At 62.4% G+C, this 226,957-nt stretch carries 203 protein-coding genes, 10 tRNA genes and 1 pseudogene (2 of these 214 running past the window's edge); 117 read left to right on the forward strand and 97 right to left on the reverse strand.

The genetic code is table 11. The annotated features are described in order from the left end of the window. From V3H56_RS09015 to V3H56_RS09040, 6 genes are all read left to right on the forward strand, one after another. Positions 1-2,714, forward strand: partial view of a transporter substrate-binding domain-containing protein gene (locus tag V3H56_RS09015; RefSeq protein ID WP_338474505.1) — the 3' portion only. 520 nt of this gene lie to the left of the window's left edge; only the last 2,714 of its 3,234 coding nucleotides appear in the window; the start codon falls outside the window, past its left edge; the stop codon is at positions 2,712-2,714. A gap of 158 nt (positions 2,715-2,872) precedes the next feature. Further along, a complete protein-coding gene (locus tag V3H56_RS09020) occupies positions 2,873-3,307 on the forward strand; it encodes a response regulator (RefSeq protein WP_212803577.1) in 435 nt (144 codons plus the stop codon). Between the two features lie 114 nt (positions 3,308-3,421). Beyond that, the gene (locus V3H56_RS09025; RefSeq protein WP_042732779.1) at positions 3,422-4,036 is read left to right on the forward strand and encodes a response regulator transcription factor; all 615 of its coding nucleotides are present in this window, start codon (positions 3,422-3,424) and stop codon (positions 4,034-4,036) included. A gap of 160 nt (positions 4,037-4,196) precedes the next feature. Beyond that, positions 4,197-5,063: a pirin family protein gene (locus tag V3H56_RS09030; RefSeq protein WP_338474506.1), complete on the forward strand. Its 867-nt coding sequence runs from the start codon at positions 4,197-4,199 to the stop codon at positions 5,061-5,063. Positions 5,064-5,277: 214 nt separating this feature from the next. Further along, the gene (locus V3H56_RS09035; RefSeq protein ID WP_042732781.1) at positions 5,278-6,720 is read left to right on the forward strand and encodes a mechanosensitive ion channel family protein; all 1,443 of its coding nucleotides are present in this window, start codon (positions 5,278-5,280) and stop codon (positions 6,718-6,720) included. Positions 6,721-7,000: 280 nt separating this feature from the next. After that, entirely contained in the window at positions 7,001-7,441 is a 441-nt protein-coding gene (locus tag V3H56_RS09040; RefSeq protein WP_042732211.1) for a carboxymuconolactone decarboxylase family protein, read from the forward strand. 59 nt (positions 7,442-7,500) lie between these two features. Here the strand turns inward: V3H56_RS09040 and V3H56_RS09045 are convergent, their stop codons facing one another. Beyond that, the gene (locus tag V3H56_RS09045; RefSeq protein WP_338474507.1) at positions 7,501-8,652 is read right to left on the reverse strand and encodes an MFS transporter; all 1,152 of its coding nucleotides are present in this window, start codon (positions 8,650-8,652) and stop codon (positions 7,501-7,503) included. 205 nt (positions 8,653-8,857) lie between these two features. On the opposite strand from V3H56_RS09045, the gene V3H56_RS09050 reads away from it, so the two are divergent. Further along, positions 8,858-9,850 carry a DeoR family transcriptional regulator gene (locus V3H56_RS09050; protein ID WP_047737359.1) on the forward strand — a complete coding sequence of 331 codons (993 nt, stop codon included), beginning with the start codon at positions 8,858-8,860 and terminating at the stop codon, positions 9,848-9,850. Between the two features lie 197 nt (positions 9,851-10,047). Here V3H56_RS09050 and codA read toward each other — a convergent pair whose 3' ends face one another. The 4 genes from codA to V3H56_RS09070 form a co-directional block, all read right to left on the reverse strand. Next, complete coding sequence (gene codA / locus V3H56_RS09055) at positions 10,048-11,295, reverse strand: cytosine deaminase (RefSeq protein WP_123578632.1); 1,248 nt, start codon at positions 11,293-11,295, stop codon at positions 10,048-10,050. A 128-nt stretch (positions 11,296-11,423) separates the two neighbouring features. Continuing rightward, positions 11,424-12,275 (reverse strand): alpha/beta hydrolase, encoded by an 852-nt coding sequence (locus V3H56_RS09060; protein ID WP_042732206.1) that lies wholly within the window; start codon positions 12,273-12,275, stop codon positions 11,424-11,426. A 214-nt stretch (positions 12,276-12,489) separates the two neighbouring features. Next, positions 12,490-12,846, reverse strand: a complete 357-nt coding sequence (gene queD / locus V3H56_RS09065; RefSeq protein ID WP_003203918.1) for a 6-carboxytetrahydropterin synthase QueD — start codon at positions 12,844-12,846, stop codon at positions 12,490-12,492. Positions 12,847-12,929: 83 nt separating this feature from the next. Then, on the reverse strand, positions 12,930-14,009 hold the full coding sequence (locus V3H56_RS09070) for a hypothetical protein (protein ID WP_042728341.1): 1,080 nt from the start codon (positions 14,007-14,009) through the stop codon (positions 12,930-12,932). A 241-nt stretch (positions 14,010-14,250) separates the two neighbouring features. Here V3H56_RS09070 and V3H56_RS09075 point away from each other — a divergent pair, with 241 nt between their 5' ends. The 6 genes from V3H56_RS09075 to V3H56_RS09100 all read left to right on the forward strand — a co-directional run bounded on the left by V3H56_RS09075 (position 14,251) and on the right by V3H56_RS09100 (position 20,478). Beyond that, the gene (locus tag V3H56_RS09075; RefSeq protein WP_042728342.1) at positions 14,251-14,559 is read left to right on the forward strand and encodes a PepSY domain-containing protein; all 309 of its coding nucleotides are present in this window, start codon (positions 14,251-14,253) and stop codon (positions 14,557-14,559) included. Continuing rightward, positions 14,559-14,870 (forward strand): PepSY domain-containing protein, encoded by a 312-nt coding sequence (locus tag V3H56_RS09080; protein ID WP_042728343.1) that lies wholly within the window; start codon positions 14,559-14,561, stop codon positions 14,868-14,870. The genes V3H56_RS09075 and V3H56_RS09080 overlap by 1 nt, the downstream gene beginning before the upstream one ends. Beyond that, positions 14,870-15,538 carry a response regulator transcription factor gene (locus tag V3H56_RS09085; protein WP_042728344.1) on the forward strand — a complete coding sequence of 223 codons (669 nt, stop codon included), beginning with the start codon at positions 14,870-14,872 and terminating at the stop codon, positions 15,536-15,538. The genes V3H56_RS09080 and V3H56_RS09085 overlap by 1 nt, the downstream gene beginning before the upstream one ends. A 10-nt stretch (positions 15,539-15,548) precedes the next feature. Beyond that, positions 15,549-16,862, forward strand: a complete 1,314-nt coding sequence (locus tag V3H56_RS09090; protein WP_042728345.1) for a sensor histidine kinase — start codon at positions 15,549-15,551, stop codon at positions 16,860-16,862. Positions 16,863-17,223: 361 nt separating this feature from the next. Further along, complete coding sequence (locus tag V3H56_RS09095) at positions 17,224-18,540, forward strand: Na+/H+ antiporter NhaC family protein (protein WP_161796091.1); 1,317 nt, start codon at positions 17,224-17,226, stop codon at positions 18,538-18,540. A gap of 258 nt (positions 18,541-18,798) precedes the next feature. Next, positions 18,799-20,478 (forward strand): methyl-accepting chemotaxis protein, encoded by a 1,680-nt coding sequence (locus V3H56_RS09100; RefSeq protein WP_042728347.1) that lies wholly within the window; start codon positions 18,799-18,801, stop codon positions 20,476-20,478. Positions 20,479-20,720: 242 nt separating this feature from the next. Here the strand turns inward: V3H56_RS09100 and yegQ are convergent, their stop codons facing one another. After that, positions 20,721-22,046 carry a tRNA 5-hydroxyuridine modification protein YegQ gene (gene yegQ, locus V3H56_RS09105; protein WP_338474508.1) on the reverse strand — a complete coding sequence of 442 codons (1,326 nt, stop codon included), beginning with the start codon at positions 22,044-22,046 and terminating at the stop codon, positions 20,721-20,723. A gap of 147 nt (positions 22,047-22,193) precedes the next feature. Between yegQ and V3H56_RS09110 the strand changes: the two genes are divergently transcribed. Next, the gene (locus V3H56_RS09110; protein ID WP_042728349.1) at positions 22,194-23,255 is read left to right on the forward strand and encodes an AI-2E family transporter; all 1,062 of its coding nucleotides are present in this window, start codon (positions 22,194-22,196) and stop codon (positions 23,253-23,255) included. Here the strand turns inward: V3H56_RS09110 and V3H56_RS09115 are convergent. From V3H56_RS09115 to V3H56_RS09130, 4 genes are all read right to left on the reverse strand, one after another. Next, positions 23,252-23,434 (reverse strand): hypothetical protein, encoded by a 183-nt coding sequence (locus V3H56_RS09115; protein ID WP_042728350.1) that lies wholly within the window; start codon positions 23,432-23,434, stop codon positions 23,252-23,254. The two genes, V3H56_RS09110 and V3H56_RS09115, sit on opposite strands and share 4 nt — an antisense overlap. An 88-nt stretch (positions 23,435-23,522) precedes the next feature. Continuing rightward, positions 23,523-23,717, reverse strand: coding sequence for a hypothetical protein (locus tag V3H56_RS09120; protein ID WP_042728351.1), 195 nt, complete (start codon positions 23,715-23,717; stop codon positions 23,523-23,525). Between the two features lie 245 nt (positions 23,718-23,962). Beyond that, a tRNA-Asn gene (locus tag V3H56_RS09125) sits at positions 23,963-24,038 on the reverse strand. A gap of 259 nt (positions 24,039-24,297) precedes the next feature. Continuing rightward, the gene (locus V3H56_RS09130; RefSeq protein ID WP_042728352.1) at positions 24,298-25,494 is read right to left on the reverse strand and encodes an amino acid aminotransferase; all 1,197 of its coding nucleotides are present in this window, start codon (positions 25,492-25,494) and stop codon (positions 24,298-24,300) included. Between the two features lie 332 nt (positions 25,495-25,826). On the opposite strand from V3H56_RS09130, the gene uvrB reads away from it, so the two are divergent. From uvrB to V3H56_RS09185, 11 genes are all read left to right on the forward strand, one after another. Beyond that, positions 25,827-27,842 (forward strand): excinuclease ABC subunit UvrB, encoded by a 2,016-nt coding sequence (gene uvrB, locus V3H56_RS09135; protein ID WP_042728353.1) that lies wholly within the window; start codon positions 25,827-25,829, stop codon positions 27,840-27,842. Positions 27,843-28,074: 232 nt separating this feature from the next. Continuing rightward, positions 28,075-29,556 (forward strand): glutamate--tRNA ligase, encoded by a 1,482-nt coding sequence (gltX, locus tag V3H56_RS09140; protein ID WP_042728354.1) that lies wholly within the window; start codon positions 28,075-28,077, stop codon positions 29,554-29,556. Between the two features lie 146 nt (positions 29,557-29,702). After that, positions 29,703-29,778 (forward strand) — tRNA-Ala (locus tag V3H56_RS09145). Between the two features lie 79 nt (positions 29,779-29,857). Continuing rightward, a tRNA-Glu gene (locus tag V3H56_RS09150) sits at positions 29,858-29,933 on the forward strand. 53 nt (positions 29,934-29,986) lie between these two features. Then, positions 29,987-30,062, forward strand: a tRNA-Ala gene (locus tag V3H56_RS09155). A gap of 76 nt (positions 30,063-30,138) precedes the next feature. Beyond that, positions 30,139-30,214 (forward strand) — tRNA-Glu (locus V3H56_RS09160). A gap of 182 nt (positions 30,215-30,396) precedes the next feature. Continuing rightward, positions 30,397-30,936 (forward strand): TetR/AcrR family transcriptional regulator, encoded by a 540-nt coding sequence (locus V3H56_RS09165; RefSeq protein WP_042728355.1) that lies wholly within the window; start codon positions 30,397-30,399, stop codon positions 30,934-30,936. A gap of 28 nt (positions 30,937-30,964) precedes the next feature. After that, a complete protein-coding gene (locus V3H56_RS09170) occupies positions 30,965-31,798 on the forward strand; it encodes an alpha/beta fold hydrolase (protein WP_042728356.1) in 834 nt (277 codons plus the stop codon). 45 nt (positions 31,799-31,843) lie between these two features. Beyond that, a complete protein-coding gene (locus V3H56_RS09175; protein WP_047737343.1) occupies positions 31,844-32,302 on the forward strand; it encodes a thioesterase family protein in 459 nt (152 codons plus the stop codon). 248 nt (positions 32,303-32,550) lie between these two features. Beyond that, positions 32,551-33,510 carry a tRNA-dihydrouridine synthase gene (locus V3H56_RS09180; RefSeq protein WP_042728358.1) on the forward strand — a complete coding sequence of 320 codons (960 nt, stop codon included), beginning with the start codon at positions 32,551-32,553 and terminating at the stop codon, positions 33,508-33,510. A 120-nt stretch (positions 33,511-33,630) separates the two neighbouring features. After that, on the forward strand, positions 33,631-34,083 hold the full coding sequence (locus V3H56_RS09185) for an Hsp20 family protein (protein ID WP_042728359.1): 453 nt from the start codon (positions 33,631-33,633) through the stop codon (positions 34,081-34,083). Positions 34,084-34,143: 60 nt separating this feature from the next. On the opposite strand, the gene V3H56_RS09190 is transcribed toward V3H56_RS09185, so the two are convergent. Next, positions 34,144-37,422, reverse strand: a complete 3,279-nt coding sequence (locus V3H56_RS09190; RefSeq protein ID WP_042728360.1) for a bifunctional diguanylate cyclase/phosphodiesterase — start codon at positions 37,420-37,422, stop codon at positions 34,144-34,146. 69 nt (positions 37,423-37,491) lie between these two features. Further along, positions 37,492-38,382, reverse strand: coding sequence for a LysR family transcriptional regulator (locus tag V3H56_RS09195; protein WP_042728361.1), 891 nt, complete (start codon positions 38,380-38,382; stop codon positions 37,492-37,494). A gap of 155 nt (positions 38,383-38,537) precedes the next feature. Here V3H56_RS09195 and leuC point away from each other — a divergent pair, with 155 nt between their 5' ends. From leuC to V3H56_RS09290, 19 genes are all read left to right on the forward strand, one after another. Then, a complete protein-coding gene (leuC, locus tag V3H56_RS09200) occupies positions 38,538-39,956 on the forward strand; it encodes a 3-isopropylmalate dehydratase large subunit (protein WP_042728362.1) in 1,419 nt (472 codons plus the stop codon). An 11-nt stretch (positions 39,957-39,967) separates the two neighbouring features. Next, complete coding sequence (gene leuD / locus V3H56_RS09205; RefSeq protein ID WP_042728363.1) at positions 39,968-40,612, forward strand: 3-isopropylmalate dehydratase small subunit; 645 nt, start codon at positions 39,968-39,970, stop codon at positions 40,610-40,612. A gap of 149 nt (positions 40,613-40,761) precedes the next feature. Beyond that, positions 40,762-41,526: a class I SAM-dependent methyltransferase gene (locus V3H56_RS09210; RefSeq protein WP_047737337.1), complete on the forward strand. Its 765-nt coding sequence runs from the start codon at positions 40,762-40,764 to the stop codon at positions 41,524-41,526. Between the two features lie 64 nt (positions 41,527-41,590). Further along, positions 41,591-42,673 carry a 3-isopropylmalate dehydrogenase gene (gene leuB / locus V3H56_RS09215; RefSeq protein ID WP_042728365.1) on the forward strand — a complete coding sequence of 361 codons (1,083 nt, stop codon included), beginning with the start codon at positions 41,591-41,593 and terminating at the stop codon, positions 42,671-42,673. Positions 42,674-42,727: 54 nt separating this feature from the next. Next, positions 42,728-43,840, forward strand: a complete 1,113-nt coding sequence (gene asd / locus V3H56_RS09220; RefSeq protein ID WP_042728366.1) for an aspartate-semialdehyde dehydrogenase — start codon at positions 42,728-42,730, stop codon at positions 43,838-43,840. A gap of 311 nt (positions 43,841-44,151) precedes the next feature. Continuing rightward, a complete protein-coding gene (locus V3H56_RS09225; protein ID WP_042728367.1) occupies positions 44,152-45,162 on the forward strand; it encodes an aspartate-semialdehyde dehydrogenase in 1,011 nt (336 codons plus the stop codon). Between the two features lie 208 nt (positions 45,163-45,370). Further along, complete coding sequence (locus tag V3H56_RS09230) at positions 45,371-47,986, forward strand: FimV/HubP family polar landmark protein (RefSeq protein ID WP_047737335.1); 2,616 nt, start codon at positions 45,371-45,373, stop codon at positions 47,984-47,986. 368 nt (positions 47,987-48,354) lie between these two features. Then, the gene (truA, locus tag V3H56_RS09235; RefSeq protein ID WP_003203852.1) at positions 48,355-49,179 is read left to right on the forward strand and encodes a tRNA pseudouridine(38-40) synthase TruA; all 825 of its coding nucleotides are present in this window, start codon (positions 48,355-48,357) and stop codon (positions 49,177-49,179) included. A 63-nt stretch (positions 49,180-49,242) separates the two neighbouring features. Beyond that, positions 49,243-49,875, forward strand: a complete 633-nt coding sequence (locus V3H56_RS09240; RefSeq protein ID WP_042732642.1) for a phosphoribosylanthranilate isomerase — start codon at positions 49,243-49,245, stop codon at positions 49,873-49,875. Between the two features lie 257 nt (positions 49,876-50,132). Continuing rightward, positions 50,133-51,053 carry an acetyl-CoA carboxylase, carboxyltransferase subunit beta gene (accD, locus tag V3H56_RS09245; protein WP_042732641.1) on the forward strand — a complete coding sequence of 307 codons (921 nt, stop codon included), beginning with the start codon at positions 50,133-50,135 and terminating at the stop codon, positions 51,051-51,053. Next, positions 51,050-52,357: a bifunctional tetrahydrofolate synthase/dihydrofolate synthase gene (gene folC / locus V3H56_RS09250; RefSeq protein ID WP_042732640.1), complete on the forward strand. Its 1,308-nt coding sequence runs from the start codon at positions 51,050-51,052 to the stop codon at positions 52,355-52,357. Before accD ends, folC begins: the two co-directional genes overlap by 4 nt. Beyond that, positions 52,341-53,003: an SPOR domain-containing protein gene (locus V3H56_RS09255; RefSeq protein ID WP_047737333.1), complete on the forward strand. Its 663-nt coding sequence runs from the start codon at positions 52,341-52,343 to the stop codon at positions 53,001-53,003. The genes folC and V3H56_RS09255 overlap by 17 nt, the downstream gene beginning before the upstream one ends. A gap of 90 nt (positions 53,004-53,093) precedes the next feature. Beyond that, on the forward strand, positions 53,094-53,654 hold the full coding sequence (locus V3H56_RS09260) for a CvpA family protein (protein ID WP_039593931.1): 561 nt from the start codon (positions 53,094-53,096) through the stop codon (positions 53,652-53,654). 41 nt (positions 53,655-53,695) lie between these two features. Then, the gene (gene purF / locus V3H56_RS09265) at positions 53,696-55,201 is read left to right on the forward strand and encodes an amidophosphoribosyltransferase (protein WP_042728273.1); all 1,506 of its coding nucleotides are present in this window, start codon (positions 53,696-53,698) and stop codon (positions 55,199-55,201) included. 50 nt (positions 55,202-55,251) lie between these two features. Continuing rightward, on the forward strand, positions 55,252-56,463 hold the full coding sequence (locus V3H56_RS09270; protein WP_042728274.1) for an O-succinylhomoserine sulfhydrylase: 1,212 nt from the start codon (positions 55,252-55,254) through the stop codon (positions 56,461-56,463). Continuing rightward, complete coding sequence (locus V3H56_RS09275) at positions 56,460-57,233, forward strand: SDR family oxidoreductase (RefSeq protein WP_042728275.1); 774 nt, start codon at positions 56,460-56,462, stop codon at positions 57,231-57,233. The genes V3H56_RS09270 and V3H56_RS09275 overlap by 4 nt, the downstream gene beginning before the upstream one ends. Positions 57,234-57,336: 103 nt before the next feature. Further along, positions 57,337-57,412: transfer RNA gene (locus V3H56_RS09280), tRNA-Val, on the forward strand. A gap of 58 nt (positions 57,413-57,470) precedes the next feature. Further along, positions 57,471-57,547, forward strand: a tRNA-Asp gene (locus V3H56_RS09285). An 87-nt stretch (positions 57,548-57,634) separates the two neighbouring features. After that, positions 57,635-57,711 (forward strand) — tRNA-Asp (locus tag V3H56_RS09290). Between the two features lie 188 nt (positions 57,712-57,899). On the opposite strand, the gene V3H56_RS09295 is transcribed toward V3H56_RS09290, so the two are convergent. Beyond that, complete coding sequence (locus tag V3H56_RS09295; protein WP_042728276.1) at positions 57,900-59,183, reverse strand: FAD-binding oxidoreductase; 1,284 nt, start codon at positions 59,181-59,183, stop codon at positions 57,900-57,902. 183 nt (positions 59,184-59,366) lie between these two features. On the opposite strand from V3H56_RS09295, the gene V3H56_RS09300 reads away from it, so the two are divergent. From V3H56_RS09300 to V3H56_RS09310, 3 genes are all read left to right on the forward strand, one after another. Next, positions 59,367-59,443: transfer RNA gene (locus V3H56_RS09300), tRNA-Val, on the forward strand. A gap of 291 nt (positions 59,444-59,734) precedes the next feature. Then, the gene (locus V3H56_RS09305) at positions 59,735-59,977 is read left to right on the forward strand and encodes a hypothetical protein (RefSeq protein ID WP_047737331.1); all 243 of its coding nucleotides are present in this window, start codon (positions 59,735-59,737) and stop codon (positions 59,975-59,977) included. 99 nt (positions 59,978-60,076) lie between these two features. Beyond that, the gene (locus tag V3H56_RS09310; protein ID WP_042728278.1) at positions 60,077-60,697 is read left to right on the forward strand and encodes a hypothetical protein; all 621 of its coding nucleotides are present in this window, start codon (positions 60,077-60,079) and stop codon (positions 60,695-60,697) included. Between the two features lie 610 nt (positions 60,698-61,307). On the opposite strand, the gene V3H56_RS09315 is transcribed toward V3H56_RS09310, so the two are convergent. Beyond that, on the reverse strand, positions 61,308-63,206 hold the full coding sequence (locus V3H56_RS09315) for an acyltransferase family protein (protein ID WP_338474509.1): 1,899 nt from the start codon (positions 63,204-63,206) through the stop codon (positions 61,308-61,310). A gap of 489 nt (positions 63,207-63,695) precedes the next feature. Here V3H56_RS09315 and V3H56_RS09320 point away from each other — a divergent pair, with 489 nt between their 5' ends. Further along, complete coding sequence (locus tag V3H56_RS09320) at positions 63,696-65,072, forward strand: D-glucuronyl C5-epimerase family protein (RefSeq protein WP_047737329.1); 1,377 nt, start codon at positions 63,696-63,698, stop codon at positions 65,070-65,072. A 95-nt stretch (positions 65,073-65,167) separates the two neighbouring features. Here the strand turns inward: V3H56_RS09320 and V3H56_RS09325 are convergent, their stop codons facing one another. Further along, positions 65,168-65,593: an HD domain-containing protein gene (locus V3H56_RS09325; protein ID WP_042728281.1), complete on the reverse strand. Its 426-nt coding sequence runs from the start codon at positions 65,591-65,593 to the stop codon at positions 65,168-65,170. 162 nt (positions 65,594-65,755) lie between these two features. Here V3H56_RS09325 and V3H56_RS09330 point away from each other — a divergent pair, with 162 nt between their 5' ends. Further along, positions 65,756-65,956 (forward strand): hypothetical protein, encoded by a 201-nt coding sequence (locus V3H56_RS09330; protein WP_042728282.1) that lies wholly within the window; start codon positions 65,756-65,758, stop codon positions 65,954-65,956. Between the two features lie 25 nt (positions 65,957-65,981). Here the strand turns inward: V3H56_RS09330 and V3H56_RS09335 are convergent, their stop codons facing one another. Then, on the reverse strand, positions 65,982-66,881 hold the full coding sequence (locus tag V3H56_RS09335) for a LysR substrate-binding domain-containing protein (protein ID WP_338474510.1): 900 nt from the start codon (positions 66,879-66,881) through the stop codon (positions 65,982-65,984). 106 nt (positions 66,882-66,987) lie between these two features. Between V3H56_RS09335 and V3H56_RS09340 the strand changes: the two genes are divergently transcribed. Beyond that, a complete protein-coding gene (locus V3H56_RS09340) occupies positions 66,988-67,431 on the forward strand; it encodes a PACE efflux transporter (protein ID WP_053150784.1) in 444 nt (147 codons plus the stop codon). A gap of 299 nt (positions 67,432-67,730) precedes the next feature. Beyond that, the gene (locus V3H56_RS09345) at positions 67,731-67,931 is read left to right on the forward strand and encodes a hypothetical protein (protein ID WP_042728285.1); all 201 of its coding nucleotides are present in this window, start codon (positions 67,731-67,733) and stop codon (positions 67,929-67,931) included. Between the two features lie 268 nt (positions 67,932-68,199). Here the strand turns inward: V3H56_RS09345 and V3H56_RS09350 are convergent, their stop codons facing one another. The 3 genes from V3H56_RS09350 to V3H56_RS09360 all read right to left on the reverse strand — a co-directional run bounded on the left by V3H56_RS09350 (position 68,200) and on the right by V3H56_RS09360 (position 69,545). Next, positions 68,200-68,631 carry a DUF2628 domain-containing protein gene (locus tag V3H56_RS09350; protein WP_042728304.1) on the reverse strand — a complete coding sequence of 144 codons (432 nt, stop codon included), beginning with the start codon at positions 68,629-68,631 and terminating at the stop codon, positions 68,200-68,202. A gap of 214 nt (positions 68,632-68,845) precedes the next feature. Continuing rightward, the gene (locus V3H56_RS09355) at positions 68,846-69,052 is read right to left on the reverse strand and encodes a hypothetical protein (RefSeq protein WP_042728286.1); all 207 of its coding nucleotides are present in this window, start codon (positions 69,050-69,052) and stop codon (positions 68,846-68,848) included. A gap of 277 nt (positions 69,053-69,329) precedes the next feature. Beyond that, complete coding sequence (locus V3H56_RS09360) at positions 69,330-69,545, reverse strand: hypothetical protein (RefSeq protein WP_042728287.1); 216 nt, start codon at positions 69,543-69,545, stop codon at positions 69,330-69,332. A gap of 24 nt (positions 69,546-69,569) precedes the next feature. Between V3H56_RS09360 and V3H56_RS09365 the strand changes: the two genes are divergently transcribed. After that, positions 69,570-70,064, forward strand: coding sequence for an anti-virulence regulator CigR family protein (locus tag V3H56_RS09365; RefSeq protein WP_338474511.1), 495 nt, complete (start codon positions 69,570-69,572; stop codon positions 70,062-70,064). A 128-nt stretch (positions 70,065-70,192) separates the two neighbouring features. Here V3H56_RS09365 and V3H56_RS09370 read toward each other — a convergent pair whose 3' ends face one another. Next, complete coding sequence (locus V3H56_RS09370; protein WP_338474512.1) at positions 70,193-72,043, reverse strand: sigma-54-dependent Fis family transcriptional regulator; 1,851 nt, start codon at positions 72,041-72,043, stop codon at positions 70,193-70,195. A gap of 421 nt (positions 72,044-72,464) precedes the next feature. Here V3H56_RS09370 and V3H56_RS09375 point away from each other — a divergent pair, with 421 nt between their 5' ends. Genes V3H56_RS09375 through V3H56_RS09400 form a run of 6 tightly spaced genes read left to right on the forward strand, consistent with a single transcriptional unit; the run spans position 72,465 to position 78,416 of the window. Then, positions 72,465-73,559: an ABC transporter ATP-binding protein gene (locus V3H56_RS09375; protein WP_042728290.1), complete on the forward strand. Its 1,095-nt coding sequence runs from the start codon at positions 72,465-72,467 to the stop codon at positions 73,557-73,559. Further along, entirely contained in the window at positions 73,559-74,668 is a 1,110-nt protein-coding gene (locus tag V3H56_RS09380) for an ABC transporter ATP-binding protein (protein ID WP_338474513.1), read from the forward strand. Before V3H56_RS09375 ends, V3H56_RS09380 begins: the two co-directional genes overlap by 1 nt. Continuing rightward, positions 74,665-75,531: a sugar ABC transporter permease gene (locus tag V3H56_RS09385; protein ID WP_042728292.1), complete on the forward strand. Its 867-nt coding sequence runs from the start codon at positions 74,665-74,667 to the stop codon at positions 75,529-75,531. Before V3H56_RS09380 ends, V3H56_RS09385 begins: the two co-directional genes overlap by 4 nt. Positions 75,532-75,541: 10 nt before the next feature. Beyond that, a complete protein-coding gene (locus tag V3H56_RS09390) occupies positions 75,542-76,342 on the forward strand; it encodes a carbohydrate ABC transporter permease (RefSeq protein ID WP_042728293.1) in 801 nt (266 codons plus the stop codon). A 10-nt stretch (positions 76,343-76,352) separates the two neighbouring features. After that, complete coding sequence (locus V3H56_RS09395) at positions 76,353-76,625, forward strand: DUF2160 domain-containing protein (RefSeq protein ID WP_042728294.1); 273 nt, start codon at positions 76,353-76,355, stop codon at positions 76,623-76,625. 48 nt (positions 76,626-76,673) lie between these two features. Continuing rightward, positions 76,674-78,416: an ABC transporter substrate-binding protein gene (locus V3H56_RS09400; RefSeq protein WP_042728295.1), complete on the forward strand. Its 1,743-nt coding sequence runs from the start codon at positions 76,674-76,676 to the stop codon at positions 78,414-78,416. A gap of 302 nt (positions 78,417-78,718) precedes the next feature. Here the strand turns inward: V3H56_RS09400 and V3H56_RS09405 are convergent, their stop codons facing one another. The 18 genes and pseudogenes from V3H56_RS09405 to V3H56_RS09490 all read right to left on the reverse strand — a co-directional run bounded on the left by V3H56_RS09405 (position 78,719) and on the right by V3H56_RS09490 (position 98,044). Continuing rightward, a complete protein-coding gene (locus V3H56_RS09405; RefSeq protein WP_338474514.1) occupies positions 78,719-79,660 on the reverse strand; it encodes an alpha/beta hydrolase in 942 nt (313 codons plus the stop codon). An 89-nt stretch (positions 79,661-79,749) separates the two neighbouring features. Further along, positions 79,750-79,902, reverse strand: a pseudogene (locus V3H56_RS09410) (transcriptional regulator); the annotation flags it as partial. Between the two features lie 163 nt (positions 79,903-80,065). Next, positions 80,066-80,860, reverse strand: coding sequence for a ChbG/HpnK family deacetylase (locus V3H56_RS09415; RefSeq protein WP_042728297.1), 795 nt, complete (start codon positions 80,858-80,860; stop codon positions 80,066-80,068). Further along, positions 80,832-82,001, reverse strand: a complete 1,170-nt coding sequence (locus tag V3H56_RS09420) for a GNAT family N-acetyltransferase (RefSeq protein ID WP_212803593.1) — start codon at positions 81,999-82,001, stop codon at positions 80,832-80,834. Before V3H56_RS09420 ends, V3H56_RS09415 begins: the two co-directional genes overlap by 29 nt. Continuing rightward, positions 82,001-82,690, reverse strand: coding sequence for a hypothetical protein (locus V3H56_RS09425; RefSeq protein WP_047737317.1), 690 nt, complete (start codon positions 82,688-82,690; stop codon positions 82,001-82,003). Before V3H56_RS09425 ends, V3H56_RS09420 begins: the two co-directional genes overlap by 1 nt. Then, positions 82,687-84,582: a hypothetical protein gene (locus V3H56_RS09430; protein ID WP_338474779.1), complete on the reverse strand. Its 1,896-nt coding sequence runs from the start codon at positions 84,580-84,582 to the stop codon at positions 82,687-82,689. Before V3H56_RS09430 ends, V3H56_RS09425 begins: the two co-directional genes overlap by 4 nt. Positions 84,583-84,698: 116 nt before the next feature. Further along, positions 84,699-86,003, reverse strand: a complete 1,305-nt coding sequence (locus V3H56_RS09435) for an oligosaccharide flippase family protein (RefSeq protein ID WP_338474515.1) — start codon at positions 86,001-86,003, stop codon at positions 84,699-84,701. Continuing rightward, on the reverse strand, positions 86,000-87,004 hold the full coding sequence (locus tag V3H56_RS09440) for a polysaccharide deacetylase family protein (RefSeq protein WP_042728301.1): 1,005 nt from the start codon (positions 87,002-87,004) through the stop codon (positions 86,000-86,002). Before V3H56_RS09440 ends, V3H56_RS09435 begins: the two co-directional genes overlap by 4 nt. A 15-nt stretch (positions 87,005-87,019) precedes the next feature. Continuing rightward, complete coding sequence (locus V3H56_RS09445; RefSeq protein ID WP_338474516.1) at positions 87,020-88,156, reverse strand: glycosyltransferase family 2 protein; 1,137 nt, start codon at positions 88,154-88,156, stop codon at positions 87,020-87,022. Then, a complete protein-coding gene (locus V3H56_RS09450; RefSeq protein ID WP_338474517.1) occupies positions 88,149-89,108 on the reverse strand; it encodes a glycosyltransferase in 960 nt (319 codons plus the stop codon). The genes V3H56_RS09445 and V3H56_RS09450 overlap by 8 nt, the downstream gene beginning before the upstream one ends. Beyond that, on the reverse strand, positions 89,105-90,475 hold the full coding sequence (locus V3H56_RS09455) for an O-antigen ligase family protein (RefSeq protein WP_338474518.1): 1,371 nt from the start codon (positions 90,473-90,475) through the stop codon (positions 89,105-89,107). The genes V3H56_RS09450 and V3H56_RS09455 overlap by 4 nt, the downstream gene beginning before the upstream one ends. Further along, on the reverse strand, positions 90,472-91,575 hold the full coding sequence (locus V3H56_RS09460; RefSeq protein WP_123578663.1) for a glycosyltransferase family 4 protein: 1,104 nt from the start codon (positions 91,573-91,575) through the stop codon (positions 90,472-90,474). The genes V3H56_RS09455 and V3H56_RS09460 overlap by 4 nt, the downstream gene beginning before the upstream one ends. After that, complete coding sequence (locus tag V3H56_RS09465) at positions 91,572-93,164, reverse strand: Wzz/FepE/Etk N-terminal domain-containing protein (protein ID WP_212803595.1); 1,593 nt, start codon at positions 93,162-93,164, stop codon at positions 91,572-91,574. The genes V3H56_RS09460 and V3H56_RS09465 overlap by 4 nt, the downstream gene beginning before the upstream one ends. A gap of 14 nt (positions 93,165-93,178) precedes the next feature. Then, on the reverse strand, positions 93,179-94,204 hold the full coding sequence (locus V3H56_RS09470; RefSeq protein ID WP_047737305.1) for a polysaccharide biosynthesis/export family protein: 1,026 nt from the start codon (positions 94,202-94,204) through the stop codon (positions 93,179-93,181). Positions 94,205-94,224: 20 nt separating this feature from the next. Next, complete coding sequence (locus V3H56_RS09475; RefSeq protein ID WP_042729729.1) at positions 94,225-94,869, reverse strand: CpsD/CapB family tyrosine-protein kinase; 645 nt, start codon at positions 94,867-94,869, stop codon at positions 94,225-94,227. After that, entirely contained in the window at positions 94,870-95,616 is a 747-nt protein-coding gene (locus V3H56_RS09480; protein WP_042729730.1) for a sugar transferase, read from the reverse strand. It abuts the gene before it with no gap. Further along, positions 95,613-96,683 carry an NAD-dependent epimerase gene (locus tag V3H56_RS09485; RefSeq protein ID WP_047737301.1) on the reverse strand — a complete coding sequence of 357 codons (1,071 nt, stop codon included), beginning with the start codon at positions 96,681-96,683 and terminating at the stop codon, positions 95,613-95,615. The genes V3H56_RS09480 and V3H56_RS09485 overlap by 4 nt, the downstream gene beginning before the upstream one ends. Further along, positions 96,680-98,044, reverse strand: a complete 1,365-nt coding sequence (locus tag V3H56_RS09490; RefSeq protein ID WP_047737300.1) for a UDP-glucose/GDP-mannose dehydrogenase family protein — start codon at positions 98,042-98,044, stop codon at positions 96,680-96,682. The genes V3H56_RS09485 and V3H56_RS09490 overlap by 4 nt, the downstream gene beginning before the upstream one ends. A gap of 429 nt (positions 98,045-98,473) precedes the next feature. Here V3H56_RS09490 and V3H56_RS09495 point away from each other — a divergent pair, with 429 nt between their 5' ends. The 6 genes from V3H56_RS09495 to V3H56_RS09520 all read left to right on the forward strand — a co-directional run bounded on the left by V3H56_RS09495 (position 98,474) and on the right by V3H56_RS09520 (position 105,134). Continuing rightward, positions 98,474-100,171 carry a sulfatase-like hydrolase/transferase gene (locus V3H56_RS09495; protein ID WP_338474780.1) on the forward strand — a complete coding sequence of 566 codons (1,698 nt, stop codon included), beginning with the start codon at positions 98,474-98,476 and terminating at the stop codon, positions 100,169-100,171. Positions 100,172-100,361: 190 nt separating this feature from the next. After that, entirely contained in the window at positions 100,362-101,030 is a 669-nt protein-coding gene (locus V3H56_RS09500; RefSeq protein WP_047737297.1) for an ABC transporter ATP-binding protein, read from the forward strand. Beyond that, positions 101,030-103,501 (forward strand): FtsX-like permease family protein, encoded by a 2,472-nt coding sequence (locus V3H56_RS09505; protein WP_212803866.1) that lies wholly within the window; start codon positions 101,030-101,032, stop codon positions 103,499-103,501. Before V3H56_RS09500 ends, V3H56_RS09505 begins: the two co-directional genes overlap by 1 nt. Then, positions 103,498-104,571, forward strand: a complete 1,074-nt coding sequence (locus V3H56_RS09510; protein WP_338474519.1) for a lipocalin-like domain-containing protein — start codon at positions 103,498-103,500, stop codon at positions 104,569-104,571. Before V3H56_RS09505 ends, V3H56_RS09510 begins: the two co-directional genes overlap by 4 nt. Before the next feature lie 65 nt (positions 104,572-104,636). Continuing rightward, a complete protein-coding gene (locus V3H56_RS09515; protein WP_047737292.1) occupies positions 104,637-104,879 on the forward strand; it encodes a hypothetical protein in 243 nt (80 codons plus the stop codon). Positions 104,880-104,912: 33 nt separating this feature from the next. Then, the gene (locus tag V3H56_RS09520) at positions 104,913-105,134 is read left to right on the forward strand and encodes a hypothetical protein (RefSeq protein ID WP_338474520.1); all 222 of its coding nucleotides are present in this window, start codon (positions 104,913-104,915) and stop codon (positions 105,132-105,134) included. Between the two features lie 359 nt (positions 105,135-105,493). On the opposite strand, the gene V3H56_RS09525 is transcribed toward V3H56_RS09520, so the two are convergent. The 4 genes from V3H56_RS09525 to V3H56_RS09540 form a co-directional block, all read right to left on the reverse strand. Then, the gene (locus V3H56_RS09525) at positions 105,494-106,012 is read right to left on the reverse strand and encodes an Hcp family type VI secretion system effector (RefSeq protein ID WP_338474521.1); all 519 of its coding nucleotides are present in this window, start codon (positions 106,010-106,012) and stop codon (positions 105,494-105,496) included. A gap of 209 nt (positions 106,013-106,221) precedes the next feature. Then, positions 106,222-107,598: a VOC family protein gene (locus V3H56_RS09530; RefSeq protein ID WP_338474522.1), complete on the reverse strand. Its 1,377-nt coding sequence runs from the start codon at positions 107,596-107,598 to the stop codon at positions 106,222-106,224. A 130-nt stretch (positions 107,599-107,728) separates the two neighbouring features. After that, positions 107,729-108,658, reverse strand: coding sequence for an alpha/beta fold hydrolase (locus V3H56_RS09535; protein WP_042729740.1), 930 nt, complete (start codon positions 108,656-108,658; stop codon positions 107,729-107,731). 17 nt (positions 108,659-108,675) lie between these two features. After that, positions 108,676-110,127, reverse strand: coding sequence for an NAD(P)/FAD-dependent oxidoreductase (locus V3H56_RS09540; protein ID WP_338474523.1), 1,452 nt, complete (start codon positions 110,125-110,127; stop codon positions 108,676-108,678). A gap of 184 nt (positions 110,128-110,311) precedes the next feature. Here V3H56_RS09540 and V3H56_RS09545 point away from each other — a divergent pair, with 184 nt between their 5' ends. Then, positions 110,312-111,550 (forward strand): M20/M25/M40 family metallo-hydrolase, encoded by a 1,239-nt coding sequence (locus V3H56_RS09545; RefSeq protein ID WP_047737282.1) that lies wholly within the window; start codon positions 110,312-110,314, stop codon positions 111,548-111,550. Positions 111,551-111,688: 138 nt separating this feature from the next. Here V3H56_RS09545 and V3H56_RS09550 read toward each other — a convergent pair whose 3' ends face one another. The 3 genes from V3H56_RS09550 to xthA form a co-directional block, all read right to left on the reverse strand. Further along, positions 111,689-112,021 carry a DUF6124 family protein gene (locus V3H56_RS09550; RefSeq protein WP_042729743.1) on the reverse strand — a complete coding sequence of 111 codons (333 nt, stop codon included), beginning with the start codon at positions 112,019-112,021 and terminating at the stop codon, positions 111,689-111,691. Between the two features lie 534 nt (positions 112,022-112,555). Further along, positions 112,556-113,890, reverse strand: a complete 1,335-nt coding sequence (locus tag V3H56_RS09555; protein ID WP_047737281.1) for a phosphate ABC transporter substrate-binding/OmpA family protein — start codon at positions 113,888-113,890, stop codon at positions 112,556-112,558. Between the two features lie 283 nt (positions 113,891-114,173). Further along, on the reverse strand, positions 114,174-114,986 hold the full coding sequence (xthA, locus tag V3H56_RS09560) for an exodeoxyribonuclease III (RefSeq protein ID WP_047737278.1): 813 nt from the start codon (positions 114,984-114,986) through the stop codon (positions 114,174-114,176). Positions 114,987-115,161: 175 nt separating this feature from the next. On the opposite strand from xthA, the gene V3H56_RS09565 reads away from it, so the two are divergent. The 7 genes from V3H56_RS09565 (at position 115,162) to V3H56_RS09595 (ending at position 126,412) form a co-directional block, all read left to right on the forward strand. After that, positions 115,162-115,812, forward strand: coding sequence for a GNAT family N-acetyltransferase (locus V3H56_RS09565; RefSeq protein ID WP_042732807.1), 651 nt, complete (start codon positions 115,162-115,164; stop codon positions 115,810-115,812). 65 nt (positions 115,813-115,877) lie between these two features. Continuing rightward, a complete protein-coding gene (locus tag V3H56_RS09570) occupies positions 115,878-117,605 on the forward strand; it encodes an autotransporter assembly complex family protein (RefSeq protein WP_047737277.1) in 1,728 nt (575 codons plus the stop codon). Next, entirely contained in the window at positions 117,602-121,288 is a 3,687-nt protein-coding gene (locus tag V3H56_RS09575; protein WP_338474524.1) for a translocation/assembly module TamB domain-containing protein, read from the forward strand. Before V3H56_RS09570 ends, V3H56_RS09575 begins: the two co-directional genes overlap by 4 nt. A gap of 225 nt (positions 121,289-121,513) precedes the next feature. After that, the gene (locus tag V3H56_RS09580) at positions 121,514-121,987 is read left to right on the forward strand and encodes a MarR family transcriptional regulator (protein ID WP_047737273.1); all 474 of its coding nucleotides are present in this window, start codon (positions 121,514-121,516) and stop codon (positions 121,985-121,987) included. Continuing rightward, the gene (locus tag V3H56_RS09585) at positions 121,984-123,450 is read left to right on the forward strand and encodes an efflux transporter outer membrane subunit (RefSeq protein ID WP_042731775.1); all 1,467 of its coding nucleotides are present in this window, start codon (positions 121,984-121,986) and stop codon (positions 123,448-123,450) included. The genes V3H56_RS09580 and V3H56_RS09585 overlap by 4 nt, the downstream gene beginning before the upstream one ends. Before the next feature lie 15 nt (positions 123,451-123,465). Next, complete coding sequence (locus V3H56_RS09590; RefSeq protein ID WP_042731774.1) at positions 123,466-124,668, forward strand: HlyD family efflux transporter periplasmic adaptor subunit; 1,203 nt, start codon at positions 123,466-123,468, stop codon at positions 124,666-124,668. Between the two features lie 214 nt (positions 124,669-124,882). Continuing rightward, positions 124,883-126,412, forward strand: coding sequence for a DHA2 family efflux MFS transporter permease subunit (locus V3H56_RS09595; protein ID WP_042731773.1), 1,530 nt, complete (start codon positions 124,883-124,885; stop codon positions 126,410-126,412). 149 nt (positions 126,413-126,561) lie between these two features. On the opposite strand, the gene lpxH is transcribed toward V3H56_RS09595, so the two are convergent. Both lpxH and V3H56_RS09605 read right to left on the reverse strand, forming a co-directional pair. Continuing rightward, positions 126,562-127,317, reverse strand: a complete 756-nt coding sequence (gene lpxH / locus V3H56_RS09600) for a UDP-2,3-diacylglucosamine diphosphatase (protein WP_338474525.1) — start codon at positions 127,315-127,317, stop codon at positions 126,562-126,564. Continuing rightward, entirely contained in the window at positions 127,314-127,817 is a 504-nt protein-coding gene (locus tag V3H56_RS09605; protein ID WP_042732373.1) for a peptidylprolyl isomerase, read from the reverse strand. Before V3H56_RS09605 ends, lpxH begins: the two co-directional genes overlap by 4 nt. 249 nt (positions 127,818-128,066) lie before the next feature. Between V3H56_RS09605 and V3H56_RS09610 the strand changes: the two genes are divergently transcribed. The 3 genes from V3H56_RS09610 (at position 128,067) to V3H56_RS09620 (ending at position 131,826) form a co-directional block, all read left to right on the forward strand. Beyond that, entirely contained in the window at positions 128,067-129,764 is a 1,698-nt protein-coding gene (locus V3H56_RS09610; protein ID WP_042732374.1) for a glutamine--tRNA ligase/YqeY domain fusion protein, read from the forward strand. Between the two features lie 21 nt (positions 129,765-129,785). Beyond that, positions 129,786-131,168, forward strand: coding sequence for a cysteine--tRNA ligase (cysS, locus tag V3H56_RS09615; protein ID WP_042732375.1), 1,383 nt, complete (start codon positions 129,786-129,788; stop codon positions 131,166-131,168). A gap of 202 nt (positions 131,169-131,370) precedes the next feature. After that, positions 131,371-131,826, forward strand: a complete 456-nt coding sequence (locus V3H56_RS09620; RefSeq protein WP_338474526.1) for a DUF2214 family protein — start codon at positions 131,371-131,373, stop codon at positions 131,824-131,826. Positions 131,827-132,022: 196 nt separating this feature from the next. Here V3H56_RS09620 and csrA read toward each other — a convergent pair whose 3' ends face one another. Then, entirely contained in the window at positions 132,023-132,217 is a 195-nt protein-coding gene (csrA, locus tag V3H56_RS09625; protein WP_003179932.1) for a carbon storage regulator CsrA, read from the reverse strand. A 260-nt stretch (positions 132,218-132,477) separates the two neighbouring features. On the opposite strand from csrA, the gene V3H56_RS09630 reads away from it, so the two are divergent. Then, positions 132,478-132,843: a hypothetical protein gene (locus V3H56_RS09630; protein ID WP_047737264.1), complete on the forward strand. Its 366-nt coding sequence runs from the start codon at positions 132,478-132,480 to the stop codon at positions 132,841-132,843. Between the two features lie 136 nt (positions 132,844-132,979). Here the strand turns inward: V3H56_RS09630 and V3H56_RS09635 are convergent, their stop codons facing one another. Further along, positions 132,980-133,669, reverse strand: a complete 690-nt coding sequence (locus V3H56_RS09635; protein ID WP_042730059.1) for an endonuclease I family protein — start codon at positions 133,667-133,669, stop codon at positions 132,980-132,982. Between the two features lie 5 nt (positions 133,670-133,674). Next, positions 133,675-133,953 carry a DUF1654 domain-containing protein gene (locus V3H56_RS09640; RefSeq protein ID WP_042730074.1) on the reverse strand — a complete coding sequence of 93 codons (279 nt, stop codon included), beginning with the start codon at positions 133,951-133,953 and terminating at the stop codon, positions 133,675-133,677. 283 nt (positions 133,954-134,236) lie between these two features. On the opposite strand from V3H56_RS09640, the gene V3H56_RS09645 reads away from it, so the two are divergent. The 7 genes from V3H56_RS09645 to V3H56_RS09675 are packed head-to-tail and all read left to right on the forward strand — an operon-like array spanning position 134,237 to position 141,212. Further along, positions 134,237-135,193, forward strand: coding sequence for a sugar ABC transporter substrate-binding protein (locus tag V3H56_RS09645; protein ID WP_042730060.1), 957 nt, complete (start codon positions 134,237-134,239; stop codon positions 135,191-135,193). Positions 135,194-135,249: 56 nt separating this feature from the next. After that, positions 135,250-136,803 (forward strand): sugar ABC transporter ATP-binding protein, encoded by a 1,554-nt coding sequence (locus tag V3H56_RS09650; protein WP_123578675.1) that lies wholly within the window; start codon positions 135,250-135,252, stop codon positions 136,801-136,803. Further along, on the forward strand, positions 136,800-137,777 hold the full coding sequence (locus tag V3H56_RS09655) for an ABC transporter permease (protein ID WP_047737261.1): 978 nt from the start codon (positions 136,800-136,802) through the stop codon (positions 137,775-137,777). Before V3H56_RS09650 ends, V3H56_RS09655 begins: the two co-directional genes overlap by 4 nt. 3 nt (positions 137,778-137,780) lie before the next feature. Beyond that, entirely contained in the window at positions 137,781-138,800 is a 1,020-nt protein-coding gene (locus tag V3H56_RS09660) for a LacI family DNA-binding transcriptional regulator (RefSeq protein ID WP_042730063.1), read from the forward strand. A 23-nt stretch (positions 138,801-138,823) separates the two neighbouring features. Further along, on the forward strand, positions 138,824-139,738 hold the full coding sequence (rbsK, locus tag V3H56_RS09665; RefSeq protein ID WP_047737257.1) for a ribokinase: 915 nt from the start codon (positions 138,824-138,826) through the stop codon (positions 139,736-139,738). Then, positions 139,735-140,139, forward strand: coding sequence for a D-ribose pyranase (gene rbsD / locus V3H56_RS09670; RefSeq protein ID WP_042730065.1), 405 nt, complete (start codon positions 139,735-139,737; stop codon positions 140,137-140,139). Before rbsK ends, rbsD begins: the two co-directional genes overlap by 4 nt. Before the next feature lie 44 nt (positions 140,140-140,183). Beyond that, positions 140,184-141,212 (forward strand): nucleoside hydrolase, encoded by a 1,029-nt coding sequence (locus V3H56_RS09675; RefSeq protein WP_047737254.1) that lies wholly within the window; start codon positions 140,184-140,186, stop codon positions 141,210-141,212. Positions 141,213-141,272: 60 nt separating this feature from the next. Here the strand turns inward: V3H56_RS09675 and V3H56_RS09680 are convergent, their stop codons facing one another. After that, entirely contained in the window at positions 141,273-141,470 is a 198-nt protein-coding gene (locus tag V3H56_RS09680; RefSeq protein ID WP_042730067.1) for a hypothetical protein, read from the reverse strand. Positions 141,471-141,599: 129 nt separating this feature from the next. Here V3H56_RS09680 and V3H56_RS09685 point away from each other — a divergent pair, with 129 nt between their 5' ends. After that, positions 141,600-141,905 (forward strand): hypothetical protein, encoded by a 306-nt coding sequence (locus V3H56_RS09685; RefSeq protein ID WP_047737251.1) that lies wholly within the window; start codon positions 141,600-141,602, stop codon positions 141,903-141,905. A 161-nt stretch (positions 141,906-142,066) separates the two neighbouring features. After that, positions 142,067-142,381, forward strand: a complete 315-nt coding sequence (locus tag V3H56_RS09690; protein ID WP_053151197.1) for an I78 family peptidase inhibitor — start codon at positions 142,067-142,069, stop codon at positions 142,379-142,381. 68 nt (positions 142,382-142,449) lie between these two features. Here the strand turns inward: V3H56_RS09690 and V3H56_RS09695 are convergent, their stop codons facing one another. Then, positions 142,450-142,662, reverse strand: coding sequence for a cold-shock protein (locus V3H56_RS09695; protein ID WP_003192493.1), 213 nt, complete (start codon positions 142,660-142,662; stop codon positions 142,450-142,452). Positions 142,663-142,951: 289 nt separating this feature from the next. Beyond that, entirely contained in the window at positions 142,952-143,254 is a 303-nt protein-coding gene (locus tag V3H56_RS09700) for a hypothetical protein (RefSeq protein WP_042730070.1), read from the reverse strand. Positions 143,255-143,629: 375 nt separating this feature from the next. Between V3H56_RS09700 and thrS the strand changes: the two genes are divergently transcribed. The 9 genes from thrS to V3H56_RS09745 all read left to right on the forward strand — a co-directional run bounded on the left by thrS (position 143,630) and on the right by V3H56_RS09745 (position 151,097). Further along, positions 143,630-145,552: a threonine--tRNA ligase gene (gene thrS / locus V3H56_RS09705; protein ID WP_042730071.1), complete on the forward strand. Its 1,923-nt coding sequence runs from the start codon at positions 143,630-143,632 to the stop codon at positions 145,550-145,552. Then, complete coding sequence (gene infC / locus V3H56_RS09710; protein ID WP_172679675.1) at positions 145,552-146,103, forward strand: translation initiation factor IF-3; 552 nt, start codon at positions 145,552-145,554, stop codon at positions 146,101-146,103. The genes thrS and infC overlap by 1 nt, the downstream gene beginning before the upstream one ends. Positions 146,104-146,163: 60 nt before the next feature. Next, complete coding sequence (rpmI, locus tag V3H56_RS09715) at positions 146,164-146,358, forward strand: 50S ribosomal protein L35 (protein WP_002553160.1); 195 nt, start codon at positions 146,164-146,166, stop codon at positions 146,356-146,358. 30 nt (positions 146,359-146,388) lie between these two features. After that, complete coding sequence (gene rplT, locus V3H56_RS09720) at positions 146,389-146,745, forward strand: 50S ribosomal protein L20 (protein ID WP_024779372.1); 357 nt, start codon at positions 146,389-146,391, stop codon at positions 146,743-146,745. Between the two features lie 109 nt (positions 146,746-146,854). Next, entirely contained in the window at positions 146,855-147,871 is a 1,017-nt protein-coding gene (gene pheS / locus V3H56_RS09725; RefSeq protein ID WP_042730072.1) for a phenylalanine--tRNA ligase subunit alpha, read from the forward strand. 36 nt (positions 147,872-147,907) lie between these two features. Beyond that, positions 147,908-150,286: a phenylalanine--tRNA ligase subunit beta gene (pheT, locus tag V3H56_RS09730; protein ID WP_047737243.1), complete on the forward strand. Its 2,379-nt coding sequence runs from the start codon at positions 147,908-147,910 to the stop codon at positions 150,284-150,286. Between the two features lie 3 nt (positions 150,287-150,289). Next, positions 150,290-150,592, forward strand: coding sequence for an integration host factor subunit alpha (gene ihfA, locus V3H56_RS09735; RefSeq protein WP_002553164.1), 303 nt, complete (start codon positions 150,290-150,292; stop codon positions 150,590-150,592). Further along, entirely contained in the window at positions 150,573-150,929 is a 357-nt protein-coding gene (locus V3H56_RS09740) for a MerR family transcriptional regulator (RefSeq protein WP_003179985.1), read from the forward strand. The genes ihfA and V3H56_RS09740 overlap by 20 nt, the downstream gene beginning before the upstream one ends. A gap of 91 nt (positions 150,930-151,020) precedes the next feature. Further along, positions 151,021-151,097, forward strand: a tRNA-Pro gene (locus V3H56_RS09745). 313 nt (positions 151,098-151,410) lie between these two features. On the opposite strand, the gene V3H56_RS09750 is transcribed toward V3H56_RS09745, so the two are convergent. The 3 genes from V3H56_RS09750 to V3H56_RS09760 form a co-directional block, all read right to left on the reverse strand. Then, positions 151,411-152,547, reverse strand: coding sequence for a hybrid-cluster NAD(P)-dependent oxidoreductase (locus V3H56_RS09750; RefSeq protein WP_047739498.1), 1,137 nt, complete (start codon positions 152,545-152,547; stop codon positions 151,411-151,413). Positions 152,548-152,556: 9 nt separating this feature from the next. Continuing rightward, positions 152,557-153,813 carry an aromatic ring-hydroxylating dioxygenase subunit alpha gene (locus tag V3H56_RS09755; RefSeq protein ID WP_338474527.1) on the reverse strand — a complete coding sequence of 419 codons (1,257 nt, stop codon included), beginning with the start codon at positions 153,811-153,813 and terminating at the stop codon, positions 152,557-152,559. Positions 153,814-153,951: 138 nt separating this feature from the next. Then, positions 153,952-154,890, reverse strand: coding sequence for a LysR substrate-binding domain-containing protein (locus tag V3H56_RS09760; protein WP_338474528.1), 939 nt, complete (start codon positions 154,888-154,890; stop codon positions 153,952-153,954). Between the two features lie 176 nt (positions 154,891-155,066). Here V3H56_RS09760 and V3H56_RS09765 point away from each other — a divergent pair, with 176 nt between their 5' ends. Continuing rightward, positions 155,067-155,774 (forward strand): TetR/AcrR family transcriptional regulator, encoded by a 708-nt coding sequence (locus V3H56_RS09765; RefSeq protein ID WP_042729775.1) that lies wholly within the window; start codon positions 155,067-155,069, stop codon positions 155,772-155,774. Further along, entirely contained in the window at positions 155,764-156,549 is a 786-nt protein-coding gene (locus tag V3H56_RS09770) for a pyrroline-5-carboxylate reductase dimerization domain-containing protein (RefSeq protein WP_338474529.1), read from the forward strand. Before V3H56_RS09765 ends, V3H56_RS09770 begins: the two co-directional genes overlap by 11 nt. Before the next feature lie 48 nt (positions 156,550-156,597). Here the strand turns inward: V3H56_RS09770 and V3H56_RS09775 are convergent, their stop codons facing one another. After that, positions 156,598-158,634 (reverse strand): NADH:flavin oxidoreductase, encoded by a 2,037-nt coding sequence (locus tag V3H56_RS09775; protein ID WP_123578761.1) that lies wholly within the window; start codon positions 158,632-158,634, stop codon positions 156,598-156,600. Between the two features lie 191 nt (positions 158,635-158,825). Between V3H56_RS09775 and V3H56_RS09780 the strand changes: the two genes are divergently transcribed. After that, positions 158,826-159,728 carry a glycine betaine ABC transporter substrate-binding protein gene (locus V3H56_RS09780; protein ID WP_042729772.1) on the forward strand — a complete coding sequence of 301 codons (903 nt, stop codon included), beginning with the start codon at positions 158,826-158,828 and terminating at the stop codon, positions 159,726-159,728. Between the two features lie 170 nt (positions 159,729-159,898). Here the strand turns inward: V3H56_RS09780 and V3H56_RS09785 are convergent, their stop codons facing one another. Next, positions 159,899-161,842, reverse strand: coding sequence for a methyl-accepting chemotaxis protein (locus V3H56_RS09785; protein ID WP_042729771.1), 1,944 nt, complete (start codon positions 161,840-161,842; stop codon positions 159,899-159,901). Continuing rightward, positions 161,839-162,120, reverse strand: coding sequence for a hypothetical protein (locus V3H56_RS09790; protein ID WP_144419419.1), 282 nt, complete (start codon positions 162,118-162,120; stop codon positions 161,839-161,841). Before V3H56_RS09790 ends, V3H56_RS09785 begins: the two co-directional genes overlap by 4 nt. A gap of 8 nt (positions 162,121-162,128) precedes the next feature. On the opposite strand from V3H56_RS09790, the gene V3H56_RS09795 reads away from it, so the two are divergent. Then, positions 162,129-163,157, forward strand: coding sequence for a GlxA family transcriptional regulator (locus tag V3H56_RS09795; RefSeq protein ID WP_042729770.1), 1,029 nt, complete (start codon positions 162,129-162,131; stop codon positions 163,155-163,157). 115 nt (positions 163,158-163,272) lie between these two features. Here the strand turns inward: V3H56_RS09795 and V3H56_RS09800 are convergent, their stop codons facing one another. Beyond that, entirely contained in the window at positions 163,273-163,995 is a 723-nt protein-coding gene (locus V3H56_RS09800; RefSeq protein ID WP_047737234.1) for a pirin family protein, read from the reverse strand. 230 nt (positions 163,996-164,225) lie between these two features. Here V3H56_RS09800 and V3H56_RS09805 point away from each other — a divergent pair, with 230 nt between their 5' ends. Further along, positions 164,226-165,176 (forward strand): GlxA family transcriptional regulator, encoded by a 951-nt coding sequence (locus V3H56_RS09805; protein ID WP_042729768.1) that lies wholly within the window; start codon positions 164,226-164,228, stop codon positions 165,174-165,176. A 183-nt stretch (positions 165,177-165,359) separates the two neighbouring features. Then, a complete protein-coding gene (locus tag V3H56_RS09810) occupies positions 165,360-166,826 on the forward strand; it encodes a winged helix-turn-helix domain-containing protein (RefSeq protein WP_338474530.1) in 1,467 nt (488 codons plus the stop codon). Here V3H56_RS09810 and V3H56_RS09815 read toward each other — a convergent pair. Further along, entirely contained in the window at positions 166,773-169,580 is a 2,808-nt protein-coding gene (locus V3H56_RS09815) for a winged helix-turn-helix domain-containing protein (protein ID WP_053150976.1), read from the reverse strand. The genes V3H56_RS09810 and V3H56_RS09815 overlap by 54 nt on opposite strands. Before the next feature lie 257 nt (positions 169,581-169,837). On the opposite strand from V3H56_RS09815, the gene V3H56_RS09820 reads away from it, so the two are divergent. The 7 genes from V3H56_RS09820 to V3H56_RS09850 all read left to right on the forward strand — a co-directional run bounded on the left by V3H56_RS09820 (position 169,838) and on the right by V3H56_RS09850 (position 176,708). Further along, complete coding sequence (locus V3H56_RS09820) at positions 169,838-170,659, forward strand: alpha/beta hydrolase (RefSeq protein WP_338474531.1); 822 nt, start codon at positions 169,838-169,840, stop codon at positions 170,657-170,659. Positions 170,660-170,835: 176 nt separating this feature from the next. Continuing rightward, the gene (locus tag V3H56_RS09825; protein ID WP_047737226.1) at positions 170,836-171,783 is read left to right on the forward strand and encodes a LysR family transcriptional regulator; all 948 of its coding nucleotides are present in this window, start codon (positions 170,836-170,838) and stop codon (positions 171,781-171,783) included. Then, entirely contained in the window at positions 171,780-172,193 is a 414-nt protein-coding gene (locus V3H56_RS09830) for a DoxX family protein (protein WP_042729763.1), read from the forward strand. The genes V3H56_RS09825 and V3H56_RS09830 overlap by 4 nt, the downstream gene beginning before the upstream one ends. Then, a complete protein-coding gene (locus V3H56_RS09835; RefSeq protein ID WP_042729762.1) occupies positions 172,186-172,803 on the forward strand; it encodes an antibiotic biosynthesis monooxygenase in 618 nt (205 codons plus the stop codon). The genes V3H56_RS09830 and V3H56_RS09835 overlap by 8 nt, the downstream gene beginning before the upstream one ends. Positions 172,804-172,959: 156 nt before the next feature. Beyond that, positions 172,960-174,798 carry an amidohydrolase gene (locus V3H56_RS09840; protein ID WP_053150969.1) on the forward strand — a complete coding sequence of 613 codons (1,839 nt, stop codon included), beginning with the start codon at positions 172,960-172,962 and terminating at the stop codon, positions 174,796-174,798. A gap of 141 nt (positions 174,799-174,939) precedes the next feature. Then, complete coding sequence (ycaC, locus tag V3H56_RS09845; RefSeq protein WP_047737223.1) at positions 174,940-175,569, forward strand: isochorismate family cysteine hydrolase YcaC; 630 nt, start codon at positions 174,940-174,942, stop codon at positions 175,567-175,569. Between the two features lie 257 nt (positions 175,570-175,826). Beyond that, on the forward strand, positions 175,827-176,708 hold the full coding sequence (locus tag V3H56_RS09850) for a LysR family transcriptional regulator (protein ID WP_123578764.1): 882 nt from the start codon (positions 175,827-175,829) through the stop codon (positions 176,706-176,708). 82 nt (positions 176,709-176,790) lie between these two features. On the opposite strand, the gene V3H56_RS09855 is transcribed toward V3H56_RS09850, so the two are convergent. The 24 genes from V3H56_RS09855 to V3H56_RS09970 form a co-directional block, all read right to left on the reverse strand. Further along, complete coding sequence (locus V3H56_RS09855; RefSeq protein WP_042732423.1) at positions 176,791-177,267, reverse strand: hemerythrin domain-containing protein; 477 nt, start codon at positions 177,265-177,267, stop codon at positions 176,791-176,793. A gap of 340 nt (positions 177,268-177,607) precedes the next feature. Further along, entirely contained in the window at positions 177,608-179,071 is a 1,464-nt protein-coding gene (nuoN, locus tag V3H56_RS09860; RefSeq protein ID WP_042732422.1) for an NADH-quinone oxidoreductase subunit NuoN, read from the reverse strand. 7 nt (positions 179,072-179,078) lie between these two features. Continuing rightward, on the reverse strand, positions 179,079-180,611 hold the full coding sequence (nuoM, locus tag V3H56_RS09865; protein ID WP_042732421.1) for an NADH-quinone oxidoreductase subunit M: 1,533 nt from the start codon (positions 180,609-180,611) through the stop codon (positions 179,079-179,081). Positions 180,612-180,650: 39 nt separating this feature from the next. Beyond that, positions 180,651-182,504 carry an NADH-quinone oxidoreductase subunit L gene (nuoL, locus tag V3H56_RS09870; RefSeq protein WP_047737220.1) on the reverse strand — a complete coding sequence of 618 codons (1,854 nt, stop codon included), beginning with the start codon at positions 182,502-182,504 and terminating at the stop codon, positions 180,651-180,653. Beyond that, complete coding sequence (nuoK, locus tag V3H56_RS09875; protein WP_003180046.1) at positions 182,501-182,809, reverse strand: NADH-quinone oxidoreductase subunit NuoK; 309 nt, start codon at positions 182,807-182,809, stop codon at positions 182,501-182,503. The genes nuoL and nuoK overlap by 4 nt, the downstream gene beginning before the upstream one ends. 4 nt (positions 182,810-182,813) lie before the next feature. After that, positions 182,814-183,314: an NADH-quinone oxidoreductase subunit J gene (gene nuoJ / locus V3H56_RS09880; protein ID WP_042729789.1), complete on the reverse strand. Its 501-nt coding sequence runs from the start codon at positions 183,312-183,314 to the stop codon at positions 182,814-182,816. A 9-nt stretch (positions 183,315-183,323) separates the two neighbouring features. After that, positions 183,324-183,872 carry an NADH-quinone oxidoreductase subunit NuoI gene (gene nuoI / locus V3H56_RS09885; RefSeq protein WP_003180051.1) on the reverse strand — a complete coding sequence of 183 codons (549 nt, stop codon included), beginning with the start codon at positions 183,870-183,872 and terminating at the stop codon, positions 183,324-183,326. A gap of 11 nt (positions 183,873-183,883) precedes the next feature. Then, positions 183,884-184,891: an NADH-quinone oxidoreductase subunit NuoH gene (gene nuoH, locus V3H56_RS09890; protein WP_042729788.1), complete on the reverse strand. Its 1,008-nt coding sequence runs from the start codon at positions 184,889-184,891 to the stop codon at positions 183,884-183,886. Further along, a complete protein-coding gene (gene nuoG, locus V3H56_RS09895) occupies positions 184,888-187,602 on the reverse strand; it encodes an NADH-quinone oxidoreductase subunit NuoG (protein ID WP_338474532.1) in 2,715 nt (904 codons plus the stop codon). Before nuoG ends, nuoH begins: the two co-directional genes overlap by 4 nt. 142 nt (positions 187,603-187,744) lie before the next feature. Then, positions 187,745-189,103, reverse strand: coding sequence for an NADH-quinone oxidoreductase subunit NuoF (gene nuoF, locus V3H56_RS09900; RefSeq protein WP_042729786.1), 1,359 nt, complete (start codon positions 189,101-189,103; stop codon positions 187,745-187,747). Further along, a complete protein-coding gene (gene nuoE, locus V3H56_RS09905; RefSeq protein ID WP_042729785.1) occupies positions 189,100-189,597 on the reverse strand; it encodes an NADH-quinone oxidoreductase subunit NuoE in 498 nt (165 codons plus the stop codon). The genes nuoF and nuoE overlap by 4 nt, the downstream gene beginning before the upstream one ends. A gap of 2 nt (positions 189,598-189,599) precedes the next feature. Beyond that, complete coding sequence (nuoC, locus tag V3H56_RS09910; protein WP_042729784.1) at positions 189,600-191,384, reverse strand: NADH-quinone oxidoreductase subunit C/D; 1,785 nt, start codon at positions 191,382-191,384, stop codon at positions 189,600-189,602. Between the two features lie 74 nt (positions 191,385-191,458). After that, a complete protein-coding gene (locus tag V3H56_RS09915) occupies positions 191,459-192,133 on the reverse strand; it encodes an NADH-quinone oxidoreductase subunit B (RefSeq protein WP_030141322.1) in 675 nt (224 codons plus the stop codon). A gap of 10 nt (positions 192,134-192,143) precedes the next feature. Beyond that, positions 192,144-192,557, reverse strand: a complete 414-nt coding sequence (locus V3H56_RS09920; protein WP_030141323.1) for an NADH-quinone oxidoreductase subunit A — start codon at positions 192,555-192,557, stop codon at positions 192,144-192,146. Positions 192,558-193,181: 624 nt separating this feature from the next. Next, on the reverse strand, positions 193,182-194,507 hold the full coding sequence (gene aceA / locus V3H56_RS09925) for an isocitrate lyase (RefSeq protein WP_041021072.1): 1,326 nt from the start codon (positions 194,505-194,507) through the stop codon (positions 193,182-193,184). A gap of 504 nt (positions 194,508-195,011) precedes the next feature. Further along, positions 195,012-195,773, reverse strand: coding sequence for a secretin N-terminal domain-containing protein (locus tag V3H56_RS09930; protein WP_042729783.1), 762 nt, complete (start codon positions 195,771-195,773; stop codon positions 195,012-195,014). A gap of 190 nt (positions 195,774-195,963) precedes the next feature. Then, positions 195,964-198,162 (reverse strand): hypothetical protein, encoded by a 2,199-nt coding sequence (locus tag V3H56_RS09935; RefSeq protein ID WP_212803624.1) that lies wholly within the window; start codon positions 198,160-198,162, stop codon positions 195,964-195,966. A 360-nt stretch (positions 198,163-198,522) separates the two neighbouring features. Further along, a complete protein-coding gene (locus V3H56_RS09940; RefSeq protein WP_042729781.1) occupies positions 198,523-198,948 on the reverse strand; it encodes a GNAT family N-acetyltransferase in 426 nt (141 codons plus the stop codon). Then, positions 198,941-200,107, reverse strand: coding sequence for a cupin domain-containing protein (locus V3H56_RS09945; protein ID WP_338474533.1), 1,167 nt, complete (start codon positions 200,105-200,107; stop codon positions 198,941-198,943). Before V3H56_RS09945 ends, V3H56_RS09940 begins: the two co-directional genes overlap by 8 nt. A gap of 84 nt (positions 200,108-200,191) precedes the next feature. After that, positions 200,192-201,562, reverse strand: a complete 1,371-nt coding sequence (gene purB, locus V3H56_RS09950) for an adenylosuccinate lyase (RefSeq protein WP_042729779.1) — start codon at positions 201,560-201,562, stop codon at positions 200,192-200,194. 271 nt (positions 201,563-201,833) lie between these two features. Beyond that, positions 201,834-202,457, reverse strand: coding sequence for a high frequency lysogenization protein HflD (gene hflD, locus V3H56_RS09955; protein WP_042732087.1), 624 nt, complete (start codon positions 202,455-202,457; stop codon positions 201,834-201,836). Further along, positions 202,454-203,578 carry a tRNA 2-thiouridine(34) synthase MnmA gene (gene mnmA / locus V3H56_RS09960; RefSeq protein WP_042732086.1) on the reverse strand — a complete coding sequence of 375 codons (1,125 nt, stop codon included), beginning with the start codon at positions 203,576-203,578 and terminating at the stop codon, positions 202,454-202,456. Before mnmA ends, hflD begins: the two co-directional genes overlap by 4 nt. Positions 203,579-203,637: 59 nt before the next feature. Then, positions 203,638-204,084 (reverse strand): NUDIX hydrolase, encoded by a 447-nt coding sequence (locus tag V3H56_RS09965; protein ID WP_042732085.1) that lies wholly within the window; start codon positions 204,082-204,084, stop codon positions 203,638-203,640. A gap of 196 nt (positions 204,085-204,280) precedes the next feature. Then, a complete protein-coding gene (locus V3H56_RS09970; protein ID WP_047737209.1) occupies positions 204,281-206,506 on the reverse strand; it encodes an NADP-dependent isocitrate dehydrogenase in 2,226 nt (741 codons plus the stop codon). 496 nt (positions 206,507-207,002) lie between these two features. On the opposite strand from V3H56_RS09970, the gene icd reads away from it, so the two are divergent. Beyond that, on the forward strand, positions 207,003-208,259 hold the full coding sequence (icd, locus tag V3H56_RS09975; protein WP_042732083.1) for an NADP-dependent isocitrate dehydrogenase: 1,257 nt from the start codon (positions 207,003-207,005) through the stop codon (positions 208,257-208,259). A gap of 79 nt (positions 208,260-208,338) precedes the next feature. Here icd and cspD read toward each other — a convergent pair whose 3' ends face one another. Continuing rightward, entirely contained in the window at positions 208,339-208,590 is a 252-nt protein-coding gene (cspD, locus tag V3H56_RS09980) for a cold shock domain-containing protein CspD (RefSeq protein WP_144419493.1), read from the reverse strand. A 241-nt stretch (positions 208,591-208,831) separates the two neighbouring features. On the opposite strand from cspD, the gene clpS reads away from it, so the two are divergent. Beyond that, complete coding sequence (gene clpS, locus V3H56_RS09985; RefSeq protein WP_003180089.1) at positions 208,832-209,194, forward strand: ATP-dependent Clp protease adapter ClpS; 363 nt, start codon at positions 208,832-208,834, stop codon at positions 209,192-209,194. 29 nt (positions 209,195-209,223) lie between these two features. After that, a complete protein-coding gene (clpA, locus tag V3H56_RS09990) occupies positions 209,224-211,494 on the forward strand; it encodes an ATP-dependent Clp protease ATP-binding subunit ClpA (protein ID WP_042731108.1) in 2,271 nt (756 codons plus the stop codon). A gap of 235 nt (positions 211,495-211,729) precedes the next feature. Here clpA and infA read toward each other — a convergent pair whose 3' ends face one another. The 4 genes from infA to trxB form a co-directional block, all read right to left on the reverse strand. Beyond that, positions 211,730-211,948 carry a translation initiation factor IF-1 gene (gene infA, locus V3H56_RS09995; protein WP_002553999.1) on the reverse strand — a complete coding sequence of 73 codons (219 nt, stop codon included), beginning with the start codon at positions 211,946-211,948 and terminating at the stop codon, positions 211,730-211,732. Between the two features lie 100 nt (positions 211,949-212,048). Continuing rightward, complete coding sequence (locus V3H56_RS10000; protein WP_042731107.1) at positions 212,049-212,756, reverse strand: arginyltransferase; 708 nt, start codon at positions 212,754-212,756, stop codon at positions 212,049-212,051. A gap of 57 nt (positions 212,757-212,813) precedes the next feature. Then, complete coding sequence (gene aat / locus V3H56_RS10005; protein ID WP_042731106.1) at positions 212,814-213,494, reverse strand: leucyl/phenylalanyl-tRNA--protein transferase; 681 nt, start codon at positions 213,492-213,494, stop codon at positions 212,814-212,816. Positions 213,495-213,579: 85 nt separating this feature from the next. After that, complete coding sequence (trxB, locus tag V3H56_RS10010; RefSeq protein WP_042731105.1) at positions 213,580-214,539, reverse strand: thioredoxin-disulfide reductase; 960 nt, start codon at positions 214,537-214,539, stop codon at positions 213,580-213,582. 318 nt (positions 214,540-214,857) lie between these two features. On the opposite strand from trxB, the gene V3H56_RS10015 reads away from it, so the two are divergent. The 6 genes from V3H56_RS10015 to cysG all read left to right on the forward strand — a co-directional run bounded on the left by V3H56_RS10015 (position 214,858) and on the right by cysG (position 222,477). Next, positions 214,858-217,263 carry a DNA translocase FtsK gene (locus V3H56_RS10015; protein ID WP_042731104.1) on the forward strand — a complete coding sequence of 802 codons (2,406 nt, stop codon included), beginning with the start codon at positions 214,858-214,860 and terminating at the stop codon, positions 217,261-217,263. 57 nt (positions 217,264-217,320) lie between these two features. Beyond that, positions 217,321-217,944, forward strand: coding sequence for an outer membrane lipoprotein chaperone LolA (gene lolA / locus V3H56_RS10020; protein WP_042731103.1), 624 nt, complete (start codon positions 217,321-217,323; stop codon positions 217,942-217,944). Positions 217,945-218,089: 145 nt separating this feature from the next. Continuing rightward, positions 218,090-219,415 carry a replication-associated recombination protein A gene (locus V3H56_RS10025; RefSeq protein ID WP_042731102.1) on the forward strand — a complete coding sequence of 442 codons (1,326 nt, stop codon included), beginning with the start codon at positions 218,090-218,092 and terminating at the stop codon, positions 219,413-219,415. After that, entirely contained in the window at positions 219,412-219,786 is a 375-nt protein-coding gene (crcB, locus tag V3H56_RS10030; protein ID WP_042731101.1) for a fluoride efflux transporter CrcB, read from the forward strand. Before V3H56_RS10025 ends, crcB begins: the two co-directional genes overlap by 4 nt. A gap of 15 nt (positions 219,787-219,801) precedes the next feature. After that, on the forward strand, positions 219,802-221,082 hold the full coding sequence (gene serS / locus V3H56_RS10035) for a serine--tRNA ligase (RefSeq protein WP_042731100.1): 1,281 nt from the start codon (positions 219,802-219,804) through the stop codon (positions 221,080-221,082). Beyond that, positions 221,083-222,477, forward strand: a complete 1,395-nt coding sequence (gene cysG / locus V3H56_RS10040; protein ID WP_047737197.1) for a siroheme synthase CysG — start codon at positions 221,083-221,085, stop codon at positions 222,475-222,477. A 138-nt stretch (positions 222,478-222,615) separates the two neighbouring features. Here cysG and V3H56_RS10045 read toward each other — a convergent pair whose 3' ends face one another. The 7 genes from V3H56_RS10045 to V3H56_RS10075 all read right to left on the reverse strand — a co-directional run bounded on the left by V3H56_RS10045 (position 222,616) and on the right by V3H56_RS10075 (position 226,551). Continuing rightward, positions 222,616-223,620: a glutathione S-transferase family protein gene (locus tag V3H56_RS10045; protein ID WP_042732608.1), complete on the reverse strand. Its 1,005-nt coding sequence runs from the start codon at positions 223,618-223,620 to the stop codon at positions 222,616-222,618. Positions 223,621-223,708: 88 nt separating this feature from the next. Further along, complete coding sequence (locus V3H56_RS10050; protein WP_123578774.1) at positions 223,709-224,710, reverse strand: glycosyl transferase family protein; 1,002 nt, start codon at positions 224,708-224,710, stop codon at positions 223,709-223,711. Then, positions 224,707-225,042, reverse strand: a complete 336-nt coding sequence (locus tag V3H56_RS10055; protein ID WP_042732606.1) for a TusE/DsrC/DsvC family sulfur relay protein — start codon at positions 225,040-225,042, stop codon at positions 224,707-224,709. The genes V3H56_RS10050 and V3H56_RS10055 overlap by 4 nt, the downstream gene beginning before the upstream one ends. After that, the gene (tusB, locus tag V3H56_RS10060; protein WP_047737190.1) at positions 225,039-225,332 is read right to left on the reverse strand and encodes a sulfurtransferase complex subunit TusB; all 294 of its coding nucleotides are present in this window, start codon (positions 225,330-225,332) and stop codon (positions 225,039-225,041) included. The genes V3H56_RS10055 and tusB overlap by 4 nt, the downstream gene beginning before the upstream one ends. Continuing rightward, entirely contained in the window at positions 225,332-225,694 is a 363-nt protein-coding gene (gene tusC, locus V3H56_RS10065; RefSeq protein ID WP_047737188.1) for a sulfurtransferase complex subunit TusC, read from the reverse strand. Before tusC ends, tusB begins: the two co-directional genes overlap by 1 nt. Beyond that, positions 225,694-226,086, reverse strand: coding sequence for a sulfurtransferase complex subunit TusD (gene tusD, locus V3H56_RS10070; protein WP_042732610.1), 393 nt, complete (start codon positions 226,084-226,086; stop codon positions 225,694-225,696). Before tusD ends, tusC begins: the two co-directional genes overlap by 1 nt. Positions 226,087-226,215: 129 nt before the next feature. Continuing rightward, positions 226,216-226,551, reverse strand: coding sequence for a DUF6388 family protein (locus tag V3H56_RS10075; protein WP_047737186.1), 336 nt, complete (start codon positions 226,549-226,551; stop codon positions 226,216-226,218). Positions 226,552-226,681: 130 nt separating this feature from the next. On the opposite strand from V3H56_RS10075, the gene V3H56_RS10080 reads away from it, so the two are divergent. Beyond that, positions 226,682-226,957 carry the 5' portion of a hypothetical protein gene (locus V3H56_RS10080; protein ID WP_123578776.1) on the forward strand. It continues 75 nt past the right edge of the window, so 276 of the gene's 351 nt are visible here — the first part of the coding sequence; the start codon lies at positions 226,682-226,684; the stop codon falls past the right edge of the window.

The following is a 226,957-nucleotide window of genomic DNA, read 5'->3' on the forward strand; positions in this document are numbered from 1 at the left end:
TGCCGCCGGACACCGTCAAGGCGTTTTATCCCGAGGCGTCCTTGCAGTTGTACCCCTCGACCCTCAGCGCCATCGGCGCCGTGGCGTTCGGACAGGCCGACGTTTACCTGGGGGATTCGATCAGCGCCCATTACCTGATCAGCAAGAACTACCTGAACAATGTCCAACTGGCGGATTTCTCTCGCCTGGAGGTGCAGCCGTTCGCCTTCGCGGTCAGCCGCGACAACGCGCGCCTGCTGCGTATTCTCAACGCCGCGTTGCAAGCCATTCCGGCCGGCGAGCGGATGAGCATCCTGCGCCGCTGGAGTGCCGGCGGCGCCAGCGTGCCGGGGCAGCAGGCGCTGCATTTCAGCGTCAAGGAGCAGCGCTGGCTGGACACCCATCCGCGGATCAGGGTGGCGGTCAACGAGCATTTCCCACCGCTGACGTTCATCGATGACCAGGGCCAGTTGCGCGGTATCAGCGCCGACGTGCTGGCCAGAATCAGCCTGCGCACCGGCCTGAAGTTCGATCTGCTGCGCGGCGGTTCGCTCAACGAGCTCATCGAGCAGGTGCGCAGTGGCCAGGCCGATGTGCTGGCGGCCGCGCCCGTCAGCCCCGAACTGGAAGACCAGTTGCGCTTCACCCGACCGTACCTGACCAACCCGTTCGTGCTGGTGACGCCGCGCAAGGTCGCGCTGACCCTGGACCAGATGGACGGCAAGCGGCTGGCGCTGATCCGTGGCAACGTGCTGCGTGACTACCTCTCGGAAACCTTTCCCGGCGTACACCTTGTGCCGGCTGAAAACACCGCCGACGCCATGGCGATGGTGGCCGCCGGCACGGTGGAGGGCGCGGTCAATTCGTTGATCAGCGCCCGCTACCTGATTTCCCGCCAGTACCGCGACCGGTTGCAGGTCACCAGCACCGTCGGCACCTTGCCGGCTCGCGTGGCCCTGGTGACCCGGCGAGACTCGACGCAACTGCATTCGATCCTGAACAAGGCGCTGCTGAGCATTTCCCCCGAGGAAATGGACGAACTGACCAACCGTTGGCGCAGTGAAGTGGTGATCGATGACAGCTACTGGCTGCGTAACCGCACGACCATCCTGCGTGGCTTCGCCATCGCGGCGCTGTTGTTGCTGGTGACCCTGGGCTGGGTCGTCTACCTGCGGCGCCTGCTGGAGCAGTTGCGCGTGGCCAAGCAAAGCGCAGACGACGCCAACCGCGCCAAGACCACCTTCGTCGCGACCATGAGCCATGAAATCCGCACGCCGATGAATGCGGTGATCGGCATGCTGGAGCTGGCGCAGAAAAAAGCCGACCAGGGCGTCGTCGACCGGTCCGCCATCGAAGTTGCGTCAACGGCGGCCCGCGGCATGTTGGACTTGATCGGCGACATCCTCGACATCGCCCGCATCGAGTCCGGCAAACTCACGTTGATGCCCGAACGCGCCGCTCTGCATGAGCTGATCGAGTCGATGGCGCGGATGTTCGACGGGCTGGCCCGACAGAAACACTTGCGTCTGCTGCTGGACGTGGAGGCCACGCTCCAGCGCGATGTGTTGATCGATCCGCTGCGCTTCAAGCAGATCGTCTCGAACCTGTTGAGCAATGCCATCAAGTTCACCGACCAGGGCGAGGTCCGCCTGAAGGTGTGCGGCGAGCCGGGCCTGGAGGGGGAACGCCTGGACGTGTGCCTGCGGGTCGAGGACACCGGCTGCGGGATTTCGCTTGAAGATCAGCGGCGGCTGTTCAGCCCGTTCAGCCAGGCCGGTCAGCATGCCTCGTCGGCCCGCGGCGGTTCCGGGCTGGGTCTGGTGATCAGTCGAACCCTGTGCGAAATGATGGGCGGTACCTTGAGGTTGAGCAGCGTGCCGGGGCAGGGCACGCAGGTCGAGGTGCTGCTCAGCCTGCCGGTGCTCGACGCCCGGCCCGGCGTGCCGCGCGCCGAGACTGAGACTGAGACTGCGGTGGCGGCTCGGGCGCTGAAGATCCTGGTGGTCGACGACTACCCGGCCAACCGCTTGCTGCTGAGCCAGCAACTGAGCTACCTGGGGCACCAGGTCCAGGTTGCTGCGGATGGTGAGCAGGGCCTGCGGGCCTGGCGCAGCGAACCCTTCGACGTGGTCATCACCGACTGCAACATGCCGTTGTTGAGCGGTTACGACCTGGCCCGCGCCATCCGGGCCGAGGAGCGCGCCCGTGACGTGCCGGCAACGCTGCTCCTGGGCTTTACGGCCAATGCCCTGCCGGAAGAGAAGCAACGCTGCGCCGAAGCGGGGATGGACGACTGCCTGTTCAAGCCCATCGGCCTGAGGGAGCTCGCCGCGCGTCTGGCCCAGGTCCTGCCGGAGGCGGCGCCATCGTCGCCCAGCGCCGGTTTCGACCTGTCCACCCTCGAACAACTGACCGGCAGCGACACCGACTCTCTCAGGCAGCTGCTGCGCGAACTGCTCAGCAGCCATGTCGAAGATCAAGCCCGGCTGCTGCGCCTGTCCGATCAGCGCGACTTGCCGGGCCTGGCGGACCTGGCGCATCGGATCAAGGGCGGCGCGCGGATGATCAACGCCCAGCCGCTGATCGACGCCTGTGAAGCCTTGGAAAGCGCCTGCCGCGCCGCCGACCGGAGCACACTGGCGCCCGCCGTGGAAGACCTGCGCGTGGTCATGGAGCAACTGGCGCAGCGACTGGCGCGACACATGGCCGCGATGCCCGGTCCGGGGGGCGCATGAAAGGGTTTGCTGGGACGAATCCCAACGTCATGAGGAATGCGTCCTTCTTCAATTTGGGAATAGTCCTACAGCGCCTCTCAAAAGCTTCCTCTAGCCTGACGCCCCTTACTGTTTACGAGCCGGTTCCCGCCGGGCGCGTTGCTATTGGAATGCCTGCCATGCCGAATAAAGCACTACGTATCCTGATTGCCGACACTCAACATACCCATCGAATCGTGCTGGAACGCCTGTTCAATCAACAGGGCTACTTCCGGATTGTCCCGGTGAGCGACGTGCAAGCGCTGCTGACGCTGGTGGAGTACGGCAGCGAGCCCTTCGACCTGGTGGTGGTCAACGCCGGGCTGGCGGAGGGGGCGCTGGACCTGCACGATTTCATCCTCTACAACCCGCAGGTGCGTCACGCCATGCTCTACAACGTGCAGCAGATCGGCCTGTCGCCGGTGCCCGCCGTGCGCCGTTCCAGCCTGCACCTGAGTCACGCCCCGTTGCCTGACCTGGCCGCGTTGCGGCGGGTGACGGAGCGGGTCGATCCCCCGGCCAGCGAGCCGATGCAACCCTGGGGACGGTCCTTGAGGCAAGGCCGTGGTGGTTGAGGTGGGCCGTTGGTCCGCACTGTCGGCCCTGACAGGTGGCAGGGCCAGTCACCTGTGGAACAGTCCGCTGCAAACATGGCACAGGCGCCTTTTACATTGACCGGGGGAACAGCCTTGAAAGACGTATTGATCGTGGATGACCACCCTGTGATCCGAGGGGCGCTGCGGCTCATTTGCCAGAACGAAGGCTTCCACCGTGTCAGGGATGCCAGTGGCGTGGCCGATGCCAGGGACCTCATCAAGGAGGGCGCGCCAGACCTGGTGATCCTCGACCTGGTGATGAATGGTTTCGACGGTCTGGACCTGCTGGTCTGGATCATGGGCCAGTTTCCCGCGTGCAGCGTGCTGGTGTTCACCGCCCAGGATGCCCAGCATTTCTGCAACCGTTGCATCTCGGCCGGAGCGCGGGGCTTCGTGACCAAGAAAAGCGACTTGAAGGAACTGATCAAGGCCATCCATGCGTTGAAGTCCGGCTATGCCTACTTTCCACAATTGTCCGTGCGCCTCGACTTCCAGCAGCGCACCGAACAGCAGGCCCTGGAAAGCCTCTCCACGCGGGAACTGTCCATCTTGCGCATGCTGGCGATGGGGATGCGCGGCAAGGACATTGCCGAAAGCCTGTTCCTGAGCCCCAAGACCGTCAGCACCTACAAGACCCGCCTGTTGGAAAAGCTCGGGCTGAAATCGCTGGTGGGACTCTCGGATTTCGCCAAGCGCAATCATCTCTAAGCACTTTTTGCCAGGCAGCGGCGGACGTGAACGGGCTCGCTCCCACAGGGGGATCGTTCTTTTAATGGAACGCTAAAGCTGGTTTTTGCGGTCTAGTGCGTCAAAGGGTTGGGTTTTAAGCTGTGTCATCGAATCGCTACCCCTGATTGGGAGACACGGCATGAAAAACATCATTGGCCTCTACACCAGCCCCCGACCGCATTGGGTCGGCGATGGCTTCCCGGTCCGCACGCTGTTTTCCTACGACCACCTGGGCAAGCACATCAGCCCGTTCCTGCTGCTGGACCATGCGGCCCCCACCGAATTCGCCCCCACCACTGAGCGGCGTGGTGTCGGCCAGCACCCCCATCGCGGCTTTGAAACCGTGACCATTGTTTACCAGGGCGAGCTGGAACACCGTGACTCCACGGGCAGCGGCGGCAAGATCGGCCCCGGCGATGTGCAATGGATGACCGCCGCTTCCGGCATCATTCATGAGGAATTCCACTCCGAAGCATTCGCCCGGCAGGGCGGGTTCATGGAGATGGTCCAACTGTGGGTCAACTTGCCCGCTAAGGACAAAATGGCCCCGGCCGGCTACCAGACGATCCTCAAGGCCGACATTCCCAACATCGCCCTCAAGGACGATGCCGGCAGCCTGCGCCTGATCGCCGGGCAATTCGACGGACAGCAGGGGCCGGCCAGGACGTTCACGCCCATCGACGTCTGGGACATCCGCTTGAACGCCGGCAAGACCGTCACCCTTGACCTGGTCGAAGGTCACAACACGGCCCTGGTGGTGCTGCGCGGTTCGGTCCAGGCCAACGGCCGCGAACGGGTCGAGGCCGGTCAACTGGCCCTGTTCGATCGGGCCGGCGACCAGTTGAGCCTGCACGCCAATAACGAGGCGGTGGTGCTGCTGCTCAGCGGCGAGCCCATCGACGAGCCGATCGTCGGCCATGGTCCGTTCGTGATGAACAGCGAGCAGGAAATCCACCAGGCCTTCGGCGATTTCCATTCAGGGCGCTTTGGGCGGATGGAGGGTTGAAGCGCACAAGTGTTGCAGATTGAATAACTAACGACACCGATCCATTGTGGGAGCGGGCTTGCTCGCGAAGGCGTAGTCACAGTCGACATCTTTGTCGAACTTGCCACCCTCTTCGCGAGCAAGCCCGCTCCCACAATGGGGTTTCGCGGTGTCTTCTACAGGCTGCGCAATCTGTGCCACTCTTGCCGTCGATGACCTGCCTGGAGCTGTCCCGATGCTGTCCCTGATCTCCGACCACCCGTTGCTCTGTGCCCTAGTGCTGCTGGTGCTCGACCTGCTGTTGTGGCGACTGGTCAGCGCGCAGCGGACCTATTGGAAAATCGGCACGCGGCTGGTGATTTTTTCGTTGTTCAGCGTGCTGCTGTTCAACGAAGGCCTCAACCCGATGGTGCCGGCGCAATGGGTCGACGACGTGCCCCGGCACCTGGCGGCCACCGGTTTGCAGATTGCCTGGTGGTTGTTTGCCGCGCGGACCCTGACGGAGTTGATCGGTGCGGCGATGATGCAGCGGGTCGGCCACACCGGGCGGTTGCTGCAGGACCTGCTCGGCGCGGTGATCTTCCTGATCGCTGTCATCGCGGCCCTGGCCTACGTGCTGGACCTGCCGGTCAAGGGCGTGCTGGCGACGTCCGGCGCGGTGGCGATCATCGTCGGCCTGGCCTTGCAGAGCACCCTGAGCGATGTGTTTTCCGGAATCGTGCTCAACACCACCAAGCCTTATCAACTCGATGACTGGATTTCCATCGACGGCACCGAAGGCCGGGTCACCGACATCGACTGGCGGGCCACGCGGTTGCAGACCTCCCAGGGCAGCATGGCGGTGATCCCCAACTCCCTGGCGGCCAAGGCCAAGATCATCAACTTCAGCCGGCCCAGCGACGTGCATGGTTTGTCCATCAGCGTCCAGGTCAGCCCGCACGCCCGGCCGCAAAAGGTCATCGAAGCGCTGGAGCGGGCGATGATCGGCTGCCGTGCGTTGCTCGCCAGCCCGGCACCCTGCGTGACGCTCAAGTCCTCCGGCAGCAGCGGGGCGGAATACGAAATCAGCGGGTTCGTGGCCTCGATGGGGCAAAAGCGCGACGTGCGCAATCAGCTGTACGACCTGGCGTTCCGGCATCTGCGGGCGTCGGGCATCAGCCTGTTGTCCACCACGGAAAGCGCGTCGGCCAGCGCGTTCTCGCGGCCCAGGGCATTGCTGGAAAGTTCGAGCATTTTCTCCACCCTGCGCCAGGAGGAAAAGGACACCTTCAGCCAGAACATGACCCTGCAGACCTTCCGCCCCGGCGACATGATCCTGCCGGCGGGAGAGGTCAGCGATCACCTGTTCATCATCGAATCCGGCGTGGTCAGCGTCACCCTCGTGCGCAACGGCCTGACGCTCGAAGGCGGACGCATGGGGCCGGGGGAGGTCATCGGCGAAGCGGGCATCGTGGCCGAGCAAGCCACGCTGGCGAATTTTTCGGCGAAGACGTTCTGTAGCCTTTATCGCATTGAGAACACCTACCTCAAGCCGTGCCTGGAGGCCCGTCGTGACATCAGCGATGCCATGAAGAACCTGCTGGACGTGCGCATCCACCTGGCCGAGAACCTGACGCGCGAAGCCCCCAAGCCGATCGCCAAGAAGCGCTTTTTGCAGTGGCTGCGTAGCCGGGCTTGAGCGAATCCTGAAGTTGCCCCGCCCCCCTGTGGCGAGGGAGCTTGCTCCCGCTGGGTTGCGTAGCGACCCTAGAATCCTTGCGCCTGCTGCGCAGTCGAGCGGGAGCAAGCTCCCTCGCCACAGGGGCGATATTTGCCAGCCCTTTTTGGTTCATGGCCCCTGCGCATAAGTCGCACCGATGGGCCCATTGGCTACCCGAACTTCCCAACAATTGGCTATTTGTCTTGCGCTATTGCAGGGCTAACGTAGCGCCACACCCACCTTTGTTCTGGAGTTCACCATGCAACCGCGCATCGATTTCTACACCGCTTCTCCTGACGCTTTCAAAGCGATGTTCGCCCTGGAAACCGCCGTCTCGAAACTGGGCCTGGAAAAATCCCTGATCGAACTGGTCAAGCTGCGTGCCTCGCAGATCAACGGCTGTGCCTTCTGCATCGACATGCACACCGCCGACGCCCGCAAGGACGGCGAGACCGAACGCCGCCTGTACGCGGTGACCGCCTGGCGTGAAGCTCCGTTCTTCACCGGCCGCGAGCGCGCCGCACTGGCCTGGACCGAAGCCCTGACGCGCCTGAGCGAGACCCACGCCCCGGACGCCGACTACGCTCTGCTGAGCGAACACTTCAATCCCAAGGAAATGGTCGACCTGACCGTGGCGATCAACGCCATCAACGGTTGGAACCGTTTGGCGGTCGGTTTCCGCAAGATGCCCGAGGCTTAAGCCCGCGCGGGTGATCGAGCCCGACAGCGATCCGTGGGGTATGAAGGGCTGGCCAGGCCTCAGACCTTCAGGACCCTGCCGCTGGCTGCCACCGCCACCAGCGCCAGGGCGATCAGCCCGAAGGCCACGCTCAGGCTGCTGCCATGGGCCACGAAACCGATCAACGCCGGGCCGGCCAGGATGCCGGCGTAGCCAATCGTGGTAATGGCCGGCACCGCGATGGCCTCTGGCATCAGCGTCTGCTTGCCGACCGCGGTGTACAACACCGGCACGATGTTCGAACAACCGGCCCCCACCAACGCATACCCCAGCAAAGCCGCCTGCCACATCGGTGCCAGGGTCGCCAACAGGAACCCCGTCGCTGCGAGGGTCCCGCCGTAGATGATGATGCGTTTGGGCCCCAGGCGACGCACCACCGAGTCGCCTGTCAGCCGACCCACCGTCATGGTCAGCGCGAACGCGGCATAACCCAACCCGGCGTAGGCGGTCTCCACGCCACGTTCGCTGGTCAGGAATACCGCGCTCCAGTCCAGCACTGCGCCTTCGGCCAGGAACACGATGAAACACAGGATGCCGATAAACAGCACCACGCCGTGGGGAATCGCAAACGCCGGTCCCGAGCTTTCGCTGCCGTAGGGCAGCAGATGCGGCGCGGCCTTGAACAGCGCCAGCAGCAACAGCGCGTTGACCACCAGCGTCGCCCCCAGCGGCGACAGGCCCAGGCCAAGCAGAGCGCTGACACCGGCCGCGCCGATGATCCCGCCGAGGCTGAACATGCCGTGGAAGCCCGACATCATGGTCTTGCCACTGGCCCGTTCGACGATCACCGCTTGCAGGTTCACGGTCGAATCCACGGTGCCGAGCCCGGCACCGAACACGAACAGCGCCGCCACCAGCCAGGGAAGCGTCGTCATCGTCGCCAGCAGCGGCAGCGCCAGGCAGACCAGGATCGTGCCGCCACTGAGCACCCGGCGGCAACCGAACCGCGCCGCCAGCGCACCGGAAATCGGCATCGCCAGGATCGAACCCACACCCAGGCACAACAACAGCAGGCCGAGCGTGCCTTCATCCAGGTTCGCCCGCGCCTTGGCGTAGGGCACCAGCGGTGCCCAGGCCGCAATGCCCACGCCGGCGATGAGGTAGGCAAGGCGGGTGGACATCTGTTCAAGGCGTCCGGGGACAAAAGTGGGCGGAGGGGTAATGGCGGTCATGAATCGTCCTTGGTTTTCGGGCGGTGCGGTCGGGTGACGCAGGCAGGGGCCTATGCTTGCATATCCACTGACCGCACCGCGACCCCAAGGTGCCCATGCGTTGTCGCGTCCTTCTGGTGTCCAGTGGCTTTACGGGGATGAGGTGTGCTTTTGTGGCGCGGGACCTTAAAGTGGCGGCTCACCTGGCAGCTTCCGGACCCGATTCATGACGCAGTTCTATGACGCACGCGGCAATCTCTATGGGGTGGTTTCACCGCAACAGGTGCGCGCCTTCGGTGTGGGGTTGCCACCAACGGCTGCCCAGGCCGCCCAGGCCCGCGAATCCTGGGCCGCGGCGGCGATACAGGCATTCTGTGCCTGGCTGCCGGGCGAGAAGCCGGCCGGCGCCAAGGACCATCGCAGCGACGGCCTGTTGATCGGGCCCTTCCAGAAGAAGCCGCCGTTCGATGTGTTGATCGTCAATACCGACGGCACCCTGGCCGAACGCAGTGGCAACGGCCTGACGATTTTCTCCCAGGCGCTGCGAGAGCAGGGCTTGATGCCGGACGATGGCGAATGTGTGCTGCAGGTTCATCATGACAAGCGCCAAGGCTTTTCACCGTTGCAGACTTCGGTGCGTGCCGCTGAGTTCGAGGGCCTGCAAGGCTTCTGGCTGGACCTGGGGCAGCCACTGTTCGGGCCGCAGGCAGTGGGTGCCCAAGGGGTGGACAGTGTGACCTTCGATCAACGAGACCTCAGTCGAGTACCTGCGCTCTGTGAGTTGAACCCGGCCTGGGGCCACAGTCAGTTCGTCAACCTGGGCAACCCGCACTGCGTGACGCTGGTGGAGGATGCCGAGGCGTTGCCGGCCAATGCGCAGATGGGCGCTGCACCACTCTTGCAGGAACTGACCCGCATCGCGTTCGCCGCGCCCGGTGGCGACGGGGTTCCCTGTCCGCTGGGGGTGAACCTGCAATGGGGCTGGCGCGAAGCCGAAAGGCGACTGGCGGCCCGGGTGTTCGAGCGCGGCGAAGGGCCCACCGCCTCCTCGGGCACCAGTGCCAGCGCCGTGGCCTGCGCCGCGTGGCGGGTGGGTTGGGTGACAGCGGGGCCGGTCAGCGTAGTGATGCCGGGCGGCACGGCGCCGATTCTGTTGCAGGAAGAGAGTGGAGAGTTGGTGCGGGTGAGTCTGTTTGGGGCGGCCAGGGTCATGCCTTGAGGGAGTCGTGAGGCTGATGGCCTCATCGCGAGCAGGCTCGCTCCCACAGTGGATCTTCAGTAGTCATCAATCTGATGTACAACGCTGAACCCCTGTGGGAGCGAGCTTGCTCGCGATAGCGCCGGATCAGTCACCCCAGTATCAATTGATAGACCGCCATCGCGAGCAAGCTCGCTCCCACGGGACGGCATCAGAGGTCAGTCCAACTGCGTTCCGAATTCCACCACCGGCATCTGCCGCTTCATCAGCACTTCACCCTGGCGAATCGAGTAGAGCGGCAGGCCCTGGCTGCGGATCACTTCGTAGTCACTGTCGGCCGAGAGGATCAGCAGGTTCGCCGGCCGCCCGGGTTCCAGCCCGTAGCGCTCGCCCAGGGCCATGGCCTTGGCGCTGTTGTCGGTGACCAGGTCGAGGGCGCTCTGCAGGTTGCGGTAGCCGAGCATGTGGCAGATGTGCAGCCCGGCTTCCAGTACCCGCAGGATGTTGCCGTTGCCCAGGGGGTACCACGGGTCGACGATCGAATCCTGGCCGAAGCACACGTTCATCCCGGCTTCGAGCAGTTCGTTGACCCGCGTGACGCCGCGGCGCTTGGGAAAGGTGTCGAAGCGGCCTTGCAGGTGGATGCTCTCGGTGGGGCAGGACACGAAGCTGATGCCCGAGTGCCCGAGCAGCCGGAACAGTTTGGCGCAGTAGGCGTTGTCGTAGGAGCCCATGGCGGTGGTGTGGCTGGCGGTGACCCGAGCGCCCATGTCGCGGCTGCGAGCTTCCTCGGCCAGCACTTCGAGGAAGCGCGAGTGCGGGTCGTCGGTTTCGTCGCAATGCACATCCACCAGGCAACCGGTGCGTTCGGCCAGGTCCATCAAAAATTTCACCGAACTGACGCCCTGGTCGCGGGTGTACTCGAAGTGCGGGATGCCCCCCACCACGTCGGCGCCCATGCGGATCGCTTCTTCCATCAACTCGCGGCCGTTGCGGTAGGACTCGATGCCTTCCTGGGGGAACGCGACGATTTGCATGTCGACCAAATGGCGGTTCTCTTCGCGCACCTGCAACATCGCCTTGAGGGCGGTGAGCTGGGGATCGGTGACATCGACGTGGGTGCGCACATGCTGAATGCCGTGGGCGGCGAGGGCCTGGAGGGTTTTGCGCGCGCGGGTCCGGGTGTCTTCCTCGGTGATGGTGGCCTTGCGTTCGCCCCAGCACTCGATGCCTTCGAACAGCGTGCCGCTCATGTTCCAGCGCGGCTCGCCGGCGGTGAGGGTGGCGTCCAGGTGAATGTGCGGCTCGACGAAGGGCGGCACCACCAGGTTACCGCCAGCATCGAGGTCCTGGGGGCCCAGGCTGGGGGCCTCGGTCTGGCGGGCGATGCTGGCAATCAGGCCATTTTCCAGGTGCAGTTCATGCAAGCCTTCGTGGTTGCGCAGGCGGGCGTTGATGATGTGCATCAGGCGAGTCCCTTTCAGAGGTCTTGGAGTGGCGCGTCAGCGGAGCGAGCCCCCATGGCGCTGATCAATAGCACATACGCCAGAGAGTGGCGAGTGCCCTTTACGGCAGTACATCGCGCGCGCGACGGTCAGCCCCGCGTCCCGGACACCGGGGTGTCCGCATTGGCGCCTATATATCGCAACACCGCGGCCACGATCGCCTCTGGCGCGTCCTCCTGGACAAGGTGCCCGGCATTGGGGACGGGCAGCAGTTGTGCGCCCGGAATCAACCGTTGCAGGGCCTGGCCGCGTTCGATGGGGATCCATTGGTCATTCTCTCCCCAGAGAATCTGCGTCGGGCAACGTACGCTGGTGTACAACCCCTCGACTTCGCGGGTGTAGCGCTCGTCCATTTGCGCGATCTGCCGATAGAACGCCGCCTGGCCGGTCTCGCCGAGCCAGGGCTGGACGTAGGGCGCCAGCTCCCGGTCCGGGATGTCCCGTTCGATCGCGCCGCGGATATAGGTCGGCACGATGGCCCGCTGGATGTAATCGGGCAGGCCGCTAAAGGCCGCTTCGTGCTGACGAACGTGCTGCACGAAAGGCGAGCCCCAGGGCGATAGCGCCACCGGGTCGATCAGCGTCAGGCTGCGGTAGTTCTTACCATTGAGCAGATGCGTGCGCAGCGCGGTGGCGCCGCCGAAGTCATGGGCCACCACATCCGGGCAGTCCAAGCCCCAGTGCGCCAGCAACTGCGCGAGCAATGGGTTCTGCACGCCGAGGGACACATCGGCATCGGGTTGCGCGGATTGGCCGTAGCCCAACAGGTCGAAGTAATGCACCCGGTGAGTGGAAAAGAAGAGTGGGGCGATCCGGTGCCACACATAGGACGAGAAGGGCGTTCCATGGACAAACACCAGCGGTGGCCCGTCACCCTGGATGGCGTAGCGAATGGAATGTCCGTTGAAGTCGTATACCTGATCCAGCTGCCAGTCGGTCATGGTCGATGCTCCGCCGAGAAGGGTTCAGGGGGTAGAGCATAGGCCAATGCAGGATGGCAGGAGCACAGTTGTGGCGAGGGAGCTTGCTCCCGTTGGGCTGCGCAGCAGCCCCGAAAGCGGCGACAACGATCGACCTGACGATGCAGCCCCAGGCTTAAGGGCCGCTTCGCGGCCCAGCGGGAGCAAGCTCCCTCGCCACGGGAACAGCGTGGGGTCACTCGCCGTGATAGATGCAGCCGCTGGTGCAGGTTTCATGGATGCGAATCGCGCTGAGTTCCGGCAGCAATGGCTTCAGCTCGTTCCAGATCCACTTGGCCAGGACTTCGCTGGTGGGGTTTTCCAGGCCGGGGATGTCATTGAGGTAGTTGTGGTCCAGACGCTCGTAGAGCGGCTTGAAGATCGCCTTGATCTCTGAAAAGTCGCGGATCCACCCGGTATGCGGGTCGATGTCGCCGCTCAGGTGGATCGCCACCTTGAACGAATGCCCGTGAAGGCGCCCGCACTTGTGGCCGTCCGGCACGTGGGGCAGGCGGTGGGCGGATTCGAAGGTGAATTCTTTGAAAATTTCCACAGGTTCGGGCTCTTTGAAAGATCAGTCGCGAGGCAGGCGGCGCAGTTTATCAGGTTGCCAACGGTGGTGCGCGGCCATGCTGACTAAAGGGTCAGCAATCGCTCGGCCAGGCCACCGTTGGCGATCAGCTCGAGAAACTCGTCACCGAGGCGGCGACTCTCGTCCATCGCCTTGCGCCAGTAGGTGCGGCGGCTCGGGTCATCGCCCATGAAACGCTTGAAATCGTTACGGTCTGGCAGTTTACCGTAGGGCAGGCGAGCCAGGTATTCCCGTGACGGCGCCAGTAACAGCACGTCCTGCAGGCGTTCGACGCTGGCCCGACGCCAGGGCAGGCCTTTGTCGAACCAGCCGGGGATGACCCGGTCGGTGAAGTGCGGGTACAGCACGATGTCGTTGCCGCTGTAGGGCAGGTCGAGGTGATAATCCAGCAGGCCACCGTCGCGGTAGGTGCCGGCGCCGGCACCGGGCAGGTCGCGCACCCCCTGCATCACCATCGGGATCGAGCCCGATGCCAGCAGCGCTTGGCGCAGGTTCGAGGCGTCCAGCGGCACGAAGCGGGACGGAAAGTCCTCCAGCGGATGCAGCGGCGGAGCCCGGCGCGGGTCGTGGATGATCAGGCGTTCGAAGTGCCTTGAAAGCCTTGCACGGCCGCGCAGGTTGTCGGCAATCACCGACGATAACCCCAGGCCCAGTCGCCCGCGATGGTCCTGTGCCAGCCAGCCGTGGCTCTTGACCACCATGATGTTGAGCCGGTAGTGCGGGGTTTCGAGGATCGTGTTGTCGCGGCCTTCGAGCAGGTCGTCGAGCATGCGTTGCGAGCTCTGGCTGACGCCGGCCATGGTCACGCCCTTGGCGAAGCTCTGTTCGTTGTACAAGGTGCCCAGGCGTCGGATTCCCTCGGCGGCATCCGGCAGGCAGGCACTGGCGAAGCGCCAGGAACCCACCGAGGCCCCGATCAGCGAGCGTTCCCGGGGCGCGGCAGGCAGCCACTCGCCGAACAGCGCCAGGTCCAGCCCCTGGATCCCCAGGGCTTTCGGGCCCCCGGCGGCACCTGGCAACGTGCCGACGTCGGCGGCATTCAGGCCGGCCTGGCGGATGCGTGCGAGCGCACGAGGGCCGGCCTTGAGGGTGAGGGCGGGGAACTTGATGTGGATGGCTGTCATACCGGTCTCGTGACTTGGGCAAGCGAAGGATTATAGCGACACACTCTATCTGTGGGAGCGGGCTTGCTCGCGAATGGGGTGGGCCAGCTTGCATCGATGTTGGATGTACTGACGCCTTTGCGAGCAAGCCCGCTCCCACAGGGATCGCGACTTTGACCTGGGTTCGATGATGGCAATTCAGTTTCAGTTAAGTTCACCCCGATACAGTTCCAAGGTGACGACTATAAAAAGGAGACAACCCATGAACCGCCTGACTGCCTTATTCATCGCGACCCTCATGGCCTTCAACGCGGGCCTGGCTCACGCTCGCGACTTGGGGGCCGATGAGTCCCGCAAGCTGCAAGACGCTGGTACCATCCTGAGCTTTGAAAAACTCGACGCCGCCGCCCTGGCCGAACACCCGGGTGCCACCGTCACCGACTCCGAGTTGGAAGAAGAGTACGGCAAGTACATTTACCAGGTGGAGCTGCGCGATCCCAAAGGCATCGACTGGGACCTGGAATTGGACGCCGTCACCGGCAAGGTACTCAAGAATCATCAGGATACGTAATGAAGCTTAATTTACGCGCCCGCAGCCGCTGGGCGCTGGCGCTGCTGGCGGTCTGTTCGGTGGTGGTGGCCCGGGACCTGGACCAGGACGAAGCCCTGCACCTGCGTCAGCAGGGCGTGATCCTGCCGCTGGAGCAACTGCTGCAACAGGCGCTGGACCTTCATCCCGGGGCCAAGCTGCTGGAGGCCGAGCTGGAAGAAAAGCACGGCGTCTATATTTACGAGGTCGAGCTGCTGGACACCGACGGCGTCGTGCGCGAACTGGACCTGGAGGCCGCGACCGGCCGTTTACTCAAAGATAAGGAAGACTGATGCGCCTGCTTCTGGTGGAAGATCACGTTCCCTTGGCCGACGAGTTGATGGCCGGGCTGACACGGCAGGGCTACGCCGTCGATTGGCTCGCCGATGGGCGCGACGCGGTGTATCAAGGCAGCAGCGAGCCCTATGACCTGATCATCCTCGACCTGGGCCTGCCGGGCGTGCCGGGCCTCGAAGTACTGGCTCAATGGCGTGCCGGGGGCCTGGCCACGCCGGTGCTGATCCTGACCGCGCGCGGTTCGTGGGCCGAGCGCATCGAAGGCCTCAAGGCCGGGGCCGACGATTACCTGACCAAGCCTTTTCATCCCGAAGAACTGCACCTGCGGATCCAGGCGCTGCTGCGTCGCTCCCATGGCCAGTTCAACCAGCCGACGCTCCAGGCCGCCGGGCTGCACTTGGACGAGGGGCGTCAATGCGTGATCCGCGACGGCACCGACATCCAGTTGACCGCCGCCGAGTTTCGGCTGCTGCGCTATTTCATGCTGCACCCCGAGCAGATCCTGTCCAAGAGTCATCTCGCCGAGCACCTGTACGACGGTGAAACCGAGCGCGATTCCAATGTGCTGGAGGTCCACGTCAATCACTTGCGACGCAAACTGGGCCGCAGCGTGATCGAAACCCGTCGTGGCCAGGGTTACCTGTTCGGCGGGCAGGCCCAATGAGCGACCTGCCGTGAGATCCATCCAGCGCCGCCTGAGCCTGGGCCTGATCGGTGTGATGGTGGTGGTGGGCCTGGTCCTGGCCCAAACCAGCCTCTGGCTGTTCGAGTTGGGTTTGCAGCGTTACCTGGAAGCCGGGCTGCGCAACGACAGCGAGAACCTGCTGGTGGCGCTGGTGCGTGGTCCGCAGGGCCTGCAACTGGATGAGCGACGCTTGTCGCCGGCCTACCAGCGGCCGTTTTCCGGGCATTATTTCCGCATCGACTTTGCCGATGCCCACTGGCGCTCCCGCTCGCTGTGGGACCAGGAACTGCCCCGGCTCGACCATCCGGGCCTGCACAGCAACCTGCAACTGGGCCCCGATGGCCAGAAGCTGCTGGTGCTGCGTACCGACTACCGGCGCCTGGGCCAGGCGATCTCCATCAGCGTCGCCCAGGACTACACCCCGGTACGTGACAGTTTCCGCCGGATGCAACAGATCGGCCTGGGCCTGGGGTTGGCGGGGCTGCTGCTGATCCTGTTGCTGCAACGCCTCACCGTGCGCCGGGCCTTGCGCCCGCTGGACCGGGCCCGGGAGCAGATTGCGCAGTTGCAACGCGGCCAGCGTTCGCAGCTCGACGAGCAGGTCCCGCGCGAACTGGAACCGCTGGTGGCGCAGATCAACCATCTGCTGGCCCACACCGAGGACAGCCTCAAGCGTTCGCGCAATGCCCTGGGCAATCTCGGCCATGCCTTGAAAACACCCTTGGCGGTGCTGCAGAGCCTGGCGTCGAACGAGAAACTCGATCCACACCCCGAGTTGCGCAAGCTGTTGCTTGAGCAACTCGAACAGGTACGCCAGCGCCTGAACCGTGAGCTCAATCGCGCCCGGTTGGCCGGCGATGCGTTGCCCGGCGCCCACCTCGATTGCGACGCCGAACTGCCTGGCCTGCTGGCGACGCTCAATATGATCCACGGCGAACACTTGCACCTGAGTTACCTCGGCCCTCCTGGCCTGCACCTGCCATGGGATCGCGAGGACCTGCTGGAACTGCTGGGCAACCTGCTGGATAACGCCTGCAAATGGGCCGACGCCGAAGTGCGCCTAACGGTGACCGAGACGGCCGGGGGATTCAGCCTGGCCGTGGAAGACGACGGCCCAGGCATCCCTGAAGACCGCCGCGACCAAGTGTTCAGCCGCGGCACACGGCTGGATGAACAGACCGATGGCCACGGCCTCGGGCTGGGGATCGTGCGCGACATCGTCGACAGCTGGGGCGGCAGGCTGGTGTTGGACGCCAGTGAGTGGGGTGGGTTGAAGGTAGTGATAGAACTGTCCAAGCGCTGAAGCCTGCACTTGCCCCTGTGGGAGCGGGCTTGCCCTTTGTGGCTGGCACAAATCCCCCTGTGGGAGCGGGCTTGCCCTTTGTGGCTGGCACAAATCCCTCTGTGGGAGCGGGCTTGCCCGCGAAAGCGCAGTGTCAGTCATGAATGTTTAGCTGATACACCGCCTTCGCGGGCAAGCCCGCTCCCACATTTGACTGAGGCAGGCCGGCGCTTTGTGGCTGGCACAAATTCCCTGTGGGAGCTAGCCAGCCCGCTCCCACAGCTTGAAACCACCTTGGCCCTTGCAGCTTGCCGCCGCTTCCTGCAAAGTCGCGCCCTTTTTGTCCGGTGGCTTTCCATCGCTGTGCTTTGAGGTAACGATGATAAATGCAGTAATTGCCGCGGTTGGCATCATGCTGGTGCTCAGCTTGTCTCGTGTGCATGTGGTAATCGCGCTGATCATTGGCGCGCTGGTGGGGGGCTTGACCGGGGGCTTGGGCATCGACGCGACGCTCAAGGCGTTCAACGCCGGCCTTGGGGGCGGTGCGACGGTGGCGCTGTCCTACGCGTTGCTCGGCGCGTTCGCCGTGGCGATTGCCAAATCCGGCATGGCCCACGCCCTGGCGGACAAAGCCCTGGCCATGGTGGACCGTCAGGACGCCGCCGGCGGGTCCGGCGTCAAATGGGTCTTGATCGGCCTGTTGGGCACCGTCGCGGTCGCCTCGCAGAACATCCTGCCGATCCACATCGCCTTCATCCCGCTGCTGGTGCCGCCGCTGCTCTATGTGCTGACCAAGCTGCAACTCGATCGCCGGTTGATCGCCTGCGTCATGACCTTCGGCCTGATCACTCCCTACATGTTTTTGCCGGTGGGCTTTGGCAACATCTTTCTCAATGAAATCCTGCTCGCCAACATTGCCCGCAGCGGTGTGGACGTCAGCGGCATCAACGTCACCCACGCCATGGGCATCCCGGCGTTGGGCATGGTGTTCGGCTTGTTGCTGTCGTTGTTCAGCTACCGCAAGAAACGCGTCTACGACCTGAAGAAAATCGCCCGGGTCGAGCAAGTGGCGGTGCGCTACAACCCGATGAGCCTGATGGTGGCCGGGTTGGCCGTGGCGGCGGCGTTCGCCATCCAGTTGCTGGTGGACTCGATGATCATCGGTGCCCTGGTCGGCTTCCTGATTTTCTCCCTGTCGGGCGTGGTGCGCTGGCGTGAGACCGACGACCTGTTCACCGAAGGCATGAAGATGATGGCGATGATCGGTTTCATCATGATCGCCGCCTCGGGGTTTGCCGAAGTGATGAAGGCCACGGGTGAAGTCCAGAGCCTGGTGGAGGCCTCGGCGGCCTGGATCGGCCATAACAAGGGGATCGGTGCGCTGATGATGCTGCTGGTCGGGCTGCTGGTGACCATGGGGATCGGTTCGTCGTTCTCCACGGTGCCGATCCTCGCGACGATCTTCGTGCCGCTGTGCCTGCAACTGGGCTTCAGCCCACTGGCGATCGTCTGCATCGTCGGCACCGCCGGTGCCCTGGGCGATGCCGGCTCGCCCGCCTCGGACTCGACCCTGGGCCCGACCTCCGGCCTGAACATCGACGGCCAGCACCATCATATCTGGGACACGGTGGTCCCGACCTTCATCCACTACAACCTGCCCTTGCTGGCGTTTGGTTGGGTGGCGGCGATGGTGTTGTAAGGGATATTCAAACAGGCTCAGGACCGAGCCGAACCCTTCGCGAGCAAGCCCGCTCCCACAAAAGATCTGCTGTGAACACCCAATAGGTGCTGCCAGCAGTCCAGTGTGGGAGCGGGCTTGCTCGCGAAGAGGCCATTAAATCCGATGACAAATCGGTAGACCATTCGCGCCAAGCTTTTTCACCTTGTCCTACAGTTTTGCCGTGCGCTGCCGCTAACCCAGCTAACCACGCCAATAACACCAACAAGAGTGAACAGCATGCGCCTGAGCCTGAAGGCTAAAGTCCTGTCCCTGGCAATACTGCCGGTCCTGTTGTCTGCGGTGATCATCAGCCTGACCACGGCCTTCATCCTCACGGAGCAGGCCGGCAAAGAGGTGCAGCAGACGCGCGAACGCCTGCTCGCGGAGGCCAAGGCGACGCTGCAGAACTACGTGGCGGTGGGGTTGACCGCCATCAAGCCGCTGTACGATGCCGCCGCTGCCGGTGACAACGAGGCGCGGGCCCAGGCGATCAAGCTCCTGTCGAACATCAGCTACGGCAAGGACGGCTACTTCTTCGGCTACGACTCCGAGACCGTGCGCCTGTTCAAGGCCAACAGCGCCGACGGCGTGGGCAAGAGTTTCAAGGACAACCGCGATCCCAACGGGGTCTACGTCAACCGTGACCTGGTGAAAGTCGCCAAGGACGGTACCCACTACCTCGAATACAGCTCGCCACTGCCCAACAGCCAGGAACTGGTGCCCAAGCTCGGCTACACCGAATACCTGCCCAAGTGGGACATGGCGGTCGGTAGCTCGGTCAACCTGGACGGCATCGAAGCCCAGGTCGCCCTGGTGGAGACCAAGGTCCATGAACGCGTGCAGGGCGTGATCCTGAGCATCGTCGGCATCGCCGCCGTGGTGTTGCTGGTGATTGCCGTGGTGGGCCTGCTGCTGGCGAACACCATCCTGCGGCCGCTGCACCTGATGAAGGACAACCTCGATGACATCGCGGCGGGCGAGGGCGACCTGACCCGGCGCCTGGCGATCACCAGCCAGGATGAGCTCGGCCAACTGGCCGGTTCGTTCAACCGCTTCGTCGACAAGATCCACGGCCTGGTGCGGCAGATCACCGACATGACCTCGCAACTGACCGGGCTGGTGACGCAAGTGTCCGAGCAGGCCCAGCGCTCGGAGCAGGCCATGGAGCGCCAGCGCCACGAAACCGACCAGGTCGCCACGGCGATCAACGAAATGTCTTCGGCCGCCCAGGAAGTGGCACGCAGCGCCCAGGGCGCGGCCGTCGCCGCCCAGCAGACTGACGAAGAAGGCCAGTCGGCCAAGCGCGTGGTGGCCGGTAGCATCCAGCAGATTCATGCGTTGGTGAACGATATCCGCAGCAGCGGCGTGTCCCTGGACAGCCTGCAACAGGACGTGTCCTCGATCGTCAGCGTGCTCGGGGTGATTCGTTCGATTGCCGAGCAGACCAACCTGCTGGCCCTCAACGCCGCCATCGAGGCCGCGCGTGCCGGGGAGGCGGGGCGTGGCTTCGCGGTGGTGGCCGATGAAGTGCGGGCCCTGGCCAGCCGGACCCAGCAAAGCACCCAGGAAATCCAGGGCATGATCGACCGCCTGCAATCAGGCACCCATGCTGCCGTGGAGGCGATGCGCCGCTCCAGCGAGGCCGGCGACGGCACGTCGGTGCGGGCCAACGAGGCGGGCGCGTCCCTGGACACCATGGCGCAGTTGATCGGCACCATCAACTCGATGAACGCCCAGATCGCCAGTGCCGCCGAAGAGCAGACCGCGGTGGCCGAGGAAATCAACCGCAGCGTGCATCAGATCGCCGTCGCGGTGGACAATGTTGCCGACGAAACCCAGCTCGGCGCCCAGACCTCCCGCAGCCTCAACGAGCTGGGCCAGCGCCTGGGCAAATTGGTCGGCCAGTTCCGCATCTGACCGGCTGGAGCTGCCGAAGGCTGCGATCTTTCGCGCCCGATCCAGATGTGACGCCCGGGCAGCCGGGCCCTATCGGTCGGGGAGGATCGCAGCCTTCGGCAGTTCCTGTCGCGGTCCAACGGCTGCACCGGGTCCCCTGTGGGAGCGAGCTTGCTCGCGATAGCGGTGGGTCAGTCACTGGAGTGTTGCCTGGACAGCCGCTATCGCGAGCAAGCTCGCTCCCACAGGGGCAACTGTAATCGCTAGCGTGCCTGCACATCCCGCATCAACAACCCGAACTGCAGGTCCACCGCATCTGGAATCGGCACATACACCACGTGCCCGTCCCCCGGTGCGACGTCGATGCCCTGGCCTTTGATGTCCTGCAACTGGTGCAGGTCGAAATGAAAGTTGCCCTTGGGGGTCATCAGTTCCAGATGGTCTCCCAGGCCGAAGCGGTTCTTCACCCGCACTTCGGCCAGGCGCTCGCGCCGTTCGCCGGTCAGCTCGCCGACGAATTGCTGGCGCGCCGACACCGAACTGCCGTTCTGGTAGTTCTGATACTCATCATGCACATGGCGTCGCAGGAAACCTTCGGTGTAGCCGCGTTGGGCCAGGGATTCCAGGTCGGTCATCAAGGTGCGGTCGAAGTCGCGGCCGGACACCGCGTCATCAATGGCCCGGCGGTACACCTGGGTGGTGCGGGCGCAATAGAAGTGCGACTTGGTGCGGCCTTCGATTTTCAGTGAGTGCACGCCCATCCGCGCCAGCCGGTCGACGTGCTGCACGGCACGCAGGTCCTTAGCGTTCATGATGTAAGTGCCGTGCTCGTCCTCGAAGGCCGGCATGGATTCCTCCGGCCGGTTCGCCTCCTGGAGCAGGAACACCTGGTCGGTGGGGGCACCGATGCCCAGGGTCGGCTCGGGCGTATAGGTTTGCACGATGTCGCCCACCAGGTTCTCGGTGGCCGGCTGCGCCGAATACTTCCAGCGGCAAGCGTTGGTGCAACTGCCCTGATTGGCGTCGCGCCGGTTCAGGTAGCCCGACAGCAGGCAGCGCCCCGAATAAGCCATGCACAACGCACCATGGACGAAGACCTCCAGTTCCATGGCCGGCACCTGCTGGCGGATCTCGGCGATTTCCTCCAGGGACAACTCTCGGGACAGGATGATCCGGCTCAAGCCCTGTTGCTGCCAGAACTCGACGCTCGCCCAGTTCACGGTATTGGCCTGCACCGACAAGTGGATGGGCATCTGCGGGAAATGCCGGCGTACCAGCATGATCAACCCCGGGTCGGACATGATCAGCGCGTCCGGCGCCATGGCGATCACCGGCTCCAGGTCTTTGAGGAAGGTCCGCAGCTTGGCGTTGTGCGGGGCGATGTTCACCACCACGTAGAAGTGCTTACCCATGGCTTGGGCTTCGCGTATCCCCAGGGCCAGGTTCGCGTGGTCGAATTCGTTGTTGCGCACCCGCAGGCTGTAGCGCGGTTGGCCGGCGTACACCGCGTCCGCCCCGTAGGCGAAGGCATAGCGCATGTTCTTCAGGGTGCCGGCGGGGGCGAGCAGTTCAGGGGCGGCGAGGGTCATGGTGGCGTCGGTCGCAAAAAGCGGCGAGGGTACGCCACGCCGGACCGGGCCTTATTGATGTGGATCAAGGCACAAGCGCAGAACCGACGGCACTCCGGCGATTCCTGGCTGACTAATGTGTAACCCGCCTCAGGACATGGAAAGCTGATGAATCGAAAGATGCTGCAAAACAAATCCCAGATGCTGTTACTGGTCCTGGTCACCCTGGCTTTCATCTGGATCCTGTTGCCATTCTACGGCGCGGTGTTTTGGGCGGTGATCCTGGGCATCGTCTTTGCGCCGATGCAACGGCGGCTGCAACTGAAGTTCGGCTGGCAGCGCAACGTCACCTCGTTGTTCACCCTGAGCACGTGCGTGGTGATCGCGATTTTGCCGGTGATCGTCATCGGCTTGCTGCTGGTCCAGGAAGGCGCGGCGCTGTACAAGAGCCTGGAGAGCGGAGAGCTGGACATTGCCGATTACCTGGCCCGCTTCAAGGATGCGTTACCACCGTACTTCCAGCACCTGCTGGACCGCTTTGGCCTGGGCAACCTCAATGGCCTGCGTGACAAGATCGTCAAGAGCGCCATGCAAGGCAGTGAGTTCTTCGCCACCCAGGCGTTCAGCTTCGGCCAGGGCACTTTCCAGTTCCTGGTCAGCCTGTCGGTGATGCTGTACCTGCTGTTCTTCTTTCTGCGCGATGGCCCTGAGCTGGTGCGCAAGGTGCGTGCCGCGGTGCCGCTGGCCGAACACCAGAAGCGGCGCCTGCAGTTGAAATTCAACCGCGTGGTGCGGGCGACGGTGAAAGGCAACCTGCTGGTGGCGATCACCCAGGGCGCGCTGGGCGGGTTGATCTTCTGGATCCTGGGCATTCCGACGGTGCTGCCCTGGGCGGTGCTGATGGCGTTCCTGTCGCTGCTGCCAGCGGTGGGGGCGGGCCTGGTCTGGGCGCCGGTGGCCGTGTACTTCCTGCTCTCGGGGGCCATCTGGCAGGGCGTGGTGCTGATTCTGTTCGGGGTATTCGTGATCGGCCTGGTGGACAACTTCCTGCGACCGATCCTGGTGGGCAAGGACACCAAGATGCCCGACTACATGGTGCTAGTCTCGACGTTGGGCGGGCTGGCGGTGTTCGGGCTGAACGGGTTCGTGATCGGCCCGTTGATTGCCGCGTTGTTCCTGTCGTGCTGGGCGCTGTTCGTCGAAACCGCGCCTCGGGTGCAGTTGCCCTAGGCGGTCAGCAGGTACGGGCCGATGCGTTGCGACATGGCCTGGGCGGCGGGCAGTGAAGTCAGCGGGCCGCTGATGGTTACGCCATCTTGCACCAGATACCAGCAGGCCAGCAGACCGCGCTCCCTGAGCGGGGCGGGGACGGCACTGCCAATGACAGACATGATTTGAACCTTGGGCATGGGAACCTCCATCAATCGATGGGGTTACCTTACGACTCAGCCGCGGTAACGAAAAATCAACCGGCTCAATAGTGGGAATCGATGTCGCTCAATCGACCACCAGATCGAGCATGTGCACCACTTCCTGCTCATGGAGCACGCCTTTGCGCACCAGATTCTCCGCCAGCAGTGAAATGAACTTGGCGGTTCGGTGGCCTTCTAGGTGCTTGAGTTCTGTGAGCGCGTTGTAGACCTTGCTGGAAGTGCACAGGCCAACGATGCGATGGGGATTTTGCGTGGGCATAGCTTCGTCCTTGTTGTTATGAAGCTGTTGTTGACGGACAGCGTCAGTGTGCGGCACCGCCATGACGCTCACGTGACAGCCTGGGTTGCAGGAAAACAAAGCAGGATTCAGACCATAATGCCTTTTTGGCGCCGGATTATTGTTCCGGTAGCGACCTCGACGAGCTTTTTCAGCCAGCAGCGTTTTTCTTTGGCCCATGAAAAAGCCCCTGAACCTTTCGATTCAGGGGCTTTTTTATTGCTGTCTGGCTCCACGACCTGGACTCGAACCAGGGACCCAGTGATTAACAGTCACTTGCTCTACCAACTGAGCTATCGCGGAATGGCGCGTATGTTACTGATTGGAAAAGAGAAGTCAAGCTTTGGGTGATGATTGGCGCGTTGCAAGGGCGGTGAGCGGTCCATTGCTCACCTGTTACCGCTTCAGCCAGCCTTAAATGCAAGAAACAAAAAAACAATGTGGGAGCGGGCTTGCTCGCGAATACGGTGTGTCAGCTAAGAATATTTCAACTGATACATCACCTTCGCGAGCAAGCCCGCTCCCACAGATCTCACCTGGTTCTGCTTTTAATGAGCAAGCCTCAGATCACCTGGACGATGGCCTGGGTCACCGCGCCGATGTTGTTCTGGTTCAGCGCCGCCACGCAGATGCGGCCGGTGTCCAGGGCATAGATGCCGAACTCGTTGCGCAGGCGGGTGACTTGTTCAACGGTCAGGCCGGAATAGGAAAACATCCCGCTCTGGCGCGCGACGAAGCTGAAGTCATGCTGCGGCGCGGCTTTGGCCAGCATGTCCACCATCTGGGTGCGCATACCACGAATCCGCAGGCGCATTTCGCCCAGTTCCGCTTCCCACTGGGCGCGCAGCTCAGGGCTGTTGAGCACGGCGGCAACGATGCTGGCGCCGTGGGTCGGTGGGTTGGAGTAGTTGGTGCGGATCACGCGCTTGACCTGGGACAGCACGCGGGCGCTTTCTTCTTTCGACTCGCTGACGATCGACAGGGCGCCTACGCGCTCGCCGTACAGGGAGAACGACTTGGAGAACGAGCTGGAGGCGAAGAAGGTCAGGCCCGACTCGGCGAACAGGCGCACGGCCGCGGCGTCTTCGTCGATGCCCGCGCCAAAGCCCTGGTAGGCCATGTCCAGGAATGGAACGTGGTTCTTGGCCTTGACCACAGCCAGCACGTTTTTCCAGTCTTGCGGGCTCAGGTCCACGCCGGTCGGGTTGTGGCAGCAGGCGTGCAGCACGATGATCGAGCGGTCGGGCAGGGCGTTGAGGTCTTCCAGCAAGCCGGTGCGGTTCACGTCATGGGTGGCGGCGTCGTAGTAGCGATAGTTCTGCACCGGGAAGCCGGCGGTCTCGAACAGCGCGCGGTGGTTTTCCCAGCTCGGGTCGCTGATGGCCACGACGGCGTCGGGCAGCAGTTGCTTGAGGAAGTCTGCGCCGATCTTCAGGGCGCCTGTGCCACCGACCGCCTGGGTGGTGATGACACGGCCGGCGGCGATCAGCGGGGAGTCCTTGCCGAACAGCAGGGTCTGGACCGCCTGGTCGTAGGCCGCGATGCCGTCGATCGGCAGGTAGCCGCGCGAGACATGCTGAGCCACGCGAATCGTCTCGGCTTCGACCACGGCGCGCAGGAGTGGAATGCGCCCCTCCTCGTTGCAGTAAACACCCACGCCCAGGTTGACCTTATTGGTACGGGTATCGGCGTTGAATGCTTCGTTGAGGCCCAGGATGGGATCGCGGGGTGCCAATTCGACAGCGGAAAACAGGCTCATTATTGCGCGGCTCTGAATGGAGTGAGGGGGGACGTGTCGCGCTCCAGCCGGATGCACTAGAGCGGTGCACAAACGGGGAGCTAGTATAGAGGCCATCACAGGGCAGGGCGACAGGCGATTCGGTTTTTACGGTAAGTATTTTCGATTTTTTTCGACCGTTAGTCTCTTCTCGGCGTCAAAGTCTGCAAGGCGTGTAGGACGTTCGTCTTGAAAGCGAAGGCATTCACCTCCACATTGTGTGCATTCCAGTTTTTTCCTCGGGCGACATCAGTCGTTTCGGTCTTTCTCGTTCCTGTTGGTTGGCCAGCAGGAGTGAATCCAGGGGTTATGTCATGTCTGAATTCCAGCTAGTCACCCGATTCCAGCCCGCCGGCGACCAGCCGGAAGCCATCCGCCTGATGGTCGAAGGCATCGAGGCCGGGCTGGCGCACCAGACGCTGCTCGGTGTGACCGGGTCGGGCAAGACCTTCAGCATCGCCAACGTGATCGCCCAGGTGCAGCGCCCGACCCTGGTGCTGGCGCCAAACAAGACCCTGGCGGCTCAGTTGTATGGCGAGTTCAAGGCGTTTTTCCCCAACAACGCGGTGGAGTACTTCGTCTCTTACTACGACTACTACCAGCCCGAGGCGTACGTGCCGTCGTCGGACACCTTCATCGAGAAGGACGCCTCGATCAACGACCACATCGAACAGATGCGACTGTCGGCGACCAAGGCGCTGCTGGAACGCAAGGATGCGATCATCGTCACCACCGTCTCGTGCATCTACGGCTTGGGCAGCCCGGAAACCTATCTGAAGATGGTCTTGCACGTGGACCGTGGCGACAAACTCGACCAGCGCGCCTTGCTGCGCCGCCTGGCGGATCTGCAATACACCCGCAACGACATGGATTTCGCCCGGGCGACGTTCCGGGTGCGCGGTGACGTGATCGATATCTATCCGGCCGAATCGGACCTGGAAGCGATCCGCATCGAGCTGTTCGACGATGAAGTAGAGAGCCTCTCGGCGTTCGACCCGCTGACGGGGGAGGTGATCCGCAAGCTGCCACGGTTCACCTTCTACCCCAAGAGCCACTACGTCACGCCACGGGAAACCCTGCTGGACGCCATCGAAGGGATCAAGGCCGAGCTGCAGGAGCGCCTGGAATACCTGCGCACGAACAACAAGCTGGTGGAGGCCCAGCGCCTGGAACAGCGAACCCGTTTCGACCTGGAGATGATCCTCGAGCTGGGCTATTGCAACGGTATCGAGAACTACTCGCGCTACCTGTCGGGGCGTCCGGCGGGTGCTGCGCCGCCCACGCTCTACGACTACCTGCCGGCCGATGCCTTGCTGGTGATCGACGAGTCCCACGTCAGCGTGCCCCAGGTCGGCGCGATGTACAAAGGCGACCGCTCGCGCAAGGAAACCCTGGTGGAGTACGGCTTCCGCCTGCCGTCGGCACTGGACAACCGGCCGATGCGCTTCGATGAGTGGGAAAGCGTCAGCCCGCAGACGATTTTCGTCTCGGCGACCCCGGGCAACTACGAGGCCGAGCACGCGGGGCGGGTGGTCGAGCAGGTGGTGCGACCGACCGGCCTGGTGGACCCGCAGGTCGAGGTGCGGCCGGCCTTGACCCAGGTCGACGACTTGCTCTCGGAAATCACCAAACGCGTGGCTCTGGAAGAGCGGGTGCTGGTCACCACGCTGACCAAGCGCATGGCCGAAGACCTCACCGACTACCTGGCCGACCACGGCGTGCGGGTACGTTACCTGCACTCGGACATCGACACGGTGGAGCGGGTTGAGATCATCCGCGATCTGCGCCTGGGCACCTTCGATGTGCTGGTGGGCATCAACTTGCTGCGCGAAGGCCTGGACATGCCGGAAGTGTCGCTGGTGGCGATCCTGGACGCCGACAAGGAAGGCTTCCTGCGTTCCGAGCGTTCGCTGATCCAGACCATCGGTCGGGCCGCGCGTAACCTCAACGGCCGGGCGATTCTCTATGCCGATCGCATCACCGGTTCCATGGAGCGGGCCATCGGCGAGACGGAACGGCGCCGCGACAAGCAGATTGCCTTCAACCTGGCCAATGGGATCACGCCAAAAGGGGTGTTCAAGGACGTCGCCGACATCATGGAAGGCGCCACCGTGCCCGGCTCTCGCAGCAAGAAGCGCAAGGGCATGGCGAAAGTCGCCGAGGAAAGCGCCCGCTACGAAGCCGAACTGCGCTCGCCGAGCGAAATCACCAAACGCATCCGGCAGTTGGAAGAAAAGATGTACCAACTGGCCCGGGACCTGGAGTTCGAGGCGGCGGCGCAACTGCGCGACGAGATCGGCAAGTTGCGTGAGCGGTTGCTGGCTGTCTGAGGTTGTGTGGCGACCTTAAGGGCCTCATCGCGAGCAAGCTCGCTCCCACAGAAGACCGCTTGCAGCCTGGACGACGCGGCCCACTGTGGGAGCGAGCTTGCTCGCGATGGGCGCGACTCGGTCCGACGACGAGCCACACAAATCCCGCTCTCACTGGAGCCCGCCCGCCATCGCCTGTTACCATTCGCCCCCTGTTTGACCTCCGCTTTTATCTTCTTTTCCGAGACATGCCATGACCACCGTCCGCACCCGCATCGCGCCTTCGCCCACTGGCGATCCCCATGTCGGCACCGCCTACATCGCTTTGTTCAACTATTGCTTTGCCAAGCAGCACGGCGGTGAGTTCATCCTGCGCATCGAGGACACCGATCAGTTGCGTTCGACCCGTGAGTCCGAACAGCAGATTTTCGACGCCCTGCGCTGGCTGGGGATCGACTGGAGCGAAGGCCCGGATGTGGGCGGTCCCCATGGTCCGTATCGCCAGAGCGAGCGCGGTGCGATCTACCAGCAGTACTGCCAGCAACTGGTGGACATGGGGCATGCGTTCCCGTGTTTCTGTACCGCCGAAGAGCTGGACCAGATGCGCGCCGAGCAGATGGCCCGCGGCGAAACCCCGCGCTATGACGGGCGTGCGTTGCTGCTGTCCAAGGAAGAAGTCGCCCGCCGCCTGGCCGCTGGCGAGCCCCATGTGATCCGCATGAAGGTGCCGTCCGAGGGCGTCTGCGTGGTCCCGGACATGCTGCGTGGCGACGTCGAGATCCCGTGGGATCGCATGGACATGCAAGTGCTGATGAAGACCGACGGCCTGCCGACGTACTTCCTGGCCAACGTGGTCGACGACCATCTGATGGGCATCACCCACGTGTTGCGCGGTGAGGAATGGCTGCCATCGGCGCCGAAACTGATCCTGCTCTACGAGTATTTCGGCTGGGAACAACCGCAACTGTGCTACATGCCACTGCTGCGTAACCCGGACAAGAGCAAGCTGTCCAAGCGCAAGAACCCGACTTCGGTGACGTTCTACGAACGCATGGGCTTCATGCCCGAGGCGATGCTCAATTACCTGGGGCGCATGGGCTGGTCGATGCCGGACGAGCGCGAGAAGTTCTCGCTGCAGGAAATGGTCGAGCACTTCGACCTGTCGCGTGTTTCCCTGGGCGGCCCGATCTTCGACATCGAGAAACTGTCCTGGCTCAACGGCCAGTGGCTGCGGGACCTGCCGGTGGAAGAGTTCGCCGCGCGCGTGCAGAAGTGGGCGCTGAACCCCGACTACATGATGAAGATCGCCCCTCATGTGCAGGGCAGGGTGGAGACCTTCAGTCAGATCGCACCGCTGGCCGGCTTCTTCTTTGCCGGTGGCGTGACGCCGGATGCGAAGCTGTTCGAGTCGAAGAAACTTTCGGGCGACCAGGTGCGCCAGTTGATGCAACTCATCCTGTGGAAGCTTGAGAGCTTGCGCCAATGGGAGAAGGACAGCATCACTGCGACCATCCAGGCCGTGGTCGAGTCCCTGGAGTTGAAGCTGCGTGATGCCATGCCGCTGATGTTCGCCGCCATCACGGGCCAGGCCAGTTCTGTGTCGGTGCTCGATGCGATGGAAATCCTCGGGCCGGACCTGACCCGTTTCCGCCTGCGCCAGGCCATTGATCTGCTCGGCGGCGTGTCGAAAAAGGAAAACAAGGAGTGGGAAAAACTGCTGGGCGCGATCGCTTAAGCGGTCGATGAGGCAGGGCACACCCCGGTTTTCCGGGGTTTGTCGGTAAGTGATTGTTATCCCGGCAAAAAATTTTCAAATTTGTTGAAAATAAATTTGACAGCCCTCCGATACGCCCTTAAGATTCGCCCCGTCCTCAGCGATGAGGGGCTATAGCTCAGCTGGGAGAGCGCTTGCATGGCATGCAAGAGGTCGACGGTTCGATCCCGTCTAGCTCCACCAATTTACACTTCGAGGTCTGGCCACACCGGCCTCGAAGCGATCAACACTCAGCGTTGATCAGTGGTATAGAAGGGTTTGCGTCCCCTTCGTCTAGTGGCCTAGGACACCGCCCTTTCACGGCGGTAACAGGGGTTCGAGTCCCCTAGGGGACGCCAGTTTTACAGAAGCGATGTTGCAAGATGTCGCTCCGCCGCGAGGCGAAAAACCTGGGGCTATAGCTCAGCTGGGAGAGCGCTTGCATGGCATGCAAGAGGTCGACGGTTCGATCCCGTCTAGCTCCACCAATTTACACTTCAAGGTCTGGCCACACCGGCCTTGAAGCGATCAGTTCTCAGCGCTGATCATGTTCAGAAGGTTTGTGTCCCCTTCGTCTAGTGGCCTAGGACACCGCCCTTTCACGGCGGTAACAGGGGTTCGAGTCCCCTAGGGGACGCCACGATTACCCGCTCTGCGGGATTTTATAAGGGTCATTCAATTCTTGAATGGCCCTTTTGTTTGTCTGGCGTTCGGCCAATTCTCCTAACCTTTGAAAACAGGCTTCTGACCGACGGGCAGATATTCCGCTTGCGGAAAATTATTATATGGATAATATTTCAATCGTAATATTCGGAGGCGACGATGAGCGATAAGAAGGCACAAACCCGCGAACGCATTCTCAAGGCCGCCAGTGCGGCGTTGATCAAGCATGGCCCGGCCGAGCCGAGCGTGGGTGAGGTGATGGGCGCGGCGGGTCTGACGGTGGGCGGTTTCTATGCGCACTTCGAAAGCAAGGATGCCTTGATGCTGGAGGCGTTCAAGCAGTTGCTCAGCCATCGTCGCGACTTGATCGCCGGCCTGGACGCAGGGCTGACCGGTGAAGAGCGGCGCACGCTGTCGGCGGCGTTCTACCTGTCGCGCAAGCACCGCGACTCCAGCGAACAAGCCTGCCCGATCCCGGCCTCGGTGGGTGAGCTCGGACGCCTGCCGGATGAGTTTCGCGCGGTGCTCAATGAACACATAGAACTCATGGCTGCGCAGTTGGCGGCCAGCCCCGAAGACACCGACAAGGCCTTGGCCGACATCGCCCTGATGGTCGGCGGCTTGTCCCTGGCGCGGGCGCTGGGCCCTGGAGAGTTATCGGATCGTTTGCTGCGCGCTGCCAAATCGGCGGTGCGATGAGCTAAGGCGCAAGCCCTGGAGATGAGCAATGGACAGGTTGAGCTGGATTCGTGGTGTCAATGGCACGCTTGGGCGGGTAGCGCCGCGCCTGGTGGCGAAGAAAATGCGCTCGCTGTTCATGCGTCCGCGAAACCTGCCGCCACGGGACTGGGAACTGCCATTGCTGGCAACGTCCGAGCGCATCACCTTGCGCTTCGGGCTTTCGGCCCTGCGTTGGGGCAAAGGCCCGACCGTCCTGCTGATGCATGGCTGGGAAGGGCGGCCCACGCAGTTCGCGGCGCTGATCACGGCGCTGGTGGACGCCGGCTACACGGTGGTGGCGCTGGATGGCCCGGCCCATGGCCGTTCGCCGGGGCGCGAGGCGAATGTCCTGTTGTTTGCCCGGGCCATGCTTGAAGCCGCCGCGGAACTGCCGCCGCTGCAAGCAGTGATTGGGCATTCAATGGGCGGTGCCAGCGCCATGCTGGCGGTCCAGTTGGGGTTACGCACCGAGACGCTGGTGAGCATCGCCGCCCCCGCGCGCATTCTTGGCATATTGCGCGGCTTTGCCCGGATGATGGGCCTGCCGCCCCAGGCACGTTCGGCATTCATCCGTCAGGTGGAACTCGACGTAGGCATGCCGGCCTCGAAGATGGACGTGGCGCATTACCAATTGGACATCCCAGGGTTGATCGTCCATGCCGAGGACGATACGTCGGTCTCGGTCAAAGAGTCGCAGGTGATTCATGAGGCCTGGTTCGACAGTCGCCTGCTGCGGCTGCCCCAGGGTGGGCACCAGCGGGTACTGGCTGATCCGCGGGTCATCGACGGGGTGCTGTCCCTGCTGGCCGGGCGCAGTTTGCAGGCGCGGCAATCGGCTTGAGCATCCGGTACACTGCCCCGATCCATATTCGACCGGGAGAGGGGCATGGGCTGGGATCGGGCAACGCCGTTCATCATTGATCTTCAAGTGAATGCCGAGGACATCGACGGGCTGGGTCACGCCAACAACGCGGTGTACGTCACCTGGCTTGAACGTTGCGCCTGGCGCCACTCACAGCGCCTGGGGTTGGATCTGGTGGAATACCGGCGCCTGGACCGCGCCATGGCGGTGGTGCGGCATGAAATCGATTACCTGGCGGCGGCCTATGAGGGCGATGAGCTGCAACTGGCCACCTGGATCGTCGACTGGGACCAGCGCCTGAAGATGACCCGACACTTCCAACTGGTCCGCCCCCGTGATAACGCCACCTTGCTGCGGGCCCAAACCACCTTCGTCTGCATCGAGCTGTCCAGCGGCAGGCCCAAGCGCATGCCGGCGGAGTTCATCGACGGCTACGGCCCGGCGCTGGAGTCCCAGGTCGCGCCTGGTGTCATCACCAGCTGACCCACCGCCTTCGCGGGCAAGCCCGCTCCCACAAAGGATTTACGGTGGACACACATCCTGTGTCCGCCAACGATCAACCTGTGGGAGCGGGCTTGCCCGCGAATGCGGCGGTACATTCAACATCAAATGCAAACTGACCCACCGCTTTCGCGAGCAAGCCCGCTCCCACAAGGGATTTGTGCTGAATGCCGGATATGTGGGCAAAATCCGGTAAACTGCCGCACGTTTTTCCGTTGAGTGTGTGTTTCATGCAAATTGCCCTGGCGCCCATGGAGGGGTTGGTCGACAACATCCTGCGCGATGTTCTGACCCGCGTTGGCGGAATCGACTGGTGTGTCACCGAGTTCATCCGCGTCAACGATCGCCTGCTCACGCCGGCGTACTTCCATAAGCTCGCCCCGGAGCTGCTGACCCAGGCTCGGACCGCCGCCGGCGTGCCGCTGCGGGTGCAATTGCTGGGGTCCGACCCGGTGTGCCTGGCGGAGAACGCAGCGTTGGCCTGCGAGCTGGGCTCTGAGGTGATCGACCTGAACTTCGGGTGCCCGGCCAAGACCGTGAACAAATCCCGCGGTGGGGCGGTCTTGCTCAAGGAGCCGGAACTGCTCAACCAGATCGTCGAACACGTACGCCGCGCAGTGCCCCGGCACATTCCGGTAACCGCCAAGATGCGCCTGGGCTTCGACAGCCCGGACGGCGCGCTGGTGTGTGCCACGGCGCTGGCCGAGGGCGGTGCAGAGCACATCGTGGTGCATGCGCGGACCAAGACCGACGGCTACAAGCCACCGGCTCATTGGGAATGGATTCCCCGAGTCCAGGACGTGGTCAAGGTGCCGGTGTTCGCCAATGGCGATATCTGGAGTGTCGAGGACTGGCGGCGTTGCCGCGAAATCAGTGGCGTCGACGACATCATGCTCGGTCGCGGCCTGGTTTCCCGTCCAGACCTGGCTCGGCAGATTGCCGCTGCCCGGGCCGGCGAAGAAGTGGTGCCGATGTCCTGGGCCGAACTGCAACCGATGCTGCAAGATTTTTGGGGGCAAGTGGTCGAGCAACTGACGCCCCGCCAGGCCCCTGGCCGATTGAAGCAGTGGCTGGCGATGCTGACGCGCAATTACCCCGAGGCGGTGACGTTGTTCAGTGCGTTGCGCCGGGAGACCGAGCTGGAAGCGGTGGGGCATTTGTTGGGTGTGAAGCGCACGGAAGCGGCCTGAAAAAAATTTCAAAAAAAGCTCTTGAAAAGTATTTGGCGGCCCCTAGATAGGGGTTACGCGATGCCGAATTCGGGTCGCGGAGACAAAAAACCTTGCTGAATTTTTCAGGAGATTTGAATCATGAGTACTGCATTTTCGCTGGCCCCACTGTTCCGTTCCTCGGTAGGTTTCGACCGTTTCAACGACTTGTTCGAAACCGCGCTGCGCAACGAACCAGGCAGCAGCTATCCACCCTACAACGTGGAAAAATACGGTGATGATCAATACCGTATCGTGGTCGCCGCCGCAGGTTTCCGGGAAGAAGACCTGGACCTGCAGGTGGAAAAAGGTGTGCTGACCATCAGCGGCGGTAAGCGCGAGGCCAGCAACGACAGCGTGACCTACTTGCACCAGGGCATCGCCCAGCGTGCATTCAAGCTGTCCTTCCGGTTGGCGGATCATATCGAGATCAAGTCCGCTGGCCTGAGCAACGGTCTGTTGAGCATCGACCTGTTGCGGGTCATCCCGGAAGAGGCGAAAGCCAAGCGCATCCCAATCAACGGGGTGCAGCAACAACCTGCGTTGCAGAACTGATGCATCGCCACTGAAAAAGGGCGCCGAAAGGCGCCCTTTTTCATGTCCAGCCTTTCACCTTCAGGGCAGCAGCCGTTCAAACGCCTCCAGCGGCAGCGGCCGGCTGTGCAGGTAGCCCTGGTACAGATGGCAGTCGAGCCCTTGCAGGAATTGCAGTTGTTCCAGGGTTTCCACGCCTTCGGCGATCATTTCCAGGTTCAGGCTGTGGGCCATGGCGACGATGGCGCGGATGATTTCAGCGTCGTTGGGGTCGCAGGTGGCGTCGCGCACGAACGACTGGTCGATTTTCAGCGTGTCTACCGGCAGGCGCTTGAGGTAGGTCAGTGATGAGTAGCCGGTGCCGAAGTCGTCCATGGCGAAACTCACCCCCAGTTTTTTCAGCCGGCGCATCTTGCCGATGGTGTCGTCCAGGTTCTGGATCACGATGCCTTCGGTGATCTCCAGTTTGAGCATGGAAAAGGGCAGGCCGTGGGTGACCAGGCTGCTTTCGATGCGTTCGACGAAGTCGCTCTGGCGGAACTGCCGGGGGCTGATGTTCACGCACAGGCTGAATCGCCGCGGGTCGATCCTGCCCCGGGCGATCAGGTCCTTGAAGCCGACACAGGCCTCATCGAGGATCCAGGTCCCGACTTCGAGGATCAGGCCGCTGTCTTCCAGCACCTTGATGAACTCGTTGGGCGACTGGGCACCCAGTTCCGGGTGATGCCAGCGAACCAGGGCTTCGGCGCCGACGATGCGGTTGTCCCGGGCGTCGACCTGGGGCTGGAAGTGCAGGCTGAATTCGCCACGGGCCAGGGCCTGGCGCAGGTCGGTTTCCATTCGCAGCCGTTCGCTGGCGGCTTTTTGCATGGTGGCGTGGAACATCTGCGAAGTGTTGCGCCCTGAATCCTTGGCGCGGTACAGCGCAATGTCGGCGCGCTTGAGCAGGTCGGCGGGCGTGGAGCCGTGGTCGGGAATCAGCGCCATGCCGATGCTCGGCGTGACTTGCAGGCGCTGGCCATCGAGGAACATCGGCTCCGAGAGCAGCTCACGCAGGGTGTCGGCCAGTTTCTGCACTTGCTCGCTGACGGCGGCACGGTTGCCCTCCAGCCCGCTGAGCAGCACGACGAACTCGTCGCCGCCAAGTCGGGCCACGGTGTCTTCCAGGCGTACGCTGGCCTCCAGTCGCGCCGTGATGATCTTCAGCACGGTGTCGCCCACGGGGTGGCCGAGGGAGTCGTTGATGTGCTTGAAATGGTCCAGGTCGAGAAACAGCAGGGCACCGCGCAGGTTGTGGCGCTTGAGCAGGGCGATCTGTTGGCTCAGGCGGTCCATCAACAGGGCGCGGTTGGGCAGGTTGGTCAGCGGGTCGTGGTAGGCCAGGTGGCGGATCTGCGCTTCGGCATTGCGCAGCAGGCTGACGTCTCGGGCGGTGAGCAGCAGGCAGGCGGTTTCGTTCAGGGTGATCGGCTCGACGGACACCTCCACCGTGAGGATTTCCCCGCGCTTGTTGCGCCCGAGCATTTCCCGGTGGTGCACGCGGCCCTTGAGTTGCAGCTCGGCCAGCAACGCCGTGCGCTGTTTTTCATCGGCCCAGATGCCCACTTCATAGACCGTGCGGCCCAGCACCTCGTCGGCGCGGTAGCCGGTCAGGCGATAGAAGCCGTCGTTGATCTCCAGGTAGCGGCCGCTTTCGCGTTCGGTGATGGTGATGGCGTCGGGGCTGGAGTGAAACGCCTTGGCGAATTTTTCCTCGCTGGCCTTCAGGGCCGCTTCCGAGCGCTGCTGGTGGGTGATATCGCGCAGGGTGGTGACGATACAGGGCTGGTTGCCGACGTTGATCTGCCGGCTGGAGATCACGCAGGTCAGTGGCTGGCCGTCCTTGTGGTGGACGACGATGGCGACATTGCTCAGCGATTGCTCGCGAATCACTCGTTCGATGCGCTGCAGGCTGCTGCCCGAGGCTTCCCAGAGGCCGATTTCGTCGGCGCTGAGGCCGATCACGTCCTTGGCGCTCCAGCCGAAGGTCTGGGTGAAGCTGGAGTTGATCTCCAGGAACCGGCCGCTGTCCTGGTGGGTCACGCAAATCGGGTCGGGACTGACCTGGAACAGCGTGGCGAATTTCTCTTCCGAGGCCGCCAGGCTCTGTTCGCGCTCGACCTGGTCGGTGATGTCCAGCAGCGTGCCGGCCATGCGCAGGGGGCTGCCGTCTTCGTTGCGGTAGAGGCGCGCGCGGCTTTCCAGGTAGCGGGAGCTGCCGTCCGGCAGTTGCACGCGGTAGGTCAGTTGGTAGTTGCCCGCCGGGCCTTCGCGCAGGCTGCGGTAGGCATTGCGCATATTGTTGCGTTCTTCATCGGGCACCCCTTCGAAAAACGCATCGAACGATTCATGGAACGCCTTGGGCTCCAGGCCATGCAATTGCGCGGCGCGTGCGGAGCCGTAGAGCATGCCGCTGGGAATGTGCCAGTCCCAGGTGCCCAGTTGCGCCGAGTCGAGGGCCAGGTCAAGGCGCTCCTGGCTGTCCTTGAGGGCCTGTTCGGCGAGTTTGCGCTCGGTGGTGTCGAGAAAGGTGCTCAGCAGATAGGGTTGGCCCTCGAGCTCGACCTTCTGCGCGCTGAGGATGCCGTTGTGGATCTGGCCGTTACTGGCCCGGAACTCCACTTCCATGCTGACCAGTTCGCCCTTGGCCTTGGTCGCCTGCACCAGTTTCTGTCGTTGGCTGGGGTCTACCCACAGACCCAGCTCCAGGGTCGTGCGGCCGATCACGGCATGGACCGGCCAGCCGAACAGGCTTTCGAAGTACTGGTTGACCTCGCTGATCAGGCCGTCTTCCTGGCGCGTCAGCAGCACCATGTTCGGGCACAGGTGAAACAGCGTGGCGAAGCGTTTCTCCGAGCTGCGCAACGCCTGCTCGCGTTGGCGCTGGTGAGTGATCTCGCGGATCACCCCGATCATGCGTGGGCGCCCGTGTTTGTCAGGCTGGACGCTGCCACTGATCTCCAGCCAGTGCAGGCTGCCGTCGGGCCAGACGATGCGGTGGTGCATCGCCTGTTCCAGCGGCGCGCCGGCCACGGCGGCGCGAAAGGCGCGGATGGCCCGGGCGCGATCTTCGGGCAGCAACAGGTCCAGGTAGTCCATGTCCGCCGGCAGCGGTTGGCGCGGGTCGAAGCCGAAGAGTGCCTGGGTTCCGCGGGACCAACTGATCTGGCCCGTCTCGATGTCCCACGACCAGGCGCCCAGCCGCGCACCGTTGAGCGCGGCCAGCAACTGTGGCGCACTGTCCCAGCTTTGCTCGGACCGCTTCGGGTCAAGCGCCTGGATACGCGGCAGGGGCGGTAGGGGATCTACGGGTTTGGGCATTCTCTGGCGAGCCTTGGGCAGGTTTGGGACTTAAGCGCGGGTGGCGTGGCGCTACAGGCGTCGCACAACCTATGCCTGAGTCCCTGGCAGATCGATTTGTGCGTCCAGTAGCGCCATGAAGGCCCGTGCAGCATTCGACAGCGTCCGTTCGGTGTGCAAGATATAGCCTAGCTGGCGAGTGAGCTGTATGCCTGGCAAAGGAATACGCGCCACCTGTTCGTCGAGCATGGTGCGCGGCAAAACGCTCCAGGCCAGGCCGATGGAAACCATCATCTTTATGGTTTCCAGATAATTCGTGCTCATGGCGATGTTGGGCGTCAGACCCTGGGCCTCGAACAGCCGTCGCACGATGTGATGGGTGAACGTATTGCCGCCCGGGAAGACCGCGGGGTGCAAGGCGATGTCGGCGAGGCTGACGGCGCCGTTTTCCAGCAGCGCATGTTCCGGCGCCACCACGAAATCCAGCGGGTCGTCCCAGACCGGCGTGGCACGCACCAGCGTGTGCGGTTCGGGGGCGAGGGTGATAACCGCCAGCTCCGCCCGGCCATGGAGGATTTCCTCGTAGGCCACTTCCGAATCCAGGAACTGAATATCCAGCGCCACCTGTGGGTAGCGTCGGGTGAATGCCCTCAACAGCGGTGGCAGGCGGTGCAGGCCGATGTGGTGGCTGGTGGCGAGGGTCAGTCGCCCGGTCACTTCGCCGGTCAGGTTGGTCAGGGCGCGGCGGGTATCGTCCAGTACATTGAGGATTTGATAGGCCCGTGGCAGCAGCGCGCGGCCGGCCTCGGTCAGGCCCACTTCACGGCCCAGGCGGTCGAACAGGCGTACGTTGAGTTGTTGTTCCAGGCCGGCAATGCGCTTGCTGATGGCCGGTTGGGTCAGGTGCAGGCGTTCACCGGCGCCGGAGAAACTGCCCGTCTCGGCGATGGCAATAAAGGCGTTGAGGTTGGCGAGGTCCATGGCGGTCGGGGTCGAATTCCAGTTGGTTATGCAAAGTATAAAAAATATGAATTTGAGTTATTCAATGTAACCCCATAGCATCAGCCTCACAAGCCAAAGGGTTATTGAAACGTTCAAGCCCGGGGCATAGAAACAAGCTGATGAGGAACCGTCTGATGGCCGGCAAAACGCTCTACGACAAGCTCTGGGATTCGCATTTGGTCAAGCAGCGCGACGATGGCTCGGCGCTGATCTATATCGATCGTCACATCATCCACGAAGTGACGTCGCCGCAAGCCTTCGAAGGCCTGCGCCTGGCTGGGCGCAAGCCGTGGCGCATCGACGCCAACATCGCCACCCCGGACCACAACGTACCGACCACCCCCGAGCGCAAGGGCGGCATCGCGGCCATTGCCGACCAGGTCTCGCGCCTGCAGGTCCAGACCCTCGACGATAACTGTGACGAGTACGGCATCGTCGAATTCAAGATGAATGACGTGCGCCAGGGTATCGTCCACGTCATCGGCCCGGAGCAGGGCGCGACCTTGCCCGGCATGACCGTGGTCTGCGGCGACTCGCACACTTCCACCCACGGCGCATTCGGCGCCCTGGCCCATGGCATCGGTACTTCCGAGGTCGAGCACGTGCTCGCCACCCAGTGCCTGGTCGCCAAGAAAATGAAAAACATGCTGGTTCGCGTCGAAGGCAAGCTGCCGTTCGGTGTGACTGCCAAGGACATCGTCCTGGCGGTGATCGGCAAGATCGGCACCGCCGGCGGCAACGGCCATGCCATCGAGTTCGCTGGCAGCGCGATTCGCGACTTGTCCGTCGAAGGCCGCATGACCATCTGCAACATGTCCATCGAGGCCGGTGCCCGCGTGGGCCTGGTGGCGGCCGATGAAAAAACCGTGGAATACGTTAAGGGTCGTCCGTTCTCGCCAAAAGGCGCGGAGTGGGACATGGCGGTCGAAGCCTGGAAGGACCTGGTGTCCGACGCCGACGCCCACTTCGACACCGTGGTCGAACTCGACGCCGCCCAGATCAAACCGCAGGTCAGCTGGGGCACTTCGCCGGAAATGGTCCTGGCCGTTGACCAGAACGTCCCGGATCCGGCCAAGGAGATGGACCTGGTCAAGCGCGACTCTATCGTCCGTGCCTTGAAATACATGGGCCTGAGCGCCAACCAGGCGATCACCGACATTCAGCTCGACCGCGTGTTCATCGGCTCGTGCACCAACTCGCGGATCGAAGACCTGCGCGCTGCCGCGGTGATCGCCAAGGGCCGCAAGGTTGCTTCGACCATCAAGCAGGCCATCGTGGTGCCAGGCTCGGGCCTGGTGAAAGCCCAGGCTGAAGCGGAAGGGCTGGACAAAGTGTTCATCGAGGCCGGTTTCGAATGGCGTGAGCCGGGGTGCTCGATGTGCCTGGCGATGAACCCGGATCGCCTGGAGTCGGGCGAGCATTGCGCTTCCACCTCCAACCGTAACTTCGAAGGCCGTCAGGGCGCCGGTGGCCGTACGCACCTGGTGAGCCCGGCCATGGCCGCGGCAGCGGCTGTCAACGGCCGTTTCGTCGACGTCCGCGAATTGATCTGAAGGAGCGCAGCATGAAAGCTTTTACCCAGCACACCGGTCTTGTCGCGCCTTTGGATCGTGCCAACGTCGACACCGACCAGATCATTCCCAAACAGTTCTTGAAGTCCATCAAGCGCACCGGTTTCGGCCCGAACCTGTTCGATGAGTGGCGCTACCTGGATGTGGGCCAGCCGTACCAGGACAACTCCAAGCGCCCGCTGAACAAGGATTTCGTACTCAACGCCGAGCGTTACCAAGGCGCCAGCGTGTTGCTGGCCCGCGAGAACTTCGGCTGCGGTTCGAGCCGCGAGCACGCGCCGTGGGCCCTGGAAGAGTACGGTTTCCGTAGCATCATCGCGCCGAGCTACGCCGACATCTTCTTCAACAACAGCTTCAAGAATGGCTTGCTGCCGATCATCCTGAGCGACGCTGAAGTCGACGAGCTGTTCCAGCAGGTCGAAGCCAACCCGGGTTACCAGTTGCAGATCGATCTGGCGGCCCAGACCGTCACCCGTCCCGACGGCAAGGTGCTGGGGTTCGAGATCGATGCCTTCCGCAAGCATTGCCTGCTCAATGGCCTGGATGACATCGGCCTGACCCTGCAGGACAGCGATGCGATTGCCGCGTTCGAGGCCAGGCACCGGGCGAGCCAGCCTTGGCTGTTTCGCGATGCCTGATTGATTTGAGCTTTAAATAGGCAGGGCCGGCCTCTTCGCGGGCAAGCCCGCTCCCACAAAGTTTTGCGAACATCCAGTGTGGGCGCGGGCTCGCCCTCGAAGACGGCAGCAAAAACACCACCAGGCTAACCCCAAAAAAGGAAGTGCCCATGACCAGCACCGCCCACAGTCAGGTTGTACAGAAACAATTCGGTGAACAGGCCTCGGCCTACCTGAGCAGTGCCGTGCACGCCCAGGGCGCCGAGTTCGCGCTGCTGAAGGCGGAGCTGGCCGGTCATGAGCAGGCGCGTGTGCTGGACCTGGGATGCGGTGCCGGCCACGTGAGTTTCCACGTGGCGCCGCTGGCCGGTGAAGTGGTGGCCTATGACCTGTCACAGCAGATGCTCGATGTCGTGGCCACGGCGGCTGCGGACCGTGGCCTGGACAACATCACCACGGTGCGCGGTGCCGCCGAGCGCCTGCCGTTCGCTGATGGCGAGTTCGACTTCGTGTTCAGCCGCTATTCGGCGCATCATTGGAGCGACCTGGGCCTGGCGTTGCGCGAAGTGCGCCGCGTGCTCAAGCCGGGTGGGGTGATGGCGTTCATCGATATCCTGTCGCCGGGCACACCGTTGCTGGACACTTACCTGCAAAGCATCGAAGTGCTGCGCGACACCAGCCATGTGCGCGACTATTCGGCTGACGAGTGGTTGCGCCAGGTCAGCGAGGCGGGGCTGTACACCCGCAGTCTTTCGCGCCAGCGCCTGCGGTTGGAATACCAGTCCTGGGTCGAGCGCATGCGCACCCCCGAGGTGATGCGCGGGGCGATTCTGGCGCTGCAGCGGGCGATGGGCGATGAAGTGCGTGAATATTTTGAGATTGAGGCCGATGGTTCGTTCAGTACAGATGTACTGGTGCTGTGGGCCGAGCGATAGCATTTTTCCTGGTGCGACCTGGGTTTAGAACCTGGTGCGTGCCGATAGAGCAAACGAGGAAAGCATGAGCAAGCAGATTCTGATTCTCCCCGGCGACGGTATTGGCCCGGAAATCATGGCCGAGGCGGTCAAGGTCCTGGAGTTGGCGAACGACAAGTACGACCTGGGCTTCGAGCTCAGCCACGACGTCATCGGTGGCGCAGCCATCGACAAGCACGGCGTGCCGCTGGCCGATGAAACCCTGGAGCGTGCCCGTGCGGCCGATGCCGTGCTGCTGGGCGCCGTGGGCGGCCCGAAATGGGACAAGATCGAGCGTGACATCCGCCCCGAGCGCGGCCTGCTGAAGATCCGTGCGCAACTGGGCCTGTTCGGCAACCTGCGTCCGGCGATCCTCTACCCGCAACTGGCCGATGCTTCGAGCCTGAAGCCGGAAATTGTCTCGGGCCTGGACATCCTCATCGTTCGTGAGCTGACCGGCGGTATCTACTTCGGCGCCCCCCGTGGCACCCGTGAGCTGGATAATGGCGAACGCCAGGCCTACGACACCCTGCCGTACAGCGAAAGCGAAATCCGCCGCATCGCCCGGGTCGGTTTCGACATGGCCCGCGTGCGGGGCAAGAAGCTGTGCTCGGTGGACAAGGCCAACGTGCTGGCGTCCAGCCAACTGTGGCGCGAAGTGGTCGAGCAGGTGGCCAAGGATTACCCGGACGTCGAGCTGAGCCACATGTACGTCGACAACGCCGCCATGCAACTGGTGCGTGCGCCGAAGCAGTTCGACGTGATGGTCACCGACAACATGTTCGGCGACATCCTGTCCGACGAAGCGTCGATGCTCACCGGTTCCATCGGCATGTTGCCGTCGGCGTCCCTGGATGCCAACAACAAGGGGATGTACGAGCCATGCCACGGTTCGGCGCCGGACATCGCCGGGCAGGGCATCGCCAACCCGTTGGCGACCATCCTGTCGGTGTCGATGATGCTGCGCTACAGCTTCAACCGCAGTGACGCGGCCGACGCCATCGAGCAGGCGGTCAGCGTGGTGTTGGACCAGGGCTTGCGCACAGGCGATATCTGGTCGGCCGGTTGTACCAAAGTCGGTACGCAGCAAATGGGCGATGCAGTAGTCGCCGCGCTGCGGAATCTGTAATCTTTCGGGCCCACTGCTTCGACGGTGGCCCACTTTTGTATAGGTGTAGTTGCGATGAAACGTGTAGGTCTGATCGGTTGGCGCGGCATGGTCGGTTCCGTGCTCATGCAGCGAATGCTGGAAGAGCAGGATTTCGATCTCATTGAGCCGGTGTTTTTCACCACCTCCAACGTAGGTGGCCAGGGCCCGTCCGTGGGCAAGGATACCGGCGCGCTCAAGGATGCCTACAGCATCGAAGAGCTCAAGACCCTCGACGTGATCCTGACCTGCCAGGGCGGCGACTACACCAGCGAAGTCTTCCCCAAGCTGCGTGAAGCCGGCTGGCAGGGTTACTGGATCGACGCCGCTTCCAGCCTGCGCATGCAGGACGACGCGGTGATCATTCTCGATCCGGTGAACCGCAAGGTCATCGACCAGCAGTTGGATGCGGGCACCAAGAACTACATCGGCGGCAACTGCACCGTCAGCCTGATGCTGATGGGCCTGGGCGGCCTGTTCGAGGCCGGCCTGGTGGAGTGGATGAGCGCCATGACCTACCAGGCGGCGTCCGGTGCCGGTGCGCAGAACATGCGCGAGCTGATCAAGCAGATGGGCGCGACCCACGCCGCCGTCGCCGATGACCTGGCCAACCCGGCCAGCGCCATCCTGGACATCGACCGCAAGGTGGCCGAGGCGATGCGCAGCGATGCCTATCCGACCGAGAACTTCGGCGTGCCGCTGGCCGGCAGCCTGATCCCGTGGATCGACAAGGAACTGCCTAACGGCCAGAGCCGCGAAGAGTGGAAGGCCCAGGCTGAAACCAACAAGATCCTGGGCCGCTTCAAGAGCCCGATCCCGGTGGACGGCATCTGTGTGCGCATCGGTGCCATGCGCTGCCACAGCCAGGCGCTGACCATCAAGCTGAACAAAGACGTCCCGATCGCCGACATCGAAGGGCTGATCAGCCAGCACAACCCATGGGTCAAGCTGGTGCCGAACAACCGCGACATCAGCATGCAGGAGCTGAGCCCAACCAAGGTCACCGGCACCCTGAACGTGCCAGTGGGGCGTCTGCGCAAGCTGAACATGGGTTCGCAATTCGTCGGTGCCTTCACCGTCGGCGACCAGTTGCTGTGGGGTGCGGCCGAGCCGCTGCGCCGCATGCTGCGGATCCTGCTCGAGCGTTGATTCGATGTGGCTGTGAAAGAACCCGTGCCTTGTGAAAGGTGCGGGTTTTTTTATGGTTACAGATAAACGCGTCCTTGTGGGAGCGGGCTTGCTCGCGAAAGCGGTATGTCAGTTTGCACCTGCGTTGAATGTGCCCCCGTCTTCGCGAGCAAGCCCGCTCCCACAGGTTCTTTGTTCGCCGCGAAATCCCATGTGGGAGCGAGCTTGCTCGCGAGGAGGCCAGTCCAGGCACTGCAAGTCCCCCAGCCAATTGCCTGCATACCCACCACCCGGTAAAGTGCCGCTCCCCCCGTGTTACCTGAGGTAGACCCATGAGCCAGTCCTTTGATATTGCCGTGATCGGCGCCACCGGTACTGTCGGCGAAACCCTTGTCCAGATTCTCGAAGAGCGCGATTTCCCGATCGGCAACCTGCATTTGCTGGCCAGCAGCGAGTCGGCCGGCAGCTCGGTGCTGTTTCGTGGCAAGAACGTGCGGGTGCGGGAGGTCGCTGAATTTGATTTCAGCAAGGTTCAACTGGCGTTTTTCGCCGCAGGCCCGGCGGTGACCCTGAGTTTCGCCCCGCGTGCCACGGCGGCCGGCTGTGCGTTGGTCGATCTGTCCGGTGCGTTGCCGCCGGAGCAGGCGCCGCAGATCGTGCCGCAAGCTAACGCCCAGGTGCTGGCCGGCCTGGCAAAACCTTTCCAGGTCAGCAGCCCGAGCGCTTCGGCCACGGTACTGGCCATGGCGCTGGCGCCGCTGCGCGAGTGTCTGGTGATGCAGCGCGTCAGCGTGACCGCCCACCTCGCCGTGTCCACCCAGGGCCGTGTCGCCGTGAACGAGTTGGCGCGCCAGACCGCCGAACTGCTCAACGCCCGCCCGTTGGAGCCGACCTTTTTCGATCGGCAGATGGCGTTCAACCTGCTGGCCCAGGTCGGTACGCCGGACGAGCAGGGTCATACGCTGCTGGAAAAGCGCCTGGTGCGCGAATTGCGCCAGGTGCTGGAGCAACCTTTGTTAAAGATTTCCGGTACTTGCATTCAAGCGCCGGTGTTTTTTGGCGATAGCTTTAGCGTGACGGTGCAGACGGCCGATGCCGTCGACCTGGCGAAGGTCAATGCGGCCCTCGAAGCTGCGCCGGGTATCGAGCTCGTGGAGGCGGGCGACTACCCGACGCCGGTGGGCGATGCGGTGGGGCAGGATGAGGTCTACGTCGGGCGTGTGCGACTGGGTATCGACGATCCGGCTGAACTAAATATGTGGCTGACGTCAGATAACGTACGCAAAGGCGCGGCGCTCAATGCGGTGCAGGTCGCTGAGTTGTTGATAAAAGACTTGCTGTAAAAGATACTTGGCGTCAATTTGTCGAATGGTTCTAGCTGGGCGCTATGCTTGGCCAGAGAGCTGAAGGCGAACCTCCCTCCGGGGGCTTCCCGGGACATGAGTGAAACGATCGCGCGCACCGTCGCTTCGGGGCTGCGCGCAATGCCTTACGGCAGCGGCATCAATACCTTCTCGCTGGCCGAGGAATGTTCAAACAAAGGAAGAGGCTATGGTTCAAGTTCGCAAACTGGTGTTAGCAATAGCGGCCGCCTCGGCGCTGTCCTCCGGTATGGCGCAGGCGCTCGGGCTTGGGGAATTGACCCTGAAGTCGACGCCGAACCAGCCCCTGGTCGCCGAGATCGAGCTGCTCGACGTCCAGCAGTTGACCGCCGCCGAAGTCGTGCCGAGCCTGGCCTCGCCCGAAGACTTCGCCAAGGCCGGCGTCGACCGCCAAGCCTTCCTCAACGACCTGAGCTTCACGCCGGTGATCAACGCCAATGGCAAGAGCGTCTTGCGGGTCACCTCCAGCCGGCCGCTGTCCGAGCCGATGGTCAAGTTCCTGGTGCAGGTGATGTGGCCCAACGGTCGCCTGCTGCGCGACTACAGCGTGCTGCTCGACCCGTCCAAGTTCTCCCCGCAGGCGGCGGATGCTGCCCGGGCGAAACCGCCTCAGGTGGTGTCCACGCCGGTCACCGGTGCCACCAAGCCTTCCCAGTACACCACCACGCCGCGCGATACCCTGTGGGAAATCGCCGCCAAGGTGCGCAACGGCGGGTCGGTCCAGCAGACCATGCTGGCGATCCAGGCGTTGAATCCGAATGCATTCATCAACGGCAACATCAACCTGCTCAAGACCGGCCAGGTGCTGCGCTTGCCGGACTCGGTGCAAAGCACCGCGCTGCCGCAGCCCCAGGCCATTGCCGAAGTCGCCGCGCAGAACGCCGCCTGGCGTTCGGGGCGGCGTGGCGTGGCGGGTGCGGGCCAGCAACAGCTGGATGCAACCCGGCGTGGCCGCGGTGAAGGCGCGCCGGCCCAGACCGCTGGTCGCGATAACCTGAGCCTGGTGTCGGCCGAGTCGGCGAAGGCGGGCGGCAAGGGCAAGGGCGCTGCCGGTGATGCCCAGGCGCTGAGCAACAAGCTGGCGGTGACCCAGGAGAGCCTCGATTCGGCCCGCCGGGACAACGAAGAGCTGAAAAGCCGCATGGCCGACCTGCAAAGCCAGTTGGACAAGCTGCAACGCCTGATCGAGTTGAAGAACAATCAGCTGGCCAAGATGCAGGCCGAAGGTGGCGCAGTGCCGCCTGCGGGTGAAGCGGCCCCGGCGATGTCCGCGCAATTGACCCCCGCACCGGCTGCGCAAACGCCGGGGGCGCAGGCTCCGACTGTCGCGCCCGAGGCTGCTCCCGCACCGGCCGCCACCCCGGAAGCGACACCGCCGGCCACGCCGATCGAGCCAGCGCCGGCGGCTTCCAATGAGCAGAAGTACAACGATCTGCTGACCAACCCGGTCCTGCTGGGCCTGGTGGGCGGCGGCGTGTTGATCCTGCTGTTGCTGCTGTTGTTGCTCGCCCGCCGCCGCAAGGCCCAGCAGGAAGCCGAGAAACATTTGCGCATGGCCCGAGCCCTCGAGGAGGAGGCCGACTTCTCCCCGGAGCTCGATCTGCCCCCGAGCAGCTTCGAGGGCATTGAAGTTCCACCTCCCAGCGTCAAACTCGAGCCAAAACCGGCGCCTGCGCCAGTGCCCAAGCCGGCCCCGCTCGTTGCCCCGGTGATCGTCACGCCGCCGATCGCCGCACCCTTGGTGGCGCCGGCCGCCGAGCCTTCGGATGACGTGCTGCCCCTGGCCCAGTCCCACATCGACCGCGGTCGCCTGAACCAGGCCGCCGACCTGCTGGAACAAGGCATCAAGGCCGAACCCCAGCGCAGTGACCTGCGCCTGAAACTCATGGAAGTCTACGGCCAGCAAGGCGATCGTGATGCGTTCGTCGCCCAGGAGCGCCAGCTCGTGGCCAACGGCGACAACTACGCCCAGGTCGAGCAGCTCAAGAGCCGCTTCCCTGCCATGGTCGTGGCGACCGGCGCCGGCCTGGCTGCGGCGGCACTGGCCGCCGAGCTGGATGCGCAGTACGTCAAGGACCTGCTGGAAGACAAGCCGTTGTCCGATGAGGAGCTGGACAGTGCCTTTGACCTGAGCCTGGATGACCTGGAAACGACGCCGGTGCCACCGGCCGCCGAGCCGATCGCCGAGCTGGATGCATTCCCGGAAGACGACGACCTGAGCTTCGAGTCGGTGCTCAAGCAGCAGACCGAAGCCAACCAGAGCCTCGATGACCTGTCCGAGTTCGACCTGGACCTGGGCGCCGATACCCCGGCCCCGACCGCAGCCCTCGATGACGAGGACTTCCTGCTGGACCTGGGCGACGACCTCAAGGGCTTCGACTTGCCGCCGGCCGATGCGCCTGCGTTGCTCGACACTCCGTCCGACGATCTCGAGCTGCCCGCGGATTTCGACCTGTCCCTGGCTGACGAAATGGATGTCCCTGGCGCGCCGAAGGATGCCTTCGAGTCCGAGCTGGACGACGTCAATGCCGAGTTGGACCGCCTGTCGGACAGCCTGAGCGAGCCAACCTTCACCGCCGAAGATGCGCTGGCCGGCGCCGAGGACGAGCCGGATTTCGACTTCCTCAGCGGCACCGACGAGGTGGCGACCAAGCTCGACCTGGCCCAGGCCTACATGGACATGGGCGATAACGACGGCGCCCGCGACATCCTCGGCGAAGTCCTCAGCGAAGGCGATGCTACGCAGAAGAGCGAAGCGCAGGAGATGTTGTCGCGGCTGGCGTGAATCAGTGGTTATACAAAAACGGCAGCCGGTGAGGCTGCCGTTTTTGTTTGTGGGTCATTTGCGCTGCTCTTGTGGCGAGGGAGCTTGCTCCCGCTGGGCTGCGAAGCAGGCCTCTCCATGGCACGTCGAGCACTTTTGCGAGCGCTGCGCACTCGAGCGGGAGCAAGCTCCCTCGCCACAAGGACTTGTCTTGGTCTGAAAACCATCTGAACCCCTGTGGGAGCAAGCGTGCTCGCGATAGCGCCAGCCCATTCAACACAGATCACCCGCCGGACTGGCATCCCAAGCCATCGGCCTTATAATGCCCGCCTTTGCGTCCCTCAGCAGGCTGTAATTCCTTGGCAAACATAGACAATCCGGCCGCCGAAATGGCGGCCGACGGCTTTTTCCGGATCGCCCTGGGCGTTGAATACAAAGGCTCGCGTTATCGAGGTTGGCAGCGCCAGGCTTCTGGTGTGCTGACGGTGCAGGAAACCCTCGAGAATGCGCTGTCCAAAGTCGCCGACTCGCCGGTGTCGCTGCATTGTGCCGGTCGTACCGACGCGGGCGTGCACGCCTGCGGCCAAGTGGTGCATTTCGACACCCAGGTCGAGCGCTCGATGAAGGCCTGGGTGATGGGCGCCAACATCAACCTGCCGCACGATGTCAGCGTCAGTTGGGCCAAGGTGATGCCGGCGCACTTTCACGCGCGCTTCAAGGCTATCGCCCGGCGTTATCGCTATGTGATCTACAACGATCAGATCCGCCCGGCGCACCTGAACGAAGAAATCACCTGGAACCACCGTCCACTGGATGTCGAGCGCATGGCCGAGGCGGCGCAGTATCTGGTCGGTGTGCATGATTTCAGCGCGTTCCGCGCCGGCCAGTGCCAGGCCAAGTCGCCGATCAAGGAGCTGCATCACCTGCGCGTGACGCGGCACGGCAAGATGATCGTGCTCGACATCCGCGCCAGCGCATTCCTGCATCACATGGTGCGCAACATTGCCGGTGTGCTGATGACCATTGGCGCCGGCGAACGCCCGGTGGAGTGGATCAAGGAAGTGCTCGACAGCCGTATCCGCCGCTCCGGCGGGGTGACCGCGCATCCGTTCGGCCTGTACCTGGTGCAGGTGGAATACCGCGATGAATTCGAGTTGCCCGAGCGTTACATCGGGCCACATTTCCTCACCGGCTTCTCGGAACTCGACGGCTGACGCCTTTCGCAGCATTTGCTACCATCCGGGACTTTCACGGATTTGCCTTGGAGTTTTCACGACATGTCGGCCGTTCGCAGCAAGATTTGCGGGATCACCCGCGTCGAGGACGCGTTGGCGGCGGTCGAGGCCGGAGCCGATGCCATCGGGTTGGTGTTCTACGCCAAGAGCCCGAGGGCGGTGACGGTGCAGCAGGCGAGGGCAATCATCCAGGCCTTGCCGCCGTTCGTGACCCCGGTCGGGCTGTTCGTCAATGCCAGTCGTTGCGAGCTGGGCGAGATACTCGATGCGGTGCCGCTGGCGCTGTTGCAGTTCCATGGCGACGAAACCCCGGAGGACTGCGAGGGCTGGCACCGCCCGTACATCAAGGCGTTGCGAGTCAAGGCGGGCGATGACATCGCCGCCGCATGCGAGACCTTCGCCGGAGCCAGCGGTATTTTGCTGGACACCTACGTGGAAGGCGTTCCCGGGGGTACTGGCAAGGCGTTCGACTGGTCACTGGTGCCCAAGGGGCTGAGTAAGCCGATTATCCTGGCCGGTGGCCTGACGGCAGAGAATGTGGCCGAGGCCATTCGCCAGGTTCGTCCGTATGCGGTCGATGTGAGCGGCGGCGTGGAGCAGGGCAAGGGGATCAAGGATCCGGCAAGGATTCGCGCGTTCATGGCGGCTGTACGCAGTAGCCAGTCGCCAATGTGACGGCTGGCAGACTGCCGCCGTCCATACCTGCACTGTACACAGCAGGCAGGCACCGCCTCCGGGTGGGCCGATAGCGTAGTGGCAACCACGATGAAGCGGTTGCCGGGATGGCTGAGGAAGGTTGGGTTGCACGCAGGTCATGTCTCGCGCTGACCGTGGTGGCCCTTCGGCCCTCGCCGCACAATGAATTTAGCTCAAGGGCATACTCGGGGCCGCGAACCAGAGCGTTCGGGCCGCCGGTACTGGAGAAAGAAAGCATGAGCAACTGGTTAGTAGACAAACTGATCCCTTCGATCATGCGTTCCGAGGTGAAGAAAAGCTCGGTGCCTGAAGGTCTGTGGCACAAATGTCCTTCCTGCGAAGCGGTGTTGTATCGCCCGGAGCTGGAAAAGACCCTGGACGTGTGCCCCAAGTGCAACCACCACATGCGCATTGGTGCGCGTGCCCGTATCGATATCTTCCTGGACGCCGAGGGCCGTGAAGAGCTCGGCGCCGACCTGGAGCCGGTGGACCGCCTGAAGTTCCGCGACGGCAAGAAGTACAAGGACCGCCTGACCGCTGCCCAGAAGCAGACCGGCGAAAAAGACGCCCTGGTGTCCATGAGCGGCACTTTGCTGGGCATGCCGGTGGTGGTCTCGGCGTTCGAGTTCTCCTTCATGGGCGGTTCCATGGGTGCCATCGTTGGCGAGCGTTTCGTTCGTGCCGCCAACCATGCCCTGGAAAACCGTTGCCCGATGATCTGCTTCGCCGCCTCCGGCGGTGCGCGGATGCAGGAAGCGCTGATTTCCCTGATGCAGATGGCCAAGACCTCCGCGGTGCTGGCACGCTTGCGTGAAGAAGGCATTCCATTCATCTCGGTGCTGACCGACCCGGTCTACGGCGGTGTCTCCGCCAGCCTGGCCATGCTGGGCGACGTGATCGTCGGCGAGCCTAAGGCGCTGATCGGCTTTGCCGGCCCACGCGTGATCGAGCAGACCGTGCGTGAAAAACTGCCCGAAGGCTTCCAACGCAGCGAATTCCTGCTGGAGCACGGTGCCATCGACATGATCATCCATCGCCAGGAACTGCGTCCGCGCCTGGGCAACCTGCTGGCGCAACTGATGGGGCTGCCGACGCCGAAGTTCGTCGCCGCTCCCGTCGAGCCGATCGTGGTTCCGCCGGTGCCTGCAGGCCTATGACCCAACGTACCCTGGGCGACTGGCTTGCCTACCTCGAGCAGTTGCATCCGTCGGCCATCGACATGGGGCTGGAGCGCTCGCAAGCGGTAGCGTCCCGCATGGGACTGGCCAAGCCGGCGCCCCGGGTCATCACCGTTACCGGCACCAACGGCAAGGGTTCGACCTGCGCCTTCCTGGCCTCGCTGCTGCGGGCCCAGGGGTTGAACGTCGGTGTCTACAGTTCGCCGCACCTGCTGCGCTACAACGAGCGGGTGCAGGTCAACGGCGTCGAGGCCACTGACGCCCAACTGTGCGAAGCCTTTGCCGCGGTGGAAACCGGGCGGGGCGAGACTTCCCTGACCTATTTCGAAATGGGCACCCTGGCGGCGTTCTGGCTGTTCGCTCGGGCAGGCCTCGATGCCGTGGTGCTGGAAGTCGGCCTGGGCGGGCGCCTGGATGCGGTCAACCTGGTGGACGCCGACATCGCCTTGGTCACCAGCATCGGCGTGGACCATGCCGATTACCTGGGCGATACCCGCGAATCCGTGGCGTTCGAGAAGGCCGGTATCTTTCGCCAGGGCGCACCTGCGCTCTGCGGCGACCTCGATCCGCCTCAACCGCTGCTGGACAAGGTCCGCGAGCTGGGCTGCCCATTCTTCCTGCGTGGGCGGGATTTTGACCTGGCAATGACCGAGCAGCACTGGCAATGGCGCGGCAGCGATGCCCAGGGCCAGCCAGTGGAACTGCGTGACCTGCCGCTGCTGGATCTGCCGATGGAAAACGCCGCGCTGGCGCTTCAGGCCTACTTGCTGCTCGGCTTGCCGTGGGAGGCGGGGCAGATTGCCGAGGCGTTGCAGGCAACGCGCGTCGTCGGGCGGTTGGATCGTCGCCAGTTCGAGTGGCAGGGCAAGCGCCTGAACCTGTTGCTGGATGTCGGGCACAATCCCCATGCCGCGCAGTACCTGGCCGAGCGTCTGGCCCGGCGGCCGGTCGTGGGGCGGCGCCTGGCGGTATTCGGACTGCTGTCCGACAAAGACCTGGATGGCGTTGTCGAGGCGTTGGGTGCTAGTGTCCAGCAATGGGCGGTAACGCCGCTGGACTCGCCGCGTTCGCGTCCGGCGACCGAGTTGCAGGCCACTTTGCAGCGTCACGGTGCTGCTGTACAAAGCTATGGCAGTGTGGCCGCCGCGCTGGAAGGGCAGTGCGCCGCGGCGACGGCCGATGACGAGATCCTGTTGTTCGGATCATTTTTTTGTGTTGCCGAGGCCCTTCAATGGCTGGCCCGGCGCTCCACGGAGGACGCGGCAGATGGCAATGCTGGATAAGGCGTACAAGCAGCGCATGGTCGGTGCCCTGGTGTTGGTGGCCCTGGCGGTGATTTTCCTGCCGATGCTGTTTTCCCGCCAGGACGAGCAGCGCCAGATCACGGTGGATGCGCCGGCTGCGCCCCAGGCGCCTGCCGTGCCGCCCGTGCAGGTAGAGCCGGTGGCGGTGCCTGAACCACAGGCACTGCCCCAGGAACCTGTACCGAGTGACGAGGAGCTGGCGCAGCAGCCAGCTGCGCCGTCGACGCCTATCGCACCCGCACCCGCTGCGCCAGCGCCGAGCAAACCGGTCGTCGCGCCGACGCCTGCTCCGGCGGCGCCTGCCGTCAAGCCGGCCCCGACCCAGCCGATTACCGCCGCACCCGCCAAGCCGGACACCACGCAAAGCCGTGTGGATGCCAACGGCCTGTCGGTCAGTTGGTCGGTGCAACTGGCCAGCCTGACCAGTCGCGAAAGTGCTGAAAGCTTGCAGAAAAACCTGCGCAGCCAGGGCTACAACGCTTATATCCGCTCCGCCGATGGCAAGAACCGGGTATTTGTCGGGCCGTTGATCGAGCGCGCCGAGGCCGATCGCCTGCGTGACCTGCTCGGGCGCCAGCAGAACCTCAAGGGTTTCGTGGTACGTTTCCAGCCAGAGCGTGGTTGACCGGCGATTTAGCTGATTTGAATCACGCAGCTTACCGACAGCCCTGGGCTCTGCTAAAATGCGCCGCCTTATCCGTCTGCAGGCTGCACCGTGCCATTTACCTGGGTTGACTGGGCGATCGTTGCGATCGTCGCCATCTCCGCTTTGATCAGTCTGAGCCGAGGCTTCGTCAAGGAAGCCCTCTCGCTGCTGACCTGGATCATCGCGGGAGTCGTGGCCTGGATGTTTGGTGGCTCGCTGTCCCAGTACCTCGCCGGATACATCGAAACCCCGTCGGCTCGCGTGATCGCGGGCTGTGCCATCTTGTTTATCGCCACCTTGCTGGTCGGCGCAATGATCAATTATCTGATCGGCGAACTGATTCGCGTCACCGGGCTTTCCGGGACGGACCGGTTCCTGGGCATGGCCTTCGGCGCGGCGCGTGGCGCGTTGCTGGTGGTCGTGGCCGTCGGGCTCCTGAGCCTGGGGCCGGTGCAGCAGGATACGTGGTGGCAGGAGTCCCGGCTCGTGCCACAATTTCTATTGGTCGCAGACTGGTCTAAAAACCTGATTCTGGGTTGGAGCAGTCAGTGGCTTGCCAGCGGTATCAGCGTACCCGCTGAAATACCGTTCAAGGAGCAGCTCTTGCCGATGGCCAAAACGCCGCAGTGAGTGCTGTTCAGTTCAGATCCATTAAGTAGGGGTTGCGTCGCATGTGTGGCATCGTCGGTATCGTCGGTAAGTCGAACGTCAATCAGGCGCTGTATGACGCGCTAACCGTGCTCCAGCACCGCGGCCAGGACGCTGCCGGTATCGTGACCAGCCATGACGGCCGGTTATTCCTGCGCAAGGACAACGGCCTGGTGCGTGACGTGTTCCACCAGCGTCACATGCAGCGCCTGGTCGGCCACATGGGTATCGGCCACGTGCGCTATCCGACGGCGGGCAGCTCGACGTCGGCTGAGGCCCAGCCGTTCTACGTCAACTCGCCATACGGCATCACCCTGGCGCACAACGGCAACTTGACCAACGTCGAGCAGCTGGCCAAGGAAATCTACGAATCGGACCTGCGCCACGTCAACACCAGTTCCGACTCGGAAGTGATGCTCAACGTGTTCGCCCATGAGCTGGCCCAGCGCGGCAAGCTGCAGCCTACCGAGGAAGATGTGTTCGCGGCGGTGACCGACGTGCATAACCGTTGCGTCGGCGGCTACTCGGTGGTGGCGATGATCACCGGCTACGGTATCGTCGGCTTCCGCGATCCCCACGGCATTCGTCCGATCGTGTTCGGCCAGCGTCACACCGACGAAGGCGTCGAGTACATGATCGCCTCCGAAAGCGTGTCCCTGGACGTGCTCGGTTTCACCCTGATTCGCGACTTGGCCCCAGGCGAAGCGGTCTACATCACTGAAGACGGCAAGCTGCACACCCGCCAATGCGCGACCAACCCGAGCCTGACCCCCTGCATCTTCGAGCACGTCTACCTGGCGCGCCCGGACTCGATCATCGACGGCATCTCTGTCTACAAGGCCCGCCTGCGCATGGGCGAAAAGCTGGCCGAGAAGATCCTGCGCGAGCGCCCGGACCATGACATCGACGTGGTCATCCCGATCCCGGACACCAGCCGCACGGCGGCCCTGGAGTTGGCGAACCACCTGGGCGTCAAGTTCCGCGAAGGCTTCGTGAAGAACCGCTACATCGGCCGTACCTTCATCATGCCGGGCCAGGCTGCGCGGAAAAAATCCGTACGTCAGAAGCTCAACGCCATCGAGCTGGAGTTCCGCGGCAAGAACGTGATGCTGGTGGATGACTCCATCGTGCGCGGTACCACGTGCAAGCAGATCATCCAGATGGCCCGTGAAGCTGGCGCCAAGAACGTGTATTTCTGCTCGGCTGCACCGGCCGTACGCTACCCGAACGTCTACGGCATCGACATGCCGAGTGCCCATGAACTGATCGCGCATAACCGCAGCACCCAGGACGTGGCCGACCTGATCGGCGCCGACTGGTTGATCTACCAGGACCTGCCGGACCTGATCGAAGCGGTGGGCGGCGGCAAGATCAAGATCGAGCAGTTCGATTGCGCGGTGTTCGACGGCAAGTACGTCACCGGCGACATCGACGAGGCCTACCTAAACCGGATCGAGCACGCGCGTAACGATGCGTCCAAGGCCAAGACCCAGGCGGTCAGTGCGATCATCGATCTGTACAACAACTGAGTGACGAACCGGCCCCGAGGGGCCGGTTTGCGATTTGAAGGAGTGGCAGCATGAGTCAGGATTGGGATGCCGGTCGGCTGGACAGCGACCTTGAGGGCGTAGCGTTCGACACCCTGGCGGTGCGCGCGGGTCAGCACCGCACACCGGAAGCCGAACATGGCGATCCGATGTTCTTTACCTCCAGCTACGTATTCCGCACGGCCGCCGATGCGGCAGCGCGGTTTGCCGGCGAGGTGCCAGGCAACGTCTACTCGCGCTACACCAACCCGACCGTGCGCGCTTTCGAAGAGCGCATTGCCGCCCTGGAAGGCGCCGAGCAAGCGGTCGCTACCGCTACCGGCATGGCGGCGATCATGGCTGTAGTGATGAGCCTGTGCAGCGCCGGCGACCATGTCTTGGTTTCGCGCAGTGTCTTCGGCTCGACCATCAGTCTGTTCGAAAAATACTTCAAGCGCTTTGGCGTGGAAGTCGACTACGTGCCCCTGGCGGACCTGTCCGGCTGGGACGCGGCGATCAAGCCCAACACCAAGCTGTTGTTCGTTGAATCGCCCTCCAACCCCTTGGCCGAGCTGGTGGACATTGCCGCGCTGGCGGAAGTCGCCCATGCCAAGGGCGCCATGCTGGTGGTCGACAACTGCTTCTGCACCCCGGCGCTGCAACAGCCGCTGAAACTGGGGGCTGACGTGGTGGTGCATTCGGCGACCAAGTTCATCGACGGCCAGGGCCGATGCATGGGTGGCGTGGTGGCCGGTCGCGGCGAGCAGATGAAGGAAGTGGTGGGGTTCCTGCGCACTGCCGGGCCGACCCTCAGTCCGTTCAACGCCTGGATCTTCCTCAAGGGCCTGGAAACCCTGGGCCTGCGCATGAAGGCGCACTGTGCCAACGCCCAGGCCCTGGCCGAATGGCTGGAGCAGCAGGACGGCATCGAGAAGGTCCATTACGCCGGTCTCAAGAGCCATCCGCAGCATGACCTGGCCCAGCGCCAGCAGCGCGGCTTTGGTGCAGTGGTGAGTTTCGAGGTCAAGGGGGGCAAGGAGGGCGCCTGGCGCTTCATCGACGCGACCCGGTTGATTTCCATCACCGCCAACCTGGGCGATAGCAAGACCACCATTACGCACCCGAGCACCACGTCCCACGGTCGCCTGTCGCCCCAGGAGCGTGAAGCGGCGGGTATTCGTGACAGCCTGATTCGCGTTGCGGTCGGCCTTGAAGACGTGGCCGACCTGCAAGCCGACCTGGGTCGCGGGTTGGCGGCCTTGTGATCGAGTTGGCAACGCCGCCGGGCGGCACTCACGGCCGGGTTGCACTGGTCACGGGGGCCGCGCGGGGCATCGGCCTGGGCATTGCTGCCTGGTTAATTTGCGAAGGCTGGCAAGTGGTGTTGACCGACCTGGATCGAGAGCGCGGTTCCAAGGTTGCGAAGACCCTGGGCGACAACGCCTGGTTCATCGCCATGGACGTGGCGGACGAGGCGCAGGTCGCCACCGGTATCGCCGAGGTGCTTGGCCAGTTCGGCCGTCTCGACGCGCTGGTGTGCAATGCGGCCATTGCCGACCCGCACAACATCACCCTGGAAAGCCTGGACCTGGCCTACTGGAATCGGGTCCTGGCGGTGAACCTGGGTGGGCCGATGCTGCTGGCCAAGCATTGTGCGCCGTACCTGCGTGCCCACAACGGCGCGATCGTCAACCTGGCCTCGACCCGCGCCGCACAATCGGAGCCGGACACCGAAGCCTATGCGGCAAGCAAGGGCGGCCTGCTGGCCCTGACCCATGCCCTGGCAATCAGCCTCGGGCCGGAGATCCGCGTCAATGCCGTCAGTCCTGGCTGGATCGATGCGCGCGACCCTTCGCAGCGCCGTGCAGAGCCACTCACCGATTCCGATCACGCCCAACATCCGGCGGGCAGGGTAGGGACCGTGGAGGACGTGGCGGCGATGGTGGCATGGCTGTTGTCGCGCAATGCCGGTTTTGTCACGGGCCAGGAGTTCGTGGTGGACGGCGGCATGACCAAGAAGATGATTTACAAATAAGTCCATGGGCGCGCGGCGCTTGAAACTGTTTTGAAAAAACTTCAACCCTGCTATTGACTTAGCTTCGGTACCTGCGTAAATTTCGCGGCCTCAGCAAAGCAAAGGGTGATTAGCTCAGCCGGGAGAGCGTCTGCCTTACAAGCAGAATGTCGGCGGTTCGATCCCGTCATCACCCACCATGTTTCAAGAGAGTCTTGCGAAAGCAAGATGGAAGCTGTCAAAAGCCTCCACCGACGCGCAGCGGTAGTTCAGTCGGTTAGAATACCGGCCTGTCACGCCGGGGGTCGCGGGTTCGAGTCCCGTCCGCTGCGCCATATTTTCCGAAGCAGGTTCGCCTGGTTCGAGATCAATCCCAAGGGGCTGGTCAGACGAGTTAACTGGACGCAAGTCCACAGCGATACGCAGCGGTAGTTCAGTCGGTTAGAATACCGGCCTGTCACGCCGGGGGTCGCGGGTTCGAGTCCCGTCCGCTGCGCCATATCTGCTTCGAGGCCCACTGAACGCCTTGAAGCCAGGAAGAGCGCCAAGCGCCTCTTCTGATCGATAGCAAAAACCCTGGTCGAAAGACCGGGGTTTTTTGTTTCTGTCATTCGGCTTTTTGCTTGCCGTGCCCGGCGGGCTGCTTGGCAGCCCTTCTGTGGTCCTGCGAACGCTAGGGCGCTGGCCTCAGAACCCAAGTCTATCCCGCAGCCCGTAATACCATGCACCCATCGCCGCAAACGGCGTACGCAGCAGTTGGCCGCCGGGGAACGGGTAGTGGGGCAGGTCGGCAAACGCATCAAAACGCTCAGCCTGACCACGTAGCGCCTCGGCCAGGACCTTGCCTGCCAGGTGCGTGTACGTCACGCCATGGCCACTGCAGCCCTGGGAATAGTAGATGTTGTCCCCCAGGCGCCCGACCTGAGGAAGACGCGACAACGTCAGTAGGAAGTTTCCGGTCCAGGCGTAGTCGATCTTCACCTGTTTGAGCTGAGGAAACGCCTTGAGCATTTTCGGTCGGATGATGGCCTCGATGTTCGCCGGGTCCCTGGCGCCGTACACCACGCCACCCCCGAAGATCAGGCGCTTGTCGCCGGTCAGTCGGTAGTAGTCGAGCAGGTAATTGCAGTCCTCGACACAGTAATCCTGCGGCAACAGACTGTGGGCCAACTCGTCCCCCAGTGGCTCGGTCGCGATCACCTGGGTGCCGCACGGCATGGATTTGGCAGCCAGTTCCGGCACCAGGTTGCCCAGGTAAGCATTGCCGGCCACGATGATGAACTTGGCCCTGACCTTACCCTGAGGCGTATGCACGACGGGACTGGCGCCGCGCTCGATACGCACTGCAGGTGACTGCTCATGGATGACCCCGCCGAGCGACTCGACGGCCGCTGCTTCACCCAAGGCCAGGTTCAGTGGATGGATATGCCCGCCGCTCATGTCCAGCATGCCGCCAACATACTCCTCACAAGCCACCACCTCGCGAATGCGACGCTGGTCCAGCAACTCCAGCTGGGTATGCCCGAAACGCTCCCATAAGCGCTTCTGCGACTCCAGGTGGCCCATCTGCTTGGCGGTCAGGGCGGCAAACACGCCACCGTCCTTCAAATCGCACTGAATCTGATACTTGGCCACTCGTTCCCGAATGATCCGTCCGCCCTCGAACGCCATATTGCCCAGCAATTGCGCCTGTTGAGGGCCGACGCTGCGTTCGATCACATCGATGTCACGGCTATAACTGTTGACGATCTGCCCACCGTTGCGACCCGACGCACCGAAGCCCACCTTGGCCGCTTCAAGGACGGTGACCTTGAAGCCGTTTTCCAGCAGGAACAGCGCAGAGGACAGGCCGGTGTACCCCGCACCGATTACACACACATCCGTCTCGACCTCACCCTGCAGGGCTGGGCGCGACGGAGCCGGGTTGGCCGACGCAGCATAATAGGACGCTGGGTAGGATGTGTTCGCCATTCTGCAACCTCTGTTTTATATTTTTTACGAATGCGCCGATCCTACCCGAGATAAAAATCGGCCGCCAGCCACTGCAATATCTTCGTCGCGTGGGCGAAATTAAATATTTTGCATATTCATAGGGTTAGGTGAAAAAAAGGTGTTGACACCCCTTTGGAATTCCGTAGAATGCCGCCTCACAGCAGGCACGTAGCTCAGTTGGTTAGAGCACCACCTTGACATGGTGGGGGTCGTTGGTTCGAGTCCAATCGCGCCTACCAAACAAAATCCGCTCTGCTGGGCGGTCTAGAAGGGGTTACCGGAAACGGTAGCCCCTTTTTGCTTTCTGCCATTTGCAAAACTCTTGCAAAACCCCCACCTCAGAACGCCAATTCGGCGCCCACCTCGACGTACTCAATCGTCTTTTCCCCCATTCCCTTCCGGATATTGCTTGGTCATAGACGAACCACTTGTTCTTGTACGAAGCGTTAGGTGTATAACTGTTGGGGCAAACCCGCAAGAACTCAGGCAGGAGGCGCCGCTGCTAAGAGCAGGGGGGCAAACGGTTTACCATGTCCAATGACACCTTTCGATTCGAAGCACACCAGTCACTTTTAGAGCTGGACGCCGCCACAACCAAAATGATGATGCTGGTGGTTGCTGGCGAGGTCTCAGGTTGCCTTTGGAAGGAAGCCTTTTCTCGGGTTGGTTCCGCCTACACGGCTCTTGCGAGCGTCGTGGCTGGAGTTCAAATAGACCCGATGCCAGCTTTGGATGGCCGCTCGAGTGATGATCTGATCACCCCGGAAAAGTGAGAATGGATGGGGCGACATATTGAAAAAAGTCCCGTGATCCGTTTCCAGGCTGTCCGCTAGTAGTGGTAACGTCTGCGCCGCAATCCTTGAGACAGCCAGATGAATCATCGAAGACCCGCTAGCGTTACAGCAGCACCTGCTGGCGTGCCGGGCACTGCCCACCCACCTATCTGGTATTACGGTCCTGAAATACCCATTATCGAAAGCAATGGCATGGGCGTTTTTGGCTTCTCTCTTGCGTTGCTTCTGCTTTTACCGGCCTATGGGCTTGTGACGTTCCTTTTCCCAGGGCCGGAGGTCATGCATGGGGTGCAGCCTGACCATGGTGAGAGCCTCACAGGGTCATCCTTTATTCTGTTAATGCTGGCCAGTGCAGTGTTCATCGGTGCGTTCTTTGCGTGGATTGTCCCTGCGCCTCAAGTGCGGGCTTTCACGTTTGACGAAAACCAGCAGATGTTGACCCTCACCATCACTCGTCGTGGCCTAAAAGCCACTGAAGTGCGCGTGCCATTTAGCCAAATCATTCACATCCGTCCTTGCGTGCTCGCAGCGTTTGATCACGATGGCTATTTTCTCGTCGCTTATCGGGGGGCGAAGGGTAAGGTTTTCGAATACCCGTTAGCGCACGGTACCTCGCTGGAAAACATTGAGTTTCATAGTGCGTGGTTACGTGGAATGTTAGGGGAGCGGATGTGCGAGATGCTAAATCTCGACAAATGAAAGCAACCTAAAGCCAGCCTGACCTGGCGCACTATTGGTCGGCCCCATCAGGTATTCAGCTATGCGGTCTTCCTTGCCGGGCAAGGCCCGGGCGGTGGTGTGGAGGCGTTACGCAGCGTGTGCGTCGCGTTCTTCCTCCCAAAGGACGAAAGGCCAGTTGCCAGGGGATTTAAATAGCGCTGTCACAAGATCGATGGGGTTGCGAATGCCCGTTCAGGTGGTGGCTGTTTTCAAGATGGCCGGATGGCAATAAAGCTGTCTGTTGCCGAATGGGTTGGACTGGTATGAGAAAAGTAGTTTTGGCTCTTTTGTTGGTCACACTGGTAGCCTGCATGCCTTATCAAACAGTGACTTCGACCGATCCGAACTGGATGCGTCTTGGTGGAGATGAGCCTGAAGGCTACCCAAGGACGTTTGTCGAGAACCTGGGCGGTAATTGCGCTTTGGTTACCGAATCGTGGTCTGAGGGAAGAATCAACGGTCGTCTGCTGTGGACCAAGAAGCAGTCTCGAAAGGCTGTTACCTGCCCATAGGCGTCTTTGTAAAATCGCGCTTTCCAAACAAACACGGAGCCTGCTTTCACGCGTCAGGCTCCTGGCGAGGATGGCTTTCACCAAAGATTTTTCGTGTTCGCAAGGATATCGAAAGCTTTTGCAGAACCTACGTATGACAAGTGCCCTGAATCACGGTACATGGGCACTCCGTCTACAACGGTGCGGCAAACCGTGTCATCACACAGTGCATTGCTTAGACGAATGACCCGTATCGCGTATTTCGTTTCAATGGTATCGAGCAACGTAAGGACGCCGGCGTTGTATTCCCTGTAGTTCTTTAATGGGATGGTGCAGTCGTGTGCAGTTGTGCTGTTGGACAGCTGCTGCTGCATGCAGCTGATATTTTCATTGCCTACGGAGGGAGGTGGGCCAATGACGATGACTTCTTTGCCGATCCGCTTAAGCTCGCTGATGGTCCTGCCCAGGTCATTTTCAACTTGATCAAGGCTTGTAGGCACTATGCGAGTCGAACCCTTGTCTTGTTCGTCCCTTGTCAGCATTTTGTTGGTGGGCACGGTGTATTGCCAAAAAGAGGCGGCAAGGATGACCGTCTCAATGGTTTTGTCTGCTTTGATCGCAGAAAATACAGTGTCGTTAAATGCTATGCAGTAATTTGCTAGCTTCCCTGCATCTGCTCGTGCCGGGTTGTAAGGCGCAGTATCCAAGAAGGGAGGGCAAGCGCTGTAGGTCGCCTGTGCGATCCCTCCTTTTCTGTGGTTCTTAACTCCCTCGATGGTGTGCATGGCATAGGAATCGCCCCAGACTATATTGCGAGCCGGGGTGGAGGTTCGGCATTTTTCATCGTTCTTGAACAGATAGTTGTCGCAAGCTTTATCAAGGCCGTAATTGGGCCGTAACAAAGCGTCGAAATCTACTTGATTATTGTTGTGTCGGGTTGCGGTGTATTGGATTGATACCAGTACGGCCGCTCCGAGAGTTATCGTCCATGTCAGTCCGGCTTGAGGAATCAGGGACCGACGACTGGGTTGCTCAACGAAGATGTAAAGAACCCCCGCACATAACAGCGATACTAGAAACAAGGATATTTGACTAAACAGTGTAAGCTCATTAGGCAGTACCGCGTGTGCGAAAACAATGACCGGCCAATGCACTAGGTACAGGGAGTAGGAAATATCGCCAAGCTTGACAAGTGGTCTGATAAAAATGGACGTATTGGCTATCGTGCTATTGGCCCAGATGATGAAAAGGGTCGAGAGGCATACAACAACTGCTGCCGGTCCTGGGTGGCCCCATTTAATTTCCATCGTGGGGATGATTAGAACTGCAAGGATGGCCAGTAAAAATACGGGGCGGGGAATCTTTATGTTGAATTTCTGGGCAGCCAGATAGCCGCCCGAGCCGATCAATAATTCCCAGCAACGCGTGGGCAGCAGGAAAAAAGTCGCTGAGGGATGGGTTTGTTTCAGGTACAGGCAGGCTAAGAGGCTGCCGATTAAGACAGTGATAACAATGCGCAACCAGAGGCGAGCGGGGCTGAGAATAAGAATAAGTGGAAAAATCAGGTAATACTGTTCCTCGACAGCCAGAGACCATAAGTGCAGCAATGGCTTGGTGGACGCATCTGCATCAAAATATCCAGTCTGATTCAATAGAACAAAATTGGTAGTGTAGGTCACCGCTCCTGCAACTTGAGAGAGCAGGTTCCTGTTTTCCATCGGAGTTAATAACAGATAGGCGCCGATGCAGGTGGCTAAAATTGTTACATAGACGGCCGGTACCAGGCGTTTGGCGCGCTTGTAATAAAATTCAGAAAGACGAAAGTCGCCACTGGCTATTTTGCTGGCGATGATTCCGGTAATCAAATATCCGGAAATGACAAAAAATATATCTACGCCTAGAAATCCAGCTTTTAAAGCGGTGAAACCCAGGTGGTCCATCACTACAAATGCAACGGCAAGCCCTCTGAGGGCTTGTATGTCGAGCCGAAAATTCATACGTCCTCTGTATCATTATCAAGCTGCTGTCCGGCAGCTATTTCTCATTCAAGGTTGCGGTCACGTGCGCTTAGCGTGCACGCTTTCGGGTTTTTCATCCTCCAGGCTGGATGGTGGGTTTGCACCTCGGGACTGAGCGTAGCAGCTGGAGGCAATGAGGCCAGTGTGGATGTTACCAATGGGAGAGCGCTGTAGGAGTCTTCGACAATTCATCGATTTTTTGGGAGCGTTCTGGGGATTTCCACCGCTGTGCGTCGATTAAATTTCTTGTAAATGAGGGGTTTGGTCCTATCATCCGTTGAGCGGAATGCAGGGGGCGATTCGAGGCCCGCACTGCATACGAAAAATTGCAATGGGGGGCTCAAGTAGGGTTGTCTGAAGCTCCGCGCTGGTTTCTGTTATAGCCGGCGTTGAGACGTCTGCGCCAAATCTTCCTGATGGACCAACTCTGTTTCGTCCGCGAGCTGGGGGTAGGCTGCGGGGTGGTTAATGGGCGCACTGATGATCTTGCGTGGGATTTTTATAAGGCTGTACGTGACTATGCTAATAAACTCAAAAAAACTGCTGTTTCTTTTCTTCTGTTTGGCGATGTCCTGTGTTTCTGTACAAGCGCAGCAGTCAGATCTACTCAAGTTTTATGCAGAGGGCTCGCCCAATTATCCTTGGGCATTTGGAACCAGCAAGGAGTGTGATGCGACAGTGGGGATGTCCAGTCGGACAAAGAATTTCAGGTCCCCAAGCAAGCTGGCAATACGGGGTCTTGAGGCGGCACTGTCCGGAGACCTTGCCGGTGCTGTGGTGTGTGAAGAAAAGTTGAGAGTTTTTGAAAAGATGAGAGATGGCGGTCTCTTTTATGCCTTTATGGATGATTACATAGATGCGTGGCCTTTCCAGCTCAGGGCGCCTTGGGTATCTGCTTTTACCCAAGGCATTGCGCTTGAGTTTTATATGGAAATGGCAAAAAAGACGGGAAACATCTACTACAAAAACAAGGCTGAAGCGATTTATTTGTCATACTCGATGCCCGTTGACAAAGGAGGTTTTGCCAGGACTGTTGGCAAGGATGTGTTGTTTGAAGAGTATCCGGTAAACGAACGGATTGCGGTGCTGAATGGTAATTTGATTGCAACCATTGCCTTGTATGATTATGCGCAGTTTTCTAAAAGCAAGGCACCCTTGCGACTGGCTACTCGATCAGTTGCCTGGCTTGAAAAAAATATCCAAAGCTATGTAATTCAACGCCCTGAATACCCCGGGCCGATTTCGGCGTACTCTCTGGCTCCTTCAAGGCTCGATGTGCTATTTAGATTTTATCTGACCCATGAAACGCTAGATGTTTTTTCTATAAAACTGGCTGCGAAGGATGTTTCGAGGAGCATTCTTCCCGGTACGCCTGGAGACCATGATATTACTCGGGATGCAAGTCTGATCGTGTCTGCGGACATGAATTGGTCCGAGCCGTACAAAGAGTCGAAACAGCCACGGACTGATTTCAGGAAAATAGTCGAAGCAGCAGGGGCGTTTAACCATGCACCCTTCAGGGTGGAGGTAAAGACGATCGAAGAGTTGAGCTCCTTGAAGCAAGGTGCTTCCCTTGAGGTGTCCTACAGGGCCCAGGGCAGTTCCGATGTACAAATTTCCGACGGGAAGACGTTCTACAAAATAGGCACGTTAGGCCCTACTCGTGGGGAGGTTGTGACGGTGGTATTCGAGCTTCCCGCAGCAGCTATTGCCAATCTCACGTTTCCCGTTGATTTGAAATACAACGTGTTGTATCTGGAGCACAACCAGAAGCTGCTGGAGATCGTCGCAGGCCTCTCTGAATCTGACGTGTTGAAAAAATATGCGACGTTACTAAAGCGGTAATCAGTAAATGATCCAGTCACTTGCAGCGCAAGTGCAGCCCTGATCTGGCGTTGGGGATCATCTCCCACTTCTGCTCGTGATAAGGGTCAGGGGTGTCACGCTTGCGTTGCCAGGTAATCGATGGCCTCACGGTACTTTGCAATGCGCTCCAGATCTTTTTGGCTGGGTGTGCCCAGGCGTGACAAGTCACTGTTCTCCGCCAGGTCGGCCAGTTTCACCCGGCGCGCCATAGGGTCACGTGCGGCGCGTTCGATAAAGGCCTGATAGGTTTCGCCGTCGCGCTTGGTGAGTGAATCGATGGCATTCAGAGTCGCTTCGCTGAAGCCTGCATCGCGCAGGTCTGCCAAGGTAACGGCAGTGTCTTCGACGACGTCGTGCAACACCGCGACGATGCGTTCTTCGTCACCGGATAGACGCAACATGACTTTCAACGGGTGCAGGATATAAGGAGCCCCCCCTTTATCGGCTTGCCCTTCATGGGCCAGCGCGGAAATCGATATGGCTCTTTCAAGCGTACTCATTGCTCGCTTCCCCTTGTCAGTCCTTGGTTTCCTATCGGTCATTTCCCTGGGCGCATTTTGGGTAGACGTTCGGAAAGTCCAGCGCAAGTATAGGGCTCGGCTCGCACGTGAGCCCAGCGTACAGTGGAGCGTCTTGATCCAGGTTCCGAAGAGAGTAAGGCAATGCCGAAGAAACATCAGGAAAGCACCGCCGTGACGGCTGCCGACATTGAGCGCTCTATCCAGGCGTTGAACAAGATGGCGGAACGTCTTTGGGGCGACGGTCGGGAAGCCGAGGCGAAGGCGCTATTGGGCGCTTTGGATGCTTTGAACAGGGCGCTCGATCGCATCAGGATTGGCGAGAGCCGCAGGGTTCTTCATTGACCTGAAGACAGTGTAGGGCCCCGGGTTAATGCCCCGCCTGCGCCATGAGCGCCTGTTCCCGCAACCACTCACTGAACCTGTGCACCACCGACTGGCGCTCCCGCCCCGGCACGCACACTACGCTGTATCGCGCGCCAGCCAGGCGAATGTCAGGCCGATAGCCGACCAGTTGTCCACGAGCGACCGCTTCGGCAACCAATACATTGCTGGCAAGCACCAGGCCATGCCCGATGATGGCGGCCTGCAGGGCGTGCTGTTCCTCGTCGTAGCGTCGAAAGCGCGCGGTACCCAACCAGTCCGGGGTGCCTGCCTTGGCGCACCAGGTCGGCCAATCGACCGCTTCGATTGAACTGCTCAGCCAGGGCACGTCGATCAACTCCACGGGTGAGTCGGCGGTGGGCGGTTGCCAGTCGGGGCGACAGTAGGCGCCGAAGAACTCTTCCAGCAACGGTTGCTGGAACAGCTGAGGATCAGGCGTGAACTGGGCGCGGATGGCCAGGTCGATGCTGGCGTCGCGGAGCAGGTCGACCACGTCGTTGCTGCTGTGCAGCCTCACGTCGATGTCCGGGTATAACCGATGAAAATCCCCGAGCCGAGGGATCAGCCACAGGCTGGCGAACGCCGGGGTGGTGCTCACCACCAGCGATTGTGAAGCGCAGGGCGGTGACAGCGCCTGCAAGCCGTGCTGGATGTCCAGCAGGGCGCGGTGCAATTGTGGGTGAAGGCGCTCGCCGTCGGCGCTCAGGCGCACGTTCTGGCTGGAGCGTTCGAACAATCGCACGCCCAGGAATGCCTCGAGGCTCTTGACTTGATGGGAGATCGCCGCCGGGCTGACATGCAGCTCCTGGGCCGCCGCCTTGAAGCTGCCCAGCCGTGCGGCAGACTCGAAGCCGCGCAAGGCGGTGAGGGGCAGTTTGGCAAACATGGGCGGCTGGATTACTCGGGTTGAGCGTGGCTCAATTTAGCTCATTTGTACGCGTCGGCTCAACTTGCCAGGCTGTGGTCTCGCACTGCCAACAGGAGATCACCCCATGCAAGGCGCGCCCCGTAAAATCCTCCAGGCCGTACTCTATGAAGCCGGCGGTGTGCTGTTCGTGGCACCGGCGCTGGCGCTGATCTACGGCCAGGGCATGGGGTATTCGACCCTGTTGTCACTGGTGATTTCTGCCGTCGCACTGGCCTGGAACATGCTTTTCAACGGTCTGTTCGAATGGTGGGAACGCCGTCAGCACAACCGTCATCGCAGTTGGCGGCGACGGTTGCTTCACGCCTTGGGGTTCGAAGGTGGCTTGACCTTGATCCTTACCCCGGTGATCGCGGCGTGGCTGGGCATCAGCCTGTGGCTGGCGCTGGTGACCAATCTGGGGTTGTTCGTGTTCTTCTTTTTTTATTCGCTGGTGTTCCAGTGGGCGTTCGATCGGGTCTTCGATGTTCCGCTCTCGGCTCAGCCTGCCCGGCCACTCGAAACAAATTGAACTGCCGGTACCGCCGGCAGCCCAACGGGGTATCACTCGGAGGGCAACGCCATGGCAGATGAAAAAGAACAGCAACAACCCAACAATGACACGCCGGCTCATGCCACTGAGCAAGAGCGTGAGCGTCTGAAGGATTTCAACAAGGACGGCATTCCGCCCGGTTCTTCGTGAGTGCTGGAATAGAACGGTTGAGCACCCACAACGCCCTGCGCCGTTCATCCATTGCCCCGCACTTGCGATGTTCCGCTGCCTCTTATGTTTTAGCGCGGCTGTCCCGCGCGCCAGAATGGAGAGCCAGCATGGAAATCGACGAAAATGCGCCTGGAAACAGGTCCCAGCAGGAAGTCACGCGCGGCACCGATAACGAAACAGGTCACGACCCCAGCAAGGATGCACCTGAAGTCCCGCTGCCGCCGGACGACGACGCACCTATCGAAGAGGATATGTCCGATGTGAATGCCGCCGATTCGGTGACGACCGAGCATCCCGACCCTCGATGATGATGCCTTTGCTCCTGAAGCCCGGCCACTGCGCCGGGTTTTTTTGAGCCCCAAGTCTGGCCTGCGCCGGTTTCCCTGATGCTATTGAGTACCTGAACATTCACTGTTCGTGTTCCCCGCCTCAGCCTTGTTCGAAGAGGCGTTCAAGAACTACTTCGACACTGTCGTGAGTGGCAATACCCGTCATCAGTTTCGCGGGCCTCAATAGCTTGAGGCGCGAGGGCCTGCACATCCGTGGAGAAGTGCGGGCCCTCGCCAAGCAAAATCGCTACCGCAAACTCATCCCTTGGAACGGGTTCCAGCCTTGCTCGCCTTTGACTTCTTTCAAGTAGTAGGCGTAGTTGGTCATGATGGCGTACATCACCGAGGTGGCACCGTTCAGGCCGGCGTTCAGCGGCTTGGGGAAGTCCATGCCCAGGGCCGCGAAGATCACGCTCAGCACAATGTTGACCAGCAATATGATGCCCAGCAGGGCCAGGTTCTTTTTCCACAGGCCCAGTACGAAGAGGTAGATGGGACCGAAGAAAAACGCGATCACGTTGGCATTGATGAGGATTTTTTTCTTGAAGCCGGGCAGCTTCTTGAGGGCTTCCTTGTAGCGCGGGTCGGTGGGCGCGCCATAGGTGTCAAAGAAGTTGAAGCGTTCCTGCCATTTGGCGCTGTATTTTGCGCTGTTGTGCACGTGTTCGGTTGCGCTCATTTTTTGCTGCTCCTGGTGTTCCATTAAACGACGTTGTTCTTCCGAGAAATCCTGTGCTCGGCTTTATAATCGTTCGGATGGAAAAATGCCCCTGCTCGCTGAAGCGGCCGTTCAATTTGTGATGGGCATCACTGTGCGCAGAGTTCTCACCTGAAGCAGGAATCCGTGGCGAGGGCGCCAGCCTCGCCACAAGAAGCAGTATTCGCGTCGCCCGTCAGAACGCCAGCGCAGCGGCCTCTGCGAAGCCATGTTCCGGTACACCCGCCATGAAGTGCAACGGTATCGGCTGTTTCTCCTCGATCGGCGAAATTTCAAAGCTACCGACTATTTGCCCCTGGAGCGCCCCCAGCCGTATCGACTCTTCTTCCTTTGCCTTTGCCATTCTCGCGTGGTTCGCTGCGATTTCGTTGAGAGTTGACACGGTACATCTCCGTTTGCTGACCCTAGCCTTGATTGATTTGCCGCCGCGTCAGAATCACGTCGTTCTTGGCTGCTGGAGCAAGCCGAAGCAAACCCTAAGCCAGACACGGTCACCGGTTGATCTTGTTATTGGAGAGGCGACGGATGGCGGTTTGCCGTGGAAGCCCTAGCCCAGACCCCGCGACGACGCTGCAACGTGCCAACCATGCCTTAGCAATAAGTCATTGATAATACAAACCGGGACATTCGAGTCGCCGTCCAGCTGGTACCCGTGCCGCTTATTGCGGATCGACGCCATAGGCGCCTGGCGCGGGTGTCGCGTTCCTGTACATCACGATCACGGCGATGCCGATCAAACTGGTGGCGCATGCCAGCTGCAGGCTGACCTGTTGCGTGCCGATGGGCGCGGCCAGCACGGCGACCAACAGCCATGCCAGCGGCGTGTAGCGTGATAGGCGACTAATATCATCCTTGGCGTCTATATAGGCAGCCATCTTCCCTTTTTAGTGAGAACCATCATGTTTGAATCGCGCTCGTTGATGGCTGTACTGACCTGCTTCGCCCTGGTGGCCGGGCCTGGGGTTGTCGTAGCAGACCCAGGTAACGGCAAGGGCAATGCCCCATTCGACCAAGGGCCCGGCCATGGCCAAGGCAAGGGTGGGCAAGGCCACAAGGGCGATCAGGGCACTCAAGGCAACCCGGGAGGGCAGGGTAACCGAGGTGGCGGCGACTGGCATAACGGCCCCAGTATCGACCGCGGCGGCGTGCTGGGTGTGATCGGTGGCTATCGTGACTACTGGAGTCCGGGGCCTGCGTTGCCGCCGGGGATCCAGAAAAACCTCGCCCGGGGCAAGCCGCTGCCACCGGGCATTGCCAAGAAACTCGATTCACGCCTCTTGGGCCGGTTGCCGCACTACGACGGTTATGAATGGCAGCAGGTAGGCACCGACCTGATCCTGGTGGCCATCGCCAGCGGCATTATCTATGAAGTGCTGAACGGCGCGTTCGACTGACACGTTGGACAGTCAGTGAAACGAACCTTATGTGGGAGCGAGCCTGCTCGCGATGACGGCCTGTCAATTACTGCATTATTGGCTGAACTGACGCTATCGCGAGCAAGCTCGCTCCCACAGGTTTCGTCTCAGTTTTCAAGTTGGCGCAGGCGCTTGTACAAGGTGTTGCGGCTGACCCCCAGCCGTCGCGCCAGATGCGAGATATTCCCGCCGACGGCCTGTAACTGCCTGTTCAAGTCCTCGGCATCGTTCAAGTCCACCGCCAGCGGTTCGGGGGTGTCTACCGGCTCCATTTCAAGGTCGACGAAGAAGTCGTCCGGCAGGTGTTCCGGGCGGATCGGCTGTTCCTCGGCCATGGCCAGGGCGACTTGCAGCACGCTGCTGACTTGGCGCAGGTTGCCCGGCCACGGGTGGCGGTCGAACAGCTCCAGCACCTCCCGATTCAGGCCGGCCCATTGGGTCGGTTCACGGTGGTGTTCCCAAAGGCGTTTGAACAGGGCCTGTTTGTCGCTGCGTTCGCGCAGCGGTGGCAGTTCCAGGGTCAGGCCGCCGATGCGGTAGTACAAGTCTTCGCGAAAGCGCCCCAATTGCACCTGTTCACGCAGCGAGCGGTTGGTGGCAGAAATGATGCGGATGTCCACCGGGAACAGCTCGGCGCTGCCTACCGGTTGCACGCAGCGCTCTTGCAACACCCGCAGCAGCCGAGCCTGGGTCGGCAGGGGCATGTCGCCGATCTCGTCGAGGAACAGCGTGCCGCGGTCGGCCTTGCGGATCAGGCCGATGCTGCCCTTTTGATTGGCGCCGGTGAAGGCGCCTTTTTCGTAGCCGAACAGTTCCGACTCCACCAACTCGGCGGGAATCGCTGCGCAGTTGACGGCAATGAACGGTTGTTTGCAGCGCGAACTGGCCTGGTGAAGGGCCTTGACGAACACTTCCTTGCCGACGCCGGTCTCGCCATGGATCAGCAGCGGAATGTCTTTCTCCAGAAGGCGCTCGGCCTGGCGCACGGCTTTTTCCACACGGCTGTCGCCGAAGTGCAGGGTGTTGAGGTTGATGATGTTGGCGGCGGGCGCGGGGGCCGGCGAAGGGGGGGCTTCGGTGAATACCCGCGCCTTGATCGAAACCTGGCTCGGCCGCCGCAGCAGGCACTGGAAGCGGTTGCGTCCGGACGCTTGCAGGGCGAACGGCAGGCCATCGGGCTGGTTCAGCAGCTCCAGCAATGAAACCTTGAACAGGCTTTCGATGCTGACCCGTGACAGGCTCAGGCCCAGCAGGTTGTCGGCCCGGCGGTTGGCGGAAAGCACCTGGCCGCTCTCGTCGAAGATCAGCAGCCCGGCCCATTGGCTGTCCAGGTTGTTCAGCCCGGTGTTGAAGGTCAGTTGAAAGTGTTCGCCGCGAAACAGGTTGAGGATCAGCCGGTTCTCCACGGTCTGGCTCATCATTTTGACCATGCCCAGGGTGTGGGAGGGCGGCAGGTAGCTGTCGCTGGAGACGTCCAGCACGGCGATGACCTTGCGCTCGGCGTCGAAGATCGGTGCGGCGGAGCCGGTCATGAAACGGTTGGCCTTGAGGAAATGCTCATCGTGCTCGATGTGCACGGCCTGCTCGCAGGCCAGCGCGGTGCCGATGGCATTGGTGCCGGTGCAGCGCTCCATCCAGCTCGCCCCGGCGCTGAAGCCGTGGGCCAGTTTGGGCTCGATGAAACGCTGGGTGCCCCAGGACGTCAGGACCTGGCCCTGGTTGTCGGCCAGCATGATCAGGCAGTTGGAGTTGCTCAGGATGTTCTCGTAGTACGGCAAGACTTCCTGGTGGGTGGTCTGCACCAGTGAATGCTGGCTCTCCAGCAACTGGGCGATGCCATCGGCGGGCAGCGGGTCGAAGGCCGGTATGCTCTGATGGTTCAGGCCGAAAGCGCGGCAACGGGACCAGGAGGCCTGGATGATGGCCTCGTGGGACAAGGCGGGGGCAGGTGCGGCCATGGGGCACTCTCGCAGGTGCTGTTTTTATTGTGGTGGTGAGTCTCGCACATACTCCTTGTGCAGGGGCAGGTCTGATTTGCCAGGCAGCACACAATCCTTGTGGGAGCGGGCTTGCCCGCGAAAGCGGTGGCTCAGCTATACACGTGTCGGCTGATACACCGCTTCACGGGCAAGCCCGCTCCCACAGGAGGATTGCGTCCGGACCCGCTAAGCATTCCAGCAGTGTTGTTCAAATTTGTTCATTGTCAAGGCTCGAACTGTTCAGTTGTTCAATCCGAGTTGTTCACTTTTGTTCATCAACGAACACGTAACTTTGAGAAATCCCAGGTAGACGCAGCTAGATCAATGGCTTGCATTTTCTGGCACGGCTTTCGCTTTGAAGCTCGGGTCGCTTGACTCCAAATAATAAAAAGGCCGAGCCATGTCATTAAAGCTTGAGCACATCTGTCGCACCGTCGAAGGCCAGACCTGGATCGACGATGCCAATCTGAGTTTCGAACCCGGATCCTTCAACGTCCTGCTGGGCCGCACGCTGTCCGGCAAGACCAGCCTCATGCGCTTGATGGCCGGGTTGGACAAGCCCGACAGCGGACGCGTGCTGATGAACGGCGTCGACGTCACGAACAAGCCCGTGCGGCTGCGTAACGTGTCGATGGTCTATCAGCAGTTCATCAATTACCCGACCATGACCGTCTTCGAAAACATCGCCTCGCCGCTGCGCCAGGCGGGTGTGTCCGACGAGGTGATCCAGGACAAGGTGCTGCAAACCGCCAGGATGTTGCGCATCGAGAAGTTCCTCAAGCGCCATCCGCTGGAGCTGTCCGGCGGCCAGCAGCAGCGCACCGCCATGGCCCGGGCGTTGGTCAAGGACGCCGAGCTGATTCTGTTCGACGAGCCGCTGGTGAACCTCGACTACAAGCTGCGCGAGGAACTTCGCCAGGAAATGCGTGAGTTGTTCCAGGCCCGCCACACCATCGCCGTCTACGCCACCACCGAGCCCAACGAGGCCTTGGCCCTGGGCGGTACCACCACGATCCTGCACGAAGGCCGGGTCATCCAGAGCGGCAAATCGTCCTCGGTGTACCACCAGCCGCAAACCGTGCTGGCCGCCGAGCTGTTTTCCGAGCCGCCGATCAACCTCATGCCGGGCCGCATCGCGGGCAACGAGGTGAGTTTCGCCAATTTCGTGCACTTCCCGCTGAACGTCGACCTGCGGCCGGTGGGCGAGGGTGAGTTCCGTTTCGGCGTGCGCCCCAGCCATATTTCCCTGGTGCCAAGCAACGACGACGACCTCGAGCTGGCGGTGACCGTGGAGGTGGCCGAGATCAGTGGTTCGGAAACGTTCCTGCATGTGCGCAACGAGCATTTCCTGCTGGTGCTGCACTTGCCCGGCGTCCATGAATACGACGTGGATGCGCCGATCCGCATCTACATCCCGACCCATAAACTGTTTGTCTTCGATGCCCAGGGCAAGTTGGTCCAGGCGCCGGGCCAGCGCATCGCGAGGGTTGCCTGATGGCTGAAATTCGTTTGCAGAACCTCGCCCACAGCTACACCAGCACCCCGGCGAGCCCCGAAGACTATGCGATCCGCGAGATGAACCACATCTGGGAGCAGGGCGGCGCCTATGCCTTGCTCGGGCCTTCGGGCTGTGGCAAATCCACCTTGCTCAACATCATTTCCGGCCTGCTCAGCCCGTCCGAGGGACAGGTGCTGTTCGACGGCAAGGCCGTCAACGAGCTGAGCCCGGAGCGGCGCAACATTGCCCAGGTGTTCCAGTTCCCGGTGGTGTACGACACCATGACAGTGTTCGACAACCTGGCGTTCCCGCTGCGCAACCAGGGGCTGGCCGAGGCGCGGGTCCACACCAAGGTGCAGGAAATAGCCGAAGTCCTCGACCTGCAGAACCTGCTGGACAAGAAGGCGCGCAACCTTACCGCCGATGAAAAGCAGAAGGTCTCCATGGGCCGCGGGCTGGTGCGCGACGACGTGTCAGCGATCCTCTTCGACGAACCGCTGACGGTGATCGACCCACACCTGAAATGGAAGCTGCGGCGCAAGCTCAAGCAGATCCACGAGCAGTTCAACATCACCATGGTCTACGTCACCCACGACCAGTTGGAGGCCTCCACCTTCGCCGACAAGATCGCCGTGATGTATGGCGGCCAGATCGTCCAGTTCGGCACGCCCCGGGACTTGTTCGAGCGTCCGAGCCACACCTTCGTCGGCTATTTCATCGGCAGCCCGGGGATGAACCTCATCGAGGTCACGGCGCAACCCGGAGGCGTCGGTTTTGCCTCGACCCACCTGCCTTTGTCGAGCCCCCTGCAACAGCGCGTGGCCGAGGCCCAGGGCAAGCGCCTGAAGGTCGGCATCCGGCCAGAGTTCGTCCATGTCTGGGACGGCCCCTACGACGACGCGATGCGCGCGCAAGTCGTCCACGTCGAAGACCTGGGCACTTACAAGATCCTGACCCTCAACCTCGATGGCGCGCCTTTGAAAGTGCGCCTGGCCGAAGACAAGCCTGTGCCGGAAGGCACCGCGTACATCAGCTTTCCGGCCCAATGGTTGATGGTCTATGCCGATGAATACCTGCTGGAACCGTTGAGCGAGGTGCAGCCATGAACAAGGTGCAGAACAACAAAGCCTGGTGGCTGGTGCTGCCGGTGTTCCTGCTGGTGGCGTTCAGCGCCGTGATCCCGATGATGACGGTGGTCAACTACTCGGTGCAGGACATCTTCGACCAGTCCAGCCGCTACTTCGTCGGTGCCGACTGGTACAAGCAGGTGCTGCTCGATCCGCGCCTGCACGACTCGTTGCTGCGCCAGTTCATCTACTCGGCGTGCGTGCTGCTGATCGAGATCCCGCTGGGCATCGCCATCGCCCTGACCATGCCGACCAAGGGCAAGTGGTCGTCCCTGGTGCTGATCATCCTGGCGATTCCGCTGCTGATTCCGTGGAACGTGGTGGGCACCATCTGGCAGATATTCGGCCGCGCCGACATCGGCCTGCTGGGTTCGAGCCTCAACGCCCTGGGCATCAACTACAACTATGCGGCCAACACCATGGACGCCTGGGTCACCGTGCTGGTGATGGACGTCTGGCACTGGACGTCTCTGGTGGCCTTGCTCTGCTACTCGGGGCTGCGGGCGATTCCCGACGTGTATTACCAGGCGGCGCGGATCGACCGGGCCTCTAACTGGGCAGTGTTTCGGCACATCCAGTTGCCGAAGATGAAGAGCGTGCTGTTGATCGCGGTGATGCTGCGTTTCATGGACAGCTTCATGATCTACACCGAGCCGTTCGTGCTCACCGGCGGCGGGCCGGGCAATGCCACCACGTTCCTGAGCCAGACCCTGACGCAGATGGCCATCGGCCAATTCGACCTGGGCCCGGCGGCGGCGTTTTCCCTGGTGTACTTCCTGATCATTCTGTTGGTGTCGTGGCTGTTCTATACCGCCATGACGCACTCCGACGCCAACCGTTGAGGCCCGCACGATGAGCAAGAAAAAGCTGGTTCCATTGCTGATCTACATCCTGTTCCTGCTGGTGCCCATCTACTGGCTGCTGAACATGTCGTTCAAGAGCAACACCGAGATCCTCGGCAGCCTGACCCTGTGGCCCCAGGACTTCACTTTCCACAACTACAAGGTGATCTTCACCGACCCGAGCTGGTACACCGGTTACCTGAACTCGCTGTACTACGTGAGCCTGAACACGGTGATTTCCCTGGCCGTGGCGCTGCCGGCGGCCTATGCGTTCTCGCGCTACCGGTTCCTGGGGGACAAGCACCTGTTCTTCTGGCTGCTCACCAACCGCATGGCGCCGCCGGCGGTGTTCCTGCTGCCGTTTTTCCAGCTGTATTCGTCCATCGGGCTGTTCGACACCCACATCGCCGTGGCCCTGGCCCACTGCCTGTTCAACGTGCCGCTGGCGGTGTGGATCCTCGAAGGCTTCATGTCCGGGGTGCCGAAAGAAATTGACGAGACCGCCTACATTGACGGCTACAGTTTCCCCAAGTTCTTCGCCAAGATCTTCATCCCGTTGATCGGCTCCGGCATCGGTGTGACGGCGTTCTTCTGCTTCATGTTTTCCTGGGTCGAATTGTTGCTGGCCCGCACGCTCACCTCGGTCAATGCCAAGCCGATCGCCGCGGTCATGACCCGCACCGTGTCGGCGTCCGGCATCGATTGGGGCGTGCTGGCGGCGGCGGGGGTGTTGACCATCCTGCCGGGCATGCTGGTGATCTGGTTCGTTCGCAACCACGTGGCCAAGGGCTTTGCCCTGGGCCGGGTCTGAGGAGTCGATGATGGAATGGATGAACTGGACCGTCCCGACGGCGGCGTTTTTTGGGGTCATCGCCTTGTTCCTGATCGGCATGACCACTTGGGAGTTGCGTTCGCCGAGCATCCCTCGGCGTGGTTTCCTGCCGATTACCACGACCCGTGGCGATCGGTTGTTTATCGGTCTTCTCGGTAGCGCCTACCTGCATCTGCTGGTCATCGGCGCCACCGACTGGAGCATCTGGACAGCGTTCGCGTTGTCTTGGGTGTGGCTGTTGGCAGTGATGCGGTGGGGCTAGTCGCGCGTATTTGACGATCAGGCTCTCAAATCCAAACAGGAGGTCTCTATGTTCAATAAAAACAATAAGCTGCGACATAGCGTTTCATTGGCAGCCGCACTGGCACTCAGCGGCTTGAGCGCTGTGGCCTGGGCTGACGCCTATGAAGACGCCGCTAAAAAATGGATCGGCAGTGAATTCAAACCGTCAACCTTGACAGCCGAGCAGCAGCTCGAAGAGCTCAAGTGGTTCATCAAGGCCGCCGAGCCGTTTCGTGGCATGAAGATCAACGTGGTGTCGGAAACCCTCACCACCCACGAATACGAGTCCAAGGTACTGGCCAAGGCCTTCACCGAAATCACCGGGATCCAGTTGACCCACGACCTGCTGCAAGAAGGCGACGTGGTGGAAAAGATGCAGACGGTGATGCAGTCGGACAAAAATATCTATGACGGGTGGGTCAACGATTCGGACCTCATTGGTACGCACTTTCGCTACGGCAAGACTGAATCGATCACCGACCTGATGGCCAACGAAGGCAAGAACTTCACTTCGCCGACCCTGGACCTCAAGGACTTCATCGGCACCTCGTTCACCACTGCGCCGGACGGCAAGCTGTATCAACTGCCCGACCAGCAGTTCGCCAACCTCTACTGGTTCCGCGCCGACTGGTTCGAGCGTGCGGACCTGAAGGCCAAGTTCAAGGAGAAGTACGGCTACGAGTTGGGCGTACCGGTGAACTGGTCGGCTTATGAAGACATCGCCAAGTTCTTCAGCGAAGACGTCAAGGAAATCGACGGCAAGCGCGTCTACGGCCACATGGACTACGGCAAGAAAGACCCGTCCCTGGGCTGGCGCTTCACCGATGCCTGGTTCTCCATGGCCGGCGGCGGCGACAAGGGCCTGCCCAATGGCTTGCCAGTGGACGAGTGGGGCATTCGCGTCGAGGACTGCCATCCGGTCGGCTCCAGCGTCACCCGTGGTGGCGATACCAACGGCCCGGCGGCGGTGTTCGCCACCACCAAATACGTCGACTGGCTGAAGAAGTACGCGCCACCGGAAGCGGCGGGCATGACGTTCTCCGAGTCCGGCCCGGTGCCGTCCCAGGGCAACATCGCCCAGCAGATCTTCTGGTACACCGCCTTCACCGCCGACATGACCAAGCCGGGCCTGCCGGTGGTCAACGCCGACGGCACGCCGAAATGGCGCATGGCACCTTCGCCGCGTGGTCCGTACTGGGAAGAGGGCATGAAGCTGGGTTATCAGGACGTGGGGTCCTGGACCTTCATGAAGTCCACGCCTGAGAAGCAGAAATTGGCGGCCTGGCTGTACGCGCAGTTCGTGACGTCGAAAACCGTGTCGCTGAAGAAGACCATCGTTGGCCTGACGCCGATTCGTGAGTCGGACATCAACTCGCAGGCGATGACCGACCTGGCGCCCAAGCTCGGTGGCCTGGTGGAGTTCTACCGCAGCCCGGCCCGCGTGCAATGGACCCCGACCGGGACCAACGTGCCGGACTATCCGCGCCTCGCGCAACTGTGGTGGAGCCACATCGCCGAAGCGGCCAGCGGCGAGAAGACCCCGCAACAGGCGCTCGACGGCTTGGCCAAGGACCAGGACGCGATCATGACGCGCCTGGAACGCTCCAAGGCCCAGGCGACCTGCGCCCCGAAAATGAACCCGGAGCGCGATGCGCAGTACTGGTTCGATCAACCGGGGGCACCGAAGCCGAAGCTGGCGAACGAGAAGCCTAAAGGTGAGACCGTGAGCTACAGCGAACTGCTGAAGTCGTGGGAAGCGGCCCGCAAGTAAAGCGTCTGACAGTGAAAGACAAACGGCACCGAAAGGTGCCGTTTTTTTTCGTCCAGCCCCCTGGTTGATTGGGGTGGATTTGAGCCTTGCGGCTGGCGCGAGCCTTGTGGGAGCGGGCTTGCCCGCGAAGGCGTCAGCCCATCCAGCCTCTCAGCAAACAGACCCACCGCCTTCGCGAGCAAGCTCGCTCCCACAGGGGGTTGGTGGTGTTTGCAGGTGCTTGATTCACTGCACTCATCTGTGGGAGCGAGCTTGCTCGCGAAGGCGGCCTGCCCGTCGACCCATCCCTTGGGCGGATCGGCTCAGCCGGCCTTGGCGGCGTTCACCTGGGGCGCTCCGGCCACGGGGGAAGGGCGAGGTTTGAGCAAGGCGTCCAGTGCCTGGCGATACTGCCGGCCGGCCAGGCTCATGCTGTTGTTGTGGGTGGCACCCGGCACCAGCAGCAGGCGCTTGGGCTCCTGGGCGGCGTTGAACAGCTGTTCGCTGAAGCGTGGCGGTACGTAGCGGTCGGCGGCGCCATGGACCACCAGCAAGGGCATGTTGATCTCGTGGATCTTGTCGATGGAATCGAATTTCTGCGACAGCAACCAGCGTACCGGCAGCGACGTGTCGGCCATGGCCGTGGCGACATCGCCCAGGGACGTGAAGGTGGATTCGATGACCAACCCCCGGGCCGCTACGACGCTGCCGTCTTTCGCCGCTTTCTGGCCCAGTTCCGCTGCCAGGTCCACCGCGACGGCACCGCCCAGGGAGTGGCCATAGATCAGCCGCAGCGCCGGGTCGGGTTGCAGCGTTTCCAGGCGTGCCCAGGCGATCCGGGCGTCTTCGTAGACACTGGCTTCCGAGGGCAGGTCGCCATGGCTTTTGCCAAATCCCCGGTAGTCGATCGCCAGCACCGCAAAGCCCAGGTCCCTCAATTGCTGGATGCGAAACAACTGCCCGGTCAGGTTCCAGCGCACACCGTGCAGGTACAGGATCGCCGGCGCATTCTTGCGCTCGGCCGGCCACCACCAGCCGTGGATATTCTCCCCGGCCTTGAAGTGTTTTGGCTTGAGGTCGAACTCCTGCACGCTGCTCGGCAAACCGCTGAACCAACTGGCCGTGCCGGGCTCGATCCTGAACACCAGCTCGCGCTCCTTGTGCTGCAACACCGCGCAGCCCACCGGCAGCCCGACCACCATCGCCGCCATGCACAGCATCGCCAGCCAGCGCCGACCAGGACGAGGAAGAAAAAAAGAACGCATCGAAGGGTTTCACTACTCAAGACGGAAAGATGCCTTTTAACAGATTCGCCCGAAGGATGGCGTGATTTCAGACGGCTGCGGGCTTGCGCTCATGCGGTCGTCGGATTCTGCGTGGGAGTGGGGCGTGCACATAAATCGACACCCATTGCGTGGACGACCTTGAGTACGGTATCAAAGCGCGGCTTCGCCCCCGGAGCGAAGGCCTTATAGAGACTTTCACGGCCCATACCGGAGTCTTTGGCTTCGCCTCACTCGAAAACTCGACCCCCTAAAACATTGAGGACGATGCCATGATGACTCAGGCCTCCAGAGACCAGGTCCGGACGAATGGAACAGGCGGGCGCGGCGGCGACGGATGCCAGTGGCGAACCGGTTGGGGGCAGCGTGATGTCCATTATCCGCCGGTCAGTGCACGTCCCCATACTCAGCCAACCTCAGAGGCTGCCGCTTGCTGCCGTAGGGCACTTTGGGCACGCCCGCCAGGCGCTTGTGCAGCACCTGGGTCAGTGATTCGCCGGGTGCCAGGCTGGCGTCGCCGAAGTCGCCGTCCAGGTCCTGCGGGTGGACGATCACTTCGAGTGAGCCATGCTCCGGCGGTGCTGCGTGGTCCAGGTCGGCCGGGGTGCAGACGTAGTCGGCCGTCGCGCCGCTGAGGCTGCGCATGCGTCGGTTGAGTAGGGTCTTGAAGATGCGTTTGGGCACGTTCAGGTTTGCCCCCAGGTTGCGCGCCAAGCGGATGGGCACGCCATGGCGCTCGGCGAAACGGGCCACCAGCTCGCCGATGGGCCAGATGTTGTGCACGTGTTGGTGGGAGTCGAGGTGGCTGGGGTGCAGGCCGTGGTCCAGGCAATGTTGCCATTGCGCCTCAAGTTCGTCTTGCACCGCCGCGAGGTCTTTTGAACCCAGGCGCAGGCAGTAGCGCGACACGTTGAGGTCGAATTCGCCGTTGGGGGCACAGAACGCGGGTCGCGAGGTGATTGCCTGGCTCAGCGGCGCACCGTGGCTGAGGTTGAAATGCAAGCCGATACGTCCGTTGAGCAGGGGTTGACGGGCCAGCTCGCAAGCCTGTTCGAACCCTGGCATGTTGGCCATGGCGGTGGCGGAGCTGATCACGCCGGCCTCGAAGGCTCGCAGGATGAGTGCGTTTTCACTGAGGCAGAGCCCGAAATCGTCAGCGTTGACGATCACTTGTTGAGGCATTCACGTTCTCCTGGCGCTTGGAAGTGGGGGGCAAAGGTGTTGCGGCGGCCGGGCGCTTGCGTAGCCATGGCTTGAGACTCTTCCATAGTCGCAAGGCGAACCCCAGGACCAGCCCGCCGGGTTGCCATGAATAAAAACTCCAACGCCAGTGTTCCAATTGTCCGGTCATGCGTTCATGCAGTTGATGGCTGGAGTTTTCCAGGCTGACCCGGGACGCATCGACCCAGCGCCAGTTGTCCTCCAGCCCCCAGCGGATCCATTCCTCCAGCAGTACCCGGCCGCTGCCCAGGTCGGCATGCTCCGGCAGGAACGCCAGGTTGTAGTCGTACAGTCGGCCCTGTTCCAGCAGGCCCAGTCGGTAGCTGATGCAGCGTCCTTCCAGCTCCAGCACCACCACGCGCACCAGGCCTTGGGCGGCGAGGGCGGTGAAGGCGTGTTTCATCCATTGCCGGCGCACCGGGTCGGAGAAAATGCCGACGCCTTCTTCACCTTTCCAACTGGCCGACTCGACCTCGGCAAGTTCCTGCAGCAGCAGGCCCATGCTGATGGCATCGGGGGTCAGTCGACGGATCTGTGCGCCGCATGCGGCGATACGCTTGCGTGCCTTACGTAACTTATAGCGTGGATCGCCGGAAATTTCCTGATGGTCACTGTCGCTGATCAGATGCACCGGGACCCGGCAGCTCAACCGTCGCTCCCCGGTGGAGCTCAATGCCATCCAGGCACTCAGCGCGCTTTGCTCGCCAACGGCCTCGACCACTTCATTCAATTGCAGCAACGCGTGGGGCAGTTGTTGCCGGATCTGCATCAACGCCTGGCCCATGCTGTCAGCGTCGACGCGCACCAGCAGGGCGATGCGGTCCGCCAGCGGATAACCCAGGTGACGCAGCACCCGGAACCGCAGCCCGCCGATGCGCTCGCGCGCGCTGACCAGGGGCAGGCACAGGCTCAGCGCCTGGTCTTGCCAGCCCAGCAGCACGTGCAGGTCCTGACCGGGTTGCAGCGCCAGTTCCGCCGCTTGCAGCCAGGCCAGGTTATTGAACGGCGTGTAGTCGGCCACCCGGGTGCGCAGCTGCTCATAAGCCGTTGCCGGGAAGTCCGTGGCGAGCAGTGAGCGTCGCCATTCGAAGCGGATTGCCATCAGGCCGCCGCCGCCGTGGGGGCGGGCTGGGCCGGTTTGCGAAAGGTATCCAGCACCGAGCCGGTGTAGAACGTATCGCGGAAGAAGCGCCAACGCCCGAACAGGCAATACACGTGAGTGATCTGGCCGCGCTCCTTGAAGTCCATGCGGATGTGCATCTTGATCGCCGGGATGTTCTGCAAGTCGCAGACATCGACCATCTTGGTGCAGCCTTTTTCCGCCATGATCCTCCACATGTCCTGCTGGACGTCCGCCGACATCTGGGTTCCCCAGTAAGCGCGGGTCATCTCCCCACCGAACTGGAAATACTCGCCCGGCTTGATCGGGAACAGGCAGCGATAGAAATGCCGATCGAAATAATCTCGGGTACTGCCCCAGGCAAACCCCACGGCGTCGCCCTGGCCATCCAGGTACATCAAGCCGGTGTAGCCTTCGGCCGCCAGTTCGCGCATGGTTTCGACGCGGTCGCCGAAGTACTTGGCAAACGCGTCGGCATTGCTGACCGTGATGAATTCCCGGCGCGCCGGCGGGTAGGGCTTGAGGTTATGGGGCGGTAGCGGGACTCGCACGTCGTGTTCCAGCCACACCAGTTGCGAGTGGAAAAACACGAAGTGCCGGATCACCTGTTTGAACACGGCGCGCAGGCCTTTCTTCTGGATGCGATCACGCAGTTTCTGCAGTACGTTCATGGTGCCTCCTGACGGGTGGCGGGTTGAGGAATGGAAGAGGTGGTCCAGCCCAGGGCAAACAGGGTTTGGCCTGGCAATAGAAAATGGATTTGCCCGGCTTCGCAGGTGAATGAGGCGCTGCGGCTGCGGTTGTCCGGGCCGAAATACACCAGGGTTGCCTGCGCCTGTGGACAGAGCCCGGCGTCGATATCGACCTGTTGCGCCCGGGTGCTTTTGTTCACGCCCAGCAGGCCGCGCTGCATGCCGGTGGCCATGGCCAGTGCGTCGACTTCGAAGGCGTCGTTGTCCAGGCGTAACACCTGGTCGAACCAGTGCTGCTGGATGAACTGCTGGGCCAGGCCCACCGGCTTGAGCTCGAAGCGATCGTTGTCCAGGACCCTCACCATGCCCTTGGGATACTCCGGCTCGTCGGCGGCCTGGAACCAGTTGAGCATGTCGAGCAGGCCATCGGCGGAGGCGTTGATCACCACCGAGGTCCACCACAGGGCGGCGTAGTGGGTTTCCTGGTCGTAGGGGCTCAGGCTCGAGCCGCTGGACATATTGGTCTGGTCCAGCAGCAGCGCCTTGCGTGGCCGGCCCGTGGCGTCCAGGCCCACCAGCCTGGCGGCGCGCCGCACACTGCTGCGATACACCCGTGTCGCCAACAGGTCGCGAATCATCCATTCATGCCAGGCCAGGGCGTCGACCTGGTCGCCGTACTGGGCCAGCAGGCGCCGGGCCCAGTCGATGCCGCGTTTGTCGGCGGCGTTTTCGGCCAGCGGACCGTTGGTGAACCGGGAGCTGGCCGGGATCGCGATGCGCACCCCCGCGCGGACGTTGGCGGGCAGGGCGCGGACCTCATTGGCCATGCTCTCGAACACCGCCTGATAACTGGCGAAGTCGGGGTAGTTGAGGTTCGGCTCATCGGCGAAACCTAAGTAATGCACGCCTTTGCCGCCCAGGGCGCGGGTGGACTTGAGCCAGGCTTGCAGGCCGCTGTTGCTGGTCCGATCGGCCACAAGGTCGGCCTTGCGTCCGCTGCCGGCGAGCAGGGTAATGTCCTGGTTGATGCCGAAGCGATTCTGGTACAGGCGCCGGAACCGATCCTCGTGGTCGGGCTTGGCGGCGGTCACGTCGACCATGCTGTAGTAACTGGCCGCCTGGGGCTTGAGTGCATCGATGACCGCGTAGGCGGCGGGCGGCGGCATGACGTAAGGCAGCGAAATCCCCAGTTTCGGCGTGTTGCCCAGCACCTCGGGGTAGACCTTCAACTGCACGTGCCCCGGGGCTTCGCGAAGCGGCTGCAGTTGCGCCGGGGCTTGGGCGAACAGGTTGGCAGTGCCGTCCAGCCAGAACGCCGCCTTGCCGTTGCCCAGCAAGTGCAGGCGCCAGACCTGCTCGACGTCGGCGACCGGCAGGGCCACTTGGTCGAACTGCCAATAGGCGGGGTAGGGCTTGAGGTTCAGTTGCAGTTGTTTGCCGTCGGCCACGCGCCGGGCTTGCAGGCCGCGCACGCCACCGTGGAACTTGCCCGCCAGCACGGCACGCTCGCCCGCGGCGACCTTGAAGTACAGTTCGTCGCCGTCATGGGCTTCGGCGCTGAAGTGCACCTTGGCCGGGGCGAACAGCGCCTGGGTGCGTGCATCGTGTTCAAGGGTATAGCGACGGAAACTGTAGCCGGGTATTTCCAGCCGATAGCTGGCGGGGCCGGGCAGCAAGGGCCATTGCTGCTCGCCGCGTTCCTGCTCGGCCTTGATGAGGCGTTCACCCACCAGGCGGCCCTGGCCATTGAGCAGGTAGATATGCTCGGCATTGGCGTTGGCTTGCCAGGCCGGCACCCAGCGCACGGTCACGGTGTCTGGTCGATCGGTCTGCAAGTACAGGCTGCCGTCGCGAATGCCGGTCCAGGCCATGGACGCGCCATGGGCCGTGAGCGCCAGCGCCCACAGGCAGGCGCCCAACGCCCAGTGCCGCGTCGTCCTTTTGGCGAGCAAGCTCGCAAAGGCGCACGGCCAGGCGCCAGAAAACTTCATGCCGATTTCCCCAGTAGCATCTGGCGCATCGGCAGTAAATCGCTGGGCAGGATGATCAGTGTCTGCCACGGCGCCACGCCGCTGAGGCGGCAATACATCGCCAGCAGCGCCAGGGTCACGCCCAGGTAGGCGATGGACGATGCGGCGGCGGCACCGACGATGCCATAGCGCGGGATCAGCAACACATTCAGCGCCAGGTTCAGCAGCGCCCCCAAGCCCATCAAAAACGAGACAGCACCGGGCCGGTTCTTGCCCAGCAGGTCCAGGCGCAGGATGCTCGCGTAGCACAGCCCGAACAGCCCCGGCAGCAGTGCCAGCAGCGCCGGATACGCCGGTTGGTAGGCGACGCCGAACAAGGTGACGATCAACCATTCGCCGATCAAGGCCATGCTCAGGCAGGCCCCCAGCATCACCGTGGCGGTCAGGCGCAAGGCCAGTGGGGTCAGGCGCTGCATGTCCCGGTCCTGCTGCAACAGGCGCTTCATCAGCGGTGTGGTGACGGCTTCCGGCACGATCAGCAGCAGTTCGGCGGCGGCGCTGGCCATGGCGTAGTGACCCAGGGCGGTACTGCCCAGCAGGGCGCCGATGAACAGGTAGTCGGAGCGCAGGATCACTTGCTGGAACAGCAGGTCCGGGTGGCTACGGGCACCGTAGCGCAGCAGCTCGTTCTGGCCGCTGCGATCCCATTGCAGGGTGACGTCCTGGTCCCGGCACAGCCAGACCCAACCGGCCAGCACCACCAGGCTCAGGCCGGCCAGCCAACTGATCAACGCCGCTTCCAGGGCCGCGTCTTTCCAGAGCCAGAACAACGCCAGGAACAGCAACAGCGGCGCTACCGATTCCACCAGGCGCAGGGCATTGAAGGCGCCGACGCCGCCGGACGCGTTGTGCAGGGTCAGCAGGCCGCTCTTGAGCACGGTCAACGGCACGGCGAGCAACAGCAGCCAGGCCAGTAACCCCAATTGTGTGGTGACGTCCAGGTCAGTGCCAAACTCGCGCGCCAGCGCCACCACCAGCAAGGTCAGCAGCCCGGCCAGCAGGCAACCGAACACCAGCACCTGGCTGAGCAACAAACCCATCGAACGCTGCTGCGCTGCCTGGTAGCCGACGGCGGAGTTCAGGCCGCCGCTGGTGGCGGCGCTGATCAGGTCCGGCAGGGTGCTGAGCAAGGCGAACAACCCGCGCTCGCTGGGGCCCAGGATCCGGGCCAGCAGCACATTGCGCAGCAGGCGCAGGCCGATCATCGCCAGGCGCGTGCCCATGCTCAACAGCAGGTGCTTGAGGTAATGACCACGGCTCATGAGCGTGTTCCTCGGCGAATTCGCCAGGCCAGCAGTTCAGGGTGATGAGCGTTGCGTTGGCTGACGCCGAAGCGCGGCAGGTTCAAGGGGTCGCCGTCGTGGCGGTACAGGCCGGTCTCGGTGCCCAGGGCAAACGGATAACCGTGGGCGGCCACCTGCTGGCGCACGCGGGCATCGTGGTCGCCGTTGGGGTAGCAATACACCGGCAGGGGTTGTGCGCAGCCGTTTTCCAGGGCGATGCGGCTGCGCGACAGTTCTTCGTGCAGGCGCTGGTCGTCCAGCCCGGTGAGGATCGCGTGGCTGGCGCCGTGAGGGCCGAAGCGAATCAGGCCGGAGTCTTCCAGCATGCGTACTTGGGACCAGTCCAGCGCCTGGGGCTGGGCGCCATGGGGACAGCTTTCGGTGAGGTCGCTCAGCACCTGTGGGTCGAGGCTCTTGAGGCTTTGCAGGTAGTGCACGAGCGCCAGGCTGCGGCGGTCGTCGTCGATGTCATCGAGCAGCACCGGCAGTGGCCGGCCGACTTGATGCAAATGTTCGATCAGCGAGTGACGCGCCACCTGGCCGTGGCTGCCCCAGAGGGTTTCGCCGAGGGTTTCCCACCAGAAATGTTGACGGCTGCCGATGAAGTCCGTGGACAGGAAAATACTCGCCGGCACCTGGTACTGGCGCAGCAGTGGAAAGGCATTCATGGCGTTGTCGCGCCAGCCGTCGTCGAAGGTCAGTGCCACCCGTGGGCGGTTCGGCACGTGTTCCGGGTCGGCCAGCAGCAGCGTCATCAAGGGCACGCAATCGAAGTGGCGTTGCAGCCAGAGCAGCAGGTGCTCGAAGGCTTCCGGGCCGACGCACAGCTCGTTGCGATGGGGCAGTTCGGCGGCGCGGTCGTTGCTCAGCACCCGGTGCAGCATTAGGATCACCCCGGCACCGCGCAAGGGCCCGCGACCCAGGGCCGTGTTCAGGTACAGCCAACCGCCGGTGCGCTTGAAAACGTGTTTGATCGACATCGGCCATCCTCCTTTTCAGCGGTTCTGCTCGGGGTTCCATTGGCTGTAGCGCTGGCCCCGCAGAAACTGCCACAGCCCGATGCTCATGCCCGCCAGCGTCACCAGCACGAACGCGGCCAGGCGAAAGGGTTTGGGCAGGCGGTGTTGCGAGTCCATCAGCCCGAGCAGCGCCATGCTGTAGCCGATCAGTTGTGCCAGCAGGCTCAGGCGATAGAACGGATGCTCGTTCCACAGCCAGGCATTGCTCAGCAGCAACGGCAGCAACAGCACCGGCGCCAGGCGGCGGATCAACTTGTGGCTGATCAACCCGATGGCGTAGAGCCCATGACGCAGTGGGTTGAGCAGCGCGCGCCGCTGGGCCAGGCTTTGCAGGCCGCCGACGGTGACCCGCTGGCGGCGACGGAACTGCTTGTCGGCCTCGTCCACGCCCTGGTCGAGCACCCGAGCCCGTGGCGCATAGACGATGCTCTTGCCGGCGGCCGGCGCGCAGGTGCTGAGGAAGAAGTCATCGTTGACCTGCGCCGGTATGGGTTCGAACAGTTCGCGCCGCAGTGCCAACAGCGCACCGTCGGCCGACACCATGCAACAGGTGCGGCTTTCCACCCGGCGCAGCCAGCCTTCGTAGTGGCGATACAGGCTGTCGCCCAGGCTCAGGCCTTTGCCTGGCACGGGGATTTCCATGTGCCCGGCACACGCGCCCACTTCCGGGTCGCTCAGCGGCGCCAACAGGTGGCCGAGGGTGTCGGTGGCCCATTGGTTGTCGGCGTCGGTGAAAACCAGGATCGCGCCGCGGCTGTGGGCCACCCCGGTGTTGAGGGCGGCGGCCTTGCCTTGGCGGGGCAGGTCGAGCACGGTGATGCGCGGGTCCGCCACGTTGCGCGCGCAGGCCACCGTGTCGTCGCTGGAGCCGTCGCTGGCCAGGATGATCTGCAGCGAATGGGCCCGGTAATCCTGGGCCAGCAAGGTGCGCAACTTCTGTTCGATGTGCCGCGCCTCGTTATGGGCGGCAATCACGATGCTGACGTCCATCGGCACCGCTTTGGCGTAGTAGCGCAGCGGAAACAAGGGGGCCAGCAGGCTCAGGATCACCGGGTAGCCAAGGTAGGCGTACACCGGCAGCAACAGGCACGACCAATAGATGAATTCAGCCACGGGCAGGTCTCCTGACGGTCCAATGACAAAGATTGAGCAATAGCGCGGCGCCGGTCAGGTGCAGGCGCACCCCATGCAAGGCCCACAGTTGCAAGGTCAGGCGCGGGTCACGCCGGCTCTGGCGCAGGCTGAGCAACAGCGGCGGGAGTGCGGTGATCAGCAGCAGCATCAGGGCCAGGCGCGGCTGGCCCTGGAGCAAGGCGAGCAGGGCCAGGACGTCCAGCGCCCAGGCGCCCACGGACAGCGCCGGGAAGCGCAACAGCCGCAGGCTCGGGCCATGGCTGCGCAGCAGTTGCAGATGACTGCCCTGGCGCCACAACTCCTTGCTCATCCATTCGCGCCAGCTGCCTTCGTAACCCCAGTGCAGGGCCACGCTTTCGTTGACCAGCAGCAGCTGCGCGCCGGTCTGGCGCAGACGCAGGGAAAAATCCTTGTCCTCGCCGGTGCGCAGGGTTTCGTCGAAACCGCCGATCTGGGCGAACCAGGTGCGGCGCAGCAACAGGTTGGCGCTGGGCAGCCACTGCACCCGGTGCAGGCGATGGGCCCCCGGACGCTGGCTGCGACGTTGCCAGGCTTCGGCGAACCAGGGGGCTTGGCGCGGCGTGTCCAGGTCGAGGCCGAGCACATCGCCCTGCTGGCCTTCGAGTTCCAGCAGCAGCTTGAGCCAGTTGGCCGGCATTTCGATGTCGGCGTCGATGAACGCCAGCCAGTCGCCGTGAGCCACCGCCGCACCGCGGTTGCGCAGCGCGCCGATGTGCACGCCGGGCACGATCAGCACCCGTGCGCCCAGCTCGCTGGCGATGTGTGGGCCGCGGTCGTCGGAACCGTTGTCCACCACGATCAGCTCGCACTCCAGCTCGGCCTGACGCGCCGCTTCCCGGGCCGCCAGCAGTGTCCGGCCAATGTGTCGGGCCTCGTTGTACATCGGGATGACGATGCTGATCCGCTTCATGGCTGGGTCTCCCGTGGCGCGCCCTGTTCGGCTTCGTAGCGCAGCACGCTGGTGAGGGCGAGCATGATCCACAGCAACTTGTGGTTCGGCGCACTGAGGAACATCAGGAAAAGGGTCAGCGACAGGAAGCTCATGCCCAGGTGCGTCAGCAGGTCGGCTTGCGCCCAGTCCCGGCGTTGCAGCCAGAGCTGGCGGGCGTGCATCAGGTTGTACAGGCCCAGGCCGAGCATGCCGACGAACATCAAGCCGCCCGGTATGCCGATCTCACTGAAAATCTCCAGGTAAGTGTTGTGGGCCCGGCGATACAGGTCCCCCAGCTTGCGATTGGCCGAGAACGCCTTGGCGTAACCGGTGGGTGCGTAGTGCAGGGGGAAGGTCCCAGGGCCTGCGCCCAGCACCGGGTTCTCGCGGATCATCTGGCTGCCGACCACGATGTACGAGGCGCGCCGTCCGAGGGACTCGTCCTTGTGGGCATTGGCGCCGGCACTGAGGATGCTCAGCGACTGGATGCGTGCCACGTAGCCGGCCGGCAGCACCGCGACCGCCAGCGGAACCATCAGCGCCAGCCCGAGCATCGCGAACCCCAGGTGCCGCGGACGGATCCGTGGCAACTGCGCGCGGTAGTGGTACAGGCCGATGATCAGGCTGAGCAGCAGCACCACCAACCCCGAGCGCGATTCGGTCTTGGTCATCCCGCCCAGCAGCAGGACGAGGCAGCCACCCCAGAACAACCGGTACAGCAGGTACGGGCCCCGCACGATCAGCAGCAGGGCCAGTGGCACGGTGAAAGCGATTAGCAGGGCAAAGGCGTTCGGGTCTTCCAGCAGGCCGGACGCGCGGCCCTGGTCCTGGTACTTGGCCGAGAACATCGCGAGCACGCAGGTGGCGGTCACGCTCAACGTCACCAGGCGGCAAAACATGTCCAGGTTCAGTTCGCGGCCGATCAGCAACGTGATGCCGAACAGGATCAGGCCCACGCTCAGTTCGCGAAAATGGGTCATGGACAAGTCCATGTTTTCCGTCAGCAGCATGCTCAAGCCGTAGAGCAGCATGAAGCCGATCAACGGCCGCCAGATGTTGCTGCGCAGGCGCGTGGCGGGAAGCTGGTGCACAGCCAATTGCAACATCAGGATCAGCGCCAGGGCCAGGCCGAAGAACTTGGTGCCGGAGAAAGCGTTGTCCTTGAACAGGCCTTCGAAGGGCACCAGGGCGGCGATGCCCAGCAGCCCCCAGCCGGGCTTGCGGTACAGCACGGCGACACCGACCAGGCCCAGCACCGCGCCTGGCGCCAGGAACGGATAAGGACTGGCCAGCAACGCCAGGCAAGCCAGGCCCAGCAGGCTGATGATCGAGAGCGGGACGATCATGGGTGAGCCTCCTGTGCCGTGCGGATGTAGAGCTGCGACCAGCGCTCGGCCAGCGTGCGCAGGTCGTAGCGATCCTGCTGGGTGCGGCGGGCGTTGTCGGCGAGGATCCGCGCCAGGGGCGGTTCGCTGAACAGCGTCTCGATCTGTTGCGCCAGTGCGTGGCTGTCGGCCGGTGTCGCGAGCAGGCCGTTGTGCCGGTCCTGCAGGACATCGGGAATGCCGCCGACGCCGAACGCCACCACCGGCACACCGGCCTGCATGGCTTCGAGCAGGATCATCGGCGTGCCTTCGGTGCGCGAGCTGATCACCAGGGCATCGAGGCGACTCCACCAGGCGTTCATGTCGGTCTGGTAGCCCGGCAGCTCGATGCGCGTCGGCAGGCCGGCGTCGTTGATGCGCTTGAGCAGCGTCTGGCGTTCCGGACCGTCGCCGAGCATCACCGCATGCAGTGACGAATGCCGCTGGCACAGCGGGATCATGGCGTCGAGGAACAGGTCCGGGCCTTTCTCGCTGCTCAAGCGCCCGACGTAGCCGACCCGCCAGCGCTGTTCATCGGCGCGGTGGGCCGGCGGCGCGGTGACCGCCGGCAAGCCGTTGGGGATCACGTCGAGTTTCGACGCGCGCACGCTGGCCTGGCGGTGCAGGGCGGCAATGCTCTCGGCCACGCAGACCACTCGCTTGACCGAGCCGGTGCGGCACAGTTGCAGGCTCAGCCAGGTGTAGAAGCGCTGCTTGGGGCTGCGCGGGGTGAAGCCGTGCTGGGTGATCACCAGTGGCAGGCGCAGCAACGTGGCGGCGGACCAGCCGAACAACAGCCCCTTGAAGTTGTGGGTGTTGATCAGCGGCCGGTCCTCGCGGCGCTGGCGCAGGTGCTGCAACAGCTCGGCCCAATTGGCGCAATGGCGGCAGTCGACCCCGGCCTGGCGAAAGCGCGTGATCAAGGTCGGCGGCGCCGCCAGGAACAGCACCTGGTGCTGTCCGGGCGTGGCCAGGCAATGATCGAGCAGCATCCGCTCGGCTCCGTAGAAGCCGCCGCTGTCGAGCAGGTGAATGATCGACAGGGGGCTGCTGTGGCGGGTCGGGCCGAACGGCGCGTTCAATTGCGCACCCAATGGACAAGGCTGGGCAGGCTCCAGTTGCGGTGCGGGTTGACCTGGTCGGGGGACTGCTCGTTGATCACCAGCAGCACCGGTACATCCAGTTGTTGGCTGATCTGGGCCGGATGCTTGAAGCGATGGTCGAAGAACTCACGCACATAGACCAGGGCGATCGCCAGCAACAGGCCGCTGAACAGGCCGAACGCGATGATCAGCATCGGTTTGGGGAACGCCGGGGCGGTCGGTTCGAAGGGTGGGCTCAGGACCCGGGCGTTGGACAGGTCGCTGTCCAGCGAACGGGCGGTGCTGGCTTCGGCGAACCGTTGGGCGTAGGTGGAGAACGCCGCATGCAGGGCGTCGATCTCGGTGTCCATCTGCCGCAGCTTGCTCTGGGTTTCCTGCAACTGGTGGATGCGTTCCTTGAACTCGGCGATGCGCTCGACCTTCTGGTTGATCACCGAGCTGACCACGGCCAGGTCGGTGGTGCGTTCCTGGATCCGGTTGCTCACCACCTTCAGGAACTGCTGGCGGGTGCGCACGATCTGCTCCCGGGCCAGCAGCATCGGTTCGCTGCCGGGTTGGAAGATCGCCAGGTCATTCATGTAGCGGGCGACCTGGCCGGTCAGTTGCTCGCCCAACTGTTTGATTTCCCGGTCTTCGAAGGCGATGTTGTCCACGGTGGTGGTGAAGGTGAACGGGAAGGTGTAGTCGTTGAACCGCGAGCTGTTCGCCGACGCCAGGCTGGTCTTGAGGTAGTCGAGCCAGCGTTGGCTTTGCAGCAGGCGATCCTGGTACAGGTTCAGGGCCTGTTCTTCGGTGTTGATGGCGTTCAGGCGGAAGGTGATTTCCTCCTTCGGATCCGCCGAGCCGACGCCTTCGAGCAAGGTCAGGCGGGTGCTTTCCAGGCCGTCGAGGCGATGCTGGTACTGGCTTTTCTTCTGTTCGTAGAAGGTTTGCGGCAGCTCGATCGATTGCAGTTCCTGGCGACTGGCGAGGTAGTTCTGCAGCAGTTGTGCGACGAACCGGGTGCCTTGGGCCGGGTCACCGAAGCTGTAGACGATGGAGATGACGTTGGAGCCGGGCAGGGTCTCGATCTTGAGGTTTTCGACGGCTTCGTCGGTCAGGGTATCGAGCACGGTGTCACGCACCGGATCCACCTCCAGCCCCAGCGCGTCGCGCAGCGGGTTGATGGCGTACTCACGCAGTGGCGTGGTGATGTAGCGCTTGAACGGATCGCTCACCCACCTGTTGAAGATGCCGGGGCTGGGCGTGTACTCGCCCTGATCGCGCAGGGTGCTGATGGTCTGGCGGATCAGCGCGGGCGAACGGAGGATATTGCTCTCGGTTTCCATGTCCGCCAGGGACGGTGGAATGAACGTGGCGTTCTCCTGGTTGAGCGACGTGGTGGCGTCGCCCTGGGAGATTTTTTTCGACTGCACGATCACCTGGGCGGTGATATCGAAGCTCTGCTTGAGCATCAGCGGCAACACCAGGGCGATGACGGCGAAAATCAGGAAAACACGCTTCACCCACTGCTTGTTGGCGAAGAAGATCCTGAAGAACTCGTGCAGATAATTTTCCTTGGGATTCATGTCGATCACCTGGGTCAGTTGCTGTTGCTGCCTTTGTTATCGAGGCGGTAGCCGAAGCTGACCCCCACGCCCTGGAACAGCACCACGTCGGCCAGTTGCCTGGCGAGTTCGCCGGCGCTGGCGAGCTTGGTCTTGGGTACGAACAGCATGTCTTCGGGTTGCAGGTAGGCGATTTGCGACGCGTCGCCGCTCAGGGCTTTTTCCACGTCGTAATGCCGGGCTTCGACCTGGTTGCCGTTGCGGCGCATGATCACCACCGAATCGAGCCGGGCCTTGACGTTGGTGCCGCGGGCCAGGGTCAGCGCCTCAAGCACCGAGATCGGCCGGCGGATGGGGTAGGAGCCGGGTTGGGCGACTTCACCGAGCACGTAGATCTCGTTGCCGGCGGTGGACTTGAGCAGCACATCGACGGTCATGTGCCCGGGCAGTTGGGCGTAACGCTCATTGAGAAACGCCTCCAACTGGGTGACGGTCATGCCTTGCAGCGGCACGGCCCCGATTTCCGGAAAGCTCGCATAGCCGTCCCGGCCCACGGTGATTTCCCGGCTCATGCCGGTGCCGGGGTGACTCAAGGTGCTGCGCAGGTTGTTCTCGCCGGCCAGCGGGCTGGTGACCAGCACCGTCAACTGGTTGCGGTTGGGCTGGAAGAGCATTTTCTGGTCGTAGGCTCGTTGCACCGCGAGGCGGGCTTCGTCGGTGGTCAAGCCGGCGACCTTGACCGCGGTGTTGGCGCCCGGCAGTTCAATGCTGCCATCGGGCATGACCTGTTGCGTGCCGTTGAGCTGGCTGGCGGCGGTGAAGTTCAGGGCCACCTGGTCACCCGGTTGTACGCGGTAGGCCTGTGGGCCGGTGGTGCTGATGTGAAAGATCACATCGAGCACATCCTGAGGCCGCAGGGTCTGCTCGACCTTGGGCATGTCGGTGGCCTGGGCGTTGGCCGGCGCGGCCGTGAGGATCTGCACCGGCATCGAACGGGTATCGGTGGTGCTGGAGCAACCGGCGAGCGGCAGCAACAGCAGGACAAGCATTCTGGCGTTCATCTCGTCATCCTTCTGCACGCTTACAGGTTGTTGTAGAGCCATTTGGGCATGTAGTACTTGCGGCGGTTGAACACGCTGCCCACCACCTTCGCGCCGGCCTGGGACAAGCGCTGGCGAGTGGCCTGGGCCACTTCCCAGCGGGTGTCTTCACCGCGCACCACCAGCACCACGCCGTCCACCTGGGTGCTGAGCACCAGCGTGTCGCAGGCCGAATACACCGCGTCGGCGTCGATCACCACGAAGCGGTACTGCGCCGCCAGTTGCCGGAACAGCGGGCGCAGTTGCTCGGGGCTCAGGCGTTCGGCATTGCGGCCCAGGCGTCCGAGCGGCAGGAAGTCGAAGGGCAGGCTGGAGATCTGCACCACGCAGTCCTGCAACAGGGGCGGGGCGAGGCTGTTGAACAGCAGGTCGCTGAAGCCACGCTCCTTGTACAGCGACAGTTGCTGGCTGAGGTTGCGCGGCGAATGGCTGGCATCTACCAGCAACACGCGCCCCGTGCTCATCTGCGCCAGTTGAGCGGCCAGCGCCATGGCGCTGGTGCTGGTGCCGGTGCCGGTGTTGGCGGCCGTCAGCAGCAGTATCCGCAAGGAAGGGTCGAGCACGGTCGAGGTCAGGTTGGTCTCGCTCGGGCTTGCTATGGTGAGAATATTCGTCGAACCGTCCATTTAACTCGCTCCGTGGCCGCTGAACACTTTGAAGGGGGTCATCATCAGGATCTTCAAATCCAGCATCAGGCTTTGCTCGGCGATGTAGCTGAGGTCCAATTCCACGCGCTGGTCGAAGTCGATATTGCTGCGCCCGGAGATCTGCCAAAGGCCGGTCATGCCGGGGTAGATGCTCAGGCGCACAAGGTGGTTGTCCTTGTAGCGGTAGGCGTTGAACGAGGTCGGCCGCGGGCCCACCAGGCGCATGTCGCCGGTCACTACATTGATCAGGTTGGGCAGTTCGTCGAGGCTGCTGCGTCGCAGGAACCGGCCGATGGGCGTGATGCGCGGGTCGTTGTCGATCTTGAAGTCGATGGCATCGACGCCGTGTTTGTTGAGGTGGCGCAGCGACTCCTTGAGGGCTTCGGCGTCGGCGACCATGGTGCGAAACTTGTACATGCCAAAGACTCGGCCGCGGTAGCCGGTGCGCTTCTGCACGAACAGCACCGGCCCCGGGCTTGAGAACTTGACCAGCAGCGCCAGGCCCAGCAGCAATGGGCAGAGCATCAGCAGAATTGTCAGGGCACCGAGGCAGGCCATCACGCGATTGGTCCGTGAGACCGTCCAGGGCCGGCCGCCGTCGCGGCCGGTCAGCCAGCCCCGGCCTTGGCGGTGGATGGCCGCGTCGAGGCGCCTGCGGTGGTCGGGGTCGACACGTTTGTCGCGTCCGGGTGCGTTGATCGGTAGGTCATGCTCATGTCGGGTCATAGACTCCTCCGCTGAGGTTCGTGCGCAGGTTCAGCCGCGAGCGGCGGGTGGGCAGCAGGCCGCGCGTAGTACTCCAGAAACCAGGCGATGAAGCGGCCGAGGCCTTCGTCCAATTCGATGCGCGGCTGGAACCCGGTGGCCCGCGCCAGGCCACTGGCGTCGGCGCAGGTGTTGAGTACGTCCCCGGCTTGCAGGGGCAGCAGTTCGATGCGGGCGCTGCGGCCCAGGTGTTTTTCCAGCAGCACCACATAGCTGCGCAGCGCCACCGGGTGCTGCCCGCCGATGTTGAAGATCCGCCAGGGCGCCCGGCTGGTGGCCGGGCCCGGTTGTTCGCAAGCCTCCTGTGGAGTGGCCTGGGGCGGTCGGTCGATCAGCCGGGCGATGCTCTCGATGATGTCGTCGACGTAGGTGAAATCCCGTTGGTGTTCGCCGTGGTTGTACAGCGACAGCACTCGACCTTCGGTGATGGCGCGGGCGAACTGGATCGGCGACATGTCCGGCCGGCCCCAGGGGCCGTATACGGTGAAGAAGCGCAGCCCCGTGCACGGGATGCCGAACAGGTGGCTGTAGCTGTGGGCCATCAGCTCATTGGCTTTTTTGCTGGCCGCGTACAGCGACAACGGATGGTCGACGTTGTCCTGCTCCGAGTACGGGGTGTGCGGGTTGGCGCCGTACACCGAGCTGGAAGAGGCGTAGATCAGGTGCCTGACCGGGTAGCGGCGGCAGCTTTCCAGGATGTTGAGGAAACCGCCGAGGTTGCTGTCGACATAGGCCCGCGGGTTCTCCAGGGAATAGCGCACGCCGGCCTGGGCGGCGAGGTGGATCACCACCTCCGGGCGGTGGTGCTGGAACAGCGCATCGATGGCCGGTGCGTCGCTCAAGTCGATCCGGGCCAGCGGGAACTCGCCGGCCTGCTCGTGCACCCAGGCCACGCGGTCGTGCTTGAGCTGCGGGTCGTAGTAGTCGTTGAAGTTGTCCAGCCCGCACACCCGATGGCCGTCGCGCAGCAGGCGCAGCACGCAATGTGCACCGATGAACCCGGCTGCGCCGGTCACCAGGACATTCACGCTTGCGGCCCTGGTGCAGCGGTGTCCGGCAGGGTGTGCCGCAGGCCGATGCCGCGATACAACAGCCCGGCGGCGGCCAGGTGTTCGGGGTTGTACAGGTTGCGGCCATCGATGATCACGCGGGCGCGCAACTTGCTGGCCAGCAGGTCGAAGTCCACTACGCGGAAGTTTTTCCACTCGGTGCAGATCACCAGGGCGTCGGCGTCTTCCAGGGTGTCATCGCGGGTGGCGCACAGGTTCAGGTCTTTGCGGTAGCCGTAGAGACGGCGGCATTCGGACATGGCTTCCGGGTCATAGGCCTGGACCCGGGCGCCTTCGCGCCACAGCGCTTCCATCAGGTAGCGGCTGGGGGCTTCGCGCATGTCATCGGTGTTGGGCTTGAAGGCCAGGCCCCAGATGGCAATCGACTTGCCGGACAGGCCGTCGGGGAATTGTTTGGCGAGCTTCTCGAAAAGGATGTGCCGCTGGCTGTCGTTGACGTCGGTGACGCTGCGCAGCAGGCGCAGGGGCATGCCGCTCTGTTCGGCGGTGTGCAGCAGGGCTCGCAGGTCCTTGGGGAAGCACGAGCCACCGAAGCCGCAGCCGGGGTAGATGAAGTGATAGCCGATGCGCGGGTCTGAACCGATGCCTTTGCGCACCGCTTCGATGTCGGCCCCCAGGCGTTCTGTGAGGTTGGCCAGCTCGTTCATGAAGCTGATGCGTGTGGCGAGCATCGCGTTGGCGGCGTACTTGGTCAGTTCGGCGCTGCGGTTGTCCATGAACATCAGTTTTTCGTGGTTGCGGCAGAAGGGCGCGTACAGCTCGCTCATCTGGTCGCGGGCCAACTGATCGGCGGTGCCGACGATGATCCGGTCCGGGCGCATGCAATCGGCGAGGGCGCTGCCCTCCTTGAGGAATTCGGGGTTGGACACCACCCGCACATTCAGTTGCTTCAGGCCGCGGCGCGCCAGCGCCTGGCGGGCGCAGTCGGCAACTTTGTCGGCCGTGCCCACCGGCACCGTGGACTTGATGATCAAGGTGCGGTCGCTGTCCATGAAGTCGGCGATCTGGCGGGTGACGCCCAGCACATGGCTCAGGTCGGCTGAACCGTCCTCATCGGCGGGCGTGCCGACGGCGATGAAGATCAATTCGCCGTGATTGACCGCATCGCTGGCCTGGGAGCTGAACGCCAGCCGCCCGGCCTTGATGTTCTCTTCGAGCAAACCGGACAGGCCCGGTTCGCTGATAGGCGGCACCGCTTGTTGCAGTTGCCGGATCTTGTTCGGGTCGATGTCGATGCACAGCACGCGATGCCCGACATCGGCCAGCGCGGCGGCCTGGATCAGCCCCACATACCCCGTTCCAAATACGCTCACGTCCATTCTTGGCGCGCCTCGCAAAAACCCGTTTATGTAACTCGGATGAAACTGTTATGAGGGGGTATAGCGCAGCCTCAGAAAAGCGTGTCAGCAAAATGACAGTTGTCAGTGTTGGCAAAACTCGAAAGAACAGGGCCTTTTGATATCAAGTTATTGACTGTCTTGGAAAAGTCTCGGTTTTAAAGGGTTTTAGAGGCGTTTAAGAAAGCGATGAACGGTCATAATCCATAGATTTTTCGATTTTAAGAGCCTTAATCGTGTCATTTTTGGGCTAACTTTTTTTTGACGCACTCGTTGGTCAGGGCATTTCTTGCACTTTGGAAGGCCGCTGCTACTGTGCAGAAACGAAGCCTGTCCGAGCACCGCAAAAGCGCCGCTTTCCTGGCGCCGGAACGCGCCTCTTTTCAACGTCACGACCCCACCGAGAACGTCATGACCCGATACCTCAAGGAACTGTTGCTGGTGCTGTACCTGGTTCGGGGTCACGAGTACTACCTCGATCGCCTGGGCGCGCTGGGCGTGGGTGTTGCCACACTGCTGTTCGGCGCGATGTTCGTGGTGCTGGTGATTGCCTTATGGCTGGCCGCGCACATTCGCCTGGCGCTTGTGCGGCACCTGTTCGCCCTGGTGATGTTCGTCTCGGCGGTGTTCTTCGAGGTGTACACGCGGGTCACCGACAGCTACCTGACCTACAGTCAGTTCGTGTCGCTGGTGTATTCGGGCGGGTTCATCCAGGAGGCGGCCTACCAGTATCGCGAGGTGATCATCAGCGCCATGGCCGGTGGCCTGTTGCTGTTGCTGGGTGTCGGGCTCAAGCCGCGGCGGCGGCTGGCGATCCCCGGATACCTGCCCATCGCCGCACCGGTGCTGGGCGTGCTGTTACTCAGTGGGGTGCTGTTCGTACGGGCGGGGGAAGGTGCCCGCGGGTTACCGGTGATGTACACGCCGCTGGCCTACCTGAACCTGTTTCTCTACGAGGCCTGGCACAACACCGTCGGCCCTCGGGAACCGGTGGGTATTGCGCGGTCAACGGCGCCCATCGACCACGATATCGTGCTGATCATCGATGAAAGCATTGCCGGCAACTACCTCGACATCAATACCCCTTCCGGCGTGCACAGTGGCCTGGAAACGGCGCCGGACGGCGTGGAGATTTTCAACTACGGGTATGCCGCCTCCATCGCCAATTGCAGCGCCGACACCAACGTCACCCTGCGTTATGGCGGCACACGCGCCGACTACATGCGCATCAACAGCACCCTTCCATCGATCTGGCAGTACGCCAGGAAAGCGGGCCTGCGCACGGTCTACATCGACGCCCAGCGCACCGGCGGCAACCTGCAGAACCTGATGACCGACCTGGAAAAACAGGACATCGACGCCTTCGTCCAGTTCGACCAGGTGCGCGTACGCGACCGCGACATGGCGGCCGCGGCGAAGCTGGTCGAACTGCTGGGTGACGGCCAGGCCGAGCTGGTGGTGATCAACAAGGTGGGCGCGCACTTCCCGGTCCACGACAAATACCCCGACGATTTCATGAGCTATCGACCGGCCCTGCCGCGCGGGCAGTATCAGGACGTGGCCGACACCGGCAAGCGCGACGGTTTCAACGGCCAGAACGACGATTGGGTGTTGTACCGCAATGCCTATCAGAACACGTTGCTGTGGAATGTCGGGGAGTTCTTCAGGCGCATTTTCCAGCAGGCCGACCTGAGCCATGCCGTGGTGATCTACACCTCCGATCATGGCCAGGACCTGCATGAGCGCGGCAACCCGGGCCTGAACACCCACTGCGGCGGCGACCCGGTGGCAGAGGAGGGGCTGGTGCCGTTGGTGGTCATCCAGGGCAAGGCCTTGCACACCCTCGACTGGCGTGATGCCCTGGCGCAGAACAAGGACCGTTCGAGTCACTACAACATCTTCCCGACCCTGTTGCAGTTGATGGGCTACGACACTGCTGGCGTCGAGTCGGTCTATGGCAGGTCGCTGGTCCAGCCTACCGATGACGATTTCACCTTCAACTACCGCTTCAACGCGCGCCTGGGGGCGAAACCGGCCTGGCGGCACATCGACCTGAGCCACATCGTCACCCCGAAACCGACCCAGGCAGAAATGGCCGTGGGGCATTGATCAGGTCGCCCACTGTTGGGCCTGTGGGATCGTGCCAGGTCGGGCCCTGACTGATCGCTGGAAATTAACGCTAAACGAACGTGCCTCCAGCCTCTGACAAGCGGGCGAGCGCAATAACAATGCACCAACGAAGGGGCTTGGCGCATAACTCCGCTATCCTGAGCCTCACGTTTCCCATCCGAGCCTGTCCATGCTGGAAGTCCGCGACGTTTTCAAAAGCTACCCTACGCCCCAGGGCCCGCTGCCGGTGTTGCAGGGCGTCGATTTGACGCTGGCGCCGGGCAGCAGCCTGGCGTTGATGGGGGAGTCCGGCAGCGGCAAGAGCACGTTGTTGCATCTGGTTGCCGGGCTGGACAAGGTCGATCGCGGCAGCATCCGCAGTGGCGAGTACCGGCTCGACGGCATGAGCGAAAGTCAGCTGGCCAACTGGCGGCGTACGGAAATCGGCCTGGTGTTCCAGCAGTTCAACCTCATCAGCAGCCTGTCGGTGGCGGACAACCTGGCGTTCCAGGCGCGGCTGTGTGGTCGGCACGACCCGGCGTGGCAGGCGCACCTGGTGCGGCGGCTTGGCCTCGCAGATCTGCTGCGGCGTTATCCCGAGCAGTTGTCCGGCGGCCAGCAGCAACGGGTGGCGCTGGGTCGGGCGCTGGCATCGCGCCCGCCGTTGTTGTTGGCCGATGAGCCCACTGGCAGTCTTGACGAGGCCACCAGTGACGAAGTGCTGCAATTGTTGTTGGAATTGCTGGCCGACAGTCCCACCAGCCTGTTGATGGTGACCCACAGCCCTCGGGTGGCCGCCCGCCTGGCGCAGCGTGTGGTGTTGCAGGGGGGGCGGCTCGCGCAGGTGGCCCAGGGGTGATGATTTTTCTTCAGACCCTCAAGGCGCTGCTCAGCCATTGGCGCCGGCATCCGGTGCAATTTTTCAGCGTGCTCACCGGGCTGTGGCTCGCCACCAGCCTGTTGACCGGCGTGCTGGCACTCAACAGTCAGGCCCGGGACAGTTACGCCCGGGCCAGCCAGCTCATCGGCGGCGAGCCGCAGGCCAGCCTCAGCGCCCCCGGCGGCGGGCCGTTTCCCCAGCAGTGGTTTGTCGATCTGCGCCGCCAGGGCTGGCCGGTGTCGCCGGTGGTGCAGGCCCGGGTGAACCTTGAAGGGCACGATGACCTGCGTCTGCAACTGATGGGCATCGACCCGGTGTCGCTGCCGCCCGGTGCGGCACTGGCAGGGCAGGCGCGGGACATGAGCGAGGTGGTGGCTTTTTTCAGCGATCCGGGGCGCACCTGGATCGCCCCGCAGACCCTGCAAGCGCTGGGGATGGGCGAGGGCGATCGGCCTCGGACCGTCGATGGACGATCCTTGCCACCCTTGCACGTCCAGCCGGACATGGCCCCAGGCATGCTGTTGATGGACATCGGCTTTGCCCAGCAAGCCCTCGGGCTGCCGGACCAGGTGTCGCGCTTGCTGCTGCCCGCCGCCTTCAACGCAGCCTTGCCGGAGGCGTTCAATGGCCGGTTGCAGTTCAAGCGCGCCGATGAAGAAAATAACCTGTCGCGCCTGACCGAAAGCTTCCACCTGAACCTCGATGCCCTGGGGTTTCTGTCGTTCGTGGTGGGGCTGTTCATTGCTCACGCGGCGATCGGCCTGGCGCTGGAGCAACGCCGCGGCCTGCTGCGAACCTTGCGGGCCTGCGGGGTCAGTGCGCGGCGACTGGTCGCCAGCCTGGCCCTTGAACTGGGAGTGCTGGCGTTGCTCGGCGGCGTGGCTGGGGTGCTCAGCGGGTATTGGCTGGCGAGCCTGTTATTGCCGGATGTCGCTGCGAGTTTGCGCGGGTTGTACGGCGCCGAAGTGGCCGGGCACTTGAACCTCAGCCCGTGGTGGTGGCTCAGCGGAATCGGCCTGAGCCTGCTGGGTGCGCTGCTGGCCGGGGCCGACAGCCTGCTGCGGGCGGCGCGCCTGCCCTTGCTGGCGTTGGCCAACCCCCAGGCCTGGCACCAGGCCCATGCACGCCGGTTGCGCCGCCAGGGTTGGATAGCGGCGTTGGTCGCATCGATCGGCGCGTCGGCGTTGATCTGGGGCGACAGTCTGGCCAGCGGTTTTGTCTTGATGACGGCGCTGTTGCTGGGCGCCGCCCTGGCCTTGCCCGTGCTGCTCAACGGCGCCTTGGATGGGTTGTTGCGTCGTAGCCGCTCGGTGCTGGGGCAGTGGTTTCTCGCCGATTGTCGCCAGCAACTGCCGACGCTGAGCCTGGCGCTGATGGCCTTGTTGCTGGCGTTGGCGGCGAACATTGGCGCCGGCAGCATGACCTCGGGTTTCCGCCAGACCTTCAACCATTGGCTTGAACAACGGCTGACCTCGGAGTTGTATGTCAGCCCGCAAACCCCGCTCCAGGCCGCAGCGCTGCACGCCTGGCTCAAGCAGCAACCGGCCGTCACCGCGGTGCTGCCCAACTGGCAAGTCTCGGTGCCCCTGCGCGGGTGGCCGACAGACCTCTTCGGCATCATCGATCACCCTGCGTATCGCCAGCACTGGCCACTGCTGGAGGCGTCCGACGGCGACCCGTGGGCGCAACTGGCCGATGCCGACACGCTGATGCTCAGTGAGCAACTGGCGCGGCGTCTCAAGGTGACGATCGGTGAGCGCTTGACCCTGCCGACCCCGCAGGGGCCATGGACGCCACGGATCGTCGGGATCTACGCCGACTACGGCAACCCCAAGGGCCACGTGCTGATCAACGCCGACCACCTGCTGGCGCACTGGCCGCACTTGACGCCGTATCGCTTCAACCTGCGGATCGAGCCGTCCGCGATCCCGGCGCTGGTGAACGCGTTGCAAAGTCGCTTCCACCTGGATGACAGCCGTATCGTCGATCAGGCCCGGCTCAAAGGCTGGTCGACCCAGGTGTTCGAGCGCACCTTTGCCGCCACCGCCGCCCTCAACAGCCTGACCCTGGCGGTCGCCGGCGTCGCGTTGTTCATCAGCCTGCTGACCCAGAGCCAGAGTCGTCTCGGCCAGTTGGCTCCGTTGTGGGCATTGGGGGTGACCCGCCGCCAGTTGATGCTGCTCAACCTCGGCCAGACCTGGCTGCTGGCGTTGCTGACCCTGGTGCTCGCTTTGCCGCTGGGCATCGCCCTGGCCTGGTGCCTGGACACGGTGATCAACGTGCAGGCCTTTGGTTGGAGGCTGCCGTTGCAGGTCTTCCCATTGCAACTGGCCCATTTGCTGGCCCTGGCGATGTTCGCCACGCTGCTGGCATCGGCCTGGCCGCTGTACGCGTTGTACCGTACGCAACCTGCGGATTTGCTCAGGCATTTTTCCGAGGAGGGCCCATGAAGCTCAGAGTTGGCCTGATGCTGCTGGCGTCGTTGCTCGGCGGCTGCGACAACCCGCCGGCGCCGGAGAAGGGCTTTGCCGGCCTCGGCGACCAGGCCGTCGCCTTCACCCCGGTGGTGCCGGGGCGCACGTTCAGTTTCCCGGCCGATCATGGCGCCCACGAAGGCTTTCGTATCGAGTGGTGGTACGTCACCGCCAATCTCAAGGACGCTCAGGGCCGTGACTTCGGCGTGCAGTGGACCCTGTTTCGCAGCGCCTTGGACGCCGCGCCCCAGGCCGACGGCTGGCGCAACCAGACGATCTGGCTCGGTCACGCGGCGGTCACGTCCGCCACCGTGCACCATGCCGCCGAGCGTTATGCCCGTGGTGGCGTAGGGCAGGCCGGGGTGCAGGCGGTGCCTTTCAATGCCTGGATCGATGACTGGCAGTTCGGCACCCAGGCGTCGAGTGCCGATCCGTTGGCGGATATGCAGTTGAAGGCCCACGACTCGCGGTTCAGCTACGCACTGCGGCTTACTTCGACCCGACCGTTGGTGCTGCAAGGGGACAACGGTTTCAGCCAGAAGTCCGAGCAGGGCCAGGCTTCGTATTACTACAGCCAGCCTTTTTTCCAGGCCAGCGGCCAGTTGGAAATCGACGGCCAGCGCTACACGGTCAGTGGCCCGGCCTGGCTGGATCGGGAGTGGAGCAGCCAACCGCTGACGGCCAACCAGACTGGCTGGGACTGGTTCTCCCTGCACCTGGACAGCGGCGAACACCTGATGCTCTACCGCATGCGCCACAAGGACGGCGCGCCCTACCTCACCGGCACCTGGATCGATGCCCAGGGCCATTCGCAAGCGTTGCAGGCCGGTGACATCGAGCTGGCGCCGCTGGGCACGGCCAAGGTCGCCGGCCGTGCAATGCCGGTGCGCTGGTCGATCAAGGTGCCCGGCAAGCACCTTGACGTGACCACCGAAGCCTTGAACCCTGCCGCCTGGATGGACCTGCGCATTCCCTATTGGGAAGGGCCGGTGCGGCTGGAGGGCAGCCACGGCGGCAACGGTTATCTGGAAATGACCGGCTATTGATAATCGCCGGAACTCCTCACGAACCTCGGCCCTCATAGCTTATGAACGTCTCGCAGGAGCCCGCTATGAGCGATGACCTCACACCTGGGTCGCTGGCCGATTGGCAGCGGCTGTTCGACGACCAGGCCTATTGGCAGCAATCGCCCGATGCTCATTTCACCGCGCTGATGCAGGTGGCCAACGACCTGTTCGGCCAGGGTGCCATCGATCTGGAGCAGTGGCAGGCGTTGAAGGCCAAGGCCGAGCAACTGCACCAACGCTCCCCGCAAGCCAACGTCGCGCAAGAAGTCGACGACCCCGATGCCTGATTGCACGCTTGAAAAAGACTCAAGGAGTCCGTCATGAAACACCGCACCGAATCCACCCAGCGCAACCCTGACGAACCGGCGATGCCCGGTGAGGTGGAGCGCGACACGACGCGCTGCGCCCTAATGATCCTGCCAAGCGCAAGCATGAGGGCGGCGATGAACAGGCGGGGGATACCGACGCGCAGAAAACCGCACGGCGTGGTTGATGCGCACGAGTATTTGGCGTTGCCGATTTCAGAAGTGATGGGTGAATGACTGTTTAACTTGCCGAGTCCCGTTGCAGGACTCGGCGTGAAGTTTTTTTGTACTGCTTGATTGTTTTTGTAGACGTGTCTGTATAAGTGTTACCGACACGGTGGTTGCATTCGGCACTGTAATAAAACCCTGAGTTTTAAACAGTGCGCCATACATAAACAATTATTTAAACGTGGTCGGCGGACATACTCTGCAGCTTCCACTATGATTGTGTCCGTTCGCCCAGTGTCAGGCTCTTTACCAGTGCATGGAATGCCGAGGCCATTGCACTGGGCGAACACCCTTGGCGTTAATGTTCTCCTCTTCCCGTGCACACCGCCAAACCAGCCCTGGCGGGTGCATCGAGCATCTGGCTGGACCTAGCCTGCGGCAGGTGCGCGCCAGTCATCGCTGCCCATCGTGCCGCAGACCTCGTGGTTCCAGGTGATCTTGCGATACGAGAGATGCACGTCTTCCAGATGAGTGAAGTGCGCGTTCGCCGGATCCTGGCAGTTGAACATGTAGTCTTTGATCTCAACGATGACCGCGTCAAGCATCGTGGTGGTGAAGTAGTGTTCCTGGGTGCCCTCAGCCGAAGTCCGCATCCACTGGATCTCGACTTTTTCCAAGGTTTCGCCACTTGTGAGCGCCTGCTGTAGCAGAGGCGTGGCCTTGTCGAACACTTTTGTGATGATCAGAGGATGATGCACGCGCTGGCTGGTCGTTTGACCGGATTGGGAGTCTCGAGGGCGGGTAATGTGGTGTTGGAAACCTTGCACCATGATCTGGTCTTCACGACCCTCCTGGTAGATGTTGCCAACCGATTCGGCCGAAAAGGCACCGGCTGTGATCAGGCCTTGCTTACGACCTTTGATAACCATGTACGCGGGGGTAGCCAATGGATGCTCTCCTTCCTGGATAGCCTGGGACGGAAGTCGTGCCAGGGGACCCGACGGTTATCAAGAGCTATGCCATTTCTTAAAAGATCATATAAATCAATCTGTTGAGTGAGTTGCCGGCCTATGGCTATCGCATCTGGGCAGGAAAAACGCCTCAAGGCTTGCGCGGATCAACGCAATTTCCTGCCGACGTACCCGACAGTCCGTTCCTACACGCCCAGCGCGGCCATGCATTCATCGATCGAGCGCTGCTGCGTCTGTGCGTACAGCCCCAGTTCATCAATGGTCGAGCGTCCCAGGGCTTCTTCAAAGGCCTGGCGGTTGGATTGCCCGGCGTAGTGGCTCTGGGCGGCGTCGCCAAGGTTCGACTGGAAGATGCCAGCGGCACTGACGGGCAGGAAGTCTTCGTACACGAGGGGTTCGGCGCGCAGGTAGCGCAGTTCCAACAAGCGTTCCAGAGGGGCCTGCGGTTCGAGGGTGCCCTTGGCGGCGAGGCCTTCTGGCGTCACGAAATAGCGGAAGTAGGCCAGTGCCTGGTGACGCAGCGCTTCGTGGTCGTCCGGGAAGGCCGCGAAGTGCTCGCTCATCAATGCGTCGTAGCGCAGGGCATTGGCCTCGTTGGGAAACTCGCCCAGCGCATCGCGGGCCGCGTTCAGCAGTTGGTCGTAGAGTGCTCGGCCCTTGGGCGTGAGGGCGGCGCCGCGTTGTTCGATTTCGCCGAAACGGGCGCTGTGACTGCCCTGGCCGTCGGGCTGATCGGTGAAGGCGACGGGTTCATCGAGGGCCTTGAAGCTGGTCTGGCGCAGCAGGATAGGGCATTGGCGACGGGGCGGGCCTTCGATCACCGCCTTGGGCGTGATGCCCTGCACGGGCATCTGGGCCTGGACGATGTCGATGTCCAGGGTCCGCGGCGTCAGGTGGTTGATGTGCGGGCCCTTGAAGGCCACCACGTCGGCGATCAGCCGATGTTGCGCGCTCAGTTGTCGGTATTGGTCCGCCGTGACAGTGGCGCTGTGGTGCCAACGGAAGGTTTCCAGGGCCTGGCGGACAAAGTCGTCCGCCTGGGGCTCGGTCAGGCCTCCCTCACGTTCGGCGAGGGCAATGAGTTCCAGCGCGCCGGGGGTGAAGATCTGCCGCCTGGCCAGCACGGATTCGGCAAACGCTCGCAGTTCGGTGTGCTCGATCAACTCCAGGCGCAGCAGGGAGGTAAACACCCGGAACGGGCTGACCTGCAACGCGCTTTCATGCACGGCGCGGAACGCGGTGGAATGCACCGGCACCCCGGCCGGCGTGAGGTCGTAGTAGCCCACCGGCTGCATGCCCATGACCGCGAACAGTCGCCCCAGGGTGTTGAGCTCTGCCGCGGTGCCGACGCGGATCGCACCGTGGCGTTCCAGGTCCAGGCGTTGCAGTTCGCCGGTGCTGCGCAGGTGCGCGGCCAGCGACGGGTCTTCGGCCAGCACTTGGGCGTTGGTGTGCTCCACCAGCTTCATCAACGCGCCATACAACGGCACCTCGTCGCGGTACATGTCGGACATCGCTCGGGAGAAGCGTTGACGGATCAGGTCGGGGCTGACGAAGCTCATGGTGGGCGTTCCTGGCTATGGCTATCGGGAGGAAGAAGTTGCACGAAAGATCGCAGCCTTCGCCGGTGCCGACAAACGAAGAATCTTCAGGACTTCATTCTGCCAGGGACTGACCCGTGCCAGGGGGCGGCTACTGCCCCAGACCCTTGAGAAACTCCCGGTACAACGCCGCGGTTTTCCTTGGCTTCTCGACCATGGGCATATGGCCGACCCCGTCCCAGATTTCCACCCGCAGGTCCGCGATACCCTTGCTCCACACCGGCACGCTGCTGACGTCGATCAGCCGGTCCTTGCGGCCCCAGAGCAACAGCGACGGCGCGCGGATCTGGGACAGGCGCGGTTCCATCGGCGGGCTGGCGCGAAAGTCGACGAAGATCTCCGCCAGTTCATCCCGGCGCTGCTCGTAGCGTTGCGCCAATGCCGCCAGCACCACGCTCGGCACCCAGGGCGGCGAGGCCATGGTCATGGCGTAGAACGGCGCGAACTCATCCCGCGAGTGCACAAGGAACGGGTTATGCCCGGCGGCCAGGTGACGCTCCATGTCGCTCGGCTCGGGTGCGGTGACGCCGGCGGGGTCGATCAGCGCCAGGGTCGATACGCGCTCGGGATAGGTGGCCGCCAGCCATGCCGCGAGGTAGCCGCCCATGGAGTTGCCGATCACATGGACCTTGTCCAGCCCGCAGGCGTCGAGCAACTCGATGGCGCGCCGGGCCTGGGTCGGGATGTCGTAACCGCCGCCGGCCTTGAAGCCGGTCTCGCCATGGCCGGCCAGGTCGGGAACCACCACCCGGTAGTCGCCGACAAAGTGCCGGGCAAAGCGCAGCCAGAGGTTTTTGTCAGCGCTGTAGCCGTGCAGCATCAGGATGCTGCCGGACGCTTCATAGGGTCCGCCCTGCCAGGTCGATACGGTCATCTCGCTGATCGGCACGGTGATCTTGTGCAACCGGTAAAGTCGCGCCTCCAGGGCCATGCTCAGGTCATACAACACATGGCCGATGCCCGGATACGTCAACCAGCTCCAGGCGATAAACACGGCAAGAACTGCGCACAACACCAGCATGTCACGCCCTCCATGGGTTACGACAGGATGTGATCCGCCGGCTTCAGCCGGCGGGTCAGCCAGTAATAAGTGAAGCTGAAACCTGGGAACATCGCGATCACATGGCCGCTTTTGCTTTGATACCAGCTGTGACAGCCGCCGGATTTCCAGACGGTGCGCTGCATTTCCCGGTGGATCATGTCCGTGTAGCGTCGTTCCGCCGCTGGCTGCACTTCGATGCAGCGCAGGTTTTGCCGCTTCACCGTGCGGATGCAGTCGAGGATGTAGTTCATCTGCGCTTCGATGATGAACAGCGCCGAGGTGTGGCCGATGCCGGTGTTGGGCCCGGTAACGATGAACAGGTTGGGAAAGCCCGGCAGGCTGGTGCCCAGGTACGCCCGTGGATATGGGTCCCAGACTGCGCGCAGCTCGGTGGCGTGCTTGCCGGTCACCGGGTAGGAAATCACCCCGTCGGTGGCGTCATAGCCGGTGGACCAGACGATCAGGTCCAAGGCGATGTGCCGGCCGTCGCGGGTGATGATGCCGGTTTCGTCGAGGGCGGCAATGCCTTGTTCCTGCCCGTGCACGCTGACGTTGGGCCGGCACAGCGCCGGGTACAGCGTGCTGGAGAGGATGACGCGCTTGCAGCCGATCAGGTAGTCCGGGGTCAAGCGCTTGCGCAGCTGCGGGTCGGGCACTTGGCGTTTCAGCAGTTTCAATGCCTTGCGCTGGACCATGCGCACCGCCGGCCGCGAATACTTGAAGGCAATCACGCGGGTCTCGAATTGCCAGTAGATCGACCAGCGCAACAGCGTGCGCACCGGGGCCAGGCCCAGCAGCCAGCGCTCCAGGCGGTTGAACGTGTGATCGGGACGTGGCAGCACCCAGTGCGGCGTGCGCTGGAACACGTGCAGGTGCTCGACCTGGGGGGCGATGGCCGGAATCACCTGGGCGGCGCTGGCACCGCTGCCGACAATGGCCACGCGTTTGTGGCGATAGTCGTAGGCAGGGTCCCACTGGTTGGTATGAAAGGCCTGGCCCTTGAAGCGCTCCCGACCGTCGAACGCCGGGATCACCGGCTGGCTGAGGGGCCCGGTGGCATTGATCAGGAACTGTGCGCGATAGACCTGGTGGTTGGTCTGGACCACCCACTGCCGGGCGCTGTCGTCCCATTCCACACGCTCTACGTTCGTCCCCAGCCGCACTTTGTCCCGCAGCTTGAAACGCTCGATCACGGTTTGGGTGTAGCGGTGCAATTCGTCCTGCCCGGCGAACATCTGACGCCAGTCGTAGGCGGCGAACGACAGGGAATACAGGGGAGAGGGAACGTCCACCGCCGCGCCAGGGTAAGTGTTCTGGCACCAGGTGCCGCCGAAAAAGTCCCGACGCTCGATCATCAGGAAATCCTCGAACCCTGCTTTGAGCAGATTGACCGCCGCACACTGGCCTCCAAACCCGCTGCCGATGATCAACACCTGGTAACTGCCCATGGGCCTCCTTCCTCGGGATGTGCCGGACCCCCTTGTCATGTATAGCCAAAATTCACGGCGAGCCAAGGCTTTTGATGAGGCAAGCCTCGGCAAATGTCCCAATCAGCCCTCTGCGGTCTAGAGCCCTGGTCCAGAGTCGGGTAGGGTGCCTGTGCACTCTTTCGCAACGAACAAGGATGAAATCATGACGATGACCGCTCTTCGCACCCGCCTGGCCGTCAGCCTCGGCCTGAGCCTGGCCCTCGGCGCGCTCTCGCCCGTTGCCTTCGCGCAGCCCCAGCAGCAGGTCCTGGCCCACGCCGAACAGTACAAGGGCGAGGCCCTGAAACTGCTGGAACGACTGGTCAACATCGACTCCGGTTCCGGGTATGTGCCGGGCCTGACCCAGGTTGGCGACATCACCATCGAAGAATTGAAAAAGTTGGGCGCCACCATCGAGAAAGTGCCGAACTCGGACGGCACCCAGCACATCCTTGCGACCCTCAAGGGCAGCGGCAAGGCGAAGATTCTGCTGATGGCCCACATGGACACCGTGTTCAAGGAGGGCTCTGCCGCCGAGCGTCCGTTCCATATCAAGGATGGGCGGGCCTACGGGCCGGGGGTGATGGATGACAAGGGCGGCATCGTCGCTGGGGTCTATGCCTTGAAGATCCTCAAGGATCTGGATTTCAAGGACTACGCACAGATCACCTTCCTGCTCGATGCCAGCGAAGAAACCGGCTCGGACGCCGCCACCGACCTGATCAAAAGAACCGCCAAGGTCCATGACGTGACCCTCAACCTCGAGCCGGGCCGCCCGGCGGATGGCCTGGTGGTGTGGCGCAAGGGCAGTGCCACGGCGTTGCTGGAGGTCAAGGGCAAGGCGTCCCACGCCGGTGTTGCGCCGGAGCTGGGGCGCAATGCGGCGATGGAAGCGGCGCACCAGATCCTGCAGTTGGGCAAGCTGGGCGATGTTGAAAAGAAAACCACCATCAATTTCACCGTGATCCAGGCCGGCGACAGGACCAATGTGATTCCCGACAAGGCCAGCGCCAAGGCCGACGTGCGCGCGGCGGTGCCGGAAGAGTTCGACCGCCTCGAAAAAGACCTGGCCCGGGTGTCGCAAGACAAGTTGATCGCCGACACCGAGGTCACCACCAGCCTCAAGCGCGGCCTGCCACCGATGCCGCAGACCGCGGAATCGGATCGCCTGATGGCGATGGCCCAAGGCATCTATGGCGAACTGGGCCGCAAACTCACCGAAGAAGGCAGCGGCGGCGCGGCGGATGCCAGCCTCTCCGCCGGCGTCGGCACGCCGACGCTGGACGGCTTTGGCATCGTCGGCGGCAACATCCATACCCCCGAGGAATACGCCGAGGTCGAGAGCGTGGTGCCTCGGGTTTACCTGTTGTCGCGGATGATCATGGAGTTGGCGAAGCGATAGTTGCGTCCAATAGTGTGATCGACTCAAACCCTGTGGGAGTGGGCTTGCTCGCGAAGGCGGTGTGTCAGTTGATGAAGGGTACCTGACACTCCGCTTTCGCGAGCAAGCCCGCTCCCACAAGGGTTATGTGTTGGTTGACTAACGCGGGTCGACGTTATCCAGCGCCCGGTTCGCCAGCAGGCTGCCGAGCTCGATCAACTGCTGGATGCCCAGCGCCACATGCCGCCTGGAGCCGTCCAGTTCAAACGCCAGGTCGCTGACCATCGCATTGGCCGACGCCAGGGTTTCGCTGAGGTTGGCAAGCAGGCATTCGGTGTCGATGCCGTTGACGACGGTGAAAAGTTGGCCTGGATCGGAGGTGGGTTCTGTGGGCTTGGGCTTGAGGTAGAAGTCGAGGGCGCGGTCGGCGGCTTTGTCGAAGGCGCTTGAGTCCGGATCGGTTTCCGGTGGGTTGGGGGTAACTTTGAACATGATGAAACTCCGATGCATCTGAATGGGAGCCATCGCCTTTTCGCTACCAAACGAAGGGTGGTGGCCATACGAAGGTTGGTAGACCGGGCATCGGAGCCGGCGCCTCCGAAGAGACCCTGCGCATGGCCACCAAAAAGCGAAGTGCGCATTGCACTTGCAGAGGTGACGCTATGCACCGAAAGCCCGGGCTACCAAACCCGATCACTGATTTGTCAGCGACCGGAAAACGATAAAGCCCAGCCCCAAGGTGCACAAGCCGGCGGATTCTGGCGTAGTTGTAGGCAATGGCGCAAGGTGAGGGCGCCTGTGCCTACACCGAAACGAACGGAGTAAACACGCGTTTCCTGTGGCGAGGGGATTTATCCCCGTTCGGCTGCGAAGCAGTCGTAAAACCGGCTGGCACGGTTCCTCTGTCACACCGCAGCGTCTGGCTTTGGGGCTGCTTCGCAGCCCAGCGGGGATAAATCCCCTCGCCACAGGGACACAGGGACACAGGGACACAGGGACACAGGGACACAGGGAGCTGCCAAGGTCTCAATAAACCCACACCTCCACCCGCCGATTGCGGATCCGGCCTTCATCCTCGCTGTTGGCCGCCACCGGCATCAGCGCGCCGAAGCCACGTACCTCGCGCAGTGTCACGCCGTTCTTGACCAGTTCGCGGCGCACGGCCATGGCCCGCAGTTTGGACAGCAGGTCGGCGCGTGCCGGGTCGTCCTTGGCGTCGCCGAAACCCACCAGTGTCACACGTCGGTCGAGCTTGCCGTGCTGCTTTATGTAGTCGAGCACCCGCCCCAGGTCCTGGTGGGCCTTGTTGTCGAGGCTGGCGCTGCCTTCTTCGAAGCGGAAGTTCACGGACAGGCGTTGTGCATGGCGACTCAGGGCCTGGTAACCCTCGGGCATCAGCGCGTTTGGCGTCACCGACATGGCTCGTACGGTCTGGGCGATGAAGCCGTTGGTCGCGACGATGGCCTGGCCCTTGTCGCTCTGGGTGAAGTCGACCAATGCCTGGGCCCAGGGGTTCTGGTCCCACGGCGGCAGGTAGAAGAACAGCCGGCGGGACAGCGGGTAGTCCTCGGTGGCGATCAGGGTGTTCAGCGGCAACATGGGTTGGGAATCGCCGTCGACGATCGCCAGTGCCTTGGCTTGGCGTACGTAGGGCAAACCGATGAAACCGATGCCTTGCGGGTCCTGGCTGACGGCGTCCGACAACTGTTCGCTGGATTCGAAGCGTCGCGCTGTAGGATCCAGCCGCTTGCCTTGTCGGCTGAGCACCAGTTCCTTGAAGGTGTCGTAGGTGCCCGATTGTTCATCCCGGGCGTACAGGTGGATCGGTCCGCCCACGCTGCCCACCGCTTCCCAGGTCTTTGCCTCGCCGCTGAAGATCTTCGCCAGTTGCACGGTATCGAGCTGACGCAGCGGGTTCTGGGGATGAAGGATGATCGCCAGGCCGTCGATGGCAATGACCTGCTCGGCGGCAGGACTTTTCAGATCGCCGAGGGCTGACAGTTCCTTCAGCTCGCTGTCCTTGATCGGCCGGGATGCGGCCGCCAGGTCGGTGCTGGCCTGCTTGAGGGCGGCGAAACCGGTGCTGGAGCCGTGGGCAGCGATGTCGACTTCGACCCGACGACCATCGCGGGTCTGGCCGACGATGCGCTGTTCGTTATCCCGGCCGGTGATTTCGGCACTGACCTTGAGCAGGCCCTGATCTTCCATCAAGCCCTTGACCAACGCCGGCCCCAGCGCCGCGCCGATGGTGTTGGAGCCCTGGATGCGCAGTGCCGGTCCACGCTCAGGCACCGGCAAGCTGCCGGCCCACGTCGCGAGCGGCAACCAGAGCCCCATCAACACACCCAACCACAGCCGCATGCCGGCACCTTCAGAACCTGAGGAAGTGCCGGAAGATTAAGTCAGTCAGGTGACTGAAAGATGACAGCGAGGCGACCGATCCATCTGTGGCGATCACAGACCCAAGGCAAACCCAAAAAACTGTGGGAGCGGGCTTGCCCGCGAAAGCGGCCTTACAGCCAACCTCGCCATCGACTGACCCGGCGCCTTCGCGGGCAAGCCCGCTCCCACAATGGATTCTGTGGCGATCACAGGCTCAAGGCAAACCCCAACCCCTGTGGTGGCCCAGTACCTGTGGTTGCGGTCAGCTCAGTTGCAGCCAGATCGGTGCATGGTCCGACGGCTTTTCCATGCCCCGCAGTTCATAGTCGACGCCGGCATCCTTGACCCGGTGCAGCAGGCCATGGGAGGTGAGGATCAGGTCAATGCGCAGGCCGCGCTTGGGTTCGTCTTCGAAGCCGCGGCTGCGGTAGTCGAACCAGCTGAAACGGTCGCAGACGTCCGGGTTCAGGTGGCGGAAGCTGTCCACCAGGCCCCAGTTCTTCAAGCGGGCCATCCACTCGCGTTCCTCCGGCAGGAAGCTGCATTTACCGGTTTTCAGCCAGCGCTTCATATTGTCCGGGCCGATACCGATGTCGCAGTCTTCCGGGGAGATGTTCACGTCGCCCATCACCACCACCGGCTGATCGTTGCTGAAGCGGCTTTCCAGCAATTGCTGCAAGTCGTTGTAGAACCGTTCCTTGGCGGGGAACTTGGTCGGGTGGTCGCGGCTTTCACCTTGAGGGAAATAGCCGTTCATGATCGTCACCGGCACACCGTTGGCATCGGCGAAGGTGCCCCAGATGAAGCGCCGCTGGACGTCTTCGTCGTCGCTTTCGAAACCCTTGTACAGGCTCAGTGGCGGCTGGCGGGAGAGCAGGGCGACGCCGTAGTGGCCCTTTTGCCCGTGGTAGTGCACGTGGTAACCCAGGGCCTGGATCTCGGCCAGCGGGAACTGCTCGTCGTGGACCTTGGTTTCCTGCAGTCCGATCACGTCCGGCTGGTGCTTGTCGATCAGCGCCGCCAGCTGATGAGGACGGGCGCGCAGCCCGTTGATGTTGAAGGAGACGATCTTCATGGTCGGCAGTCCTGGCAAAACTGCGATGCTAGCTGACATGTCGGAAGGGGGCCAGCGTGGCAGTAGGACAAATGCGCTGCTAATGTCCTTTGCTTGTAGGAACGATCACAGCCCTGCCGGGTTCGTAGTCAATAAGAGCAGGGCCTCACCGAGCCCGCCCAGGAGATCCGCCACCATGCCTGAAACCGCCACCGCCCTCGCCGACATCCATATGCTCGACAGCGGTTATTCCCGCGAAGCCCGTTCGTTGCTGTACCAGGCCTATCGCCATGAGCCGACCTTCAGCTTCCTGTTCGAATCCGAGCGTCCCGGCTACGAGCAGCGAGTGCGGGCCACGGTGCGGGAGTTGGTGAAGCAGCATTTTCTCCAGGACCTGCCGGCCATCGGCCTGCTGGTCAACGATCGGCTCATCGGCATCGCCTTGATCGCCCCGCCACAGCGGCGCCTGGGCATCACCGAAAGCTGGGCGTGGCGGTTGCGCATGGTGTTGAGCACGGGTTTTCGCTGCACCCGGCGCTACCTGGAGTACCACGCGGCGGTCACGGCCTGCCTGCCGTCGGATGCGGTTCATGTGTTGCCGTTGCTGGGCATTCACCCACAGTTCCAAGGCCAGCATTATGGCGAGCAATTACTCACGGCCGTGCACAACTGGTGCGCGGTGGATGAGCATTCCCAAGGCGTTGTGCTGGACACCGGCAACCCCCGTTACCTGGATTTTTATAAGCGCCAGGGCTACGAGGAAATCGGCGAGATTGCCGTAGGACCGATCCGCGAACACGTGTTTTTCCACGCCAATCCGCAGGTCCTGCACAGCGCAACGGCCTGATCGGACGAACTTTTAGGACGAGTCTGGCTCTATCAGGCTCCCAAGCCCGTGATAGCATCCGCGCCATGAATGTTTCAGGAAGAATGACCAGCGGCGTGCTCATGCTGTCCCTCAGCTGCGCGGCGCTGGCGAACAGTGAACTGGAGGTACGGGTCAAGCCGGCCAACGACGCACTCAAGGCCAACGTAGAAGGTTACATCGGTGGGGTGGGCGATCGCGACGAAGAGGCGCTGTTGCGCTTCAGCCGCGGCGCCGAGGAGCAGGCCCGCAAGGCTGCCCAGGCGCTGGGCTACTACCAGCCGCAGATCGACAGCGAGGTCAAGGGCGGCAAGGACCCGCGCCTGGTCCTGAGCATTGACCCTGGCGAACCGGTGCATCTGCGCAACGTGACCCTGCGCGTCGAGGGCCCGGCGGCGTCCCTCAAGGCGTTTCGCCTGCCGGACGATCCCGGCCTCAAGCCCGGTGCGGTGCTCAACCACGGCCGTTACGAAGACGCCAAGCGACTGATCCAGAACCAGGCCTCGCGCTACGGTTTTTTCAGTGGGCGATTCACTCGCCAGCAATTGTCCGTGGACCCCCAGGCCGGTATCGCCGACATCGAATTGATCTACGACAGCGGCCCGCGTTACGCCCTGGGCCCGGTGAATTTCGAGGGCGATACGCCGTTCGACGAAGACCTGCTGCGGCGCATGGTGCCGTTCAAGGCGGGCACCCCCTACGACTCCGAACTCATTGCCGAGCTCAACCAGGCCTTGCAGTCGAGCGGCTACTTCGAAGGCGTGCGGGTCGACGCGGCACCGACCGCGGCCACCGATAACGTGATCCCGGTGGCGGTCAAGCTCGACACCCGCAAGCCCCGTACCATGGGCTTGGGCCTGGGGTTTTCCACCGACGTCGGCCCGCGGGCCAAGGCCAACTGGACGCGTCACTGGGTCAACCCCCAGGGCCACAGTTATGGCTGGGAGGCCGAAGTCTCGGCGCCCCGACAGAACGTCGGCCTATGGTACGACGTGCCGCTTGACCCACCGCTGACCGACAAGCTGCGCTACGCCGGCGGCTACCAGTACGAAGAGTTGGCCGGCACCGACACCCTCAGCAAGCTGCTGACCGTCGGCCCGGAATGGCACAGCAAGTTGCCCAGCGGCTGGCAACGGGTGGTGTCGCTCAAATGGCAGCGCGAGGAATACCGCCTCGGCGACGATTCGGGCTTGAGCACGTTGCTGATGCCGGGCGTCAGCTATTCCTACCTGCGCAGCGACAACCGCATCGACCCGCACAACGGCTACCGCTTGCAGTTCGACACCAAGGTCGCCAAGGAAGGGCTGGGTTCGGACAACAACCTCGTCTACGGCACCGCCATGGTCAAGGGTCTGACCACCGTGTTCGATAAGCACCGCCTGCTGGCCCGCGCCCAGGTCGGGGGCAGCGCGACCAATGGCTACAAATCCATCCCGCCGTCCCTGCGCTTTTTTGCCGGCGGCGACCAGAGCGTGCGTGGCTACGACTACCAGAGCCTGTCGCCGGAGAACGCCGAGGGTGATCGCATCGGCGGCCGCTACATGGTGGCCGGCAGTCTCGAATACCAGTATTCGGTCGCAGAGAAATGGCGGGTGGCGACCTTCGTCGACCAGGGCAATTCGTTCAACAATCTTGAATTGCCAAGCCTCAAGACCGGCGTGGGTATCGGTGTGCGCTGGGTGTCGCCGGTGGGCCCGATCCGCCTCGATCTGGCCCATGCGCTGGACGATGAGGGTGGCATTCGTTTGCACTTTTCCATGGGGCCCGAATTGTGAGTCGTGGTTTGAAGGTAACGCTGCTGGCGTTGGGTACGCTGCTGGCCGTGGTGGTATTGGCGCTGGGCCTTATCCTGGGCAGCGCATTCGGCAGCCGCTGGGCCCTTGGCCTGGTGCCAGGGCTGAGCGTGGACAATTTCCAGGGGCGCCTTGGCGGGCAATGGAGCGCCGATCATCTGCTATGGCAACAGGACAGCAGTCGGATAGAAGTCGATGGGCTGATCTTCGCCTGGTCGCCGCTGTGCCTGACCCGTCTGACCTTGTGCATCGAACGGCTCAAGGCCGATCAGATCAGCCTGCAATTTCCGCCTTCCGCCGATGAGCCGAGCAGCGGTCCGATCAGCTTGCCCGACCTGGACTTGCCGGTGGCCATCGAACTGGGAGAGGTGCAGGTCGCTCGCCTGCTGTTCAATGGCAGCGAGCAGCTCAAGGGCTTGCAATTGGCGGCCCATTGGACGGCCGAGGGCTTGCGGATCGACTCGCTGCAACTGCAACGCGACGCACTGAGCCTACAGCTTTCCGGTCTGCTGAAACCCGGCGCGGACTGGCCGCTGAAGGCCGCCGGCCAGTTGACGCTGCCCGCACCGGGGGACGTGCCCTGGACCCTGGACTTGAACGTCGATGGCGACCTGCTCAAGACGCTCAACCTCAGCGCTGACAGCCGCGGTTACCTGCAAGGCCGTCTGGTGGGCGAGCTGCAACCCTTGGCCGACCACCTGCCGGCCAAGGTGCGCATCACCGCCGACGGCTTCAAGGCGAGCGCCGACCTGCCGGACACCCTGGTGCTCAATCAGCTCGAGTTGACCGGCGAGGGCGACCTGGACACCGGTTACCAACTGCTCGGCAAGGCGATCCTGCCGGCCGAGAAAGGCCCCGTGGCGTTGCTGCTGCAAGGCAAGGTGGACGCCAAAGGCGCGCAGATCGCCGCCCTAGACCTGGACGCTGGCGAGCAGCAGAGCCTCAAGCTCAGCGGCCAGGTGGACTGGCGCGAGGGCCTGAGCGCCGACGCCAAGATCGCCTGGCTGGATTTCCCCTGGCATCGGCTTTACCCGCTGATCGATGAGCCACAAGTGAGCGTGCGCCGCTTCGACGGCGAAGTCTCGTACACCGATGGCAACTACCTCGGCCATTTCCAGGCCGCATTGGATGGGCCCGCCGGCGCCTTCAGCCTGGGCAGCCCGTTCAGCGGCGACCTGACCCAGATCCATTTGCCGCAACTTGAGCTCACCGCCGGCCAGGGCAAGGCCGAAGGGCACCTGGACCTGCAATTTGCCGAGGGTATTGCCTGGGACACGGCCCTGGCGTTGTCGGCCATCAACCCGGCGTACTGGCTCGGCGAATTGCCCGGCACCCTGGCGGGGCCGTTGCGCAGCAAGGGGTCGATCAACAACGGCACCCTCAACCTCGACGCGGACCTGGACCTCAAGGGCAAGCTGCGCGGTCAACCGGCGCTGTTCCAGGCCCGGGCCAGCGGCGCCGGCGAACAATGGAACCTCAGCGCGCTGGACATCCGCCTGGGGGACAACCGCATCAACGGCAGCGCCAGCCTGCAACAGACGCTCACCGGCCAGGTCGACATCAAGCTCGCGCGCCTGGCCCAGCTCTGGCCGCAATTACGCGGCCAGGTCATGGGGCGCGTCGACGTCGCGGGGACACTCAAGGCCCCTCAGGGCAAGCTCGGCCTGCAAGGCACCCAACTGGCGTTTCAGGACAACCATCTTCAACGTCTGAACCTGGACGCAACCCTGGACAAAGCGCAGCGAGGCAAGGTCGACCTCAAGGCCAGTGGCATTCGCGCCGGCGACACGGCGCTGGGTGTGCTGACCGTCAGCGGGCAGGGTGATATCAAGCAACAGACACTCACCCTGGACTTGCAGGGGCCACAGCTCGACACGACATTGGCGCTGGATGGCCGGCTCGACCAGGGCAACTGGCGCGGACGCCTGGCCAGCGGCGACGTCCAGGCCGGCGGCCAGGCCTGGCGCCTGCAAGCCCCGGCGAAACTGGAGCGCCTGGCCAACGGTACGCTCAACGTGGGCGCCCATTGCTGGCGTTCCGGCCAGGCCAGCCTGTGTGGTGAAGACCAGCGGCTGATGCCGGAGCCGAAGCTGCGCTATCACCTCAAGCAGTTCCCCATCGAAAGCCTGGCCCAGTGGATGCCCAAGGATTTCGCCTGGAAGGGCCAGCTCAATGCCGACCTGCAACTGGACCTGCCGGCCAGCGGCCCGAACGGGCGGATCCTGGTGGACGCCAGTGGCGGCACGTTGCGCATCCGCGACAAGGAACACGAGCAGGCGCCGTGGCTGGACTTCCCCTACCAGACCCTGACCCTGGACAGCCGCCTGACCTCCAAGCGCATCGACACCCAACTGAATTTCGTCGGCGCCCGGCTCGGCGAGCTGATGCTCCAGGCGCAGATCAACCCGCTGCCGGCCAGCAAACCCCTCAGCGGTTCGTTCCGCCTGACCGGCCTGGACCTGTCCGTGGCCCGGCCATTCGTGCCGATGGTGCAAACCCTCACCGGCCACCTGAACGGCAGCGGGACCTTGTCCGGAGGCTTGCTGGCGCCCCAGGTCAACGGCAACCTGGTGCTCAGCGACGGCGAAGTGTCCGGGCCTCAACTGCCGGTCAGCCTCGAAGCCCTGCAGGTGCGCGCGATGATCGCCGGCGACACAATGCGGCTCAACGGTGACTGGAAAAGCGGCAAGGACGGGCAGGGCAGCCTGACCGGGGACATCGGCTGGGGCGAGGCCTTGAGCATGAACCTGGCGCTCAAGGGCTCGCATTTGCCGGTCACGGTCGAGCCGTACGCGGTGCTGGACGTGGCGCCGGACCTTGACATCACCCTGCAGGGCGAACGGCTGGCCATTGCCGGCAAGGTCCTGGTACCCAAGGGCGAGATCACCATCCGCGAACTGCCACCTTCCACCGTCAAGGTCTCGGACGACACGGTGATCGTTGGGCACCAGACCGAGGAGGGCAAGCCGCCGATGGCCATGGCGATGGATATCGACGTGATTGTCGGCCAGGACAAACTCGCGTTTGCAGGCTTCGGCCTGACCGCCAACGTCCAGGGCCAGGTGCACATCGGCGACAACATGGACACCCGCGGCGAACTCTGGCTCAACGACGGTCGCTACCGGGCCTATGGGCAACGGCTGACGGTCCGTCGCGCGCGCCTGCTGTTCGCTGGGCCTATCGACCAGCCTTACCTGGACATCGAGGCAATCCGCCAGACCGACGATGTGATCGCCGGCATCCGCTTGAGCGGCAGCGCCGAGCAGCCGACTACGCAGATCTTCTCGGAACCGGCCATGAGCCAGGAACAGGCGCTGTCCTATCTGGTGCTGGGTCGGCCGCTGAGCACCACGGGCGAGGACAACAACATGCTCGCCCAAGCGGCGCTGGGTCTGGGCCTGATGGGCAGTGCCGGGGTGACCACCAGCCTGGCCAACAACCTGGGCATCAGTGATTTCCAACTCGACACCCAGGGCAGCGGCGATACCACCAGTGTGGTCGCCAGCGGCAACCTGTCGGAAAAACTCAGCCTGCGCTACGGCGTCGGCGTGTTCGAACCGGCCAACACCATCGCCTTGCGTTACAAGCTCAGCAAAAAGGTCTACCTCGAAGCCGCCAGTGGGGTCGCCAGCTCCCTGGACATCTTCTACAAGCGCGATTTCTAACCGTTCCCCAAAACCTCAATGTGGGAGCGGGCTTGCTCGCGAAGAGGGTGAATCAGCTGATGAAGATGTTGGCTGACCCACCGCATTCGCGAGCAAGCCCGCTCCCACATTTTGTTTCTGTGCCTGCCCTCATGAATAGCAAGCTAACTATTTTATTTGACATTTGCTGCCTAAGCAGTAATATCTCGACATACATTCACTGCCTAGGCAGCAAACGGTGCTCAGATGAAGCATTTCACCCCAGACGAATTCCACAAGTGCCATCTCGGCATGCTGCTCGGACGCGCCGCGCTGCTCAAGGATCGGATCATCGATACCCACATGGAACCCGTCGGCATCACGGCCGCGCAGTTCAAGGTGTTGATCATCATGGCCCAGCACGGCATCGACACACCCGCCGAGCTGTGTCGCTACCTGTCCCTGGACAGCGGTTCGATGACCCGCATGCTCGATCGCTTGCAACAGAAAGGTTTCCTCGCTCGTCAACGTTCGGTGGATGATCGGCGGCAAGTGCTGCTGGTGCTGACCGACGCCGGCCAGGCCCTGGCGGATCGGCTGCCGGTGATCGGTGCCGACGCCATGAACCAGTTGGCCAGCGTCATCAGCCGCGAGGAGCTGCAAACCCTCGAACAGATTCTCAAGAAAATTCTGCTTGCCGCCGGTGATCCCATCACCGTGTTGCGATTGGGGGACAAATGAAGCGTAAGACCTTGCGTACCCGCCTGAGCCTGGTGCTGCTCGCCATGAGCCTGGCCGGTTGCGCCAGCTATAGCGGCCTGAAGACCGAAGGCGTCAGCCTTGAGGCCCAGAGCCTCAAGGCCGGGCAATCGCTGAACGGTGTCAAGTTGTCGCCGGCCGCATGGCCGAAAAACGATTGGTGGAAAAGCCTGGGCGACCCGCAGCTCGACGGCCTGATCCGTGAAGCCTTGCGCGACAGCCCGGACATGCAGATCGCCAGCGCCCGGGTGCATCAGGCCAGTGCCGCCGCCTACGCCGCCAATGCGGCGCGCCTGCCCACCCTGGATGCCAGCGGCGGTGTCAGCCGTTCGCGTCTGTCCCGCGACGAGGACCCGGCGGGCGAGGGCGGTGCCTACAGCACCTTGCGCACGCTGGGGGTTAACTTCAATTACACCTTCGATCTCTGGGGTGGCCAACGGGCCGCCTGGGAAGCCGCGCTGGGCCAGGCCCGTGCCGCCGAGATCGACCGCCAGGCAGCGCAACTGACCCTGGCCGCCGATGTGGCCCGGGCCTACAGCGACCTGGGCCAAGCCCACATCATTCGTGACCTGGCGGCCGAAGACCTCAAGCGCACCCGGCAGATGCTCGACCTGAGCAAGCGCCGTCTCAACGCCGGGATCGACAGCGAGTACCAGTTCCAGCAGACCGAAAGCCTGGAGGCCAGCGCCGATGCGACCTTGATCGACGCTGAGAAACGCCTGCAAAGCGCCAAGATCGCCTTGGCGGTGCTGTTGGGCAAAGGCCCGGACCGGGGCAGCGAAATCGCCCGGCCCAACGTGCTGCAATCGAGCGCGGTCGCCTTGCCGTCAAACCTGCCGGCCGAGTTGCTGGGCCGTCGCCCCGACCTGGTGGCCGCCCGTTGGCGGGTCGAAGCGGCGAGCAAGGACATCGAGGCCGGCAAGACCAACTTCTACCCCAACCTCAACCTGAGCGCGGCGGCGGGGGTGCGGTCACTGTTGGGCGATGCGATGTTCGGCTCGCCCAGCCGTTTCTTCAACGTGGCGCCGACGGTCTCGCTGCCGATCTTCGATGGCGGGCGCCTGCGGGCTGACCTGGATGCCCGGGACGCCGACTACGACCTGGCGGTGGCGCAGTACAACAAAAGCCTGGTCCAGGCCCTGGGGGATGTCAGCGACACCATCAACCAGCTGCGTGACATCGCCCGCCAGATTGGCGCCCAGCAACATGCCACTGATATCGCCCAAAGCTCATACGACACCGTGGTCCAGCGCTACGGCTCGGGCATCGGCAATTACCTGGACGTGCTGAGCATCGAGCAGCAATTGCTCCAGGCCCAACGTCAATTGGCGAACCTGAATGCCGAGCAGATCGACCTGTCGATCCAGCTGATGCAGGCCCTGGGCGGTGGTTTCGAACCCCAGGCCCTGGCTGCGGCCACACCGGCCTCTGCGCCGAATAACTGATTCGAGGGACTTGTCATGGCCACTGCCGACACTACGCAACCTACCCAAAACCCGCAGGACAGCGGCAACCCGCGCAAGCGCAAGGTCATGTTGCTGGCCCTCGCGGTCATCGTCATCCTCTGCGGCCTGGGCGTCTGGGCCTGGCACGAGCTGTACGGGCGCTGGAACGAAAGCACCGACGATGCCTATGTGAACGGCAACGTGGTGGAAATCACGCCGCAGGTCACCGGCACCGTGGTGAGCATCGGCGCCGACGACGGTGACCTGGTGCGCGAAGGCCAGATTCTGGTGCAATTCGACCCGAACGATGCCGAAGTCGGGCTGCAGAGTGCCCAGGCCAACCTGGCCCGCACCGTGCGCCAGGTGCGTGGCTTGTACAGCAACGTCGACGGCATGCGCGCACAGGTCAATGCCCAGGAAGCCGAGGTGCAGAAAGCCCAGGAGAACTACAACCGGCGCCGCAACCTGGCGGCCGGCGGGGCGATCTCCCAGGAAGAACTCTCCCACGCCCGGGACGACCTGACCTCGGCGCAAAATGCCCTGGCCAATGCCCGGCAGCAACTCAAGACCACCAGCGCCCTGGTGGATGACACCGTGGTGTCGTCCCATCCCGACGTGCAGTCCGCCGCCGCGCAACTGCGCCAGGCCTTCCTCGCCAACGCCCGCAGCACCTTGATCGCACCGGTCACCGGCTACGTCGCCAAGCGTACCGTGCAGTTGGGGCAGCGGGTGCAGCCGGGGACGGCGTTGATGGCGGTGATCCCGCTGGACCAGTTGTGGATCGATGCGAACTTCAAGGAAACCCAACTGCGTGATATGCGCATTGGCCAACCCGTGGAGATCGAGACCGACCTTTACGGCAGCGACGTGAAATACAGCGGCACGATCGACAGCCTCGGTGCCGGGACCGGCAGCGCGTTTGCCCTGTTGCCGGCGCAGAACGCCACGGGTAACTGGATCAAGATCGTCCAGCGGGTGCCGGTGCGCATTCATGTCAATGCCCAGGAACTGAGCGAGCATCCCTTGCGGATCGGCTTGTCGACCCTGGTCAACGTCAACCTGCACGACCAGAGCGGCCCGGTCCTGGCTCAACAGCCTCCGCAGAAGGCCACCTTCAGCACCCAGGTCTACGACCGCCAACTGGCCGATGCCGACGCGATGATTGCCCGGCTGATCCACGAGAACAGCGCCGCGGCAAGCAAGACGGTACAGCGTTAGCCCTTGATGGCGCGCTCCCACGGGCAATTGCAGTGAACACCGATCCTGCGAGCGCCCGGGCCCAATGTGGGAGTGGGCTCGCTCGCGAATGCGCAGTTTCAGGCAGCAATTATTGAATGTGGAATCGCCTTCGCGGGCAAGCCTGCTCCCACAGGTTCTGTATCTGTGTCTTGAGTTGGACGATTCCGCCACCTTCGCTTCATAGGGTTTCGTAATGAGCAATAACGCGTCCTTCACACCGCCCAGCCTGTTGCTCAGTACCATCGGGCTGTCGCTGGCGACGTTCATGCAAGTGCTCGACACCACCATCGCCAACGTGGCCTTGCCGACCATTTCCGGCAACCTGGGCGTCAGCTCGGAGCAGGGCACGTGGGTGATCACCTCGTTCGCGGTGAGCAACGCCATCGCGCTGCCGTTGACCGGTTGGTTGAGCCGCCGGTTTGGCGAGGTGAAGCTGTTCCTGTGGGCGACGATGCTGTTCGTGCTCGCTTCCTTTCTATGCGGTATCTCCACCTCGATGCCCGAGCTGATCGGCTTCCGCGTGCTCCAGGGGCTGGTGGCCGGGCCGTTGTATCCGATGACCCAGACCTTGCTGATTGCCGTGTACCCGCCGGCCAGGCGGGGCATGGCCCTGGCGTTGCTGGCGATGGTCACGGTGGTGGCGCCCATCGCCGGTCCGATCCTGGGCGGCTGGATCACCGACAGCTACAGTTGGCCGTGGATTTTCTTCATCAACGTCCCCATCGGTGTTTTCGCGGCGATGGTGGTGCAGCAGCAGCTCAAGGCGCGTCCGGTGGTCACCAGTCGCCAGCCGATGGACTACGTCGGGTTGATCACGCTGATCATCGGGGTCGGCGCGCTCCAGGTGATCCTCGACAAGGGCAACGACCTGGACTGGTTCGAGTCGAACTTCATCATCATTGGCGCGTTGATTTCGGTGATCGCCCTGGCGGTGTTCGTGATCTGGGAAATGACCGACCGCCATCCGGTGGTCAACCTGCGGCTGTTCGCCTATCGCAACTTCCGTATCGGCACCATCGTGCTGGTGGGTGGCTACGCCGGGTTCTTCGGCATCAACCTGATCCTGCCGCAGTGGCTGCAGACCCAGATGGGCTACACCGCCACCTGGGCCGGGCTGGCGGTGGCGCCCATCGGTATCCTGCCGGTGCTGATGTCGCCCTTCGTCGGCAAGTACGCCCACAAGTTCGACCTGCGCCTGTTGGCCGGGCTGGCGTTCCTGGCCATCGGCCTGAGCTGCTTCATGCGGGCAGGCTTCAACAACGAAGTGGACTTCCAGCACATCGCCCTGGTGCAGTTGTTCATGGGCATCGGCGTGGCGTTGTTCTTCATGCCGACGCTGAGCATCCTGATGTCGGACCTGCCGCCGCACCAGATTGCCGATGGCGCCGGGTTGGCGACGTTCCTGCGGACCCTGGGCGGCAGCTTTGCGGCGTCGCTCACCACCTGGATCTGGATCCGTCGGGCCGACATGCATCATGCCTACCTGAGCGAGAACATCAGCACGTTCGAACCCAGTACCCGCGAGGCCCTCAACCAGCTCGGCGGCGCGAGCGCGCCGGCGTATGCCCAGCTCGATCAGATTCTTACCAGTCAGGCGTACATGCTCTCCACCGTGGATTACTTCACGTTGTTGGGGTGGGCGTTCATGGGGTTGATTGTGTTGGTGTGGTTGGCGAAGCCGCCGTTTGCGGCGAAGGCGGGGCCGGCTTCGGCGGGACATTGATCCGCAAGTGAAACGCGATCTCAAGTGTGGAGATGCTATTCACTTGAAATCATTGTGGCAAGGGAGCTTGCTCCCGCTGGGCTGCGCAGCAGCCCCTTTGTGAGTGCTTCGCACTCAAGCGGGAGCAAGCTCCCTCGCCACAGGGGCATTCAGGTTGGGTCAGGTGCTGGTAGTTGCGGCGGCGGGGCAAACCCGAACGGCGCCAACGCAAACCCCTGTTCATCCACCTGCAGCGCCCAGCCTTGCTTGTCCCAGTCCCCCAGCACGATGCGTCTCGCTGCATGTTCGCCGAGTTGCAGCTTGTGGATGGCGGGGCGGTGGGTGTGGCCGTGGATCAGGGTCTGTACGCCGTACTGCTGCATGATCCGCGGGATTTCTTCAGGCGTGACGTCGACGATGTCATTGGCCTTCATCCGTGTCTGTGCCCGGCTTTCGCTGCGCAGTTTACGCGCCAGTTTCTGCCGGCTGCCCAAGGGCAGGTGGCGCAGGATGAACAGCGTGACCGGGTTGCGCAGCCAGCGCCGCAGCTTCATGTAGCCTTCATCGCGGGTGCACAGGCTGTCGCCATGCATCAGCAGCACCGGCTCGCCGTTGAACTGCACGACACTCGGGTCCTTGACCAGGGTGCAACCAGCGGCCTTGCAGAAGGCCTGCCCCAGCATGAAATCGCGATTGCCGTGCATCAGGAAGATGGCCGTGCCGCTGTCGCTCAATGCGCGCAGGGCCTGGCAGATGGAGCGCTGGAACGGGGTCATGGCATCGTCGCCGATCCAGGCTTCGAAAAAATCGCCCAGGATGTACAACGCTTGCGCCGAGCGGGCGCGGGTGGCGAGTAAATCCAGAAACGCCCGGGTGATGTCCGGGCGCTCCTCTTCCAGATGCAAATCTGAAATCAGTAGTATCACTCAATGATCTCGGCTTTCTCGATGATCACGTCTTCTGCCGGGACGTCCTGGTGGCCAGCTTTGGACGTGGTGGAAACGCCCTTGATGCTGTCGACCACGTCGGTGCCTTCGATCACTTCACCGAACACGGCATAGCCCCAGCCCTGTACGGTCTTGGCGCTGTGGTTGAGGAAGCTGTTGTCAGCCACGTTGATGAAGAACTGCGCGGAGGCCGAATGCGGCTCCATGGTGCGGGCCATGGCAATGCTGTACTTCTTGTTCGGCAGGCCGTTGTCGGCTTCGTTCTGGATGCTTGGGCGCTTGTCTTTCTTTTCCTTCATGCCCGGCTCGAAACCGCCGCCCTGGATCATGAAGTTGCCGATGACGCGGTGGAAGACGGTGTTGGTGTAGTGACCGGCCTGGACATACTCGATGAAGTTGGCGACGGTCAGCGGCGCCTTTTCTTTGTTCAGTTGCAGAACGATGTCACCGTGGTTGGTGGTCAGTTTGACTTTGCTCATGATCGCTACTCTTTCTAGGAATTCTTGGGTTTTGGGGCCGTGAGGCCCGCAACCGGTCTGGCTATGATCGGCCAGGCTGGGCAGTTTAGCCTGCCAGGCACGAATTTCGAGGCTGTTTTTCATCGGGTCGTCGATTAAATTCAATCGTTTGCCGGCCTGGCCTGTCAGGTGCTTGACAGCATCGGCTATGATACGGGCTTTGATTTATCAGGCCGCACCCGGCCGCGCACTTGTCTGTTCAAGGATCCTATGAGCAAGCCCACTGTCGACCCTACCTCGAATTCCAAGACCGGCCCGGCCGTGCCGGTCAATTTCCTGCGCCCGATCATCCAGGCGGACCTGGATTCGGGTAAGCACACACAGATCGTCACCCGTTTCCCGCCGGAACCCAACGGCTACCTGCACATCGGCCATGCCAAGTCGATCTGCGTGAACTTTGGCCTGGCCGAGGAGTTCGGTGGCGTCACGCACCTGCGTTTCGACGACACCAACCCGGCCAAGGAAGACCAGGAATACATCGACGCGATCGAAAGCGACGTCAAGTGGCTGGGCTTCCAATGGTCCGGTGAAGTGCGCTATGCCTCGCAGTATTTCGACCAACTGCACGACTGGGCGGTGGAGCTGATCAAGGCCGGCAACGCCTATGTCTGCGACCTGACCCCCGAGCAGGCCAAGGAATACCGTGGCAGTCTGACCGAGCCGGGCAAGAACAGTCCGTTCCGTGACCGCAGCGTGGAAGAGAACCTCGACCTGTTCGCCCGCATGCGCGCCGGTGAGTTCCCGGACGGTGCGCGGGTGTTGCGCGCCAAGATCGACATGGCCTCGCCGAACATGAACCTGCGCGACCCGATCATGTATCGCATCCGCCACGCCCATCACCACCAGACCGGTGACAAGTGGTGCATCTACCCCAACTATGACTTCACCCACGGCCAGTCGGACGCCATCGAAGGCATTACCCATTCGATCTGCACCCTGGAATTCGAAAGCCATCGTCCGCTGTACGAGTGGTTCCTCGAGCACCTGCCCGTGCCAGCCAACCCGCGCCAGTACGAATTCAGCCGCCTGAACCTGAACTACACCATCACCAGCAAGCGCAAGCTCAAGCAACTGGTGGACGAGAAGCACGTCAACGGCTGGGACGACCCGCGCATGTCGACGCTGTCGGGCTTCCGGCGTCGTGGCTACACGCCGAAATCGATCCGCAATTTCTGCGAGATGGTCGGCACCAACCGTTCCGACGGCGTGGTGGACTTCGGCATGCTGGAGTTCAGCATCCGTGACGACCTCGACCACAGCGCCCCGCGCGCCATGTGCGTGCTGCGCCCGCTGAAGGTGGTGATCACCAATTACCCGGAAGGCCAGGTCGAGAACCTCGAGCTGCCGTGCCATCCGAAAGAGGACATGGGCGTGCGCGTCCTGCCGTTCGCCCGGGAGATCTACATCGACCGCGACGACTTCATGGAAGAGCCGCCAAAGGGCTACAAGCGCCTGGAACCAGCCGGTGAAGTGCGTCTGCGCGGCAGCTACGTGATCCGCGCCGACGAAGCCATCAAGGATGCCGATGGCAACATCGTCGAGCTGCGCTGCTCCTATGACCCGGACACCCTGGGCAAGAACCCGGAAGGGCGCAAGGTCAAGGGCGTGATCCACTGGGTGCCGGCTGCCGCCAGCGTCGAGTGCGAAGTGCGCCTGTACGATCGCCTGTTCCGTTCACCGAACCCGGAGAAGGCCGAAGACAGCGCCAGCTTCCTGGACAACATCAACCCTGACTCCCTGCAAGTACTCACCGGTTGTCGTGCCGAGCCATCGCTGGGCAACGCACAGCCGGAAGACCGTTTCCAGTTCGAGCGCGAAGGTTACTTCTGCGCGGATATCAAGGACTCAAAACCCGGTCGTCCGGTCTTCAACCGTACCGTGACCTTGCGTGATTCCTGGGGTCAGTGATCAAGTCTTAAGGGAAACCCTGTGCTAACGATCTACAACACGCTCACCAAGAGCAAAGAAGTCTTCAAGCCGCTGGATGGCAACAAGGTGCGCATGTACGTCTGCGGGATGACCGTGTACGACTACTGCCACCTTGGGCATGGCCGCAGCATGGTCGCCTTCGACCTGGTAACCCGCTGGCTGCGCTACAGCGGTTATGACCTGACCTATGTGCGCAACATCACCGACATCGAAGACAAGATCATCAATCGGGCCCGCGAGAACGGCGAGCCCTACGATGCGTTGACCGCCCGCATGATCGAGGCCATGCACGAGGACGAGGCGCGCCTCAATATTCTCAAGCCGGACCTGGAGCCTCGTGCCACGGATCACATTCCCGGCATGCTGGCGATGATCCAGACCCTGATCGACAAGGGCTATGCCTACGCAGCGGGCAATGGCGACGTGTATTACCGCGTTGCCAAGTTCATGGGCTACGGCAAGTTGTCGCGCAAGAAAATCGAAGACCTGCGCATCGGCGCACGCATCGAGGTCGGCGAGTCGAAAGAAGACCCGCTGGATTTCGTGCTGTGGAAAGCCGCCAAGCCGGGTGAGCCGAGCTGGGAATCGCCGTGGGGCGCCGGGCGTCCGGGCTGGCACATCGAGTGCTCGGTGATGTCCACCTGCTGCCTGGGCGAGACCTTCGATATCCATGGCGGCGGCAGCGACCTGGAGTTCCCGCACCACGAGAACGAGATCGCCCAGAGCGAAGCGGCTTCCGGCAAGACCTACGCCAACGCGTGGATGCATTGCGGCATGATCCGGATCAACGGCGAGAAGATGTCCAAGTCCTTGAACAACTTCTTCACCATCCGCGACGTGCTCGACAAGTACCACCCCGAGGTCGTGCGTTACCTGCTGGTGTCCAGTCACTACCGCAGCGCCATCAACTATTCGGAAGACAACCTCAAGGACGCCAAGGGCGCCCTGGAGCGTTTCTACCATGCGTTGAAAGGCCTGCCGAGTGTACCGGCTGCTGGTGGCGAAGCCTACGTGGCGCGGTTTACCGAAGTGATGAACGACGACTTCGGCACACCGGAAGCCTGTGCGGTGCTGTTTGAAATGGTGCGTGAGATCAACCGCCTGCGCGAGAGCGATCTCAATGCGGCGGCGGGCCTGGCGGCACGCCTGAAGGAACTGGCCAATGTGCTGGGGGTGTTGCAGCTCGAGGCGGATGACTTCCTCCAGGCCGGTGCCGAAGGCCGCGTGGACGCCGCCGAGGTCGAGGCATTGATCCAGGCGCGCCTGACCGCGCGGGCCAACAAGGACTGGGCCGAATCCGACCGTATCCGCGATCAGCTCACCGCCATGGGCGTGGTGCTGGAAGACGGGAAGGGCGGCACGACCTGGCGTCTGGCCGACTAAAATCTTTTAGCGTTCGCAATACCCCTGTGGGAGCGGGCTTGCTCGCGAATGCGGTGTATCAGTGAGTGATTTGTTGACTGATACGCCGCATTCGCGAGCAAGCCCGCTCCCACAGTTTTTTTGCATGCCAACCCTGGCAATCATTGTTTTATGAGCTAGTACTGTCAGGTCGACCCGACGTTCACTGATAGGCGCCTCTCTCATGTTGGCTCATTGGTCTCTCGCGGCAATTCATCTCCTGGCCTTCGCCCTTGGCTTCTGGGCGGTGCTGACGCGCGGCACGGCACTGCGGCGCGTGGCGGATGGCGCGGACGCGGTTCGCAACGTGCTGGTGGCGGATAACGTGTGGGGCGTGTCGGCGCTGGTGCTGTTGGTGACCGGGGGGATGCGGGCGTTCGCGGGGTTCGAAAAAGGCTCGGACTACTACCTGCATCAACCGCTGTTTCACCTGAAGATGACGCTGTTGCTGCTGATCCTGTTGCTGGAAATCGCGCCAATGATCGCCCTGGTCAAATGGCGCATAGCCTTGGGCAAGGGCGTGGCTGTCGATCCGTCACGGGCTGGCCGGTTTGCCCGGGTCAGCCACCTCGAAGCCTTGCTGCTGGTCTTGATGGTGGTGGCGGCCACCGGCATGGCGCGGGGTGTGAGCCTGGGCTGAGCTGCCACGCGCGCCTGCTTCACCGCCATTAAAACGAAACGTCTGACAGCCAGGCTACGAGCCATGCCATTAGTATCGGTTCACGGGCTGGACGACAATCAAGAGGCGGGGTGGATCGGGGTAAGGCTCGATCGGCCGGAATCTTTAGCCAGCCATTGCGGCGAGCAAACGGGCTGGCTACGGACTGCTGCAAGGCTCAGGGCGTTTGCGGCTTGTCGGGGGCGGTGAGGCCTGCCTGAATACGTTGGTAGATCTCTTCGCGGTGTACCGCGACGTTTTTCGGGGCGTTGATGCCGATCCGGACTTGTTGGCCGCTAACGCCCAGAATGGTGATCGTGATGTCGTCACCAATGTTTATGCTTTCACCGACTTTGCGGGTGAGTATCAGCATGGTGTTCTCCTTGATTGCTTTATAGGGCACCTGATTCAGACAGTGCAGATGTCGGTACTGCTTATAGATTAGTGCTAAGTGTCACAACGTGGGTGCCTCTTTCTGACGTGCAGACGCAGCATTAATTCCCAGAGTGAATTCCCAGGGTGCGACTATACAGAGACGTCGGGCAGGATTCTCGTGTTTTGAGCGTCGTTCGCGGGGTTCTTGCTGGATGTGAGTGTTAAAATCCGTGCCTCATGTCTTCCAGGGGAAACGTTGTGCGCAAATTGGCTTGGGTTATCGCGGTATTGATGCTGGCTGGGTGTGGTGAAGGGCGTGACGCCGAGGCACCGAAGCCCAAACCCGCCGCGACCTCCGCGCCGGCTGCCGCTGCCGCGCCGCAATGGGCGGTCGAGGTTCGAGGCGAGACCCCGCAAGCGATCAGCGACCTGACCGGGTGGCTCATCGAGCACAGCTTCATGTCGACCGTGGTGCGGGAAAATGGCAAGGAGCGAGTGCTGGTCGGCCCATTCAACTCCAAGGCCGACGCTGAAGCAGGTCAGGAGAAAATCACCGCTGCCCTGGTCCGGGCGAAAAAGCGCAACATCGAGACCCTGGTGGTGGATTACCCGACGGCCCAATAATCGGGCAGCACCCCATCAACGGTGGGCGCGAGCTTGCTCGCGAAAGCGTCGGATCAGTCAGCATTGATGTTGGCTGATATACCGCCATCGCGAGAAAGCTCGCTCCCACAGCCGATTGTGTTTTCACTCGGGTGAGTCAGCCGCAGGCCTTGAGGTCCACCGGCCCGACGAACTCGTTACCGTGCCCCATGACGCACGCCACACTCTGGTTGCGTTGGCGTTCCCAGCTTTCGACCGGGTAGGTCTTGTCCCAGGCTTCGTACAGGCGTCTGTCCTGTTTCGACAAGCGCAGGCCGTACTGCTTGCTCATGTAGAAGTAGGTGCGGGCGATCATGCCGCGAATGGACGGGCGGGGCATGACCTTCTTGGCCTTGAAATCCACCTGGGTCAGGCACGAACCGTATTGGCCCTTCTGCACCGGCAGCCAGCCGAAGCTGAAATTGTTCCGGTCGCCATTCACTTCGCCAATGCTCGGCACCAGGTTATGCAGGTCGGCCTCGGCCCGTTGATAGACCGGGTCGTAGCGGGTGCATTGTTTGCGGCCGCCTTCCTGCCAGCATTGGCGCTGATGGCCGATCTGCCACGCCGGAACAATGTGCTCCCACTCGATGCGCGCGGCGCGGCTGGCATTCTTGCGCGGCACGTAGCCGCAAGCCGCCAGGTTCACGCGATTGCCGGTGTACTTGCAGCCGCAGTAGAACTCGGTGGATTGCGGCGCGTAGAGTTTCCAGGCGATTTTCTTGGCTTCGTTGAAGGTGCGCGGCGCAGCGGCCTGTGCCCCCATCGCGGCGAAAGCCAGCAATAAAGCAAAACAGCGAACACTCATCACGCTCAATCTTCCTTCGGCACAACCCAGAAAACCTGCACACCGCCATCGTCGCGATAGGCGAGGGTCACGTTGTCGTTCTCGTCGATTTCTTCCAGCAGGCGTTCCCACTCATCCACCGGCTCATCGGGAAGACGGAAGATCAGGGCGGCCTTGGCTTTTTGAGCGGTGGGACCGTTGATGATTTTCGAGACGCGAAGGGCGAGTCGTGCGTAGGCGTCTAAAGGGGAAGTTGCAGCGGAGGGCGGGGCCACAGGATTATCCTTATTAAGCTGTACGTGCATACAGTATTTAACCGTAGGCATTTACGCAACTACTTAAAATTCAAGAAAATCGTCTGACAGCGCTTTTGGCGTTTTGATGTAGGAGGAGAATTTTTATTTGCAGACGCGACAGATAAAGCCGACCGCTGTACCTTCAACCGATGGCCTCGGCCGGGCACTCGATCGCGCCTATCGCGACGTTGACAAATCAGCAAACCCTTACCATAGTTCACTTCACGCAAACGTTTGCGCGGCGTTCCGTGCAATGATTTGCCCACAATAATCATAAGATCGGAGTGAACCCATGAAGTTGCCATTCGCTGGACGTCTCCTCGCTGTCGCCATGCTCGCGGCCGCATCCGCTGCGCTGCCTCTCTCCTCGGCATTTGCCCAGACCGCTGAAAAACCCAAGGTCGCTTTGGTCATGAAATCCCTGGCCAACGAGTTCTTCCTCACCATGGAAGACGGCGCCAAGGCCTATCAGAAGGAACACTCCGCCGATTTCGAGTTGATCTCCAACGGGATCAAGGATGAAACCGACACAGCCAACCAGATCCGTATCGTCGAGCAGATGATCGTGTCCAAGGTCGATGCACTGGTCATCGCACCCGCCGATTCCAAGGCGATGGTGCCGGTGATCAAGAAAGCCGTCGACGCCGGTATCACCGTCATCAACATCGATAACCAACTCGACCCCGCCGTGGTCAAGAGCAAGAACATCAACGTGCCGTTCGTAGGCCCGGACAACCGCAAGGGCGCCCGCCTGGTCGGTGAATACCTGGCCAAGCAGCTCAAGGCCGGTGACGAAGTCGGCATCATCGAAGGTGTTTCCACCACCACCAACGCCCAGGCGCGCACCGCAGGCTTCAAGGACGCGATGGAAGCGGCGCAGATCAAGGTCGTGTCACTGCAATCGGGCGACTGGGAAATCAACAAGGGCAACCAGGTGGCCGCTTCGATGCTCAGCGAATACCCGGACATCAAGGCGCTGCTGGCCGGCAACGACAGCATGGCGGTCGGCGCCGTCTCGGCCGTGCGCGCGGCGGGCAAGGCGGGCAAGGTCCAAGTGGTCGGCTACGACAACATCAATGCCATCAAGCCGATGCTCAAGGACGGTCGCGTCCTGGCCACGGCCGACCAGTTCGCTGCCAAGCAGGCGGTGTTCGGCATCGAGACGGCCCTGAAGATGCTCAAGGGCGAGAAAGTCGACAGCGGTGCCAATGGCGTGATCGAAACGCCGGTCGAGCTGGTTACGAAGTAATCATCCTGGCGATGTAGCGGTGCTCGCCCATCCGGGCGAGCGCATGGAGAGTCTTTATGTCCGTTTTTGACCCGAACGCTGTCCTGTCTGTCAGCGGCATCGGTAAAACCTATGCCCAGCCAGTACTGACCGGCATCGACCTGACGTTGATGCGCGGGGAAGTGTTGGCGCTGACCGGTGAAAATGGCGCCGGCAAAAGCACCTTGTCCAAGATCATCGGCGGGCTGGTGACGCCGACGACCGGGCAGATGCAATTTCTGGGGCAGGACTATCGTCCCGGCAGCCGTACCCAGGCGGAAGAGTTGGGCGTACGCATGGTGATGCAGGAGCTCAACCTGCTGCCGACCCTTTCCGTGGCGGAGAACCTGTTTCTCGACAATTTGCCCAGTTGCGGTGGCTGGATCAGCCGCAAGCAATTGCGCAAGGCAGCCATCGAGGCCATGGCCCAAGTGGGGCTTGATGCGATCGATCCGGACACGCCGGTGGGTGAGTTGGGCATCGGCCACCAGCAGATGGTCGAGATCGCCCGCAACCTGATCGGCGATTGCCGTGTGCTGATTCTCGATGAGCCGACCGCCATGCTGACGGCGCGGGAAGTCGAGATGCTGTTCGAACAGATCACCCGCCTGCAGGCTCGGGGCGTGTCGATCATCTACATTTCCCATCGCCTCGAAGAACTGGCACGGGTGGCCCAGCGCATCGCGGTGTTGCGTGACGGCAACCTGGTCTGCGTCGAGCCGATGGCCAACTACAACAGTGAGCAACTGGTGACCCTGATGGTCGGCCGGGAGCTGGGCGAGCATATCGACCTGGGCCCCCGCCAGATCGGTGCGCCGGCACTGACGGTCAAGGGCCTGACCCGTTCCGACAAAGTCCGCGATGTGTCCTTCGAAGTGCGCAGCGGCGAGATCTTCGGCATCTCCGGCCTGATCGGGGCCGGGCGTACCGAGCTGTTGCGGTTGATCTTCGGTGCCGATATCGCCGACAGCGGCAGCGTGGCGCTGGGTTCGCCAGCCAAGGCGGTGAGCATTCGCTCCCCGGCCGATGCGGTGGCCCACGGTATCGCGCTGATCACCGAAGACCGCAAGGGCGAAGGCCTGCTGCTGACTCAATCCATCGCCGCCAACATCGCGCTGGGCAACATGCCGGAGATTTCCAGTGCCGGCGTCGTCAATGGCGATGCAGAGCTGGGCCTTGCGCAGCGGCAGATCGATGCCATGCGCATCCGCAGTTCCAGCCCCACGCAATTGGTGTCCGAGCTGTCGGGCGGCAATCAACAGAAGGTGGTGATCGGCCGCTGGCTCGAACGCGACTGTTCGGTGCTGCTGTTCGACGAGCCAACCCGTGGCATCGACGTGGGTGCCAAGTTCGACATTTATGCGTTGCTCGGTGAACTGACTCGCCAGGGCAAGGCGCTGGTCGTGGTGTCCAGTGACCTGCGCGAGCTGATGCTGATCTGCGACCGGATCGGCGTGCTCTCCGCCGGGCGCCTGATCGACACCTTCGAGCGCGACAGCTGGACCCAGGATGACTTGCTGGCGGCCGCGTTCGCCGGCTACCAGAAACGTGATGCGTTGCTCAACGAGGCAGCGCCTAGGGAACTCTCATGAAAACCGTATCCGCCGTCGGTAAATCGAGTGGCAACTTCTATGGCCTGGGCACTTACCTGGGCCTGGCCGGCGCGTTGCTGGCGATGGTCGCGCTGTTCTCGACCCTGAGCAGCCATTTCCTGTCGTACGACACCTTCAGTACCCTGGCTAACCAGATTCCCGACCTCATGGTGCTGGCGGTCGGCATGACGTTCATTTTGATCATCGGCGGCATCGACCTGTCGGTGGGGTCGGTGCTGGCGCTGGCGGCCTCGACCGTCAGCGTGGCCGTCCTCGGCTGGGGCTGGAGCGTCTGGCCGTCGGCCTTGCTCGGCATGGCCGTGGCGGCGCTGGCGGGCACGGTCACCGGCTCGATTACCGTGGCATGGCGGATCCCGTCGTTCATCGTCTCCCTCGGCGTGCTGGAAATGGCCCGGGGCCTGGCGTACCAGATGACCGGCTCGCGAACCGCCTACATCGGCGATTCCTTCGCCTGGCTGTCCAATCCGATTGCCTTCGGCATTTCCCCTTCGTTCATCATCGCCTTGCTGGTGATCTTCATTGCCCAGGCCGTGTTGACCCGCACGGTGTTCGGTCGCTACCTGATCGGCATCGGCACCAACGAAGAGGCCGTGCGCCTGGCGGGCATCAATCCAAAGCCCTACAAGATTCTGGTGTTCAGCCTCATGGGCCTGCTTGCGGGTGTTGCGGCGCTGTTCCAGATTTCGCGCCTGGAAGCCGCAGACCCGAACGCCGGTTCCGGGCTCGAATTGCAGGTGATCGCGGCGGTGGTGATCGGCGGCACCAGTCTGATGGGCGGGCGTGGCTCGGTCATCAGCACCTTCTTTGGCGTGCTGATCATCTCGGTGCTCGCGGCAGGCCTGGCGCAGATCGGCGCCAGCGAGCCGACCAAGCGCATCATCACCGGTGCGGTGATCGTGGTGGCGGTCGTGCTCGATACCTACCGCAGCCATCGCGCCAGTCGGCGAGGCTGAACCATGGCAACGATCAAGGATGTGGCGGCGCTCGCGGGGATCTCCTACACGACCGTGTCCCACGTGGTGAACAAGACGCGGCCGGTCAGTGAGGAGGTGCGGCGCAAGGTCGAGGCGGCCATCGAGCGCCTGGACTATGTGCCCAGCGCGGTGGCCCGTTCGCTCAAGGCCAAGACCACCGCAACCATCGGCCTGTTGGTGCCCAACAGCCTCAACCCTTATTTCGCCGAGCTGGCCCGGGGCATCGAGGATTACTGTGAGCGCAACGGTTACTGCGTGATCCTGTGCAATTCCGACGACAACCCGGACAAGCAGCGCAGTTACCTGCGGGTGCTGCTGGAAAAACGCATCGACGGCCTGATCGTCGCCTCGGCCGGCGGCGATGTCGGCCTGGTGGAAGGCTTAACTGGGGTGCGTACACCCATGGTGATCGTCGACCGTGGGCTCGACGGCATCGACGCCGACCTGGTGCGCATCGATCATGAGTTCGGCGCGTACCTGGCGACCCGCCACCTGCTGGAACTGGGCCACCGGGACATCGCCTTCATCGGCGGGCCGGCCGACACCAGTGTGGCGCAGATGCGCCTGGCGGGTTACTGCCGGGCGCTGGAAGAGGCGGGGATCGAACGGCCGGTCGAACACATGCTTGAAAGCGATTTCACCAGCACCGGTGGCTACCGTGCCGCCGCCGAACTGCTTGACCGGCAGCCGCCCAGCGCGATCTTCGCGGCCAACGACATGATCGGCATCGGCGTGCTGCGCGCCGCCGCTGAGCGCAACGTGCGCGTGCCCAGCGAATTGTCGGTGATCGGTTTCGATGACATCCAGATGAGCCGCTACGTCTACCCGGCGTTGACCACGGTCGGGCAGTCGATCCTGCAACTGGGCGAAATGGCCGCCGAGGTGCTGCTGCGCCGCATCGCGACGCCGGGCCTCGCCACTGACCAGCGGATCGTGACGCCCAGCATTGTCTTGCGAGAGTCGACTGCGCCGCTGTCCGGCACATTCGCCCAATACCGCTGAACCGAATTGATGAGTACTGATGTATGCCAGCAAAAGTAGTGGTAATAGGCAGCCTGAACATGGACCTGGTCACCCGGGCACCGCGCCTGCCCCGTGGCGGTGAAACGCTGATCGGCCAGTCGTTCTCCACCATCCCCGGCGGCAAGGGCGCCAACCAAGCGGTGGCGGCCGCGCGCCTGGGCGCGCAGGTGGCCATGGTCGGGTGCGTGGGCAGCGATGCCTACGGCCAGCAATTGCGTGGAGCACTGCTGGACGAGGGGATCGATTGCCAGGCGGTCGGTGTCGTGGAAGGCTCCAGTGGCGTGGCCCTGATCGTGGTCGATGACAACAGCCAGAATGCGATCGTGATCGTGGCCGGTGCCAACGGTGCGCTGACTCCCGCCGTGCTGGACAGCGTCGATGAGGTGCTGCAAGGCGCCGATGTGATCATCTGCCAGCTCGAAGTGCCGGACGCCACCGTGGGGCACGCCCTCAAGCGTGGCCGCGAACTGGGCAAAATCGTCATTCTCAACCCGGCACCGGCGTCCCATGCGTTGCCGGCGCACTGGTACGGCTACGTCGATTACCTCATCCCCAATGAAAGCGAAGCCGCGGTCCTCAGCGGGTTGGCGGTGGACTCCCTGGACACCGCCGAAGCCGCCGCGACGCAGTTGATGAGTGCGGGCGCCGGCAAGGTGATCGTGACCCTGGGGGCCCAGGGCCTGATGTTCGCCAACGGCAGCAGCTTCGAGCATTTCCCGGCGCCCCGGGTCAAGGCAGTGGACACCACGGCGGCAGGCGATACCTTTGTCGGTGGTTTCGCCGCCGCCCTGGCGAGCGGCAAAAGCGAGGTCGAGGCGATTCGTTTCGGCCAGGTTGCCGCCGCGCTGTCGGTCACCCGCGCGGGCGCGCAGCCCTCTATCCCCACCTTGCAGGAAGTACAGGCGTTCAAGGCATGAAAAAGACTCCGTTGTTGAATGTGGCACTGTCGCGACTGATCGCTTCGCTGGGTCATGGCGACAAAGTGGTGATCGGCGATGCCGGCCTGCCGGTGCCGCCAGGCGTCGAGTTGATCGACCTGGCGTTGACCCATGGCATTCCTGATTTTGTCAGCACCCTGAAAGTGGTGCTCAGTGAGATGCAGGTGGAAAGCCATGTCCTGGCCGAAGAAATCCTCGAGAAGCAACCCGCGGCCCTGACGACACTGGATGCCCTGCAGGCCGAGGGTGCGCTGGGCACGCGGACGATGGTCAGCCACGAGCAGTTCAAGATTCTTAGCCGACAGGCTCGGGCGATCATTCGCACAGGAGAATGCTCTCCGTACTGCAACATCGTGCTGATCGCTGGGGTCACGTTCTAACCCGTCGTTGTCGTGTTCTTTCAACCTTGCACAAGGAGTGCGCCATGCACCGCTATGCTCAGAAAATGCATCACCTGTTCCGGAGCCTGCTGCTTTTGTCCCTGATCACCGCTACGAGCGCCCACGCGGCGGAAAAAATCGACTTGATCATCGACACCGATCCTGGCGCCGATGACGTGGTGGCGCTGTTGTTCGCCCTGGCTTCGCCGGAGGAACTGAACATCCGCGCCCTGACCACCGTCGCCGGCAATGTGCGCCTGGACAAGACCTCGCGCAACGCTCGCCTGGCGCGGGAATGGGCAGGGCGCGAAGAGGTGCCGGTCTATGCCGGGGCGCCGAAGCCGCTGATGCGTACGCCGATCTACGCCGAGAACATCCATGGCAAGGAAGGCCTGTCGGGCGTCACCGTGCACGAGCCGAAGAAAGGCCTGGCCAAGGGCAACGCCGTCAACTACCTGATCGACACCCTCAAGGCCGCCAAACCCCATAGCATCACCATTGCCATGCTCGGTCCGCAGACCAACCTGGCGTTGGCGCTGGTCCAAGAGCCCGACATTGTCCAGGGCATCAAGGAAGTGGTGATCATGGGCGGCGCGCACTTCAACGGCGGCAACATCACGCCGGTGGCTGAGTTCAACCTGTTCGCCGATCCCCAAGCGGCCGAAGTGGTGGCCAAGAGCGGGGTGAAACTGACGTACCTGCCGCTGGACGTGACCCACAAGATGCTCACCAGCGAAGCGCGCCTGAAGCAGATCGCGGCGGTCAACAACAATGCCAGCAAACTGGTCGGCGACATCCTCAACGAATACATCAAGGGCGACATGGAACACTACGGCCTGACAGGCGGCCCGGTGCATGATGCGACGGTGATTGCCTACCTGCTCAAGCCACAACTGTTCACCGGTCGTTCGGTCAATGTCGTGGTCGACAGTCGCGAGGGCCCGACGTTCGGCCAGACCATCGTCGATTGGTACGATGGCCTGAAAGCGCCGAAGAACGCCTTCTGGGTCGAGAACGGTGATGCCCAGGGCTTTTTCGACCTGCTGACCGAGCGCCTGGCGCGGCTCAAGTAAGCGGTCCCAAGCAACAGACCTGTGGGGCCCGTTCGGCTCCCACGGGTTGTTCATGTCGCCTCAATCCACCGCATCGATCAGGCTTGGATAGCGCTCGAATGCCTGCTGGATAAAGCCGCGGGCGACTTCCGTCCCCAACTCCTTCACCAACAGTTCTATGCCGATGATCGCCAGCTCTTCCGGGCTGCTCGGGCTATAGGAACTGTGGCCCTCCGACCATTTGGCCTTGATGGTGGCTTCGATGCTGAGGGTGCTCATGGTGATGCTCGCGCGTTGGAGGGCTGTGGGCTGAGTTAAACATTTTTGCCCGGGGTTTGGCACTGCGACTTAGGCATCAGGGGAGGGCTGTGCGACACTTGGCCTTTGATTCTTTCAGGGAGAGCTGCAGTGCAGATCGATTTGAACGCGCCAGGCGGCCTGACCTTGGAGGCGGTTCGCCAATTGCTAGCCTCAGCCAGCGATGATGAGCATACCCAGCTGCGTGTGACCCGGGAGGGCATCGCCTACCTGTCGTCGGGTGTGGTCGGTGGCACCGATATCGGTGGCTTGCTGTTCCGCCTCGAGACCTGGGCGAAAGGTTCCGGCTACGTGGGGCGGGTCGCCGCCAGCGATGAGGTCTGGGTGATGCAGATCTATAACGCGCTGAAAGACAACTGGCCGAATCCACCCTTCGATTACATCGACGTTTACTGAGCGGCGTTCATATTCAGTCACGATTGAGCGCTGAACGAGGCGTTGGCCTCAGGCAAACTGCCGGTTTTTCGCAGGTGGCAGGCTGATAGGGCCGGTGTTGAAACCAAAGCGCCGTTTAGGCTGTCGCACGTTCTCTGTTTATTATCAAGAAAGGAGGCTTCATGCCTTGGAAGCTTGCGTCATTGAGTACTGTGCTGGTCGTTGCGCTCTTGAGCGGGTGCAGCAGCACATCCGAGTCGACCCCCGATCCAGTGGCCACCGAAGCCGGTAATGGCCGCTGCGACGCCAAGGGCGCTGAATTCGCCATTGGCAAGCAGGCCTCGCCGCAATTGCTGGAGCAGGCCCGTACGCGCGCCGGGGCGCAGAACGCTCGCATCCTCAAGCCCAATGACATGGTGACGCTCGAGTACCGTTCCGATCGGCTGAACCTCACGACCGATGCCAAGCTGGTGGTCAATCGAGTCAACTGCGGCTAAGCGTAAGGTTTACCGCCGCCCATAAAAAACCCCGTCACATGGACGGGGTTTTTTAGCGCGCCGAGAAATTACTCTCCGCGAACCTGTGCAGCTTGCATACCCTTTTGGCCTTTCTCAGCCACGAAGGAAACGGTTTGGCCTTCTTTCAGGCTCTTGAAACCGTCGCTTTCGATAGCTTTGAAGTGTACGAACAGGTCGTCACCGCCACCTGTAGGAGTGATGAAGCCGAAGCCTTTTTCATCGTTGAACCATTTAACGGTGCCGGTTTGGCGATTAGACATGGTGTATCTCCAAGAAACATATATTTTCAGTGTACTGTGCTGCTCAGGCCAACTGGGCACACCTGGGTATCATAGTCGAAATGTTCGATTTGGGAGCCCCCCGCAGGCGCTGTTTGCCAATCAGTCGTGTTTTCTTTACCGTCTGAACACGCTGGAAGCCCCGGTTTTAAAGGCTGTCAGCGGAAAGTAAAGGCGATAAAAAAAGCTGTAAAACCTGCGTTAATCGTCGGAAAAAAGGCTGATTCGGCAGGTTTTATCGATTCAGGGTCACCTCAAAAGCCTGCCTGGCTCACTTTTTCGCCGGAGCCTGGGCCTTGCATTTGGCGATTTCACCGAGGGCTTTGCGTTGCAGGGCCTCGGGTGCCTTGTTGTCCATCAGGGCCTGGATATCGGCGGCCGGGTAGGACTTGATCGCATCGGCGCCGCACGCACAATGGGATTTGGCCGCCGCTTCTCCGATCTGTGGTGTAGCCGCTTGGGTGCACTGGGCCATGTATTTGTCGCGCTCGCCCTTGGGCCAGTCGGCATGGGCGGACAGCGGAAGCAGCAGGACAAGGGGGGCGACGGCTGCGAGCAAGGTATTCAGACGCATGCGAAGATGCTCCTTTTGGGTCAATGTCTTGTTATCTGAGGCGTTGGGCTCGTTTCAGTTCAGCACTGTGGCATAAAAACCGTGGATTTACGCTGGCGGCGATTCGAGCGCGGCGATGACCGTTCATCTGTGCTAGCATGCCGGGCTCGGGTATTTTCAAGGCCCCGGATGACCACGGGTCCCGGTGGCGGCAAATGTTCGATTTAACCCTGATTTGAATCCCAGTCACTCTGGTTCGGTTTCCACGGTTGGCCGCAAGGCTCCTGCCGCTGTAAGGCAGGCGTTCGTCATTGAATGGCCTGGACTGGATCTTGTACTGGCTCATCCCAACCCACGTGACCTTTGGTAGGGGTCACCACTAGGAGAGGAGGCGCCATGCCAACTATTACTCTTCCCGACGGCAGTCAACGTTCATTCGACCACCCGGTTTCCGTAGCCGAGGTCGCCGCATCCATCGGTGCGGGCCTGGCCAAGGCCACCCTGGCCGGCAAGGTCAACGGCAAGCTGGTCGACGCCAGTGACGTCATCGACAGCGACGCTACGCTGCAAATCATCACGCCCAAGGATGAAGAGGGGCTGGAGATCATTCGCCACTCTTGCGCGCACCTGGTCGGTCATGCGGTCAAGCAGCTGTACCCGAGCGCGAAGATGGTCATCGGGCCGGTCATCGACGAAGGCTTCTATTACGACATCGCCTTCGAGCGTCCCTTTACGCCGGAAGACATGGCCGCCATCGAACAGCGCATGCAGCAGCTGATCGAGAAAGATTACGACGTGATCAAGAAGGTCACCCCGCGCGCCGAAGTCATCGAAGTGTTCAAGGCCCGTGGCGAGGACTATAAGCTGCGTCTGGTGGAAGACATGCCGGACGAGCAGGCCATGGGCCTGTACTACCACGAAGAATACGTCGACATGTGCCGTGGCCCGCACGTGCCCAATACCCGCTTCCTGAAATCCTTCAAGCTGACCAAGCTGTCCGGCGCCTACTGGCGTGGCGATGCCAAGAACGAGCAATTGCAGCGCGTCTATGGCACGGCCTGGGCCGACAAGAAGCAACTGGCAGCCTACATCCAGCGCATCGAGGAAGCCGAGAAACGCGACCACCGCAAGATCGGCAAGCGCCTGGGCCTGTTTCACACCCAGGAAGAGTCGCCGGGCATGGTGTTCTGGCACCCGAACGGCTGGACCCTGTACCAGGTGCTCGAACAGTACATGCGCCAGGTCCAGCGTGAAAACGGCTACCTGGAGATCAAGACGCCGCAAGTGGTGGACCGCAGCCTGTGGGAAAAATCCGGGCACTGGGCCAACTACGCCGACAACATGTTCACCACCCAGTCGGAAAACCGCGACTACGCGATCAAGCCGATGAACTGCCCTTGCCACGTGCAGGTGTTCAACCAGGGGCTCAAAAGCTACCGCGAGCTGCCGATGCGCCTGGCCGAGTTCGGTGCCTGCCACCGCAACGAGCCATCGGGTGCCTTGCACGGCATCATGCGCGTGCGCGCCTTCACCCAGGACGACGCGCACATCTTCTGCACCGAAGAGCAGATGCAGGCCGAATCCGCCGCGTTCATCAAGCTGACGATGGACGTCTACCGTGACTTCGGCTTCACCGAAGTCGAGATGAAACTGTCCACTCGTCCGGAAAAACGCGTCGGCTCCGACGAATTGTGGGATCGCGCCGAGGCGGCACTGGCCGCAGCCCTCGACAGCGCGGGCCTTGCGTACGAGCTTCAGCCGGGCGAGGGGGCCTTCTACGGTCCGAAGATCGAATTCTCGCTGAAAGATTGCCTCGGTCGCGTGTGGCAATGTGGTACCTTGCAGCTCGATTTCAACCTGCCGATCCGTCTGGGCGCCGAATACGTGTCCGAAGACAACAGTCGCAAGCACCCGGTCATGCTTCACCGCGCGATCCTCGGTTCCTTCGAGCGTTTCGTCGGGATTCTGATCGAGCACTACGAGGGCGCGTTCCCCGCGTGGCTGGCGCCGACCCAGGCAGTGATCATGAATATCACTGATAAACAGGCAGATTTTGCCGCCGAGGTCGAAAAAACTCTCAACCAAAGCGGATTTCGTGCCAAGTCTGACTTGAGAAATGAAAAGATCGGCTTTAAAATCCGCGAGCATACTTTGCTCAAGGTTCCCTTTCTCTTGGTTATCGGAGATCGGGAGGTCGAGATGCAGACTGTCGCTGTGCGTACTCGTGAAGGTGCTGACCTGGGCTCGATGCCCGTCGCCCAATTCGCCGAGTTTCTCGCGCAAGCGGTTTCCCGGCGTGGTCGCCCAGATTCGGAGTAATTATTATTAAGCGTGATATGAGACAAGATAAACGAGCTGCACCGAAAGCCCCGATCAACGAGAATATCTCGGCACGCGAGGTTCGGTTAATTGGCGCTGACGGCGAGCAGATTGGCATCGTCTCGATTGATGAAGCGCTTCGAATTGCTGAAGAAGCCAAGCTTGATCTGGTAGAAATTTCCGCAGACGCAGTCCCACCGGTATGTCGGGTGATGGACTACGGCAAGTCGATCTTCGAGAAGAAGAAGCAGATTGCCGCGGCGAAGAAGAACCAGAAGCAGATTCAGGTAAAAGAAATCAAGTTTCGTCCAGGGACGGAGGAAGGGGATTACCAGGTAAAACTGCGCAACCTGGTACGTTTCCTGAGTGACGGGGACAGGGCCAAGGTATCCTTGCGATTCCGCGGCCGTGAGATGGCCCACCAGGAGCTGGGGATGGAACTCCTCAAGCGGGTTGAACAAGACCTGCTCGAGTACGGTTCGGTCGAACAGCATCCTAAGATGGAAGGACGCCAGCTGATCATGGTCATCGCCCCGAAAAAGAAGAAGTAATCACCAGGGCACGGCAGGCCTTGCGATTATGTTTATCAACTGAATGCGGAGTATCCGAACATGCCAAAGATGAAAACCAAGAGTGGTGCTGCTAAGCGGTTTCTGAAAACTGCTAACGGTATCAAGCACAAGCACGCTTTCAAGAGCCACATCCTGACCAAAATGTCGACCAAGCGTAAGCGTCAACTGCGCGGTAGCAGCTTGCTGCATCCGTCTGACGTGGCAAAAGTCGAGCGCATGCTGCGCCTTCGTTAATTTTTGGATCAAGAATAGAGGAAGTAACTCATGGCTCGTGTAAAGCGTGGCGTCATTGCCCGTAAGCGTCACAAGAAAATTATGAAACTTGCTAAAGGCTACTACGGTGCGCGTTCCCGCGTATTCCGTGTTGCCAAGCAAGCCGTAATCAAGGCAGGCCAATACGCCTACCGTGACCGTCGTCAGAAAAAACGTCAGTTCCGCGCTCTGTGGATCGCTCGTATCAATGCTGGTGCTCGTACCAACGGTCTGTCCTACAGCCGTTTGATCGCTGGCCTGAAAAAGGCGTCCATCGAGATCGACCGTAAGGTTCTGGCTGATCTGGCAGTGAACGAAAAAGCGGCGTTTGCTGCGATTGTCGAGAAAGCTAAAGCCACCTTGGCTTAAGTACCCCCGGCAGTCACCGGGGTCCACCTCTGTGGGCCTGGGTGTTAAACGTCATAAATAGGGGAAGAGCCTTAAAGCTCTTCCCCTATTTTGTATCTGGAGTCTGTACATGGAAAACCTGGATGCGCTGGTCTCTCAAGCACTAGAGGCTGTGCAAAGCGCTGAAGATATCAATGCCCTGGAGCAAATCCGGGTTCACTACCTTGGTAAGAAGGGCGAGTTGACTCAGGTGATGAAGACCCTGGGGAACCTGCCGGCCGAAGAGCGTCCGCAAGTCGGTGCGCTGATCAACGTCGCCAAGGAACGTGTCACAGAAGTCCTCAATGCGCGCAAGGCGTTGTTCGAGGAGGCCGACCTGGCTGCCAAGCTCGCCGCCGAGTCCATCGACGTGACCCTGCCCGGCCGTGGCCAGACCTCCGGCGGCCTGCATCCGGTAACCCGGACCCTGGAACGCATCGAGCAGTTCTTCACCCATATCGGCTACGGCATTGCCGAAGGCCCCGAGGTCGAAGACGACTACCACAACTTCGAAGCGCTCAACATCCCAGGCCACCACCCGGCCCGGTCGATGCATGACACCTTCTATTTCAATGCGAACATGCTGTTGCGCACCCATACCTCGCCGGTACAGGTCCGCACCATGGAGTCGCAACGTCCGCCGATCCGCATCGTCTGCCCGGGCCGTGTGTATCGCAGCGACTCCGATATCACCCACTCGCCGATGTTCCACCAGGTCGAAGGCCTGCTGGTGGATCGCGACATCAATTTCGCCGACCTCAAAGGCACCATCGAAGAGTTCCTGCGGGTGTTCTTCGAGAAAGAGTTGGCGGTACGTTTCCGCCCTTCGTACTTCCCGTTCACCGAGCCATCCGCCGAAGTCGATATGGAATGCGTGATGTGCAGCGGCAAAGGCTGCCGTGTCTGCAAGCAGACGGGCTGGCTGGAAGTCATGGGTTGCGGCATGGTTCATCCGAACGTGCTGCGCATGTCCGGGATCGATCCGGAAGAATTCTCGGGTTTTGCTTTCGGCATGGGCGTCGAGCGTCTGGCCATGCTGCGTTACGGTGTGAATGACTTGCGCCTGTTCTTCGACAACGACTTGCGGTTCCTTGCGCAATTTCGCTAGGTCGCGGGCCCGTAACGAATCTATTAGGAGAGCAGGATGAAATTCAGTGAACAATGGCTGCGCGGCTGGGTAAGCCCGCAGGTTAGCCGGGACGAGCTGGTTGCTCGCCTGTCGATGGCCGGCCTTGAGGTCGATAGCGTAGCGCCGGTTGCCGGCGCGTTCAGCGGCGTGGTGGTGGGCGAGGTGCTGAGCACCGAGCAGCATCCGGACGCTGACAAGCTGCGGGTCTGCCAGGTCAGCAATGGCGCGGAGACCTTCCAGGTCGTCTGCGGCGCGCCAAACGTGCGCCCGGGCCTGAAGATCCCGTTCGCCATGATCGGTGCCGAGCTGCCGGGCGACTTCAAGATCAAGAAAGCCAAGCTGCGCGGCGTCGAGTCCAACGGTATGTTGTGCTCCCAGGCCGAGCTGCAGATCGGCGAAGGCAACGATGGCCTGATGGAGCTGGCAGTCGATGCGCCGGTCGGCCAGGACATCCGTGAATACCTGAGCCTGGACGATGCGAGCATCGAGGTCGACCTGACGCCGAACCGTGGGGACTGCCTGTCCCTGGCCGGCCTGGCCCGTGAAGTCGGCGCGCTGTACGCCACGGCGGTGACACGTCCGGTGGTCGCGCCCGTGCCGGCTGTGCACGATGAAGTGCGTTCGGTCGAAGTGCTGGCTCCCTCGGCATGCCCGCGTTACCTGGGTCGTGTGATCCGTAACGTCGATCTGTCCAAGCCGACGCCGCTGTGGATGGTCGAGCGCCTGCGCCGCGCCGACGTGCGCAGCATCGACGCCGCCGTCGACATCACCAACTACGTGATGCTGGAGCTGGGTCAACCGCTGCATGCGTTCGATCTCGCCGAAATCAATGGCGGCATCCGTGTCCGCATGGCTGAAGAGGGCGAGAAACTGGTATTGCTGGATGGCCAGGAAGTGTCCCTGCGCAGCGATACCCTGGTGATTGCCGACCATTCCCGCGCCCTGGCGATTGCCGGCGTGATGGGTGGCGAGCACAGCGGTGTCTCCACGACGACCCGTGATGTGTTCCTTGAGAGTGCGTTCTTCGACCAGATTGCGGTCGCTGGCAAGGCGCGTTCCTACGGCCTGCACACCGATGCCTCGCACCGTTACGAGCGTGGCGTGGACTGGCAACTGGCCCGTGAAGCCATGGAGCGCGCCACTGGCCTGCTGCTGGAGATCACAGGCGGCGAAGCCGGCCCGATCATTGAAACCGTCAGCGAACAGCACCTGCCCAAGATCGCTCCGGTCACCCTGCGTGCCCAGCGCATTTCCCAGATGCTGGGCATGGACATGGACGCCAGCGAAGTCGAGCGTCTGCTCAGTGGCCTCGGCCTGGGCATCAGCGCCGACGGAGCAGGGCAGTGGCGTGTGGAGGTGCCCAGCCACCGCTTCGATATCAGCCTGGAAGTCGACCTGATCGAAGAGCTGGCCCGCCTGTACGGCTACAACCGTCTGCCGGTCCGCTACCCGCAAGCCCGCCTGGCCCCGCAGGCCAAGGCTGAAGCCCGTAGCGGCCTGCCGGAACTGCGGCGCCTGCTGGTGGCCCGTGGGTACCAGGAAGCGATCACCTACAGCTTCATCGATCCGCGCCAATTCGAGCTGTTCAGTCCCGGCGTCGAGCCGCTGTTGCTGGCCAATCCGATCTCCAACGACATGGCGGCCATGCGCTCGTCATTGTGGCCGGGTCTGGTCAAGTCGCTGCAGCACAACCTGAACCGCCAACAGGATCGCGTGCGCCTGTTCGAAAGCGGCCTGCGCTTTGTCGGTCAGTTGGACGGCTTGAAGCAGGAGCCGATGCTGGCCGGTGTCGTCTGCGGCAGCCGCCTGCCGGAAGGTTGGGCGCAAGGTCGCGACGGCGTCGACTTCTTCGACGTCAAGGCTGACGTGGAAGCGGTCCTCGGTTTCGCCGGTGCGCTCGACGCGTTCACTTTCGTGCCGGGCAAGCATCCGGCCCTGCACCCGGGGCAGACTGCGCGCATCGAGCGGGATGGGCGTGAAGTCGGTTATGTCGGCGCCATTCACCCTGAACTGTCGAAAACCCTGGGCCTCGATCGGCCGGTGTTCGTCTTCGAGCTGATCCTGGCCGAAGTCGCACTGGGGAAAATGCCGAAATTCCAGGAGTTATCGCGCTTTCCTGAAGTACGTCGTGACCTGGCCTTGCTGGCTGATCGCGAAGTGGCGGCCAGTGCTGTATTGGACGTAATTCGTGAAAATGCAGGCGAGTGGCTGACGGACCTCAGGCTATTTGACGTGTATCAGGGTAAAGGCATTGATCCGCATAGAAAAAGCCTTGCAGTCGGCTTGACCTGGCAGCATCCATCGCGCACTCTTAACGACGATGAGGTGAATACCGCAACGCAAAACATCCTCACCTCGCTCGAAACCAGGTTGAACGCCACGTTAAGGAAGTGACGTATGGGGGCTCTGACGAAAGCTGAGATGGCGGAACGTCTGTATGAGGAGCTGGGCCTGAATAAACGGGAAGCCAAAGAACTGGTTGAACTGTTTTTCGAAGAAATCAGGCACGCTCTGGAAGACAACGAACAGGTCAAGTTGTCCGGTTTCGGCAATTTTGACCTGCGGGACAAACGCCAGCGGCCTGGCCGCAATCCAAAAACGGGAGAAGAAATCCCGATCACGGCTCGCCGTGTGGTCACCTTTCGTCCAGGGCAGAAGTTGAAGGCCCGAGTTGAGGCTTATGCTGGAACCAAGTCATAACGACGAGCTACCCGTCATCCCAGGCAAACGCTACTTCACCATCGGTGAAGTCAGCGAGCTGTGTGCGGTAAAACCGCACGTGCTGCGCTATTGGGAGCAGGAGTTTCCTCAGCTCAACCCGGTCAAGCGCCGCGGAAACCGCCGGTACTATCAGCGACAGGACGTGCTGATGATCCGGCAGATCCGCGCGCTGCTCTATGACCAGGGCTTCACCATCGGCGGCGCACGCCTGCGCTTGTCGGGTGACGAGGCCAAAGACGACACCACCCAGTACAAACAAATGATCCGCCAGATGATCGCCGAGCTTGAAGATGTGCTGGTGGTGCTCAAGAAATAAAATTTCTGCTTTTAAATACTTCCAGTTTTCAAAAGCTTGCGATATATTCCTGAGCGTTCCGCTGAGAAGCGAAACAAGATTCACGCCTAGTCGGGGCGTAGCGCAGTCCGGTAGCGCACTAGCATGGGGTGCTAGGGGTCGAGTGTTCGAATCACTCCGTCCCGACCATTATTCCTGAGTAACATCAGACACTTAAGCCGATCAGCTAGATCGGCTTTTTTGTGCCTGCGTAAAACCTGCGCAAAGCGACCCCGTCCTCACACGGTGTGTTTCCCGCATCCAGCCCAACCCAAAACAGGTCGGGCGCGTGCCTACATCCCCTCAGTCCTCTCAAATCACCACCCGCCGCACCCTCCCACCCAACGGCACAATCCGCCCCCCCGGCGCCGGTAACGGCCGTCCCGTCAAGCCCATGCCTTCGCTGATCAATACCGCACCGTCCACCACGCAAAGGACTCGTCAGGGGCTCCAGAAGAGCTTGTCAGAGATCGATCACCAGGTCCGACGTCGGCTTGCTGCAGCACAGCAGGCGCAGGCCCTTGTCGATTTCCCGTTGGCGGATCCCGCCGTTGTGGTTCATGTCCACCGTGCCTTCGAGCAGCGCCGTCTTGCAGGTGCCGCACACGCCCTGGCTGCAGGAGGAGGGCACGATGGCGCCGGCTTTCTTGGCGGCACTCAGCACGGTCTGGGTGCCGGTCATGGTGAAGGTCTTTCCCGAGCGGGACAGGGTCACCGTGAACAGGCTCGCCTGATCCAGCGAAGGCGCTTGTTCGATCACCGGCTCTGCGTTCAGCACCGTGATGTCGAAGCTTTCCTGGTGGTAGTGGGCGAAATCGAACCGCGCGTCCTTGAGCAGCGATTTGACGGCCTCCATGTAGCCTTGAGGGCCGCAGGTGAACACTTCGCGCTCCCTGAAGTCCGGGACGTGTTGGCTGAGCAAAGGCAAATCCAGCCGGCCGATGGGGTGTTGCCAGTCGACGGTGGTGCCCGGGCTTTCGCAGACGTGCAGCACGCGCAGGCCGGCCATGCGCGCCTGCATGCCCTGGAGTTCGTCGTGGAAGATGATGTCGGTCGGCGTACGGGCGCTGTGCACGAAGACGATGTCCAGGTCGCTGGCCATGTCGAAGGCTGTGCGGGTCATCGACATCAGGGGCGTCACGCCGGAGCCCGCCGACAGGTAGAGCCATTTCTTCGCCGGAATGCCGACCGGGGTAAAGCTCCCCGCCGGGCCGGACGCGCGCAGGCAGTCCCCGGGCTGGAGGCGGTCGTGCAGCCAGTTCGACACGAGCCCGCCCGGCACCCGCTTGACGGTGATGGCGAACGCGAACGGGCGAGTGGGGGACGACGACACGGTGTAGCAGCGGGCGATGGGCTGGCCGGCGATGACCGGTGATAGCGTGATGAATTGGCCCGCTTCGAAACTCAGCGCGCTGAAGTCCGCGCAGCGAAACACGAACGTCTTCACGTCATGGGTTTCCGGGTACACGGCGCAGCACACCAGGGTTTTCTGTTCGCCGCTGTTCCATTGCGCGCCAAACGTGCCCCATGTCTGTGGGTCGGTAAAGCGTCTGGCAGCGTCGGTAGGCTCAAGGGGGGCAAGGTTTTCGTAAGTTGTCATGTCCATTGCTCACACGCCATGGGCGGCCAGGCGCGCCGAGTACCAGCGCGAGAACTGATCGACATAGGATTCGGTGAAGGCCGAGAACGGTCCCGGTGCGTAGGCCGGGTCCTGGGTGCCGCTGTGGGTGATGCCCACGAGGCTGGCGTCCTGGAGGTTGGTCGCGGCCCAGACTTCGGTCAGTTTATCCAACTGGTAGTCCACGCCCTCGATGGCGTCCGCGTGGACCAGCCACTTGGTCCGCACCAGGGTTTTGTCCGGTGCCAGGGGGATGATGTAGGAGATCACGGCGTGGTCGCTCATGACGTGCGTCCATGAGTTGTGCGTCCACAGGTGCATGTCTCCCAGGTCACGGCGGGTGAGGTGGCCGAACAGGCGCGTGCAGGCCACTCGGGTATCGAGGGTCTGGGATTCGCCATGGCCGGCGATGACCAGGCGCTGGGAGCGGAATTGAGTGACCACGTCCTCGCCCAGGTGTTCGACGGCGTCGCAGAGGTAGCCCTCGTTCTCCCAGTTGCGCTTGGTGTCGGCATTGCGACGGTGGTATTCGTCGAGCGCCTGAAGCGAGTCCTCGCTGAGCCCGTCGGTGCAGAAGCCGAAATCTTCCGGCAGGAACGACGCTGTCAGTTCGGGATGAGTACCGGCGCAGTGATAACACTCACGGTTATTCTCGATGACCAACTTCCAATTGCCGTTCTCGATAATTTCCGATTCATGGGCAATCTTTGAATAAGTAAGTTCGTATTGGGCAAAGCGCGGTGACATGACGTGGTCAAGGTAACTGATATCTTCCGGCGCTTCGTCAGCCAGGCAAACGAATATATGCGTGCCGACTACTTTGGTGTGAACCGGTATCAGGCGCTTGCAGGTAGGGTCGAAGTTCTGGCCCATGTGCGCGGCATGTTTCAAACTGCCGTCCAGGTCATAAGTCCACTGATGATAAGGGCAGACCAACAGGCCCACGGTGGATTTGCCCGCCGGCTTCAAGCGCGCCCCGCGATGCCGGCAGACATTGCGAAACGCCTGCACCTGCTCGTCATCGTCGCGTATCAGGAGGATCGAAGACTTGCCGATGTCGAGGGTGGAGACATCCCCGGGCTCGGCAATGTCGCTGGTCACACCGACCAGTATCCAATGCTGGGTAAAGAAGATATCCACGTCATTTTCGAAGACATCCTGTCGACCGAACAGGCCGCCGGGCAGGCCGTGCCCGGTTGCGCGATCAGTCAGAAGTTCACGGTGGGTTTTCACGGCGCTGAGGGTCATTGAGGGATCTCGCTCGAACTAATAAAAGTCGCTAAGTGGGCGGCCAGTACAGTATCGAAACGGGGTATTTTTCCGTCAACGCGCTTTATTTTCACCTTGGCATAACCCGCAGTTATGCCAGCAAAGTATTACGGTCGATCAATGTTTCAGGTGGCTGTCGTCCTGTAACCAATCAACTAACGTGGAAGTGATCGCGCCCGGTTCTCGACCGGTGGGCACGACCACGTAGTAGGCGTCCTTGGGCTTGACCACGTAGGGGGTGATCCTGACCAGTTCGCCACTGTTGAGCAGGTGCGCAATCAGTCGGCCCCAGCCCAGCGCGATGCCGTACCCCTGGAGAGCGGCCTGGATCGCGTCGTTGTAGGCGCTGCACCGCAGTGAATAATTCAGCTTGGGATGCATGTCCCCGAGTTCCCGGCACCAGCCGTTCCAGGTCATCCAGCCTTCGAGGGTGGCGTCGGAGTCGATCAGGGCCACGTCCAGGAAATCATCGATCGACGTTGGCGCCGGGTGGGCCGCCAGCCAGGCGGGCGAGCACACGGGAAATACCTCTTCGTCGAACAGGAAGATCGAGCGGCCGTCATCCCATTTGCCGTTGCCGAAGCGGATGGCCAGGTCCGCGTCATCCCGGTAGGCGCCCGTCGAAAGCAACGGCGTGATCAAGCGCAGTTTCAATTGCGGTTGCAGCGTACGCAGCGACATCAACCGAGGCAGGATCCTCATGTGGGAAAACGCCCCGGTGCAGGCCAGGGTGATCTCCTGTTCGCCGATGCCCTCGGCAATCTTGTCGAATACGCTGGCCATGCGGTGAATGGATTCGGCCACGACCGAATGCAGCAGATAGCCTTCGTGTGTCAGCTTGATCGCGCGGTGCAGGCGATGGAACAGCTTGGTGCCCAGCGTATCTTCCAGCAGGCGGATCTGCTTGCTGACGGCCGCCTGGGTCACACCCAGTTCCTGGGCCGCGAGGGTAAAACTGGCAAGCCGCGCCACGGCTTCGAACTCCAACAGGGCGGTCATGGACGGGATCAACCGTCGATAGCCCTTGACCTTTTTATCCATCTCGCTGGGTTGCATGGGCACATTCCGCTGCGGGGCTTGTGGGCGTTCATGGGCGGGGTTTGCACCGAAGAACACGAACCGGATCAAGCCTGCCTGCTCTCAACTGTTTGGTCAATGAAATGTACTCAGATGTACATTTTTCGGTCGGCAGGGTACATTCGGTTCAGGTTTTTTGAAGAAGGTGAAGCGAGATGTCCCAGTTAGGGAAGGCGCGTGGCAAGGCCCAGGACAGCGGTTGGCGCGGGTCGCCGGAAGGTTGGCTGGAGGCCGCCTACGACGCCTTGAAGGAATCGGGCATCGACGCTGTCAGGGTCATGCCGCTCGCCAAGCGCCTGGGTCTGTCGCGGACCAGCTTCTACTGGTTTTTCGAGGATCGCGAACAGTTGCTGGCAGCCTTGCTCTCTCGCTGGCGGGAGACCAACACCGGCGGACTGATCCGCCAGACCGAAAGTTATGCCGAGAGCATTTCCGAAGCGATCCTGAACGTGTTCGAGTGCTGGCTCAACCCGCAACTGTTCGACTCCCAATTCGAGTTCGCGGTGCGCAGTTGGGCGCTGCAGTCGGCGGAGGTGGCCCAGGAAGTCGCTACCGTGGATGAACAGCGGATGAATGCGCTGGCGAGCATGTTCAAGCGTTTTGGCTACGACAGCCAGGGGGCCGACACCCGGGCCCGGACGATCTACCTGACCCAGATCGGCTACATCAGCATGAACACCCGTGAGCTGATCACCACGCGTTTCGAGCGTATTCCGCATTACGTGAGCATCTTCACCGGCAAGGTGCCCAAGCAGCGCGAGCTGGATCGTTTCTATGGGAAGTTCGGCTACGCCGAAAAAGAACCGGGGGTCTTCGTGCCCTTGGCCGAGACGTTCGAGGAAGGGGCGGGTGATGATCAGTAAGACCCTGGGCATCATCGGCGGAACCGGCTGGCTGGGCGGGGCAATCGCCCACGCGTTGCTGGCCACTGCGGGGCTGCCGGCCGCTAACCTGGTGCTCTCCAACCGTTCGGGCAGTCATCCGCTGGCCGGGCAAGGTGTGTGCCTGGTCACGGACAACCAGGCCTTGGTGGCGCGCAGCGATGTGGTGATCATTGCCGTGCGACCCGAGCATTTCGCCAGCCTGGACATCGATGCGACAGGCAAGGTCGTCATTTCGTTGATGGCCGGGATCACCGCGCAGGCGATTGCCACGCAGACCTCGGCTTCGGCGGTGGTGCGGGCGATGCCCAACGCGGCGGTGGAAATCCGGCAATCCTTTACGCCCTGGTTCTGTTCGGGGGCGGTGGACACCGCGACGCGAGAGCTGGTGCAGCAACTGTTCGAATCCGTGGGCACGGCGGCAGAGGTCCGGGAGGAGGGGTTCATCGACTACCTGTCTGCGCTGTCGGGCACTGGCCCGGCTTTTCCGGCCTTGCTGATGATCGCGCTGGCCAACCAGGCAATGGCCGCCGGCCTGCCTGCCGATATCGCGCAATTGGCCGCCAGGAACGTGGTGGTCAACAGCAGCCAACTGCTGCAAACCCATGACGCGCAGCAAATGATCGAGGCCTTGGTGGCCTATCGGGGCGTCACGGCCGCGGCGTTGCAGTCAATGGTCGACAGCCGCTTCGAAGAACACCTCGGCCAGGCCTTGCAGGCCGGGGCGGCGGTGGCTCGCAAAGGGCTTCACGGCTGAGACGGATAACCCCTGTGGCAAGAGCCCTCGCCACAGGGGGGCAGGACCTCAAATGTCCTTGAGCAAGCGCAGTGCATCGTAGATGGCCGCGTGGGTATTGCGTGCCGACACGGCATCGCCGATGCGGAACAGTTGGAAGCGGCCTTCCGGGTGGGTCACGATGTTCTGGGGCTTGCCGGCGATCAGATCCTGCTGCTCGACCGCACCGTTGTTGCGCGAGTAAGGGCGCAATTCGAAGTACAGATCATCGAGGGGAAGGGTGCCGTGGTTGATCACCACCTGATCGACCACGCGCTGCTTGTGTACCTGGCCATAATCGCTGCCGAAGGTGGCCACCAGTTGCCCGTCGCGTTGCTCGACGGTGTCGACCCGGTAGGTGACGGTAAAGGTGACGTTCAGGTCTTGCAGGCTGCGCATGTAGGGCACCAGGTTCATCGCCATCACTTCCGGGGCGAATGAGCGGTCCGGTGTGACGATCTCCAGTTTCGCGCCGCTGCTGGCGATGACTTCGGCCGCCTGCAGCGCGGCGTGGTCGCCCGCGTCGTCGAAGATCAGCACGTTCCTGCCGGGTTTGACGTCGCCGCAAATGATGTCCCAGGTCGACACCACCAGTTCATTGCCGTGCTTGAGCACCTCGGTGTGGGGCAGGCCGCCGGTGGCGACGATCACCACGTCCGGTTCCTCGGCCAATACCGTCTCGGCCTCGGCCCAAGTGTTGAAGTGGAACGTGACGCCCAAGCGTTCGCATTGCGCCATGCGCCATTCGATGATGCTGATCATCTCGCGGCGGCGTTCGCTGAGGGCCGTCAGGCGGACCTGCCCGCCGGGTTGGTCCGCCACCTCGAATACCGTGACGGCATGCCCGCGTTCACCGGCCACCCGTGCCGCTTCCAGGCCTGCCGGGCCGGTGCCGATCACCACCACCTTGCGCTTGAGCGGCGCCTTGGAAATCTCATGGGGCATGGTGGTTTCGCGCCCGGTGGCGGCGTTGTGGATGCAATACGCCGCGCCCCCCTGGTAGATGCGGTCCAGGCAGTAGTTCGCGCCCACGCAGGGGCGGATGTCCTCTTCGCGTTTTTCAATGATCTTGCGCACGATGTGCGGATCGGTCATGTGCGCGCGGGTCATGCCGATCATGTCCACCTTGCCGGAGGCGATGGCGTGTCGTGCCGTGGCGACGTCGGGAATCTTGGCGGCGTGGAAGGTCGGGAAACCGGTGGCCGAGCGGATCTCGCCGGCAAAGTCCAGGTGCGGGGAATTGCGCATGCCCTGGATCGGGATCACATCGGTGAGGCCGGCGTCGGTGTCGATGTGCCCGCGAACGACGTTGAGGAAGTCGACCAGGCCGCTGTCCTTGAGCATATGGGAGATCCGCAGACCGTCGCTGGCCCCGAAACCGCCGGGCAGGTCTTCATCGCCGGTGTAGCGAATCCCCAGCAGGAAGTCTTCGCCGCAGCGTTGGCGGATGCCGCGCAGGATATCGAAGGTAAAGCGCAAGCGGTTCTCCAACGAACCGCCGTAGGGGCCATCGAGGTCGTTGGTCAGGGGCGACCAGAACTGGTCCATGAGATGACCGTAGGCCTGCAATTCCAAGCCATCGAGTCCGGCCGCCTTCATGCGCTCGGCGGCGTCGACGTAGTCCTTGATGATGCGATCGATGTCCCAGTCTTCCAGCTTTTTCGGGAAGGCCCGGTGCGAGGCCTCGCGGCGATGCGAGGGCGAGACCACCGGCAGCCAGTCGGCCTTGTCCCAGCGTGTGCGCCGCCCCAGGTGGGTCAGTTGAATCATCACCGCCGCGCCATGCTCGTGGCACTCGTCGGTCAGGTCCTTCATCCATTTGACCACTTCGTCCTTGTACGCCAGCACGTTGTTGAACACCGGCGGGCTGTCCCGCGATACCGCGGCGGACCCGGCGGTCATGGTCAATGCCACGCCGGCCTTGGCACGTTCGACGTGATAGGCCCGATACAGGTCTTTCGGCATGCCGTCGACTGGGTAAGCCGGCTCATGGGAGGTGGTCATGATCCGGTTTCTGAGGGTCAGGTGTTTGATCTGGTAGGGCTGCAGCAAGGGATCGCTGGACATGGTGTTGCGCTCCGGGAACAGAACATCAGGCTGGGTTTTGACATGACGGTATGTGCAATGTTCACCTGTGTCAACGGTTGTGACACTGGTGTACATTTCCCTTGCCCAACCCCAAGGCCGGGATTACTATCGGCTTGAAATTTTTTCTACTGCCCTGCCAATAACCATTAATACAGACGCGGAGACGCACCATGATCACGTTATCCAGTAGAAGCTGTATCGGCTGGCTCGCCGGCCTGGCGATGGCCTCCAGTTGCCTGGTTGCACAAGCCGAGGAACCCACGCCTATCCGGATCGGGTGGGTGAATTGGTCGGATACGGAAATCGCCGTGAAACTGGCAGACACGGCCCTGCGAGACCATCTCAAGCAACCGGTCAAGCTGGTCCTGGCCGATATCGGCATTCAGTTCCAGGCACTCGCCAACGGCAGCATCGACCTGATTCCGATGGTCTGGCTGCCAAACACGCACAAGTCGTTCTATGACAAGTACCAGGACAAGCTCGAAGACCTGGGCTGGTTGTATGAAGGGCGGATCGGCATGGCGGTGCCGACGTCCGTTCCCACCAGCGAGCTGGCCAGCGTCGAAGACCTCAACAAGCCTGAGGTGCGGGAGAAACTCGGCGGCAAGATCCTCACCTCCGAAGTGGGCAATGGGCAGTACAAGCTCACCGAGAAAGCCATCCAGGCCTACAAGCTCGATGGCTACAAGATGGTCGCGTCCTCGGAGTCTGGCATGCTGAGCGAGCTGGACCGCAACCTCAAGCGTGACCGGTGGTCACTGATCAACGCCTGGAGCCCCCATTGGATGTTCTCCAAATGGTCGCTGCGCTACCTCGATGATCCCAAGCAGATCTTTGGCGGCGCCGAGCAGATCCACGCCGTTGCCCGCAAAGGCTTCAGCGCGCAGCACCCTGACGTCGCGCGGTTTTTCGCCAATTTCAAGATTCCCCAGGCTGATCTTGAGAAGTTGATGGCCAGCGCCCGCGACAGCTCGGCTGACAAAGTGGTTGCCGAGTACTACGCCGCGAACAAGCCGCGTTTCGAAGCCATGTTCGGCAACCAGACGGCGTCCGCGACAACGGGCCAGCAATGATCGCCGGCGTTGAGTGATGGGGCGGGCCGGTGCCCGTGATGGACGGTGAGGGGCACCGGTTTTGTTGGCAGTTTTTGCAGAAGCATCGTCGCTGATGACGATTGATCGATCAGGCGATGCATTAGACAGTCTGACCCCGGAGCCGTCCCTGGCTCCCTTGGGGCCATCTCTTAGAACTTGAAGCGTCCCACCAGCCCCTTGAGCTGCCCGGAAATGTCCGTCAGGCGGCCCGAACCGGTTTGTGCCGAGTGGGCGAATTCCTCGACCAACTGGGCGTCGGCATGGATCTGCGCGATGTGCCGGTTGATGTCTTCCGCCACCTGATGCTGTTCCTCGGCGGCCGTGGCGATCTGGGTGTTCTGGTCGCGAATCGAGTCCACCGAGTGGCGGATCTTGTCGAAACTGTCGCGGGCCTGCTGGATGCGCTCGACACTGGTTTGCGACACTTGCAGGCTGCTCTGCATCTGCTGCGTCACTTCCTGGGTCCGTCGGGCCAGGTTGCCCAGCAGGCTGTCGATTTCACCGGTGGAGTCGGCGGTGCGCCGTGCCAGTGCCCGTACTTCATCGGCCACCACGGCAAACCCGCGGCCCTGGTCGCCGGCGCGCGCGGCTTCGATGGCGGCGTTGAGGGCCAACAGGTTGGTCTGTTCGGCAATCGAGCGGATGGTGTCGAGGATGGTGTTGATGTTCTTGCTGTCCTGCTCCAGGGCCTGCATGGTCTGGGTCGACTTCTGCAGGTCCTCGCTCAGTTTCAACACGCTGCCGGTGGCTTCGCCGATGTGATGCTGGCCGTCGTGTACGTCACGGTAGCCGGTGTCGGCACTGGAGGCGGCTTCGCTGCACGAGCGCGCCACTTCGTTGGCGGTGGCGACCATTTCGTTGAACGCGGTGCTCACCAGTTCCACGGCCTGGCGCTGGCGCCCGGCGGCTTCGTTCATGTTCTGGGCGACATCGCTGGTATCGGCGGCGGCGCTCTGCAGATCGGACGACGCACTGCCGATGCGTTGCACCAACTGGGCGATCATGCCCAGGAACTGGTTGAACCAGCTCGCCAGGGTGGCGGTTTCGTCCTTGCCTTGCACGCTGAGCTGACGGGTCAGGTCGCCTTCACCTTCGGCGATTTCCTGCAGGCCGTTGGCCACGCCGCGGATCGGACGCACGATCACGCTGGCAAAGCTCGCCCCGACCACCGCGAACACCGCGGCCAGTACGGCGGCAATCACTGCGATCAGCCACGTCAGGCTCGACGCCTCGGCCATCACTTCGTCGCGCTTGATCAGGCCGATGAAGCGCCAGCCCAGGCCCTTGGAACTGACCACGTTGGCCATGTAGGGCACGCCGTCGATCTCGATCTGGGTCACGCCGTCGCCGCTCTTGGCCAGTTCGGCATAGTTGGGGCCGAGGTCGGCGAGGGGCTTGAAGTTGTGCTTGGCGTCACTGGCATCCACCAGGACGTTGCCGTTGCCCTCGATCAGCATCAGGTAACCGCTGTCGCCCAGCTTGATGGCCTTGACCAGTTCGGTCAGTTGCTTGAGCGACACGTCCAGGCCGACAACGCCGATGACCTTGCCGTTGGCGTCGGTGACGGTGTGGACCGTGCAGATCAGTGTCACGTCGTCCGGCGCCCAATAGTAGGCGTCGGTGCGGGTGGTGGTGCCGGGCGAGGCCAGGGCAGCCTTGTACCAGGGGCGCACGCGCGGGTCGTAGTTGGACAACTTGGCGTCGTCAGGCCAGCTGGCGTAGCCGCCGTCATTCTGGCCCAGGGAAAGGTACGCGGTGGTCGGATGGGACTTGGCGAAGCCGTCGAAGATCGCCAGCAACTGCTGGTTGGTTTCCGTCAGGGGAATTTGTGCGGCGTCGGCGCTCGAATAGTTCTTCAATCCCTTGGCCGAGACAATCCGCGGATCCTTGGCGAAGAACTCGACGTTTTGGCTGATGCCGTCGAAGAACATCTTCATCCCGTTGTCGATCTGGCGGATCTCGCGGCCGCTGCTGTCCAGGAAGTTGGTCTTTGCCGCGTCTCGCAGGTTCAATACGACGAGCACCGCCACCAGGATAACCGGGAGGCAGGCAATGGTCGCGAACGCCCATGTCAGCTTTTGCTTGATATTCATGACTTCTCCCGCGGAATATTTTTGATGTTGGAACGGCGGAAACGATAGCGGTTGGCGTTGCGAGTTTCTGGAAAGGGAAAAGCGCCCATGCCCACACCCGGTATATCGACCAAAGTCGTAGGCACTTGAGACCATTCAGCGTAATTTGGACCGGCCGCTGCGCCGCGCAGCAAGGTGATTGCAGCGAACGCGGCCAGGCTGGAAAATAGCGCGGATGGCCTTGCCGCCTTTGCGCGAACGCAAAAGTGAAGCAAGTCCTGATCGTCTTCTGTATTCACGAGGCCCTATGCCAAGCGCATTCGAGAGCGTACTTAAAAACAAGAACATGGCTTATCGACCCCAGGGGGCGACCCCGGCCAGCCAAGCGCCCATTCGCGTCGCGTTTGTATTGATGGACAATTTCTCGATGATGTCTTTCACCGGCGCGGTCGATGCGCTGGTGACCGCTAACCTGATGAGCGACAAGCCCCTCTATGAGGTGCTGACGGTGGGCGTCTCGGGTGGGCAGGTGACGAGTGACCTGGGAATTGTCATCTCGACCGACATCGAGCTGGCACAGATGCCGGAAAACCAGGACGTGATGATCGTCGCCGGCGGTTTTCGCGTGAAACTGCAAGGTCATCCGTTGCTGCGCCGCAAGCTGCGCGCCAATGCCACGGCCGGGGCGATCATGGGCGGGCTGTGGAACGGCGTGTTCTTTGTCGCCGATGCCGGCCTGCTGGAAGGGTTCGAGTGCGCCGTCCACCCGGAAAGCCGGGCGATGATGGCCGAAGTGTTCCCCAACGTGAAGGTGTCCAGCCGTGCCTATGTCCTGGACCGCGGACGCGTCAGCTGCGCCGGGGCCAACAGTTCGTTGCGCATGATGCTCCAGTTGATCCGCCAGACGGGCGGCGAGGCGCTGGTGGGCGCGATCGAGGAAATCCTGCGCTGTGATGAATCGGGCGATGCGTCGGACCTGCCGCCGGTGTTCGTCGAGACCGACCCAACGCTGCCGGAAAGCCTCAAGTTGGCCTTGGAATTGATGTGGCAAAACGTCGAGGAGCCGCTGACGATCGATGAGCTGGCGGCCTGCGTGAAGATTTCCAAGCGCCAGCTGGAGCGGCGTTTCTGCAGTTTTCTCGGGGCGACCCCGACGCGTTACTACCTGGAGCTGCGCCTGACCCGCGCCCGCCAGCTCATCCAGCAGACCAATCGCTCGGTGACGGAAATCGCCGTGGCAACGGGGTTCGTCAGTTCGCCGCATTTCCAACGACGCTTCCGGGACTTCTTCGGCGTGCCGCCGGGCAGCTACCGTTCGACGTTCGCGCGCAAGTAAGCGCTGTGGGTGGGGGATGCGCCGAGGCCTCGTCTTGTCGGACGAGGCCTGCGCCTTTTGGGGTATTGCGGTCGCTTGAACGTTGCCTCGGTCATGCCCGGAGCCCTGTCGCGGCTCATGGCATTTGCGGCAGTTCCCGCGGTTGCAGGTCGAACACCAGCACTTCCGAATCCACGCCGTTGCTCAATGTCAGCACCTGTTCCTCGCGGACTCGCACGCCGTCGCCTTCCTGCAGTGACAGGCCATTGAGCTCGACCGAGCCCCGGGCGACGTGCACATAGGCGTAACGGTCCGGTGCCAAGGTCAGGGTGGCGCTTTCGTTGCCGTCGAACAGCCCGGCATAGACCCGTGCATCCTGGCGCACCTCGAGCGAGCCGTCGGCGCCGTCCGGGGAGATGATCAGTTGCAGGCGACCGCGTTTCTGTTCGGCGCTGAAGTGCTCCTGTTGGTAGCGTGGCTTGGCGCCGCTGACATTGGGCACGATCCAGATTTGCAGGAAGTGCACCCGTTCGTCCGCGCTGTGGTTGAACTCACTGTGGGCCACGCCGCTGCCGGCGCTCATCAACTGTACGTCGCCGGGGCGGATCACCGAGCCTGTGCCCAGGGTGTCCTTGTGTTCCAGCGCGCCTTCGAGCACGTAGGAGAAAATCTCCATGTCCCGATGGGGATGCTGGCCGAAACCTTTGGCGGCGGCGACGCGGTCATCGTTGATGACCAGCAGGTCGGAGAAGCCCTGTTGGTTGAGGTCCCGGTAGTTGGCGAAAGAAAAGGTGTGGAACGAGGTCAGCCAGCCGTGGCGGGCGATGCCGCGATCCGAAGCTTTGCGAAGGGTCAGCATGATGGATTCTCCTGATGTCTGTGGGCGGCGGCTGGGCCGTTCGCCGGGTTCAGAAGAAGATTAATGGTTATCGTAATCTTCAATAAGTAGATGAAAAACGAAATACTGTCTCTTTTGAGTGGACAATAGTCAGCTCGCCCCCGGCGCTTGGCTTCGTCATAATGCCCCTCCACCGACCTTGTGGGCTTGAACGTTTACTGTGTCTCTCTGATTTCCTGGCGTTTCTACTGATGAAAACCGTTGCAATGGTGCTGTTCCCCGATTTCTTGTTGCTCGACATGGCCGGGCCGCTGGAAGTGTTTTCGATTGCCAATCGGTACCTCGACGCGGATAACCATTATCAACTGTTGACCCTGGGCACCGAGCGCGGCCCGATGCGCGCTTCCAATGGCGTGACCGTGCAGGCCGACATCCACATCGACCAGGCGTGGGCCGCCTACGACGTGTTGCTGGTGCCGGGCGGGCCGGGCGCCTACAACGACCGGCACCCGGGCTTGCACATCTGGCTGAAGGCCGCCGCGCAGCGGGCCACGCGCTACGGCTCGATTTGCACCGGCGCCTTTGTACTGGGCGAGGCCGGGTTGCTTGACGGTTACCGCGTCACCACCCACTGGCACTACACCGAGCGGCTGATCCAGCGTTTCCCCAAGGCGCTGGTGGAGACCGATAAAATCTTCCTGCAGGACCGGCGCCTGATCACGTCCGGTGGCGTCACCGCCGGTATCGACCTGGCGCTGTCCATCGTTGCCCAGGATCACGGCCGCAAAGTGGCGCTGGACGTGGCCAAGGTGTTGTTGGTGGTGATGAAGCGCCAGGGCGGCCAGGCGCAGTTCAGTCCGCTGGTGGCCGCGGTGGCGGCGCAGGAATCGGCCATTACCCGGGTGCAGAACCATGTCATGGAACACCTGGAGGAACCGTTCACCATCGAGCGCATGGCGGCGCTGGCCTCCATGAGCTCGCGGCATTTCGCCCGGCTGTTCGCTCGCGAAGTGAAGATGACTCCGATGGAGTTCCTGCAAGGCGCGCGCATTGACCGGGCCCGCCAGTTGCTCGAAAGCACCGACCTGCCGCTCAAGACCGTGGCCTTTCGCAGCGGCTTCGGCAGTGTCCGGCACATGCGCTCGCTGTTCAGTGAAAAGCTCGGCCTGACCCCCGTCCAGTACCGCCAACAGTTCAGTTGAGCCGAAGATGTCCGTCCAGGGCATCGTCATGTCCGTGGTGCGTCCTGTGCCAGCATTGTTCTGCAAACGATGGCTGCCAAGATAACGGCACACCCTCTGGAAAGGATGTGCAGGAGCCGGGGCAGACGCGTTCGTTGATTCGCGACGTCATGCCCGCCGCGGTGATCCGGCGCTTGATTGCTCATGAACAGTCTCGTCACACCCGATACCGAAGCGGCGGTGGGCTTCGGTCCGTTTGTCTTCTACCCCCAGCAACGTCTGGTGACCCGCGATGGCGAACCGCTTGTGCTGGGGGGGCGGGCCCTGGACATTTTCCAGGTGCTGGTGGAGCACGCCGGCGCCTACGTCAGCAAGCAAGCCTTGTTGACCCGCGTCTGGCCGGACAGCGTCGTCGAGGAAATCAACCTGCGGGTGCACATCGCCGCCCTGCGCCGAGCCTTTGGCGACGGGCAGGACGGCTGCCAGTACATTCTCAACGATCCCCGGCAAGGCTATTGCCTTGCCGCCTCCCTGGCCCCGACGACCGACCTTGAACGACACAACCTGCCGGCCCGGCTGAGCCCGGTGATCGGTCGCGATAAAGTGTTGGGGCGGTTGCTGGCCGACGTGCCCCGTCAGCGCCTGACCACCGTGACCGGCCCGGGTGGCGTCGGCAAGACCACCGTGGTGCTGCGGGTGGCGGAGCTGTTGCTGGAGCATTTTGCCGACGGCGCCTGGTTTGTCGACCTGGCCGCCCTCACCGAGCCGCACCAGTTGCAGGCACACGTGGCGCAGGCCCTGGGGCTCGCGCCCGACGCCCTGATCCGGCAACTGCAAGCCCGGCGCCTGTTGCTGGTGCTCGATGGCTGCGAGCATCTGTTGCTGGCCTGTCGGGAGCTGGCGCTGAGGCTGGGCGCCTCGGCGCCCGGTGTGACATTGCTGTTGAGCAGCCGCGAAGCCTTGAACATGGTCGATGAATGCACCGTGCAGTTGCCCGGCCTGGCACGGGTGTCGCCCCTTGAACTCGAGCCGCAACTGTTGGCGAGCCCGGCCACGCAGCTGCTGATCGAACGGGTTGGCGCTCGGCAGCAAGGGTTCGCCGCCACCGACCGCGACCTGGTGGCGATCGCGCAAATCTGCCAGCGCCTGGACGGCTTGCCGCTGGCGCTGGAACTCGCGGCGGCCCAGGTCGGGGTGCTGGGCGTGGCCGGCGTGCTGGAGCAACTGGAGCAGGGGCTGTCGTTGTTGAGCCACGGGCGGCGTACCGCGGTGGCCCGGCATCAGAGCCTGGAGGCGATGCTGGATTGGAGTTTCGAACGCTTGAGCGCCGCCGAGCAACGGGTGTTCCAACGGCTGGCGGTGTTTGAGCGGCCCTTTACCCTGAAGGCGGCGATGGCGGTCATCAGTTGCCCGGAGCTGGGCGTGGATCAACTGCCGTGGTTGCTGTCACGCCTGGCCAGCCAGTCCCTGGTGATGGTCGAGGCCTGTGCCAATGGCGTCCGGTTTTTCTGGCTCAATACCACGCGCGCCTATGCCCTGGAAAAACTCCGGCGCAGCGGCCAGTGGTCGTTGTACCACCGGCGCTACCTCTTGCAGGACGCCGTCAAACCCTTGCATTCAAGGCCCGCACCGCCCCGACAAGGCCTGGAGCAGCGCGTCGGCCTCCATTAGGTCGGGGGTGTCGAAGCCTTCGGTGAAGCGCCGATAGACCGGGCCGAGTAACCCGTGTGCGTCCAGGTCCTGGCCCCGACGTTGCCACAGCCGCGCCAGGGTCGTGGCGCTGCGCAGTTCCCAGGCCAGGGCGTTGTCTCGCCGGGCCACCGCCAGTGATTTGAGCAATTGTTCTTCGGCACGCGCCTCCAGCGCGGGGTCGTTGCGTGCCAGCAGGGTTTGCGCGTCGGCCCGAAGGATCTCCGCCGCACACCAGCCCGCCGCGCCGCTGTGGGCGCGTTCCAGTTGTGCCGGGGTGACGCAATCGGCGCGCAGGGTGGTGACGATGTCCTGGACCAACCGCGCGCTGGTCGAGTCGATCTCCGGCGGCGGGTTATCGAAAGCGCGGACGTAATGCCGGGCCCAGTCGTGGAAGAACATCACGAAGTGCTTTTTCGTCTGGTGCTGCAACAGGTCGAGCCTGTCCTGGGCGGTTGCGTGATCGCCGTTGTAGCGGGCTATCACGCAACTGGCCAGCGCCAGGGTGTAGCAGATCGAGGTGCCATGGTTGATCTGCAAGGCAATCTGCAACGCCAGGTCGGCGGTCCGCTGGGCTTTCTCGGCGAAGCCCTGTAGCCACAGGATGCGCGCCAGAATGGTCAGCGACGCCACACTCTGGTCGTACTGCACGCCGAAACCGTGGGTGAAACGGCTCAGATGCCCGCTCTGGGCCATGCGCTGGATCACCTGCTCGGCGTCGCGGCGGGCCACGGCCTGGTTCCCGGCGAAGTGCAGCGCCAGGACACGCAGGCGCTGGGCGCTGAGGGACAGGATCGGGTCGCCCTGAGGCCCCAGCCGGTCGAAATCCTGGCTCTGCTCCAGCGCCTGGCGGTAATTGCCGCAACTGAGGTTGACCGCCATGTGGCCGGACACCGCCCGCAATTCGCCGGCCAGGTCCTGGCTTTGCCGGGCCAGCCGACGCGCCGTGATGAAGGCATTGATGGTGGCCGGGGTGCCGCCTTCGGTGTGGTAACGGTAGCTGCCGTGCGCCAGTTCCAGGGCAAGGGTCAGCTTCGGACATGGCGTGGGCGTGGCCCGCAGCAAGGCCAGCGCCTTGCTGACGTAGAGGCCATGCTCCTTGAGCAAGGACAACTCCTGCCAGAGCGGCAAGGTTCGGGCGGTCAGGCGGATCGCCACGGCCCGCACACCTTGCGCGCCCAACCCCCAGTCGAGCGCCGCGCGAATGTCGTCGCGATAGGCCGCGTAACGGCCGATCCACAGTCGCGTCGGGGTGGTCTGCCAATCGTCCTCGGCCTGTTCCATCAGCGTCAGGCAGCGCTCGGCGTGACGTTCCCGGCTCGCGGACAGTTCTGCGGCATCGGTGAGTTTTTCCAGGGCATAACTGCGCGTGGTGTCCAGCAGGCGGTAGCGCACCTCTTCGTCGCCGATCTCGACGTTGAGCAATGACTTGGCCACCAACTGGCTGACAGACACCAGCACCTGCTCGGGCGCCACCTGCTGGCCGACGATCACCGCCGCCGCCGAGACCAGGTTGAAACTGCCCATGAACACCGCCAGCCGTCGCAGGCAGGTTTGCTCGCAAGGGGTGAGCAGGGCGAAGCTCCAGTCCAGCGTGGCGCGCAAGGTCTGCTGGCGAGGGGCGGCATCGCCGCTGTTGTGAAGCAAGGCCAGACTGTCCAGCAGTTGCCGGTGCAGCTGTTGCACGGTAAAGCGGCTGATCTGCGCGGCGGCCAGTTCGATGGCCAGGGGAATGCCGTCCAGCCGCCGGCAGATGTCCACCACCAGCGGCACGTCGGCGTCGGTCAGCTCGAAGTCGTCGCGGCTGGCCATCGCGCGCTCGGCGAACAACTGCAAGGCCGGGTACGCCAGGGCCGGGAAGCCTTCGATGGGCATTTCCGGCGGTGGGAACGCCAGGGCGTCCAGGCGCTGGACGTGTTCGCCTTCGGCACGCAGGTCTTCGCGGCTGGTGGCGAGGATGTGCAGGTGCGGGGCGCCGCGCAGCAAGGTTTCGCTGAGCTGGGCGACGGCGTCGATCAGGTGTTCGCAGTTGTCGATGACCAGCAGCAGGTGCCGTTCCTTGAGTTGCCGGGTGATGGTCTCCAGCGGGTCGCCGTCCTGCAACGGCAGGTCCAGCAGCGCCGCCAGGTTGGGCGCGATCATGACCGGGTCGTTCAGTGGGGCCAGGTCCAGCAGGTAGGTGCCATCACGGTAGCGGCCGATCAGCCGTTCGGCGACCCGCAGGGCAACGGTGGTCTTGCCGATGCCGCCGGTGCCCACCAGGGTGATGAAGCGTTTGCGCGGCAGTTGCGCCACCAGGTTTTCCAGCAGGGCGTGGCGTCCGATCATTCGCGTGTGCCGCAGCGGCAGGTTGTGCGCCAGGGAAGGGTGGGGCGTGGGCGCCGATGGTTCAAGAGGGGCCAATGACACGGGGGCCACGAAGCTGTAGCCGCGCTGCGCCACGGTGATGATGTAGCGCTGGCCAGCCTGGCCGTCGCCCAGGGCCTTGCGCAGCGCCGCGACGTGCACCCGCAGGTTGGTGTCTTCGACAACGCTCTTGGGCCAGACGCGGGCGATCAGTTGTTGTTTGCTCACCACCTGCCCGGCGTGTTCGAGCAGCACCAGCAGGATATCCACCGCCCGTCGTCCCAGGCGCAACGGTTGCCCGGCTTCCATCACCAGGCGCTGTCGAGGGTGGACCCGGTAAGGGCCGAAATGCACCGTCTGGTCGACGGGCAGGCTGGGGGATTGACTCATCATGCGCTCGATATTCTGTCCCGGTGCAGGGCGGGTATACCCGAGCATGTTCCTCAGGTTTGTCGGCAAGTGCAACGGTTTAGAGCCTTGCAGGCGCAAAAGCTTGCTCGTGATGAAGCCGCTTCGGCCCGCAGGAAACGTCACACCCTCATCGCGGGAGGGTCTTGCTCCGACAAAAAATTAACAACGTTTAACTCACGCTCACACCCCTGCTGACCAGACCATGAAGCCATTCACTCACCTCAAGGAATCATGGCATGAGTACCTTCATCACCCGCGACGGCACCGAGCTCTACTACAAGGATTGGGGCAGTGGGCAACCGGTGGTGTTCAGCCACGGCTGGCCATTGAACTCGGACAGTTGGGAAGCGCAGATGATGTTCCTGGCTTCCAACGGCTATCGGGTGATCGCTCACGACCGCCGTGGGCACGGTCGCTCCAGCCAGCCTTGGGACGGCAACGACATGAACACCTACGCTGACGACCTGGCCGAGCTGATCGAGCGACTGGACCTGAAGGACGCGGTGTTGCTGGGCTTCTCCACCGGCGGTGGCGAAGTGACGCGCTACATCGGTCGCCACGGTGCCGCGCGCGTCGCCAAGCTCGGCCTGATCTCGGCGGTGACCCCGCTGATGCTCAAGACCGCGTCCAACCCGGGCGGCTTGCCCATCGAGGTGTTCGACGGCTTCCGCCAGGCCTCCCTGGCCGACCGTTCTCAGCTATACAAGGATGTGGCCAGCGCGTTTTTTGGCGCCAACCGTCCGGGCGCCAAAGTCTCCCAGGGCATGATCGACTGGTTCTGGATGCAAGGCATGCTCGCCGGGCACAAGAACACCTATGACTGCATCAAGGCGTTCTCGGAAACCGACCTTTCCGACGACCTGCGCGGCATCGACGTGCCGACCTTGGTGGTGCATGGCGACGACGACCAGGTGGTGCCGATCGAAGCCGCCGGCATCGCCGCCGCCAAGCTGCTCAAGAACGCTCAGTTGCTGGTCTACCCCGGCGCGCCCCATGGCCTGACCGATACCCACAAGGACCGTCTGAACGCTGATTTGCTGGCGTTTATCCAGGGCTGAAGGGGGCTGCCCTGATGCTTGGGGCAAGCCACAAAACCTAATGTGGGAGCGAGCTTGCTCGCGAAAGCGCAGGGTCAGTCGACGAGGATGTTGAAGGTCGGTACGCCTTCGCGAGCAAGCTCGCTCCCACAGGGACTTCACCCATCCCTGGCCATTCAACAGGATCAAATAACCCAATGAACCGCAACGATTTACGCCGTCTCGACATGAACCTGCTGGTGATCTTCGAGGCGCTGATGTTCGAAAAGAACCTGACCCGCGTCGCCGAAAAGCTGTTCATGGGCCAGCCGGCGGTGAGCGCGGCGTTGGGGCGGCTGCGGGATCTGTTCGACGACCCGTTGCTGATCCGCCACGGTCGTGGCATGGAGCCGACGCCTCGGGCCCTGGCCATTCTGCGGGAACTGCAACCGGCCATGGACACGATTTCCGGCGCGGTCAGCCGGGCCAAGGCGTTCGACCCGTCCACCAGTTGCGATGTGTTTCGCATTGGCCTGTCGGACGATGCCGAGTTCGGTCTGTTTCCACCCTTGCTCAGCCAACTGCGTGAAGAAGCGCCGGGCATCATCGTGGTGGTGCGTCGGGCCAACTATCTGCTGATGTCGTCGTTGCTGGGCAGTGGCGAAATCAGCGTGGGCGTCAGCTATACCACCGATTTGCCGGCCAATGCCAAGCGCAAGAAGCTGCGGGACATCCCCTGCAAGGTCTTGCGCGGCGACAATCGCCCAGGGCCACTGACCCTGGATGAGTACTGCGCAAGGCCCCACGCCATGGTGTCGTTTTCGGGCGACCTGAGCGGCAACATCGACCTGGACCTGGCCCGCATCGGCCGGACCCGCAAGGTGGTGCTCGGGGTGCCACAGTTCAGTGGCTTGCGCGCCTTGCTGGCAGGCACCGAGCTGATCGCCACCGTGCCCGACTATGCCGCCTGTGCCCTGGTCGAAGGCTGCGCGCTGCGGGCCGAGGACCCACCGTTCGAGATCAACGCGGCGGAACTGTCGATGGTCTGGAGCGGCGTGCATGACAACGACCCCGCCGAGCGCTGGCTGCGCTCGCGCATTGCCACCCACATGTCCCAACCGTTGCCGGCCGCGGCTTACGCAGATTCGGACGGAGCCCACCGATGAACATCACCGATGAACGCCCGATGCAGGATCTGGGCTTGCTGTTCCTGCGCCTCAGTGGCGCGCTGTTTTTGCTGTGGGTCCATGGGTTGCCGAAGCTGTTGCACTACAGCGCCGAACTGACCCGCATCGAAGACCCGTTTCACCTTGGCGCGGCGCCCACGCTGATCCTGGCGATCTTCGCCGAAGTGGTGTGCCCGCTGCTGATCATGGCCGGCGTGCTGGTGCGCCTGGCCTGCCTGCCAATCCTGTTTTTGCTGGCCGTGGCGCTGCTGGTGGTGCACCCGCAGTGGAGCCTGGAAGAAGGGCAGTTCGGTTGGTTGCTGCTGATTGTATTTACCAGCGTCTTCATCGCCGGCCCTGGCCGCCTGGCGATGAACACGCGCTTTGTTGGAGTGCTTCGTCATGTCTGAACTGCAAACCGTTGAGCCCAAGGCCAAGCCTGGCGTCGACGAAATCGTCACCCTGGTGGTCAAGCACCGGATCAAGGCCGGCCAGGACGCGGCCTACGAGGCCTGGCTGCGGCGCATCGTGCGCGTCGCCGGTGGCTGGCCAGGGCACTTGGGGGTAGACGTGGTGCGAGGCAAGCAGGACGGCCTGTCGCTGTTCACCTGCGTGCTGCGCTTCTGTTCCACCGAGGCCTTGCAGCGCTGGCTGGATTCGCCCGAGCGCAGCGAGTTGGTGCAAGAGGCGGCGCCGTTGCTGGCCGATGGCGACCAGACCGAAGTCGCGTCCCACAAGGAGTTCTGGTTCACCCCGCTGGCGGACGCCGCCACACCGCCACCGCGCTGGAAGCAGGCCGTGGTGACCTTGCTGGTGATCCTGCCGCACACCTTGCTGGTGCCGCTGATCTGGGGGCCCGTGCTGCAGCTCCACGCGATTCTTTCCAACTACGTGGTCGCGACGTTCCTGATCACCCTGACCATCGTGCTTTCGGTCTGCTACGTATGCATGCCGCTGGCGACCCGTCTGTTCGCACCGTGGATGGAGGCTTCGAAGGCGCATGAGCATTTGGAGCCTTAGCTGACACCGTTGTAGCGAGGAAGGCTTGTGTGGCGAGGGAGCTTGCTCCCGCTGGGGCGCGAAGCGGCCCTGAGTTTTTTGGGGTGGCTGCGCCACCCAGCGGGAGCAAGCTCCCTCGCCACGGTATTCATTTTTTGATCGTTGAAGGAAAACCCTATGAACGCCGATCTGATTCTGTTCAATGGCCAGTTCCACACCGTCGACCGGGAAAACCCCCGGGCCAGCGCCGTGGCGATCAGCCAGGGCAAATTCGTTGCCGTGGGCACCGACGCCGAAGCCATGGCCCTGCGCGGCAGCGGCACCCAGGTCATCGACCTCAAGGGCCGCACCGTCATCCCCGGGCTCAATGACTCGCACCTGCACCTGATCCGGGGTGGCTTGAACTACAACCTGGAACTGCGCTGGGAAGGCGTGCCGTCCCTGGCCGATGCTCTGCGCATGCTCAAGGACCAGGCCGACCGCACGCCGACGCCTCAATGGGTGCGTGTGGTGGGCGGCTGGAACGAATTCCAGTTCGCCGAAAAACGCATGCCGACCCTGGAAGAACTCAACCAGGCGGCCCCGGACACCCCGGTGTTCGTCCTGCACCTGTATGACCGCGCCTTGCTCAACCGCGCCGCACTGCGCGTGGCCGGCTACACCCGCGACACGCCGAACCCGCCCGGCGGCGAGATCGTGCGTGATAGCAACGGCGAGCCGACCGGCATGCTGGTGGCGCGACCTAACGCGATGATCCTCTACTCGACCCTGGCCAAGGGACCGAAGTTGCCGCTGGAGTACCAGGTCAACTCCACCCGCCAGTTCATGCGTGAACTCAATCGCCTCGGGCTGACCAGCGCCATCGATGCCGGCGGTGGTTTCCAGAACTACCCGGACGATTACGCCGTGATCGAGCAGTTGGCCCGGGAACAGCAGTTGACGGTGCGCATCGCCTACAACCTGTTCACCCAGAAACCCAAGGAAGAGCTCAGCGACTTCAAGAACTGGACCGGCAGCGTCAAGCTGCACCAGGGCGACGACTTCCTGCGGCATAACGGCGCCGGCGAAATGCTGGTGTTCTCGGCGGCCGACTTCGAGGACTTCCTCGAACCGCGTCCGGACCTGCCGGCGAGCATGGAGCAAGACCTGGAACCGGTGGTCCGGCACCTGGTGGAACAGCGCTGGCCGTTCCGCCTGCACGCCACCTATAACGAATCCATCAGCCGCATGCTCGATGTGTTCGAGAAGGTCAACCGCGACATCCCGTTCAACGGCCTGCCGTGGTTCTTCGACCACGCCGAGACCATTACCCCGCAGAACATCGAGCGGGTCCGCGCGCTGGGCGGCGGCATCGCCATCCAGGACCGCATGGCCTTCCAGGGTGAGTACTTCGTGGACCGCTACGGCGCCAAGGCCGCCGAAGCCACGCCGCCGATCAAGCGCATGCTGGCCGAAGGCGTGCCGGTCGGCGCCGGCACCGACGCCACCCGGGTGTCGAGCTACAACCCGTGGACCTCGCTGTACTGGATGGTCAGCGGCCGCACCGTCGGCGGCCTGGCATTGCACGAAGAAGGTCTGCCGCGCCTGACCGCCCTGGAACTGTTCACCCACGGCAGCGCCTGGTTCTCCTCGGAGCAGGGCAAGAAAGGCCAGATCAAGGTCGGCCAGCTGGCGGACGTGGCAGCCCTGAGCGCGGACTTCTTCAGCGTCGAGGAAGAAGCCATCAAGTGGATCGAGTCCGTGCTGACGGTGGTGGGTGGCAAGGTGGTCTACGCCGCCGGCGATTTCGAGAAGCTCGGCCCGGCCAGCGTTCCGGTGCTGCCGGACTGGTCGCCAGTGGTCAAGGTCCCTGGTCACTGGCGCCCGAGCTCGCCGTTGCAGGCGCAAGTCCACCAGTGCAGCGGGCCGTGCACGGTGCACGCCCACAGCCATGAACGGGCACGCCTGTCGAACGTTCCGGTCAGCGATTTCCAAGGCTTCTGGGGCGCGTTCGGCTGTTCCTGCTTCGCGTTCTGACGAACACCAACATCCCCCTGTGGGAGCGGGCTTGCTCGCGAAAGCGGTGTGTCAGCTTGCGACGTCGTCGGATGTGCCGACGCATTCGCGAGCAAGCCCGCTCCCACAGGACTTGTAACATCCATCCAAAGGAGTCATCCCATGAGCAATGTTCCCAGCTACAACCGCCTGAACAAAGACGACGCTGTGGTCCTGCTGGTCGATCACCAGACTGGCCTGATCTCTCTGGTCCAGGACTTTTCGCCCAACGAGTTCAAGAACAACGTGCTGGCCCTGGCTGACCTGGCGAAGTTCTTCGAACTGCCGACCATCCTGACCACCAGTTTCGAAAAAGGTCCGAACGGCCCGATCGTGCCGGAACTCAAGGAAATGTTCCCGGACGCGCCGTACATCCCGCGTCCAGGCCAGATCAACGCCTGGGACAACGAAGACTTCGTCAAGGCGATCAAGGCCACCGGCCGCAAGCAACTGATCATCGCTGGCGTGGTGACCGACGTCTGCGTAGCGTTCCCGACCCTGTCGGCATTGGCTGAAGGTTTTGACGTGTTCGTCGTCACCGACGCTTCGGGCACCTTTAACGAAACCGTGCAACAAGCCGCCTGGGTCCGCATGACCGCCGCTGGCGCGCAAATGATGAACTGGTTCTCGGTGGCCTGCGAACTGCACCGCGACTGGCGCAACGACATCGAAGGCCTGGGCAACCTGTTGTCCCAGCGCATTCCGAACTACCGCAACCTGATGAACAGCTACTCGGCACTGACCGCCAAGTAAGCTGAGCTCACAGGCTAAACGGATGCCCGCCATCGTGCGGGCATCTTTTTGCCTGGCGAAAACCTGTGGCGAGGGGATTTATCCCCGTTGGGCTGCGTAGCAGCCCCAAAGTTGATCACCTGGTGTGTCAGACTGTTTACCGGAGTCAGTAATCAGGTCTGCTGCGCAGCACAACGGGGATAAATCCCCTCACCACAGGGTTGAGTTCACCCTGAACACCTTTATAAAGTTCTTGATTATTCACCCACGGATCCCCAATGAACCCCTTCGAAGACATGCGCATTTTCGTCCAGGTCATGGAGTCGGGCAGCTTTACCGCGGCGGCGGACAAGCTCGGGCTGTCCAAGCAGTTCGTCAGCCGCAAGCTGATGGCGCTGGAGCAGCGTCTGGGCGTGCGCCTGCTCAATCGTTCGACGCGGCGCCTGGACATTACCCCCTTGGGCCAGCGTTATTACGAATCAGCATTGCGCCTGCTCAGTGAAATCGAAGAGGTGGAGCAGGGCATCAGCGGCCAGACCGACGCGCCCCGCGGCACCATTCGCCTCAGCGCGCCGCTGTCGTTCGCCGTGGCGCACCTGGGGAGCCTGCTGCCGGTGTTCCTGCAACGCTACCCCGACGTCAGCGTCGAAGTGGATTTGAGCGACCGCTCGGTGGATCTGCTGGGGGAGGGCTACGATCTGGCGTTGCGCATTGGCGTGCTGGAGGACTCGACGCTGATTGCCCGGCGTATCGCCAGCATCGAGCGGCTGTATTGCGCCAGCCCGGCCTACCTGGCAGAACGCGGTACGCCCGAGCGACCTGAAGACCTGCGCAATCACGATTGCCTGCCTTATGGTCACAGCCGGCAAGTCCAATGGCGCTTCGAAGGACGTGGCAAACCTTTGTCCCTGGATGTCACCGGACGCATGCGGGCCAACAACGGTGACCTGCTTCGGGACGCCGCCATTGCCGGCATGGGCATCACCTACCTGCCCACCTTCATTCTCGGCGATGCACTGAAGGACGGTCGATTGACCCGGGTGCTGGAGGGTTACGAGACCGAGCCACTGACGCTGTCGGCGGTTTACCCGCAACATCGGCAGGGCTCGCGCCCGGTACAGGCGCTGGTGGAGTTTCTGCGCGAACAGATGCAGCCGTGACGCACGGGGCTGGATCGGTTAGTACAGGACCCCATAACGACGTTCAGCCGTCCGGAGACGGCTGAAGCACTCGAGGCAAGGATCAGGCGGCGAGGTTGGCGCTGCCCAGTTCCTTTTTGTACTGCGCTTTCATGGTTTCCATTTCCGCACCCAAGGCATCCAGCTTGGCCTTGCCCAAGACTTTCTTGGCCTGGGGGAACATCTCCTTTTCTTCCTCTTCGATGTGGTGTTCGAGCAGTTCCTTGACCACCTTCACCCGACCGGCGAATTCAGGCTGGGATGGATCGGTGGCTTTCAGGTCCGGCAGCACCAGCGAGTCGACGGTGCGATGCTCTTCCTTGGCCTCGTAATACATTTCCGCTTCGTCCTTGCCACCCGCTTGCTTGAAAGCCGGATACAGGATCTCTTCTTCCAGACGGGTGTGGATGGTCACTTCCATTTCCAGTTTCGCCAACAGATCGGTGCGTTTCTTGATGGCGCGATCAGTGGATTCGCTCAGTTGGGTCAGAATCGCTTTCACGCGTTCATGGTCGGCTTTCAAAAGGTCGATGGCGTTCATAAGTAGCTCCTGGCAATTCACGGTTGCGGGTAGGCTTCAAGCGCCGACGCCGCGTATGGGGTAAATTGCATCAGCCATGCCAGCCAGCGCTTATAAAAAAGTACAGGTAAAACAAAGAGTTGGATGAGTGGTAAGTTCCGGCTTCGTGCAAGCTGCAAGACCCGGGGTAAAAGCTCGTTGCACTTTGCGCTGACGCGCGGCTAAAAGCTCCTGTTGACACACCTGGCCCGTGGCGAGGGAGCTTGCTCCCTCGCCACGATTTGTCATTCTTCAGAACCCAGCCATAAAAAAACCCGTATCTCGCGATACGGGTTTTTTCACAGCGGTGCTGCCGAGGCGATCAGCCCACCAGGCCCGCTTGCTGGACCAGGGTCAGCAACGGTTGTGGGTACACGCCCAGGAAGAACGCCAGTACGGCGATAGCCAGCAGCATCACGCCGCCTGCCTTCTGCTCCCAGTGCAGCTCGGCGTCGTGGCGACGCAGGTTCGGTTCCATCAGGTACAGGGTGACCATGACGCGCAGGTAGTAGAACACGCCGATGGCACTGCCCAGCACCAGGGAGCCGACCAGCCACCATTGGTGCGCCTCGACGCCGGTGGCGATGATGTAGAACTTGCCGATGAAGCCGGCGGTCAGCGGAATGCCGGCCAGGGACAGCATCATCACGGTCAGTACGGCGGTCAGGTACGGACGGCGCCAGAACAGGCCACGGTATTCGTACAGGGCGTCGGCGTCGCGGCCGTTGTATGGCGAGGACATCAGGGTGATCACGCCGAACGCGCCGAGGCTGGTGATGACGTAGGTGACCAGGTACACGCCAATGGCTTCCACCGCCAGGCCCTTGCTGGCGATCAACGCGATCAGCAGGTAGCCGAAGTGGGCGATGGACGAGTAACCCAGCAGGCGCTTGAGGTTGCTCTGGGTCAGTGCCAGCAGGTTACCGAACAGGATCGACACGATGGCAATGATCGTCAGCACGTCGTTCAGCACGCCGCTGCTGGCCACCGGGGAGATCTGGAACAGGCGAACCATCACCGCGAACACCGCCACTTTCGACGCGGTGGCCAGGAACGCCGCCACCGGTGCCGGGGCGCCTTCGTAGACGTCCGGGGTCCAGAGGTGGAAGGGCACCAGTGACAGCTTGAACGCCAGGCCGATCAACATCATGCCCAGGCCCAGTTGCGCGATCGGGCTTGGCAGGCCGGTGGCCGCCAGGGCCTGGCCGATACCGACGAAGCTCAGGGTGCCGGCTTCTGCGTAGAGCAGCGCCATGCCGAACAACAGGAACGCGGAACCGGCCGCCGACAGCACCATGTACTTGATGCCGGCTTCCAGGGAGCGCTTGTTGAAGAAGGCGTAGGCCACCAGGCCGTAGACCGGTACCGACAGCAGTTCCAGGCCGATGAACAGGCTGGCCAGGTGCTGCGCGCTGACCAGGACCAGGCCACCGGCGGCGGCCATCAGGATCAGCAGGTACAGTTCTTCGCGGTTGCCCGGGTAACCCGAACCGCCATCGCCGAGGTAGGCGTGGGCGAGGGTGACGCAGGCGAGGGTGGCGACCAGGATCAACGCCATGTACAGGCAGGCGAAGCTGTCGATCTGGATCAGCGGCGTGACCACCAGGGGCGCGACTTTCAGGGCCGGCAGGATCGACAGCAGGGCCAGGTTCAGCCCCGCCACCGACAGCAGGAAGGTCTGTGAGTGATTGCGCCGCCAGGCGATCGCCAGCATCACCACGATGATCGTGGCGCTGGTGATCAACAGCGGCGCAAGCGCGATAAAGTGTTGAATCGTGAATTCCATAGCGCTCTTACCGGGCCGAAGCGAGTTGAGAGAAGGCGGTGCCGAGCCACTGCTGCACGCCATGCATCGTGGCGGCAGAGGTGTCGAGGAACGGTTGCGGGGAAACGCCGAGGTATACCAGCAGCACCGCAAGGCCAAGCACCATGATCAGTTCGCGAGCGTCCATGCCGCGCAGCACTTCATCCGACTTGGCCGGACCGAAGTAGGCGCGGTGGATCATGATCAGCGAGTAGACCGAACCGAACACCAGGCCGGACGTGGCGATGGCCGTGATCCATGGGGCACTGACGAACGAGCCGATCAGGATCAGGAACTCGCCGACGAAGTTGCCGGTACCCGGCAGGCCCAGGGAGGCGGCCGCGAAGAACAGGCTGATGGCCGGCAGGTAGGCGATGCGCGACCAGACGCCGCCCATCTCGCGCATGTCGCGGGTGTGCAGGCGCTCGTACAACTGGCCGCTGAGGATAAACAGCGCCGCCGCCGACAGGCCGTGGGCGAGCATCTGGATCACCGCGCCTTGCAGGGCCAGCTGGCTGCCGGAGTAGATACCGATCAGCACGAAGCCCATGTGCGAGACGCTGGAGAAGGCGATCAGGCGCTTGATGTCGGTCTGGGCGAACGCCAGGAACGCACCGTAGAAAATCCCGATCAGGCCCAGGGTCATGGCGATGGGCGCGAACTCGGCCGAGGCGTTGGGGAACATCGGCAGGGCAAAGCGCAGCAGGCCGTAGGCCGCGGTCTTGAGCAAGATACCGGCCAGGTCCACGGAACCGGCGGTCGGCGCCTGGGCGTGGGCGTCGGGCAGCCAGGAGTGGAATGGCACCACCGGCAGCTTCACCGCGAACGCGATGAAGAAGCCCAGCATCAGCACGTACTCGGTGGTGCGCGACATCTGCACTTTCAACAGGTCGGCGTAGTTGAAGGTGATCACGCCGGTGTTGTTGAAGTTGACCAGCACCAGGCCAAGGATCGCCACCAACATGATCAGGCCGGACGCCTGGGTGAAGATGAAGAACTTGGTCGCCGCGTAGATCCGGGTCTTCTTGCCGTCCGAGGAACTGTGACCCCAGAGCGCGATTAGGAAGTACATCGGCACCAGCATCATTTCCCAGAAGAAGAAGAACATGAACAGGTCCAGCGCCAGGAACACGCCGACGACACCGCCCAGGATCCACATCAGGTTCAGGTGGAAGAAGCCGACGTGACGCTGGATCTCTTTCCAGGAGCAGAGCACCGAGAGGATACCCAGCAGGCCGGTCAGCAGGATCATCAGCAGCGACAGGCCGTCGAGGGCCAGGTGCACGCTGATGCCGAAGCGCGCGATCCACAGGTGCTTGAATTCAAGCGCCCAGGTCGGCTCGGCGCCAGGCGCCGGGGCAAATGTGAAGTCGCCGGTCGCCCACAGCCAGAGGCCGAGCGCGAGTTCCAGGGACATGGTCAGCAGCGCAATCCAGCGCGGGAGCGTGGAGCTGGAGCGCTCCGCGATCCAGCACAACAGGCCGCCGATGAAGGGGATCAGGATTAGCCAGGGCAGAATCATGACGGGCTCGTTTCCTTTCGCAAGTTCGCAAGGTTCATATCAGACCGCTACCAGCACGATGGCGCCGATAACCAGCACGGCGCCAGCCGCCATGGAAGCCGCATACCAACGCAGTTGACCGGTCTCGGTACGGCTCAGGGCGGTGTGGCCGCCCTTGGCCATGCGCGGGATCAGGCCAATGGTCTGGTCGAGCGGGTCTTTGCGCAGAATGTGGCTGATCGCAAGGTATGGCTTGACGAACAGTTTGTCGTAGATCCAGTCGAAGCCCCAGGCGGCGAACCACCAGGCCGAAAGGACACGGCCCAGGCCGCTGTTGGCGATGGCGGTGACGAAACGACGCTTGCCCAGGAACAGCAGGGCGGCCAGCAGGATCCCGGCCAGGGCGATGGCGCCCGAGGCGATTTCCAGGCTGTGCTTGGCTTCGCCGCCGGCATGGCCGACGCTTTGCGGCAGTACGCCGTGCAGTGGCGGGGCGATCATGGCGCCGACGAAGGTCGACAGCACGATCAGCACCGACAATGGCAGCCAGTGGGCAATGCCGTGGCCGGCGTGGGCTTCGGTCTTGGCTTCACCGTGGAACGCGATGAAGATCAGGCGGAAGGTGTACAGCGAGGTCATGAACGCACCCACCAGGCCGGCATAGAGCAGGCCCTGGTTACCGCTGGCGAACGCTTCCCAGAGGATCTCGTCCTTGGAATAGAAACCGGCGGTGACCAGTGGCAGGGCCGCCAGGGCCGCGCCGCCAACGATGAAGCTGGCGTAGGCCAACGGCAGTTTCTTCCACAGGCCACCCATCTTGAAGATGTTCTGCTCGTGGTGGCAGGCAACGATTACCGCACCGGAAGCAAGGAACAGCAGGGCCTTGAAGAAGGCGTGGGTCATCAGGTGGAAGATCGCGCCTTCCCAGGCACCGACGCCCAGGGCCAGGAACATGTAGCCGATCTGGCTCATGGTCGAGTAGGCGAGGATACGCTTGATGTCGGTCTGCACCAGCGCGGCGAAGCCGGCCAGTACCAGGGTTACGCCACCGACGATGCCCACCAGGTGCAGGATGTCTGGCGCCAAGGCGAACAGGCCGTGGGTACGGGCGATCAGGTAGACGCCCGCGGTCACCATGGTTGCGGCGTGGATCAGTGCCGAGACCGGGGTAGGGCCGGCCATTGCATCCGCCAACCAGGTTTGCAGCGGCAGTTGCGCCGATTTACCGACAGCGCCGCCCAGCAGCATCAGGGTCGCCAGGACGATCCAGAAATCGCCGACCTTGAAGTGCTCGGGGGCCTTGACCAGCAGTTCCTGGATATTCAGCGTACCCAGCTGCTGGAACAGGATGAACAGGCCGATGGCCATGAACACGTCGCCGATGCGGGTGACGATGAACGCCTTGAGTGCCGCGTTACCGTTGTTGCGATTGGTGTAGTAGAAACCGATCAGCAGGTACGAGCACAGGCCCACGCCTTCCCAGCCGAAGTACAGGAACAACAGGTTATCGCCGAGCACCAGGAACAGCATGCTGGCGATGAACAGGTTGGTGTAGGCGAAGAAACGCGAGTAGCCGTCTTCACCGCGCATGTACCAGGACGCGAACAGGTGGATCAGGAAACCCACGCCAACCACGACGCCGAGCATGGTGATCGACAGGCCGTCGATGTACAGGGCGAAGTTCGGCGTGAAGCCTTCCACCGCCATCCAGCGCCACAGCACCAGGGTGTAGTGCCCGCCTTCAGGCGGTGCGACGTTGAATTGCCAGATCACGTAGGCAGCGACAATCGCCGACAGGCCGATGGAGCCGACACCGATCAGTGCCGAGAGGTTTTCCGAGAGGCGTCCCCGGGAGAACGACAGCAGCAGGAAACCGATCAGGGGAAATACGAAAGTCAGAAAGATCATGTTCATCCGCGCATCTCACTGGCAGCGTCGATATCGAGCGTGTGGAAGCGGCGATACAGTTGCAACAGGATCGCCAGGCCGATACTGGCCTCGGCGGCTGCCAGGCTGATCACCAGGATGAACATGATCTGTCCATCCGGTTGCGCCCAGCGAGCGCCTGCCACGATGAAGGCCAGGGCAGAGGCGTTCATCATGACCTCCAGGCTCATCAGCACGAACAGGATGTTGCGACGGACCATCAGGCCGACCAGGCCGAGACAGAACAGGATGCCGGCGACTGCCAGGCCATGCTCGAGAGGGATAGCAGGCATGTGATTACTCCTTCGCCTCGTTACGGCCCAAATGGAACGCCGTGACGGCTGCGGCAAGCAGCAGCATCGAGGCGAGTTCGACCACCAGCAGGTATGGGCCGAACAGGCTGATGCCCACGGCCTTTGGACCTACGGTGGTGTGGCCGATGGCCTGGCCGCTCTGGTGGGCGAACAGCACGTACAGCAGTTCCCCCAGCAGCAGGACGGCGAGAATCACCGGTCCTGCCCAGATGCCGGGCTTGAGCCAGGAGCGCTCCTGCTGCACCGAGGCGGGGCCCAGGTTGAGCATCATCACCACGAACACGAACAGCACCATGATGGCGCCGGCGTAGGCGATCACTTCCAGCGCACCGGCAAACGGCGCGCCGAGGGCGAAGAAGGTCATGGCCACGGCGATCAGCGAAATGATCAGGTAGAGCAGGGCATGGATGGGGTTGGTGTTGGTGACCACACGAAGCGTGGACACCACCGCGATACCCGATGCGAAATAGAAAGCGAATTCCATCTTTCTTCCTTAAGGCAGCAAGCTCTTCACGTTGATCGGTTCGGCTTCGTTCTGCGCGGCGCCTTTGGGCTTACCGGCAATGGCCATACCTGCAACACGATAGAAGTTGTAATCAGGGTTTTTACCGGGACCGGAAATCAGCAAGTCTTCTTTCTCGTACACCAGGTCCTGACGTTTGAACTCGGCCATTTCGAAATCCGGCGTGAGCTGGATCGCGGTGGTCGGGCACGCTTCCTCGCAGAGGCCGCAGAAAATGCAGCGCGAGAAGTTGATGCGGAAGAAGTCCGGGTACCAGCGACCGTCTTCGGTTTCAGCTTTCTGCAACGAGATGCAACCGACCGGGCAGGCCACGGCGCACAGGTTGCACGCCACGCAACGCTCTTCGCCGTCGGGATCACGGGTCAGGACGATGCGGCCGCGATAACGCGGAGCCAGGTAGACCGGCTCTTCGGGGTATTGCAGGGTGTCGCGCTTGCGAAAGCCATGGCCGAAGATCATGACCAGGCTTCGCAGTTGGGTACCGGTACCCTTAACGATGTCGCCAATATATTTGAACATGGGTCAAATCCTCACTGAACCGCGGCCGCAGGCGCGTTCATTAAAACGATCGCAGCGGTCACCAGCATGTTGATCAGGGTCAGCGGCAGGCAGAATTTCCAGCTGAAGTCCATCACCTGGTCGTAGCGTGGGCGCGGGATCGAGGCGCGCAGCAGGACGAACAGCATGATGAAGAACGCGGTCTTCAAGGCGAACCAGACGAAGGACAATTGCGGCAGGATGCCGAACGGACCGTGCCAGCCACCGAAGAACAGCGTGACCAGCAGCGCCGAGATCAGGATGATGCCGATGTACTCGCCGACGAAGAACATGCCCCATTTCATGCCGGCATATTCAATGTGGTAACCGTCGGCCAGTTCCTGTTCCGCTTCTGGCTGGTCGAAGGGGTGACGGTGAGTCACGGCCACGCCGGCGATGAAGAAGGTACAGAAGCCGAAGAACTGCGGAATGATGAACCACAGGTTCTGCGCCTGGTACTCGACGATGTCACGCATGTTGAACGAGCCGGCCTGGATCACGATGCCCATGAGCGCCAGGCCCATGAACACTTCGTAGGACACGGTCTGGGCCGAGGCCCGCAGGCTGCCCAGCAGGGCGAACTTGTTGTTGCTCGACCAGCCGGCGAACAGCACCGCGTACACCGACAGGCCGGCCATGGCGAAGAAGAACAGCAGGCCGATGTTCAGGTCCGCCACGCCCCAGGTCGGGGTGATCGGGATGATCGCGAAGGCGATCAGCAAGGCGCTCATGGCCACGACCGGTGCCAGGGTGAAGATCACCTTGTCGGCAAACGGCGGGGTCCAGTCTTCCTTGAAGAACATTTTCACCATGTCGGCGGCGATCTGGAACATGCCGAACGGGCCGACGCGGTTCGGACCGTAGCGGTCCTGCCACCAGCCCAGCAGGCGACGTTCGACGAAGCTCAACAGTGCACCTGCGACCACCACGGCCAGCAGGATCACGATGGCCTTGAGGACCGTCAGGATCACGTCGATCACTTCAGGGGTGAACCAGCTCATTGCGCTGCCTCCTGCAGACCGTCGACGGTTTTGCCGAATATCGCCGGTGGGATGCCGGCCAGGCCGGCGGGCAGCGCCACCAGGCCGGCGCCCAGTGCTTCATTGATACGCAGCGGCAGACGCAGGGTCTGGCCCGCCACGTTCAGGCTCAGCAGGGCCCCGTCGTTGACGCCCAGGCGATCGGCTTCGGACTTGGCCAGCGCCACGTAGGCGGCCGGGATGCGCTCCTGCACCGGTGCGGCCTTGGAAGAGTTCTCTTCGCTGCCGAACAGGTGATGGAACGGCACGACCTGCCAGGTCCCTGGTGCCGGGTTGAAGGCGCGCGGCACGCTGGCGAACCAGCTGAGGCCATCGCCCTGGCTTTCGATCAGGCGCTTGCCCGGGTCACCGGCACGCAGGTGACCGCCGACCTCGTCCTGGAACTTGTTCCAGGCTTGCGGCGAGTTCCAGCCCGGCGACCAGGCGAACGGCACTTGCGAGCGCGGTTCGGCGGAGCCCGAGTAACCTTCCATGGAGAAGGCGAATGGGGTGTCCTGGTCTTGCGGGGTACGCGGTTCGTGCACGCTGATGTTGGCGCGCATGGCCGTGCGGCCGGAGTAACGCAGCGGTTCACGGGCCAGCTTCATGCCCTTGATGCGGAACGCGGCGGACGGCGCGGCGTCGACGATGGCGGCCAGTTGCGGGCTGCTCGACGCGCAGGCGGCGGTGACGTGGTCCAGTTGGGTCCAGTCGATCGGCTGGTTCAGCAGGGTGGCGCGCAGGGCATGCAGCCAGCGCCAGCCTTCGTGGACCAGGATGCTGGCGTCCAGGTATTGCGGGTCGAAGACCTGGAAGAAGCGCTGGGCACGACCTTCCTGGCTGACCAGGGTGCCGTCGCCTTCGGCAAAGCTCGCCGCCGGCAACACCAGGTGGGCGCGGTCGGTGGTGGCGGTCTTCTGGTGGTCGGCGACGATCACTGTTTTCGCGGCGTTCAGGGCGGCGTCCACATGGGCCTTGTCGGTCCGGGTGTAGAGGTCGTTTTCCAGCACCACGATGGCGTCGGCGTTGCCGTCGATCACCGCTTGCAGGGCTGCATCCACCGACTCGCCACCGAGCATGGCCAGGCCAAGGCTGTTGGCTTCCGGCACGACCAGGCTGATGGAGCCGTTCTTCTCGCGCAGCTTCAAGGCCTTGGCGATGTTGGCGGCGGCTTCGATCAACGCCTTGGAACCCAAGGACGTGCCGGCAATGATCAACGGACGCTTGGCGGCCAGCAGGGCGTCGGCGATGCGCTGTACCAGTGCGGCGGCTTCGCTGTCGAGGCCTTCGACGGCCGGTGCAGTGGCGTCCAGGGCGTGAGCGACGGCAAAGCCGATGCGGGCCAGGTCGTCAGGCGCGGCATGCACGCATTCTTCGGCGACGTCGTCGAGCTTGGTTTCGGCGAGGCTGGCGATGAACAGCGGGTTCAGCGCGTGCTGACCGATGTTCTTCACGGCGGCGTCGAGCCAAGGCTGCACACGCATGGCGTCGGCCATGTCCTCGGCCTTGCCCTTGACCGACTGGCGCAGGGCCAGGGCCATGCGCGCGGCGGTCTGGGTCAGGTCTTCGCCAAGGACGAATACGGCGTCGTGGTCTTCGATGTCGCGCATCGTCGGCACGGGCAGCGGGCTGTCCTTGAGCACTTGCAGCACCAGGCGGATGCGCTCCAGCTCGGTGGCTTCGATACCGCTGTAGAAATGTTCGGCACCGACCAGTTCACGCAACGCGTAGTTGCTTTCCAGGCTGGCCCGTGGCGAACCGATGCCGACGATGTTGCGGCCGCGCAGCAGGTCGGCGGCCTTGTCCAGTGCTTCGTCCAGGCTCAGCTTGGTGCCGCCCGCCAGCAGCGGTTGGCGCGGACGGTCGGTGCGGTTGACGTAGCCGTAGCCGAAACGGCCGCGGTCACAGAGGAAGTACTGGTTCACCGAACCGTTGTAGCGGTTCTCGATGCGACGCAGTTCGCCGTAGCGCTCGCCCGGGGAGATGTTGCAACCGCTGGAGCAGCCGTGGCAGATGCTCGGCGAGAACTGCATGTCCCACTTGCGGTTGTAGCGCTCGGAGTGGGTCTTGTCGGTGAACACGCCGGTCGGGCAGACCTCGGTGAGGTTGCCGGAGAACTCGCTTTCTAGGGTGCCGTCTTCAACGCGTCCGAAGTACACGTTGTCGTGGGCGCCGAACACGCCCAGGTCGGTACCGCCGGCGTAGTCCTTGTAGAAACGCACGCAGCGGTAGCAGGCGATGCAGCGGTTCATCTCGTGGGAAATGAACGGGCCCAGTTGCTGGTTCTGGTGGGTGCGTTTCTTGAAGCGATAACGGCGCTCGTTGTGGCCGGTCATCACGGTCATGTCTTGCAGGTGGCAGTGACCGCCTTCCTCACAGACCGGGCAGTCGTGCGGGTGGTTGGTCATCAGCCATTCGACGACGCTGGCGCGAAACGCCTTGGATTCTTCATCGTCGATGGAGATCCAGGTGTTGTCGGTGGCGGGGGTCATGCAGGACATGACGATCCGACCACGGGTGTCGTTCTCGTCGGTGTATTGCTTGACTGCGCACTGGCGACAGGCGCCGACGCTGCCAAGGGCGGGGTGCCAGCAGAAATAAGGAATGTCGAGGCCCAGCGACAGACATGCCTGTAACAGGTTGTCTGCCCCGTCGACTTCGAGCGCTTTGCCGTCTACGTGGATAGTGGCCATGGTTCAAAGTTCTTCGTTGGCCCGGTGTCAGCGGGCGTGGCTAATGGAATCTTGTCGTTCGTCCGAATCCAAACAGCCTCGGTGAAAAGGCGTCATCGGACGAAAGGCGAAGGGCACGGACCCTTCGCCTGGTAAAGCGTCGTTACGCGCCGACCATGGTCGGCGTGACCACCTGATTGAGGTCACCGGCGCGGGTTGGCGCGATGCCTGCCTCGAATTCAGGGCGGAAGTATTTGATTGCGCTGCCCAACGGCTCCACGGCACCCGGTGCGTGAGCACAGAAGGTCTTGCCTGGGCCGAGGAAACCCACCAGGCCCAGCAGGGTCTCGATGTCGCCAGGCTGGCCTTGGCCGTTCTCGATGGCCATCAGCAGCTTGACGCTCCACGGCAGGCCGTCACGGCAAGGGGTGCAGAAGCCGCAGGATTCACGGGCAAAGAACTGCTCCATGTTGCGCAGCAGCGACACCATGTTGACGCTGTTGTCCACGGCCATGGCCAGGCCGGTACCCATCCGGGTGCCCACCTTGGCGATGCCGCCGGCGTACATTTGTGCGTCCAGGTGTTCCGGCAACAGGAAGCCGGTACCGGCGCCGCCTGGCTGCCAGCACTTGAGCGTGTAACCGTCGCGCATGCCGCCGGCGTAGTCCTCGAACAGCTCGCGCGCGGTGACGCCGAATGGCAGTTCCCACAGGCCCGGGTTCTTGACTCGGCCGGAGAAGCCCATGAGCTTGGTGCCCATGTCTTCGCTGCCGTCGCGGGCCAGGGATTTGTACCAGTCCACGCCGTCGGCAATGATTGCCGGCACGTTGCACAGCGTCTCGACGTTGTTCACGCAGGTCGGCTTGCCCCACACGCCCACGGCGGCAGGGAAGGGCGGCTTGGAGCGTGGGTTGGCGCGGCGGCCTTCCAGGGAGTTGATCAGCGCGGTTTCTTCACCGCAGATGTAGCGCCCGGCACCGGTGTGGACGAACAGCTCGAAATCGAAGCCGCTGCCCAGGATGTTCTTGCCCAGCAGGCCCGCGGCCTTGGCTTCTTCCACGGCACGGTTGAGGTGCCTGGCGGCGGTGGTGTATTCGCCACGCAGGAAGATGTAGCCGCGGTAGGTCTTCAGCGCGCGGGCACTGATCAACATGCCTTCGATCAGCAGATGGGGCAGTTGCTCCATCAGCATGCGGTCTTTCCAGGTGTTGGGTTCCATCTCGTCCGCGTTGCACAACAGGTAGCGGATATTGATGGATTCGTCCTTGGGCATCAGGCCCCACTTCACGCCCGTGGGGAAGCCCGCACCACCGCGGCCCTTGAGGCCGGAGTCCTTCACGGTCTGGACAATGTCGTCCGCGGCCATGTCGGCGAACGCCTTGCGCGCGGCGGCATAGCCGTTCTTGGCCTGGTACTCGTCCAGCCACACGGCTTCGCCGTCGTCGCGCAGGCGCCAGGTCAGGGGATGGGTTTCGGCCGAACGCTGGATGCGGTTGGCGGGCCCGAAGGAAGTCAGGGTCATACGTAGCCCTCCAGCAGTTTGGCGACGCCTTCAGGCTTGACGTCACCGAACGTGTCGTCGTCGATCATCAGCGCCGGTGCCTTGTCGCAGTTGCCCAGGCAGCACACCGGCAACAGCGTGAAGCGGCCGTCGGCGGTGGTCTGGCCCAGGCCGATGCCCAGCTTGCCCTGGATCTCGCTGACCACGGACTCGTGGCCGCCGATGTAGCAGACCATGCTGTCGCAGACGCGAATGATGTGGCGGCCCACCGGCTGGCGGAAGATCTGGCTGTAGAAGGTGGCGACGCCCTCGACATCGCTGGCCGGGATGCCGAGGATCTCGCCGATGGCGTAGAGCGCGCCGTCAGGCACCCAGCCACGTTCCTTCTGGACGATCTTCAAGGCTTCGATCGACGCCGCGCGCGGGTCTTCGTAGTGATGCAGCTCGTGCTCGATGGCCGAGCGCTCGGTTTCGCTGAGGGCGAAACGGTCTGTCTGGATAAGCGTGCTGTTCATGCTTAGCGGTCCACGTCGGCCATAACGAAGTCGATACTACCCAGGTACGCGATCAAGTCCGCGACCATGCTGCCTTTGATCACCGAAGGGATCTGCTGCAGGTGCGGGTAGCTTGGGGTGCGAATCCGGGTACGGTAGCTCATGGTGCCGCCGTCGCTCGTCAGGTAATAACTGTTGATGCCCTTGGTCGCTTCGATCATCTGGAAGGACTCGTTGGCCGGCATGACCGGGCCCCACGAAACCTGCAGGAAGTGCGTGATCAAGGTCTCGATATGCTGCAGCGTGCGCTCCTTGGGCGGCGGCGTGGTCAGCGGGTGATCCGCCTTGTACGGGCCTTCCGGCATGTTGCGCAGGCACTGGTCGATGATCTTGACGCTCTGGCGCATTTCCTCGACGCGAACCATGCAGCGGTCGTAGGCGTCACCGTTGGCGGCCAGCGGGACTTCGAATTCGAAGTTCTCGTAGCCGGAGTAAGGGCGTGCCTTGCGCAGGTCGAAGTCGCAACCGGTGGAACGCAGGCCGGCACCGGTGACGCCCCATTCCAGGGCTTCCTTGGTGTTGTACGCGGCGACCCCGATGGTCCGGCCCTTGAGGATGCTGTTCTGCAGGGCAGCCTTGGTGTATTCGTCCAGGCGCTTGGGCATCCATTCGACGAAGTCCTTGACCAGCTTCTCCCAGCCGCGCGGCAGGTCGTGGGCGACGCCACCGATGCGGTACCAAGCCGGGTGCAGGCGGAAACCGGTGATGGCTTCGATCACCGTGTAAGCCTTCTGGCGGTCGGTGAAGGTGAAGAACACCGGGGTCATGGCGCCGACGTCCTGGATGTAGGTGCCCAGGAACAGCAGGTGGCTGGTGATACGGAAGAACTCGGCCATCATGATGCGGATGACGTCGACCTTCTCCGGTACCTTGATCCCGGCCAGCTTCTCGACCGAGAGCACGTACGGCAGGTTGTTCATCACCCCGCCGAGATAATCGATGCGGTCGGTGTACGGGATGTAGCTGTGCCAGGACTGGCGCTCGGCCATTTTCTCGGCGCCACGGTGGTGGTAGCCGATGTCCGGGACGCAGTCGACGATTTCTTCGCCGTCCAGTTGCAGGATGATGCGGAACGCACCGTGGGCCGAAGGGTGGTTCGGACCCAGGTTGAGGAACATGTAGTCCTCGTTGGCGCCCGAACGCTTCATGCCCCAGTCTTCAGGCTTGAAGCGCGCGGCTTCTTCCTCGAGCTGTTGTTTGGCCAGCGACAGGCTGAAGGGGTCGAACTCGGTGGCCCGGGCCGGGAAGTCCTTGCGCAGCGGGTGACCTTCCCAGGTCGGCGGCATCATGATGCGCGACAGGTGCGGGTGGCCGGGGAAGTCGATCCCGTACATGTCCCACACTTCACGCTCGTACCAGTTGGCGTTCGGCCAGATACCGGTCACGGTCGGCACGCTGAGGTCGCTCTCGGACAAGGCGACCTTGATCATTACGTCACTATTACGCTCGATCGACAGCAGGTGGTAGAACACGGTGAAGTCGACGCCGTCGGGCAGGCCCTGGCGCTTGGTGCGCAGACGCTCGTCCACGCCGTGCAGGTCATAGAGCATGACGTACGGCTTGGGCAGGTTGCGCAGGAAGGTCAGGACTTCGATGAGTCGGGCGCGGGCAACCCACAGCACCGGCATGCCGGTGCGGGTCGACTGGACGGTGAACGCGTCGGCGCCAAAACGGTTGTTCAGTTCGACGACCACATCCTGGTCGTCTGCCTTGTAAGGCGGGATGTACAGAGCACTGCCTGTAGTCATGGTTATTTATCGCTTTCGGTCAACGTAAAGAATGAAGCCAGGTTCTCGTTTCTACTGTGAGGAACAGAGCTGGATCAGACTTCGTCGGGGCTGCGCAGGTTGGTGACTGCGATACGCTGTTCGCGACGCTGTTCCTTTTGCGACGGCATCTCGGCGCGATAAACGCCTTGATCACCAACGACCCAGGACAGTGGGCGACGCTCCTGGCCAATCGACTCCTGCAACAGCATCAAGCCTTGCAGGAAAGCTTCAGGGCGAGGCGGGCAGCCAGGCACGTAGACGTCCACGGGCAGGAACTTGTCCACCCCTTGAACGACGGAATAGATGTCGTACATGCCACCGGAGTTGGCGCACGAACCCATGGAGATCACCCACTTGGGTTCGAGCATCTGCTCATAGAGACGCTGGATGATCGGCGCCATCTTGATGAAGCAGGTTCCGGCGATAACCATGAAGTCCGCCTGGCGCGGCGAGGCCCGGATCACTTCGGCGCCGAAGCGCGCGATGTCGTGGGGCGCCGTGAAGGCGGTGGTCATTTCCACGTAGCAGCACGAAAGGCCGAAGTTGTACGGCCACAGGGAGTTCTTGCGACCCCAGTTGACCGTGCTGTTCAGCACGTCTTCGAGCTTGCCCATGAAGATGTTCTTGTGGACTTGATCTTCTAACGGATCGGCGACGGTTTCCCGTTTGCCAATCGGATACTGCTCGTTAGGAGCATCGGGGTCGATCCTGGTGAGATTGTATTGCATTGCCAAAGCCTCATTGTTTCAGCTTCGCTTGCCGCTTGCGCCGAGCTTCCGGAGCCCAATCAAGTGCCCCCACCCGGTAAAGGTAGACAAGACCTGCCAACAGAATTGCTATGAAAACGAGTGCTTCGACGAATCCGGTCCAGCCGCTTTCGCGGACGGACACAGACCATGCAAAGAGAAAGAGGGCTTCGATATCGAAGATCACGAAGAGCATCGCGACCAGATAGAATTTGGCTGAGAGCCGCAAGCGGGCGCCACCGGTAGGTAGCATGCCGGACTCGAACGGTTCGTTTTTGCTGCGGCCCCAGGCTTTTGACCCGAGCAGGCTCGACACGCCGAGCATGAAGGCACACAGGCCGACGACGCCCAGAAGGAAAATGGCAAAGCCCCAGTTGTGGGCCATGAGTCCTGTCGCTTCGGGCATGCTGGAAATCCTTAACAGAGGGCAAGGGCCTCTGAGCTTGAAAAGAAATAACGCAGTGACGATATGTCGCAGCAATCAATCGCGGTGATTTTATGGCTAAACACCGGGCAAGTAAAATTCCTATAGCGAAATTATTTATTGGAATAAGGACATAGCGCACCTCCAAGGCCCCGCGGCCCCGGTGGGATGGGCATTGGCCGTTGATTCTTCAATAATATTTCGCGTTGGTTGTAACAAAGAGATGTTCGCCTAAATGATAATTGTTATTGTTTGTGCGGGCGTTTCATCAAGTAAGCCCGCGCAGTAGCTGAGTACTTTTCTTACAGGGTAGTGACTGCAATTGTCAGCGCCGGCCGTTTTACTCTTTTTCAGACTGCCCGATACTGCGTTCGATCAATTTTTCTGAAGGTTCTTTCGTTTCTGATGGGAGCGGGCTTGCTCGCGAAAGCGGTGTGTCAGTTGTGCATTCATTGCCTGGCGCGTCGCCTTCACGAGCAAGCCCGCTCCCACAAGGGCGCTTCGCCCCTTGAAGCGTAGGCGAAAAAAAGCCCCGAACCGGTCGGGGCGTCAGATATAGGCCTTGCGGTTAGTTTTTACTCGGTCCGCAAGGGCCGTTCAGGCGGATCAGTGGAACTGTTCTTCTTCGGTCGAACCGGTCAGCGCGGTCACCGACGAGGTGCCGCCCTGGATCACGGTGGTCATGTCGTCGAAGTAGCCAGTGCCCACTTCCTGCTGGTGGGCCACGAAGGTGTAGCCTTTGGCAGCGTCAGCGAATTCCTGCTCTTGCAGCTTCACGTAGGCGGTCATGTCGTTGCGGGCGTAGTCGTGCGCCAGGTTGAACATGCTGTGCCACATGTTGTGAATGCCGGCCAGGGTGATGAACTGGTGCTTGTAGCCCATGGCGGACAGTTCGCGCTGGAACTTGGCGATGGTCGCGTCGTCCAGGTTTTTCTTCCAGTTGAAGGAAGGCGAGCAGTTGTACGACAGGATCTGGTCCGGGTATTCCTTCTTGATCGCTTCGGCGAAACGACGGGCTTCGTCCAGGTCCGGCTTGGCGGTTTCGCACCAGATCAGGTCGGCGTACGGCGCGTAGGCCAGGCCGCGGGCGATGGCCTGGTCGAGGCCGGCGCGGACCTTGTAGAAGCCTTCCTGAGTGCGGGTGCCGGTCACGAACGGCTGGTCGTACGGGTCGCAGTCGGAGGTCAGCAGGTCAGCGGCGTTGGCGTCGGTACGGGCCAGGATGATGGTCGGTACACCGGCAACGTCGGCGGCCAGGCGGGCAGCGGTCAGCTTCTGCACGGCTTCCTGGGTCGGAACCAGTACCTTGCCGCCCATGTGGCCGCATTTCTTCACCGAGGCCAACTGATCTTCGAAGTGCACGCCGGCGGCGCCTGCCTCGATCATGCTCTTCATCAGTTCGTAGGCGTTCAGGACGCCGCCGAAACCGGCTTCGGCGTCAGCCACGATCGGTGCGAAGTAGTCGATGTAGCCTTCATCGCCCGGGTTCTTGCCAGCTTTCCACTGGATCTGGTCGGCGCGACGGAACGAGTTGTTGATGCGCTTGACCACGGTTGGCACCGAGTCCACCGGGTACAGCGACTGATCAGGGTACATCGACTCGGCGGAGTTGTTGTCCGCGGCCACTTGCCAGCCCGACAGGTAGATCGCCTGGATGCCGGCCTTGACTTGCTGAACGGCCTGGCCGCCGGTCAGGGCGCCCATGCAGTTGACGAAATCTTTCTCGGGACGGAAGGATGGCTTGGCGCCCTGGGTGACCAGGTTCCACAGCTTCTCGGCGCCCATCTTTGCAAAGGTGTGCTCAGGTTGAACCGAGCCACGCAGGCGGACGACGTCAGCAGCGGAATAATTGCGCTTCACGCCTTTCCAGCGCGGGTTTTCAGCCCAGTCTTTTTCAAGGGCTGCAATTTGCTGTTCGCGTGTCAGTGCCATGGAGATAAACCTCGTCGCGTCGTGTAGAAAAAATCGGTCTGGGTCAAATGTCCTGCGTGCCTACGGCGCCAGTCATTGGCGAAGGAGGCTGCTCGCTGGCCAGGGGGCCGGGCGGACAAGTCGGTTCAGGCGGGGCGGCGACGGGATGAACGATGGGCTCGAGGGGAAAGTGAGCAGGTAGGGGCGAACTGCGGGCGCATGCGGGCGTCGTGGGCCTTTATACGAACTCAGAGTGATGCCGGGTTACCTAGTTACGCTTCCGTCCCTCGGGACAACTTCGTTCCAGTCGCAACCTCGTCAAACACACCTTGTGGGCGGTACAGACACGAATCGGCTCGCAGGGTGGTTGCAAGCGTCGACCCGAAGGCCCTTGCCAGGGCCCCTGATTAGCGGGAGCGAGGCCATCATGCCTTCGGTTTTTTGGCTCGTCAAACGTTTTGTAGTGCTTTTTTTTGAGCACTACATCTTTGGTCTAATACGACTCATCAGTCAGTTTTTGGTGCTTCAGTTCAGGGTGTCGACCTTGACCCGCAAAATCATGTCATCGCGGCCCTGGGTCGAGTAGCTGCGGGTCAGCCCCTGTTTATCGGCCTGGGTCTGGCGATTCACTCCGGCCAGGGTGATCCATTCGCCCAGGCGTCCGCTGACGGTTGTGTCGGTACTTTGCACGTTCACTACATCGGGACGTTCTTGGCTCATGCGGTCACGGTTGGTACTGATGCTCAGGTGAACGGTTTCGCCGGTGACGCTAGCGGTGACGTAGAAACCCTGGGTGACGTTGCGGTATTCGGTCTGGCTCTGCACGCGACCGTAGTTGTCGCTCTGGCTGCTGGTGAACGGCACGCTCTGGCCCACCTGGATCAGGGCCGGCTGGCCTTCGCTGGCCTGCACCTGCTGCACGCCGCCGTCGCGGCTCGCGGTGCTGCGGTTGATGATGCGGGTCTGGCTGGGGGCGGCGCCGTTGATGGAATAGCCCTGGTCACCCTGCAGATTGTTCTCGTTGGTGTCGACCGTGATCAGCAGGCGCTTGGGGGCGGTGTCCAGTTGTGCCAGGAACTGGCGCAGTTCTTCGATCTTGCCGGGCTCGCCATTGACGATCAGTTGATTGCCATAGGCGCTGACCTGGCCGTCCTTGCCCATGAAATTCTGCGCCACCGGCAGCAAGTCGGCGCTGGTTCGGTAATTCAATGGGACGATTTGCGTGTCGGCCATCACAGACAGGCTGCACCCCAGTAGCAGGGTGGTCAGGAGGGTGCGTAGGGACATTCCATTTCTCCGCGGGACAAAGGCTTGATATTGCCAGTTTGTCGGCCCAGCGTGGTGCAAGTTGAATGATAGGCAGCAAAACGCCCCGGCATTGGAGGATGGCGGGGCGTTTTCTTGGACAGGCGTCTGGTAGAGCGATAGGCGGCGAACCGCCCATCTGATGAGATTGTCTCAGAAAGTCTGCCGCGCCTCAGCTGACAATGACTCGTATTAGGCTTGACTGGTTGTCATGCATGCCGTCTCCCCTGTCGTTCATTCTCAAGAAAATGTCTCCGATCTTCTGTTCACCTCGCTCCTCCGAATGCCAAGCGGGCAGCGGTGTCCCGTTTTCTCCCCATTTATAGATGAGCTGGCCATATCTGGCGCCTGGCCCGCTGTAGGGATAAGACGTGTCGCCGACGATGGAAATAAGTTTTTCCGATACGCCTGCTGGGCCGCAATCTCCTGAAATCGAGGCAACCGTAGTGGTGAGCGCCGGGGCTCCCCAGTTGTTTTTTCGTGAGACGGCCGGTGCATCGAGCGCCATGAATATCGGTTCACTGGAATTTCCCAAGTGAACGATCTTGTCCCAGTTCTGATGTCTGGTGATGCCGCACCTGACCCAGCCGCTGTCCGGGATTACTGTAACGAATACGAGTTCTCCACTGGGTCTGAATGTGCCGACGTAAACCTGCATGGCGCCGTAGCATCGGGTAAGCCGCTCGTCAGGTATGTTCATTCTCAGAAAAAGTTCACCTTGCTCGCTCAGTGTGCTTGCATAGTGTTCGTTATAAATCGGCAAGGCCTTTCCGTTCTCCCCAAACTTATAGAGCAATTGTCCAACATAGGCTCCCGGCCCATTGAAAGGGAAGTTATTGTCACCGCTGGCTATAGGATAATTGGTGTCGCCAGCTGCTTTGCAGTAAAGATTATGGCCGTATTCCCATGTGTCGGCAGGCAGGGGGATCGGCACCGGGAAAGCAACACTTGAAGATACAAATGACACCAGCCAGTCCCTGCTTACGGATACGCTGGCACGTTGCGGAGTCCGCGTATTTGCGTCGACTGTGAGTATGACCCCCGTGCGGTCGTGGCGTGTGGTGTCAGGTGTTCTATTCCATATGAAGCCATACTCTTTTATATCGTTGTATACATTCAAGGCGACACCTACAACATCTCCTGTAATAGGTATTGCACTTCCGCCCCCGGAGGGAGGGGTGTAAGCGCCGCTTTGTATAAGTCCAAGTATTTTATTCGCAAACGGGACAATCTCGTTTAAATAGCCAGTCACTTGGTGGGCGATCTTGTCAATGTCTGGGGGGGAGGGGGCGACATAAATATATCGATTGTTTGACCAACCATTACCATCGTTGGCGACCAGCCCGAACCTGGTCTGCGGCAGATCATCGGAGAGGATAATGTACCATCGTCCATACTGGTCAGCATAACCGCTGCCCCATATCTTGTTTCCGACATATGACTCGTAGATGTCAATTTTCGAATTTGGAGCAGCGGTTCCGGATACCATCGGACGCCGCGATACCTGAGTGTCCTCGCCGGGCCTGTCGATGTTCAGGGCGGTGTTTTGCCCTGGGGATGGATTGCCCAAGTTCGATACATTGACATATCGATTGTTCGACCATTGTTTGCCATCACTGGCAATCAGACCAAACCTGGTCTCTGGCAGATCCTCGGGAAGATCGATGCTCCAATATCCATATGGGTCGGTATTGCCACTGCCCCATATCTTGTTGCCGACATTAGCCTCATATATATCTATCTTTGAATTGGGTTCGGCGAATCCGGCTACCGTGGGGCGTCGTGGTACCTGATCATCCTCGTGAGGGTACCAGATGAGCAGAGAAAAAGACGGCGTCGGAGAGAGAACACCCGCCGTTACAGTGACATATCGATTGTTTGACCATTGTTTACCATCATTGGCAACCAGCCCAAACCTGACGTCTGGTAGATCTTCGGAAAGTGTAATGCTCCAAGATCCATATTTGTCGGCATGGCCGCTACCCCATATCTTGTTTCCGACATTAGACTCATAAATATCTATTTTTGAATCGGGTTCGGAGATTCCGGATATCGTGGGGCGTCGTATTACTCGGGCATCCTCTTCGGGGGTGTTAATGAGAAAGTCCCAATCCCGTACTTGGACATAACGATTATTCGACCATTCACCATTTTCCGAGACTACTAGCCCAAACCTCCCCAGCGGCAGGTCTTCGCTGGGTACAAGGGTCCAGTTGCCACTGGCATCTGCATAAGTGCTACCCCATATCTTATTACCGACATTGGACTCGTAGAGCGTGATGGCAGCGTTTGGGCTGCTGGTGCCTGTCACTTTGGGTCTGCGGGCGACTGCAATCTCATCATAAAGGGGATTTAGAATCATAGCTGTCATTTCACTTCTCCATTCGGCATAAACATAAACTGAAGGATTGGAAAAGCTAAACTCACATACTGTTCTGGGTGCCCATGTGTGCAACGCGTAGGCAGCAGACCTAACTTCATCGTCTTTTCCAAGTTTCAGTTCGATGCTAGGGGCTGACGATTCAAGCGGCTACTGTCAGAAATGGCAGTATTGACCAACGGTGATCCGTTTATCGGGAGGGTGCTTAAGGAAGGTTTCTGGTATTAGGTGTTATGCAAAAAAGCGGCCATCTCACGATGGCCGCTTTTTTGCCGATCCATTTATTTGGGCAACCTGCATGCAAGCCCATGGCTTTCTTGCTGGTGCTCGATCAATCGTGGGGCGCAGCGCTCAGGCGCTACCGCGCACCATATCCACATGAGGGATCCCGGCTTCCAGGAACTCCTCGCTGACCACGGCGAAGCCCAGTCGCTCATAGAACGGCGTGGCGTGCACCTGGGCGCTGAGTTTCTGTTGCTTGAGGCCACGCTTCTCGGCTTCCGCGATCACCGCGTGCATCAGGGCGTCGCCGACCTTCAGGCCGCGCCAGTCCTTGAGCACCGAGACGCGCCCGACATGGCCGTCGGTCAGCAGGCGCGCGGTGCCGATGGGGAAATCGCCTTCGAAGGCGAGGAAGTGCACGGCGCCCTGGTCGTCGGCATCCCATTCCAGCTCGGGTGGGACGGATTGCTCGGCAATGAACACCGCTTCACGAATGCGCCGGATCTCGGCGTTATCCTTTTGCCAGTCTGCGACACGAACGTGAATTTTATTCATCGGCGAACCCCAGGCTGCCTTGTTTGACCAGCTCGCAGATCAGGCCGCGGCCGTCTTCATCGGCCAGCCAGGGGCCGAGGTTCTCGATGTGCAGGGCGTCGGCGGCGCAGATCATCTTCAGCAGATCGCGCAGCTTGCCCGGCAGGTAGCGGCTCTGGCCGCTGGCGAACAGCAGCAGGTCGTCGTCGACTTCCGACCAGGCCAGGCGCGCGCTCGGATTGCGGATGATCACCGCGCCTTGTTCCAGGCCGGCCAAAAGGTCGTCTTCTTCCAGTTCCGGGCCAACCACCAGTTCCGGGTAGCGTGGCTCGGTCATGAACTGGCCGAACCAGGTCAGCAGCAGGCGTTCGTCGCTCATGTGTTCGGCCAGCAGGCCCTTGAGGCGGTCGAGGGCGTCGTGCTGGATCTGGTGTGGATCGCTTGCCGGGCGCGCATCGGCGTCGGTGTAGCGTTCTTCGTCCGGCAGGAACTGGCTGAGGAAGTCGGTGAAGTGGGTCAGCACTTCGGCCGCGCTCGGTGCGCGAAAGCCCACGGAGTAAGTCATGCAGTCATCCACGGCCACCCCGCAATGGGCCAGGCGTGGCGGCAGGTAGAGCATGTCGCCGGGTTCCAGGACCCATTCGTCGGTGGCCTCGAAGTCGGCGAGGATGCGCAAGTCGGCGTGGGGCAGCAGCGGGCTGTCGGAGTCGCACATCTGGCCGATCTTCCAGTTGCGCTTGCCATGGCCTTGCAGCAGGAATACGTCGTAGTTGTCGAAATGCGGGCCGACGCTGCCACCAGGGGCAGCGAAGCTGATCATCACGTCATCGATGCGCCAGCTTGGCAGGAAGCGAAAGTGCTCCAGCAGTTCGCTGACTTCCGGGACGAACTGGTCGACGGCTTGCACCAGCAGGGTCCAGTCTCGCGCCGGCAGTTGGCTGAATTCGTCTTCGGCGAACGGGCCGCGACGCAGCTCCCAGGGGCGCTCGCCGTGCTCGAGCACCAGGCGCGATTCGACTTCTTCTTCCAGGGCCAGGCCGGCCAGTTCGTCGGCATCGATCGGGCTTTCGAAGTCAGCAATGGCCTGGCGGATCAGCAGGGGCTTTTTCTGCCAGTAGTCGCGCAAGAACTCCCGTGCCGTGATGCCGCCCAGGAGTTGCAGAGGAATATCAGGATTCATGTGTAACCTATTGAAAAAATATACTTTTCATACGCGAATAAAAACGCCCGGCGCGGCCGGGCGTCTCAAGGGTGCAGCGGTGCGTCAGATGCGCTTGGCTTGTGCCGCGGCGTTGCCGATGTAGCTGGCCGGGGTCAGCTTCTTCAGTTCGGTCTTGGCGTCGGCGGGCATGTCCAGGCCATCGATGAAAGTCTGCAACGCTTCAGGGCTGATGCCTTTGCCGCGGGTCAGTTCTTTCAGTTTTTCGTAGGGGTTTTCGATGTTGTAGCGGCGCATGACCGTCTGGATCGGCTCGGCCAGGACTTCCCAGCAGGCGTCCAGGTCGGCGGCGATCTTCTGCTCATTGAGTTCCAGCTTGCCGATGCCCTTGAGGCTGGCTTCGTAGGCGATGACGCTGTGGGCAAAGCCCACGCCCAGGTTGCGCAGCACGGTGGAGTCGGTCAGGTCGCGCTGCCAGCGGGAGATTGGCAGCTTGCTCGCCAGGTGCTGGAACAGTGCGTTGGCGATGCCCAGGTTGCCTTCGGAGTTTTCGAAGTCGATCGGGTTGACCTTGTGCGGCATGGTCGAGGAACCGATTTCGCCGGCAATGGTGCGTTGCTTGAAGTAACCCAGGGAGATGTAGCCCCAGATGTCACGGTCGAAGTCGATCAGGATGGTGTTGAAGCGCGCGATCGCATCGAACAGCTCGGCAATGTAGTCATGCGGCTCGATCTGGGTGGTGTACGGGTTGAAGCTCAGGCCCAGTTCGTCTTCGATGAAGGCGCGGGCGTTGGCTTCCCAGTCGATGTCCGGGTAGGCCGACAGGTGGGCGTTGTAGTTGCCCACGGCGCCATTGATCTTGCCCAGCAGCGGCACGGCGGCCACTTGAGCGATCTGGCGCTCCAGGCGGTACACCACGTTCGCCAGTTCCTTGCCCAGGGTGGTCGGCGATGCCGGTTGACCGTGGGTGCGGGACAGCATCGGGACGTCGGCAAAGCGGATGGCCAGCTCGCGGATCGCCTGGGCGACCTGACGCATCAGCGGCAGCATCACCTCGTCACGGCCTTCGCGCAGCATCAGGGCGTGGGACAGGTTGTTGATGTCCTCGCTGGTGCAGGCGAAGTGGATGAACTCGCTCACGTTGGCCAGTTCCGGCAGCTTGGCCGCCTGCTCCTTGAGCAGGTACTCGATGGCCTTGACGTCGTGGTTGGTGGTGCGTTCGATCTCTTTGACGCGCTCGGCATGCTCCAGCGCAAAGTTGTCCGCCAGGGTGTTCAACACCGCGTTGGCTTCGGCGGAAAACGCCGGGACTTCGCCGATGGCGGGGTGGGCGGCCAGGCGCTGGAGCCAGCGCACTTCAACCAGGACGCGGGCACGGATCAGGCCGTACTCGCTGAAAATCGGGCGCAGGGCCTGGGTTTTGCCGGCGTAGCGGCCGTCTACAGGGGAAACCGCAGTGAGCGAAGAGAGCTGCATGGGGTGTTCTCGGACAGTCGGGCAACGAAATGGGGCGCGTATCATACATGAAAACAATCGCCGATCCGTCGCCAACTGACCGGCGTGTTACGCGTAACGAAATAAAACTGTTTATTACCTGTGGCGAGGGGATTTATCCCCGCTGGGCTGCGCAGCAGCCCTAAAAGCAGCGAACTCAATCTTCTTGGCGCACCGAGTTACCTGGTTTGGGACCGCTTCGCAGCCCAACGGGGATGAATCCCCTCGCCACAAAAAAACCGGTTGAAGCGACTTATTCGTTGCGCATCAATGGGTAAAGCTCTTTCAACAACTTGCGCCGGCTGATCACCAGTTGCCAGCGATGGCCGCCCAGTTGCCGCCACAACCGCGCCGAGCGGATCCCGGCGAGCAGCAGGGCGCGGATCTTCGAGGCGTTGCTCGGTTGCTGCAGGTTGCGCATGTCGCCGTGCACCTGGATGCGTTGGCGCAGGGTGCTCAGGGTGTCTTGGTACAGGGCGCCACAGGCGGCCACGACATTCTCGTGGGACGGGCCGAAGTGTTCGACCTGGGATTGAATCTGCGGCAGACGCTTGCCGATAGTCTCCAGCATGTCGTCGCGCTTGGCCAGCTGGCGCTCGAGCCCCAGCATAGACAGGGCGTAGCGCAGCGGTTCGCGCTGCAAGGCGCTGGGGTCGCGCTCCAGGGCGCCGACCAGTGCGCGGTAGCCTTCGCGCAGGTTGAGGTCGTCGCCACCGTAGACTTCCAGGGTGTCCTTGGGGTCGCGAACCAGCAGGCTGCCGAGCATGCAGCTCAGGCCCGCTTCGGAGGCCTGGCCGGTCTTGGCGATCCGGTCCACCAGCACGGCGGCGAGAAACACGCCGCCCAACGCCGTCAGTTGTTCCTGGATCGGGGTCATGCCTTGCTACTCCAGGGCTCGGCCACTTCGATGACGCCGCCGCCCAGGCAGATTTCGCCATCGTAGAACACCACGGACTGGCCAGGCGTGACCGCCCGTTGCGGATCGTCGAACGTGGCTCGGTAGCCGGTGGCGGTCTTTTCCAGGGTGCAAGGCTGGTCGCCCTGCCGGTAGCGGACCTTGGCCGTCAGGCGGCGTGGCTCGCTGAGGTCGATCGGGTTGACCCAATAGATGTCGGAGGCGAGCAGGGCGCGGGAAAACAGCCACGGATGGTCATTGCCCTGGCCGACGATCAGCTCGTTGTGTTCCAGGTCCTTGATCAGTACGTACCACGGCTCTTCGCCGGCGTCTTTCAGGCCGCCGATGCCCAGGCCCTGGCGCTGGCCGATGGTGTGGTACATCAGGCCATGGTGGCGGCCGATGACTTCGCCTTCGGTTGTCTTGATCTCGCCTGGCTGGGCCGGCAGGTATTGCTTGAGGAAGTCGCTGAAGCGGCGCTCGCCGATGAAGCAGATCCCGGTGGAGTCCTTCTTCTTCGCGGTGGCGAGGGCGTGTTTCTCGGCGATGGCCCGTACTTCGGGCTTTTCCAGTTCGCCCACCGGGAACAGCGTCTTGGCGATCTGTTCGCCGCCGACCGCATGCAGGAAGTAGCTCTGGTCCTTGTTCGGGTCCAGGCCCTTGAGCAGCTCGGTACGACCGTCGATGTCGCGGCGGCGCACGTAGTGACCGGTGGCGATCAGGTCGGCGCCGAGCATCATCGCGTAGTCGAGGAACGCCTTGAACTTGATCTCGCGGTTGCAGAGGATGTCCGGGTTCGGCGTGCGACCGGCCTTGTACTCGGCCAGGAAGTGCTCGAACACGTTGTCCCAGTACTCGGCGGCAAAGTTGGCGGTGTGCAGCTTGATGCCGATCTTGTCGCACACGGCCTGGGCGTCCGCGAGGTCGTCCATGGCGGTGCAGTATTCGGTTCCGTCGTCTTCTTCCCAGTTCTTCATGAACAGGCCTTCCACCTCATAACCCTGCTCGATCAGCAGAAGGGCGGAAACGGAAGAGTCCACGCCGCCGGACATGCCGACAATGACGCGCTTCTTTTGTGTGTCAGAAGGGGCTGGATCGCGCATAGCAGTTCAATGAGTGTCTTGAAAAAGGACGCGATTCTATCAGGCCCGGGCGCTCAAGGCTAAAGAGAAGGACGGATCAGCGTCAGACTGTGGCGATGACCGGCCAGATAATCGTCGATGCAGCGGATGATCAGCTCGCTGCGCCAGCGTTCGCGCTGTTCGAGCAGTTCGTCGCGGGTCAGCCATCGGGCGCCGAGAATGCCGTCGTCCAGCGGTGCCTCGGGGTGGTGCCTGAGCGCCTTGGCGGCGAAGCAGACCCGCTGGTAGGTCACGCCATTGCTGGGGGCGGTGTACAGGTAGATGCCCACCACGCTGGTGGGCTCGACGTCCCAGCCGGTTTCTTCCAGGGTTTCGCGCACGGCGGCCTCGATCAGCGTCTCATCCGGGTCCAGGTGCCCGGCGGGCTGGTTGAGCACCGCGCGCCCGCCCTTGGATTCCTCCACCATCAGGAAGCGGCCGTTGTCCTCGACGATGGTGGCGACGGTGATGTGGGGGTTCCAATTCATGTGGTGTCCTCGATCTCAATGGCTGAATGCGATCAATGTGGGAGCGGGCTTGCTCGCGAAGGCGGTGGGTCAGTCGGCCTATTCGTTCGCTGACCCACCGCCTTCGCGAGCAAGCCCGCTCCCACAAGGTGATGTGGCAAGGCTGAAAACACAAACCCCGGCACAAGGCCGGGGTTCGTGGTGCTTCCTGAGGACCTTACACCAGCGCAGCGATTGCCGCGTTGAAGGTGGCGCTCGGGCGCATGGCCTTGCTGGTCAGTTCCGGGTTGGCGAAGTAGTAGCCGCCAATGTCCACGGGCTTGCCCTGCACGGCGTTGAGTTCGGCAACGATCTTCTCTTCGTTGTCGGTCAGCGTCTTGGCCAGGGCGGTGAACTGAGCCTTGAGGGCTTCATCGTCATTCTGTGCGGCCAGTGCCTGAGCCCAGAACAGGGTCAGGTAGAAGTGGCTGCCACGGTTGTCGATGCCGCCCACTTTGCGCGAAGGCGACTTGTTGCGGTCCAGGAACTCGCCAGTGGCCTGGTCGAGGGTCTTGGCCAGCACCAGTGCCTTAGGGTTGTTGTAGGTCACGCCCAGGTGTTCGAGGGACGCGGCCAGGGCCAGGAACTCGCCCAGGGAATCCCAGCGCAGGAAGTTTTCTTCCAGCAGTTGCTGGACGTGCTTGGGCGCGGAACCGCCGGCGCCGGTTTCGAACAGGCCACCACCGTTCATCAGCGGCACGATCGACAGCATCTTGGCGCTGGTGCCCAGTTCCATGATCGGGAACAGGTCGGTCAGGTAGTCGCGCAGCACGTTGCCGGTCACCGAGATGGTGTCCTTGCCTTCGCGAGTGCGGGCCAGGGTGAACTTCATCGCTTCGACCGGCGACATGATGCGCAGGTCCAGGCCGTTGGTGTCGTGGTCTTTCAGGTAGGCCTGGACTTTCTCGATGACCACGCCGTCATGGGCGCGCATCGGGTCCAGCCAGAAAATCGCCGGCGTGTTGCTGGCGCGGGCACGGTTGACGGCCAGCTTGACCCAATCCTGGATCGGCGCGTCCTTGGTCTGGCACATGCGGAAGATGTCGCCAGCCTCGACGTTCTGCTCCAGCAGAGTGCGACCGGTGCTGTCGGATACACGCACCACGCCGTCGACCTTGATCTGGAAGGTCTTGTCGTGGGAGCCGTATTCCTCGGCCTTCTTGGCCATCAGGCCGACGTTCGGCACGCTGCCCATGGTGGTGGGGTCGAAGGCGCCGTGTTGCTTGCAGTCTTCGATCACCGCCTGGTAGATGGTGGCGTAGCAGCGGTCCGGGATCACAGCCTTGGTGTCGTGCAGTTGGCCATCGGTGCCCCACATCTTGCCGGAGTCACGGATCATGGCCGGCATCGAGGCGTCGACGATGACGTCGCTCGGCACGTGCAGGTTGGTGATGCCTTTGTCGGAGTTGACCATCGCCAGGGATGGACGCACCGCGTAGACCGCCTGGATGTCGGCTTCGATCTGCGCCTGCTGCTCGGCCGGCAGGGCCTTGATGCGGGCGTACAGGTCGCCGATGCCGTTGTTCAGGTTGAAACCGATCTGCTCCAGCACCTCGGCGTGCTTGGCCAGGGCGTCTTTATAGAACTCGGCCACGATCTGACCGAACATGATCGGGTCGGAGACCTTCATCATGGTGGCCTTGAGGTGCACCGACAGCAGCACGCCTTGTTTCTTGGCGTCTTCGATCTGGGCTGCGATGAATTCGCGCAGGGCTTTCTTGCTCAGTACGGCGCAGTCGAGGATCTCACCGGCTTGCACGGTGGTTTTTTCCTTCAGGACAGTGGCAGTGCCGTCCTGGGCGATCAACTCGATTTTCACGCTGCCAGCGGCGTCGATCAGGGCGGCTTTTTCGCTGCCGTAGAAATCACCGTTGCTCATGTGGGCCACGTGGGACTTGGAGTCCGCTGCCCAGGCGCCCATCTTGTGCGGGTGCTTGCGCGCGTAGTTCTTGACCGACAGCGGCGCACGACGGTCGGAGTTGCCTTCGCGCAGGACCGGGTTCACGGCGCTGCCTTTGACTTTGTCGTAACGGGCGCGAGCGTCTTTCTCGGCATCGCTGGTCACGGTTTCCGGGTAGTCCGGCAGCGCGTAGCCCTGGGCCTGCAATTCCTTGATCGCGGCCTGCAGTTGCGGCACCGAAGCACTGATGTTCGGCAGTTTGATGATGTTGGCTTCAGGCGTAACGGCCAGGTCGCCCAGTTCGGCGAGGTGGTCGGCTACGGCTTTGTCACCCAATTGCTCGGGGAAGCTGGCCAGGATGCGCCCTGCGAGGGAGATGTCGCGGGTTTCCACGGCGATATCGGCCGAAGCGGTAAAGGCTTCGACGATCGGCAGCAGTGAATAGGTGGCGAGGGCGGGAGCTTCGTCGGTGAAGGTATAGATGATCTTCGAGCGGGTGGGCATATTCGGATTAACTCTCTTCTTTGCTAAAGCATGCGCAGAAACTCGAGGGGCGCCGGGTAAGCGCGTTCGTTCAAAGTCATCCGTGAGCCGAATGTCGAGGTTTCTTCGCGGTGATGTTGGGTGCATCAGTCGAGCGTCAAGCGGTGGAGCCGCGGTAACGGTCCGGCTTCGTAACTGGCGGAAAATCCTGGCTTTTTCTTCTCAAGCGCAAGCGTCCGGCCGTCGTGACCCTGTGGTCAGCGGCGGCATTATACATAGGTAGCTGGCAATCTGCCGATGCTTCATAGACTTCCGTACACGTCCATTGGTCTAAACGTCGCAGGCGCGGGCGGTCGGACTATGCTCATGTTTGGCGCTTTTCCCTTGGTTTTCAGGCTTGTACGCGGCCAACTGCAGCGCTTTGTGCCGGATGAGTCGAACGTAGGGTTTGCGTGCCGATACAACTGGGTTACGCTCGAATGCAGCCAGATGTTCAATCCAAGCAATGGAGTTCAGCATGGGGTATCAAAAGATTCAGGTTCCAGCCGTCGGTGACAAAATTACCGTCAATGCAGACCATTCTCTTAATGTTCCCGACAACCCGATCATCCCCTTCATCGAAGGCGACGGCATTGGCGTCGATATCAGTCCGGTCATGATCAAGGTTGTGGACGCTGCGGTGCAGAAGGCCTACGGCGGCAAGCGCAAGATTTCCTGGATGGAGGTCTATGCCGGTGAGAAGGCCACCCAGGTCTACGACCAGGACACCTGGCTGCCCCAGGAAACCCTGGATGCGGTCAAGGATTACGTGGTGTCCATCAAGGGCCCGCTGACCACGCCGGTCGGTGGCGGCATCCGTTCGCTCAACGTGGCCCTGCGCCAGCAACTCGACCTGTATGTGTGCCTGCGCCCGGTGCGCTGGTTCGAAGGCGTGCCGAGCCCGGTCAAGAAGCCGGGTGACGTGGACATGACGATCTTTCGCGAGAACTCCGAAGACATCTACGCGGGCATCGAGTGGAAGGCCGGCTCGGCCGAAGCCACCAAGGTCATCAAGTTCCTGAAAGAAGAAATGGGCGTGACCAAGATCCGCTTCGACGAAAACTGCGGCATTGGCGTCAAGCCGGTGTCCAAGCAAGGCACCCAGCGCCTGGCGCGCAAGGCCTTGCAATATGTCGTCGACAATGACCGGGATTCGCTGACCATCGTGCACAAAGGCAACATCATGAAGTTCACCGAAGGTGCCTTCAAGGAATGGGCCTACGAAGTGGCGGCCGAGGAGTTTGGCGCGACGCTGCTCGACGGCGGCCCATGGATGCAGTTCAAGAACCCGAAGACCGGCAAGAACGTGATCGTCAAGGATGCCATCGCCGATGCGATGCTCCAGCAGATCCTGCTGCGTCCGGCCGAGTACGATGTGATTGCGACGTTGAACCTCAACGGTGACTACCTCTCCGACGCCCTGGCGGCGGAAGTGGGCGGGATCGGTATCGCGCCAGGTGCCAACCTGTCCGACACCGTGGCGATGTTCGAAGCCACCCACGGTACTGCGCCCAAGTATGCGGGCAAGGACCAGGTCAACCCGGGGTCGCTGATCCTGTCGGCTGAAATGATGCTGCGTCACATGGGGTGGACCGAGGCGGCCGACCTGATCATCAAGGGCACCAACGGCGCGATTTCGGCCAAGACCGTGACCTATGACTTCGAACGCCTGATGGACGGTGCCAAGCTGGTGTCGTCTTCGGGCTTCGGCGATGCCCTGATCTCGCACATGTAAACGGATCGGCGCCCAACGCGAATGCCCGGCTCGAGTCGATCGAGCCGGGCATTTTTCGTTCGTCCGGGGTAGTTGCCGGTCAAAGCGTCTCGACGACCCTGGCGGGTGCGGGGGCGGCGGTGTCTTCGACGCAGTCCACCTTGATGTTGACCGCGTGCAGGCCCTTGGGTCCCTGGATGACTTCGAACGTCACAGGTTGTCCAGCCTTCAGGGTCTTATAGCCTTCCATGCTGATTGCCGAGTAATGGGCGAAAAGGTCTTCATCCCGGCCGGCTGCGATAATGAATCCGTAGCCCTTGGCATTGTTGAACCATTTCACCTTGCCACTCATCTTGACAGCCGACATAAACCATATCCCTCTGCAACGCACTCCATCACTGGAGTATCATCCAGTCCATCCGCAGGCTAATCTTGAAAACAGGGTAGAAGCCACGGACCTTTTTAACCCACGATGGGCTCTATTGGTTGTAACACCGTTTTGCCGATAGTCAAGGTGGCCGGGTGGTCGTGGTTGAAATCGCCCGAAAGCGCCCCCATCACTGTATTCGCCAACTAAACGAACCTTTCTTTCCATGCATGCAGTCAGCCAGATTCGACTAACATTCAATCAGGATCGCCCGGATCTACACGACGACGATTCCGCAGGCATTGCTGTTCAGGAGGCAAAGCCTGCATTACAGGCGCCACCGATGTACAAGGTGGTTTTGTTCAACGATGACTACACACCGATGGATTTCGTCGTCGAAGTGCTCGAGGTGTTTTTTAACCTGAATCGCGAGCTGGCGACCAAGGTCATGCTGGCCGTTCATACAGAGGGACGGGCAGTATGTGGAGTGTTTACCCGCGACATCGCCGAGACAAAGGCCATGCAGGTCAACCAGTACGCCCGGGAAAGCCAGCATCCGCTACTCTGTGAAATCGAGAAGGACGGTTAACGCCGACCACTTGGGTATGAGGTGAAGCTATGTTAAACCGCGAGCTCGAAGTCACCCTCAATCTTGCCTTCAAGGAGGCTCGTTCGAAGCGTCATGAGTTCATGACCGTCGAGCACCTGCTGCTGGCCCTATTGGATAACGAGGCTGCCGCCACCGTATTGCGTGCCTGCGGCGCGAACCTCGATAAACTCAAGCATGACCTGCAGGAGTTCATCGACTCCACCACGCCCTTGATCCCCGTTCATGACGAGGATCGGGAAACCCAGCCAACCCTGGGCTTCCAGCGTGTCCTGCAGCGTGCTGTCTTCCATGTACAGAGCTCGGGCAAGCGTGAAGTCACTGGCGCCAACGTGCTGGTTGCGATCTTCAGCGAGCAGGAAAGCCAGGCCGTATTCCTGCTCAAGCAACAGAGCGTTGCACGTATCGATGTCGTCAACTACATCGCCCATGGCATCTCCAAGGTGCCGGGGCATGGCGATCATTCCGAGGGTGAGCAGGATATGCAGGACGACGAGGGCGGTGAGTCTTCTTCTTCGGGCAATCCGCTGGATGCCTATGCCAGCAACCTGAACGAACTGGCGCGCCAGGGGCGTATCGACCCGCTCGTGGGCCGAGAGCTCGAAGTCGAGCGCGTGGCGCAGATCCTCGCCCGGCGGCGCAAGAACAACCCATTGCTGGTGGGCGAGGCGGGCGTAGGCAAGACCGCGATCGCCGAAGGCCTGGCCAAGCGCATCGTCGACAACCAGGTGCCGGACCTGCTGGCCAACAGCGTGGTGTATTCCCTCGACCTGGGTGCCTTGCTGGCCGGCACCAAGTACCGCGGTGATTTCGAGAAGCGCTTCAAGGCGTTGCTCGGCGAGTTGAAGAAACGTCCGCAGGCGATCCTGTTCATCGACGAGATCCACACCATCATCGGTGCCGGCGCCGCGTCAGGTGGGGTCATGGACGCGTCCAACCTGCTCAAGCCACTGCTGTCGTCGGGTGATATCCGCTGCATCGGTTCGACCACGTTCCAGGAATTCCGCGGCATCTTCGAGAAGGACCGGGCCCTGGCGCGGCGTTTCCAGAAGGTCGACGTGTCGGAGCCGTCGGTGGAAGACACCATCGGTATCCTGCGCGGCCTGAAAGGGCGTTTCGAGCTGCACCACAACATCGAGTACAGCGATGAAGCCCTGCGCGCGGCGGCCGAACTGGCCTCGCGCTACATCAATGACCGGCACATGCCGGACAAGGCCATCGACGTCATCGACGAGGCGGGTGCCTATCAGCGCCTGCAACCGGTGGACAAGCGCGTCAAGCGCATCGACGTACCTCAGGTCGAGGACATCGTGGCGAAGATCGCGCGGATTCCGCCCAAGCATGTCACCAGTTCCGACAAGGAACTGCTGCGCAACCTGGAGCGTGACCTGAAGCTGACGGTGTTCGGTCAGGACGCGGCCATCGACTCGTTGTCGACGGCCATCAAGCTGTCCCGCGCCGGACTCAAGTCGCCGGACAAGCCGGTGGGTTCGTTCCTGTTCGCCGGGCCTACAGGCGTGGGCAAGACCGAGGCTGCGCGGCAACTGGCCAAGGCGATGGGCATCGAGCTGGTGCGCTTCGACATGTCCGAGTACATGGAGCGCCATACCGTGTCCCGTCTGATCGGTGCGCCTCCGGGCTATGTCGGGTTCGACCAGGGCGGCTTGCTGACCGAGGCCATCACCAAGCAGCCGCATTGCGTGTTGCTGCTCGATGAGATCGAGAAGGCCCACCCGGAAGTCTTCAACCTGCTCCTGCAGGTCATGGACCACGGTACGCTGACCGATAACAATGGGCGCAAGGCGGATTTCCGCAACGTGATCCTGATCATGACCACCAACGCCGGTGCCGAGACGGCGGCGCGCGCTTCGATCGGTTTCACCCATCAGGACCATTCGTCCGATGCGATGGAAGTGATCAAGAAGAGCTTCACGCCTGAGTTCCGCAACCGCCTGGATACCATCATCCAGTTTGGTCGCCTCAGCCATGAGGTGATCAAGAGCGTGGTGGACAAGTTCCTCACCGAACTTCAGGCGCAGCTCGAAGACAAGCGTGTGTTGCTGGAAGTCACCGACGCGGCGCGCAGCTGGCTGGCGGAAGGCGGCTACGATGTGACGATGGGTGCACGGCCAATGGCTCGCCTGATCCAGGACAAGATCAAGCGTCCGCTGGCGGAGGAGATCCTGTTTGGCGAGTTGTCCGAGCATGGCGGTGTGGTGCACATCGACATCAAGGACGGCGAACTGACCTTCGACTTCGAAACCACGGCCGAAATGGCCTGATCGAAACCCGTAACAAGCAAAAGGCGCCGAAAGGCGCCTTTTTGCTGTCTTCGCAACCGCACCCTAACCCCTGTGGGAGCGAGCTTGCTCGCGAATGCGGTTTCTCATTTGACATCCATGAAAGCTGATCCACCGCTTTCGCGGGCAAGCCCGCTCCCACAGGAGAGGCGGGGGATTATCAAATCGCGGACAAACAAAAACGCCCGGCATCAGCCGGGCGTCTAGTATTGACTTGTTAGCGAGCGCGGTAAGTGATGCGCCCTTTGCTCAAGTCATAGGGCGTCAGCTCGACGCGCACTTTGTCACCGGTAAGAATACGAATGTAGTTCTTGCGCATCTTGCCGGAGATATGCGCGGTTACGACGTGCCCATTTTCCAACTCCACGCGAAACATGGTGTTGGGCAGGGTGTCGACGACAGTGCCTTCCATTTCGAAGCTGTCTTCTTTCGACATGCAGTAAAGCCCTCGGTGTCCAGTGAATGGCCCGGTGCAACTGCGCCAGGCAAAAGCGGCGTGCATTGTGCCCGAAAAAGGGGGGGCAAGCCAAGGGGTTCTAGTTCAGGACAACCCAGCGCTGGTTAATCAGCAGTTCAATGGGGCGATATTGGGTCTTGTAGTTCATTTTCTTGCAGTTCTTGATCCAGTAGCCCAGGTACACCGCATCGAGCCCCAGGCGCCGGGCTTCGCTGATTTGCCAGAGGATGGCGAAGCGCCCCAGGCTGCGTCGCTCTTGCTCTGGCTCATAGAAGGTGTACACCGCTGAAAGACCGTTGGGGAGCAGGTCGGTGACGGCAATCGCCACCAACCGTCCGTCGAGACGGAACTCGTAGAAGCGCGAAAAAGGCAGGTCGCGCACCAGGAAGGTGGAAAATTGATCGCGGCTGGGCGGGTACATGTCGCCATCGGCATGGCGTTGCTCGATGTAGCGTTGATACAGGTCGAAATACTCCTCGGTGAACTGCGGCTTGGCCGGCCGGACCTGAAGGTCGGCGTTGCGCTTGAAAATGCGTTTCTGCTGGCGATTGGGCGCAAATTGCACCACGGGGATGCGCGCCGGGACGCAGGCGTTGCAGTGCTGGCAATGGGGCCGGTAGAGATGATCGCCGCTGCGACGAAAGCCCATTTCCGACAGGTCAGCGTAGACATGCACATCCATCGGCTGGCTGGGGTCGAGGAACAGCGTCGTGGCCTGCTCCTCCGGCAGGTAACTGCAAGAGTGGGGCTGAGTGGCATAGAACTTCAAACGCGCCAACTCGGTCATGATCAACCCTCGGGATAAGCTATGGGGTTAAGTGTAAGCCAGGAGCGCCAATGTCGCTCAGCAAACCCAGGTCGCGTGGTTGGGTTGATCCAGGTGCGCCTCGAGGTAGCCGGCGAACGTTGCACGGGGGATCGACCGGGCGCCCAGGCTGTGCAGGTGCTCGGTAGGCATCTGGCAGTCGATCAGCACGAAGCCGGCGGCCTTGAGGTGTTGGACCAGCGTGGCGAAGCCGAATTTCGACGCGTTGTCGGCCCGGCTGAACATGGACTCGCCAAAAAACAGCTGCCCCATTGCCAGGCCGTACAGACCGCCCACCAGCGCGCCCTGGTCCCAGACCTCCACGGAGTGGGCGAAGCCGCGCCGATGCAGCTCCAGGTAGGCGCTCTGCATGGCCTCGGTGATCCAGGTGCCTTCGGCGTAGTCCCGTGGCGCGGCGCAGGCCCGGATGACGGCGGCGAAGTCCTGGTCGAACGTCACCTGGTAGCGTTGCTTGCGCAACAGTTTGCCAAGGCTGCGGGAGACGTGCAGCTCGTCGGGAAACAGCACCGTGCGAGGGTCCGGAGACCACCACAGGATCGGCTGGCCCTCGGAGAACCATGGAAAGCAGCCGTGGCGATAGGCCTGGACCAGGCGGTCAGCGGACAGATCGCCACCAGCGGCCAGCAGCCCGTTGGGGTCGCGCATGGCTTTTTCCAGCGGTGGGAAATCCAGGGAGTTGCGTTGTAACCAGGTCAGCATTGTCATTCGCTTGCAGAAGGGGAGGGTGGGCGCGCGCAGATGAACTGTGGCGAGGGCTGTCAGGTCCTCGCCACAAGACTAACCGTCAAACGGCCGGAATGTCATCGAGATACTTCTCCGCATCGAGCGCGGCCATGCAGCCGGCGCCGGCAGACGTGATGGCCTGGCGATAGACGTGGTCGGCGACGTCGCCGGCGGCGAACACCCCTTCAATGTCGGTGGCCGTGGCATTGCCCTCGCTGCCGCCGCGCACGAGCAGGTAGCCGTCATGCATGTTCAACTGGCCCTGGAACAGTTCGGTGTTGGGCTTGTGACCGATGGCAATGAACACCCCAGCCAGGGACAAGGTGCTGGTTTCGCCGGTCTCGCTGTGGCGCAGGCGAGCGCCGGTCACGCCGCTGGCATCGCCCAGGACCTCGTCCAGGTTCTGGTTCCAATGCAGCTTTATGTTGCCGTTGGCGGCTTTTTCGAAGAGCTTGTCTTGCAGGATCTTCTCCGAGCGCAACTTGTCGCGACGGTGGATCAGGTGGACTTCCCGGGCAATGTTCGACAAGTACAGGGCTTCCTCGACCGCGGTGTTGCCGCCGCCGACTACCGCGACCACCTGGTTGCGATAGAAAAAACCGTCGCAGGTCGCGCAGGCGGAAACGCCCTTGCCGGCGAAGCTTTCTTCCGACGGCAACCCCAGGTACTGGGCCGAGGCGCCGGTGGCGATGATCAGGGCGTCGCAGGTGTAGGTGCCGCTGTCGCCGATCAGTTCGAACGGGCGCTGCTGCAACTTGGCGGTGTGGATATGGTCGTAGACGATCTGCGTGTCGAAACGCTCGGCGTGCCGCTGCATGCGCTCCATCAGCACCGGCCCGGTCAGGCCTTCGACATCGCCCGGCCAGTTGTCGACTTCCACCGTGGTGGTGAGCTGGCCACCGGCCTGCATGCCGGTGATGACAACGGGCTTGAGGTTGGCCCGGGCGGCGTACACCGCCGCGCTGTAGCCAGCAGGCCCGGAGCCGAGAATGATCAAGCGTGAATGCTTCACTTCGTTCATAAAAACACCTCATAAGCCTTTGTCACAAAAGACAATGCATGGTCCAATTGACGCCTGTGCAGGCCGTTCTGGGCCAGGTGGGGATCCAGGGGCCGGGCGATGCCTCGGGGCCGACAAACCCGTACAATGCTTGAGTTTTGAGCGCAGGATGGGCTAAAGATCAAAATTTTCGGCAGCACCTGCGGTTTTCTGGATGCACCTCACAGTGGTAAAAGTAGTACCGGTTGTGCACATTCACTTTTTTACCTGTTCGTCTTGAGCAGTTTTTTATAGTCATTCAACAGATGGACGCGCCGTTGGCGCAGGAAAAGAAGCGTTTTGAAGAAATCCACCGCAGCACCTAAAACAGTCGTTCCGCTCTGGCGCCAGCAATTGCACTACCGGCTCAAGGAAGGTGCGTTGATCGCGATCGGTGCCTTGTGCCTGTTCCTGATGATGGCTTTGCTAACCTACGGCAAGGACGATCCGGGCTGGAGCCACAACAGCAAGATCGAGGACGTGCAGAACTTCGGCGGGCCGGCCGGCTCCTACAGCGCCGACATCCTGTTCATGGTCCTGGGTTATTTCGCCTACATTTTCCCGTTGCTGCTGGCGATCAAGGCCTACCAGATCTTCCGCCAGCGCCACGAGCCGTGGGAGTGGAGCGGCTGGCTGTTCTCCTGGCGGCTGATCGGCCTGGTGTTCCTGGTGCTGTCGGGCGCTGCGCTGGCTCATATCCATTTCCATGCGCCCACCGGCTTGCCGGCCGGGGCGGGCGGGGCGCTGGGGGAAAGCCTCGGCGACCTGGCCAGGAACGCCTTGAACATCCAGGGCAGCACGCTGCTGTTCATCGCCCTGTTCCTGTTCGGCCTGACGGTGTTCACTGACCTGTCGTGGTTCAAGGTCATGGACGTCACCGGCAAGATCACCCTCGACCTGATCGAATTGATCCAGGGTGCGATGAACCGCTGGTGGGCGGCGCGCACCGAGCGCAAGCAACTGGTGGCGCAACTGCGTGAAGTCGACGACCGCGTCCACGACGTGGTGGCCCCGACGCTGCCGGACAAGCGCGAGCAGGCCAAGGTCAAGGAGCGCCTGATCGAACGCGAGCAGGCGTTGAGCAAACACATGTCCGAGCGCGAGAAGCAGGTGCCGCCGGTCATCAGCATGGCCCCGCCCAAGCCGCCGGAGCCGAGCAAGCGCGTGCAGAAGGAAAAACAGGTGCCGTTGTTCGTCGACAGCGCCGTGGAAGGCACCTTGCCGCCGATCTCGATCCTCGACCCGGCCGAAAAGAAACAGCTCAACTATTCTCCCGAATCCCTGGCGGCCGTCGGCCATCTGCTGGAGATCAAGCTCAAGGAGTTCGGGGTCGAGGTCTCGGTGGATTCGATTCACCCGGGCCCGGTCATTACCCGCTACGAGATCCAGCCGGCCGCCGGCGTGAAGGTCAGCCGCATCGCCAACCTGGCCAAGGACCTGGCACGTTCCCTGGCCGTGACCAGCGTGCGGGTGGTGGAAGTGATTCCCGGCAAGACCACCGTGGGCATCGAGATCCCCAACGAAGACCGGCAGATCGTGCGCTTCTCCGAAGTGCTGTCGACCACCGAGTACGACAACCACAAGTCGCCGGTCACCTTGGCCCTGGGCCACGACATCGGCGGCAAGCCGGTGATCACCGACCTGGCGAAGATGCCCCACCTGCTGGTGGCCGGTACCACCGGTTCGGGTAAGTCGGTGGGGGTGAACGCGATGATCCTGTCGATCCTGTTCAAGTCGGGCCCGGAAGACGCCAAGCTGATCATGATCGACCCGAAAATGCTCGAATTGTCGATCTACGAAGGCATTCCGCACTTGCTGTGCCCGGTGGTCACCGACATGAAAGACGCTGCCAACGCCTTGCGCTGGAGCGTCGCCGAGATGGAGCGCCGCTACAAGCTGATGGCGAAGATGGGCGTGCGCAACCTGTCGGGCTTCAATGCCAAGGTCAAGGAGGCCGAAGAGGCCGGCACCCCGCTGAGCGACCCGTTGTACCACCGCGAAAACATCCACGATGAAGCGCCGCTGCTGCACAAGCTGCCGACCATCGTGGTGGTGGTGGACGAATTCGCCGACATGATGATGATCGTCGGCAAGAAGGTCGAAGAGCTGATCGCCCGTATCGCCCAGAAGGCCCGTGCCGCCGGTATCCACCTGATCCTGGCGACCCAGCGGCCGTCGGTGGACGTGATCACCGGCCTGATCAAGGCCAACATCCCGACCCGCATGGCGTTCCAGGTGTCGAGCAAGATCGACTCGCGGACCATCATCGACCAGGGCGGTGCCGAGCAGTTGCTCGGTCACGGTGACATGCTCTACATGCCGCCGGGCACCAGCCTGCCGATCCGGGTCCATGGCGCGTTCGTTTCCGACGATGAAGTGCATCGCGTGGTGGAAGCCTGGAAGCTGCGCGGGGCACCTGAATACAACGACGACATTCTCAATGGCGTCGAGGAAGCCGGCAGTGGCTTCGAGGGCGGCAGCGGCGGCGGTGAAGAAGATGCTGAAACCGACGCGCTCTATGACGAAGCGGTGCAGTTCGTCCTGGAAAGCCGCCGGGCCTCGATTTCCGCGGTTCAGCGCAAGTTGAAGATCGGCTACAACCGCGCCGCGCGCATGATCGAAGCCATGGAAATGGCCGGGGTCGTGACGGCCATGAACACCAACGGCTCGCGCGAAGTGCTGGCGCCGGGCCCGATGCGCGACTAACGACCCGAGCGGCGTGCTTCACGCCGCTCGCCCCCCTATGAATTCATGAGGATTCCCATGCGCCTGATTCGCATGTTGCTGTTGCCCGTACTGGCCCTGACCACCTTGTCGGCCCACGCTGACGAAAAGGACGTGGCCCGCCTGACCCAGCTGTTGGAAACATCCAAGACCCTGACCGCGCGCTTCTCCCAACTGACCCTGGACGGCAGCGGCACCCAGTTGCAGGAAACCGCCGGCGACATGGCGCTGCAACGTCCAGGCCTGTTCTACTGGCACACCGATGCGCCGGCCGAGCAGTTGATGGTGTCCGATGGCAAGAAGGTCTCCTTGTGGGACCCGGACCTGGAGCAGGTCACCATCAAGACCCTCGACCAGCGCCTGACCCAGACCCCGGCGTTGCTGCTGTCGGGTGACATTTCCAAGATCAGCCAGAGCTTCGACATCAGCGCCAAGGAAGCGGGCGGCGTGATCGACTTCACCCTCAAGCCCAAGACCAAGGACAGCCTGTTCGACAGCCTGCGCCTGTCGTTCCGCAATGGCCTGGTCAATGACATGCAACTGATCGACAGCGTCGGCCAGCGCACCAATATCCTGTTCACCGGCGTGAAGGCCAACGAGCCGATCGCCGCGTCCAAGTTCAAGTTCGACATTCCCAAGGGTGCCGACGTCATCCAGGAATAAGCACAGCCGACTTGTGGGAGCGGGCTTGCCCGCGAATGCGATGTAACATTCAACATCAATGTTGACTGACCTGCCGCATTCGCGGGCAAGCCCGCTCCCACAAGGGTCTCCGGCAACAGGATCGAGTGAGGTTGCATAAGCAGTGATGGACCTGTTTCGAAGCGCACCGATTGCCCAGCCATTGGCCGCCCGCCTGCGCGCGACCAACCTGGATGAGTACGTCGGCCAGGAGCATGTGCTCGCCCGCGGCAAGCCGCTGCGCGAGGCCCTGGAGCAGGGGGCCCTGCACTCGATGATCTTCTGGGGCCCGCCGGGCGTGGGCAAGACCACCCTGGCGCGGTTGCTGGCGGAAGTTTCCGATGCCCACTTCGAGACGGTGTCCGCGGTGCTGGCCGGGGTCAAGGAAATCCGCCAGGCGGTGGAAGTGGCCAAGCAGCAGGCCGGCCAATACGGCAAGCGCACGATCCTGTTCGTCGACGAAGTGCACCGTTTCAACAAGTCCCAGCAGGACGCGTTCCTGCCGTACGTCGAGGACGGTACGCTGATCTTCATCGGCGCGACCACCGAGAATCCGTCGTTCGAACTCAACAACGCCTTGCTGTCGAGGGCGCGGGTCTATGTGCTCAGGAGCCTCGACGAGTCGGCGATGCGCAAGCTGGTGCACCGGGCGCTGACCGAGGAACGCGGCCTGGGCAAGCGCCAACTGACGCTTGACGAGGAAGGTTTCCAGATCCTGTGTGCCGCCGCCGACGGCGATGGCCGGCGGTTGCTCAACTTGCTGGAGAACGCGTCCGACCTGGCCGAGGACAACAGCGAGATCGGCGTCGAGCTGTTGCAAAGCCTGCTGGGCGATACCCGTCGTCGTTTCGACAAGGGCGGCGAGGCGTTCTACGACCAGATCTCGGCGCTGCACAAATCCATCCGCGGTTCCAATCCCGACGCGGCCTTGTACTGGTTCGCGCGGATGATCGATGGCGGTTGTGATCCGTTGTACTTGGCGCGGCGCGTGGTGCGCATGGCCAGCGAAGACATCGGCAACGCCGACCCGCGGGCCTTGAGCCTGTGCCTGGCGGCCTGGGATGTGCAGGAACGCCTCGGCAGCCCGGAAGGCGAACTTGCCGTGGCCCAGGCCATCACCTATCTGGCCTGCGCGCCCAAGAGCAATGCGGTGTACATGGGCTTCAAGGCCGCGATGCGCAGCGCCACCGAGCACGGCTCCCTCGAAGTACCGCTGCACCTGCGCAATGCGCCGACCAAGCTCATGAAACAGCTGGGCTATGGCGAAGAATACCGCTATGCCCATGATGAACCGGACGCCTACGCCGCCGGCGAGGATTATTTCCCCGAGGCCCTCGAACCCCAGCGGTTCTATGAACCCGTGCCCCGGGGCCTGGAATTGAAGATCGGCGAAAAGCTCAACCACCTGGCCCAACTCGATCGCCTGAGCCCACGGCAGCGGAGAAAACCTTGATCCCCCTGATCCTTGCAGTGTCCGCCGGCGGCGTGGCCGGCACGTTGTTGCGTTTCGCCACGGGCAATTGGATCAATGCAAATTGGCCCCGGTACTTCTATACCGCGACGCTCGCCGTTAATATCGTGGGCTGTCTGCTGATCGGCGTTCTATACGGTCTGTTTTTGATTCGTCCCGAAGTGCCCATTGAAATGCGCGCGGGGCTTATCGTCGGCTTCCTCGGCGGCCTGACGACTTTTTCATCCTTTTCACTGGATACGGTGCGCCTGCTGGAAAGCGGGCAGGTGCCGCTGGCCCTGGGCTATGCGGCCATCAGCGTATTCGGCGGGCTGCTCGCCACCTGGGTCGGCCTGTCCCTGACCAAACTTTGATAACGAGAGACCGACATGCTCGATTCCAAACTGTTACGTAGCAACCTCCAGGACGTAGCGGGCCGCCTGGCGTCCCGCGGCTTTGTCCTGGACGTCGCGCGCATCGAAGCGCTGGAAGAACAGCGCAAGACTGTCCAGACGACCACCGAGAAGCTCCAGGCCGAGCGCAACGCCATTTCCAAGAGCATCGGCCAGGCCAAGCAGCGCGGTGAGGATATTGCTCCGTTGATGGCCAGTGTCGAGAACATGGGCAGCGAACTCAACAACGGCAAGATTGCCCTCGACGCGATCCAGACCGAGCTGGACGCGATCCTGCTGGGCATTCCGAACCTGCCACACGAGTCGGTGCCGGTCGGTGAGGATGAAGACGGCAACGTCGAAGTGCGCCGCTGGGGGACGCCGAAGACTTTCGACTTCGCGGTACAGGACCATGTCGCCCTGGGCGAGAAGTTCGGCTGGCTGGATTTCGAAACCGCCGCCAAATTGTCCGGTGCCCGTTTTGCCTTGCTGCGTGGGCCGATCGCCCGCCTGCACCGCGCCCTGGCGCAATTCATGATCAACCTGCACGTGACCGAGCACGGGTACGAGGAAGCCTATACCCCGTACCTGGTCCAGGCGCCGGCTTTGCAAGGCACCGGCCAGTTGCCGAAATTCGAGGAGGATCTGTTCAAGATCGGCCGCGAAGGCGAGGCCGACCTGTACCTGATCCCGACCGCCGAAGTGTCGCTGACCAACATCGTGGCCGGCGAGATCGTCGACGCCAAGCAACTGCCGATCAAGTTCGTCGCCCACACCCCATGCTTCCGCAGCGAAGCCGGGGCATCGGGGCGCGACACCCGCGGGATGATCCGCCAGCACCAGTTCGACAAGGTCGAGATGGTGCAGATCGTCGAGCCTTCCAAGTCCATGGAAGCGCTTGAAAGCCTGACGGCCAACGCCGAGAAGGTTCTGCAACTGCTGGAGCTGCCGTATCGCACCCTGGCGCTGTGCACCGGCGACATGGGCTTCAGCGCGGTCAAGACCTATGACCTGGAAGTGTGGATCCCGAGCCAGGACAAGTACCGTGAGATTTCGTCGTGCTCCAACTGCGGCGACTTCCAGGCCCGCCGCATGCAGGCGCGTTTCCGTAACCCGGAGACCGGCAAGCCGGAACTGGTGCACACCCTCAATGGCTCCGGCCTGGCCGTGGGCCGGACCCTGGTGGCCGTGCTGGAAAACTACCAGCAGGCCGACGGCTCGATCCGTGTGCCCGAGGTGTTGAAGCCGTACATGGGCGGTATCGAGGTCATCGGCTAAATGGAATATTTGCCACTGTTCCACAACCTGCGCGGCAGTCGCGTGCTGGTGGTTGGCGGCGGGGAGATTGCCTTGCGCAAGTCCCGCCTGCTGGCCGATGCCGGTGCGCTGTTGCGGGTGGTCGCACCCGAAATCGAACCGCAATTGCGCGAACTGGTGAGTGGCAGCGGTGGCGAATGCGTCCTGCGCGGTTACCTCGAAGCGGACCTGGACGGCTGCGGCCTGATCATCGCCGCCACTGACGACGAGGCACTCAACGCCCGGGTCTCGGCCGATGCCCATCGGCGCTGCGTGCCGGTCAACGTGGTGGACGCGCCGGCCCTGTGCAGCGTGATCTTCCCGGCGATCGTCGACCGTTCGCCGCTGGTGATCGCGGTGTCCAGTGGCGGTGATGCACCGGTGCTGGCGCGGTTGATCCGGGCCAAGCTGGAAACCTGGATTCCCTCGACCTACGGGCAACTTGCCGGCCTGGCGGCGCGGTTTCGCAGCCAGGTCAAGGGCCTGTTCCCAGACGTACAGCAACGCCGGGCGTTCTGGGAAGACGTGTTCCAGGGGCCGATCGCTGATCGCCAGTTGGCCGGGCAGGGCGCCGAGGCCGAGCGTCTGCTGCGCGAGAAGATCGCCGGCCAGGCGCCGCATGCGCCGGGCGAAGTCTACTTGGTGGGGGCAGGGCCCGGTGATCCGGACCTGCTGACCTTCCGCGCCTTGCGGCTGATGCAACAGGCGGACGTGGTGCTCTACGACCGCCTGGTGGCGCCCGCGATCCTCGAGTTGTGCCGGCGTGACGCCGAGCGGGTTTATGTGGGCAAGCGTCGCTCCGAACACGCCGTGCCCCAGGACCAGATCAACCAGCAACTGGTGGACCTGGCCCGACAGGGCAAGCGCGTGGTGCGGTTGAAGGGCGGCGATCCGTTCATTTTCGGTCGCGGCGGCGAAGAGATCGAAGAACTGGCCGCCCACGGCATCCCGTTCCAGGTCGTGCCGGGTATCACCGCGGCCAGTGGTTGCGCGGCGTACGCGGGCATTCCGTTGACCCACCGCGACCACGCCCAGTCGGTACGTTTCATCACGGGCCACCTCAAGGATGGCAGCAGCGACTTGCCGTGGGCAGACCTGGTTTCCCCGGCCCAGACGCTGGTGTTCTACATGGGGTTGGTGGGCTTGCCGATGATCTGCAGCGAGCTGATCAGGCATGGCCGCGCGGCGGATACGCCAGCGGCCTTGATCCAGCAAGGCACGACGGTCAACCAGCGGGTATTCACCGGCACCCTGGCAGACTTGCCGCGGCTGGTGGCGGAGCATGAGGTGCATGCACCGACGCTGGTGATCGTGGGGGAAGTGGTGCAACTGCGCGAGAAGCTGGCGTGGTTCGAAGGGGCCCAGGGGCAGGTCTGAAGACTGCGTCGCGCCCTTCGCGAGCAAGCCCGCTCCCACGTTGGATCGTTGTTCACCATGAATCGGTGGCCATACACGGTCCAGTGTGGGAGCGGGCTTGCTCGCGAAGAGGCCCTCAGTGACAACGGACTTCCCGGATCAATCCCCAGTCCCCCGCCAAATCCCTTTCCCACTCAACCGCGCCCGATCATGGGCCCCGGTGAAGTCCTGCTTCGGCCCCTTCGGTACGATCCCATTGGGGTTGATGGTCTTGTGGCTGCCGTAGTAATGACCCTGGATGTGAACGAAGTCCACGGTCTCGGCGATGCCCGGCCACTGGTACAACTCCCTCAACCAGTTCGACAGGTTCGGATAGTCGGCGATGCGCCGCAGGTTGCATTTGAAATGGCCGAAATACACCGCGTCGAAGCGAATGATCGTGGTGAACAGGCGGATGTCCGCCTCGGTCAGGTATTCACCGGCCAGGTAGCGGCGGCTGGCCAACAGGGCCTCCAGTTGGTCCAGCTCGGCGAACAGGCCGTCGAAGGCTTCTTCGTAGGCGGCTTGGGTGGTGGCGAACCCGGCGCGATACACGCCGTTGTTCACCGCCGGGTAGATCCGCTCGTTGAGCGCGTCGATCTCGCTGCGCAGGTGCGCCGGGTACAGGTCCAGGTGATTTTCAGTCAGGCCGTCGAATGCGCCGTTGAACATGCGGATGATCTCCGCCGATTCATTGTTGACGATGCGCCCCTGTTGCTTGTCCCACAGCACCGGCACGGTGACGCGGCCGGTGTAGTCGGCGGTGTCGGCGGTGTAGCGCTGGTGCAGGAAGTCGAGGTCGTCCAGTTTGTCGCCGGTGGAACCGTGGGTTTTGTCGAAGGTCCAGCCGTTTTCCAGCATCAGGTAGCTGACCACCGAGACGTCGATCAGGTTTTCCAAGCCTTTGAGCTTGCGGAAAATCAGCGTGCGGTGGGCCCAGGGACAGGCCAGGGAGACGTATAGATGATAGCGCCCGGCCTCGGCGGCAAAACCGCCCTCACCGCTAGGGCCGGCGCTGCCATCGGCGGTCACCCAGTGACGGCGCTGCGCCTGCTCGCGTTGGAAGCTGCCGTCCTTGCTTTCATACCACTGGTCCTGCCAGCGGCCTTCGACTAACAAACCCATCTCGATCTCCTCGACCTATAAACGTTGGAGAGGAGTCTATTCCGATAGGTTCGAACAAAAAGCGCAAAGGTTAGGCGTTAATCATCAGTTAAATCGAACGATCCCGGCCGTCCCAGTACTGGCGGGCGCGCTCGAACGCAGCTTCACGAGTCAGGCCCAGGCCGCGCAAGGCCAAGGCCATGGTGGCGATCAGGGCCAATTGCGGGTAGCTGTCCTGTACGTCACCGCGCCAGACGGCCTTCAAGTGTTCGGGGTCGAGGCTTTCCGGCTTGACGTGGCGCTGTTCGGCCAGTCGCGGCCATTGCTCGTCCCAGCTGACGCCGCCGGACGTTCCGTAGAGGTGGCTGTCGGCGTCCGGGTTGATCTCTATTTCGCCGCCGTCACCCTTGATCACGATGGCGGTATCGCCCAGCAAGCCGCTGGCTTCGCGGTGCACGGCCTGGTAGCCGGGGTGGAAAATGCTTTGCAACCCGCACCGTGCGCCCAGCGGGTTGAGGATCCGCGCCAGGGAATGGATAGGCGAACGCAACCCGAGGGTGTTGCGCAGGTCGATCATCCGTTGCATTTGCGGCGCCCAGTCCACCAGTGGCATGAAGGCCAGGCCGCCGTTGTCCAGGGCGCCGGCGACTTGCTGCCAGTCCCGGCACAGCGGGATTTGCAGAAAGCCCAGCAATTGTTCGGTGTAGAGGCGACCCGCCGTATGAGCGCCGCCGCCGTGCATGAAGATCCGCACGCCGTTCTGCCCAAGGCACTTGGCTGCCAGCAGGTACCACGGCAAATGGCGTTTCTTGCCGGCGTAGGTTGGCCAGTCGAGGTCCACCGTCAACCCCGGCACGACCAGGCGCTCACGCAGGGCTTCGGTGAAACCGGCCATTTCCTCGGCGCTTTCTTCCTTGTGCCGCAACAGCATCAGGAAAGCGCCGAGCTGGGTGTCCTCGACCTGTTCATCCAGCACCAGGCCCATGGCCTGGCGCGCTTCTTCGCGGGTCAGGTTGCGGGCGCCGCGCTTGCCTTTGCCAAGGATGCGCACGAACGGGGCGAACGGATGTTCGGCCGGGGTCTCGAGGGTCAGCGAAGCAAAGTCGGTCATAGGCAATTCGTCGGTTTGGGCAGGCCCGCCAGCTTGGCGGCGAGTTTGGCGGGAGTGCCTTTGAACAGTCGGTTCAAGTGCAGGCTGTTGCCTTTGTCCGCGCCCAATTTCAGCGCGGTGTACTTGATCAGTGGCCGGGTCGCGGGGGAGAGCTGGAACTCGCGGTAGAAGCCGCGCAGCAGTTCGAGGATTTCCCAGTGCTCGGGGCTCAGTTCGATTTCTTCGGTGGCGGCCAGGGCCGTGGCGACATCGGCCGACCAGTCGTCCAGGTCGGCCAGGTAGCCGTCCTTGTCCAGCGCGATGGCGCGTTCGCCCACATTCAACGTGTTCATAGCCAGGTGTTGACCTTGTCATGCTCGATCGACAGTTCGACGAAGGCCGGGTAGTCGATGGCCTTGGCCCAGTCTGGCGCTTGCAAGGCGCGGGCCTGGACGTCTTCAGCGAGCACGAACAGTTTCAGGCCGCGGCCCAGCAGGGTTTCAAACGGCGCGGTGCCAGGCCGTAGGGCATACGTCGCGTCGCCGCACAGCAGCAGGGCATCGTGTTCGCCGAGTATGCGCAAGCAACTGGCGAAACGAGAGTCGCCGAAGGGCGAGTGAGACAATACGTGCAAGGTCGACATCAGAGGGTGATCACCTGGTCGTAGCGGTCAATGAGCGCGGCGATCTGTGCCGCGTCCAGTACATTCACGTCGTCCAGCGCCAGCGTGTCAGGGGCGACGCCGCGCTCGGCGGCGCTGTCGGCGCAGACAAACAGTTGCTCGACGCCGAACAGCGGCAGTGCCTGCAGGTTCGCACTCAGGTCTTTCTGCTGGACGGCCCTGGCGTCTTGCGCCGTGAGTAACTGGAGCACGCCGTCGTCGAGAAACAGCAGGCCGATGGGCAGGTCGAACGCGCCGCCGGCCAGGACGATGTCCAGCGCTTCACGGGCGCTCGGGCCCGACCATGGGGCCTGGCGGCTGATCAGCAGTAATGACTTGGGCATCAAGCGCCTCCAAAACAGATCAGGCGGTCCGCGTCCTGGATTGCATCGTGCAACTGGCCGAGGCCGGACAGGGCCCAGGGCGCCTCGACACTGGCCGCCGAACGCTGGTAGCGCTGGGCTTCCTCATCGTTCAACACACCCCGGCGCAACGCCGCGGCGATGCACACCACGCCGTCGAGCTGGTGGTCGCTGACGAACGTGCGCCATTCGCGTGGCAGGTCCTGTTCGTCCTGGGGCGTGACGATGCTGGCGCCGGCGTTATAGACGCCGTCCTGGTAGAAAAACAACCGCACGATTTCGTGCCCACCGGCCAGCGCAGCCTGGGCGAACAGCAAGGCACGGCGCGAGGAGGGCGCGTGGGCGGCGGAAAACAGCGCGATGGCGAACTTCATGACAGACCCGGTCAGCGAAACTGCGGCCATGATAAAGCTTTATGGGCGGTGGGGCGATTGCCAAGGGGGCTCGACACGAAGGGCATGGCGATCACTGTGTGGTGAGCGAGCTTGCTCCCTCGCCACGGTTCACGGCTTGTCTTCAAGGCCATGCAGCTGGCAATACTCCGCCCAGTCCATCCCCGCCATTTCCGCCACTTCCTTGTGCACCTCCAGGCGCTGGACCTGGTAGTCCTCGGGCGAGGCGGCGGTCAGTTGCAGGGTCAATTCCCAGGCGAACAGGTGCTGGCGCTCGGCCTCGGCTTCGAAGGCTTCATGCAGCCGTTCGGCGCGATATTGTTCGGCGGTCTCGCCCTTGGCCTGGGCGAGCAGCGGGTTGAGGGTGTCCAGTTCGTGGCGCAGGTGCGGGCGTTCGTCGAGAAACCTGGCCAGGGCCCGTTCGTGTTGTTGTTCGGTTGCCGCCATGGTGACTCCTTTGGTTGATGGCCCACGGGTTGCGCGAATCGAGGCCTGCTGTCGCGGGTAAATTTCAGTAAAGCAGCGCGACGGTTCGGGTCCTAGTGCTACAGTCGGCTTTTTTCGGTGAGAGAACGCAATGCGAATGTTGACGGTGGCCCTGGCCGCTAGCTTGCTGGCCGGCTGTGCGGGTTCGGCGATGAACCAGGCCCGGACCCAGGCGCCCTACAAGACCCTGGCCTCGGACAAGCCTGCGCAGGTCGTGGCCCAGTGCGTGCAGTTTGCCTGGCAGGACGAAGCAGTGTTCGGCGTCGATGCCGCGGCGTACCTGCAACCCGGCGAGAAGGGTGGCCTGACGGTGTACACCCGCTCCGCCGAATCGTTCGTCGATGTCCTGGCCGGCGCCAACGGCACC

It is taken from the genome of Pseudomonas sp. MS646 (genome assembly GCF_036693845.1).
Taxonomy (GTDB): domain Bacteria; phylum Pseudomonadota; class Gammaproteobacteria; order Pseudomonadales; family Pseudomonadaceae; genus Aquipseudomonas; species Aquipseudomonas chlororaphis_E.

Excerpts from the sequence above, each read along its gene's own strand:
- V3H56_RS09020 (WP_212803577.1), top strand. The coding sequence starts at position 2,873 with ATGCCGAATAAAGCACTACGTATCCTGATTGCCGACACTCAACATACC.
- V3H56_RS09030 (WP_338474506.1), top strand. The coding sequence starts at position 4,197 with ATGAAAAACATCATTGGCCTCTACACCAGCCCCCGACCGCATTGGGTC.
- V3H56_RS09035 (WP_042732781.1), top strand. The coding sequence starts at position 5,278 with ATGCTGTCCCTGATCTCCGACCACCCGTTGCTCTGTGCCCTAGTGCTG.
- V3H56_RS09040 (WP_042732211.1), top strand. The coding sequence starts at position 7,001 with ATGCAACCGCGCATCGATTTCTACACCGCTTCTCCTGACGCTTTCAAA.
- V3H56_RS09045 (WP_338474507.1), bottom strand. The coding sequence starts at position 8,652 with ATGACCGCCATTACCCCTCCGCCCACTTTTGTCCCCGGACGCCTTGAA.
- V3H56_RS09050 (WP_047737359.1), top strand. The coding sequence starts at position 8,858 with ATGACGCAGTTCTATGACGCACGCGGCAATCTCTATGGGGTGGTTTCA.
- codA (WP_123578632.1), bottom strand. The coding sequence starts at position 11,295 with ATGCACATCATCAACGCCCGCCTGCGCAACCACGAAGGCTTGCATGAA.
- V3H56_RS09060 (WP_042732206.1), bottom strand. The coding sequence starts at position 12,275 with ATGACCGACTGGCAGCTGGATCAGGTATACGACTTCAACGGACATTCC.
- V3H56_RS09070 (WP_042728341.1), bottom strand. The coding sequence starts at position 14,009 with ATGACAGCCATCCACATCAAGTTCCCCGCCCTCACCCTCAAGGCCGGC.
- V3H56_RS09075 (WP_042728342.1), top strand. The coding sequence starts at position 14,251 with ATGAACCGCCTGACTGCCTTATTCATCGCGACCCTCATGGCCTTCAAC.
- V3H56_RS09080 (WP_042728343.1), top strand. The coding sequence starts at position 14,559 with ATGAAGCTTAATTTACGCGCCCGCAGCCGCTGGGCGCTGGCGCTGCTG.
- V3H56_RS09085 (WP_042728344.1), top strand. The coding sequence starts at position 14,870 with ATGCGCCTGCTTCTGGTGGAAGATCACGTTCCCTTGGCCGACGAGTTG.
- V3H56_RS09100 (WP_042728347.1), top strand. The coding sequence starts at position 18,799 with ATGCGCCTGAGCCTGAAGGCTAAAGTCCTGTCCCTGGCAATACTGCCG.
- yegQ (WP_338474508.1), bottom strand. The coding sequence starts at position 22,046 with ATGACCCTCGCCGCCCCTGAACTGCTCGCCCCCGCCGGCACCCTGAAG.
- V3H56_RS09110 (WP_042728349.1), top strand. The coding sequence starts at position 22,194 with ATGAATCGAAAGATGCTGCAAAACAAATCCCAGATGCTGTTACTGGTC.
- V3H56_RS09115 (WP_042728350.1), bottom strand. The coding sequence starts at position 23,434 with ATGCCCAAGGTTCAAATCATGTCTGTCATTGGCAGTGCCGTCCCCGCC.
- V3H56_RS09120 (WP_042728351.1), bottom strand. The coding sequence starts at position 23,717 with ATGCCCACGCAAAATCCCCATCGCATCGTTGGCCTGTGCACTTCCAGC.
- V3H56_RS09130 (WP_042728352.1), bottom strand. The coding sequence starts at position 25,494 with ATGAGCCTGTTTTCCGCTGTCGAATTGGCACCCCGCGATCCCATCCTG.
- uvrB (WP_042728353.1), top strand. The coding sequence starts at position 25,827 with ATGTCTGAATTCCAGCTAGTCACCCGATTCCAGCCCGCCGGCGACCAG.
- gltX (WP_042728354.1), top strand. The coding sequence starts at position 28,075 with ATGACCACCGTCCGCACCCGCATCGCGCCTTCGCCCACTGGCGATCCC.
- V3H56_RS09165 (WP_042728355.1), top strand. The coding sequence starts at position 30,397 with ATGAGCGATAAGAAGGCACAAACCCGCGAACGCATTCTCAAGGCCGCC.
- V3H56_RS09170 (WP_042728356.1), top strand. The coding sequence starts at position 30,965 with ATGGACAGGTTGAGCTGGATTCGTGGTGTCAATGGCACGCTTGGGCGG.
- V3H56_RS09175 (WP_047737343.1), top strand. The coding sequence starts at position 31,844 with ATGGGCTGGGATCGGGCAACGCCGTTCATCATTGATCTTCAAGTGAAT.
- V3H56_RS09180 (WP_042728358.1), top strand. The coding sequence starts at position 32,551 with ATGCAAATTGCCCTGGCGCCCATGGAGGGGTTGGTCGACAACATCCTG.
- V3H56_RS09185 (WP_042728359.1), top strand. The coding sequence starts at position 33,631 with ATGAGTACTGCATTTTCGCTGGCCCCACTGTTCCGTTCCTCGGTAGGT.
- V3H56_RS09190 (WP_042728360.1), bottom strand. The coding sequence starts at position 37,422 with ATGCCCAAACCCGTAGATCCCCTACCGCCCCTGCCGCGTATCCAGGCG.
- V3H56_RS09195 (WP_042728361.1), bottom strand. The coding sequence starts at position 38,382 with ATGGACCTCGCCAACCTCAACGCCTTTATTGCCATCGCCGAGACGGGC.
- leuC (WP_042728362.1), top strand. The coding sequence starts at position 38,538 with ATGGCCGGCAAAACGCTCTACGACAAGCTCTGGGATTCGCATTTGGTC.
- leuD (WP_042728363.1), top strand. The coding sequence starts at position 39,968 with ATGAAAGCTTTTACCCAGCACACCGGTCTTGTCGCGCCTTTGGATCGT.
- V3H56_RS09210 (WP_047737337.1), top strand. The coding sequence starts at position 40,762 with ATGACCAGCACCGCCCACAGTCAGGTTGTACAGAAACAATTCGGTGAA.
- leuB (WP_042728365.1), top strand. The coding sequence starts at position 41,591 with ATGAGCAAGCAGATTCTGATTCTCCCCGGCGACGGTATTGGCCCGGAA.
- asd (WP_042728366.1), top strand. The coding sequence starts at position 42,728 with ATGAAACGTGTAGGTCTGATCGGTTGGCGCGGCATGGTCGGTTCCGTG.
- V3H56_RS09225 (WP_042728367.1), top strand. The coding sequence starts at position 44,152 with ATGAGCCAGTCCTTTGATATTGCCGTGATCGGCGCCACCGGTACTGTC.
- V3H56_RS09230 (WP_047737335.1), top strand. The coding sequence starts at position 45,371 with ATGGTTCAAGTTCGCAAACTGGTGTTAGCAATAGCGGCCGCCTCGGCG.
- truA (WP_003203852.1), top strand. The coding sequence starts at position 48,355 with ATGGCGGCCGACGGCTTTTTCCGGATCGCCCTGGGCGTTGAATACAAA.
- V3H56_RS09240 (WP_042732642.1), top strand. The coding sequence starts at position 49,243 with ATGTCGGCCGTTCGCAGCAAGATTTGCGGGATCACCCGCGTCGAGGAC.
- accD (WP_042732641.1), top strand. The coding sequence starts at position 50,133 with ATGAGCAACTGGTTAGTAGACAAACTGATCCCTTCGATCATGCGTTCC.
- folC (WP_042732640.1), top strand. The coding sequence starts at position 51,050 with ATGACCCAACGTACCCTGGGCGACTGGCTTGCCTACCTCGAGCAGTTG.
- V3H56_RS09255 (WP_047737333.1), top strand. The coding sequence starts at position 52,341 with ATGGCAATGCTGGATAAGGCGTACAAGCAGCGCATGGTCGGTGCCCTG.
- purF (WP_042728273.1), top strand. The coding sequence starts at position 53,696 with ATGTGTGGCATCGTCGGTATCGTCGGTAAGTCGAACGTCAATCAGGCG.
- V3H56_RS09270 (WP_042728274.1), top strand. The coding sequence starts at position 55,252 with ATGAGTCAGGATTGGGATGCCGGTCGGCTGGACAGCGACCTTGAGGGC.
- V3H56_RS09295 (WP_042728276.1), bottom strand. The coding sequence starts at position 59,183 with ATGGCGAACACATCCTACCCAGCGTCCTATTATGCTGCGTCGGCCAAC.
- V3H56_RS09305 (WP_047737331.1), top strand. The coding sequence starts at position 59,735 with ATGTCCAATGACACCTTTCGATTCGAAGCACACCAGTCACTTTTAGAG.
- V3H56_RS09310 (WP_042728278.1), top strand. The coding sequence starts at position 60,077 with ATGAATCATCGAAGACCCGCTAGCGTTACAGCAGCACCTGCTGGCGTG.
- V3H56_RS09315 (WP_338474509.1), bottom strand. The coding sequence starts at position 63,206 with ATGAATTTTCGGCTCGACATACAAGCCCTCAGAGGGCTTGCCGTTGCA.
- V3H56_RS09320 (WP_047737329.1), top strand. The coding sequence starts at position 63,696 with ATGGGCGCACTGATGATCTTGCGTGGGATTTTTATAAGGCTGTACGTG.
- V3H56_RS09325 (WP_042728281.1), bottom strand. The coding sequence starts at position 65,593 with ATGAGTACGCTTGAAAGAGCCATATCGATTTCCGCGCTGGCCCATGAA.
- V3H56_RS09330 (WP_042728282.1), top strand. The coding sequence starts at position 65,756 with ATGCCGAAGAAACATCAGGAAAGCACCGCCGTGACGGCTGCCGACATT.
- V3H56_RS09335 (WP_338474510.1), bottom strand. The coding sequence starts at position 66,881 with ATGTTTGCCAAACTGCCCCTCACCGCCTTGCGCGGCTTCGAGTCTGCC.
- V3H56_RS09340 (WP_053150784.1), top strand. The coding sequence starts at position 66,988 with ATGCAAGGCGCGCCCCGTAAAATCCTCCAGGCCGTACTCTATGAAGCC.
- V3H56_RS09345 (WP_042728285.1), top strand. The coding sequence starts at position 67,731 with ATGGAAATCGACGAAAATGCGCCTGGAAACAGGTCCCAGCAGGAAGTC.
- V3H56_RS09350 (WP_042728304.1), bottom strand. The coding sequence starts at position 68,631 with ATGAGCGCAACCGAACACGTGCACAACAGCGCAAAATACAGCGCCAAA.
- V3H56_RS09360 (WP_042728287.1), bottom strand. The coding sequence starts at position 69,545 with ATGGCTGCCTATATAGACGCCAAGGATGATATTAGTCGCCTATCACGC.
- V3H56_RS09365 (WP_338474511.1), top strand. The coding sequence starts at position 69,570 with ATGTTTGAATCGCGCTCGTTGATGGCTGTACTGACCTGCTTCGCCCTG.
- V3H56_RS09370 (WP_338474512.1), bottom strand. The coding sequence starts at position 72,043 with ATGGCCGCACCTGCCCCCGCCTTGTCCCACGAGGCCATCATCCAGGCC.
- V3H56_RS09375 (WP_042728290.1), top strand. The coding sequence starts at position 72,465 with ATGTCATTAAAGCTTGAGCACATCTGTCGCACCGTCGAAGGCCAGACC.
- V3H56_RS09380 (WP_338474513.1), top strand. The coding sequence starts at position 73,559 with ATGGCTGAAATTCGTTTGCAGAACCTCGCCCACAGCTACACCAGCACC.
- V3H56_RS09385 (WP_042728292.1), top strand. The coding sequence starts at position 74,665 with ATGAACAAGGTGCAGAACAACAAAGCCTGGTGGCTGGTGCTGCCGGTG.
- V3H56_RS09390 (WP_042728293.1), top strand. The coding sequence starts at position 75,542 with ATGAGCAAGAAAAAGCTGGTTCCATTGCTGATCTACATCCTGTTCCTG.
- V3H56_RS09395 (WP_042728294.1), top strand. The coding sequence starts at position 76,353 with ATGGAATGGATGAACTGGACCGTCCCGACGGCGGCGTTTTTTGGGGTC.
- V3H56_RS09400 (WP_042728295.1), top strand. The coding sequence starts at position 76,674 with ATGTTCAATAAAAACAATAAGCTGCGACATAGCGTTTCATTGGCAGCC.
- V3H56_RS09405 (WP_338474514.1), bottom strand. The coding sequence starts at position 79,660 with ATGCGTTCTTTTTTTCTTCCTCGTCCTGGTCGGCGCTGGCTGGCGATG.
- V3H56_RS09415 (WP_042728297.1), bottom strand. The coding sequence starts at position 80,860 with ATGCCTCAACAAGTGATCGTCAACGCTGACGATTTCGGGCTCTGCCTC.
- V3H56_RS09420 (WP_212803593.1), bottom strand. The coding sequence starts at position 82,001 with ATGGCAATCCGCTTCGAATGGCGACGCTCACTGCTCGCCACGGACTTC.
- V3H56_RS09425 (WP_047737317.1), bottom strand. The coding sequence starts at position 82,690 with ATGAACGTACTGCAGAAACTGCGTGATCGCATCCAGAAGAAAGGCCTG.
- V3H56_RS09430 (WP_338474779.1), bottom strand. The coding sequence starts at position 84,582 with ATGGCCTGGACCGGCATTCGCGACGGCAGCCTGTACTTGCAGACCGAT.
- V3H56_RS09435 (WP_338474515.1), bottom strand. The coding sequence starts at position 86,003 with ATGAGCCGTGGTCATTACCTCAAGCACCTGCTGTTGAGCATGGGCACG.
- V3H56_RS09440 (WP_042728301.1), bottom strand. The coding sequence starts at position 87,004 with ATGTCGATCAAACACGTTTTCAAGCGCACCGGCGGTTGGCTGTACCTG.
- V3H56_RS09450 (WP_338474517.1), bottom strand. The coding sequence starts at position 89,108 with ATGAAGCGGATCAGCATCGTCATCCCGATGTACAACGAGGCCCGACAC.
- V3H56_RS09455 (WP_338474518.1), bottom strand. The coding sequence starts at position 90,475 with ATGATCGTCCCGCTCTCGATCATCAGCCTGCTGGGCCTGGCTTGCCTG.
- V3H56_RS09465 (WP_212803595.1), bottom strand. The coding sequence starts at position 93,164 with ATGAATCCCAAGGAAAATTATCTGCACGAGTTCTTCAGGATCTTCTTC.
- V3H56_RS09470 (WP_047737305.1), bottom strand. The coding sequence starts at position 94,204 with ATGAACGCCAGAATGCTTGTCCTGCTGTTGCTGCCGCTCGCCGGTTGC.
- V3H56_RS09475 (WP_042729729.1), bottom strand. The coding sequence starts at position 94,869 with ATGGACGGTTCGACGAATATTCTCACCATAGCAAGCCCGAGCGAGACC.
- V3H56_RS09480 (WP_042729730.1), bottom strand. The coding sequence starts at position 95,616 with ATGACCCGACATGAGCATGACCTACCGATCAACGCACCCGGACGCGAC.
- V3H56_RS09490 (WP_047737300.1), bottom strand. The coding sequence starts at position 98,044 with ATGGACGTGAGCGTATTTGGAACGGGGTATGTGGGGCTGATCCAGGCC.
- V3H56_RS09495 (WP_338474780.1), top strand. The coding sequence starts at position 98,474 with ATGACCCGATACCTCAAGGAACTGTTGCTGGTGCTGTACCTGGTTCGG.
- V3H56_RS09500 (WP_047737297.1), top strand. The coding sequence starts at position 100,362 with ATGCTGGAAGTCCGCGACGTTTTCAAAAGCTACCCTACGCCCCAGGGC.
- V3H56_RS09505 (WP_212803866.1), top strand. The coding sequence starts at position 101,030 with ATGATTTTTCTTCAGACCCTCAAGGCGCTGCTCAGCCATTGGCGCCGG.
- V3H56_RS09510 (WP_338474519.1), top strand. The coding sequence starts at position 103,498 with ATGAAGCTCAGAGTTGGCCTGATGCTGCTGGCGTCGTTGCTCGGCGGC.
- V3H56_RS09515 (WP_047737292.1), top strand. The coding sequence starts at position 104,637 with ATGAGCGATGACCTCACACCTGGGTCGCTGGCCGATTGGCAGCGGCTG.
- V3H56_RS09520 (WP_338474520.1), top strand. The coding sequence starts at position 104,913 with ATGAAACACCGCACCGAATCCACCCAGCGCAACCCTGACGAACCGGCG.
- V3H56_RS09530 (WP_338474522.1), bottom strand. The coding sequence starts at position 107,598 with ATGAGCTTCGTCAGCCCCGACCTGATCCGTCAACGCTTCTCCCGAGCG.
- V3H56_RS09535 (WP_042729740.1), bottom strand. The coding sequence starts at position 108,658 with ATGCTGGTGTTGTGCGCAGTTCTTGCCGTGTTTATCGCCTGGAGCTGG.
- V3H56_RS09540 (WP_338474523.1), bottom strand. The coding sequence starts at position 110,127 with ATGGGCAGTTACCAGGTGTTGATCATCGGCAGCGGGTTTGGAGGCCAG.
- V3H56_RS09545 (WP_047737282.1), top strand. The coding sequence starts at position 110,312 with ATGACGATGACCGCTCTTCGCACCCGCCTGGCCGTCAGCCTCGGCCTG.
- V3H56_RS09550 (WP_042729743.1), bottom strand. The coding sequence starts at position 112,021 with ATGTTCAAAGTTACCCCCAACCCACCGGAAACCGATCCGGACTCAAGC.
- V3H56_RS09555 (WP_047737281.1), bottom strand. The coding sequence starts at position 113,890 with ATGCGGCTGTGGTTGGGTGTGTTGATGGGGCTCTGGTTGCCGCTCGCG.
- xthA (WP_047737278.1), bottom strand. The coding sequence starts at position 114,986 with ATGAAGATCGTCTCCTTCAACATCAACGGGCTGCGCGCCCGTCCTCAT.
- V3H56_RS09565 (WP_042732807.1), top strand. The coding sequence starts at position 115,162 with ATGCCTGAAACCGCCACCGCCCTCGCCGACATCCATATGCTCGACAGC.
- V3H56_RS09570 (WP_047737277.1), top strand. The coding sequence starts at position 115,878 with ATGAATGTTTCAGGAAGAATGACCAGCGGCGTGCTCATGCTGTCCCTC.
- V3H56_RS09580 (WP_047737273.1), top strand. The coding sequence starts at position 121,514 with ATGAAGCATTTCACCCCAGACGAATTCCACAAGTGCCATCTCGGCATG.
- V3H56_RS09585 (WP_042731775.1), top strand. The coding sequence starts at position 121,984 with ATGAAGCGTAAGACCTTGCGTACCCGCCTGAGCCTGGTGCTGCTCGCC.
- V3H56_RS09590 (WP_042731774.1), top strand. The coding sequence starts at position 123,466 with ATGGCCACTGCCGACACTACGCAACCTACCCAAAACCCGCAGGACAGC.
- V3H56_RS09595 (WP_042731773.1), top strand. The coding sequence starts at position 124,883 with ATGAGCAATAACGCGTCCTTCACACCGCCCAGCCTGTTGCTCAGTACC.
- V3H56_RS09605 (WP_042732373.1), bottom strand. The coding sequence starts at position 127,817 with ATGAGCAAAGTCAAACTGACCACCAACCACGGTGACATCGTTCTGCAA.
- V3H56_RS09610 (WP_042732374.1), top strand. The coding sequence starts at position 128,067 with ATGAGCAAGCCCACTGTCGACCCTACCTCGAATTCCAAGACCGGCCCG.
- V3H56_RS09620 (WP_338474526.1), top strand. The coding sequence starts at position 131,371 with ATGTTGGCTCATTGGTCTCTCGCGGCAATTCATCTCCTGGCCTTCGCC.
- csrA (WP_003179932.1), bottom strand. The coding sequence starts at position 132,217 with ATGCTGATACTCACCCGCAAAGTCGGTGAAAGCATAAACATTGGTGAC.
- V3H56_RS09635 (WP_042730059.1), bottom strand. The coding sequence starts at position 133,669 with ATGAGTGTTCGCTGTTTTGCTTTATTGCTGGCTTTCGCCGCGATGGGG.
- V3H56_RS09640 (WP_042730074.1), bottom strand. The coding sequence starts at position 133,953 with ATGCACGTACAGCTTAATAAGGATAATCCTGTGGCCCCGCCCTCCGCT.
- V3H56_RS09645 (WP_042730060.1), top strand. The coding sequence starts at position 134,237 with ATGAAGTTGCCATTCGCTGGACGTCTCCTCGCTGTCGCCATGCTCGCG.
- V3H56_RS09650 (WP_123578675.1), top strand. The coding sequence starts at position 135,250 with ATGTCCGTTTTTGACCCGAACGCTGTCCTGTCTGTCAGCGGCATCGGT.
- V3H56_RS09655 (WP_047737261.1), top strand. The coding sequence starts at position 136,800 with ATGAAAACCGTATCCGCCGTCGGTAAATCGAGTGGCAACTTCTATGGC.
- V3H56_RS09660 (WP_042730063.1), top strand. The coding sequence starts at position 137,781 with ATGGCAACGATCAAGGATGTGGCGGCGCTCGCGGGGATCTCCTACACG.
- rbsK (WP_047737257.1), top strand. The coding sequence starts at position 138,824 with ATGCCAGCAAAAGTAGTGGTAATAGGCAGCCTGAACATGGACCTGGTC.
- rbsD (WP_042730065.1), top strand. The coding sequence starts at position 139,735 with ATGAAAAAGACTCCGTTGTTGAATGTGGCACTGTCGCGACTGATCGCT.
- V3H56_RS09675 (WP_047737254.1), top strand. The coding sequence starts at position 140,184 with ATGCACCGCTATGCTCAGAAAATGCATCACCTGTTCCGGAGCCTGCTG.
- V3H56_RS09680 (WP_042730067.1), bottom strand. The coding sequence starts at position 141,470 with ATGAGCACCCTCAGCATCGAAGCCACCATCAAGGCCAAATGGTCGGAG.
- V3H56_RS09690 (WP_053151197.1), top strand. The coding sequence starts at position 142,067 with ATGCCTTGGAAGCTTGCGTCATTGAGTACTGTGCTGGTCGTTGCGCTC.
- V3H56_RS09695 (WP_003192493.1), bottom strand. The coding sequence starts at position 142,662 with ATGTCTAATCGCCAAACCGGCACCGTTAAATGGTTCAACGATGAAAAA.
- V3H56_RS09700 (WP_042730070.1), bottom strand. The coding sequence starts at position 143,254 with ATGCGTCTGAATACCTTGCTCGCAGCCGTCGCCCCCCTTGTCCTGCTG.
- thrS (WP_042730071.1), top strand. The coding sequence starts at position 143,630 with ATGCCAACTATTACTCTTCCCGACGGCAGTCAACGTTCATTCGACCAC.
- rpmI (WP_002553160.1), top strand. The coding sequence starts at position 146,164 with ATGCCAAAGATGAAAACCAAGAGTGGTGCTGCTAAGCGGTTTCTGAAA.
- rplT (WP_024779372.1), top strand. The coding sequence starts at position 146,389 with ATGGCTCGTGTAAAGCGTGGCGTCATTGCCCGTAAGCGTCACAAGAAA.
- pheS (WP_042730072.1), top strand. The coding sequence starts at position 146,855 with ATGGAAAACCTGGATGCGCTGGTCTCTCAAGCACTAGAGGCTGTGCAA.
- pheT (WP_047737243.1), top strand. The coding sequence starts at position 147,908 with ATGAAATTCAGTGAACAATGGCTGCGCGGCTGGGTAAGCCCGCAGGTT.
- ihfA (WP_002553164.1), top strand. The coding sequence starts at position 150,290 with ATGGGGGCTCTGACGAAAGCTGAGATGGCGGAACGTCTGTATGAGGAG.
- V3H56_RS09740 (WP_003179985.1), top strand. The coding sequence starts at position 150,573 with ATGCTGGAACCAAGTCATAACGACGAGCTACCCGTCATCCCAGGCAAA.
- V3H56_RS09750 (WP_047739498.1), bottom strand. The coding sequence starts at position 152,547 with ATGACAACTTACGAAAACCTTGCCCCCCTTGAGCCTACCGACGCTGCC.
- V3H56_RS09755 (WP_338474527.1), bottom strand. The coding sequence starts at position 153,813 with ATGACCCTCAGCGCCGTGAAAACCCACCGTGAACTTCTGACTGATCGC.
- V3H56_RS09760 (WP_338474528.1), bottom strand. The coding sequence starts at position 154,890 with ATGCAACCCAGCGAGATGGATAAAAAGGTCAAGGGCTATCGACGGTTG.
- V3H56_RS09765 (WP_042729775.1), top strand. The coding sequence starts at position 155,067 with ATGTCCCAGTTAGGGAAGGCGCGTGGCAAGGCCCAGGACAGCGGTTGG.
- V3H56_RS09770 (WP_338474529.1), top strand. The coding sequence starts at position 155,764 with ATGATCAGTAAGACCCTGGGCATCATCGGCGGAACCGGCTGGCTGGGC.
- V3H56_RS09775 (WP_123578761.1), bottom strand. The coding sequence starts at position 158,634 with ATGTCCAGCGATCCCTTGCTGCAGCCCTACCAGATCAAACACCTGACC.
- V3H56_RS09780 (WP_042729772.1), top strand. The coding sequence starts at position 158,826 with ATGATCACGTTATCCAGTAGAAGCTGTATCGGCTGGCTCGCCGGCCTG.
- V3H56_RS09785 (WP_042729771.1), bottom strand. The coding sequence starts at position 161,842 with ATGAATATCAAGCAAAAGCTGACATGGGCGTTCGCGACCATTGCCTGC.
- V3H56_RS09795 (WP_042729770.1), top strand. The coding sequence starts at position 162,129 with ATGCCAAGCGCATTCGAGAGCGTACTTAAAAACAAGAACATGGCTTAT.
- V3H56_RS09800 (WP_047737234.1), bottom strand. The coding sequence starts at position 163,995 with ATGCTGACCCTTCGCAAAGCTTCGGATCGCGGCATCGCCCGCCACGGC.
- V3H56_RS09805 (WP_042729768.1), top strand. The coding sequence starts at position 164,226 with ATGAAAACCGTTGCAATGGTGCTGTTCCCCGATTTCTTGTTGCTCGAC.
- V3H56_RS09810 (WP_338474530.1), top strand. The coding sequence starts at position 165,360 with ATGAACAGTCTCGTCACACCCGATACCGAAGCGGCGGTGGGCTTCGGT.
- V3H56_RS09815 (WP_053150976.1), bottom strand. The coding sequence starts at position 169,580 with ATGAGTCAATCCCCCAGCCTGCCCGTCGACCAGACGGTGCATTTCGGC.
- V3H56_RS09820 (WP_338474531.1), top strand. The coding sequence starts at position 169,838 with ATGAGTACCTTCATCACCCGCGACGGCACCGAGCTCTACTACAAGGAT.
- V3H56_RS09825 (WP_047737226.1), top strand. The coding sequence starts at position 170,836 with ATGAACCGCAACGATTTACGCCGTCTCGACATGAACCTGCTGGTGATC.
- V3H56_RS09830 (WP_042729763.1), top strand. The coding sequence starts at position 171,780 with ATGAACATCACCGATGAACGCCCGATGCAGGATCTGGGCTTGCTGTTC.
- V3H56_RS09835 (WP_042729762.1), top strand. The coding sequence starts at position 172,186 with ATGTCTGAACTGCAAACCGTTGAGCCCAAGGCCAAGCCTGGCGTCGAC.
- V3H56_RS09840 (WP_053150969.1), top strand. The coding sequence starts at position 172,960 with ATGAACGCCGATCTGATTCTGTTCAATGGCCAGTTCCACACCGTCGAC.
- ycaC (WP_047737223.1), top strand. The coding sequence starts at position 174,940 with ATGAGCAATGTTCCCAGCTACAACCGCCTGAACAAAGACGACGCTGTG.
- V3H56_RS09850 (WP_123578764.1), top strand. The coding sequence starts at position 175,827 with ATGAACCCCTTCGAAGACATGCGCATTTTCGTCCAGGTCATGGAGTCG.
- V3H56_RS09855 (WP_042732423.1), bottom strand. The coding sequence starts at position 177,267 with ATGAACGCCATCGACCTTTTGAAAGCCGACCATGAACGCGTGAAAGCG.
- nuoN (WP_042732422.1), bottom strand. The coding sequence starts at position 179,071 with ATGGAATTCACGATTCAACACTTTATCGCGCTTGCGCCGCTGTTGATC.
- nuoM (WP_042732421.1), bottom strand. The coding sequence starts at position 180,611 with ATGATTCTGCCCTGGCTAATCCTGATCCCCTTCATCGGCGGCCTGTTG.
- nuoL (WP_047737220.1), bottom strand. The coding sequence starts at position 182,504 with ATGAACATGATCTTTCTGACTTTCGTATTTCCCCTGATCGGTTTCCTG.
- nuoK (WP_003180046.1), bottom strand. The coding sequence starts at position 182,809 with ATGCCTGCTATCCCTCTCGAGCATGGCCTGGCAGTCGCCGGCATCCTG.
- nuoJ (WP_042729789.1), bottom strand. The coding sequence starts at position 183,314 with ATGGAATTCGCTTTCTATTTCGCATCGGGTATCGCGGTGGTGTCCACG.
- nuoI (WP_003180051.1), bottom strand. The coding sequence starts at position 183,872 with ATGTTCAAATATATTGGCGACATCGTTAAGGGTACCGGTACCCAACTG.
- nuoH (WP_042729788.1), bottom strand. The coding sequence starts at position 184,891 with ATGAGCTGGTTCACCCCTGAAGTGATCGACGTGATCCTGACGGTCCTC.
- nuoG (WP_338474532.1), bottom strand. The coding sequence starts at position 187,602 with ATGGCCACTATCCACGTAGACGGCAAAGCGCTCGAAGTCGACGGGGCA.
- nuoF (WP_042729786.1), bottom strand. The coding sequence starts at position 189,103 with ATGACCCTGACTTCCTTCGGGCCCGCCAACCGCATCCAGCGTTCGGCC.
- nuoE (WP_042729785.1), bottom strand. The coding sequence starts at position 189,597 with ATGAACAGCACGCTTATCCAGACAGACCGTTTCGCCCTCAGCGAAACC.
- nuoC (WP_042729784.1), bottom strand. The coding sequence starts at position 191,384 with ATGACTACAGGCAGTGCTCTGTACATCCCGCCTTACAAGGCAGACGAC.
- V3H56_RS09915 (WP_030141322.1), bottom strand. The coding sequence starts at position 192,133 with ATGCAATACAATCTCACCAGGATCGACCCCGATGCTCCTAACGAGCAG.
- V3H56_RS09920 (WP_030141323.1), bottom strand. The coding sequence starts at position 192,557 with ATGCCCGAAGCGACAGGACTCATGGCCCACAACTGGGGCTTTGCCATT.
- aceA (WP_041021072.1), bottom strand. The coding sequence starts at position 194,507 with ATGGCACTGACACGCGAACAGCAAATTGCAGCCCTTGAAAAAGACTGG.
- V3H56_RS09930 (WP_042729783.1), bottom strand. The coding sequence starts at position 195,773 with ATGTCCCTACGCACCCTCCTGACCACCCTGCTACTGGGGTGCAGCCTG.
- V3H56_RS09935 (WP_212803624.1), bottom strand. The coding sequence starts at position 198,162 with ATGACAGCTATGATTCTAAATCCCCTTTATGATGAGATTGCAGTCGCC.
- V3H56_RS09940 (WP_042729781.1), bottom strand. The coding sequence starts at position 198,948 with ATGAATAAAATTCACGTTCGTGTCGCAGACTGGCAAAAGGATAACGCC.
- V3H56_RS09945 (WP_338474533.1), bottom strand. The coding sequence starts at position 200,107 with ATGAATCCTGATATTCCTCTGCAACTCCTGGGCGGCATCACGGCACGG.
- purB (WP_042729779.1), bottom strand. The coding sequence starts at position 201,562 with ATGCAGCTCTCTTCGCTCACTGCGGTTTCCCCTGTAGACGGCCGCTAC.
- hflD (WP_042732087.1), bottom strand. The coding sequence starts at position 202,457 with ATGACCCCGATCCAGGAACAACTGACGGCGTTGGGCGGCGTGTTTCTC.
- mnmA (WP_042732086.1), bottom strand. The coding sequence starts at position 203,578 with ATGCGCGATCCAGCCCCTTCTGACACACAAAAGAAGCGCGTCATTGTC.
- V3H56_RS09965 (WP_042732085.1), bottom strand. The coding sequence starts at position 204,084 with ATGAATTGGAACCCCCACATCACCGTCGCCACCATCGTCGAGGACAAC.
- V3H56_RS09970 (WP_047737209.1), bottom strand. The coding sequence starts at position 206,506 with ATGCCCACCCGCTCGAAGATCATCTATACCTTCACCGACGAAGCTCCC.
- icd (WP_042732083.1), top strand. The coding sequence starts at position 207,003 with ATGGGGTATCAAAAGATTCAGGTTCCAGCCGTCGGTGACAAAATTACC.
- cspD (WP_144419493.1), bottom strand. The coding sequence starts at position 208,590 with ATGAGTGGCAAGGTGAAATGGTTCAACAATGCCAAGGGCTACGGATTC.
- clpS (WP_003180089.1), top strand. The coding sequence starts at position 208,832 with ATGCATGCAGTCAGCCAGATTCGACTAACATTCAATCAGGATCGCCCG.
- clpA (WP_042731108.1), top strand. The coding sequence starts at position 209,224 with ATGTTAAACCGCGAGCTCGAAGTCACCCTCAATCTTGCCTTCAAGGAG.
- infA (WP_002553999.1), bottom strand. The coding sequence starts at position 211,948 with ATGTCGAAAGAAGACAGCTTCGAAATGGAAGGCACTGTCGTCGACACC.
- V3H56_RS10000 (WP_042731107.1), bottom strand. The coding sequence starts at position 212,756 with ATGACCGAGTTGGCGCGTTTGAAGTTCTATGCCACTCAGCCCCACTCT.
- aat (WP_042731106.1), bottom strand. The coding sequence starts at position 213,494 with ATGCTGACCTGGTTACAACGCAACTCCCTGGATTTCCCACCGCTGGAA.
- trxB (WP_042731105.1), bottom strand. The coding sequence starts at position 214,539 with ATGAACGAAGTGAAGCATTCACGCTTGATCATTCTCGGCTCCGGGCCT.
- lolA (WP_042731103.1), top strand. The coding sequence starts at position 217,321 with ATGCGCCTGATTCGCATGTTGCTGTTGCCCGTACTGGCCCTGACCACC.
- V3H56_RS10025 (WP_042731102.1), top strand. The coding sequence starts at position 218,090 with ATGGACCTGTTTCGAAGCGCACCGATTGCCCAGCCATTGGCCGCCCGC.
- serS (WP_042731100.1), top strand. The coding sequence starts at position 219,802 with ATGCTCGATTCCAAACTGTTACGTAGCAACCTCCAGGACGTAGCGGGC.
- cysG (WP_047737197.1), top strand. The coding sequence starts at position 221,083 with ATGGAATATTTGCCACTGTTCCACAACCTGCGCGGCAGTCGCGTGCTG.
- V3H56_RS10045 (WP_042732608.1), bottom strand. The coding sequence starts at position 223,620 with ATGGGTTTGTTAGTCGAAGGCCGCTGGCAGGACCAGTGGTATGAAAGC.
- V3H56_RS10050 (WP_123578774.1), bottom strand. The coding sequence starts at position 224,710 with ATGACCGACTTTGCTTCGCTGACCCTCGAGACCCCGGCCGAACATCCG.
- V3H56_RS10055 (WP_042732606.1), bottom strand. The coding sequence starts at position 225,042 with ATGAACACGTTGAATGTGGGCGAACGCGCCATCGCGCTGGACAAGGAC.
- tusB (WP_047737190.1), bottom strand. The coding sequence starts at position 225,332 with ATGTCGACCTTGCACGTATTGTCTCACTCGCCCTTCGGCGACTCTCGT.
- tusC (WP_047737188.1), bottom strand. The coding sequence starts at position 225,694 with ATGCCCAAGTCATTACTGCTGATCAGCCGCCAGGCCCCATGGTCGGGC.
- tusD (WP_042732610.1), bottom strand. The coding sequence starts at position 226,086 with ATGAAGTTCGCCATCGCGCTGTTTTCCGCCGCCCACGCGCCCTCCTCG.
- V3H56_RS10075 (WP_047737186.1), bottom strand. The coding sequence starts at position 226,551 with ATGGCGGCAACCGAACAACAACACGAACGGGCCCTGGCCAGGTTTCTC.